A 211731-nucleotide genomic window follows, 5' to 3' on the forward strand; every position below is an offset into this window, starting at 1 on the left:
AAGGAATAATTGCTTCATTTTCCGAAATACGATTAGTTCGTTGATCAAGTAGAAATAAAGATAAAACGTTTTAGCTACCCGTGGGAATAAATTTGATGTATTTCCTGCTTCCTCCTTCCTACTAGTATAGTGTAGTATAGTTAAGATATTTATTATCTTGCCGGTAGTAAATGATTTCCACTTATGAACCGGTTGTTTAGCGTACTCTGCTCCTTTTGTATTTTCCTTGTTTTACCTGTTATATTAAAGTCCCAGGAGAAGGGGCTTGTCAATACCACGCACAGCGCCTTTGCGCCCCTGGGTAGCGTGGACATAGGCGCGGTGCGCTGGACCAATGGCTTCTGGGCAGAGCGTTTTGCCCTGTGCCGGGATGCCATGGTGCCGCATCTGTGGCAAACCTATATGGACCCGCAGCTAAGCCATGCCTTTAAGAACTTTGAGATCGCTGCCGGGCGGGATACCGGCTCCCATGCAGGGCCGCCTTTTCATGACGGCGATTTTTACAAGCTGCTGGAAGCAGTGGCTACCCTATATGCCGTTACCCGGGACAAAAAATGGGACGCGCTCATGGATAGCGTGATCCCCGTGATTGCCGCATCGCAGCGGGCAGACGGGTATATTCATACCCCGGTCATGATCGCACAGCGGCATAACAGATCCGGGGTGAAGGAATTTGAGGACCGCCTGAATTTTGAGACCTATAATATGGGCCACCTCATGACGGCTGCCTGCGTACATTACCGTGCTACCGGTAAAACTACCCTGCTGCAGCTTGCGGAAAAGGCGGCGGATTACCTGGCCCGTTTTTATGAAACGGCCTCCCCCGAACTGGCCCGCAATGCCATCTGTCCCTCGCATTACATGGGCGTGGTGGAACTGTACCGCACCACCGGGAACCCGGCCTACCTGCAACTGGCAAAGAACCTGGTCGATATCCGCGGCTTTGTACAGGATGGTACGGACCATAACCAGGACCGTATTCCTTTCCGCCGGCAAACTACCGCGGTAGGCCATGCCGTGCGCGCCAATTACCTGTATGCCGGCGTGGCGGATGTGTATGCGGAAACAGGCGATGACTCCCTGCTGACGGCGCTGAACAAAATATGGGAAGATGTGGCCTACCGGAAAATGTATATTACCGGCGCCTGTGGCGCGCTGTATGATGGCGTTTCGCCGGACGGCACTTCCTACAGCCCGCCGGAGATACAGCAGGTGCACCAGGCTTATGGCCGGGCCTACCAGTTGCCCAATATGACGGCGCACAACGAGACCTGCGCCAACATTGGCCATGTGCTGTGGAACTGGCGCATGCTGCAGGTAAGCGGCGATGCGCGGTACGCGGACGCGCTGGAGCTGACCCTGTACAACAGCGTGCTGTCCGGCATCAGCCTGGACGGGGACCGTTTTTGCTATACCAACCCGCTCAGCGCATCGGGCAGGTTTCCATACCACCTGCGCTGGTCCGGCGGGCGCGTGCGGTACATTGCATTGTCCAACTGTTGCCCGCCCAATACCGTGCGCACCATTGCCGAAGCGGGTAGCTACGCCTACAGCATTTCCGATAAGGGACTGTGGGTGCACCTGTATGGCAGCAACCAGTTGTCCACCCGCCTGAAGAACGGGGCCGCCCTGCAACTGTCGCAGGTCACCAATTATCCCTGGGACGGAAAGATCACGCTGACCCTGCAGGAGACTGCCGCTGATGCGTTCACCGTGTTCCTGCGCATCCCGGGCTGGAGCAGGAACGCCAGCATCCTGGTGAACGGGAAGCCGGCCGGTGTGGCTGCTGTGCCGGGGCGGTATGCCGCCGTGCACCGCCGCTGGGCAAAGGGTGATGTGATCACACTGCAGTTGCCGATGCCTGTCACCTTCATGGAAAGCAACCCGCTGGTAGAGGCCACCCGCAACCAGGTAGCGGTAAAACGCGGCCCCATTGTATATTGCCTGGAAGCTGCGGACCTTCCCAAAGGCGCCGATCTTTTTGATGTGGTAATGCCGGATAATGCCGGCCTGCGGCCGGCGCCCATGGAGATAGACAACAGCCGCTTCATGGCGCTGAAGGGAACGGCGCTGCTCCGCAGGGACAGTGGCTGGCAAAACACCCTGTACCGGGAAGCGGCCGTGCACGATACCCGCCCGCTGCAGGTGACGTTAATACCCTACTATGCCTGGGGGAACAGGGGACAATCTGACATGGCCGTATGGGTTCCGAAATATTTTCAATATTTTGGAGCGCAAATGCAACAAGAGTGAGCAGGCCTATTTTAGTGATCAAGTTCGGATCGGCATCTATTACCCGTGAAAATGGAGAGCTGGATGAATCAATTATGGCGGCCATTGCCGCCCAGGTAGCCGCATTGCATACCAGGTACAACATGGTGCTGGTGTCGTCCGGCGCTGTGGCGGCCGGCAGGAAATACCTGCTGCAGTACAATGGCACCATCAGCGAGCGCAAGGCCGCCGCAGCTATCGGCAATCCTTTATTGCTCAATAAATACGCGGAATATTTTGCACCATATGGTATTGCCATTGCACAAAGCCTGTGCGAGCGCCGGCATTTCAGCAACCGCAGCCAGTTCCTGCAATTGAAGAAAACGTATGAAGAATTGTGGGCCAGCAACATTATACCCGTGGCCAATGAAAATGACGTGGTCAGCGACCTGGAGCTGAAATTTTCCGATAACGATGAACTGGCAACGCTCATCGCCGTGGGCTTTGGTGCATCGGCCCTGCTGTTCAGCACTTCCGTGGGCGGCGTGCTGGACCGGGAAGGGAAGATCGTGCCGGAGATACCGGAAATAAATGAAGCCGTGTTTGCGCTGGCGGATACCAGAAAGTCCAGCACGGGCCTGGGCGGCATGGTGTCCAAGCTGACCTTTGCACGCCTGGCCACCCGCATGGGCATTAAGGTGGTGATCTTCGGGATACATGCCGCCAATGGCATCCCGGATGCGCTGGAAGGCAAAACAGGCACCTTATGCCTGCCGCAGCCCTGCAGCATGCCGGCCCGCAAGAAATGGCTGGCCAGCGGCAGCCTGGTGACCGGCCGCCTGCAGGTGGATGCCGGCGCGCAAAAGGCGCTGGAAAAAAGGCGCAGCCTGCTGGCAGTAGGGGTAAAGGCGGTGCTGGAAGCATTTTCCAGCGGCGAAGTAGTGGAGATTGTAAATGAAAAGGACGAGGCCATTGCGGTAGCCCGCGCAAAAGTATCCTCTGACACCCTGGCCGTTTATAAAAAAGCGCAGAACGTGGAAATTGCGCACGCTGATGATATAGTGCTATTGTAATTTAAGTGTAAAGTATATGAAGCAGGAAGTAAGATGTAGGAAATAAGATGGAGTCCCATATTCAGGGCCTTATTTCATACCTCCTGCTTCCTGCGTCTTACATCTTACTTCTATGGAGTCTATACTACCTTTACTCGAACAGGCCCAACTGGCGTCCGGCGCTATCCGTGCGCTGGCCGACCAGCAAAAGCAGCAATTGCTGGAGCGGCTGGCCGTTGTTTTAACGGAACATACCCCGGCAATTATTGCCGCCAATTATAAGGACCTGGAGCGCATGCCGGACAGCGATCCCAAGAAGGACCGCCTGCTGCTGAACGATGCGCGCATACAGCAACTGGCAGGCAGCCTGCAGGATATTGCCCGGCTGCCGGACCCCTCCAATAAGCTGCTGCTGGAGAAAACGCTGGACAACGGCCTGCTGGTGCAAAAGCGCACGGCGCCGCTGGGTGTGGTAGGGGTGATCTATGAGTCCCGGCCTAACGTAACAGTGGATGTAGCGGCTTTGTGCATACGCTCCGGCAATGCCTGCGTGTTGCGTGGCGGATCGGACGCTTATTATACCAATACCTGCCTGGTGGAGCTGGTACAGCAGGTGCTGCAGGAGTATAAGCTGCCCGCAGCAGTGGTGCAGTTGCTGCCCACAGACCGCAACCTGGTAACGGAGTTGCTGACGGCGGTAAAGTATGTGGATATTATCATACCCCGCGGCTCCCAGCAGTTGATAGATTTTGTGCGCGATAATGCCCGTGTGCCGGTGATCGAGACCGGCGCCGGCGTGTGCCATACTTACGTGGAGCGCAGCGCCGACCTGCGGCAGGCCAGCGCTATTGTTACCAACGCCAAGGTGTCGCGCCCTTCCGTTTGTAACGCGCTGGATACCGTGCTGGTGGACAGCGCCGTGGCAAAGGATTTCCTCTCCCTGCTGGCGCCTTCCTTACAGGCTTACCAGGTGGAGATATTTGCGGATGAACAGGCGTACCCCTTACTGGCGGCGGCAGGTTACCCGTACCTGCAGCATGCCACGCCCGAAGATTTTGGCCGGGAGTTCCTGGACTTTAAATGTTCCGTGAAAGTGGTGAACAATGCAACGGAAGCGCTGAACCATATACGCCGCTATTCCTCCAAACACTCCGAAGCCATTGTGACCGCCGATGCAGCCATCAGTGAACGCTTCCTGAACGAGGTGGACGCAGCCGCTGTATACGTGAACGCCTCCACCCGCTTTACAGACGGCGGCGTGTTCGGGCTGGGAGCGGAGATCGGCATATCCACCCAAAAGCTGCATGCCCGCGGGCCTTTTGCCCTCGAAAAGCTCGTAACGGAAAAGTGGTTTGTGTACGGGCAGGGACAGGTAAGAGAATAGCAGGTCCTTAAAATATACCGGGCACAGCCGAACCTTTTACCTTTCCATTTTGTTTTTACCTGCAATAAAACTGTTTCACCATGGGCATTTTTTCCTGGATATTATTCGGTCTCATTGCCGGTGTTATTGCCAAGTGGATACATCCCGGCGATGATCCCGGTGGATGGATCATTACCATTGTGCTGGGCATACTGGGCGCATTCCTGGGAGGATGGATAGGCACCTTGCTGGGCTGGGGCACTGTCAGCGGTTTTAATTTCCGCAGCTTTCTGCTGGCTATTGGGGGCGCCGTGTTGCTGCTGGTCATTTACAGGGCTGTCTCTAAGAAGAAATAAGCCGCTACAACATCATTACCTTAATATAGGTATTGCCATACCGGCCCCAGTCTTTCAGGCTCCGGTTCAGGGTTTCCAGCAGTTCCTTATTATTTACTTTAGTGCCTTTCTTGGGCGCCTGCAGGGCGGTTTCCTGGGTAGATTCCGTGAGCACTTTGGTAGCAAACCAGGTCACATGCTCGTGGGGCAGGGCCACGCCCAGTATCATGCCGGGCAGGCCGGAAAATGATTCCGGGCCGCCGGGTGTTACAATGGCATCTGCATAAAAGGCCACCACGTAAATGGAGTCCATAATAATAGCATTGGCGCGGCGGCAGTCAAAGCCGGCTATGTTGCGCTTTTCATCCGTTATTTTCCAGTGGATAGAGCGGGTGCTGTCCTTTACCAGGAAGATCTCCTCGAACACTTTTTTCTGCGACACGCTTTCCTGCTTATCCAGCTCGCTGTAGATCACGTTGTCTTCCGCCGGGTCCGGGCGCAGGCGGATATTGTCCGGGTTTTCCCGCCCGGGCCTGTACAGGGTTTTGTTGTGGTGGAACAGCAGGTCGAAATAGGTGACCTTGAACTGGGGGGTACGCTTTTTCTCCAGCTCCTTCCAACTGCTGGATTCGTCGCTGTAGATGGCGTCCAGCCGGGCGTACATGTTCAGCCTTTTTTCAAACTCGATGCGGCCGTGTGTCAGGTAAACCGGGTTTTGCGCGGCCGCGTTTACCGCAAAGCATAGCAGGAGGTATGTGAATAGCCGTTGCATGGCAATTGTTTTTTACGGTTAATGTTTGCCGGCTGCGCCGGTCTTGTTAAAGTTCCAGGTAACAGACAGGAACAGGTAACGGCTGATGGTGCCGTAGGTGTTTTCCGAAATAAAGTTGCTGCTCACCTGCCGGTCAAACCCGATGTTCTCGTTCAGCAGGTCATTCACGGAGGCTTTTACCAGCAGCGCGTCGTTCTTCAGGAACTTCTTGCCGATCCATGCATTCCAGAGGATCACGTTATTATTGTTGTCAAACGCCGCCGTCTTTTGCCGCAGGTTGAAGTTGCAGTCGGTATGCACCTGTAATTTCCAGGGCAGGTAAACATCTACATTTGGGTTGATGTTGAAGGTCCAGTAATTGGTCTTGATTTGCTGCTGTATGGACGAGCGGCTGTTGGTGTAGGTGGCGGAAGCGTCGAAACGGATCTCGTATTGCTTCTCTTTGGTCTGGTTCAGGTAAAAACCGCCCGTATAGTTACCGCTGTTGGTCTCGTTCAGCAGGTCGTTCACATAGTTGATGTAGCGGTTATAACGGAGGTTGCCGTTAAAGCCCAGGCGTGTACCTGTTTTCTTCAGCTTAAAGAAGTAGTCAAGGTACAGGGAGCCGTTGCGGTTGCCGTCCACGTTCACTGCCTGGTTGGTCCTTTTACCGGTGGAATCCACGGTGCTGCGGCTGCTGATGGCATTACCGGTAAAATTGTAGTAAATGCTGGCCCAGATACCACGTTCGGAAAGCATCCGGTAGTCATTGAACGAGAGGCGGAGCGTGTTGGAGAACTGGGGCTTCAGGTCCGGGTTACCGATCGTCACATTCAGCGGGTCTTCGTTGGTCCGCAAGGGTTGTATCTGCTCAATGCCCGGCTGCCGGGTGTAACCGCTATAATAAAAGCCCAGTCTTCTTTGCGAGGTGAAGCTATAGCCGATATTCGCCTGCGGGTACCAGTTCACGAAATCCCGCTGCAGGGTGGCGCCCTGGTGCATATCCTGCTGGTCAAAGCTGGTAAGGCCTACATTGCCGCCAAAGTTTACACGCAGCTTCTTGCCTACCAGGCTGTAACTGATGCCGCCGCGGTGTGTGAATATATTAAATGTATAGTCGCTGCTGTACAGGGTATCCAGCTCGCTGTATTTGCCATTGCCATCCAGGTTGAAGGAGTTCCGGTCGGAGTAGCTGTTGTTCAGCACAATGCCGTAGTTGAATATCAGGAAGGAGATGGCGGACAGCGGCTCCGTGTAGGTGAGCTTTGTATCGAAATAAATGCTTTCGCCTTTGTTGGTCTTGTACTGGTCTATCCGCTGGATGTCCTCCACGCCGCCGTCCTTGTAAAATTCCGTCAGGGCGTTCAGGTATCCGTCGGAGCTGTTGTTGGTGTAGCGTTCCATCAGGTTCAGGGAGATGGTTCTGCCTTTTTTGCGCAGTTTTTTACGCCACAGGATATTGCTGTTCAGCGTCCGTACATCGCCGGTGGTAGCAATGTGTCGGTTGTTCTGGTTCACCAGGGAGCTGTCTTCCGCAATGGACTGCGTGCTGTAGCTGCTGTTGGTGAGCTTGTGGTCCAGCCCTCCGTCCACGGTTATTTTGATGGAAGAGGAAGAGTCTATCTGCCACTCATAAATGCCATTGGCACGGTTGCGCAGTATGCTGTTGGAAAACTGTTCGTTGGAATTGGTATAATAAATGGTGTCCGGGAGCAGGTACTGGGAGCGGGTAGCGCTGTGGCCGTTCATGTACAACTGCATGATCTTGTAGTTGCCATTAATGGATTGCTTGTCCTCGTTCCATTTATTATTGTAATGCAGGCCGCCGGTCTGCACCAGCGGATAGCCGCGGCCGTTATACCGTCCATCCCAGCTCTCCAGGTCGTCGGAGGTGGAAAAGAACATGTAGCTGTCCGTGGTCTCATCATAAGAAACATTGTCCGCGGAGCTCTGGCCAAAATTGTTCCGCTCCTGCCAGTTCAGCCCGGTTTTGCCGGTATTGGATACAATAGCGTAGCCGGATATTTTCTGTTTCTGTTTGAACATGTTCAGCATGGCCTGGCTGTCGTGGTAGCCGTCGTTGCCTGCGCCGGTGCTGAGCTTTCCGAAATAGCCGTTCTTTTTACTGTCTTTCAGCTTCAGGTTCAGCGTCTTGGTCTTTTCACCATCATCTATGCCGGTAAAGGTGGCCTGGTCGCTTTTTTTATCAAACACCTGCACCTTGTCCAACATGTCTGCCCGCAGGTTCTGTGTAGCCAGGGTAGGGTCGTCACCGAAAAACTCTTCGCCGTCTACCAGCACCTTCTGTACCTTTTCGCCCTGGGCTGTTATCTGCCCGTTCTTGTCTACCTGTATGCCCGGCAGTTTTTTCAGCAGGTCTTCCACCGTGGCGTTCGGCGGCACTTTAAAGCTGTCTGCATTATACTCCGTGGTATCACCTTTCATTTTAATAGCGGCAATGGTCTGGTTGATCACTACCTCCTGCAGCAGGCGGCTTTTCAGTGACAAGATAATATTAGCATGCGCCAGTGTAGTGGTGTCCGTTAGCGTCAGGGGCTCCACGTAGTCTGCAAACCCGGGTGCAGTCACCAACAGCAGGTAGTTACCGCCTTTCAGGGGCGCCAGGGAAAAATTGCCGCCGGCATCGCTGCGGGTAAACTTGTACAGCATGGAATCTTTGGCCTGTAACAGGGTGACCACTGCTTTAGCCAGCTTTTGATGGTTCAGGGTATCCACTATGCTGCCTTTTATGGAGGCTTGCTGGCTGTAGCACAGGCAGGGAACTACAATACAGAAAACAAGGGTTGATAGTGTCTTCATTTGCCGGGATGTAAAGGGTTAGCTCTAAAGATGCGAACGGAGCTAAATTCCACAAATTCTATCAGATTATTTTAAAAACATAGTGAAAGAACTGTTAATTTAATGAACAGTGCGCTATACTACCTGCTGATTATGATGATATGTACAACGTTTGCCTGCGTTTGTCCATTGCCTGTTCTCCGGGCAACTGCTGAAAGCTTTATAACGTATTCCTTTTCACTGATTTATTTAATATCTTTAGAACGTACAATGTTGCATATTCCTTTCATATGTTGAGGGTGCTGTCAATAGCCTGTCTTGTGCTGTTCGTCTGCCTGCAATCCCCTGCCCAAACGCCTTCCAGCCAACTACCGGGGGAGTTGCGATCGCTATTGCAAAAAAGCACTTCCGATGCCGGGCGCGTGCCGTTGCTCTGGAAGCTCGGTGAACATTATCTTACCCGGCCGGATGAGCATAAACAGGACCTGGACAGCGCTTTTTACTTTGTGCAGCATGCCCTGCAGCTCTGCGAGACCTTACAGGATATGCCTGCCCGTTATTACAGCATTGGCCTGCTGGGCAGGATATTTTTTGAGAGCGGGCAGCAGGAGCAGGGAAAGGCCTGTTTCCGGGAGGTAGCCGCTTACTATCACGGCCTGGGCAACAGCCAGGAGGAAATGACCTGGCTGCGGTACCTGGCCATTTTCCTGCCGGAGATGGATAGCAATTATCCCGAGAAGGTGCGCATCCACGGGGAGGTGCTGGCTATCAGCCGGCAGGTAAAGGACACGCTGAGACAGGAGGAGGCGTTAAAGGAGATTGCAGACGTATACCTGCGCTGGGGTAAGCTGGACACAGCGGAGCTTAAATTACTGGAGTTGCTGCGTATGCAGCAGGCGGTCCGTTCCCGGAAGCTGCTATACACCTATGACCTGCTGGCTGCTGTCAGCACCTACCAGGGCAACTATAACAAAGCGCTCCCCTACGCCATGGAAACCATCCGGCAGATGCAACTGGTGAAGGATACGGCACATGCCGGCATCTTTTATAACAGGATCGGTTCCATTTACGGCGAGCTGGGACACCATGAAAGAAGCACCTACTGGCACAGCAGGGCGTTTACGACCGAGAAAGCCAGGCATACCCATTCCCGTTACGTTGTTTGCGGCCACCTGGTGCGGTCCCTGATCTGGCAGGGGAAGCAGCAGGAAGCATTGCTGCTGCTCCGGAAAGCGGTGAAAGAGGACCCGCCGCAAAGCATGGTGGACAAGGGAGCGGTGGCCCGGGCCCTGGGCGACTGTTACAAGGCCCTGCACCGGTATACGCTGGCGGAAAGGTATTACCTGGAAATGATGCACTGGGAGGAACAGATGGGAAAGGGCAACATCTCCTACAGCCAGGAGGTATACTACTCCATCGGCAAGTTTTATACAGATCGCCGCCAGTATGATAAAGCCGGTTACTACCTGCGCAAGCTGCTGACCCTTCCGGCAGGGAAAAACAGCGCTATCAACCGGAAGAGAGATACCCATCTGGCGCTCTTTAAAGTAGATTCAGCGTCGGGTAGCTACCTGTCCGCTATCCGGCACCTGCAGTTGTATAACCTGCTGCGGGATTCCATTTTCACGGAAACCAAAAGCCGGCAACTCGCCGAGCTGCAGGTACGCTATGAAACATCCAGGAAAGAACAGGACATACAATTGCTGCGCAACAGGAGCCAGTTGGAGCGCAGCCGGCTGCAGCAGGCACGCCTGGGAAGGAACCTTACACTGGCCGGTATTATTATGCTGCTGGCCATCGTAGGATTATTATATAACCGTTACCGTTTGAAGCAGCGCAGCCACCGGCAACTGCAGGCCCAGCAGGAGGAGATCCACCGGAAGAACTATTCGCTGGAAGCGCTGGTGAAGGAAAAGGACCGGCTGCTGGAAGAAAAGCAATGGCTGCTCAAGGAAGTGCACCACCGCGTAAAGAATAACCTGCAGATCGTTATGAGCCTGCTGAACACCCAGTCCGCCCACACGGAAAATGATGCGGCGCTGCTGGTGATCCGGGAGAACCAGCACCGGGTATACGCCATGTCGCTGATCCACCAGAAGCTGTACCAGTCCGAGAATGTGGCGCTGATAGACATGCCTGTGTATATAAGGGAGCTGGTAGATTACCTGCGCAGCAGTTTTGATACCCGCCATATCCGCTTTGAGCTGCGGATCGCCGCGGTGAAGCTGGACGTATCGCAAACCGTGCCCCTGGGCCTGATACTGAACGAAGCTGTGACCAATGCCATCAAGTACGCTTTCCCCGGGGAGCGTGACGGCTGTATTACCGTCACCCTGCGGCATGCTGCAGACGGGCACCTGCTCCTGGCCATTGCGGATAACGGCATCGGGCTGCCGGCAGACTTTGACCCGGGCAAAAGCAATTCCCTGGGCATGAGCCTGATGCAGGGGCTGAGCAGGCAACTGGGCGGCAGCTTCCAGATGCGGCAGGATGCCGGGCTGGCTATCGCCGTGCAATTCATGGCTACTTCCGCTATTATCAATGAAATGATCCCCTATGAATGAAAAAGTACTGATCGTAGAAGACGAGTACATTGTGGCCAACGACCTTCGCCTGATATTGCAGAAGGCGGGCTACCAGGTATGCGGTATTGCAGCTTCCGTGCCGGAGGCGCTGGATATTATTGCGCAGCATCATCCCGGGCTGGTGCTGCTGGATATTTACCTGAAGGGTAAGCTTACCGGTATTGACCTGGCGCAGCAACTCCGCGAGCAGCATATTGCGTTCGTGTACCTTTCCGCCAATTCCAACCAGGAAGTGCTGGAGGCGGCCAAGGCTACGCAGCCCTACGGCTTCCTGGTAAAGCCTTTCCGGGAAAAGGATGTGCTGGTAACGCTGGACGTGGCCCGCTACCGCCATGAGCACAGCCTGGAATCCACGCTGCACCGGGAAACACGCCTGCAGGAAGCGCTTAGCCGCATGATGGCGGAAGAGTCCGGCTATGAAGAAAAGCTGCTGAAAATGGCCATGGCCCTGCAATCCCATGTGCCGTTCGATTACCTGGCCGCCGGCCCGCTGGGCTTTTTAAGGATCGGTTTTGATGAATACCAGGTAATAGGCAACAGGGAATTATCCGTGATATCCGGGCAGCGGGAGGCCGCGCTGGAAACCCTGCAGGCCGCTGCTCCGCCGGACCATACGGTGGCCTGGTACAACCGGGAGGATTTCCAGCGGTTGTGCGCGCGGCATCCCTTCCGGCAATTGCTGGCGCGGACCTTCGGGCTGGAATCCCACCTGGTGATGCCCTTGCTGCTGGCCAATGGGGAGGTAACGGCCTTTTCCTTTTACAGCCGGCGCCCGGATGCTTACCAGGCAGCGCACCAGGCATTGCTGGGCCGCCTGCAGCCGCTGTTGCAGGCCGCTGTGGCGCCGGCGGTGAAACAATCCACCGGTCCTGCCGTGCTGCCCGGCGTCCCCGCTAATGAAAACTTTACCGGCATTATCGGCAGCAGTCACCGCCTGCTGCATGTGCTGGACCACGTGGCCCAGGTAGCGCCCTTTGATACCTCGGTGCTGATACTGGGTGAAAGCGGTACCGGCAAGGAAAAGATCGCGCAAAGCATTCACCGGCTATCGCCCCGCAGTCACAAACCGCTGGTAAAGGTGAACTGTGCGGCGCTGCCTTCCAACCTGATCGAATCCGAGCTGTTCGGCTACGAAAAGGGCGCATTTACCGGGGCAGCGGATAAAAGGATCGGCAAGTTCGAGCAGGCGCATGAAGGCACCATTTTCCTGGACGAGATCGGGGAGATGCCCCTGGAGCTGCAGGTAAAGCTGCTGCGCGTGTTGCAGGAAAAAGAAATAGAGCGCATAGGCGGCAGAAGCCCGGTGAAGATTAATGTGCGCATCATTGCCGCCACCAACCGCCACCTGGAAAAAGAAGTGGCGGAAGGCCGCTTCCGGCTGGACCTGTATTACCGCCTGAACGTGTTCCCGGTCCTGCTGCCGCCCCTGCGGGAGCGCCCGGAAGACATCCGGCCCCTGGCCCTGTCGTTTGCAGAGCAATGCTGCAGCCGGGTCAAAAAGCGCTTTCCCGGCATTTCCGCGCAAATGATGAGCGAGCTGGAAGCCTGGCACTGGCCCGGCAACATCCGTGAGCTGGAAAATGTGATAGAGCAGTCCGTTATCCTGAACAACGGCGTGTCCCCGCTGGAGTTAAAACGCCCGCTGGGCAACGGCCTGTTTGCACCGCCACAGCCAGCTCCTTTGGAACAGGCGCCGGTCAAAACATTCACGGATGTGAAGAAATTGCTGCAGGATACGGAACGCGCTTACATCCTTTCCGTACTGAAGAAAACCAATGGCCGTATACGAGGGGAGAGCGGCGCGGCGCAACTGCTGAACCTGAACCCTACTACCCTGGAGTCCAGGATCGCCAGGCTGGGCATCCGCAAAGAGGAGATAAAATAAAAGAACCGGAATAAGAATATCCCGGCCTGTACCTAAACCTACAACTGTTACACTGTTAAAAACAAGCACATGGATTGTGCGTATATATTATCAGTTCGTTCTAATCTGTCATCAAAGGTGCAACGAAAAAAAATGCGAAAGAATAGCGAAATAACGGATTCTGTTGTACTTATCCCGGTTTATGAGGAGCGGTCATTCCCGGATCATCGTGATATTATGAAAGGGCTCCGAAAAAATCGGAGGTAATAAAACCACCACCAGCGCACCTGCTTGTTGATTCCATTAGGTTAATAGACTCTTTTTCAATTTGTTATATCCTGCCGTACCGGCGCGTGCCTTTACCGGGCGCTTCCGGTACGGAAATGGAAGGGCCTGTGTTGTAACATATTATCCCAATAAAACTGCGTTGCCATGCACACCCTTAACAGACCAACTGCCGTGATCCGGAGCGGCGCCGCGTTGCAGCAGCCGGCTACCGGTTCTGTGCTTCCCTTCGAGATCCGCACCCTTGAATGGACCCTGAAACACCGCTGGGGACAGCAGGCCGCACCGCGCCGGCACAATCACTATATGATCATATGGATCAGGCAGGGCAGGGGCGCGCTCCTGGCCGACCTGGAGCAGTACGATATTACAGGCGAGACTGTTTACTGCCTGGCGCCGGGCCAGATACTCCTGTTCAATGCCGCGGAGGGCGTCAGCGGTTATGTGCTTTCCTTTACCACGGAATTCCTGTGCCTGCAGGAGCATAATTTTACGCTGCTGAACAATATGGGGCTTTTTCACGCCTGTTCGCCCCTGCCGGTCATTAAAGTGAGCCGGGCCATGGCCGGCGAAATGGAGGAGATCATGGAGAAAATGACCCGGGAATATGATAACTGCTGCCTGCTGCGCGCCGAAATACTGAAAGGCTTCCTGAAAATATTCCTGATCTACCTTGCGCGGCAGTTTGAAAAGCCCGGCCGCTACAGCAGCCGCAGCAAGCACGGGGAGCTGGCCAGCCGTTTCCTGGCCCTGCTGGAAAAGCGCTATGCCTCCTGGAAAATGGTCAGCGATTATGCGGAAGAACTGTTCGTGACCTCCAATTACCTCAACGAGATCGTGAAAAAAGTATCCGGTTTCCCGGCCAGCTATCACATCCGCCAGCGCATTGTGCTGGAAGCCAAAAGGCAGGCCATGTACGCAGATGCCAGCATGAAAGAGATTGCCTATCACCTGGGATTTGACGATATTGCGCACTTCAGCAAGTTCTTCAAGAATGTATCCGGCAGCAGCTTTACCGCATTCCGGAAAGCCATGATGCAGCCTTGCTGAAACGATACTAATTGATAACTTTAATATTATATGGAAAAACTGGTAACAGGCATTCATCATGTAACGGCCATCGCGGCGGATGCGCAAAAGAACGTTGATTTTTATACCGGCATCCTCGGGCTGCGCATGGTAAAGAAAACCGTGAACTTTGATGCGCCGGAGGTCTATCATTTTTATTATGGCGACGAAGCAGGCACGCCCGGCAGCATCCTTACTTTCTTTCCCTACCAGGGCCTTACCCGCGGCCGGCATGGCAAGGGCATGCTGAACACCACCAGCTTTTCCGTGCCGCTGGAGGGCCTGGACTTCTGGCTGGAGCGCCTGCAACGGTTTAACATCGCCTGCAAACAGCCACAGGAAAGATTTGAGGGAGAAGTAGTGGTATACCTGGAGGATATGGACGGCCTGGGCCTGGAGCTGGTGTTTAACGACAAGGATCAGCGGCCCGGTTTTACCTATGGCCGCATCCCGCCGGAGTACGCCATCCGCGGTTTTTACAATGTAGAGATCTGGGAGGAAGGCTATGAGCGCACCGCGGGGCTGCTTACGGAGCAACTGGACCACCGGTTGATAGCGGAAAAGGGCAACCGTTTCCGCTTTGCGGCTACAGACTCCCCCGGCAATTACGTGGATATCCTTTGCTCCCCGGACAGCTTAAAAGGGCTGGCCGGCGCCGGCACCGTGCATCACATTGCCTTCAGCACGCCCAATGCCCGGGCGCAGGAAGAGGTGCGCATGCGGATCGTGAAGCGCATGCTGAACCCCACGCCGGTGCTGGACCGGAATTATTTTACCTCCATTTATTTCCGGGAGCCCGGCGGCGTGCTGTTCGAGATCGCCACTGCCGGGCCGGGGTTTGCCGTGGATGAAAGCCCGGCACACCTGGGCGAAGCGCTGAAACTGCCGCCGCAATACGAGCCGAGAAGGGCGGAAATAGAACAGGCGGTAGTGCCGGTGATCCTGGCCCCGGATAAATTTTAGTTCCCTGAACGTCTCTTTCTGAAAAAAGCGCATTATTCTTGCAGGAGATAATGCGCTTTTTTAATGGAATGAAGAATGACCGCAGATGCAAATCAATAACCGTGCACGTGGAAACCTGCTGCTGCTCCTGGCCGGCCTGCTGTCTGTTGCTTTGGTGATAGCGGTGAACCTGGAGTGGTATAAGGACCTGTGGGGGTACTGGAACGACTGCAGGAGGCAGGTGTTCCGCCCGGGGCTGGAGCAGCGCAAAGCCGAGCGGCTGGGTAATATGTATACGCTGTCCAAAGCCATTGCCCTGGCCCTCCGCAAGGAGCGCCAAAAGGAAAAGGTAGTGGTGCTGCTGCCGCCCACCCCTTATTTCCGGAAAAAAGGACTGAACTACCATGTGCCAGAGCCGGCGGTGTTCTACTATTATACCGGCATGAAAACGGTATGGCCCGATACAAAGGATACCGCAGCCATTACCCATGTTGTGGAAATGAAGCGCAGGGCGCTGGTGATCCGCCGGATCAGGAACCGGGAACAGCTATCCGCAGTCCTGGCGGAATTCAGAAAATATAAGATCACTTTATGAGCATCGTATCATTGCTGCTGTTAACCATACTGCAATTCATAGCAGGCATCGGGATATTGAGCCTGTTCAATATCCGGTTGCGGAACGGGATCAAATTTCCTGTTGCCCTGCTGCTGGGCGTGGCCGTATGCTCCCTGGTGCCCTTCCTGCTGCAACTGCTGTACATTCCGTTGAGCCTGCTGAATGTAATGAGCGCGCTGGTGCTCACGGCCCTGTTGCTGAACATGCGCCTGGAGCGCAGCCTGCCCCAGTGGCAGGCCTTTTTTGCGGGTATCCGTATCCGTATGAAAGGGTATGAGCTGCCTTTTGTGCTGCTGCTGCTCTTTATTTTCGCAGTCAGCGCCTGGCGCTGTTATTATTATCCGCCCTATCCCCGCGATCTGACCTCCGGCCCGGAAGTGATCGCCGAGTATGCGGTAAGGGAGCAAACCATGGTAAACTCCGCTTTCAGCGTGGACCTGAGCAGCACCAATAATCCATACAAGCCTGCTTTTATTACCAGCCTGCAGATCGTTTACAAGTACGCCGGGTTTCCCTTCGGGCAGGTATGGCTCTCCGTGGTTTTCGGGGCCTTCCTGCTCCTGCTGTACCAGTTGCTGTGCGAAAACGTGCACCGGCTGCTGGCCGGGGTGCTGCTGCTATGTTTCCTGGCCATACCGGTTATGTACGCCTATACGTTCATTGTATTGTTTGACTACACCAACGCTGTTTTTTTCTTTTTGTCGGTCTACTTCCTGACCCTGTATGACAGGAACAAGGCGTATAACTACCTGGCATTTGCCGGGTTTATTATGGGCATTGCCACCTATGTCCGCAGCGAAACGCTGGTGCTGGCCTGCTTCTTCCTTCCCCTGGTCCTGTACATGCAGGCAGGAAGCTGGCGGATCACGGGGCGGCAGGTGCTGAACAGCAGCGTGTTTGTACTGCCCCCGGTGATCCTGTACCTGCTTTCCATTACCTTGTATAACGGGTATTACCTGCCGCAGGTTTATGAAGTGGGCGGGCTGGTGAACCCCCACCTGCTGGACCTGCATCCTTTCTTTGACCGCTTCCTGAAAATGCATACCCGCCTTATTTTCAGCAGTTGGGGATTTTCATTGTACGGCTACTTTATCCCCCTCTTCCTGGCGCTGTTGCTGGCGGAAGCCATCTGTTACCGCCTGCGGTTTTCGCGCATGGCCGGTATCTGGCTGTACGCCGTGCTGGTGGTGTACCTGGGGCTGCCTTTTCTCGGTTTCCTCCTGCCCCTGATGGACCTGGACAATTCCACCAAGCGGGCGCTGTTCAAGATATTTCCCCCCATGTTGCTCTACCTTTCCCATAACCGGTTGCTCACCGGCCTTTCCGGCCGCCTAAGCAAGCTGGGATAAATTTTTATGCCGGAATACCGTTGAGCGCCAGCAGGGCCTTATCGGGTGATTCGCGCAGCAGCGCATAGATGTTGGCCGTATCGCCCACGTGAATGGAGTACTCGTCCCGCTCCATGTGTGCAAGCAACTCCTGCGCCACGGTTTCCGGCGGAATACCGTTCTCCCCGCCGATGGCAGCGGAAAAGCTGGTATTCACCAGTGGCGGCATCAGCTCAAATACTTTCACCGGCGTATCTTGCAGGGCTAGCCGCAGCACCCGGGTATAGGCATGTACGGCAGCTTTGCTGGCGCTGTATGTGGGCAATCGTAACCCGGGCGCATACGCCACGATGGAGGAAACATTCACCACGGCGGCTGCGGGCTGTTGCTGCAGCAGGGGCAGCAGCTTTTCCGTCAGGCGTACCAGGGATAGGTAGTTGGTATGCATTTCCGCCTGGGCCTCCGGCCAGTTTTCCCCACCTCCTGCCAACTGGTAGTAAGCGGCATAGCCCGCGTTGTTCACCAGCACATTTAATGCAGGGAACTGCGTGCGCAGTGTTTCCACTAATTTGTCTACATCCGCTTCACTGGTTACATCGCTTATCAGCGGTGTTACGCCGGGCAGTTGGGCAGCGGCCTGCTCCAGGCGGGAGGCGTCGCGGCCGGTGATGATCACCTTGTTGCCTTTTTCGTTGAATAGCTTGGCTATGGCAAAGCCAATCCCGGCACTGCCGCCTGTTACGAGCATCGTGTTGTTCTGCGTTTTCATTTTTTGTTTTTTATGTGTTATAGATACCGATCGGTATCTGAATGGGTAAAAAAATTTTTATACCGAAATGCCGTTGATGATCTCTTCCACAGTGTCCAGGGCCAGCTCCAGGTCCTTTGCTTTCCTGCTAACGCCCTGCAGCAGGATACCGCCTTCTGCCAGGGCGATGATGGACGTGGCGATCCTGCGCGCGGGAGTGCCGGGCCTGAACTCGCCGGCCGCAATGCCTTTGTTCACCAGGTTTTCCAGCATCCTGCGCCACTGCTCCAGCGCCTGTGCCGCCTTTTCGCGCAGCAGCTCATGGGTATCGTCCGCCTCTATCCCGGTATTCTGCATGGGACAGCCGCCGCCGGGAAAGGGGAATTTCCGGGAGGGCCGGAATACATTGGCATACACCAGCAGCTTGTCGCGGTAGCTGGTGGCTTTCTCCAGCTCCTGCCGGATAATGTTGATGCGCGCCTGCAGGTTGTACTCAAAAGCGGCTATTGCAATATCTTCCTTGTTCTCGAAATTGCCGTAGATAGCGCCTTTGGTCATACCGGTAGCGGTTGTCAGGTCGGAGATGGACGTACCTGCGTATCCCTTTTTGTTAAAGAGCTCCGCGGTGGTTTCAATGATCCATTGCCGGGTTTGGGAGGATTTCGGTTCGAATGGCATGCTGCAAATATAGATACCGATCGGTATCCGAAGAAATTTATTTTATCTATGGGCGTATAGGGATACCCTGTTGCTTTGTCATGCAGGTTATGCTCCCAGGTAGGTTTCAAACCAGCGCAGGGTTCTGCCCCAGGCCAGTTGTGCGGCTTCTTTGTTGTAACGGGTAGGGGCGGTATCGTTGTTAAAGGCGTGCTGTGCGCCTTCATATACATACAGCTCGTATTGTACACCGGCGGCTTTCAGGGCCGCTTCATAGGCCGGTATGCCGGCATTGATGCGCTCGTCCAGCCCGCCGTAATGCAGTTGCACTGCTGCCCGGATGTTGGGCACCGCAGCGGCGTCCGGCTGCCGGCCGTAATAAGCTACCGCTGCTTTCAGGTTGGGAGCGTGCACCGCCAACTGGTTGGAAAGGGCGCCGCCCCAGCAAAAGCCCACGCAACCCGTGTTGCCGTTACATTCCGGCAGGGCGGCCAGGTAGTCCAGCCCTTTGAGGAAACTGTTCCGGTTTTTCACGGCATCCAGTTGGCCGATCTGGTTGCGGGCCTCATCCTCGTTCTGCGGGGTGCCGCCAAAAGGGGAGAGGGCATCCGGCGCCATGGCAATATAACCGGCCTGCGCTACCCGGCGGGTCACATCGCGGATGTGGGGATTCAGTCCGCGGTTCTCATGTATCACCAGCACGGCGCCTTTTTTTGCGCTGCCTGCCGCCTCCGGTTTTACCAGGTAGGCTTTCATGGTAGTGCCGTCGCCTTCGTAGGTAATATCCTGCCCGTTGATGCCGGGCGCGTTTTCCGGCACCGTGGCGGCATGGGCATAGTTCACTTCCAGCAGCGGCAGTACGGACATGGCGGCGGCCATGCTGCCGGTTAGTTTTACCAGGCGGCTGATGAACTCATCCCGCCGCAGCGGTTTATGGGTATACTCGTCAAAGAGGTGGATGATGCGCTGGTCCATAAGAATAAGTTTATATGAAGCGTGGTGATAACATGGGAAAGTAGTCTTAAATTTAATGTTTTATAGGCCATAAAGCAAATATTGGGTATATGAAGGATATCATCATTATTGGTGGTGGCTTTGCGGGCATCAACCTGGCAAGGTCATTGGGAGGCAATAAGCATTATCGCGTAACATTAGTAGACAAGAACAACTACAATTTCTTTCCGCCGCTCATCTACCAGGTGGCTACGGCTTTCCTGGAGCCTTCCAGCATCAGCTATCCGTTCAGGAAGCTGTTCCGGCACAAGCACAATCTTTTCTTCCGGCTGGGAGAGCTGAAAAAGGTGGTGCTGGAAGAGAACAAGGTGGTGCTGTCCAACGGCGAGTTGCATTATGATTACCTGGTATTTGCCACCGGCGCTGAAACCAATTACTTTGGCCTGCAGAATGTAAAAAAGCACGCCATTCCCATGAAAACCCTGCACGATGCCATAGACATGCGCAACCGCCTGCTGCAGCAGATGGAGCAGGCTATCATTACGCAGGACGAAGAGGAACGCAGGAAACTGCTCACCATCGTGATCGCCGGCGGCGGGCCTACCGGCGTAGAGGTATCCGGCATGCTGGCGGAGATGGGCCGCTCCATTCTGCAGAAGGACTACCCGGAGCTGAAGGGCGCTTACGGGGAGATCTACCTGGTAGACGGCAGCGAGGCCCTGCTCTCGCCCATGAGCGAAAAATCGCAGCGCAATACGCTGGAAGCGGTGCGCAAGCTGGGCGTGAAAACCCGGCTGAATACCCGCGTAAAGGACTATGTGGATGATATGGCCATACTGGACAGCGGGGAGTCCATCCCCACCAAATCCCTGATATGGGCAACCGGCATCACTGCCCGGGTGTTCGACGGCATTCCGGCGGACAGTTATGGCCGTGGCAAAAGGATGCTGACAGACGCTTTCAACCAGGTGCAGGGCACCACCAATATCTATGCTATCGGCGATACCTGCCTGCAGACGACCGATGCCAAATTTCCGAACGGCCATCCGCAGGTGGCGCAGGTAGCCATACAGCAAGGCAAGCACCTGGCCAGGAATTTCAAGGCCATGGCCGCAGGCCGGCCCCCGGCGCCTTTTGCCTACCACGACAAAGGCTCCATGGCTATCATCGGGCGCAACAAGGCCGTGGCTGATCTGCCGCCTTCGCTGCACTTCAAAGGTTTTATCGCTTTCTTCCTCTGGCTTTTTGTGCACCTGATGTCGCTGATCAACTACCGCAACCGGTTAAAGACCCTGTACAACTGGACCGTGGCTTACTTCAGCAGGGACCAGTCCCTGCGGATGATCATCCGCCCGGATGAGGAGAACCTGACCTGACGGCAGGGCCTGCCGCGAAGATTTTATGGAAAAACCGGGATAATGGCTTAATTTATAGACAGCTATCAACCGGCCTTTCCATAAAACAGACTGCATGAGGTACCTGCTGTATTTTTTTTATATCACCTGGTATTGGGGATGGGACGTAGCTGTTTTTATCATCCGGCATGAAATAAAGGGAGAAAAGCAATACGGCATCCGCACCATTGGGCTGGATACGCTGCCGGATCACCTGCCATCTGCGGAGCGCAGGCATTTCAGTATCTACGAGCCGGTGAACTACTACACTGCCACCTGGCTGTTTGATCAATTACAGGCAAAGGATATGGAAACCACACTGCTGGATGCAGGCTGCGGCAGGGGCCGGGTGCTGGCCGTTGGCGCAGCATACGGGTTCCGCAGCATCGCCGGCGTTGATTTTTCCGAAAGACTGTGCGCCACCGCCAGGCAGGTATGCGAAGGGGTGGCGCAGCAATACCCTGGTACCTCCTTTACCATTACGTGTGCCGATGCCCGTTATTACGAGATTCCGGACAGCGTGGGCGTGATCTTCCTGTTTAACCCGTTTGACGATACGGTGATGGAGGCATTCATTGACCGGGTATTTGAAAGCCTGGTGCGCAGGGAGCGCCCCCTGAAAATATTGTACGCCAACCCGCAGTTCAAGCACCTGTGGCTGGAAGCGGGGTTTAGGGAAACAGCATCGTTCGTAAAAAAACAGATTCTGAAAGGCGCCGTGCTGGAGTACAGGGGACCAGCATCTGCATAAAAATATTATTTTAGTGCGGCTGCCTCAAAAGCCGCAATGTCATGCATGATTTTTTTGGTCTTTACATCCTCCTGCTGCTGATCATCCTGTTCCTGGTAATGTTGTCGCAGCGGCTGAAGATTGCCTACCCCATTGTACTGGTGCTGGGTGGACTGGCCCTCAGCTTTGTGCCCGGCCTGCCGGAAATACGGATAGACCCGGAGCTGATCTTCGTGATATTTCTGCCCCCGCTGCTATACGAGGCCGCCTGGTACACCTCCTGGAAGGAGTTCTGGAAATGGCGCCGGGTCATTGCCAGCTTTGCTTTCCTGATCGTGCTGCTTACTTCCAGCGTGATTGCGCTGGTATCCGGCAGCCTGGTGCCTGGTTTTACACTGGCGCTGGGCTTCCTGCTGGGCGGTATCATCTCCCCGCCCGATGCGGTATCCGCTACCTCTATCATGCGGCATATCCGCGTGCCCAAAAGGCTGGTCACTATCATTGAAGGGGAGAGCCTGCTGAATGATGCGTCCAGTTTGATCGTTTTCCGTTTTGCCCTGGCGGCCGTGGAATCCGGTAATTTCGTTTTCGGGGAAGCGGTCAGCAGCTTTTTCATCGTGATCATTATGGGCATTCTTACCGGCCTGGCGGTAGCGCTGGTGTTCTTTGCCATTTACCGCTGGCTGCCTACTACGCCCAATATCGATATCATGCTGTCGTTCATAGCGCCTTATGTCATGTACCTGGTAGCGGAGCGCCTGCACTTTTCCGGTGTGCTGGCGGTGGTAAGCGGCGGGTTGTTCCTCTCTACGCGGAGCAATATTATCCTGGATTACCGCAGCCGTTTCCGCGGGGAAACGGTATGGGCTACCGTGGGCTTTGCCCTGAACGGGCTGGTGTTTATGCTGATAGGGCTGGAGCTGCCGTTCATCGTTAAGCAGTTGGGGGATGTAAGCCTGAAGCAGGCTATCTGGTACGGGGTATTGATCTCAGTAGTGCTGATGGTGGTACGCCTGCTGTGCACTTTGGGTGCCTCCGTGTTCACCCGGGTGATCAGCCGCGTGATCACTACGGCGGACAGCAATCCCGGGTGGAAAGGCCCGCTGCTGTTCGGCTGGGCGGGTATGCGCGGCGTGGTGTCCCTGGCCGCCGCGTTGTCCATTCCTTTATACCTGGGCAATGGCGATCCTTTCCCGCAGCGCAACCTTATCTTATTCATCACCTTTACGGTTATACTGATCACGCTGGTGTTCCAGGGGCTTACGCTGCCCCTGATGGTACGCTGGGTGAACATGGAGGAGCCGGACTACCAGCTATCGGAAGAGGAGCAGGACGCGATTGTGCGGAAAAAATTGTCCATGACTGCCCTGCGGATGCTGCAGGAACAATACGCGGAGCAGGTAAAAAGCAACGGGCAGTTGCAGGGCCTGCAACTGAAGCTGGAGCATGATGTAAAACGCCTGACCGGCCAGCCGGCCCTGCCGGACGGCGCAGCTGCAGCCCGTGAAGACTGGGCCACCTTCCGCGAGGTATATTCCGGCATTATCCTGGAGCAGCGCCAGTTGCTGCAGGACCTCAATAAGAAAGAAGAGCTGGATGAGGGCATTATCCGCAAATACATTGGCCTGCTGGACCTGGATGAAGAGCGGATGCGCCTGCAGGCGGACGGGCAGGAACATTGATCCGCGCCCGGGCTACAGGTTTTGCGGCATGAACTTTTCAGGCATGGAAATGTGCTTGCCGGAGACCATGAACACGCCATCCCCCCGGTAATGTACAGTGCGCGGGTATTTAGGGTACACCGCCACCTGCGCTTTCAGCACTTCCAGGATGAAGAAGTTATATTGCGGCAGTAAATGATCGTCCACTACCCTGCATTCAAAATTGGCGTAGCATTCCTTAATGAGCGGCACGTCTACCGTGGATGCCTGCACGGGCGTAAGGCCGAATTTTTTGAACTTATCCGTATCCGCACCGGAGCAGTTGCCGATGCCCACCACCTGGTCTATCATATCTACGGTCGGAAGGTTGATCACGCAGGCCCTGCTTTTCCGGATCAGCTCATAGCTGTAGTTGGCGCTGGTGATCATGCAGCCGATCAGCGAGGGGGAAAATTCCAGGATCGTATGCCAGCCCATGGTCATGATATTGCGCTGCCCCTTCCAGTAGGAGCTGACCAGTACAATGGGGCCCGGCTCCAGGAAACGGCGTACGTTCCATACCGGGAAGTCCTCTTTTTTATAGTTTCTCTTCATAACACGGTATTTAGCATTAAAACCGTCTTTTTGTATCTTGGGGCTTTTACCTGACTAAAAGCATTTACCTGGATGAAAAAGTTGCAGCTTGTTATCGCCGTCTCTTTAGGCATGTACATTGGCACCATGCCCGTGACCGCACAGCATAAACAGCACAAAGGCCGTGCCGGCAACCCGGTTATTGCCGGGTGGTATGCCGACCCGGAAGCGGCCATCTTCGGTAATAAGTACTGGATCTTTCCCACCTATTCCGATAAATATGAAAAGCAGGTGTTCTTTGACGCTTTTTCCTCTACCGATATGGGTAGCTGGAAAAAGCACCCGCATATACTGGATACGGCGGCTGTGAAATGGGCCAAAAGAGCCATGTGGGCGCCTGCTATTCTTGAAAAGGACGGCCGGTACTTTTTCTTCTTTGCCGCCAACGATATACAGGGCGACACGGAGAAAGGCGGTATTGGCGTAGCAGTGGCGGACAAGCCCGGCGGCCCCTACCGGGATTACCTGGGCAAGCCGCTGATCGACAGGTTTCACAACGGTGCGCAGCCGATAGACCAGTTTGTATTCCATGACAGGGACGGGCAGTATTATATGATCTACGGCGGTTGGCGGCACTGCAACATCGCAAGGCTGAAGCCAGACTTTACCGGTTTTGAGCCTTTTGCCAATGGCACCGTTTTTAAGGAGATCACGCCGGAGGGCTACGTGGAAGGACCGTTCATGTTCATCCGCAACGGGAAATATTACTTTATGTGGTCCGAAGGCGGCTGGGGCGGCCCCGACTATTCCGTGGCCTATGCCATTGCCGATTCGCCTGCCGGGCCGTTTAAAAGGATCGGCAAGATATTGCAGCAGGATACCACGGTAGCCACCGGCGCCGGCCACCATTCCGTGATCCGGTTGCCGGGCACGGACAAATGGTATATTGTATACCACCGCCGGCCACTGACAGAAACCGCCGCCAACCACCGCGTGGTATGTATTGATGAAATGCATTTTGACAAGGACGGTTTCATTGAGCCGGTGAAAATAACCAATGAAGGGGTGCGGCCGGTAAAGATCAAATAACGACTTTGGCACTATCTTAAACAGGGACAATTTGTACGGCAGCCTGGATGATAAAGCGCTATGGAGCAGGGTAATTGAAGGCGACCAGGACGCCCTGGCTTTCATTTACAGTACTTACTTCCGTTCCCTGTACCGGTATGGCATGAAGCTATGCCCCGATAGCCACCTGGTAAAGGACGCTATCCATGACCTTTTCACCGGTATCTGGCTGGGCCGGGAGCGCCTTACTGTTACTGATTCCATCCGTTTTTACCTGCTGGCGTCCCTGAAGCGGAAGATAGGGCGGCAACAGCAGGGGCTGCTGAGCCGCCTGCAGGATACGGGCCTGTCTGTTACCCCTTCGCATGAAGCCACTTTGATCGGCGAGCAGGCGGACCGGGAGCGGAAGGAAAAGCTGCAGCGGGTCATCAACAGCCTGCCCCGGCGGCAGCGGGAGATCCTTTACTTACGCTACTACGAAGGCCTGGACCCGCAGGAAACGGCGGCGATCATGTCGCTGAGCGTGAACTCGGCCTATGTGCTGCTGTCCAAAGCATTGAAATACCTGAAGGAACATAGTGATAAGCTGATAGGAGTATGTGGGCTGTGCTGGTGGCTGGGATAGTTTATTCAAGCACCCTAATCCTGTCTGCCTCCGGTATGAGAAACGAATGTTCTTCCAGCAACCCGGTGATCTTGTCTGCATTCCGTTCGAAGTAGCCTTTGAGTTCTTTCAGACGCATGTTTCCCAGTTTTACCAACACGAGTTTATAAGGTTTCCGGGAGGAGAGATAGGAGTAATAGAAATCCGAGTCTTTAGTTATTAAGGCGCGGTTTTCCAGGACGGATAGTTCATTTATATTACGGTCCGGGGTAAGGTTACCGGGTGGCAAGCGCAGAGGTATGAAGCACGTCATGACCACTGAAAAAGGAGGCTAAAGAGGAAGGAAGATGGGCATCTATCAGCAACTTCACGCCGCAGGTATTTCAATGTCCTTTAATTTCATGGAGATTGTAGCATAAGCAATGCAAGCCAGAATATCCTCCCGTTGCAGATCCGTAAATTCGCTTAGGATATCTTCAACAGTATCTCCACCAGCAAGGTATTCCAGTATTGATTCTACTGTATACCGGGTATTTTTTATAGTGGGTTTACCATTTTTATTGCTTTGCCTCCACAAAAATACAACATAATCCTTCCTATAGCTTCATTCCTAAAAATATACGAGATTTTCCAATTGACTCCCAATAACTTACAACTTTCTCAAAAATATTTAAAAAATAACGCTAAGATTTACCCCGTTCCGTGCTTTATATAATTAAGCTACCGATAGATGACATTCAGGGACTTTACAATAGAAGAGTTTTTACAGGATCCGGTTTTCCGTAAATGGGTGCTGGAGCAGGATGCTGAAGCCGCCAACTTTTGGTCAGCATGGCAGCGGCAGCATCCCGATAAGCGGGAGGAACTGGACAAAGCAAGGGAAATGCTGCTCCTGATAGGCGGCGGACCGTCTCACGCTCCTGCCGCGCAGGATGAAAAAGAAACCTGGGATAAAGTTTTACAGAGCATTGCCACCGCAACGCAACATATGCCGGGATCGCCCCGTATCAAAACCCGCAGCCTGCGTCGCTGGATGCCATACGCCGCCGTGCTGTCCGGTGTTCTAATAGCTGCTTTTGCGTTGTTCCTGCTTAACAGGGACAGTACTGTGCATTACGCCACCCGCATGGGTGAGATGAAGACCATTGAGCTGCCGGACCACTCGGTAGTACGCCTGAATGTAAATTCCACCTTACGTTATGCCAAAGATTGGGACGGTAATGGTCCCCGTGAAATATGGCTGGGAGGAGAAGCTTTTTTTACGGTACGCCACCAGCAGGACAACCGCCGCTTCATTGTGCATACCGATGATGTAAATATACAGGTGGTGGGCACGGAGTTCAATGTAAACACCCGCCGGGTAAAAACACAGGTGGTGCTGCGCAACGGCGTGGTAAAGCTCACCCTGAAAAAGGCGGAAAACGGCGCTGTGCCTATCACCATGCAGCCCGGCGATATGGTCACCTATTCCGCCGCCACTGCGGAGCTGACCAACAAGAAGGTGAACCCGGAAGTATATGCTTCCTGGCGCAACCGCGTGCTGTTGTTCAATGATACGCCGGTGGCGGAAGTGATCCGGTCATTGCAGGACAACCTGGGCCTTACTATCCTGCTGGAGGATGAAGCCCTCGGCGCCCAAACATTTACAGGCAGTATACCGATGAATGATATAACCGTGTTCTTTAAAACACTTGCCAGGTCGTTTGATGTCCATATCGAAAAGACAGGAGTTAATACTTATGTGATCAGCAAAACAAAAGGGGAATAACAATACAGCTTAAGAGAGTTTCGTAAATACAATAACCAACCTTAATCTAACGCTATGGTGAAATTTTACGCCGGACGTGTCGGTGGTGGCCTTGCTTTGGCCCTGCTGATGCAATGGGGTAGCCCGTTGACTGCTGTTGGAGCAGTCAGTATCCAGGGACCGGACCTTACCTATTCAGCCAGCTATGCACAAAAGGACAACAAAGGCCGCCTGCCGCTCAGGACCAGGCTGGCAGAGGTGGAGCGCAGGTATAAGATCCGCATCAATTATGTAGGCAATACCGTCAAGGGCATCTACGCAGATGCACCGCCGGCCAAAGAGCCCGGTACCAGCTTTACCGACTATCTCAACAGCTTCCTGTCACCCCTGGGCCTGGAAGCGGAACAGGCCGCGCAGGACCAGTACATCATTTACAAAAAACAAAACGAGCAACCGTCATCAAAGGCTGCTTCGGCAGCACAGCCCGCGCAGGACATCGTGCCCGTGAATGCGCCGGCTGCCGGTGGACAAGCGCCTGCTGCAGTATCCGGTATACTACAGCAGGCCGTCATTACCGGCCAGGTTACCGATGAAACCGGCCTGCCGCTGCCCGGCGTAACCATCGTGGTGAAAGGCACCTTTAATGGTACCAAGACCGGCGAGGACGGCCGCTACAAACTGGGGAACGTACCGCCGCAGGGCATCCTGGTGTTCAGCTTTATCGGCTACAAAGCCCAGGAAGTGAAAGTGGAAAAACGTACAGCCATTGACGTGAAACTGCTTACCGAAGTACAGTCCATGAAAGATTTTGTGGTGAACGGCTACCAGCGGCTGCAGAAAGATAATTACACCGGCTCCGCCATCGTGATCACCGGTGAAGAGCTGAAACATTTTAACCCGCAGAACATCCTGCAAAGTATACAGGCCCACGATCCTTCGTTCCGGCTGGTGGAGAACAACCTGGCCGGTTCCAATCCCAACCAGTTGCCGAATGTGAACGTAAGGGGCACTACGGCCCTGCCTACCGGCGATGCCAGCCAGTTGAGCCGCAACCAACTGGCCAGCGTCACCAACCTGCCCCTGTTCATGCTGGATGGTTACCAGGTAAGCATACAGAACATCTTTGACCTGGATTTTAACCGCATAGAAACGGTGACCCTGCTGAAAGACGCCGCGGCTACGGCCATCTACGGTTCCCGCGCTTCCAACGGGGTAGTGGTGATCCAGACCAAGGCGCCTAAGGAAGGACAGTTGGAGCTGTACTATAATTACGAGCTGAATGTAACGGCCCCCGACCTGACCGCCTACAGCGTGCTGGATGCCGGCCAGAAGCTGGAGTACGAGCGCCTGGCAGGATTGTATACAGAGAACGGGGTCGATAGCCCGGATGAGCTGGAGCGGCAGTACTACGCCAAAAAACGTAACGTGCTAAGCGGCGTCAATACCTACTGGCTGGCGCAGCCGGTTACCACGGATTTCGGGCATAAGCATTCCGTTTCATTACAGGGCGGTTCTCCCACAGTACGTTACGGTGTGGATGTGCGTTACCAGACCAACAACGGGGTGATGAAAGGCTCCGGCCGCGACCGTTACAGCCTGAGCAATACCTTGTCCTATAATCCTAAAAGCCACAAGCTGCTGTTCCGCAACCAGTTCACCATATCCCAGGTGAATGGAACGGAATCCCCTTACGGCTCCTTTGCAGACTACGTACGCATGAATCCTTACTATCCCATCTATGATGCTGCCGGGCGGTTGTTGCGGGAAATAGACAAATGGAATTACCGGGACGCCGGCAATAACAACGCCAGTGCGCTGGAAACGGTATTAAACCCAATGTATGAAGCCACGCTCGGCAGCTTTAACAAATCGGAGTACCTGGAGTTCATGGACGCTTTTTCCGTGGAATACAACCCGTCCCCCGCATGGCGTATCAATGGCAATATCAGCCTGATCAAGCGCAAGGCGTCTGCGGATAAGTTTACGTCGCCCCTGAGCAACGAGTTTTTCAATGATACGGGTGACAAGCTGAAAGACCGCGGCCGCTATAGCTATAACTCGGAGGAGTATAACCAGGTGGACGGGAGCTTTACCATTAACCACAACCGCACCATTCACCTGGATCATTTCCTCAACTTTGCGCTGGGTATGAACATGCAGGCCATCAAGACCACGCAGAAGGGCTTTACGGCGCGCGGCTTTACCAACGACCGTTTTACGGATGTTTCCTTTGCCCGCAAGTACGAGGATAACAGCTCCCCGCTGGGCGGCGTAACGGAGCAAAGGCTGGCTGGCGCCTTTCTGTCTTTCAACTATTCCTTCCAGAACCGCTTCCTGATGGACGGTACCCTGCGCGTGGACGGTTCCTCCAAGTTCGGGTCAGACTCTCGCATGGCGCCTTTCTGGTCCTACGGTATCGGCTGGAACCTGCACAAGGAAAAATTCCTGCAGGGCACCTTCGTGAGCCAGCTCCGGCTGAAAGCCACTACGGGCCTGACCGGCGATGTAGCTTTTCCTGCCTATTTATCCAATACCACCTACAACTATTACAATGGCGACTGGTACTCCACCGGCGTGGGCGCGGTGTTTGCGGCCTACGGCAATTCCGGCCTGAAGTGGCAGCGCACCCACAACTACGACCTGAGCCTGGAACTGGGCCTTTTCAACGACCGGGTTTATTTTTCTCCCCGGTACTATCACAAGCTGACCACCGACCTGCTGGCCGACATCAACGTACCGCCTTCCGCCGGTTTTGAAAAGTACAAGGAGAACCTGGGCGAGATGGTGAACCGCGGCTTCGAGCTGTACATGCGCGCCAACGTGCTCCGCGGCCGTCACTGGGCGCTGAACCTGAACTTCAACATGGTGCGCAATACCAACGAGATCACCAAAATATCCGATGCGCTCAAAAACTACAACGATGAAGTGGACAAGCAGCAGCAGCAGAATCCCGACCTGCGGTCCGTGCCGCTCCTGCGCTACCGCGAAGGCCAGTCCCTCAACACCATTTATGCCGTGCGCTCCCTGGGTATAGACCCGGAAAACGGGAGGGAGATATTCCTGAACAGCGATGGTACGCGCACCTATGACTACGACGTGCGCAACACCGTGCCGGTAGGCGACCAGACACCGGTGCTGGACGGGTATTTCGGCGGCAACATCGTGTACCGCAACTTTATGATCGAAGTATCCTTTTACACCAGGCTGGGCGGCGATATCTACAACCAGACGCTGGTAGACCGTGTGGAGAATGCGAACCCCTGGTACAATGCAGACAGCCGCGTGCTGGAGGCCCGCTGGCGGCAGCCGGGCGACCAGGTGTTCTTCAAGGACATTGCAGATAAAAGCACGACGCTTACTTCATCCCGCTTTGTGCAGCAGGAGAACCGGGTGGAGCTGAAATCCGTTTTCCTCTCCTACGAAGCGCCCGCCTCCGTTTACAAGCGGCTGAAGATGAAAAACCTCCGCTGCGCGCTCACCATGAACGACCTGGCCTACTGGTCTTCTGTTAAAATAGAAAGAGGGATCGATTATCCTTTTGCCAGGAGCTTCACCTTTTCATTATCAACCAGGTTCTAAAAGTTTTTGAACATGCAAAAGTATCTGATACTCATCATAACAATGGCCCTGCTGTCCTCCTGCTCAAAATGGCTGGATGTGCGGCCGCAATCGGAAGTGGCGGAGGATGCGCTCTTCAGCACGGAAGACGGGTTTATGGAAGCCCTCAACGGGCTGTACAGCCGCTGCTCCCGGGAGGACCTGTACGGGAAGGAACTGCTGACCGGTTTCCCGGAGGTGCTGGCGCAGAATTTTACCATGTCGGCCCTGGACCCCCTGCAATACCGGCAAACCGCTTTGCTCAATTACAGGGACGGGAATTTCATAGCCCGCAAGGACAGCGCCTGGAAAGGGCTGTACAACGTGATTGCCAACAGCAACATTATACTGAAGTACGTAGATGCGCGGCAGGACATTTTATCGTCCGTTACCTATGCGCTGGTAAAAGGAGAGGCGTTGGCCATGCGCGCTTACTGCCATTTTGATGCGCTGCGCCTGTTTGCACCCGCTTATTTATCGGAGCCCAACGGGAAAGGCATTCCCTATGTGACCGCCTTCAGCAAAGAAGTGCCCAAAATGTACAGCACGGGGGAAGCGCTCGAACTGATGCTGAAGGACCTGAATGAAGCCAAGATCCTGCTGCGGACGGCAGACCCCATCCTCTCACCCGGCTATAAAGTAGGCTACTCTGCCGCGCTGGACTCCGCCACGGAGCGGGATGGCGCGCTATTCCTGCAGGAGCGCCGGCACCGGCTGAACTACTATGCGGTATGCGGTGAGTTGGCGCGCATCTACCTCTATAAGGGGGATCATGCCAATGCATTGAGCAACGCGCTGGAAGTGATCAACGCCAACAAATTTCCCTGGACCCAACAGGCGGATTTCCTGCATCCCGATGCGCAAAAGAAAGACCGGGTACTGTACAAGGAAATGATCTTTGCCTGCTACATTCCGAATGCCAGCGAGGGCCTGCGCCTGCTGCTGCGCAATGGCGTGGCGTCGCTGTACGTGTCCCTGCAGGAAGCGCAGAACATCTATGAAACAGGAGGTGTGGGTGCAGAAGACTTCCGTTACAAGCAATGGTTCCTGGAGCAGTCCGCCTCCGGCGGCAATTACCTGCGGGTGGAGAAATATACCCGCGATCCTGATGTGAACCTGCATGAGCAGATGGCCCCGGTGATGCGCCTCAGCGAGATGTATTACATCGCCGCGGAATGCACCTTTGATGCGGACCCTGCCAAAGCCTGGGAGTATTTTAATACGGTGCGCCTGAACAGGGGTATCGGCGCCGCCCTGAGCGATCCGTCCAAAACCGTTTTTATGCAGGAGCTGGTAAAAGAGGCCCGCAAGGAATTCTTCGCGGAAGGACAGGTGTTCTATATGTACAAGCGCCTGAACCTGCCCATGCCCGGCCCTTTCGGCAGCACGATACCGGCCGGCAATACTGTTTTCGTATTGCCGTTCCCGGACGATGAAATTGCATTTGGTAACAGATAAAGCATTGACAGATGAAACCGAGCATTATTATAACAGGGTTGATATACATGTTGGTCATATCCTCCTGCAAAAAGGCGGAGGAGCTGCGGTATGCCACGGAAGACAATGTATACTTCGACCTCGTGGAGCCGCAGACCGGCATACGGGTAGACAGCATCGTATATTCCTTCGCGTTGTTCCCGGAAAAAGCTACAGATACAGTATACCTGCCGGTGAAGCTGTCCGGTAACCGTACCGGCCAGGAGCGGACATTCCGGATCAGTGTAGTGGACAGCGCTACCACAGCCACCGCTGGATTGCATTACCAGCCCCTGAAAGACCGCTACAGCATGTCCGCCGGTGAAGGCAGGGTGCTGGTGCCGGTAGTGCTGTTAAATACAGATCCGGCGCTGGCGAATAAAACGGTGCGCATCAAGTTCCTGCTGGAAGGCGATGCAGACCTGCATACTGACTACAGGCATTGGGATACGCTGCGGGTCATTTTTTCCAACCGCCTGGAAAAACCCGTGTGGTGGGATGCCTGGATCGGTGAGCTGGGGCCTTACTCCCGGGTAAAGCATGAGCTGTTCATCCGTACCTCCGGTACCACTGAGCTGCCGCCTACTACTTCCGACGCTACCACCACGCCCCGCGTGCTATACTATACCCGCCGCTTCCGTTCCTTCCTGAACGATCCGCTGCAATGGGTGCAGGATTACCCGGATGAAGGATATACCGTGGAGCCGGACGGGAGCAATGCCTATTACTTTTACAGCATTACCAACCCGGAGAAAAAATACCGGATGGAGCTGAACCCGGCGGACAACAAATATTATTTCACGGACGAGAACGGCAACCGTATTGTATAATATCAAAACCTGGCACATGCAGAAGAACTTGTTATATATATTGGGAGTACTGGCGCTGTGTATGGCCGCCTGTTCCCGCGATAAAGGCAATTACGATTACGTGGAGCTGCCCGATCCCGTGATCAGCCGGCTGGATACCGCCTACAACGTGATTACCGGCGACAGCCTGGTTATTGCGCCGCACATCCAACTGGCTTCCGGCAAGGACGACTATGACTGCTACTGGAAAATAGACGTATCGCAGAAAGCGATGTCCCTGGACTATGAAGGCCGTGAGCTGCGGATCGTTTTCGGGGAAGCCTCCGGGCGCTACAAAGCGCAATTGGCCGTAACCGATAATACCAATGGCATGAAGTATTTCTATGAATTCTTCATTAACTGCCAGACGGAATTTACAAAAGGCGCGCTGGTGCTGAGCAACAGTGGCGGACATGGCGTGCTCACCTTCGTGAAGCCGGACGGCACCGTGCAGCCCGGCCTTTATGAAGCCATTAACCAGGAAGCGCTGCCCGGTGAGGCCATGCAACTGGTGCCCATCCAGAACCAGTTTTACCTGAACCGCCTCACTTCCTACTGGATCACCTATACCGGCGGCGGCGTGCTGCTGGATGCGGACAACCTGCAGCGTATCCGCTACCTGGAGGAGAATTTTTATGAGCCGCCGGCCGCCCTGCAGCCGCAATATTTTATGAATATGGTCCAGGGGGTTACGAACGCCGTGATGAACGGGAAACTGTATTTCGGCGCTACGGAAACGGCCCCGTTTTGGCCCTACTACGGGTATTTCGGGGTGCCCATTTCCGGTAGCTACACGCTGTACCCGCTGGTATTGCACAATGCCCAGGAAAAGCCCTATGGTCCTTACTTCCTGGGTTTTGAGACCAGCCGTAAGCAGTTCCTGCGCTTTTACGGTGGCGCGTATTACGGCACCACCTATGATGTGCTGGGCGATGCTTTCAACCCGAAAGACCTGAAGATGGACCTGCAGTACATGGACCGCTTCAGCGATAACGACCTGTACGCTTTTTGTGACAGCGCCGGCAAAAAAATGGAGCTGAAGTTCCGGGTGGAATTCACGGATACGACCCAACGTTTTTATCCCGCTTATAAAAGAGAATTTCCCGGGGCCGGCCTGCTGGCTGCCGGCACCATCTGGCGCGCTTCGCCTATAGGCGTGTTCTTCTTCAGCGCCCATGACAAGATATACCGCTACAACCCGCTGAATGCGGAAATAAGGCCGCTGGACGCCAGTTTTGGCGGCAAAACGGTCACCATGCTGAAAGTGCTGCAGGGCGGCAACCTGTTGCTGGCCGGAGTGGAAGGCAGCATCTACTACCTGGACATCAGCACCGGCAAACTGGGGCAGATCATTAAACAGACAGACGGCATACCCGGCGCGCCGAAGGATATCATACTACGTGATTAAAACAAGATCTAAATAAAAAGAGCTATGAAGAAAAAATGGATATTATTTGCCGGTATAGCCTTTCCTGTAATGGCGCATGCCCAGGGCGGCACTTTTGTATTGAATGGCAGGCTGGGCAACCTGGATGCCCCGGCTAAAGCCTACCTGGACCGCCGGGAAGATGGAAAGACCATCCTGGACTCCGCGGTGCTGCATAATGGTGTGTTCACTTTCAAAGGCGAGGTGAAGGCGCCCGTGCTGTGCATGCTGATGGTGGACCATGAAGGCAGCGGGATGCCCAATCCCTCCACGGCGGAAGACAAGCGCCTGGTGTACCTGGAAGAAGGCACCATCAACCTGGTTGCCCGGGAAACGCTGGAAGACGGGGAGATCACGGGCTCACCTATCAACAAAGAGCACGGCCGCTATAAAAAATTCCTCTCGCCTTTTGATGAGCAGATGAACAGCCTGAACCGCGACTTTGCAGCCTCCACGGAGGAGCAGCGGAAAGATACGGTCTTCATGAACGCGCTGGGTGCGCGTTACGATAAGGCCATGCAGGAAAAGCGGGCGCTGATGAAACAGTTCATTGCCGAAAACCCAAATTCCTTCTTCAGCATTGTAGCGCTGAAAGAGCTGGGCGTGCACCTGAACATGGACCTGGCCGTGCTGGAGCCAATGTACAAAGGCTTGTCGCCCGCCCTGCGTAACAGCCCGGAAGGCAAGGAATTTGCCGCCTCCATGGACCGGGAGCGCCGCCTGGTGATAGGCGCCACTGCGCCGGACTTTACCCAGAACGATGTGAATGACAAACCGGTGAAGCTGTCCGACTTCCGCGGCAAGTACGTGCTGCTGGATTTCTGGGCTTCCTGGTGCGGTCCCTGCCGCGCGGAAAATCCCGTGGTGGTAGCGGCTTTTAACCAATACAGGGAGAAGAACTTTACGGTGCTGAGCGTGTCGCTGGACAGGCCGGGCAGGAAAGCGGACTGGCTGGCTGCCATTAAAAAGGACGGCCTGGAAGGCTGGACCCACGTATCCGACCTCAAATACTGGAGCAATGCAGTAGCGGTGCAGTACGGCATCCATGGCGTGCCTACCAATTTCCTGATAGACCCTTCCGGTAAGATCGTGGCCCGGAACCTGCGGGGAGAAAAGCTGCAGGAAAAACTGGCGGCGCTGCTTCAATGAAGAATTAATAATTAGCAGTTAATCATTAATAATCGTTACGCGAATGTTTCATTGAAACAGTGGTGTAGCGATTATTAATTTTACATTATTAATTATTAATTATTTTGCGGATGGTAACGTCATTAAATGTATAAACAATATGGATAGTATGCCATCCGGGGAGGAGGTGTTGTTAAGGATGATCGAAGGAGACGAGTCTGCATTCACCAGCATTTACCGGCACTACCATCCCGCGCTATATATTTACCTGCTGCGCTTCTGCAAAATACCTTCCCTGGCGGAAGACCTGGTGCATGACGTGTTCCTGAAGATATGGGAGATCAGGCACCGTATTAACCCCCGTTTGCCCTTTACCGGCTACCTGTACCGGATTGCCAGGAACCACGCTTTCAAGACCATCCAGCGGATAGCCAATGACCAGGCCCTGCGCACCCAGTTGCTGCAGCACCTGCCGCTTACCGGCAGCGGACAGCCCGAGCAACTGGTCAGGGAAAAGGAATATGACCGCCTTTTCCGTGAAGCCCTGTCCCGGCTTACCCCGCAGCGCCTCAACGTGTTCCGCCTGTGCCGGCAGGAAGGCAAGAGCTACGACGAAGCGGCTGCCATACTGGGCATTTCCCGTAATGCCGTAAAAAAGCACATGGTGCTGAGCATGCGCTTTATCCACAATTATATATACCGTCACGGTGACCTGCTCCTCGCCCTGCTGCTGGCAGGAAAAATTTTCTAAAATTTTTTTAGGGAAGGGGGTACCCTCCCGGCCGGTTTCCGGATATTATATGCAGGTACGCTATCCAAAAGGGTGCCGGCATAACTTATGTCTCAAACAAATGGCCACTACGAAGAACTGGTACAGCGCTACCTGGACGGGCAATGCACCGCCAGGGAGGTAGCGGAGCTGTATGACTGGCTCCGGTCGTCCGGCGCCCACCGTACCCTGCTGGCTGCCATGCAGCGGGAGTTTGAGCAGGTGATGCAGGAGCCGCACGAGGTGCCGGCAGCGTTCAGTGACCGTATGGAGGCCCGCCTGCTGCAGGATATTAGCAGCCGTGGCGCCCGGGAACGGCGTTTGCGCACCTGGCGTTACCAGCCCCTGGCAGCGGCTTCCGTGCTGGTGCTCATACTGGCCGGCGGTATCTGGTGGTGGTGGTACAGTACCTGTGTCCAACCCCTACAGATCGCTCAGACTATTACTACAGACAGCCTTGCACAGGATCATGATATCGCTCCCGGTGGCAATAAGGCCGTGCTTACCCTGGCAGACGGGTCTACCGTTACGCTGGACAGCGCAGGCAACCAGGTGATACAGCAGGGCAAAACCCGGGTGCAGCAGCACAACGGCCGGTTGCAGTATGCTGCCGGCAATGGCGAAGCGATAGGTTACAACAAGCTCACGGTGCCGCGCGGCGGACAGTTCCATGTGGTGCTGCCGGACGGCAGCGGGGTATGGCTCAATGCCGCTTCCAGCCTGAGATACCCCACCGCCTTTACCGGTAAGGAAAGGGTGGTGGAAATGGAGGGCCAGGGCTATTTTGAGATCGCCCCGGACCCCGGTCGGCCTTTCATCGTAAAAGTAAATACTACGGAAGTACAGGTGCTGGGCACCCGTTTTGACATTATGGCCTACCCGGACGAGGGCAGCCTGAATACCACGCTGCTGGAAGGCGCCGTCAACATGAAGCAGGGCAGCCTGCAACGGCAACTGAAGCCGGGCCAGCAGGCCGTGCTGGACTACAGCACCGGCCGTATGTCCGTGCACCCGGTGGATGTGAACGGCGTCATTGCCTGGAAAACCGGCTTTTTTGAATTTGATAATGCTGATATCACTGTCATCATGCGCCAGTTGGCCCGCTGGTACGATATCGAGATCAGCTACCCGCATGGTCCCGGGAGCCGGCTTTTTGGCGGCCGTATCAGCAGGGACCTGCCTTTATCCGGCATACTGCGCATGCTGGAGGCCAACGGCGCAAAGTTTAACCTGGAAGGGCGCCGGCTGGCCGTTATAGCAGAATAAACTAAAATCTAAAGATCCGGATGCTGTGCCGTTACCACGTACGGCCGGTACCCAGCAACAACTATCTATGACAAAACTGATAAACCAAAGCAACGTTATGGAGAATAAACCACCAGGCTAGAAGGAAGGGTAGTCCATAAAAAAACCGGAAGTGCTCGCAACACCCCCGGTCATATGTCTGGGCTTCCCGGAAAATCAGTCCCGTAAAGAACTATTTATCTCGTCATTCCCAAACACTACAAAAGTATGCAATTTAACTTTAGTGGTAGGGCTTGCCGTATCGGTAAGCGATCTACGGTTCCGGTTACACGTGCAGTACGACCCCGTATAGCCGGCAAAATGTTCCGCGTCATGAAACTGACAACCTTTTTGTTGCTTGCAGCCTGCCTGCAAATAAGCGCCAAAGCGGTGTCGCAGCAGATCACGCTTTCGGCCAGGAATGCGCCGCTGAAAAAGGTGCTGAAGGAGGTGTCCAGGCAAACAGGCGTTTCCATTGTTTATGATGAAACGATGATCGCCCGTACCAATCCCGTCACCCTCTCCGTGAAGAACGCATCCGTAAAGGATGTGCTGGACCAGTGCCTGAAAGGGCAGCCCGTGTCCTACAGCATGGACGGCCTGCGCATTATTATACAGCACCTGCCGGAGGCCCGGCCCCAGCCGGTTGATACCCCCATCCGCGTAAGCGGCCGTATCACGGACGAAAGAGGCGAGCCCGTGCCCGGCGCCACCATCCGCGTAAAGGATACCAATACCGGCACCGCCGCAGACGGTGCCGGTAATTACAGCATTACCGTACCACAGGGCAGCCAGTTGGTGATCAGCTTCCTGGGTTATACCCCGCAAACCCTGCCGGTTACCGGCGGCACGCTGAACGTGCAGTTGGCGGTATCCCAGACCTCCCTTACGGAAACAGTGGTGGTAGGTTACGGCGTGCAGAAAAAGAGCGTGGTGACCGGCTCCATTTCCAGCGTACGGGCCGCCGACCTGGAGAACCAGCCCGTGACCCGTACGGAACAGGCGCTGCAGGGCCGCACCTCCGGCGTGACCATTGCCGCCAACTCCGGCCAGCCGGGTTCCGCCGCTACTGTAAGGGTAAGGGGCCTCACGACTTTCGGCAATAACAACCCGCTCTGGGTGGTAGACGGGGTGGTAGTGGACAACGGCGGTATCGGCTACCTGAACCAGTATGACATTGAATCCATAGAAGTGCTGAAGGATGCCGCCTCCCAGGCCATTTACGGTGCGCGTGCAGCCGCCGGCGTTATACTCATCACCACCAAAAGGGGAAAGGCCGGTACGCTGAAGGTGAACTACAACGGCTACTATGGCATTTCCGAACCAGCTAAAAAGCTGGACCTGCTGAACGCCACGGAGTACGCCACCCTGCGCAATGAAGCCGCCATCAATGCCGGCAAGGATGCGCCATTTGCCAATCCCGCTGCATTGGGCGCCGGCACCGACTGGCAATCTGTGATCTTTAACAACAGCGCCCAGCGCCAGAACCACGAGATCAGCGTCAGCGGCGGCAGCGATAAATCCACTTTCTACGGCTCCTTCGGTTACCTGAACCAGGAGGGCATCGTAGCTACCGATATTTCTAAATACCAGCGCGTGAACGTGCGGCTGAACTCCACGCACAAGCTGTCCAAATACGTTACGTTCGGTGAGAACGTAGGTTATGCCTACGACAAGGCGATCGGCCTGGGGAATACCAACAGCGAGTTTGGCGGTCCTTTAAGCTCTGCCATCAACCTGGACCCCATCACGCCGCTGGTGGTGACCGACCCGGCGGTAGCTGCCCAGCAGCCTTACCTGAACAAAGGCGTGGTAAGGGATGCCCAGGGCCGCCCTTACGGCATTTCCGGCTCCGTAGGGCAGGAGATCACCAACCCCCTGGCTTATATCCAGACCCGCCTGGGCAACTATTCCTGGTCGCATAACGTGGTGGGCAACGTGTTCCTGGAAATACAGCCCATCGAAGGCCTTCGCATCAGGTCCAGCGTGGGCACCAAGATATCTTTCTGGGGCGATGAGACCTTTACGCCTATTTTCTGGCTCAACTCTTCCACCACTTCCCCGCGTACTTCGTTCCAGCGTACCAACAACCAGCGTTTTGACTGGAACCTGGAGAACACCATCTCCTACACAAAAGCGTTCGGCTTGCATGATGTGACGCTGCTGGCCGGGCAGGGCGCCTACCTGGACAACCGTACCAAGGCAACGGATGTTACCTATTTTGACCTGCCGGTAGACAATTTCAAGGCGGCTTCCATGAACTTTGACGTGGCTACGGCCAACAGGGTTGCCACCGGCAGCGAAGGCGTGGACCACAAGGTGGCTTCCCTCTTTGCCCGTGTGAACTATGCCTACAACGAGAAATATCTCTTTACCGGCATCATCCGCCGCGACGGCTCCAGCCGCTTCGGCGCCAATAACAAATACGGGGTGTTCCCTTCCTTCTCACTGGGCTGGGTCACTTCCAATGAAAATTTCTGGCCGGCCAATAATGTAGTGGACTTCCTGAAGATCCGTGGCGGCTATGGTGTAGTAGGTAACGATAACATAGACGACCTGGGCTATGCTTCCATTGTTGGTGGCGGCAGGAACTACACTATCGGCAATGAAGGCTCCTACCTGGTAGGCTACAGCCCCAATGCACCGGCCAACCCGGACCTGCGCTGGGAAGAGACCAAGCAGACCAACATCGGCTTTGAAGCCACGCTGTTCAAGGACCTGCACCTGTCCTTTGACTGGTATAAGAAAGTGACCACCGGCATTTTGCAGGAGCTGCGCATTCCTTCCTATGTAGGCGCTTTCAGCAACCCGGTAGCCAATGTGGCCGATATGGAAAATACCGGTATAGAGCTGGAGCTGGGATACCGCAAAGTGCTGGGCGATGTAACGCTGTCGCTGAACGGTAATATGTCCTACATCAAAAATAAGGTAACGGACCTGGGCCCCGGCATCGCCTATCTTTCCGGCGGGGAAAGCTTCATTGCCAGCAGCTACCCGCTCACCCGCACGGCGGTGGATCAGCCGTTCAGCTCCTTCTACGGCTTCCAGACACTGGGTATTTTCCAGACACAGGAAGAGGTGGACAACTACGTAAGCAGTGACGGTAAAAAGATACAGCCCAATGCTGTACCTGGCGATTTCCGCTGGGCAGACCTGAACGGCGATGGCGAGATCAATGACCAGGACCGGACCTTCATCGGTAACCCGCTGCCTACCTGGACCTACGGCCTTACGGTGAACGCCGCCTATAAAGGCTTTGACCTGGTCATATTCGGGCAGGGCGCCGGTGGTAACAAGATCTTCCAGGGCCTGCGCCGCCTGGACATTGGCAACGCCAACTGGCAAACGAAAGCGCTGGGCCGCTGGACAGGCCCCGGCACCTCCAATGATTTCCCCAGGCTGGTGGAAGGCGATCCGAATAACAACCGCAACTTCACCAATCCCTCCGATTTCTACCTGGAAAGCGGCAGCTATTTCCGCATCAAGAACCTGCAGTTGGGCTACACCCTGCCGGCTTCTCTCAGCAAACGCGCCGGCATTGAAAGAGTGCGTGTGTACATCATGAGCGAGAACCTGGTGACCTTTACCGGTTATACCGGCTTCGACCCGGAGATCGGCGGCAACGTGATGAGCATTGACCGTGGTATCTACCCGCAGGCCCGTTCTTACATGATGGGATTGAATGTTACTTTTTAACAAGCAAAAGCTGATTAAACATGAACAAACGTAAAATTTTATATATCACCCTGCTGGCGGCAGGTATGCTGGTAGCAGGCTCCTGCAGCAAAAGCTGGCTGGATGTGCAGCCCAAGGGCTCCATTCCCGAAGAGGATTATTACAAGAACGCGGACGAAGCCATGAACGGACTGGTAGCGGTTTATGATGTGGTGGGCTGGCAGAGCAGCGGTTTTGTGACCAAAGTAGGCGCGCTGAACGCCGCTTCCGACGATCATTATGCCGGTGGTGGCGGTCCCAACGACGTAAGCTCCCTGCAGGTATGGTCCAACTATACCCTGACGCCGGCTACCGGTCCCCAGGATGTGCTGTGGCAGAAAGGTTTTGCCGGCATCGCCCGGGCCAATACCCTGCTGGCCAAGCTGCCGGATGTGCCGATGGATGAGAACCAGAAGAAACGCTTTGCAGCGGAGGCCAAATTCCTGCGCGCCTATTTCTATTTCGACCTGGTGCGCTTTTTCAAGGCCGTGCCTTTAATGACGGACCCGATCAGCACGCTCAATGAAATGTACGACGTGCCGCAGGCTACGCCGCAGGAAGTGTATGCACAGATAGAGCAGGACCTGAAGGATGCGATTGCCGAGCCCAACCTGCCGGACCAGGTGCCTGCAGCAACGGAAGGCGGCCGTGCTACCAAAGGCGCTGCGCACGCCCTGCTGGGAAGGGTATACCTGTTTGAGGAAAAATGGGCCGATGCCGTGGCCGAACTGCAGGAAGTGAACGGCGCCATGCCCGGGCAAACCAGTGCGAAGTACGGCTACAAGCTGCTGGATAATTTTGGCGACCTGTGGAGCCCCGCGCATAAGTTCAACAGCGAATCTGTTTTCGAGATCAATTTCAACTCCAGCTCCGCCGGCAACTGGGATTGCGTATCCTGTACGGAAGGCAATGTGCTGGGCGTAATGGTAGGCCCCAGGGGCTACCGCGCCCTCACAGACCAGGCGCCCGATTATATATCCGGCTGGAGCTTCCTGGTGATCACGCCGGACCTGTTTAACGCCATTCATTATGATCCGCGTTACCGGTATACCGTTGCCAACCTGGACAGCCTGGAAGACAATGGCATCGTGGAGTATGAAAAAGGCTTTATGAACACCGGCTACTTCCTGGAAAAATTTGCAGGCCGTACTTCCACCCGCAGCACCGGCGGCGGTAACTGGGAGCTGAACTTTGGCCTGGATATGTACGAGATCCGCCTGGCAGATACTTACCTGATGGAAGCGGAAGCCCGTGTGCGCAGCGGCGAAAGCGGCCTGGCCGGCACCCGTTCCTACGACCTGCTGAATGCCGTGCGCGCCCGCGTGGGCCTTGCCCCTGTCAGCGCCACTATTGACAATATCATGCAGGAGCGCCGCCTGGAGCTGGCCGGCGAAGGTTTCCGCTGGTTTGACCTGGTACGCACCGGCAGGGCATCTGCCGTGCTGGGCAGCCGCGGTTTTGTGGCCGGCAAGCATGAATACCTGCCTATCCCGCTGCTGGAGCTGGATAATACCCAGATAGAGCAGACCACGGAATGGGGCGGTACTAAGTGAGGAATGATAAATGTAAAATGCTGAATGTAAAATGTAAAAGTTGGTGGGAATGTGCTGCCAACTTTTACATTTAGTATTTTACATTTATCATTTTACATTTAAAAAAAGAATAGCCCATGAAAATGTGGAGACATATCCCCTTCGCCCTGCTGGCCCTTGGCCTGGGCTACGGAAGCGCTTTGGCGCAGGATGCGCCGGCAGACAAGCACTGGCAATTTGAGGCGACGCCGGTATGGGCGGATGAATTTGACTATACCGGCCTGCCGGACTCCACGCGCTGGGGATACGACATTGGCGGCCACGGCTGGGGCAACGACGAGCTGCAGTATTATACCAACAGCACCAGGAATGCTGCAGTGGAAAATGGCGTGCTTACCATTACTGCGCGTAAGGAGGACAAGGAAGGCCGCCACTATACCTCCGCCCGGCTGATCACAAAGCACAAAGGCGATTTCCTGTATGGCCGTTTCGAGATCAGGGCCAGGCTGCCCGCGGGCAGGGGCACCTGGCCCGCCATCTGGATGCTGCCTACAGACTGGGCCTATGGCGGCTGGCCGCAGTCCGGCGAAATAGACATCATGGAGCATGTGGGCCACAACCCCAACCAGGTGCACATCAGCGCGCACACGGAAAAATATTATTTCAAGATCAACACGCAGAAAACCGCCATCAAAAAGGTCAGCAACGCCACTACGGAATTCCACCTGTACCGCATGGACTGGACACCGGCAACCCTGAAAGGGTATATTGACAATGAGCTGGTGTTCGAGTTTGCCAACGAAGGCAAAGGATATCCTGTATGGCCTTTTGACAAGCGCTTTCACCTCCTGCTCAATATCGCCGTAGGTGGTGGCTGGGGTGGCCAGCAGGGAGTGGACGACAGCATCTTCCCCGCTGCCATGGAAGTGGATTATGTAAGAGTGTACAAAATGATCGATCAATAACACCGAACGGAATATGATACAAACCGGCAAAAAGATCCGCAGCATAGCCGCCGCACTGCTATTGTGCGCAGCATGCTTCACGGCATGTAAGGAAAGCAGCAGGGAACAAGGCATCAGCTACTGGCTGACGACGCCCGACAGATCGGCATTGTTTGCAAAGCAACCGGCAACCCTGCCATTCCGGGATACCGCCAATAATTATCCCACGATTACCGTGGATACCGCGCAAACCTACCAGGAGATAGACGGTTTTGGCTACGCGCTTACCGGCGGCAGCGCCACCCTGATCAATTCCCTGCCGCCTGCGGAGCAGGACGCGCTGCTGAAAGAGCTGTTCCTGGCCGGGGACAACGGCATTGGCGTGAGCTACCTGCGGGTTACCATCGGCGCATCTGATCTGAGCGATACTACATTTACCTACGATGAAATGCCGGCCGGGCAAACGGATGAAAGCCTGGCGCATTTCAGCCTGGAAAGAGAGCAAAAAGACCTGTTGCCCGTTCTGAAAAAGATCGTGGCGCTGAGCCCCTCCATCAAAATATTAGGCTCCCCCTGGACAGCGCCTACCTGGATGAAGACCAACCGCGCTTTTAAGGGGGGCAGCCTGGAGCCGGCTTATTACAGCGCTTATGCGCAGTACTTTGTAAAGTACATACAGGCCATGCAGCAGGATGGCATTACTATAGACGCCATTACGCCGCAGAATGAACCGCTGCACGGCGGTAATGTGCCCAGCATGGTGATGCAGCCGGAGGAGCAGGCGGATTTCATTGCCAATCACCTGGGCCCCGCTTTCAAAGCCGCCGGCCTTAAAACAAAGATCATCATCTATGATCACAATGCCGATCGCCCTGATTATCCCATAACCGTGCTGGATGATGCCGGGGCAAGGCCCTACATCGACGGCTCCGCTTTTCACCTGTATGGCGGCGATATCACGGCGCTTACAGCCGTGCATAATGCCTACCCGGATAAGCACATCTATTTTACGGAGCAATGGGTGGGCGCTCCCGGCGTATTCAGCACTAACCTGCAGTGGCATGTAAGCACGCTGATCATTGGCGCTACGCGCAACTGGAGCCGCAATGTACTGGAGTGGAACCTGGCCGCCGATCCTTCCTACAACCCGCACACGGCGGGCGGCTGCACCGCCTGCGTGGGCGCGCTGACTATAGGCGACAGTGTTACCCGCAACGTGGCGTATTACATTATTGCACATGCTTCAAAATTTGTACGGCCCGGCTCCGTGCGCATTGCTTCCAATGTGCCCGGCAAGCTGAATAACGTGGCTTTTAAAGCGCCGGATGGTAAAAAGGTGCTGATCGTGGTGAACGATGGTAAAACGCCGCAAACGTTCAATATCCGCTTTAACGGGGAGGTAGCCACTACCGCCCTGGATACCGGCGCCGTAGCTACTTATGTGTGGAAATAAGGCTGCGCAGGGAACACTTGTATAAATCATCGTTTCCTTTGTATCCTTTATCACCGGCGTATTTCCCCTTTGAAACAAAGTGATACTTTCATGATGCAAGTAATCAGAAAGTATGTTGATCATCATGCTGGCCGGCGTTGCCCTGCTGCTGGTTATGGCCGCCCTGCTTGCCCGCAGCTACCGGCTGAAGCGGCGCAGCAGGCAGCAGTTGCTGGCCCAGCAAAAGGATATTACGGAGAAGAACCGCTGCCTGCAGCACCTGTTGACCGAAAAAGAATGGCTGCTGAAAGAAGTGCACCACCGCGTCAGGAACAACCTGCAGATCGTGATCAGTTTGCTGAACATACAGTCCGCCTACCTGGACAATGATGCAGCCCTGCACGCCATCCGCCAGAGCCAGCACCGTATCAGCGCTATGTCCCTCGTGCACCAGAAGGCATACCAGTCCGGCGCTATCTCTACGATCGATATGCACGAATACACCCAGGAGCTGCTGCATTACCTGAAGGAGCATTTCAACACCGGGCCGCAGTTGGTGTTTGCATGCCGGGTGGATAATATACAACTGGATATATCCGCTGCCGTGCCGGTAGGGCTGATACTCAACGAGGCCATCACCAATGCCATCCGGCATTCCTTCCCGGGCGGCCGTGCCGGCCATATTACGGTAGAGATGGCGTACCTGGCTACGGACCAGTTGCTGCTTGTTATATCGGACGATGGGATAGGGCTGGGACCGGATTTTGATTTTGAAGCGCAGCCGGCTATCGGGCTGCGGCTGATCCGCATGTTGAGCGAACAGTTGGAGGCCGCCCTGAAGATCAATGGCGGCCCGGGTTGCAGGATAGAGGTCCGTTTTAAAACAGCGCCTGCTGCACTGCTTTCCCCCGATTAGTTTATATTGCGATCCTATTCTGTACAAATCTTTGCTTATGAGATCAATCCTGCTGCTGGCATTCCATTGTGCCTGCCTGTGCCTTGCTGCTTTTGGACAATCCGCTAAAACCGCTATCCCTTTCGAATTGCCGGGATCAGGCCATATCCTGGTAAAGGCAACGGTAGACGGGGTGGAAGGAAATTTCCTGTTTGATACCGGCGCCGGGCTTACAGTGCTCACGAAAACTTTTTTTGACAAGCTGCCGCACTCCCGGAAAGAGGACGGTGGTTTTACCGCCTTCCGCGCCACCGGGGAGCGCCTGGATGCCGACCTGTATACCGTAAGGGATTTCAGGCTGGGCGGCATGCAGCACGCCACCGAAGAGGTTAGCTACCTGGATGTAAAGCTGGGCGGACTGGATGGGATCATTTCCCTGAAGTTCATGGAAAAGCAGCCCTTTACCATTGACCTGGAAAAGAAGGAGATCCGGCTGGAAACGCCTGCCTCCCTGGCCGCTATCCGGAAAACAGGCAAGCTGATACCCATACAGCCGGAAGACTACCGCGGGCATGCGCTGGACATGTTCGCCTATTTCAGGGTGAACGATACGCTTACCCTGCAGTTGTCATTGGATAGTGGTGCGGGAAAAGACGTGTTCAAGCTGAACGCAAAATACCTGCAGGCCCTGGGCGTTAATGTAAATGACACCACCCGGGTGAAAAAGGTGGCGCGGCGCAGCGAGATCAACCAGGACTTTGTGTCGCATACCTACCTCACTTCCCTGGACAAGCTGGCGGCCGCGGCCGTTCCCGCTGTGCAGACAACGGGTTTTAAGGCACAATTTGTGGAAGGACTGATCTACGACGGTATTATGTGGATCAACTGGCTGGGCAACCGCATCACGGTAGACGTGCCGGGACGGGCCATGCTGGTACAAAACTGACAATCTTTTGCATATGAACGTGTTATGGACCGCACAGTATGACATGGTGCAAATGGCCCGGGCCGTTTTGCTGGATTATTGCGATACGGTATCGCCGGCGGATTTTGTGGCCGAAAATACCGGGTTTGGCCGGGGCGGCAGCATGCGCAACCTGCTGGTGCATATCGGGCATACCTACCAGTACTGGACCGGTTTTCATGCGCTGGGCCGGGAAATGGAATACCCGTCCTATGAAAAGGTCCCGGACGTGTCCGCGTGCCGGGACTTTTTCAGGTCCATTGACCAACTGGTGGAAACATTCATCAGCCACTACCGGGATGCCGATGCGGTACAACTGGCTTCCCGGCGGGACGATAAAGTGACCGTTACCACCCCCCTCCAGGTATTTACGCACGTGATCACCCATGAATTCCACCACAAAGGGCAGATCCTCTCTATCAGCCGGCACCTGGGCTATACGCCCGTAGATACGGATATTATCCGTTAATCCCGTTTTTTTCCGCTTTGCGTAAATGATTTTCCCGTTCCGAATAGGGAATGCTGCCTCCCTGTCCGATTTTTATACTCAAAGCAGGAAGGAAGCAATCATATCATGGGAAATACTCACAAAACCACCGGGAAGAAAAAGGGCAGGTCCTGGCTCAAAAAGCTGAATGCCTGGCTGCATCTCTGGCTGGGGCTTAGCTCCGGGCTGATTGTGCTGATCGTGAGCATTACCGGCTGCCTGTTCGTGTTCCACAAGGAGATATCCGGCTGGATACACCACGATATCCTGTACGTGGAAGCGCCGGAAATGCAGCCGCTGCCGCTGAGCGTGCTGCAGGAAAAGGCGCAGGCCGCGCTGGGTAAGGAATTTCCCATCCGGAGCATGATCACCTACCGGCAGCCGGACCGGTCCTGGGAGTTTATCACCTACAAGAACGGCGATCCTGATGCGCTCACCATTTTCGGCGCTACCGAATATTACAAAACAGCTTACGTAAACCCCTATACCGGCGCGGTAACAGCCGTGCGCAACCTGAAGTACGACTTTTTTGTGCTGATGAAGTACGCCCACTGGAGCCTGCTGCTCAATACCAGGTATGGGCAGCCTATTGTAGGCTGGGGCACCTTCATCTTCGTAATATTGCTGATCACCGGGCTGATACTGTGGTGGCCGAAGAAGTGGACCAAAAAGGCCCGTGAGCAAAGCTTCCGCATCAAATGGTCCGGCAGTTCCAGGCGGGTGAACTATGACCTGCATAATGTGCTGGGCTTTTATGCCCTGCTGATAGCCCTGGTGCTGGCCCTTACCGGTATGGTATGGTCCTTCAAGTGGTTTAAGCAGGCCGTATATGTAGTAGCCTCCGGCAGCATGACGCCGCCGCAGCATAAGGAGGTGAAGTCCGATACCCTGGCGCTGCCGCCGGCTAACAGCAACCCGCTGGACATTGCCTATGCTGCAGCCGTAAAGGCCGCACCTGCTGCCAAACGTATAGGCGTGAGCGCGGTGCTGCCCGCCAACGATGCCACTATCCGCATGGCGGCCTACTGGGGCAAGGAGACCTATTATGACCGCGATGACCTGCAGTTTGACAAGCACAGCGGCCGGCTCCTGCTGCGGGAGACCGCCAAAGACCGCAATGCCGGTGAGCGCCTGATCGGTATGAATTATGATATTCACGTAGGCGCCATTGCCGGCCTGCCCGGCAAGATACTTGCCTTCTTTGCCAGCCTGATCTGCGCCAGCCTGCCCGTAACGGGCCTGCTGGTATGGCTGAACAAAAAGAAGAGAAAGGCGAAGAAACCGGCTGCACAGGAGAGCGGGTACCAGCGGGCGCCCCGGCAGCAACCCCGTGTGGTGCTGGCCGGCAGGGACTAGGCCCCGCCGCCTCCGGATGGTTTCGTATCTTTGCCGGATGCATGAGTATAACTATGACGACATCTTCACATTTGAAAAGTGCATCACCTTCCTGAACCACCTGGGCATCCCGACTGCGTCCCGGGACATCGGGACACAGGGTTTTCTTCCCGGTTTTTTAATTGAGAACGGCATCATTGTAATTGATCACCAGCAGTTGCAGCATCCCGGCGATATCCTGCATGAAGCCGGCCACATTGCCGTTGTGCCCTCCGCAGACCGTTCATGCCTTACAGAAGAGGCCATTGCCCACCGGGTGAACAGGGAGGCGGAGGAACTCATGGCCATTGCCTGGTCCTATGCCGCCTGCAGCTATCTGATGATAGACCCCGCTTTTGTTTTCCATGAAGAAGGATACCGCGGTGGCAGCAGCTACATTACCGACAGTTGCGACGATAAAAGCTACATCGGCCTGTCCATGCTGGAGGGTATCGGGCTCACGGAGGTGCCTTCCTATCCCGACATGATCCGCTGGCTGCGGGAATAGCGGCTACACGCCTTTGCGCAGGCTTTCCGCATACGCATCCGGCAGGGGGCTGTCCTCCACGGCCTTTGCCGCTTTTTCCACATCATAGGCAAAGCGGATAAACTCCACCTGCACCGTATCCTTGTCCAGCACGCTGCTGTTTTCCCGGATGTGCAGCATTACATAACCGCCCCGGGGATCGCCGTCCTTGGGTTTGCCCACGGAGCCGATGTTGATGGCATGCCGGTACTGCTGGCCGGCTTCCGGCACGGCCGGCAGTACGCGGTGGTAAGGTTTATGCGTATGGCCAAAGCACATAATGTCGGCATCCGCGTCCTGCATGATCCGCAGCAGGCTTTTTTCGTCGCGGTCCTCGAACAGGTATTCATTGATCTTCCGCGGGCTGCCGTGCACCAGCAACAGGTGGAGCGTATCCTGGTTCAGTTGGAAAGTCACTTTTATATGAGCAGGCAGGGTGCGCAGGTATTGGCGTTCCTCATCCCGCACTATTTCATTGGTAAAGGCAATGGATACGGCGCCATTGGCTTTTTCAGCATCCGTTTTATACGCACAGCCGCAGTCATCGCTGCTGCGCCCGATGCCGGAATCATAGTTGCCTGCAATGGTGGGAATGCCGCGGCCGCGTATTTCCCGGATCACTTCATTGGGCCAGATGTTGTAGCCTACCAGGTCGCCCAGGCAGTAAATAGCGTCCGGCTGCCGGGCGTCCACGTCTTTAAAAAAGGCTTCCAGTGCGGGCAGGTTGGCGTGAATGTCGCTGAAGAGTGCAATTTTCATTTGTAGGTATTATCTTTTTTTAAGGATGATCAGGCGTTTTGCAATGCCGGTTTGCTGTAATATTTTTTCCGCAGCCAGAAAGCCACATTCACCAGGGCGATGAGCGCAGGTACTTCTACCAGCGGCCCTATCACGCCCACAAAGGCCTGCCCGGAATGAATGCCGAACACGCCGATGGCCACGGCAATGGCCAGCTCGAAGTTGTTGCCGGCAGCCGTAAAGGCAATGGAGGCGTTCTTTGCATAATCCGCTCCCATGGCTTTACCCAGCAGGAAACTGACCAGGAACATAATGGCGAAGTAGATCACCAGTGGTATGGCGATCCGCACTACGTCCATGGGTATCTGCACGATCAGCTCCCCTTTCAGGCTGAACATCACGACGATGGTAAAGAGCAGCGCAATAAGCGTGACAGGAGAGATGAAGGGCACATATTTTTCCCGGAACCAGGCCTCGCCTTTCCAGGCAATCAAGCCATAACGGCTGGCGATGCCCGCCAGGAACGGGATGCCCAGGTAAACCGCTACGCTTTTGGCGATCTCGCCAATGGTAACGGGCACAGTAACGCCTTTCATGCCCAGCACAGCCGGCAGCCAGGTAATGAACACATACGCATATACGCTGTACAGCAGCACCTGGAAAATGCTGTTCAGCGCCACCAGTCCCGCCGCGTACTCCCGGTTGCCTTCCGCCAGCTCATTCCATACGATCACCATGGCAATGCAGCGCGCCAGTCCTATCAGTATCAAGCCGGTCATGTATTCCGGGTGGTCGTGCAGGAACAGCACCGCCAGCCCGAACATCAGCACCGGGCCTATCACCCAGTTCAGGAAAAGGGAAACGCCCAGTATCCGCGTGTTCCGGAACACCTGGCCCATATGCTCGTAGCGTACTTTTGCCAGCGGCGGGTACATCATCAGTATCAGCCCGATGGCCAGGGGAATGTTGGTAGTGCCGCTGGAAAACGAGTTGATATACGTGGCGGCAGCCGGCAGGCAATAGCCCAGGCCAATGCCCAGGGCCATTGCCAGAAATATCCACAAGGTGAGGTACCGGTCCAGGAACCCCAACTTTTTCCGTTGTGCAGGATGACAGTTGTTTGTGCTCATAGTAAGGATTTATGGAAGAAAGATCAGCTATTGCAGCAGCCGGGCTCACAGCAAGCCGATGCGGCCGGTTTTTCCGCGTACACGGTAATGCTGTAGATACCGGTATTGCCGGCCCTGAACTGGGCGATCTCGTCTGCCGTTAAGTAGCCGGAGAGAATATCGTCCGGGATGTGAATGGCTTTTTCCTTTTGCAGGGTGATATTGGTAAACCCGTTGCTGCGGATCAGCTCCAGGTAAGTTTCCTTTTGTATGGCCCCGGATACGCAACCGGCGTACATTTCAGCCGCTTCCTGTATTTTGGGCGGTAGCGTGCCGGAAAGCACGATGTCGGAAATGCTGAAGTGCCCGCCGGGTTTCAGCACGCGGAATATTTCCCTGAACACGCCGTTCTTGTTCGGTACCAGGTTCAGCACGCAGTTGCTCACGATCACGTCGGCGATGTTGGCGGTAACGGGCACCTGCTCAATATCCCCCTGCCGGAACTCCACGTTATTGAACCCGATCTTTTCCGCGTTGGCCCGGGCTTTCTCGATCATGGCCGGCGTAAAATCAATGCCGATCACTTTGCCGGTCTCGCCGGTTTCGCGCCGGGCAATAAAGCAATCGTTGCCGGCCCCTGAGCCCAGGTCTATCACGGTATCCCCTTTTTTGATCTGCGCAAACTGGGTGGGCAGTCCGCAACCCAGCCCCAGGTCTGCGTCCGGGTTGTACCCTTCCAGTTTGGAATAGTCATCGCTCATGATGTTGTACACTTCAGTGGAGCAACCGCCGGCCCCGCAGCAGGAGGACTGGTTTACATCCTTGTCCTGTAAAGCAATTTCGCTGTATTTCTGCTTTACCATTTCTTTTAGCTGGATATCTGTAGGCATGATGAATAGATTTATCTTATTATTGCAATATTGCGATTGATCGGTGCAAAAAATTTTAACAGCAGGAGCCGTCCGGCGCCACGTCTTTAAAGAACCCGGCAAACAACACCTGGTACTGCTTCCATACTTTGGGATTGATGCAGTAGCATACATTCACGCCCTCGATGGTGCCCTGTATCAGCCCGGCGGTTTTCAGCTCCTTCAGGTGCTGGGAAGTAGTGGCCTGCGCAAGGCCCAGCTCATCCACCAGGTCGCCGCATACGCAGGCGTTCTTTTTTACCAGGTACTGCAGGATGGCAATGCGGGCCGGGTGGGCCAGCGCCTTGGCCATCAGGGCTATTTCATTCTGTTGTTTCGTAAACAGGTCCGCTTTGGTAGCTCCCATATTTCATTCCTTTCGTATCGTAATATTACGATGGATAATTGAATTTCCAAAAAGTTTTTTTTGAAATGCTAATTTACAGGCCCATGAATGTGGCGCCTACCTTTCACAAAACCAGGATAGCTCCCACGCCCAGCGGTTTCCTGCACCTGGGCAATGTGCTGTCCTTTGCGGTCACCGCGGCGCTGGCCTGGAAAACGCAGGCCGGCCTGTTACTCCGGATCGACGACCTGGACAGGGACCGCGTGCAGCGCGAATATGTGCAGGATATCTTTGATACCCTGCATTTCCTGGACATTCCCTGGGAGGAAGGCCCGGCGGATTACACCACATATGAAACCGTTTATTCGCAGTTGCACCGCATGGATCTATACCGGGAAGCGCTGCGGCAACTGGAGGAAGCAGGGCAGGTGTTTGCCTGTACATGCTCCCGCGCGCAGGTAGCCGCCATGAGCCCGGATGGCGCTTATCCCGGCACCTGCCGCCATAAGAACATCCCGCTGGATACGCCCGGTGTGAGCTGGCGGCTGCATACTTCCGCCACAAAAGAGCTGAACGTTAAAACATTACCCGGTGAAGTGGTGCGTGCCACACTGCCCCTTCTTATGCAGGAATTTGTAGTAAGAAAAAAGGATGGCGATCCCGCTTACCAGCTTACTTCCGTACTGGACGACCAGTATTTTGGCGTGGACCTGGTAGTGCGCGGTGCAGACCTGTGGGGTTCCACGCTGGCGCAATTATACCTGTCCACGTTGCTGCCCGGCAATACCTTTCAGCAGTGTACTTTCTTTCATCATCCCCTGCTGCTGGAAACCGCGGACCAGAAGCTTTCCAAGTCAGCAGGCGCTACCTCCGTACAGTTCCTGCGCAGGGAAGGAAAGCAGCCGGCGGATATCTATGCTATGATTGCCGGCATGCTGGGCATTGATACGGGTGTATACGATTTTCATTCCCTGGCCACCGCGCTGGACGGGCTACCGGGCTGGGAGGGCCTTTGAAACACCGCTGCATAATCCTGCGCAAACTGCCGGAAATTCCGTGCGGGCCTGCCCGTTATGCCCGGTATGGCCGTGCTGATGCCGGAAGCTTCCCCGCGGGCATAGTGCGCATAGTCCTCTATCAGCCCTTCTGCCTGCCAGGCGGGAAAGCCGGCCCGGTCCAGCGCCTGCCGCATGTCTGCCGGTGTTACATCTATGAAGGTGATGGTCCGGCCCAGCGCTTCGGAGAGCCTTTCGGCAAGCTGCTGATGGGTTAATGCCTCCGGGCCGGTGAGGGTATATATTTTGTTTTCGTGACCTGCTTCCGTTAGTGCTTTGGCTGCCACGGCCGCTATATCCCGGATATCCACCAGGCTGATGGCAGCGTCCCCTATGGCGGCAAAGAATTTACCCATTTGGGCAATCGGTTCCCGGAAGCCCAGCAATCCCTGCATGAACAGGTTGGGCCGCAGGAACGTATAAGGAATGCCGGACTGCTTTATCTTTTCCTCCACAGCGGCATGGTAGCGCAGGAAGCGCACCGGCGAATGCGGGTCCGCTGCCAGTTGTGAGAGTTTTACGATTTGCTGCAGGCCGGCCTGCGCCGCTGCTTCCACGAAATTATTTTGCAATGTTTCCGCCTGTTCAGAGGAGTTGGTAAGCAGGAACGCTTTTTCTATGCCGTCCAGCGCGCGGGCAATGCTGTTGGTATCGTTCAGGTCGCCGGCAACAACCGTGGCCCCGGGCAGCGCGCGGAGCCCCTGGCTGTTTTCCAGGCAGCGCACCAGGGCGCGGAAAGGCAGGCCCTGTGCGGAAAGCTGTTGCGCCAGCGCATACCCGATGGTGCCGGTAGCGCCGGTAAGGAGGATGGAAGGAGTGGTTTGTTTGGTCATAGCTGTTATGTTTTATACAGCAAATGTCCGTTGATGCGCGTGCCGCGCATTGTAAGAAAACGAAAGGCGTTATTCTTCCGCCTTTTTGCTCACCTGCTCGCGGAAGGCTTTAGGTGTTTGCCGGCTCCTGTTCTTGAACACTGTAGAAAAATAAGCGGGAGAGGAGAAACCGCAGGTATAGGCTATCTCCGACACGGATAGCTGGGAGTTAAGCAGGAGGTACTGCGCCTTTTTGACCCGGGCTTCCAGTATGTAATCGTTCACATTGCAATCCAGCAGCTTTTTCACTTTGCGGTACAGTTGCATTTTGGAAACGGTGAGCTGCTGGCAGATGTCGTCTACGCTGAACTGGTCATTGCCCAGGTTCTCCTCCACAATGGCGGTAAAGTCGTTCACGAATTTGCGGTCCGTTTTGTTGGAGTGGCTGGTATGCAGCCTGGTCACCGGTTCGGTAATATAGTGGTCTTTCAGCAGCGCGCGGATGTTCAGGACACTGGCAATGCTTTGTTCCAGGTATTGCAGGTTGAAGGGCTTGCTGATATAGGCGTCAGCGTTGTGCCGCATGCCTTCCATGCGCTGTTCCTCGCTGTTGTTGGCGCTCAGCAGTATCACCGGGATGTGGGAGGTGCGTATGTCCTTTTTCAGCGTGTGCAGCACCTGTATGCCGTCTATGCCGGGTAGCATAACATCGCACAGGATCAGGTCCGGGATATGCTGAAAGGCCAGTTGCAGGCCGTCCGGGCCGTTGCCGGCATGGAATACTTCGTAGGTTTCGCTAAGGTAACCGGCCAGGAAGCTGTTCAGGTCTGGATGATCTTCTATGATCAGCAGGGAATAGGGTCGTTCTTTGCCTGCCACCGGTACGGCGTGGGGTGGCGTATCCTGCTCCAGCTCCTGGATATAGCTGTGCAGCGGGTGATGGATCACGTTCATGCTTTCCGTTTCCTGCTGGATCTCTTCCGGCGCGAACGGCGCGCTGCTGCAGGGCAGCGTGAGCGTAAAGGTAGCGCCTGCGCCTTTGCGGCTTTGCACGCTGATAGTGCCATGGTGCAGGGTCATGATCTCGCGGCTTAGCGCCAGGCCAATGCCGGTGCCCTTGTACTCGCTTTCCCGGCTCTGGTAGAACAGCTCAAAGGCATGCGTCAGCGTGGTCTCGTCCATGCCGGCGCCGTCGTCCTCTACGCGGATCACGGCCTCCCGGCCCTGCTCGGGTTTTTCGAGGTAGATGTGCACTTTACCGTGATCCTGCGTGAACTTGAAGGCATTGGACAGCAGGTTGTACAGTACCCGGTCAAACAGGCGCTGGTCAAACCAGGCTTTTATATCCGGTTGCCGGCTGATCAGCCGGAAATCGATGCGTTTTTTCACGGCAATGCCTTTGAAAGCTTCCATGATCTCGGTCACAAAATGCGGGAGCCCGTTTTCGGAAACCTTCAGTTGCAGCTTGCCGCTTTCTATGCGGCGGAACTCCAGCAACTGGTCCACCAGCCGCATCAGCCGGCTTACGTTCCGGCGCATGAGCGCCAGTTGTTGTTGCTGTATGGAGGAAAGCTGCCGCCCGCCCAGCAGGTTTTCCAGCGGGGCTTGTATCAGCGTCAGCGGGGTGCGGAACTCGTGGGACAGGTTGGTGAAGAAGGCAAATTTCGCTTCGGTGGCCTCTTCGGCCCTGGCCCTCATTTCCACCAGTTGGTCGCGCTGTTGCAGGATCTCGTCCCGTTGCTGCTTCAACTGCCGGTTAATGCGCCGGTTGGTGCGCAGGATAAAGAACAGCACGGTGCCCAGCAGGAACGCCACGCAGAGGGTGGTGACCACGATGCGCAGCAGGTGTTGCTGGTCCTGGTACAGGCGGCGCTGCTCCTGCAGCAGGGATTGCTGGTTCTCAATCTCCTGGTGCTGCGCCTGTATCTTGTTGATCTGCAGGCGCATGAGCTGCACATTACTGCTGTCTATCAGTACGGTCTGTAAAAGCGTGTTGCGGGGCACTTTTTTGCCCGCCAGTATATCCGCCGCCATGCTGATGGCTTCCTTGCCCCCGCTGGGGTACAGCAGGGAGGCGCTCAGTATGCCGCGGTACACCAGGTCTATGCCGGCATCCGGGTAAGGGCTGGCATCTACCCCGATGAACTTTATACGGTGCAGGCCCTTTTCCTGGCAATAACGGTACATGCTATACGCCATTACATCGTTTTGCGCAAATATCACGTCGGCCTGGCGCAGCACCGCTTCATTGCGGGCGGCTGCTTCCCTGGTTTTCGGGGCTACCCAACCGCCTTCCAGGCTGGCCATCACCTGCAGGCCGGGGTGCTGCACCAGCGCATCATGAAAGCCCTGGTGCCTTTCCACGGTGGGAGAGGAGCCGCGCAGGCCCGTTACTTCTACAATGCGACCCTTGCCGCCCAGTTGCCCGGCAATGTACTCGGCCGCCAGCTTGCCGATATTATAATTATCCCCGCCAATGTAGGCGGTAAAGGAATCCGTATCGGCCTTGCGGTCCAGTATGATCACGGGAATGCCTTTGCGGTATACTTCTGCAATAACAGGTGCCAGCGGGGCGGCTTCGTTGGGAGACACCAGCAGGATGTCCATCTTTTCCGCCATTAGTTCCCGGATCTGCTGCACCTGTCTTTTGCTGTCCTCCTGCGCATCCTTATATAATAACTGCATTTCCGGGTGGTAGAACAGTTCCCGTTTCATCTCCACCAGCATGTTCCGCCGCCAGTCGTCATTACCCGTGCATTGCGAAAAGCCGATGCGGTACCGGGGGCCGGTCTCCTGCCCGCACCCAAAGCTGCAGAGGATGGAGAGTAAGCAGAAAATATACATGTACCTGGTAAGGATCTGGAACAACGTGGACATTATTTAAAGGTGGACGGAATGATCTTTTTTCTAAAACAATGATACAAAATTGAAAACGCTCCGTCAATATAATATTTTAATTAATGTATAAAATGTTAATGGAGTTCTATTTGAATAAACACGCCCCCTGTTACAATTTCAAAAGAAATGGAAGCGATCCCGCAAGGCCCTCCGCCGCCGCATCCCGTATGTTTGGGCCGTTATCAAATCTGCGTTATGACCAACAGGATCGTTTTTTTCTGGGCTTTTGTAGTAGCATTAGGCGGCTTTCTTTTCGGTTTTGATACGGCCGTTATCTCCGGGGCCGAGCAATCCATCCAGCAATACTGGCAGTTAACCGGGGTACAGCATGGCCTTACCGTATCTATTGCTTTGATCGGCACCGTGTTTGGCGCGCTCACCGGCAGCATCCCTTCTGATAAGTGGGGCCGCAGGGCCACCCTGGTGCTGGTGGCGCTGGTGTATCTTTTTTCTGCGCTGGGCACTGCGCTGGCCGGCAACTGGTACCTTTTCCTGGTATGCCGTTTTATCGGCGGCCTGGGTGTAGGCGCTTCCTCTGTAACTGCGCCCGTGTACATTTCCGAGATATCGCCCGCGCAATACCGGGGGCGTATGGTAGCGCTCTTCCAGTTCAACGTGGTGTTCGGCATCCTCATTTCCTACCTGTCCAATTATTTAATAGGACAGGGCGGGGAAAATTCCTGGCGGCTGATGCTGGGCATACAGGCCGCGCCGGCGGCCCTGTTCCTGGTGCTGCTGCGCTGGGTGCCGGAAAGTCCCCGCTGGCTGCTGCTGCACCACAGGAAGGAAGCAGCCGCTGTGGCCACCCTGCAACTGATCAATCCTGCCGGTTATGAGGAGGATATGGGCACCATCCGCAGGTCGCAACAGCAGCAGCCTGCAGGCGCGCCCCGGGAAAGCCTGTTTACAGCCCGGTACCGCACGCCGGTAATGCTGGCCGTATTGTTTGCCATGTTCAACCAGGTATCCGGCATTAACGCCATTATATACTATGCGCCCCGCATTTTCGAGATGTCCGGCCTGGGCGCCGGCTCTTCCCTGTTGTCTACTTTGGGCATCGGCATTGTGAATTTCATTTCTACGCTCGCGGCTATACGGTTTATAGACCGGGTAGGCCGGCGCCGCCTGATGATGATCGGCACCATCGGGCTGATCGCTACTTTGGGACTGGTAGCCATCTCTTTTTATATGCATACCGGCGGTATTGCGGTCGTATCCTACCTGCTGATCTACATTGCCTTCTTTGCCTTTTCACAGGGCGCGGTGATATGGGTGTTCATTGCCGAGATATTTCCCAACCAGGTAAGGGCCCGCGGGCAAACGCTGGGCAGCTTTACACACTGGATCATGGCGGCGCTGATCGCTTTTATATTTCCTTACCTCGCCAGCCATATAGGAGGCGGGCATATCTTCCTTTTCTTCTGCGGGATGATGGTGCTGCAACTGCTGTTCGTATGGCGCTGGATGCCGGAAACCCGGGGGCAAACGCTGGAAGAGATAGAAATGAATATGATCATGCACTAACTATAAACATTATGAGCAATTATAACATCGTCTGCCTGGGAGAAGTATTGTGGGACATATTACCGGACAGGGAACTGCCGGGCGGGGCGCCTATGAATGTAGCTTATCACCTGCAGCAACTGTCGCAGCAGGTAGCCATGGTATCCAGGGTAGGCGCCGATGATCACGGGGAACGCCTGCTGCGGGAAATGGAACGGAAAGGCTTGTCCACCGCCTGCATCCAGCAGGATAGCGCGCATCCTACCGGCAGGGTTTATGCCCGGATGGACACGCACAACGATATGCAGTATGATATTGTATATGATGTGGCCTGGGACCATATTGCCTGGCAGGCTTCCCTGGAAAAGCTGCTTGGGTCGGAGGGATTGCAGTACATGGTATACGGCAGCCTGCTGGCCCGCCACCCGGTATCCCGGGCAGCACTGCAGCAGGCATTGCGGGCCGGTGTGCAGCAGGTGCTGGACATTAACCTGCGTGCGCCCTACTATTCCCGCGATACATTGGAATGGTTAATGGGCAGTTGCCACCTGCTGAAGCTGAACCTGGCGGAGTTGGAGCTGATCAGCGCCTGGTATGGCAGCCAGGCTTCCCACGAGGCGTGCATCCGCATGCTGGCGGACCGCTTTGACATTGATACGGTGCTGGTGACGCTGGGCAGTAAAGGATGCATCGGCTACATACAGGAGCAATTTTACTACCAGCCGGGACAGCCGGTAGAAGTAGCGGACACCATCGGCAGTGGCGATGCTTTCCTGGCGGGCTTCCTGGCCTGCCGCATCAATGGCTGCACGCCATCCTACAGCCTGGCCTACGCCAATGCGCTGGGCGCGCTGGTTGCCTCCCGCCCCGGCGGTTGTCCCGATTACGATCCACTGGAAATTACAGCTATGATAAAAGAAAGGCAGACCACGTTACCGGGCTTTGATCAATAACCCGTGCTGCAGACTGTTATCATTTAAAAACATCCACTTATGAAAAAAATCTCTTCGTACCTCCTGCCTATGCTGCTTTTTAGTTTCCTGGCCGCCGCGCAACAACGCACCATTACCGGGACGGTCACCAGCCGGCAAAACAGTACGCCCCTGCCGGGCGTTACCGTACAGGCGGGCAGCAACCATGCCATTACTGATGGCAACGGCCGTTTTACCATACAGGCCGCCACCGGCGATGTGCTTTCCTTTTCCTACATCGGCATGAAGCCGCTCACCTGGAAGATCGCTGCAGATGATAAGGCGTTGTCCATCGGGATGGAAGAAAACGCCACTGATCTCAACCAGGTGGTCGTAACGGGCTACCAGGCTCAGAAAAAGGCGGACCTGACCGGGGCCGTGTCCGTTGTAAAGGTGAGCGATATCAAGGATATCCCGCTGGGCAACCCGGTAAAAGCCCTGCAGGGCCGTGTGCCGGGCGTGTTCGTTACCACGGACGGCAATCCTAACAGCAACGCCACGGTGCGCATACGCGGCATTGGTACGCTGGGCAACAATGACCCGCTGTACGTGATCGACGGCATTCCTACCAAAAGAGGATTGCAGGAGCTGAACCAGAACGATATTGAATCCATGCAGGTGCTGAAGGACGCTTCCGCCGCCACCATCTATGGCTCCCGCGCCGCCAACGGGGTGATCATCATCACCACCAAAAAAGCGAAAAAGGGATACAGCCGTATCAGCGTAGACGCCGCCACTTCCCTGCAGTACTATAATACCAAGATCAAAACGCTGAACACGGAGGGCCGGGGCCGCGCTTACTGGCAGGCTGCGGTGAACGACCGAACAGATCCCAACAACAACCAGATATACCAGTATGACTGGAACGGGGATTATGATAACCCCGTGCTCAATAGCGTGATCCTGCCGGAATTTATAGACGCCGCGCAAACCATGCGGCCGGCAGACACTTACTGGTATGATGAGATTGCGCAAACTTCCCTGCTGCAGAATTATAATATATCGCTGACCAATGGCGGCGAGCGGGGCAACTCCTTTTTTTCCGTAGGGCTGTACCATAACAAAGGCATTGTAAGGCAAACCAGCCAGCAGAAGCTCACGGCCCGCTTTAACACGGATTATTCCTTTTTCAAGGGCCGCCTGAAAATAGGCGAGAACCTTTCCGCTTCTTACATTAAAGATGCGTTGCTGCCTGCCTCCGATATTCTTTTCACTGCCCTGGTGCAACAGCCCGTAGTGCCGGTGCACACGGTGGACGGCGGCTGGGGTGGGCCGGCGCCTGGCATGACGGACCGGCATAACCCGGTAAGGCTCATAGCAGACAACCGCCAGAACAAAAGCCATTTTGCGAGGCTGTTCGGCAATGCCTACGCCGACCTGGAGATCATTCCCGACCTGCATTTCAGGAGCAGCTTTGGTATTGACTACAACGGCACGTACCAGCGTACCCTGCGGAAATCCTACACCTCCGGTTTCCTGTCGGACCCCAGCAATTTCTCCCAAACCTCCCAGGAGTACAATGGCAACTGGGTATGGCAGAATACCCTTACCTACAACCTGGCGCTCCGGAAGCACCGCTTTGATTTCCTGCTGGGTGAGGAACAGATCAAATACATGATGCAGCGCTTTTCCGCCAGCCGGCAGGGGTATGCATTGGAGAATATTGATTATGCTTACCTGGATGCCGGCTCCTCCAACAAGGATAATGGTGGCAACGGAAGCGGGTATACGTTATTGTCTTATTTCGGGAAGATCAATTATGTGTATGACAACCGCTACCTGGCTTCCTTTACCCTGCGCCGCGACGGCTCTTCCCGCTTCGGGGAGGATAACCGTTTCGGCATGTTCCCGGCCTTTTCCCTGGGGTGGCGCCTCAGCGAGGAAGCTTTCATCAAATCTTCCCTGCCCTTTGTCTCCGACCTGAAGCTGCGCTACGGCTGGGGTAAGAGCGGCAACCAGGAGATTGCCAACAATGCTACCTACACGCTGTACTCCGCCATTTACGGCATAGATCCTACCTGGGAATTTGACAGCGGCAGCGCCTATGACCTGAACGGCGCCGGTTCCGGGCAATTGTCCTCCGGCTATACACTGATCCAGCAGGGTAATCCTTCCCTGAAATGGGAAAGCACTATGGAGTCCAATATCGGCCTGGATATCGGGCTGTTTGACAACCGCCTTTCCGGCTCCGTGGATTATTTCATCCGCAAAACCTCGGATATCCTGATCAGTCCTGCCTACCTGGCCGTGATCGGGGAAGGGGGCACCCGTTTTGTAAATGGCGCGGCCATGCAGAACAAGGGCCTGGAAATATTATTGTCCTATAACGGCAACATAGCGCCCGGCCTGGCATTGACCGTTACCGGCAACCTGGCCACCTACCGCAACCAGGTCACCAGCCTGCCGGCCGAAGTGCTGACCTCCTACCCGGGCAACGGGCAGGACAAGACCATCCTGGGCCGTTCCATTAACTCCACTTTCGGCTATGTGGCCGACGGCATTTTCCGTTCCCAGAAGGAAGTGGATGAACATGCGGACCAGGTGGGCAAAGGCCTTGGTCGCATCCGCTTTAAGGACCTGAATGCGGACGGCGTGATCGACGACAAGGACCGCGATTATATCGGCAAGGGGGATCCCGATTTTACCTACGGCCTCAATGTATCGCTGGAGTACAAGCATTTTGACCTGACCTTTTTCCTGCAGGGCGTACAAGGCATACAGGTGTACAACACGTTCAAGACCTATACGGATTTTGCTTCCATCTGGCCCGGCACTAACTGGGGCGAGCGTACACTGGAAGCATGGACGCCGCAAAACCCGGATGCCGGCATACCTGCCCTGACGCTGGTGGACCGCAATAACGAGAACAGGACCTCCACCTACTTCCTGGAATCCGGCTCTTACCTGAAGCTGCGGAACCTGCAACTGGGCTACAGCTTCCGGCATTTGTTCGGCAACCGCCTGCAAAATGCCAGGGTATACATCCAGGGTAGTAACCTGCTCACCTTTAAGAGCAGCTCGTTTACCGCCACCGACCCGGAGAATCCTAACAACGCCTATCCCATACCGGTGATCGGCACCATAGGACTGAACCTGTCTTTTTAAAAAGTAAAAATCGAGACAATGCAAAAGCACATTATCTATATAGCACTTTGCTGCATGCTGCTCAGCGCCTGCAGCAACTTCCTGGACCAGACGCCGCAGGCCGTTATTGCAGGCGACGACCTGAACACGCCGGAGAACGTGGAGAAGATGGTGACGGCCGCCTATTCCGCGTTAGGCAATGATCACTATACCGCCCCTTATTCCAGCATGTGGCCCTATGGCAACATCCGGAGCGGGGATGCCTATAAGGGCGGCGACGGCGCCGGTGATATCAGCGATTTTCATTTTTACGAGACCTTTTCCCTGAACCGGGTGGACAACGGCGCTTCCGACCTGGTATGGTTTCGCCTGTACGTATGCATAGGACGGGTGAATGATGCACTGGGCCGCCTGAACGGGATCAGTGAAGATGCCTTCCCCGACAAACAGACCCGGCAGGCGGAAATGCGTTTTCTGCGGGGGCATTACTACTTCCTGCTGAAGATATTGTTCAAATATGTGCCGTATATCGATGAGACCATTCCCAAGGAAAACTATGACACCATATCCAACCGGGTGTATACGGATGAGGAGCTTTGGACAAAGATCGCGGACGACTTCCGTTTTGCCGCCGCCCACCTGCCGGGTATGCAGCCGGAAAAAGGCCGCGCCAGTAAATATGCGGCAAAGGCCTACCTGGCCAAAACGCTGCTGTACCAGGCCTATAAGCAGGACCAGCAAAACGCCGTTACCGGCATAGACGCCGCCCTGCTGCAGGAAGTAAATACGCTGTGCGATGAGGTGATCAGCTCCGGCGGCTACCAATTGGCCGCAGACTTTGCGGACAACTTCCTTTCGGCCAGGGAAAACGGTCCTGAATCCGTGTTTGCCATCCAGTATTCCAAAGACGATGGTACGCCTAAAGGGAGGCTGGACTACGGGCATGCGCTGGATTATCCCATGAACCAGGACTACGGCTGCTGCGGTTTTCACTCGCCCAGCGCCAACCTGGTGAACGCTTTTAAAACGGATGGCAGCGGCCTTCCCATGTTCAGTACTTTCAACAACACGAACATTACCAACGAAAGCGATTTTCACACCTATACTTTTGATCCGCGTTTAGACCATACCGTAGCCATACCCGGGCATCCGTACAAGTATGATCCCGCGTTCATTTACCAGCGCTCCTGGGCGCGTGCGCCGGAAGTGTACGGTGCTTACCTGAGCCTGAAGGAAGCGGTATTACCTGGTGATCCCGCCTTCCAGAAGGTGCCGCCTTTCATGTCCAGCTCCAAGAACTGGCCCATCATCCGTTTTGCAGATGTGCTGTTGTTCAAGGCCGAAGCGCTGATTGAGCTGGGTCGCCAGAACGAGGCGCTGCCGCTTATTAACCGTATACGGGAAAGGGCGGCCGCCAGCACAGCCTTGTTGAAGCAGGCAAACGGCGATTATGTTTCCAGTTACAACATCAGCACCTACCAGCCCGGCGTTAACTGCACCTGGACACAGGACTTTGCCCGGCAGGCCTTACGCTGGGAGCGCCGCCTGGAATTTGCCATGGAAGGTTACCGCTTCTTTGACCTGGTGCGCTGGGGCATTGCCGCGGAATACCTCAATGCGTATTTCGCTGTGGAGAAGACCCGCAGCGCTCACCTGGGTGACGCCGTGTTTAAAAAAGGCAGGGACGAATACCTGCCTGTTCCCCTGAACCAGATTAATTTTAGTAAAGGATTATATCAGCAGAATACAGGCTGGTAAGATTTTTAATAAATTCAGACTATTATGAAGAGAAGCATGTTATCTGTTTTGCTGGCCGGCCTGTGGCCCCTGCTGGTGCAGGCGCAGCAGGAGGCGGTGCCCACCCCGCAGTGGCGCCCGGTATACCATTTCACGCCTCCGAAGAACTGGACCAATGATCCCAACGGCCTGATCTACCTGGATGGCGTATATCACCTCTATTACCAGCATAACCCCTATGAGAACAAATGGGGGCATATGAGCTGGGGGCATGCCACCAGCAAAGACCTGTTGCACTGGAAGCACCTCCCGGTAGCCATCCCGGAAATCGTAACAAAGGATACCACCACCTGGATATTCTCCGGCTCCGCCGTGCTGGACCAGCATAATACCAGCGGCTTTGGAAAGAACGGGAAAGCTCCGCTGGTGGCCATTTATACGGCAGACCAGCCCAAGCAGAAAAAGGAGTCGCAGTTCATTGCCTACAGCAATGACGGCGGGCTTACCTACACCAACTATCCCGGCAACCCGGTAGTGGACCTTAATAAGAAGGACTTCCGCGATCCCAGTGTAATATGGCTGGAAGACCAGCAGCAATGGCTGATGACCGTAGCGCTGCCGGCAGCGCATAAAATACAGTTCTATAGCTCCGCCGATCTTAAAGAATGGAAGCTGCTGAGCGAGTTCGGTGACCAGGGCGACACCCGCAAGATATGGGAATGCCCTTCCCTGACGCCCATTTTCGTGGATGGCGACACCACCCGGAAAAAATGGCTGCTCATGATCTCCTCCGGCAACCCGGATGCTGCCACCGGCATGCAGTATTTTGTTGGTGATTTTGACGGTAAAACATTCACCAACGACCATCCGCCGGGGCATAAAATGTTCGTGGATTATGGCCGCACGTTCTACGCCGCTATTCCTTACAATAACCTGCCGGGCAACCGGCAGACCATGCTGGGCTGGCTTATGCCCTTTGAAACGCCCACCTGGCCCTGGCGGGGGCAGATGTCCATAGCGCGGGACCTGCTTTTGAAAAGCACCCCGGAAGGCGTGCGCCTGTTCCAGCAACCTTCGGAAGTATTGTATGCGGTCCTGGAAAAACTGCCGGCTGCCCGGAAAATGCAGAAGGAAAATGTTACGCTCCGCGGTGAACTGCCGCTTGGCGGAGCAAAGCAGTTCCACAACAATGCCTGGTGGATAGAGGCGGAGCTGACACCCGGTACGGCGGAAACGACCGGCTTCAAAATTGCCAGGCAAATGTCCGGCAATAAAGTAGTGGCGGAAACGGTAGTGGGCTATCATTCCCAACGCGGAGAGCTGGTTATTGCGCAGGTGAAGGACGGAAAGGGGACCGGGGAACCGGAACGTGTGCCTGTAAAGCCGGTGAACGGCAAGCTAAAGCTGCAGGTGCTGCTGGATAAGTCGTCCCTGGAAGTGTTTGTGAACGGTGGAGAAAAGGTGATCACCACGCTGATATTCCCGGAAAAGGGCGCTACCGGACTGGCTGCCTTTGCGGAGAACGGCGAGGCAAAGCTGGATAGGCTGAAGGCCTGGGACCTGGGTAAGTAAGCGCAGGCATCAGGCAAACGCCTTCAGATCCGGTAGGATCTGAAGGCGTTTATGCGTAATAGTGGTTATGCCCGGGCGCGCAGAGTTTTGATCACGGCAGCCAGGCGTTCATGGCCATAGCCCGCTGTGCGCGCCTTGTTAAAGAGCTGCAGCGTAGCGGTGGGTATCTCGGCATTGATGCCGGCTTCCCCCGCCTGCCGGATCAGCAGGTCAAAGGTGGAGGCGCAGATCTCCAGGGAGCTTTCCGGCGCGCCGTAGTTTTCCTGCCGGATGTCCCTGCTCGTATCCTTCACCATTTCTCCCAGTACGGGCGCAATCTCCGCGATCATGCCGCCCAGTGCATCTACCGGTATGCCTTCTGCTTCCATAATGCGTGCGCCATGGAAAAATCCCATCATCATCCCGAACATGCTGGAAAGCACGGAGAGGTCCCAGGCCGCTGCCGCTCCCGCCGCTTCTCCCATGTAGAGCAGGGTGCCTGCCAGCGCTTTTAACAGGGGCTCGCCCTGCCGGTAGGCGTCCGCGGTTCCGGACAGGAAGATAGGAGTATCCGGCCGTCCCATTTGCGAAGGCGTGGCCAGGATAGCGCCGTCCAGGTAGCTGGCGCCCTTACTGTGCGCCCAGGCGGCGGCATCGCGTGCATCCTGCGGCGTTCCGGTGCTTAGTTGCACCAGCAGGCGGCCCGCCAGCAGGGCGCTGATAGCGTCCGTTCCCAGCAGGTCATTGGTGGTCCTGTAATCTGTAACGCAAATAATAATGACGGGGCTGGCCTGTATGGCAGCCGCGAGGTCTGCGGTAAAAACAGCGCCCTGGTTCACCAGCGGCTGCGCTTTTTCCCTGCTTCTGTTCCAGGCGGTAACGGCATACCCCTTGCCAAGCAGCAGCCGGGCCAGCACGGCTCCCATGGCGCCCAGGCCGATCACTGTCACCTGATTCGTTTTATCCATTGTTGTTGTCATGTTGCGGAGGTTTTTATTGACATTAAAAACTCACTGCAAATTGACGGTTACCGGGAACAGGAACAATACGGGATATTATGTTCGGATAGGGAAAATTTTTTCCCTGTGTCACAAAACGGGACCTATGGTTAAATTTGCTGACAGCAAAACAAAGCGCTATGTACGAAAAGAAGATCCCGAAAAGTTTTGAATGTGGTATGGCCGTCCTCATGGAGATCATAGGCGGCAAATGGAAATCGTACATGGTCTTTCTCATTCACAAAGGCGTACGCCGGCCCAGCGAGCTGCAGCGGGCCGTACCTTCCGCCAGCCGCCGGGTGCTGAACCTGCAGCTCCGGGAGCTGGAATTTCATGGCATCGTAAAGCGGGTGATCTACCCCGAAGCGCCTCCCCGCGTAGAATATTTTCTTACGGAATTCGGAACATCCCTGATGCCGGTAGTGACGGCAATGGATAACTGGGGGACCGGTTACCTGGGCGCTTTCAAAGCCTTAATGGAAAAGAAACAGGCGCCGGCCCCCGCAGCAGCCATGCAATAAGTTTGGATCTTATCTGTTCAGCAGCTTCATGGAAGCTTCACTATAGCGCGCGCCCTGCACCGGATAACGGTCCACGACGGCCTGTATGGCAGACAGGTCGGCTGCGGATAGTTGTACATCCACTGCGCCCGCATTTTCTTCCAGGTACTTTCTCTTTTTAGTGCCCGGTATGGGAATAATATCTTCTCCCTGCGCCAGCACCCAGGCCAGGGCCAATTGCGCCGGTGTGCAGCCTTTGTCCTGCGCCAGCGCGGCGAAGGCCTGTGTGAGCGCCTGGTTGTTGTCCAGGTTGCTGCCGCTGAAGCGGGGCATTGTTTTACGGAAATCGTTATCGGGCAGGCTGTTTACATCCAGCGCGTTGGTGATCAGCCCCCGGGCCAGCGGGGAGTAGGGGATGAGTGAAATGCCCAGTTCCCGGCAGGTATCCAGTATTTCGCCCTCCACATCCCGGGTCAGCAAGGAGTACTCTGACTGCAGGGCGGAAATAGGATGCACGGCATGCGCCCTGCGGATGGTGTGCGCTGCGGCTTCGCTTAATCCCAGGTAGCGCACCTTGCCGGCCTTTACCAGTTCCGCCATGGCGCCTACGGTTTCTTCAATGGGAACTTTGGGGTCTATCCGGTGCGCATAATAAAGATCGATCGTATCAATACCCAGGCGCTGCAGGCTGTAGTCCGCGGCCTGCTTCACCCATTCGGGGGAGCCGTCTACATAAGCGCCCGGGCTGCCGCTGGAAGGCGTGCCGCTGCCGGCGGGCACATCATCCCGGAACCGCATGGCGAATTTGGTGGCGATAAAAACTTTATCGCGGTTAGGTACCAGCACTTTCGATACCAGCTTTTCATTTTCACCCCGGCCGTACATATCCGCGGTGTCCCAGAAATTAATGCCCAGGTCCAGCGCCTTGTGCAGGGTGGCAATGCTTTCCGCATCGTCCGCGCCGCTGTAAAAAGCGCTCATGCCCATGCAGCCCAGTCCCAGGGCGGATAATTGTTCATTGGTTTTTCCCAGCGTTCTGTATTGCATAACCTACAAGATTTTGTAGCAACAAAATTAGGGAGCTGGTACCGGCCGGCCGTTGTAATATTCAAAGGGATTATTGTAAAAATCAAACACCGGGGCCATCCATGCCACCGGCTTTCATTTTGATAAGTTTTTGTAAGTTTATTGAATGAAGCAACACCACGTTCTGTACCTGATCATATGCATGCTTTACGGCATGCGCTTACCCGCACAACAACAGGAAACAACAATTGTAGACGTTTGTATCTATGGCGGCACTTCAGCCGGCGTGATCGCTGCCTATACGGCGAAGCAAACGGGAAAAACAGTATTACTGGTAGAACCGGGCCGGCACCTGGGCGGCATGAGCAGCGGCGGGCTGGGGTATACTGATATCGGGAACAAGTATGCCATTACCGGGCTTGCCCGCGACTTCTATCGCAGGATAGGCCGGCATTACGGGAAATTTGAGCAATGGACCTTTGAGCCCGGAGTGGCGGAAGCCACCTTCCGCGATTATATTAAAAGGGCGGATGTGCCGGTATGGTATGAGCAGCGCCTGAAGGCGGTGAAGAAGGAAGGTAACCTGATCCGCAGCATTATCCTGGAAAGCAACCGTACCGTGCAGGCCAAAATGTTCATAGACTGCACTTACGAAGGCGACCTGATGGCGCAGGCGGGCGTATCTTATACGGTAGGCCGTGAGGCCAACAGCCGGTATGGCGAGACCTTTAACGGCGTGCAATTGATGAACGGGCACCAGATGCTGGATGGCATTGACCCCTACAAGGAGAAAGGCAACCCGGCCAGCGGCCTGGTATGGGGCGTGAACGACCATGCGCTGCAACCCGCCGGCAGCGGCGATAAAAAAGTACAGGCCTATAATTTTCGCATCTGCCTTACAGATGATCCGGCCAATCGCATTCCCATTACCCAACCGGAAAATTATCACCCGGAATGGTATGAGCTGCTCCTGCGGCTCATGGAGAAAAGGCCCTGGAAATCCCTGCAGGACGGCTTCATCTGGAGCAGGATGCCCAATCACAAAACCGATATCAACAACCGGAACGGTTTTTCCACTGACATGATCGGCATGAACTGGGACTACCCGGAAGCGGATTATGCCACCCGCGAAAAAATATGGCAGGCGCATGTGGCTTATACAAAAGGCTTGTTATACTTTGTAGGCAACGATCCCCGTGTACCGGCGCATATCCGTAAGGAGATGCAGCAATGGGGATACCCGAAGGACGAATACACTGACAATGGCCACTGGACCCACCAGCTCTATGTGCGGGAAGCGCGCAGGATGGTCGGCGCGCTGGTCATGACCCAACACCATTGCCAGGGCAGGGAGGTAGTAACGGATGGCGTGGGCATGGCCGCCTACACCATGGACTCGCATAATTGCGACCGCTTGATTGTGAACGGCATGGTAAAGAATGAAGGCAATGTGGAAGAGGGCGGCTTCGGCCCGTATCCCATCTCTTACCGCGCTATCATACCCAGGCAGCCGGAAGCCGCCAACCTGTTTGTGCCGGTGTGCCTGTCCGCTACGCATATCGCCTATGGCTCCATTCGTATGGAACCGGTGTTCATGGTGCTGGGGCAGTCGGCCGCAGTAGCCGCCGGTATGGCTATTGATGCCGGGGTGCCGGTACAGCAGGTGAACGTAAAAGCATTGCAGGCGCAACTGGAAAAAGATCCTTTGGTAGACGGCTCCATACCGGAAATACTGGTGGATAATAATAACCCGGAACGGGTGCAGGTGACCGGCAACTGGACACTGGAAAAAAGAGGCGGTTACGGTCCGGATTACCTGGCAGCAACAGGAGGGCAGGGGACCGCCAGGTTTAAGCCTGCGATAGCCCGCAGCAGCAGTTACGATATATATGCCTACTTCCCGAAAACGAAAGACCTGGCGCCGGAAACGGCCATCACGGTTTTTGACGGCAAAAAGAGCAGGCAGGTAACGATCCGCAGCACGGATATTGAGGTGATAGGACAAACTTCCGGGGAGTGGGTGCACCTGGGAACCTACCAACTGGATAAAGGAACGGCGCCTTATGTAGAGGTATCTGCAGCAGGCGCAGCCGGCACCATCGTGGCAGATGCCATGCTGCTGGTGCCGCGCTAGGGAATAAGGGCGCGGCGCGTCATATACTGCGCCCGCTTTCTCCTGCCTGCAAACGCCGGTGCTTCCCCGTAAAATATACGATAGCGGTCACGGTGCCGGCCAGGCCCGTTATCCCGGTTATCATTACCAGTTGCAGGTAAAAATGCAGCCAGTTGGCTTCTACCTTCAGCACCGTTTTCATCAGCAGTACGCCCACGCTGCCCAGGTAGCCGAAGGAGTCCGCCAGGTAAATGAGGAAGCCCACATTGCCGGCAAAACGAAAAGCAGCGATAAACCGGTCGAACAGGATGCTGTTATAAGGGATATACACCATGTACAGGCCCAGGCCCACCAGCAGCATCCAGGTGTACAATGATACGTGTTGCTGCTGGTATAGCACGGTGATGAGCAGGGTGATGCTGAAGCCCAGCAGCATCATGACCTGCGACAGCATAAAAGCGCGGAAATTGTTGCGCAGCAGGATCATGGCGGCGATCAGCACCAGGATGATAATACTGATAACCGTTTCCGTACTGGCAAAAACGCCGGCCTCAAATACTTCCCCGGATTCCCGCCACATATCTGCCATAAAATTGTCCCGCACTTCCCGGAGGATGGTGACCAGCACATAAATGAGCACCAGCGCCCCGATACCGGGCAGGAACGCAGACAGCAGCGCTTTTCGTTGGTGCGCGGGCATGGGCAGCCGTTCCATCCGTTGTTGCTGGTCCAGCGCGTCCGGCGGGGGGATCTTTTCCAGCAGGTATACAAACAGTAATAAAGGTGGCATAAAAATACATCCCACCACAAAAGGCATCCAGTACTGGCTCACCTCCCATTGATCCATCACCCATTGCGCCGTGGACTTGGCCAGCCCCGAAGCGAAGATGAAGCTGACTGCCAGGGCGGCGCTGATAAGGTCCGTTGTGCGCCGGCCTTCCACGTAGGAGAACACCACGCCCCACAGCATGCCCAGGGGAAACCCGTTGATGAGCAGGCACCAGAAATTATACGGCGCCGGCAGCAGAGCAAACAGCAACCAGGCTATCCAGGCAATACCGGTGAGCAGCAGGATCAATTGTCCCCGGCCTATCCGCTTCATTTCTGAAATGAACCGGATGCCATAGAACTTGCTGAGCATATACCCCGTCACCTGCGTGATCACCAGCACGATCTTATAATCCATGCCGAATACGGTATGACCGGCATAAGGCGCTACATTGAAGGCTTTGCGGAAAGCAAAGATGCAGGTGTACGCGGAAAAACTGACGATGGCCGCCAGCACGGCTACCATGATCTGCCGGGAGCTGAAGGCGGTGGGTGCTTTGGTTGAATGGTTCAAGTGCTGATACAGAGGATTGGTAATGCTTCCAATTTAAGGTGTTAAGGGGATAAATACAACTGTGCGCCTTTATTGCTGCCGGGGAAACCGTATATTTAAGGAAGCCGTCAGGATGCCACACCGTTTTTATGCTGATCAATAACCTGGGCCTTGGCCCCATACAGTTGGGAGAAAATATAGCCGCTGTCCCCGAACGCAAGCCCCTTGATGCGGAGGACCGGAAGCTGTTCATACCTATGCCGGGACCGGAGTGCTGGTATAAACTCCCGGGAAATATTTTTAGCCTGGAAAACGGGCTGGGGGATGCCTTCCCCGCCAGGTATGTATTCTTTGCCGGCGGGCCTGACGGGAGAATAAATATGATCCAGGTATTCCCCGATCGGGAGCTGTATCCGGAGATGGCAGTTGAAGGTTGTCTGACCAAACTTTTTGGCCTGGCTAACGTGGCCAGGGGCAACCTGTTGGGCAACGAAAGCCCTGTTCATTATTTCTGGGTAACGGATGATAAGACGGTGCAGGTGTATTATTCGGAAACATTCAGCGAGATGAATGGATGGCCCTATTTAAGCTTTTGGTTTTTGAATGACCGGGAGGCAGTAGCGAGGTACAAGCTGGTGCACAGGACCTGGAGAGTGGATAAGGAAGCAGGTCCCGCATGACCCGTCAGCACTCGGAATAGTCGGCAGAAAACGTCCCGTTAACAGCATATAACTGATCTATCCGGATCTCCGTCTGGTCTTCCAGCTTTAGCCACTGCCGGCCGTCGCGTTCAAAGATGTTCTCAATAAGACCATTCGCGCGGGTAACGCCATTGTCGTCGTACAATATGGCTACGGGCTGTTGCTGCTGGAAAAGTTCCAGCACCAGGGGGTAAAAACTGCCGCCGCTTGGGATGGTTGCTCTTGTATCCATAATAAACTAATGAAGTGCTGTTGCCCCAAATGTACAGATTTCCCGGGGATGTGCAATTGAGCCCCCTTTTTGATGAACGGCCTTGCACTCCCTGCGTACAATACCTATATTGCGCCACTAATTTATTGATAGAACGTTATGGTACTTAGATCGAGAAAAAATTCTGGCTGGTCTTTGGCAGGTTTTGTATGCCTGTGCAGCGCCGGCCTTGTCTTAAGCGGGACCGCTGCGGGCCAGTCCGCCGGCGTCTCCCTGCAGGACCTTTCCGCTTTCCGCGATCCTGGTGAAAGCTGGCAGCTTGCAGCGGATGTTTCAGCAGACCTTAATAAACGCGACGTATTGTTTCCCACCCGGGGAGCAGGCGTGCTGGTAAACCTGCCCGACAGGAAGCACCCCGGCCGGGATCTGTACTCCCGGGAGGAGTATGGCGATATGGAGCTGGAGCTGGATTACATGATGGCGCCCGGCTCCAATTCCGGCATTTACCTGCAGGGCAGGTATGAAGTGCAGTTGCTGGATAGCTGGGGCGTAACCACTGCTCCCCGCCCCGGTGACAACGGCGGTATTTACGAGCGTTGGGACGATCAGCGCCCGGAGGGACAGAAAGGCTATGAAGGGTATGCGCCCCGCACGAATGTAAGCCGCGCCCCGGGCCTCTGGCAGCACTTGAAGATCGCTTTCCGTGCGCCCCGCTTTGATGCGGCCGGCCATAAGACCGCCAATGCAAGAATGTTGCGTGTGGCGCTGAATGGTGTGGTTATCCATGAAGACGTGGAGCTGATGGGCCCTACCCGCGGCGCCATGGGCGGCGATGAAAAACCTGTGGGGCCCTTGCGTATCCAGGGCGATCACGGCGCGGTAGCTTTCCGTAACATCCGCATTAAAACCGGTGAGCCCCACCAGGAGGAGAGGGGCTTTAGCCGCCGTGACGAGGTGGACCCCATCCTGGTGGATGCCACCTCCAATACCATCCTGCGCAGCTTTATGGACGTACCGGGCGGCCCGCGCATTCCGCACGCGGTTTCGGTAGGCAGCCCCAGGCAGGTGCACTATACTTACGATATGGACAAAGGCATGTTGCTGCAGGTGTGGCGTGGTGGTTTCCTGGATGCTACTCCCATGTGGCATGACAGGGGCAACGGCTGTTCCCGCCCGCGCGGCGCGGTGCAGCACCTGGGCAAGCCGGCATTTACCCTGGCTAAACTGTCCTCCCCCGATGCCGCCTGGATCACTGACAGCACCGGCACGGGCTATCGTCCCAAGGGCTATGTGCTGGATGAGCAGGACAGGCCGGCTTTCCGCTACCTGGTGTATGGCGCTGCCGTTACGGATGTTATAAAAGTACTGGAAGACGGGCATGGCCTGCGCAGGGAGCTGACCGTGGAAAACCCTGCTGAAGGCCTGTACGCAAAGCTGGCGGAAGGCAGCGTGATAGAAGCGCAGCCCGGTGGCTTGTACATCGTAGATGGCCGGTCCTATTACCTGCAACTGGAAGACGCAAAAGGCCTCAAACCCGTAGTGCGCGAAAGCGGCGGGCGCCAGGAGCTGATCGTTCCGGTAAAGGGAAAACTGGCTTATTCCATACTTTTTTAAATTTTGGGAACAGACAAGAATATTAAAGAATGAAACTTATCTATAAAACACTGCTCCTTGCTGCCTTGTCGGGCAGCGCATTTGCGCAGGAAACACCCAAGGAAGAAGATTTTTCGAAGATCATGAAGGTCTCTTCGCCCGAAGGTACCCTGCTGGAAGTTGGCGGGCTCGTAGTAATGCCCAACGGAGACCTGGGCGTGAGCACCCGCCGCGGAGATATCTACATAGTTGAAAACCCCACCAGCCGCAAGCCTTACTTCCGGAAATTTGCTTCCGGGCTGCACGAAGTGCTGGGGCTGGCCTGGAAGGACGGCGCCCTGTACTGCGCTCAGCGCGGTGAGCTGACCAAGCTGGTGGACACCAATATGGATGGAAAGGCCGACGTGTATGAAACGGTATATGCCTGGCCCTTATCCGCCCACTACCACGAGTACAGCTTCGGCCCGAAAATAGCGCCGGACGGCTCCTTTTTCGTATCCGGCAATGTGGCTTTTGGCGATGAGGAATGGTGGCGCGGTGAAAGCCGGGTGCCCTGGCGCGGCTGGATGATGCACATTACGCCCGATGGACAAATGACACCCTATGCCACCGGCTTCCGTTCTCCCTGTGGATTGGGGATGATAAACGGTGAACTGTTCTATACCGATAACCAGGGCGACTGGGTAGGCTCCGGGGGCGTATGGCAGGTGAAGGAAGGCGATTTCATGGGACACCGGGGAGGCCTCCGCTGGACAGGGATGCCGAATTCGCCGCTGAAGCTGACCACGGAAGAGCTGTATGCGCTGGTGGACCCGCGCCGCAATAAGAATGCAGAAGGACGTTATATCAAGCCGGAGAACGTGGTGAATGAAACATTCATCACCCTGGCGGAGGTAAAGGAAAAGATACCCGCCCTGCGCCTGCCGGCCGTAGTGCTGCCGCATGGCGTACAGGGCATCTCCAACTCCGAGATCGTACAGATCCCGGAGGGCAATTTCGGGCCCTTTGCCGGCCAGTTGCTGGTGGGAGACCAGGGCCAGAGCAAGATCATGCGCGTGGAGCTGGAGAAAGTGAACGGCGAATACCAGGGTGTAAGCTTTGATTTCCGCAGCGGTTTCCAGTCCGGTGTATTGCGCATGGCCTGGGCAAAGGACGGCTCCCTGTTCATAGGCGAGACTAACCGTGGCTGGGGTTCTGCCGGTGAGGCTAATGAAGGTTTGCAGCGGCTGGTATGGAACACGCAGAAAACGCCTTTTGAAATGCAGACCATAAAGGCCATGCCGGACGGTTTTGAGATCAGCTTCACGCAGCCGGTAGACAGGAAGTCGGCTGAGGACCTGGCTTCCTACGCCATAGAAAGCTTTACTTATAAATATCACCCGGTATATGGCAGTCCCCCGGTGAACGTGGAGCCCTGTACCATCAAAGGCGTGAAGGTATCCGAAGATGGTATGAAAGTGCGACTGGTGGTGGACAACCTGCGCAGGCACTATGTACATAACATTACCCTGGAAGGCGTGCGTGAAAAGGATCATTTCTATTCACTGGTGCATCCCACGGGTTTCTATACGCTGCACAACATTCCCATCGGCGCCCGCCTGGCCATGAGTGAGCTGAGCACGCGCAACTCTGAAAAAGAAGCGGCCGCAAAGGCTGCCGCCGAAGCTGCTGCCAAAGCCAAAAGTAGCGCTGCAAAAGCCGCCGCTGCCAAAAAAGCAACAGCCGCAGCGCCCAAAGCGGTAGTAGCACCTACATTTGAAGAGGTGAAGCCACTGCTGGCCAAGTATACCTGCCTGGCCTGCCATAACGCCAATAAAAGGCAGGTAGGTCCCGCTTTCCTGGATATAGCGAAACGTGCATACAGTAATGAGAAGATAGTAGATCTCATTTACAACCCGCAACCGCAAAACTGGAGCGGGTATGCTACCGAGATGCCGCCAATGCCCAACGTACCTAAGAAGGAGGCGTTGAAAATAGCGGCATGGATCAATTCGCTGACGGCAGGGAAAACCGCTGCGAAGTAAAGTAATGGAATGAAGAATAAACAGCAGCCCCGGTCATTGGCCGGGGCTGTGTTGTTTGGTATGGCCGCGCAATATGCGGTGATGGGATATACCGGACTTACGCGTTCTCCAGCGTTTTGATATCGAACTTCTTCATTTTCATATAGGCCTCCATTACCCGCTGCGCTTTGTCGGGATTGCCCAGCAGTTTAGGTAAAACAGTAGGCACTACCTGCCAGGATACGCCAAACTTGTCTTTCAGCCAGCCGCAACTACTCTCGCTGCCGCCTTCTGCTGTAAGCTTTTCCCAGTAGTAGTCGATCTCTTCCTGGGTTTCGCAGTCTATCACGAACGAGACCGCTTCATTGAATTTGAACTGGGGACCTCCATTGAGACCTATGAATTTTTTGCCATCGAGCTCAAATTCCACCACCATCTGGTTGTCGGCCCTGATCCTGGCGTTTTTAAAAATTGAACAGTAGAACTTGGCTGCCGCCTGGGCCTGACCGTCAAACCAGAGGCAGGGGTAGATGTTGTTTGTCATTGTGATCTTTTTTTATGATAGCTCAAAATTATTACAGGTTGAAAAGGCGAAATAGAACGAAACTGACAAAATTCAATTTTCAGCGGGTTGGCGATAGGCCAGGTACTCCCCCGGCGTGAGGGATGTAAACTCCCGGAAAGCGCGGATAAAATGGCTCTGGTCGGCATAGCCATTGCTGAACGAAAGGTCCGTGAGATTTTTGAACTGGAGCTGGTTAAGTTGCCGGAACGCGGCATTGAACTGGCTGATCCTCCTGAACTGGGTGGGAATAATGCCGATGTTTTTCCGGAACAGCCGCTGGAACGTGCGCCCGGTCATGTACAACTCCTGCTGCACTACCGCCAGGTTCTTTTTGGAGGGCGCGCTGGCGATCTTCTCAACGGCATACTTAATGATGCGCATATCGGTTTTGATCCTGGTCGTGAGGCTGAAAATGTAATTGTCCAGCAGGGCGATCATCTCGCTGCTTCCCGTAGCGTTCAGCAACTGTTCCTGGAGTCCTGCCCTTACCTGCGCCGGCAGCAGGTTCAGGTCAATAGGGTTGTCTGTCAGTTCCTGCGCTGAAACGCCAAACAATGAGTTCAGCGCGTATGGCTGGAAGAAATAGGCGATCAGGGTGAAATCCTCCCTTATAGTAAGGGTATCAGGGAATACCGTCTGCCCGAACAGTGTCAGGTTGTTCGTAGCATGGCCGATCTGTCCTTTCGCTGTCTGGAAAAGCAGGGTAGGCGTGCCATTGGCGAACAGGGGCAGTACAAAAGGGTTGGTTACCCGGCAATCTTCGATAACGAGTATTTCCCGGACATATTCGGCAACACGGATGGCCGGCGGCAGATAGGTCACTTGCATAGCACTTTGCTTTTGGCGGCGGAGACGATGCCAAAATTAAGGTATGCATGCTGGGTTTCCCGGGGGCAAAAGCGACATTGTAAGGGGGGGAGTTGCCATCAGAATTTCCAGCCGATAGAAAAACTGGGCGTAGCAAAGAAGGGCTTGAGACGGAAAGTCGTTCCATGCGCCATGGTCTGTTCGTCTGCACGGAAAAGCGTTAATACGCCATTCACCTTGGGCATCAGGTAAAAGCCGGAGCGCCCCCAGGGATACCAGATATAGCCTATGGCCGGCGCTATAAAGCCATTTGTATTACTGAATGTTTCCGCCCCGGCGCTAACCCGGAACTCTTCAATGCCTAGCCCCAGTTCCGCAAAAAAGCCCTCTTTATGGGCGGCAAAATGGTAGCGGCTTAAGAAACTGGCTATCCAGTTGAGACGCATATCCAGTGCATCGTGGTTATTACTGTCGAACAGCCATTCTTTGGTGATCCCGGTAATGTCATGGCGGGCGACCAGGAACCCGAAACTCCACTTTGTTCCCTTTGGATAATAGAGGGCCCCCAGATCGTAGCCACCCTGTAAATAAGTAGTTATCCTGGCTTCCAGGGCCAGTTCGGGCTTTGATGAAACGCTGCTTTTATCCTGTGCGGAAGCCCATAAGCCTGCATAGGTGATAGCAAGGCAGAAAAGGAAAATGCTTTTGATTGACATGGTGATCGTTATTGTTGCGATACAAAGCAACAAATAACCGGGCCCGCAAAAAATCACAAATGTTAAGAAAAGAGCGGTGGATGTTTGCTAGCTTTCCTTACGAATACGGCTCAGGCTTTGGGGCTCGATGCCCATATAGGATGCCAGGTCATACTGGGGCATGTGCTGGATATAGTCCGGGGATCTTTGCATGATCTCTTTATAGTAGGCTTTGGCATCCAGGCTGATCAGGTCAGTAATGCGTTGCTGGCATTTCAGCAGGGTCTGGAAAATGTATTGCTGGAAGAATGTTGCTATTGCGGGAAATTGTTGCTGTGCCCAGGCAAAGTCGGTTTGGTGTATGCAGTGCACAATAGAGGGGTCGGTAGCTTTCAGAAATTCGGCAGTAGGGGCTTGCCGGCTGAAGCTATCCAGGCAGGTAATGAACGCTCCTTCCCTGGCCAGGTGCCGGGTGACGGACTGGTCTTCTACTTCCTGTCCTAACAGGATGCTGCCGCGTTCCACAAAAAAGATGCTGGTCGCTACCTGGCCGGCCTGCAGCAGGTATTCATTTTTAGCAAATGTTTTTGTATCGAACCTGGCGAGTATTTGTGCCACATCCGGTTCGGCGATACCGATATTGCTGAAGATATCCTGCAGTTTTTCCATGATAAGGCTGGCTGTTTGGTGTCTTTCCCAATTTACACTTTTAAGCTGGTTTTACGGTACGGTAGCCCGCCATTTCAACAGCTTTTCTTTCAGCTTTGCTACAATTGCCGGCTCGCGGTCCGCAACATTGGTCGTTTCGTTCCTGTCTTTTATGATATTGAACAGTTGAATGTCCGTACCATCGCTATTCATTAACAGTTTCCATTCCCCGGAACGCAGGGCGAGGTTCGGGCTTTTGTCCCTGCCGGCGGGATATTTGAATGCGATGTTATTACGCCCGTATTCCCAGAACATATCCCCGGTCCTGGATGCCGGCTTGCCTGATAACACCGCGCTCCGGTCTGTTCCGTCGCCGGTGTAATCTACGGGTAAAGGAACGCTGCAGAGCCGGGCCAGGGAAGGAAGCATATCAACAGCGTTGAGCACGGATGACCCGTCAACTGTTCCTGCCGGAACATGCCCCGGCCAGCTTATGATGAAAGGCATGCGTATGCCGCCCTCATACAAAGAAAGTTTTGTGCCTCTCAAACCTGCAGCCCTGCTGCCCCTGAAACTGGGCAATGGTCCATTGTCGCTGGTAAAAATAATGATGGTGTTCTTTTCAATACCTAACTTTTTTAATCCATCCATTAGCCTGCCCATCTGGATATCATACTCTTTTAATACCAGCTTAAAGGCAGCCTCCTCTTGCGGGTTCATGGGATATTTACCGGTGTATTCCGGGTCTTTTCCTGGCACCCAGGGGGTGTGCATATCGTCCGGCCACAAATTCACAAAACAGGGTTTACCTTTATGCCTGCTGAGAAAATCAAGTGTTTTATCTACAAAGTACCGGGTACGGTCCCATCTTTTGATGCTGTCTTTGTCGGACCAGATCCAGTTGGTGGCGGTAATTAACGGATCAGGATCCGGGCTTTCGTAGGTGCCCGCGTGCTCGTCAAAACCATATTGTTCAAACCCCGGGGCGTTTTTTACATCCCTCCCGCCACCAAGATGCCATTTGCCAAAATGGCCGGTAGCGTAGCCTGCATGTTTAAAAAAACGGGCCATTGACGGAGCGGCAGGGTCCAGGAAATCGGCCTGTTCAGCATTCCTGTTGTGCTTTTTGTTATCGAGATAGGTAGTAAAGTTCCATCTGCCGGGATACATACCGGTAAGGAGCCCCGCCCTTGAGGGGGAACAAATGGGAGCAGCACTATAGTATTGCATGAATTTCCGGCCACTGTTGGCAAGCCGGTCTATATTGGGAGTAGGAACAAATTGTCCGCCAAAACAACCAATGTCGCTAAAGCCCATATCGTCCGTAAGAATGAAAATGATATTCGGCCTGTTATCAGGCGGCGTATTTGCTACGGAATAGGCAGGATGATATCCTGTCCATAAAACGATCGCTGCGATGGCAACCGCAGCCAGTACCGGTAGTTTCCATTGATGTAGACCTGCCATTTGTACGGTTTTTATCCTTTACGTGGAATCCAACTAATATAATCACAATAATATAAACATAACATACCGTCATAGAAAAAAAGCGGAAATTTGGCGAATAGTTCTCTAAATTAGTATTGATAATTTCTCTTGCCCGTGTTGCCTTCCTTAAAAGATCATAGTATGCTGCAGGCCATTGCCGAAGGTAATGAGCGCGCTTTTAATGACCTTTTTCAACTGTACCACCAGCACCTGGGCGGCTTCGTTTTTTCTGCCACCAGGTCCCATGAGCTGACCGAGGAAATTATACAGGACGTGTTTGTAAAGGTATGGGAAGAGAGAGCGGCCCTGCCGGCGGTAAGGAATTTCAGCGCCTATCTATTTATTGTTACCCGTAATCAAACGCTGAACGCCATCCGGAAATCGGCGCGCATGAAGCAGCAGCAGCAGCAGGCCATGTTGCACTTCACACTTGCAGATGACAGGGAACAGGCACCCGCAGATAATTATTATGCTTTACTGGATAATGCGGTAGAGCAATTGCCCCTGCAGCAGAAAAAAGTATTTCGCCTGAGACAGCAGGGGCTTAAAAATTCGGATGTGGCCCTGCGCCTGAATTTATCCGTAAATTCCGTTAAAAAGTACCAGCAGCTTGCAGTACAGGCCATCGCCAGGTTCATCCGGTCGGGCCTGCTATCGGAAACGATCATCCTTATTTGCCTGTTTTTTTAATTTTTTTTCTCTTCGATATCTCCCTTTTGCCATTTTTTGTGTCTTTATTGATGAAGGGCCGATCACCTGAACATTGACGTATGCCGGTTTCAAGGATAGACATTCTCATAGCGCGTTTTCATGATAAAACGATCACTGGTGAGGAGCATGCTGAATTATTGGAGCTGCTCTCACAGGAAGCGCATAGCCGTACCGCCCGGAAGTTTTTCAGGGAGGTCCTCGATCGCCAGCCGGCGGATGCGCAGCATTTCAGCCCGGACGACAGCCAGGTGCTGTGGGATGCCATACAGGCAAAGATCCGGGACAGACAGCGCAGGCCCCTCGTACACAGGCTGCAGGTATGGAAATGGGCTGGCGCGGCTGCTGCTGCCTGCCTGTTGCTTGTTGCAGGATACCGTTGGTGGAAGCCTGCCCGCCAGGAAGCGCATAGCGTGGCGCAGGTGCATAATAAGCCGGCCGACCTCCTGCCTGGCAAAAAGAATAAAGCCGTCCTTATACTGGCGGATAATACAGAGATCGTCCTGGACTCGGCCGGGGCCGGCGTCCTGGGACTGCAGGGCAGTGCCCGTATCAGGAAGGGGAAAAACGGCGAGATCGTTTACGAGGAAGGAGATGTTTCAGGGAAGCCTGATGGAACGGTGTACAACATACTGAAGGTTCCAAACGGCGGCGAGTACACGCTGACTTTGTCGGATGGCAGCAAGGTATGGCTGAATGCCGCTTCACAACTGAAATACCCGGCCAGCTTTACAGGAGGAACGAGGGACGTTGAGCTGAGCGGAGAAGCCTATTTTGAAGTTGCCAGGAACAGGGAAAATCCATTCAGGGTCCATTTTAATAAAGCGACCGTAGAAGTCCTGGGCACGCATTTTAATGTAAACGCCTATGCTAATGATGACGTGCACGCCGTAACGCTGCTGGAGGGATCGGTGAAAGTAGCAAGGGGCGATCATTCGGTGTTGATCAAGCCGGGGGAGGAGGCGGTGCTGGCAGGCATGAAGCGGCTGACTGTAAAACAGGTGATTGCGGAAGACGCCATCGCCTGGAAGAACGGCTACTTTGTATTTGCGGATGAAGATATCAGGAGTATTATGAAGAAGCTGTCCCGCTGGTACGATTTTACAGCGGAATACCGGGGTGATATCAGCGATGAGCGTTTTGGCGGAGTTATCTCAAAATTCCGGAATGCCTCGGAAGTGTTGAATATGTTCGAATCTACCGGAACCATCCGGTTCCAGATAATACCCGGCGATACATCCGGGAAAGGAAAAAAGATCATTGTTATGGAATGATAATCAACCTGATTGCCTTGCCCTGATACAGGTGGACAGATTTTCCGAGCCGGGATCTGGCGGGTAAACCTATGGCCAAAGAAGCCGGTAATGCTCCTTTTAAATATCTAAAACTAACTGAATGTATGAAATTTTATACAGTCTGGAAGAATGCCATTTCTCGAATTTTATGGACGCTGCTGTTGTTGCAGCCGGTTACCGCAGCATATGCACAGCGCATCACTATCCATGCACACAACAAGCCGCTGTCTGTTATTTTCAGGGAGATCGGGAAGCAGAGCGGGTACGACCTTATTTACAATGTACGCGCCATTGAGAAGGTGGACGAAGTATCTGTCGGCATGACCGGCGCAGACCTGTCATCCGTGCTTGACAAATGCCTGTCTGGTACAGGGCTGACCTACAAGATCGCTAATAAAAGCATCATCATTAAAGCAGCACAGGATGCGCCCGGGCAGGAAACCCCGCAGGCGGTGTTGCGGGGCAGGGTTACGGACAGCGATGGGGAGCTGCTGATCGGCGCTACCGTAAAGGCAAAGCTGGCCAACCGCACTGTTATCACCGATGAGCGTGGTGAATTTACAATAACCGGCGCCGGTGAACAGGATGTGCTGGTGATTTCCTACACGGGTTATGCAACCACGGAGCTCCCGGTAAAAGGGAATGCTTTCATCACTGTGGTGCTTAAAACGTCCACGCAAAGCATCGGTGAAGTGGTAGTAGTAGGGTATGGTACGCAAAAGAAGGTGAACCTCACGGGTGCTGTTTCCCAGGTGAGTGGAAAGGAAATCGGCCATCGCCCCACGGCCAATATTGTTACATCCCTGCAGGGCCTGCTGCCCGGGTTGAATATCCAGTCCAATAATGGCGACCCGGGCGTAACGCCCGAGATCAATATCCGGGGCTTCAATTCCATTAATGGCGGTGCGCCCCTGGTGCTGATAGACGGTATAGAAGGCGACATAGACCGCCTGAACCCGCTGGATGTTGAAAGCGTTACCGTGTTGAAGGACGCCGCTTCTTCTGCTATATATGGCGCGCGCGGCGCATTTGGCGTAATACTGGTCACGACTAAAACAGGCAGGGAGGGAAAGCTGCAGGTCAATTATACCAACAACTTCGCCATGACCACGCCCACTTCCCGCACTGACTTTATTTCCGATCCCTACGAGTATGGGAAAACGGTGGATGCCGCATTGTACGGGTATAACGGCACCACCTATACGGGCTATACCGATGAGGAATATGAAAAGATCAGGCAGGTGGCAGCCGGTGAAATAGCCCCTTTTATGGAGCAGCAAAGCGACGGCACCTACAAGTTCTTCTACAATACGGACTGGTACCGGTTCCTTTTCAGGAAATGGCAGCCATCCTATAGTCATAACCTGTCCATTTCGGGAGGAACGGACAAGATACAGGGGTACCTTTCCGGGAGGGTATACCGCACCAGGACCATACAAAATATTGATGACGCCAGGCTGAAGAAGTACAACCTCAAGGCCAACCTCCGGGTAAAAGCCAATAAATGGCTGGAGCTTTCTTACAATTCACAGCTCAGCACCGAGGATAATATGGCGTTTGGAGGCGCCCGGAACGGCTTCGGAGGCGTGTGGAGCAATACCACCTGGTATTATCTTTTCCCTTTTCATCCGTCTGAGATTAACGGCACGCCCTTTGACTTTTTCGGCAATGGCGCCCAGGGCGCGCTGGCGGAAAGGTCCAACTACATAAGATCGCATTCCGAGCAATATATTAATACCCTGTCTGCACAGGTTGATCCCGCAAAGGGGCTTCAGTTGAACTTTGCCTACAGCAACAGGATCAACCAGGTGGCCAATTCCACCCGGCTGAACCGGTATTCCTATTTAAGCGGCAACAAGATCCTGCAACTGACCGGGGGGCAGAACAGGCTCACGGAAGTGCGTAACCGGAGTTACTACAATGTGCTGAACGCCTATGGCACTTACACAGCAACCCTGCATAATACGCATCATTTTAAACTGCTCCTGGGCTTCAACCAGGAAGACTATGATTCGGACAACGTGCTTGCCGAACAGGGGGAGCTGCTGGCAAACAACCTGGCCAACCTGAACCTGGGAACCGACCTGCTGCGCGCTACCGGCAGCGGCTCCTTGTGGGGCATCCGCGGGTATTTTGGCCGGTTTAACTATGACTATAAAAACCGGTACCTGCTGGAAGTGAATGCCCGTTATGACGGTTCATCCCGGTTTCCCAAAGTGAGCCGCTGGGGCTTTTTTCCTTCGGTATCCGCCGGTTGGTATATCAGCGAGGAAAAGTTCTACGCGCCTTTGAAAAATGTAATGAGCGCATTAAAGCTCCGGGTATCCTATGGCAAGCTGGGTAACCAGAATATTGACAACAATACTTTCTCACAGTTATTAACCACCGGCCAAACCACCTGGCTGATCGACGACGGGCGGGTCAATTTTGCAGGAGCGCCCGCGCCGCTGCCCAAAGTGGTGAGCTGGGAAAACTCCCGTACCATTGATTTCGGGGCGGACCTGGGTTTCTTCAATGACCGGCTGACCGCTTCTTTTGACTGGTATGAAAAGAATGTGGAAGGCATGTACCTCCCGGGCGAGCCGTTGCCATCGGTATTCGGGGCGGCGGAGCCCAGGGAAAACATTGCCAGGCTGCGCAACCGCGGATTTGAGCTTAGCCTTGGCTATAACAACAGCTTTATGGTAGGCGGCAGCGCCCTGCGGCTGCAGGTCACCGCAAGCGTTTATAATTTCTCAGGGGTGATTACCAGGTATCCCAATCCCAATGGCTTAATGAGCACCTTCTGGGAAGGGCAGCGGCTGGGAGCTATTTATGGATACCGGGTAGACGGGCAGTTCCAGTCCGATAAAGAAGCGGCCGATTACCAGGCCGGCTTTGAGAATCCCAGCAAGGACCTGGCGCAGGTTTACAATTACATATTGAATATCGTGCAGAATACGGAATGGAAAAAGCTGCGGGCAGGTGATATCAGGTACATGGACCTCAATGGCGATGGCGCCATTGATAAAGGCAACAACACGCTGGCCAATCATGGCGACCTGGTGGAGATTGGTAATGCCATGCCCACCTGTCCTTTTGGGTTCAACATCAGCGCAAGCTGGAAAAACTTTGATCTTTCGGTGGCAGGCGCCGGCGTTGCCCGGCAGGACTGGTATCCCACCGGGGATATTTACTGGGGACCCTACCTGCGTCCTTACCTGTCATTTATCCGCAAAGACCTGGTGAGCAATGCCTGGACACCGGAACAACCCGGGAATACCTATCCGCAGATCAACAGGGGATACGCAGCCCTGGGCACCCGGCGTTCGCTGTACGAAGTCAATGATTATTATCTCACCAATGTCGGCTATTTACGGGTGAAGAACCTGACCCTCGGCTATACGCTGCCGGAAAAGCTCACCAGGCGGGCGCAGATACAAAGCCTGCGGGTCTATTTCAGCGGCGAGAATATATTCACCTGGAGCTTTGGCAACCTGACGAAATATATTGACCCTGAAATGGCCGGTTCCGGTATTGATTATTCCGCCCCGGGGATGGCTGTGGACCGTGCCACCGCACAGGCTTATCCCATAGGAAAGATTTTTTCAGCCGGCGTTAACCTGACCCTGTAATTCATGACTTCAAAACTATTAACAAATGAAAAAACTATACGTTGTTCTAAGTGTTGCCTGCGCATGCATGACCGCGGGCTGCGATAAAAAGGACATCTTAAATACGACTGCGAAGGACAGGATCGATGCGGAAAATTTTTTCAACACAGCCACTGACCTGGAAGTATATACGAACGGGTTTTATGATATGCTGCCCAATACAGATGTGTACCTGGACGATACCTATTCCGACAACATCATTCCGCTCATCGTGGACGAACGGGTGAAAGGCGCACGGGTAGTACCTGCTTCCAGTGCGAATACCGGCTGGACCTGGGAACACCTGCGCTCCATCAATTATTTTCTGCAGCATTACCGGAAATGCCCCGATGAAGCGGCGAAGCTGCAATTTGGCGGCATTGCCAGGTTCTTCCGGGCTTATTTTTATTACAATAAGGTAAAAACCTTTGGCGACGTGCCCTGGTACAATAAAGTGCTGGAAGCAGATGATCCGGACCTGTACAAAGCCAGGGATTCCCGCAAGCTGGTGATGGATTCCGTGCTGGCGGATATTAATGATGCCGTGGCCAGCATACCCGCTGCAGTGCAGCTCAACCGGGTAACAAAATATACGGCGTTGTTGCTGAAAGCGCGCATTTGCCTGTTTGAGGGCACCTTCCGGAAATACCACCACCTGGGCGACCACGAAAAATTCCTGGCCGAAGCGGCATCCGCGGCGGATGAACTGATCGCGAGTGGCGCTTACACGTTATATACGGCAGGCGGCGTAAATGAATGCTATCGGGATCTTTTTGCCCGGACGGACCAGGACGCCACCGAGTCCATCCTGGTCAGGGATTATAACCCTGTTTACGGGCGCCATGGCCTCAGCTACCTGATGACTTCTCCTACAGCCGGCGTATACGGGATTCCCAAAGACATGATCAACAGCTACCTGATGAAGGATAACAGCCGTTTTACCGACATACCGGGATACAACACCATGGAATATTATGAGGAAATGCAGGACCGTGACCCCCGCCTTACACAAACCACGCCCGGACCGGAGTTTACCGCCTACCGGGAAACCGCCCGCGAACCGGTGAACCTCGGCATCACCACTACCGGTTACCGCGTGATCAAGGCGCTCACCACCCGGGACCAGTGGGGACCGGTCAGCTCCTACAATGATATCATCATTTTCCGCTATGCTGAAGCATTGCTGGTGCTGGCGGAAGCAAAGGCGGAACTGGGAACGCTTACGCAGGCCGACCTGGACCGGTCCATTAATAAACTCCGGCAGCGGGTAGGCATGCCCGGCCTTGACATGGCCGCAGCCAATAGCCATCCCGATCCCTACATGGAAGCGATGTATCCCAATATCGACCAGGGGCCCAACAAAGGCGTACTGCTGGAGATCAGGAGGGAAAGGCGCATAGAAATGTTCAATGAAGGCCTGCGCTGGGATGACCTGATGCGCTGGAAGGAAGGCAAAAAGCTGGAAAAGCCTATGGTAGGCATGTACTTCCCCAGCCTGGGCGCATTTGATTTCAATAATGACGGCCAGGCGGATGTGTACCTGCATGACGGCGATCCTTCCGGCGCGCCTCCCGGAACCACCAGTATCATTAACGTCAACCAAAAACGTTTGACCAATACCACTTCCGGTTATTTTAATCCTTTATACAGCACTCCCCGGGTGTTTGATGAAAGCAAGGACTACTTTTACCCGATCCCGCTGGAAGACCTTACGCTCAATAAGCACCTGGAACAAAACCCGAACTGGTAAACATCATTTTATTCATTTAATACATGCCCAAATGAAAAAACTGGTTGCAGTAACTATCCTGTGCTCCCTGGTTTGCACGACCGTCCTGGCGCAATATACCCTGGACTCCAGCCGGCGAATGTCGCCCGGTGTATGGTACTACCACTACAAGACCACCTCGCCTGCACGAAGGATCTGTGTAATGGAGATCAGCTTTTCCGAGCCCACCGTTAAATTGCAGGCGGTCAGATCCGGTAGCGTGATCAATGCGGATAAAGAGACGGTTCCCGCGATGTATGCCCATCATGATAACTACCGTCGGCATGATGTAACCGCCGGTATCAATTCCGATTTTTTTACCAGTCCCGGCCCGGAGTATAACCCGCGGCATATGATGATCGGTGATGGCGAGATCATGTGGGATACTATGCTTAACAGAACCGTATTTGGCATTACGGAGGATAATATTCCTTTTATTACCAAGCTCGATGAAAGCTACAGCGTTAGCGCAGGAGGGGCCAGCTATGCCATTGAGCATATCAACAGGCCCGGAGGCACCGGCCAGATGGTGTTGTACAACCGTTTCACCGGCGGTTCCACAGGAACCTCTTCCGGGTGTACAGAGGTTAGGATTGTACCCGTCGGCGGGATCGGGGACTGGAGCGCCAACGCTACCATTTCCTGCCGGGTGCTGGCAAAATCAACCGCCGGCAATATGCCATTCGATTCGGGGCAGGCAGTGCTTTGGGGAACAGGCGCCGCCAAAACATTCCTGGATAATATCAATGTAAATGATGTGATATCCCTGGACCTGCAGGTGCTCTCTTCTCCTTCAGGCATCACCAATATCAAGCAACTGACCGGCGGATGGACCCGCCTGGTGCGGGATGGCGCCAATTATTCCAGTGCAAGTGTGGCCGATGAAGGCGGCGCCGTACCCACCAGCAGCGAGCCCAGGACAGCGATCGGCTTTAACCAGGCGCAGGACAAAGTATATTTTGTAGTCGTGGATGGAAGGGACCCCGGGGTAAGTGAAGGCATGACGCTTTCCACGCTGGCCGATTTCATGCGGTATATCGGCTGCTACCAGGCCCTGAATCTCGATGGTGGCGGTTCTTCCACTATGATGGGCAATGACGGGCTTCGGAATACACCCTCCGATGCTGCAGGTCCGAGGCCGCTGGCCAGCGCTATGCTGGCTTATCTTTCTTCCATCACCCTTGATCTGTTCGAAACAGGGGTGGGGCACTTTGATAAGAACCCTACCTATAGCGGTACTACCGTGGGCGTATCATCCTCTTCGGTAGTGACGAATGCGCTTACCTGTCATAGCGGGTTCCAGGGGCTGATTGTAAAATTATACGACAATGCTTCTTCCAGCCAGGATTGGATAGCCAGGGTATTATCCGGCAGCGGTGTGCCGGCGAATAACGTGACTTTTGGCGCTACGGGCACGTTCAGTTTTTATATGAAAACCTCTACCGCCAATACCAATGCCAAAGTAAGGCTCTGGATCAATGACAGCGATGGCCTGGAGCTTTCACCGCAACTGGCGGTGGACAATGACGGGCAATGGCATCGATACGTATGGAGCCTGTCAGATTATAACGGTACATCCGTTAACGGCGGTAATGGTGTGATCAACAGTGCTGCTGCTACGCTGAACGCCATTGAATTCTCCCAGCCCAATACGTCCGCCACCTGGTTTATCTTTGTAGACGATGTGATGGTGGACCCCGACGGTACGCTGCCCGCCGCAATGCAGGCAGCGCGAAGTACGAATGCGCAGGTGGCATTGGTAGCGGAAAAAGATCCGGGTGCAGTGGTGAAAAAGTCATTAAAAGTATATCCCAATCCAAGTGACGGGAATCTCTTCGTGGAGTTCAAAAACAACAACATATCCGCTTTCAGCCTGCAGGTGCTGGATGTCGCCGGCCGTATAATACTGGATAAAAAATACAATGGCGGCTCGCAACACATCAATTTGTCGCAGCTCAGCACAGGATTGTATTTTATTCATGTGACAGCCGGGGAAGTGGATGAAACGTTCAGGATCTTAATCAAATAAAAAATATGTTCAGGATACGTAGCTGCGTGCTTGGCTGTATGTTATTGTTTTACCTGTGTCCTGTTTTTAGCCAGGAGCACAGGTTGCGGATCATCAGCTATAATATTTTTGTAGGGATGCATTTGGATACGGCAGCCGGCAAACCGGCCTTTGTGAACTGGTTGCAGGAAATGCAACCTGATATACTGGCGCTGCAGGAAGTGACGGGATTTACCCAGGCATCCCTTGAAACACTCGCCCGGCAATATGGGCACCCTTATGCGGTGTTATTGGTAGAAGGTGAAAAATATCCCGTAGCCATCACTTCCAGGTATCCTATTGTGAATGTGCAAAAGGTAAGTGACAACATGGACCGGGGTTTTATTATAGCCCGTATCGGGAATATGAATGTGGTATGCCTGCATTTTACACCTTTTGATTACCGCAAGCGGCGGGAGGAAGCGGACCTGCTGCTGGCTTATATCAAAGCGCAACCCTCCCGTCAGCAATGGATCGTGATGGGCGATTTCAATACGGTATCCCCGGCTGACTCGGCGCACTACCGTGATGGCCGGATGGTGGCCAATTACAGGGCGTATGAGAAAAGATACGCGCCCATTAAAAAGCTGGCAGACGGGAAGCTGGATTACACCGTGATAGGGAAGCTGCTGGATAACGGGTTTACAGACGCCGTGCGCATGAAAGCACGCGCATTTGTAAAAACGGTACATCCTAAGCGTTTTGAGCCCCGATCCGGCACGGATGTATCCTCGAGGATTGATTTTATATTTGTCAGCAAAGATCTTGTGAAGCACATCACCGCTGCGCGGGTGCTGATGGACGATTTCACCGATCATTACTCGGACCATTATCCCGTATTACTTGACCTGAACGTAAAAAAATGATGTACCCGCTTGTTAAAACCTGCTGCCGTTGGCTTGTGTTATACGCGATCCTGTTTGCAGCAACACCCACTTTTTCGCAGGACAGTATTCGCTATACAGATGCTGCATCGCTCCTGCTAACGGGTAAAGCCAAAGCTACCAGGGAGGCCTACCAGCGCATGGATAGTGCGGAGACCCGTGGCATGCCGGCGGTAATCCGCACCCTTGCCAGGCGCAGCGCAGGTATTGCAGTGCTGTTTGAGACAAACTCAAATATCATCCGCGTCCGCTGGAAGCTGGCCGGGGAGGTGTACCTGCCGAATATGACGCCCATTGGGCACAGCGGTCTGGACCTCTATTGCCTGAAGGCAGGCAAATGGCAGTTTGTCAGTGTAGCCAGGCCCGCCCGGGGCACCGACCAGGACCAGGTGATCATACAACATATGGACAGCAGCATGAAGCAATTCATGCTTTACCTGCCTTTGTACAACAGCGTGGAAGCATTGCAGATCGGGGTACAATCGGATGCGCTGATAAGGACTCCCTTACAACCCGGTATCAACAAAGATAAACGCATTGTCATATATGGCTCCAGTGTAGTACAGGGCGCATCGGCCAGCCGGCCGGGCATGGCCTACCCGGCCCTGCTGCAGCGCAGGACCGGGTATGATGTCATTAACCTGGGCTTCAGCGGCAGTGCAAAAATGGAAGCTGCGATGGCTGTCTACCTGGCTACGGTGCCGGCAGATTGTTATGTGCTGGATTGCATTCCCAATCCCACACCGGACCTTATCCGGGAACGGGCTTATCCTTTTATAAAATACCTGCGGGAACATCAGCCTGCGGTTCCCATTATACTGGTGGAAACGGTATTCCGGCAGAATGGGTACTGGGACCGGCAGCTAGGGCAAAAAGTGGAAAAGCAGAATGAGGAGACCCGGAAAACCTATGAACGTTTATTGCAGGAAGGGCACCGGCATATCTATTATATCCGGTCGGCAGCACTGATTGGTGATGACCATGAGGCCACGATTGACGGTATCCACCTGACTGATTTAGGATTTAGCCGTATCTCGGATGCGCTGATGCCGGTGATAAGGAAAGCGATGAGGGAGGAGAAAGGTTTTTAGAGCACAGGTGAATTGCACTTCTGCATAAGCTGAAGTTTAACCGGGAAGCTCCCATTTCTTTATCACTCTCCCGGGTAAATGACCATCACCCTTCCAGGCATGTACGGTATAAGCGTCATTGCCATCCAGCCCATCATAGCTGATCGTTCCTAAACCTGCATAGCAGATCAGGATGTTGTAGATACCCGGGGAAAGGTTGATTTTATTAAAGTCTTTAATATAATCGGTGGTTCCGGAGATGCTTAGTATACCTGAAGGCAATCCGATACTACATTCAACTATATGATCCCATGCATGGTGGTCCAATTCGGGCCTTGTTTCATGGATGTTCAAGCTTAAGGGTACGTCCATGTTTCTCGCAGTTCCGATAATAAAGCCGTTATCTATCGGGTAGTACATGGAGGCGAGATATTCATCACTCCAGTCAACGTCGGTGTATATGTCAGTTGACAATGCGTCTTGCAGGAAGATCATATGATAATCCGCAAAAATGGAGAATGTAAAGGTTATTGGATACATGTCACTAAGAAATTTGTTCCCGTAAGTTATCTGAGTGTGATGCCCTATGTAGCGACCCAGGTCTGTTTATCTTTAATTTAACTTTCTCTTCATTCTTTAAATTAACTACCTGCCTGGCAATACCGGTATGATGTTAGAGATACTAAATATTTAATTTGTGTAGTCATGTTTGCGAATTTAGCCAATCCGGCACGTAGTTAACAATCTATCTTCTTTCATTTGTTTAAAAATAGAATTATAATTAAATTCAATTTGTAAATTGGGCTTAATGGAAGAACTTATAAACAGGATATTGCCGGCCGGCGATTCCCAACGTAAATGGGTTTCGGTGGGGCTGACTGTTCTTATTGCTGGATTGCTGACATGTTGGGGTATTTATGACAATGATAATTTTTGCCAGTATTATTCCGGCAATAGCTTTTGTCGAAAAGGATGATAAACTGATACTGACGTCGGTGGTGACCACTCTTGAAATTAACGCCGATCCAAAGCCAGTTTTTAAACAACTCTTGTAACAAATATGAAATGGTTTTTGATGGCCTTGCTAATTATCTCTTCCTCTGGGATACAAGGGCAGACGATAAAAAAGCTTATAGAAGTTTCTAACAGGGACTCCGTTCAATCAGGGCAAGGAATTATTTATGGACTTTTTATCCAACGACTTGGCTTTAGTAGTGGCGGTTTCCCGCAGGATATCCGTTTAATTAATTTCGATACAAAAGAAGTGTTTTCTTTCAGGGTTAAGCCAACTTTCAAATCTGCCAGGGAGAATATTTTTGTATACCATATTCCGGCCGGCTATTACGCAATTCTACATTATGTATGGACGCAAAGCAAGTGGTATGGAGGGAAAATGTTTACGGAGCCAATTTATAAAGGGATGGCATTTTCAGACATAAAACGAAAAGCTCAGGCTGGCCAGCAAACAGGGGGGGAATTGAAACAGTTTAAATTTTCAGTTCAACCCAATACAGTTAACTATGTAGGCACTTGGAATTTTGACAAAGAGATTGTTTCATTTAGTGACGGCAAAGCAAAACTTGATGAAGAGCTAAAAGTAAGGCATGCAATGCTTAATTTAAAGACAGCCGTTGTATCTATTCCAGATTAGACCAAAGTGGCATAGACATCAATTGATGCCAGCCTACTCCCTCACAAACAAATGCGGCTGCTCCAGTATCAGTTCATCATACTCCTTATACAGTTGCTTAACAAAGGCGTCCACGTCTTGTTCCCGCAGCTCATAAAGGGCAAAGTCCCATTTGTCCCGGCTAAAAGGTATATGGGTGAGAGGCTCGTCTGCATCGGGATTAATAGGGGTATCTTTAGGAAAGCCGATTACATCCAGGGCAATATCAAACAGGTCCAGTTGATCCAGCATATCTACCTGTACGCCGGCAAAGGCCAGAAGGTTGATCTGCTCCTGTATCTGCAGGTGTTTTTTAACAAGGCTTTTTACGATCGCATAATTCAACATAACAGTTCTTTTTTGGGTATCCTGTTAACCAGGCTAACCGCTCCCTCATGAAGCCAATACTTTTAGTGAATTTATGCTAAAAAAATTAGTTTTCCAAGCATTGCTAAACGCAGTAGGTTTTTTTGATCTCTTAAGAAATCAATTGTTTTTTCCTTTTTCCAGCCAGGTAACGGCGAACCGGTTCATCATATAATACCATGGCCAGGTAGGCTATCGCGAGTAAAAGGATCGTGCCGGCGGTAACGATAAGCGCCAGTTGTTCGGTGCCCGGCTTGTATTTGTTATAGTAATGCGCAAAGATCCAGATGGCTGCATAATGTGTCATATACAGCGGATAGGATATCTTTCCGCTGAACACACAAGTCTTTTTTAAGGCAGGCGACAAAGTGGCGCCCGCTCCTAAAGCAATCAGCAATGGAAAATAGAACAATACAACCAGTGATTCTACCAGCCAGTTCCATTTGAACCAGGGCATAACGAAAGCCATTGATAGCAATATGGCCAATCCAATAAAGCCCATCCTGTTTTTTATGATCCAGCCGGACCGGTACACCAGCAACCCGGCAGAAAAGGAATAGGCAATGCGGGCGCCGCCATCCCAGAAATTGGGTCCACCCCACCCGCCCATTAAGTTACCCACCCGGTAACCCACAAAGCAGATCAGGGCGCCACACAATATGGTGAGGATAAGCAATACGCGGCGGCTGATCCTGACTAAGATTAATGCGTATAATATATTGGCTACATATTCCCAGAATAAAGACCAGGCCGGTGCATTGAAGGTGAAATTATTAAGGTACCGTTCTTCCATGGCGGGGTATGGGATCAATAGTAACGAACATAGAAAAATGAGCAACACACTGCCTGCGCTATACAGGTGCTGATCTGCGCTGTAGGGGTCGAATAAAAAGCCCAGCAGGCCTAATACAGATCCTAAAATAACCAAAGGGTGCAGCCTGAGAAGCCGCGATTTGAAGAATTCTGTCCCGCCTATTTTTTTCATACGGTCATCATAGGCATAGCCTATTACAAAGCCCGACAGACAGAAAAAAAAGTCAACCGCTAAAAATCCATGCCCGATGAAATTTTTGCTGTAGTCGGTATACGCAATTTCCAAAAAATGGAAGATCACCACCGCTATGGCTGCAATGCCCCTTAAACCATCAAGAATATCGTAATGTTGTTTTGTTTTTAGAATTACTGTGCTTTGTTTTTCCATTCAATTTTTCTTTAATCACCTTTCGGTAGCAGTGTTGCCGTTCAGCCTTACTTTGATAAATATATATGAGCGTTGATATGCCGGATTCCGGTTGCCAAAATATGGATTTATTTTTATCAGCTATAGATTGGGCTGCACAGTTCTATGGCAGAAGGCGCGGGGCTCCCGGGTATTCTGAACTGCGCCTTATATACGGAAGTCGGTGCTAAATAGCGAAAGCTGTATTAGATCATATGTTGCCTGAAAGGAAAATATATGGATGGGGAATACGTTGGCTTAATCTGGTGTTAACCATTGTTTGTCGTGACTCGATAAATCAAATTTTAAGATGCCTCCGCGCATTCCTATGTAAGCGCAATTGTTTTTAAGAAGAATGGAAGTTGGATATAATCCCCGCCAAAAGCCATCTGATTCTATGGTGTTGATTTTACCTGTAGCATCAACTAATAGAAGGTCACTGCTCGTAATAATAATGAAATTATTTTCCCTATCTAAATCAATTCCGTCAGGTGCTGCTGGTAATGCTGCATAATTTACTGCTGACCACTTGTTGTCAATCTTTTTAATTTCAATCAGGCTTCCCTTTGATATATTAAGATGAGAGAGTCCTTCGATTGCATAAACCCTGTTTTCCCGTATTATAAATTGAACAATTTCATGGTCCGAGATTTCATATCGCCGTTTCCCGTTTTTTGAGAACCAGAATAAATTGCCGCCCCATTCTCCCCTATAAAACCCAACCAGGTAGCCATCATCAACTTCTATAACAGACCGCCTTCCATATAGTTTGTTTTTCTCGCTTTTTCTGGGAATGATATTAAAGGGTAGCTTTCCATTTAACATTTTACGGTCAGGTGTAGCAAAAATTTCACTATCCTCGAGAAAGATGGTCCAGTCTGTTGGGTTCCACCCGTACTTTTCCAAAGTGTCCGGCGCTGGAAGGGGGACGACTTTCCAGTTAGCTATGGGGAGCGCTTTCTTTTGGCTAAAGGCAAGTGATGAAACGGATAGCAGTATTAACAGATGCAATAATCTCATGAATATCCGCTTTATGTCAATATAAACGATAAACCATAACCAGCTAAACCAAAGGCAATTGCTATTGCTGTCATGGACATAGCTGTTTTTACTCCTAACAGTTTGGTGCTTTCCTTTGCATTTAAACCATTATTTGCTTTTAGCCTGATTGATAACCAAAAGCCGGCAGTTCCATCAAAGCATCCCAATAATCCATTTATTACAATGGCAGGTACTACTCCCGCTTCCCGGGAAGCAAAGTATCCAATAACTGCATATAACGCCAGGGAAAGAATGCCTAAATACCTGTAATCGAAACTAAACCGCCTGGAGGTAATGGCCCCAACCGTATCAATCAGTATAATAATGATCAACCCAATAGCCAGGTAAAAAAGGGAAGCAGAATAATTCATATAAATTTCTATAGGTATAAGGTTTATCTAAAGTATCTAAAAATCCAATTTAGCAGGAAAAAATTTCCAGAATATCATCTTTACAAGGGAAATATATCTGATTTCGTTGAATAAATAATTTTTAGCGGAAAAGAAGTGTTCAGGAAAATTGCGGGAAACAATTGCTTGTGCTTGTTTGTTGCTGTTTGGGGAGATATCAGTAAGCTTGATACTGTGGGTCCAAGGTGCTGTCTATTGTTGGACCGCAAAAATCTTATTTTTCATCTACAATCCTCCAACTTTTTAAGTTGATCCCTTACCTTACCACCCCCAAAAAGCAAAAACCGCACAAATCTTGCGATCTATGCGGCTTTAATTCTGTATCAGTTCTAAGTTGCGGACTGGACGGGACTCGAACCCGCGACCTCCGCCGTGACAGGGCGGCATTCTAACCAACTGAACTACCAATCCTCCTCGTAACTTCGCAGAACCGTGAGGTCTGTTCCGTTTTGGGATTGCAAAGATAGCGACAAAAACTCCAAACTTGCAAATCTTTTTTAAAAAAAATTTAGAGCTTTATCTTTACACCGTTCTTTAACCAATTTTAAATCTATTTATGCAATTCCTGGATTTCGAAAAACCTGTTGCAGACCTGTATGAGCAGTTGGAGAAGCTGAAAGAAAATGGCCAGAAGTCTGGTGTGGACGTTTCCGCCACGGTCAGGGAATATGAACAAAAGATCGTAGCTACCCGCCAGGATATCTATGACCACCTCACTAGCTGGCAGCGCGTACAGCTCAGCAGGCATCCCGACAGGCCTTATACCCTCGCTTATATCGAGCAAATGTGCACCAGCTTCCTCGAGTTGCACGGCGACAGGAATGTAAAGGACGATAAAGCCATGGTAGGCGGCTTCGCCGACCTTGACGGCGAAACCGTGATGTTCATCGGTCAGCAGAAAGGGGTCAACACCAAAATGCGCCAGATACGCAATTTCGGCATGGCCAATCCCGAAGGTTACCGCAAGGCCCTCCGCCTGATGAAGCTGGCGGAAAAGTTCAACAAACCGATCGTTACCCTCATAGATACTCCCGGCGCCTTTCCCGGCCTGGAAGCAGAAGAAAGGGGACAGGGCGAGGCCATCGCCCGCAATCTCTTTGAAATGGTAAAGCTGCGCGTACCCGTGATCTGCATCATCATCGGCGAAGGCGCCTCAGGTGGCGCGCTCGGCATCGGTATCGGCGACCGCGTGTTCATGCTGGAGAATAGCTGGTATACGGTGATCTCCCCGGAAAACTGCTCCACCATCCTCTGGCGTACCTGGAACTTCAAGGAAAAGGCTGCCGAAGAGCTGAAGCTCACCTCCGAGCACATGAGCCGCTTCGGACTCGTAGACGGGATCATCAAGGAACCGCTGGGCGGCGCCCACGTAAACCCCGAAGAAATGGCCGTGATCCTCAAGGCCAGGATCAAGGAAACACTGGCGGAGCTGAAGCAGATCGATCCCGATGTGCGCATAGAACAGCGCATCGACAAGTTCAGCCGCATGGGCTTTTACGACGAGCAGTAAAAAATATTTAAAGATACCGGGCCAAATGCTAATATTTGCAGACTTTTTTGGCTTATTAATACTTCATGGAACAGTTAAGAGGAACAGGTGTGGCGCTGGTTACACCGTTCAAAGCAGATGAAAGCATTGACTGGAATGCTTTGGAAAAATTGATTGATCATGTGATTAACGGCGGGGTCAATTACGTGGTGTCACTGGGCACCACTGGCGAAACACCTACCCTCTCCGCAGAGGAGAAGCTCGACCTGATAAAGTTCACCTTCGAAAAGGTAAAGCAGCGCGTGCCCGTCGTGGTAGGTATTGGCGACTACAATACCCGGGACGTGGTCAAGCGCCTGGAAACCTGCCCGCTGGACCAGGCCGCTGCGGTGCTCAGCGTAGCGCCCTATTACAGCAAACCCAGCCAGGAAGGCATTTTCCTGCATTATAAGGCCATTGCCGAAGCCTCTCCCAGGCCGGTCATCCTCTATAATGTGCCGGGCCGTACCGGCCGTAACATGACGGCGGCTACCACCCTGCGCCTGGCGCATGAAGTGGAGAACATCGTTGCCATGAAGGAAGCCAGCGGCGATATGGCGCAGTGCATGCAGATCATTAAGGACAAGCCGGACGGCTTCCTGGTGATCAGCGGCGACGATGCCATTGCCATGCCCCAGTTGGCCTGCGGTATGGACGGGGTGATATCCGTGGCGGCCAATTATTTTGCAGCCGACTTTGCCGCCATGGTGCAGGCAGCCATCGTGAACAACTTCCCTGCAGCACGTCAACTGCATTACAAGATGCTGGAAGCGTTTGACCTGATGTTCGCTGAAAATAATCCCGGCGGCATCAAGGCATTCCTGTCCCATGCCGGCATTGTAGAGAACGTTTTCCGCCTCCCGGTAACGCCGGTCAGCAAAGAGCTGGATGCCAAAATAAAAGCCTTTCTTGATAAGTATAAGTAACTGACGTGGTATGCCGTCCGCCTGCCTGCAGGTGGATGGCATGCCCTTTCTTCTCCCTGTTTCCCCATTATTTCCCTCTGTAAACAGTGATATTTTCCCGGTTAACTCCTGGTAAGGTCCTGGTGCGCCGCCATCAGATCAGGTAGGTAGCGCCCTCTACGGACAGTTCCGTGTTGGGAAACACCGGGCGGCATTCTTCCAGGAAGGGGGCCAGTTCCGTGTACTTGGAGGAAAAATGCCCGATCAGCAGGCGTTGGGCGCCCGCCCTGGCGGCCAGGGTGGCTGCCTGTACGGAGGTGCTGTGGTAGCGCTCCGCTGCCCGCTCCGCCAGGCCGTGCAGGTAAGTGGTCTCATGGTATACCAGGTCCGCTCCCTCCAGCCGGGGTACCAGGGACTCGTCATAGATAGTATCTGCGCAGTACACGTATTTTTTGCCTTTGGGCGGGGGCAGGGTTACCCAGTTGTTCTTCACCAGCAGCCCGTCTTTCCGTTGATAATCAGCCCCTTCCTGCAGGCGGGAGTAGAAGGCGGCGGGTATTTTATAGGCCTGTGCCTGTTCCGGGATGATCTTCCTTTTCTTCTTTTGCTGCTCAAACACGAAGCCGAAGCAGGGGATGCGGTGCTTTACCGGGAAAAAGCTCACCTCCAGGTCTTTTTCCTCCAGGATCACCCCCGCGGCTTCCCCGCGCAGGGCCACAAAATGAAGGGCGAATTTCAACTGGGTGGCGGCGCAGTCCAACTGCAACTGCAGGATCTGCTCCAACTCCGGTGGGGCGTAAACGGTCAGGGGCTCGGTACGGCCCAGCAGGCTCAGGCTGTTCAGCAGCCCTATCAGCCCGAAATAATGGTCCCCGTGCAGGTGGCTGATAAAAATATGCCGTATCCGGCTGCGCCGGATCTTGAAGCGCGTCATCTGTACCTGGGTGCCTTCCCCGCAGTCGATCATCAGGAGCTGGTCATAGGAAGTAACCACCTGGGAGGTGGGATGCCGTTCCGCCGTAGGGATAGCGGAATTATTGCCTAAAATGGTGACTGCAAACATGAAACGAAAATAACAAATTCCAAATCCCAAAATCCAGATACCAAACCGGTCGCCGTCACCTGGCTAAGCGGAACGGTTTCGTGTTATTGAGGCCTGCCTGCTTTTTGGAATTTGGGATCTGGATTTTGGAATTTCCCATATTATTCTCCAAGGAGTTCCCTTTCCAGGTCCTCCATCATTACAATGTCTATGGCTTCGGAGAGGGTAGGAGTAATGTTCAGCTCCGTATCATCGCCGGCTGCACGCAGTGCTTGTGTTAAAGTGTTGTTAAGACCGGTAATGGCGCAGGAGAGCTGGCTGTCATACTGTTGCCGGTACACTGTTAAAATGGCCTGTGCGCCGGACTGGTCCACGTTTTGCACCAATGCCAGGTCCAGTATAAGATTCCGGTTGCTCCGCTCCGGTAATGCAGTGATGGAAGCCTGGAAATCTTCTGACAAATTAGCATCCAACGTGGTGATTTCAGGTCGTAAAATCACAATTTTTTCTTTGGTATCAATTTTGAACCTCATCTGCCCGGATCTTGTTTTGTACATTTAGTGAATAAATCAGGGATACCCTGCAGAAATGCTGTAAGAGGCGGCAACTTTCCGATCGCTTTCTCCGTAAGTATTATCACAGCCTTTCCTGTTAACACGCCTTACAAAAGTAAATCTTATACTATTAACGTGTTAGAACAAAAGAATCAAAATTATTTGCTAATATTGTATAAGCAAGCCCCCGTAAGGGTTTTATTAATTTCAATAATCTCACAATGGACCAGAATTTTTCACCGCAAGTAAAGGAGATCATTTCATTTAGCAGGGAGGAGGCTTTACGCTTGGGAAATGATTTCATAGGCACAGAACACCTGCTGCTGGGTATTATTCGTGAGGGTGAAGGCACCGCAGTAAAAATTCTGCAGGCGTTGAACGTGGACCTCTATGAATTGCGCAAAGAGGTTGAGTTGGCCGTAAAAGACAAGACCGGAAAGAATATAGCCAATATCAATAGTCTTCCACTTACAAGGCAGGCAGAAAAAGTCATCAGGGTCACCGTACTCGAGGCAAAGGCGCTGAAAAGCCCTACCGTGGAAACGGAGCACCTGATGCTGTCTATCCTCAAGAATAAAGAAAACGTTTGTACACAAATCTTACAACAGTTTGACGTGGACTACGATACTTTTAAAAACGAATTGGGCTTTGTAAAGTCCGCAGATCCCAAAGCCGAGTTTGATGATCCGGGAGAAGAAGAATTTGAGGACGAAAGGAAAAGCTTTGCTTCCAAAAGCAAGCAGACCAATACCAAGTCCAAAACCCCCGTGTTGGATAACTTCGGAAGGGACATTACCAAGCTGGCCGAGAGTGGCAGCTTAGATCCGATTGTTGGCCGCGAGCAGGAGATTGAAAGGGTATCCCAGATACTCTCCCGCCGCAAAAAGAACAACCCGATCCTGATCGGCGAGCCCGGTGTGGGTAAAACCGCCATCGTGGAAGGCCTGGCCCTGCGCATCGTACAGCGCAAGGTATCCCGCGTATTGTTCGACAAACGCGTGGTAAGCCTGGACCTCGCCGCACTGGTGGCCGGTACCAAGTACCGTGGCCAGTTCGAGGAAAGGATGAAGGCCATCATGAACGAGCTGGAAAAGAACCGCGACGTGATCCTGTTTATTGACGAGATCCACACCATCGTGGGTGCTGGCGGCGCTTCAGGTTCCCTGGACGCTTCCAACATATTCAAACCGGCCCTGGCCCGCGGCGAGCTGCAATGCATTGGTGCTTCCACCCTCGACGAGTACCGCATGTACATCGAGAAGGATGGCGCGCTGGACCGCCGTTTCCAGAAAGTGATGGTAGATCCCCCCACTGTGGAAGAAACCATACAGATACTCAACAATATCAAACCCAGGTATGAAGAGTATCACAATGTGAGCTACGCAGAAGAGGCGATTGATGCATGTGTGAAACTGAGCGACCGCTACATGACAGACCGCCTGTTGCCGGACAAGGCCATAGACGTGCTGGATGAAGTAGGCGCCCGCGTGCACCTCAAGAATATCAATGTACCGCAGAACATCCTCGACCTGGAAAAACAGATAGAGGATATCAAGCAGGAAAAAAATAAGGTCGTGAAAAGCCAGCGCTTTGAAGAAGCCGCGGCGCTCCGCGATACCGAAAAGAAGCTGGGCGAGGACCTGGAACGCGCCAAAGCCGTTTGGGAAGAAGAAGTGAAGCACAAACGCTACCCGATCGATGAAGAAGCCATCGCCGAAGTAGTGAGCATGATGACCGGCATTCCCGTAAAGCGCATGGTGCAGGCCGAATCCGAAAAGCTGCGCCGCATGGGCGAAGACCTGAAAGGCGCCGTAGTAGGACAGGACGAGGCCATCTCCAAGGTGACCAAAGCCATACAGCGTAACAGGGTAGGGTTGAAAGACCCGAAGAAGCCCATCGGTACCTTCATCTTCCTGGGCCCCACCGGTGTGGGTAAAACAGAGCTGGCAAAAGCCCTGGCCCGCTACATGTTCGATTCCGAAGATTCCCTGATCCGCATAGACATGAGCGAATACATGGAGAAATTCTCCGTAAGCCGCCTGATCGGTGCGCCTCCGGGATACGTGGGATATGAAGAAGGCGGCCAGCTCACGGAAAAAGTACGCCGCAAACCGTACTCCGTGATCCTGCTGGACGAGATCGAAAAAGCCCACCCGGACATCTATAACATCCTGCTCCAGGTGCTGGATGATGGTATACTCACCGATGGCCTGGGCCGCAAGGTGGATTTCAAGAACACGCTGATCATCATGACCTCCAACATCGGGGTGCGCCAACTGAAAGATTTTGGTGCAGGCGTAGGCTTTACCACCGGTGCAAAGGCTATGAACGAAGAGGACAATACCAAAGCCGTGATCGAAAAATCACTGAAGCGGACCTTCTCCCCTGAGTTCCTGAACCGTATAGACGATGTGGTGATATTCAACTCCCTCACGAAAGAGCATATCTACGTGATCATCGATATCACCATGAAGAGCGTGCTGAAACGCCTGAACAACCTGGGCTTCAGCCTGGAACTGACAGACGAGGCCAAAGGCTTCCTGGCGGAGAAAGGTTACGACCAGCAGTTCGGCGCAAGGCCCCTGCACAGGGCGATCCAGAAATACCTGGAAGATCCGCTGGCGGAAGAGATCCTGAATATGAATATCCATAACGGAGACATCCTGGTAGCCGACCTGGACAAGGAGAACCAGAAGCTGATATTCACGATCAGGAATCAGCCCAAAAGCAACAAATCCGAAAAATCGGAAGCATAAGTAAGTACATCATACTTCATACATCGTATTTTAAAGAGTCCCGGCCGTATATTACAGCCGGGACTTACTTTTTTTAGTAGTGTCCACCAGAAGGGTATAACATGAATGTGTTAGCATTCCGGGCGCAGCTCCCTGCCATTACAGGCGGTCAAAAGCCTGATCTGGTCTCAAAATCAGTCACTTCACCCATTTACCCTGTTCTATCTGCCGGTTAACACATATAATATATACGGTTACAAAAAGCGGGGTACTTACTTAAAATAGTACCATAGTACCATTTTTTCTGCTAATTAAATGTATCATTTTTGCGATATGATAATTATTGTATATATCAATTAATTTATTGGTGTATATGATGTATAACTCCTGTACAGCCGCCTGCACAAGAGGGTACCTATGCCTGCATGATATCTGCAGCACCGAATACAACTACCTTGGGGGGACAAACAGTGAAACAATACCGGCATATGTGCTTTATGCGCGCCTGCTTTGTATTGGCTTATCCCAAACATGCATGACAGAACAATAATCTATTGGAGTAAATAATTTATTAGACTGATAACTATCCTTATACCATGAACAAATGTTTACGCATTGCAGCGAAGCTGCTGCTGGCCGGCTGTCTGGCCTTATGCTCCGTAACCTTGAAAGCCCAGCTTAAAGTGGGTAACAATCCAACCAATATACAGCGATCTGCTGTACTGGAACTGGAATCCGACCGGCAGGGCCTCTTGCTGCCCCGCCTTACAGACACTGTAGCGATCAATGCAATTACCCCGGCTCCCCCGGATGGTATGATCATCTACCTGTCCCTGGCGCCCAACAATGGCCTGTACGTAAGAAGGGGCGGCCACTGGGAAAGGCTGGCCAATGCGGCCGCTGCTGCAAGCAACTGGGGCCTGACCGGCAACGATGGTACCAATCCGACAAATAATTTTATCGGTACCAGCGACAACGCAGCCCTGTCTATCCGCGCTAATAACATGGAAGCCATTCATGTCACCACCGCGGGTAACGTGGAGCTGAAGCAGGTGAACACCGGCGCAGCCACCGACCTGGAAGTGCTGGTGCTGGGCGCGGGCGGCTCTGTAATGCGCCGTACCATGTCCGCCGCCGCCTTTACCAACGCCATTTCCGAAGTGAATGGATTAACGGCTGCCACCCAGACTTTTGCTACGGGCACCGCCGGTAATGATTTCAACATCACTTCCGCCGGCAGCACGCACACCTTTAATGTACCGGTGCAGGATGGTACCAAAACCAACGGTTTATTAACGCAGGCCGACTGGGATAGGATCAACAATGCCCAGAAGGAGATCGTGATCGGCACCTTCGATATTACCCCCGTAGCTACCGGCCTGTCACTTGATAACACTGGCGCACAGGGTTCCCTGGTGCTGCATGCAGCAGACGCCACCAACCCGGGCGCCGTATCTACCGGCGCACAGACCTTCGGTGGCGCCAAAACCTTCCAGGATGACCTGGTAGCCGGTAACAACCTGGCTGTAACCAATAACCTGAACGTATCCGGCGCTGCCACGCTGGACGGTACCTTCACCATCACCAACGCGCTGACCGATGCAGCCACTGCTGAGAATGATGTACTGATCCGCACTGCTACCGGCGAGGTGCTGAAGAAAACACTGAACCCCGCTGCTTTTGAAGGCGCTATACAGCACCTGGGCGGGCAAACAGGCCCTGATATTAGCCTGGAAACAGGCACCACCGGCACGGATGTAAACTGGGACAGCACCACCACTGCCAATGTCATTACCCTGAATATACCGGATGCTGCCGTAGGCGCCCGCGGTGCCGTAACTACCGGGGAGCAGGCTTTTGCCGGCGCCAAGGAATACAGGGACTCCGTAATGGTAGGCGGCGTGGCAAAGCCTAACTCTACCCTGCAGGTAGAAGGTTCCCTGGCCATGGCCATTACCACCGTGAACACCGACTATGCCATGACGGTAGCAGATAATACCGTGCTGGTAAATCCTGCCGCACCGGTAACCATCACCCTGCCCGCTGCTGCCGGTATCCGGGGCCGTATCTACACCATCAAGAAAATTGGCGGTGGCCTGGACAATGCGGTTACTATTGTGCCCGCTGCCGGCCAGATCGAAGGTGGCGCCAGCTACCCCATCTACAACGATTGGACCTTTGTAACACTGCAAACGGATGGTACCAACTGGTATATCATCAAGAAATAAAAGAGTGCTTTGACAGTTACGCAGGGATGGCATGCAGCCATTCTTGCGTAACAACTTTTACGATCTGTGTCCCGTAACCTGACTTATCCATATATCCTGTGATGAATATAAAGCTACCCATCCGTATTTGTATGCTCGCTGTGCTGCTGGCAGGTATGTCAGCAGCGTTGCAGGCGCAGCAGCTAAAGCTGGGTAACAATCCCACCGTGATCCAGAAATCCGCCCTGCTTGAACTGGAAAGCACCACGCAGGGATTATTATTAACGCGTATCAGCGATACCAGCGCTACCTCGCCCATTTCGGCCGCTGCAGACGGCACCATCATCTATTTTACGCCCGACAGCAGCCTCCGGGTACGAGCCGGGGGGAAATGGGTGAAAGTGAATACGGGCACCGGCAACGGCACGGTCACACTAGGTGGTGATCTGAGCGGTACCGGCACCGGCACCGTGCCCGCTACCATCAATAACCAGGCGGTTACTTTTGCCAAGCTGCAGAACATCAATTCGCAAAGGCTGCTGGGCAGGTACAGCGCCGGCAACGGCAGTGCAGAGGAACTGTCCCTGAACAGTTCTTTAAAATTGAATGCTTCCGGCATACTGTATGCGGATAGCGCCCTGCCTGTCTGGAACGCTTCCAGGGTGCAGGGCCGGAGCATACTGGACTCCGTGCCTGCTGACGGCGACGTGTTGAAATGGAGCCCTTCCAGGGGCCTGTGGCTGCCCGCTCCGGATATTGACGGCGGCGCATCCTATGGCACACTTGCTACCAATGACATCCGTAATGCAGATGCGCCCGATCCCAAATACAGGATGAAGATCTGGGCCGGCCCTGCCAGCGGTACGGTGCAGAACGGCCCGCTCAATACTTCTGCTCATGCGTGGAGCGTGCTGGCGTTTCAAAACGGTACTTACACCACGCAGCTTTATTTCGACAAGAATAACCTGGCATTAAGGGAATGGAACGGCAACACCGCCCCGCTGACGCCTGATGCCGGCAATCCCTGGTACAAGGTGGTGACTACGCATGGTGACAATGCTTTTACAGACGGCGGGCTCATTTTCGCTGGTAAAACTTCCGATGCCAATACCGAAGTAAGGCAGGATGCTGCCAATCTTTTCTGGGACAATACCAACAAGCGCCTGGGCATAGGCGTCAACACGCCAAACAACAAACTGGAGATAGGCGGCACGGTTGCGGCATCGGGCTTGTCCGGGCTGCGGCTGAGAGACCTGGGAACCGCCACCCCGCAAACCTCCGGCAGCAAAGTACTGTCCATTAACAATGACGGGGACGTGATCGTAATGGCCAATGCGGCGGCCAACAACTGGCTGATCACCGGTAATGCGAACGTAGATGCCAGTACCCAGTTCCTGGGCACGATCGACGACCGGAAAATGGTGATCAGGTCCAACAACCAGCCCTACCTGGAATTTGGCCGCAGGCAAACCCTGGGCCTCACGCAGAACTACCCCGACTATACGGACGATAATGAAAAAGTGACCTTGCTGAGCTCCGCCCTGCAGTTTGACGTGCCGGCCACCGTACAGTTCTACAAACCAAAAATGTTCACGGATGCCAATGGGAACTTCCGTCTCAAAGGCGCCTCCGCCGGCACCGACTTTTTTGAGCTGGGCGCTGCCGGCGCCAATAACAATGGCAGCCTGGAGTTTGTAATAGGCGATGATGGTGATGAGCCGATCGTTTTCAAGAGCTATTATTATGGCGATGGATCATTTACAGAATTCATGCGCATGCAGAGCGGCAAGGTAGGTGTTAACGTGGCAGGAGCTACGCCTAACAGCACCTTGCAGGTGGCGGGCTCCTTGTCTCTGCCCATCCGGACAACGAACAGCAACTATGCAGCTACCGCCAATGATTACACGATCATCTGCACTAACAACGGCGGAACTGTTACCATCACCTTACCGGACGCCGCCACCTGCGAAGGCCGTATCTATATTGTAAAAAGGTCCAACGGCACTGCAAGGGTGAACGCTACCGGCTCAACGGTGGAAGGCAGCAGCGGTGGCTACCACACTATCAGCAACCAGGGCCGTGCTATGAAGTTCCAGTCAGACGGTGTTAACACCTGGTATATTATCTCTGACAACTATTAAAGAATGGTTTAGCATTTAAATTGTTGACACTGAAACGGCTCATCTATATATTAATTCTCATACTGCAGGCGTATGGCCTGTCTGCCCAGCAAGGTACCTACATCCCTCCCGACGGGCAGGCCTGGATATTCGGCAATGCCCCGGTGGCCCTGTTCGGCAACATGCAACAGGACGGGATGCTGGGCTCCAGCCCTAACGCCCTGCTGTATTTCCTGGGTCAGCGCTGGACAAACGGCAACGCTGCTTCGCTGCCGGATGAAAGCGCCGACGGCAGCAGCGGTACCGGTGGCATGTTCCGCTTTTCTTCCAACAATACATTATACGGCAATACAGGCCAGCAGCGCGTATTTGGCGCCTACAGCATTGCAGGCGGCGCCGGCGCCAGCTTCCCCAACCTGGAGCTAAGCAATCCCGCCGGCCTGCTCCTGGAAGACCTCAGCGACCTCAAAGTGCGCAATACCCTGCAGTTCAGTAGGGGGCACATTTACCTGAACGGCTGGAACCTGCAGGTAGGGCATAATGGCCCCGGCACTATTACCGGTTACAGCGATCAGCGTTTTGTAGTGACCGGAACAACTATGGCAGGCGGCTTCCTCTATCGCGCCGGGCTTACGGCGGCGGCTGGCAGGGTGGTATTCCCCATCGGTACAGCCGCTGGTAGCTATGCCCCCGCCGCCATTGAATACCACGGCGCCGCAGACAGGTTCAGGGCCCGCGTGTTTGACAACATCTACCGGAACGCCACCAGCGGCGCCCCCATGCAGGATAGCTTCATCATCAAAACATGGAATATCGGTCATGAGCAGCCCGGTGCCGCACAAACGGACGTGATCCTCCAGCATATGAATGCAACGGAAATGCCCGTTTATGCCACTTACCGCGACAGCAGCTACATAAACCGCTATGCAGGCAGCGCCTGGGACCACCTGCCCCTGCTGCCTTTCCTGCCGCAGAACGGTAATCTCACCACCCAGGCGATGAGCGAGCCCGCTACCATGCACCTGCGTCGCTTTGCCGCCCTGGGGCCGGACGAGTATTTCTCCAAAACCGTGGTGCTGCCTGTGCTGCAGCCCCCGGCAGATTTCATGCTGTTTGATGCCTGGCGTGTTGCATATAACCAGGTGCACCTGGAATGGGCCACCCGCAGGGAAGTCAATAACCGGTGGTTTGAAATTGAGCGCAGGTTTGAAGAAGATACCGGCTTTACCACGATCGCGACCGTACCGACCAAGGCGCCCGGTGGTAACAGCAGTTTCCGGCTGGACTATACTTTCCCCGATCCTAACAGCTACGACGGCTGGACCTACTACCGCATAAAAGCGGTGTCCTACAGCGGGCAGGTAGCGTATACCGGCATCAAGGCCGTGCCGCCCCTCATCCAGGTGGACGTATACCCGAATCCCAACCTGGGGCAGTTCAAAGTGGGCATCCGCGGCATCCGCACACCTATGGTGCTGCAGTTGCTGAACACCTGGGGGCAGGAGCTGCGCCGCTACGAGGTGCAGGTGGAAGGCGATGTACAGGTAAGGGAGCTGCCCGCCGGCGTTTATTTCCTGGTGCTGTATCACAAGGCTACGCAGGTAGTAGCTTACCGGTATAAGGTAGTAGTGCTCGGACAACAATAAAGTAAAAAATAAAAAAATGAAGGCAGGCTTTCGCAGGAAAGCGCTGCCTTTATTATGCAACACCGCAATCACCTGCGTTTTAATTTTTTCTTTTTTATTTTTTACTTTTGTGTAAATAACATGGCTTTGAAGAAGATCATTATCACGATAGACGGCTACTCTTCCTGCGGAAAGAGCACCCTGGCGAAACAACTGGCCCGGGAGCTGGATTACGTGTATATTGACAGCGGAGCCATGTACCGGGCTATTACCCTGTACTTCCTGCAAAACCGCGTGGACTGGACAGACGTTGCGGCTGTAAAGGCCGCCCTGGCCGACATTCACCTGGAGTTTGTGCCAAATGCAGATAAAACGCAGTCTGACATTTACCTGAACGGGGAAAATGTAGAGCTGCCGATCCGTGACATGCTGGTGGCGGACAAGGTAAGCGAGGTAGCCGCTATCCGCGAAGTGCGGGAGTTTGCCGTGGCCCGGCAGCAGCAAATGGGAGAGCGGAAGGGCATCGTGATGGACGGGCGCGATATTGGCACCACTGTTTTTCCCCATGCAGAACTGAAAATATTCATGACCGCCGATACCGCCGTACGGGTGGAGCGCCGGTTCAAGGAGCTGTACGCCCGGAACAAGAATATTACCATCCAGGAAGTAAAAGAGAACCTGGAGCTGCGGGATTTCATTGATTCCAACCGCGAGATCAGTCCCCTGCGCAAAGCAGAGGATGCTATCATATTGGATAACAGTGAATTAAGTATGGACGACCAGCTCAGGCTCGCCCTCCAGTGGGTAGACGATGTGTTGCTGGTGCAGTCCTCCTGAAATAATATATTTCCGTTTTAGAGAAAGGTTTTATACATTTGTTTTGAATCCGTGAACCTGCGGAAACCTCAGAAATAATTTGCCACATCCTTAGAATTTCCTGCATTATAATTTTTTTTCCACCTTATCCATATGTAAAAACTATGCTTGGTCTTATTGGCAGCGCCATAAGTGCTTGCCTGTGTGGAGCATGGTAGAATACTATTAACCGTATAGAGCATTTGTATATAAAACATAACGCCGGACAGGTTGCCAGGACGGCGTTCATAAACTTAATGTGGAATAGGATTGGTTTACCGGTCTTATTTCATGTTTTCAGTAGGTGTATTCGGTTAATAGGAAGAAGGGGCGAATTCTTTCGCCCTTTCGCTTTTTTAATTAATAATGAATAATTAAGAATTAACAATACCCTAGCGTTTATGTTTCTTTGAAACACAGGCATTACGATTATTAATTATTAATTCTTAATTATTAATTATTGTAAATTGTGAAAGTTCTATCATCCTGACTGATGTTCAGCAAAGGTGTATGTTTTTTATTTATTTTGACCTTACGGGCAATCGGAAGTGCACAGGGGCAGGACGACTCGCTGCTGGTGCGTCGTACGCTGGACTCCGCCACCCGGCTGCCGGATGATACCAATAAAGTAAAATGGTTCATTGAAAAGGGGAGGGCGACCGCAGACTATTTTGACGCCAGGAAAGAGGAGAACGACTTTTTCCAGGAGGCGATCACTTTGGGGCAACGGCTGAAATATGCAAGGGGACTGGCGAACGTATACAATGAAATAGGCACCTCCAAAAGAAACAAGTCGCAATACATACTGGCGGCAGATTACCACGAAAAGGCCATCAAATTCGCAGAGGAAACAAAGGATGACCGGCTCATTAGCATCTCATTGAATAATGCCGGGGTGGACAACCGTCGCATGGACCAGTTGCAGAAGGCGTTCGACTTTCATTTCAGGGCCCTTCGCGCCGCTGAAAAGGCCAACGATGTACGCAGCATCTGCGTAGCTATCAACAGTATCGGTAATATTGAGCTGTCCACGGAAAAATACACGGACGCCATCGGCCATTTTACCAAGGCATTGACGCTGGAGGAAAAGAATAACAACGACCTGGGGGTGGCCATTAACCTGGGTAATATCGGTTATGCCTACCAGGGCCTGGGCAAAACGGACCTGGCCATTGAGTTCTACAAGCGGTCCCTGGCGGTGAATCAGCGATTGAAGAATAATACGGGCATGGCTATATGTTATAATTCGCTGGGCGCCGCTTACCAGGAGAAAAAGGATTATACCCGGGCCATGGACGCCCTGCAGAAGGCACTGGAAGTGAATGATAAGGTGGACGACAAGGTGCACATGGCGGAAAGCTACCTGAATATCGGGAAGTTGCTTAGCCGCCAGGGCAAACATGAAGAGGCCCGCAAATACATACAGCAATCCTTAGACCTCAGCCTTTACTGGGGCTTCAGGTACATGTTGATGGAAGGATACAAGGCCCTGTCCGCAGATTATAAGGCCAGCGGGGATTTCAGGCGCTCGCTGGATGCGCTGGATAAATCGCTGGCATATAAGGACAGCATCCTGGATGAAAGCACCGCCATGGTGCTGGCCCAGACCCGCGCTATCTATGAAGTGGACCGGAAAGATAACCAGATCAGGCTGCTGGAGCATGATAAGGAACTGGGCGAGCTGCGTACCAGGCGCAACATCGTATACATGTTCTCCACCGCCGGTTTTTTGCTGATGCTGGCCGTAGGCGGGTTTTTCTATATCCGTCACCGTAACCTGGAGGCCAACCGGCATACCCTGCAGTTGGAGCTGCGTTCGCTGCGCGCGCAGATGAACCCGCACTTTATCTTTAATTCGCTCAGCTCCATTCACCGGTTCATATGGAGCAACAACCAGGAGGAAGCCTCGGACTACCTCACCAAGTTTTCGCGGCTGATGCGGATGATACTGGACAATACTCAGTATACCTTCATTTCGCTGAACAAGGAGGTGGAATCACTGCGGCTTTACCTGGACCTGGAGCAACTGCGCTGCAACAATGTGTTTGAATACCACATCCGGGTGGCAGACGATATCCATGACGAAGAGGTGATGATACCGCCCATGATCATTCAGCCGTATGTGGAGAACGCCATCTGGCACGGGCTGGTGCATAAATCCGGCAAAGGCGTGCTGGATATCAGCATGTCGCTGAAGGGCCGCACACTGGTGTGCGTGGTAACGGACAACGGGATAGGCCGCAAACGGGCCATGGAAATAAAGGAGAAGAAAGGAGAGACCCACCGTTCCATGGGAATGAAAGTAACCGAGGGGCGGATAAACCTGATCCGCAAGATCAATAACAGCCGGGACACAAGCGTGATCATAAGAGACCTCGAGGACGAAAACGGTAACCCTGCCGGTACGCAGGTGGTGCTAACCTTACCGGTAGAGCTTATTTTTTAACAGCGATCAATACTTCTAACCTACAATTAAACACAGTATGAGCGAAATCAAAGCGATCATTGTGGATGATGAACAGCACTGTATAGATGCCCTGAAGACCATGTTGCAGAAGAAATGCCCGGAAGTGAACGTTATAGCCGGCGTAAACAGTGTACGGGAAGCGAAGGGCCTCATAGACGAGTGGCAGCCGGACCTCGTGTTCCTGGACGTGGAAATGCCTCATCAGAATGGTTTTGAGCTGCTGAAGCAGTTTGACAGGATACCCTTTGACGTGATCTTTACCACCGCCTTTGAACAATATGCCCTGCGGGCCATTAAATTCAACGCGCTGGATTACCTCCTGAAGCCTTTCAGCATACAGGAGCTGCAGGAAGCCGTGCAGAAATGCCGCGAGCGGCGTGCAGCCCGCCCGAAGGACAGCAGCGCCGCCTCCCCGCTGGAGGTGTTCCTGGCCAATATGAAGACGCTGAACCAGACGCACCGCAAAATAGCGTTGCCAACCATCAACGGCCTGGTATTTATGCCCGTGCAGAACATCGTGCGCTGCGAATCTACCGGCAATTACACCAAGATATTCTTTACAGATAAAAAACACCTGCTGGTGTCCCGGCCTTTGAAGGAATTTGAAGAGATGCTGTCGGATATGGACTTTTTCCGTGTGCATAATTCCCACCTGATCAACCTGCAGCAAATGCAATCGTATATACAGGGAGAAGGAGGCTTTGCCCTGATGACGGACGGAACGCAGGTGGAAGTATCGCGCCGGAGAAAGGCGGAATTCCTGAAGAGGGCCATGCAATTCTGAACGTACCGGATTTATCCGTTTTTACGCCACTTATTGGGAATTCCCTGCCGGATAATAAATGCCGGTTGCATGCATGTGGCAGAACCGGTACTTTTGATATCAGATAACTGCTTGTAAATAACGTCAATAGCGATATACATCTTTTTTCTCTGCATTACTAGCATTGAGTAGCCCCAAAGAAAAAAGGCACCGCGAGGTGTCTTTTTTAATGCGTATCGGTGCAACCGATGTCAATTTCTTCAGCCTGGTGTTTATCTCTCATTAGCTCATGGCCGCTTCATCTATATTAACGCCGTAGAATCCCGCCAGCTTGCGGATCACGCCTTCCACCAGTGCGTCCGGGCAGGATGCGCCGCTGGTCAGCAGGATGGTGACCGGCGCCTGGTCCGGCAGGAAATGGTGGCTGTGCAGCTCCTGTTTGTGATGAAAGTCCCAGTGGAGTATCTCGTCGCGGGAAAGTATCTTTTCTTCCGAGGAAATGAAGTAGGTAGGCAGTTTTTCTTCGCACAGCTCCACCAGGTGCGAGGTATTGGAGCTGTTGTAGCCGCCCACTACAATGGCCAGGTCGCCGGGTTCCTGCAGCAGGCCGTTCACCGCGCTCTGGTTGTCATTGGTGGCATAGCAGAGGGTATCGCGGGTGTCGGCAAACCTTTCGGATACATCGGCTTCCGTGAGCTGGTACCGGTCCATGATCACGCCGCGGATATAATCGGCGATGGCCTGGGTTTCCGTAGCCAGCATGGTGGTCTGGTTCACCACGCCCACCCGTTGCAGGTCCTTTGTAACATCAAAGCCGGGAGAATATTGTCCTTTGAACAGGGCCGGGAATTCAGCCGCGGCCCGTTGCCCGGTAATGAACTCGCCCAGCAGCCGGGCCTCGCTCATGTCCTTTACCACCACGGTCGGCGTATTGTGCCGGCTGTGCGAAAACGTGGCCCGGGTTTCTTCATGCCCCGGTTTGCCATGCACGATCACGGTATAGTTTTTCTGGCCGATCTGCTCTGCCTTATTCCATACCCGCTCCACAAAGGGGCAGGTGGTATTGTATTGCAGGGGGGATATGCCCAGTTCGGACAGCCGGGCCTCTATTTCCAGGGTGGTGCCAAAGGCGGGTATGATCACAATATCATCCGGTTGCAGGGTATCCCAGGGAACCAGTTGCTGTCCGCTGGTGTCCATAATGAATTGCACGCCTTTTTCCAGGAGGTCGCTGTTCACATGCGGGTTATGAATCATTTCGCTCAGCAGGAAAATACGCTTGCCGGGGTTTTCCTCCACGGTCTTGAAAGCGATCTCGATAGCGTTCTCCACTCCGTAGCAAAACCCGAAATGCCGGGCCAGCAGTATCTTTAACGCCCCAAAATCCAGCAGCGTGGGCTTAAAATCTTTCTTCATCCGGTCCTCCTGCCGGCGCCGGTTCTTGATAGCGGTGATCAGGGGGCTGCGGTAAATAATGGGAACGTTAAATGTCTTCATTCGTTAAATAGTTGTGTTTTTATGGCCTCGCTGCAAAGGTAAGCATTGCCACTGCAATCCACCCTTCAGTCTTCCGGCTTCATCCTTCCCCCCTCATTTTCCTCAATCCTGGCTATGCTTGTCCAGCCAGGCCTTTTCTTCCGGGCTCAGGCTGCCCAGCCCTTTTTCGTTGATCTTGTCCAGTAGCTGGTCCAGCTTCAGTTGCTTGTTTTCCTCCGGCTGCTTTTTCACCACTTTCAGCGGGGATTTTTTAGGCTTGAAAGCGCGTTTGGGCTTGGGTTTGGACGCAGCGGCGCCGGACAGGGAGCCAAACAGCCAGATCAGCGGCTGGCAGAGGTCCGTACCGTTCTGCAGGATCTTGATATATACAAATCCCAGGGCAGCCCCGCCCAGGTGGGCTATAATACCGCCCAGGTTGCCGGAGGGAATGGAGATCAGGTCCAGGATAATGATGGCCAGGGCCAGCCATTTCAGCTTTACGCTGCCCAGCAGCAGCAACCCTATTTCATAATTGGGCATCAGGGTGGCGCAGGCCAGCAGCAGGCACATCACGGAGGCAGAAGCGCCCAGCATGGTGGTGTCCAGCACGGAGGGGTACAGCAGGTTAAAGGTCAGTATATACAGCAGGCCCCCGGTAATACCCCCCAGCAGGTACAGCGGCAGCACCCGCTTGTTGCCCAGGAAGGAGCGGAACAGGTTGCCGAACCAGTACAGGTTCAGCATGTTAAAGAAAATATGAAAGATGTTCAGGTGCGCAAACATGTAGGTGAACAGGCCCCAGGGCTTGGTAATAAAAACAGCCGGGCTGGAGTGCAGCACTACCTGGTCCAGGATAAATCCCAGTACGCCGCTGGTGCCGCCAAAATAGGCGATCAGCCGCAGGATGCCCAGCACCACGAAAATGGCGATGTTCCAGAAAAGCAGGTGGTTCACAGTATTGCCTTGCCTAAGCCAGTAGCGGATATCCGATTGAAAAGAGGTCCCGTTCATACCTGAAAATTACTACTAAAATTTTAACGAATTTACAGGGTTCCGGCTCACGATGAAAGGCCCCCGGTATTTTCCGGTCAAAATTCCCTGTTTTGCTGGATTTCCGGTGTTTTTTTGTATCTTTGCCCTCCCGTTAAGGGTTCCGGGCTAAATCCCGGGAAAATTAAAACCAAATAGGAGGACCAAATTTTGGAAGAAAACAACATTACTAACGAACAAAACGCTGAACAACAGGCCCCCCAGGCAGCAACTGCCCCGGTGGAAACAGCGACAACAAATGCTCCTGTTGCCCCTACCGCTCACGATGATTTCGACTGGAGCGTAGACAAACGCAACGTATCTTCCTACAATGCGGAAGAAAAAGCGAAGTACGACCAAACGTACGACAGCACTTTTAAAGTGATCGAAGAAAATGGCCTGATCAACGGTACGATCGTGGGTCTTACCAAGACCGACGCCGTGATCAACATTGGCTTCAAATCAGACGGCCTGATCTCCCTCAACGAGTTCCGCGACTTGCAGGGACTGAAAGTAGGCGATGAGGTGGAAGTGCTGGTAGTAGAAAAAGAAGACCGCGATGGTAACCTGCACCTGAGCCGCAAACAGGCCCGCCAGCAACGTGCATGGGAAAGGATCGTGGAAGTGTACAAGACCGGCGAAGTGGTAACCGGTATTGTTACCAGCAAAACCAAAGGCGGCCTGATCGTAGACGTGTACGGCATGGAAACCTTCCTGCCCGGTTCACAGATCGATGTGAAACCCGTTACCGATTACGACCAGTTCGTTGGAAAAACCATGGAATTCAAGGTGGTGAAGGTGAACGAAGCCATCCGGAATGCCGTAGTTTCCCACAAAGCGCTGATCGAAAGCGATATCGAACAGCAAAGGGTGGATATCATTTCCAAGCTGGAAAAAGGCCAGGTATTGGAAGGTACCATCAAGAACATTACCGATTTTGGCGCGTTTATCGACCTCGGCGGCCTCGATGGCTTGCTATACATCACCGATATCAGTTGGGGACGTATCTCTCACCCGAGCGAAATACTCCAGATGGATCAGAAGATCAACGTGGTGGTATTGGACTTCGACGACGAGAAGAAACGTATCAGCCTCGGCTACAAGCAGCTCACCCCGCATCCGTGGGATACCCTGCCCGCTCACATCACCGAAGGTGCAAAAGTGAAAGGCAAGGTAGTGAACATCGAAGATTACGGCGCATTCCTGGAAATTCTGCCCGGCGTGGAAGGACTGGTGCACGTATCCGAGATCTCCTGGGCTTCTACCCCCATCAATGCAAAGGAATTCTTCAAATTAGGCGAAGAGTACGAAGCAGTGGTGGTAACCCTGAGCAAAGACGAGCGTAAGATGAGCCTGTCCATCAAACAGCTCACCGAAGATCCCTGGGCTACTATCGAGACCAAATTCCCGCTGGACAGCCGTCACAAAGGCATCGTGAAGAACATCACTCCTTATGGCGTGTTCGTGGAGCTGGAAACCGGTATCGGCGGTATGATCCACATCTCCGACCTGAGCTGGATCAAACGCTTCAACCACCCCAGCGAATACACTAAAGTAGGCAACGAAATAGAAGTAGTGATACTGGGTATTGATAAGGACAACCGCAAGCTGAGCCTCGGCCACAAACAGATCGAGGAAGATCCGTGGAACACCTTCGAAACCGTATTCCCCATCGGCTCCCTGCATGAAGGTACCGTGGTGAAGAAAGACGAAAAAGGCGCCACCGTACAGTTGCAGTATGGCCTGGAAGCTTACGCTCCCGCCCGTCACCTGAGAACGGAAGACGAGAAACCCATCAACGTGGAAGATGTGAAAGAATTCATGATCATTGAATTTGACCGCAGCGAAAAACGTATACTGGTATCTCATACCAGGGTTTGGGAAGCCGTAAAAGCTGAAGAGAAAGAAGCCGTTGCCAAAGAAAAGAGAGCAGATGCCGACAAGACCCGCAAGGCAGTGAAGAACATCCAGAGCAAGGTAGAAAAAGCTACCCTGGGCGATCTGGGCGCACTGGCCGAGCTGAGGGAGAAGCTGAAGCAATCCGAAGGCGGCGAGAAGAAAGAAGGCGAATAATGACGATGCTTAACCGCTCATATACGATCCCCCGGCGCCCGCCGGGGGATTTTTTTGTGCCCTCCCGGCAGATAGCATAGGATACTCCTGTCGCAAAAACAGCCTATATTCCACGAATCCTTTAATGACAGCATGGTACAAAGACTTTATTTCCACGTTGCTTTTGTTCTGTGCCTGCTTTGGCTCCAGGCCGGCGCCCAGTCCCGGCCCGCTGTCACCCTGCAGGACCTGCGTTGTGAATCAAAAGTACATCCCCTGGGCATAGCCGCGGCCCAACCCGTTTTTAGCTGGCAATTGCAGTCGGCAGACAAGCATGTAATGCAAACCCATTACCGCGTGCGGGTAGCCTCCGCGCCGCAGTTACTGAACGGCCGGCCCGACCTTTGGGACTCCGGCAAAATACCCGCTGCCCGCAGCACCTTTGTGCCCTACCAGGGCCGTCCCCTGCAAAGCGCCGCCACCTGTTACTGGAAAGTGGAGGTATGGACCAGCAAGGGCGGGCCTGCCGCAACAGGTACCGCCGCTTTCACCACCGGCATCCTGCACCCGGAGGAGTGGGCCGCAGCAAAGTGGATCGGTTATGCAGCAATGCCGGACAGCATGCGCATCTACCCGGGTGTGCACGGCAGCGGCAATAAGCTGGGTAGCAAAGGACGGCAGCGCACTGTGGTGCCTTACCTGCGCCGGTCCTTCCGGGTGCAGAAACCCGTGCAGCAGGCGCTGGTGTTTGTATGCGGGCTGGGGCAGTACGAATTGTACCTGAACGGGCAGCAGGTGGGCAACGATTTCCTGGCTCCCGGCTGGACGAATTATAACAAGACCTGCCTGTATAATACTTATGATGTCACACAGCAATTGCAGCAGGACAATGCCATCGGCGCTATAGTAGGTAACGGCTTCTTTAACATCAACCGGGAGCGCTACCGCAAGCTGGTGATTGCACAGGGTTACCCCATGCTGCGCCTGAAGCTGGTGATCCGCTACACGGACGGCTCGGCAGAGGAGATCGTAACGGACAAAAACTGGAAGGCCGCGCCATCGCCCGTCGTGTTCACCAGCATTTACGGAGGAGAGGACTACGATGCTACGCTGGAGCAGGACGGCTGGTGCCGCCCCGGCTTTGACGACGCCCGCTGGCAGCCTGCCGTTACGGTAAAAGGCCCGGGCGGCGCCATGCAGGCGCAGATGGCCTACCCCCTGCGCGTAATGGACACTTTTGCCGTGAAAAGCGCCGCTACCCCGCAGCCGGGCAGGTATGTGGCAGACTTTGGGCAGAACGCTTCCGGCATCATCCGCATAAAGGTAAAAGGCAGGAAAGGGAGTGTGGTGCGCATTACGCCCGCCGAGCTGGTGGATGATGAAGGGCTGCCTTACCAGAAGGCCAGCGGCTCGCCCTACTATTTTTCGTATACGCTAAAGGGTGAGGGCGTGGAAGAATGGACGCCGCGTTTTACTTACTATGGTTTGCGTTATGCCATGGTGGAAGGGGCGGCGCCCGCCGGTACCGCCACGGCGGCCGACAGTGTACAGTTACAGGATATCACGTTCCTGCATACACGTAACAGCGCGCCCACCGTAGGGCATTTCCAGTGCTCCGATACGCTCTTTAACCGCATATTCAGGCTGATTGACTGGGCCATCCGCAGTAACCTGGCCAGCGTATCCACGGATTGCCCCCACCGCGAAAAGCTGGGCTGGCTGGAGCAGACCTACCTGCTCCGGGCTTGCGTGGGCTACAACTATGATATCCTGCATCTCTATAATAAAACGGTGAATGATATGATGGCCGCCCAGTTGCCCAACGGGCTGGTGCCGGACATAGCGCCTGAATACGTGGTGTTTGAGGATGGCTTCCGCGACTCGCCGGAGTGGGGCAGCGCCGCCATCCAGATACCCTGGTTCCTCTATACCTGGTACGGCGACCGGCAGGTGCTGGAAAGAGCATATCCCATGATGCAGCGCTATCTCCAATACCTGGGTAGCCGCGCTCATGGGCATATACTGGACTATGGCCTGGGCGACTGGTATGACATGGGGCCGGAGCGTCCCGGTTTTGCGCAGCTTACGCCGGTGTCGCTAACGGCTACGGCTATTTATTTCCAGGATGCGGATGTGCTGGCCGGTATAGCCCGGGTGCTGGGCCGGGAGGCGGAGGCCCGCCGCTACCGGCTGTTGGCGGACAGTATCCGCCACGCGTTCAACAACAAGTTCTTCAACGCCGCTACCGGCGTATATGCTACCGGCAGCCAGACCGCTATGGCCATGCCGGTGTATACCGGCCTGGTGGAGCCGCGTTACCGGGAAAAGGTGATCCGCAACCTGGCGGACTCTATTCGCAGCAATAACTATGCGCTGACCGCCGGCGATATTGGCTACCATTACCTGGTGAATGTGCTGAGCAACTACGGGCAGTCTCAACTGCTTTATGATATGAACAACCGGGATAATGTGCCCGGCTACGCTTTTCAACTAAAGCATGGCGCCACCGCGCTTACCGAATCCTGGCCGGCCCTGCGCCTGGTATCCAACAACCACATGATGCTGGGGCATCTCATGGAATGGTTTTACAACGGGCTGGCCGGTATCCGCCAGGCGGCCGGCAGCACCGGTTTTTCCATGCTGGAAATAGCTCCGCAGCCGGTAGACGGTATTAACTGGGTAAAGGCCGGCTTTACCACCCTGCACGGCCATGTGCAGGTGGAGTGGAAGCGGGAGGGCCATCGTTTTTCACTGGATGTAACCGTGCCGCCCAATACCCGGGCCCGCATCCTGCTGCCGGGCAATAAAAAGGCAACGGTTGCAGGCTCCGGCAATCATCATTTTACCGCCGCATTGCCCTGAGGGTTGCAGGTACAACGCAGGTATTATTAATTATTAATTGTTCATTATTAATTCTTTCCGCATGAAAGTTGGTTTATTCGGAATCGGCCTGGAAACCTACTGGCGCCAGTTCAAAGACCTGAAGGCAAGGCTGGAAGGCTACCAGCAAACCATTGCGCAACAGTTGCAGCAACCCGGCCTCACCGTGGTGGATGCCGGCATGGTGGATACCGTGGAAAAAGCACGGGCTGCTGCCGCTGCCTTTAAACAGGAAGATGTGGCGCTGATCTTCCTGTATGTGTCTACCTACGCGTTATCCGCCACGGTATTGCCGGTGGTGCAGCAGGCAAAGGTACCGGTAGTGATCCTGAACCTGCAGCCGGTAAGGGCCATAGACTATGACTGGTTCAACAGCCTGGGCGACCGGGGACTGATGACCGGCGAATGGCTGGCCAACTGCCAGGCCTGCGCGGTGCCGGAAATCGCCAACGTATTTAACCGCAGCGGCATACAGTTCTTCCAGGTAACGGGTACGCTGGACGATGCCGAAGCCTGGACCGAGATCCGGGAGTGGGTAGCGGCGGCCAGCGTAGCCCGCGGCATGCAGCAGAACCGCCTGGGCGTGCTGGGACATTACTACAATGGGATGCTGGACATTTATTCCGACCTTACCCTGCAGGCCGCCACCTTTGGCGGCCATATCCAACACCTGGAAATGTGCGAGCTGGCCGCTTTCCGGGAACAGGTGCTGCCCGGGGAAGCCACGCGCAAGCGGGAAGAGATCTTCGCCTCCTTCCAGGTGCTGGACGAATGCCCCCCGGAGGAGATCGACCGGGCCGCCGTTACCGCCGTAGCGCTGGACAAGCTGGTGGCGCATCACCGCCTGGGCTCCCTTTGCTATTACTATGAAGGTACGCCCGGCGGGGAGTACGAGAACCTGATCTCTTCCGTTATTACCGGCAACTCCATGCTGACGGCCAATCATGTGCCGGTGGCCGGCGAGTATGAAGTGAAGAATGTGCAGGCCATGAAGATCATGGACCTGTTTGGCGCCGGCGGCTCCTTCACGGAGTTCTATGGCCTGGATTTTAATGATGATATTGTATTGATGGGGCATGATGGTCCCGGTCACCTGGCCATTGCAGAAGGCAAAACCCTGCTGAAGCCCCTGGGTGTATACCATGGTAAGCCGGGCAGGGGATTATCGGTGGAAATGAAAGTGAAGCACGGCCCCGTGACCCTGCTGTCTGTAGTGGAAACAGGGCAGGGCCGCCTGAAGCTGCTGGTGGCCGAAGGCGCTTCCGTAGAAGGCCCTATCCTGCAGATCGGGAATACCAATAGCCGTTACCGTTTCCCCCTGGATATAAAGACCTTTGTCAACAATTGGTGCAAGGAAGGCCCGGCCCATCACTGCGCCATAGGCGTGGGGCATATAGCCGGGAAGCTGGAAAAGCTGGGCGCGCTGCTGGATATACAGGTAGTAAGGGTGTGTTAGCAGGAATGCCTAACTTTACCACCTTAACTGTAGAAAATGGATAACCGCCATCACTGGGAAAATATATATGAGCGCAAGCAGTCCCACGAAGTAAGCTGGACACAGGATACACCGGCCACCTCCCTGCAATTCATTCAAAGCCTGCAATTACCGAAATCGGCGTCCATTATTGATATTGGAGGGGGAGAAAGCAGGCTGGTGGATTTTTTGCTCCATGAAGGATATGAAAATATTACGGTGCTGGATATTTCCGCTAACGCCCTGGAAAAAACGAAGCAGCGGCTGGGGCCGGGCGCGCAGCGGGTAAAATGGATCGTAAGCGATATCACCGCGTTTGAGCCGGATACTACCTATGATATATGGCATGACCGGGCCACCTTTCATTTCCTGACCACGCCTGCGCAGATAGCCCGCTACCTGCAGGTTGCCGGCCAGGCAGTCAATGGTTACCTGGTGATAGGCACTTTTTCCGAGAACGGTCCGGAGACATGCAGCGGGCTTCCCATCCAGCGGTATAGCGAAGCATCCCTCGAACAGCAATTGTCGCCTTATTTTGAGAAGGTCCGGTGCATAAAGGAAGAGCATGTAACCCCATTCCAGACCCGCCAGGAATTTTTATTCTGTCTTTTTAAAAGGAAGCAGCAGGAATAGCGGCCGGTATCAGGTAAGCTGCGCCAGTTGCGCATCGCCAAACTCCTTCAGGGAATCCAGTTGCAGGTCGGCCAGCGCATAGCGTTTGTCACTGCGTTTATGCGCTTCCGGTACTACCACGGTTTTCATACGGGCGGCTTTGGCGGCGATCATGCCGGTAACGGAATCTTCGAAGGCCAGGCAGTGGAGGGGGCTGCTGTTCAGCGCTTTGGCGCAGGCCAGGTATACGGCGGGGTGCGGCTTGCCATAGGGCTCAAACTCCGCGGAATAGACCGCATGGAAGTAAGGTGTAATGTCCAGGTGCTCCAGCGCCGAAGTGATCAGGCTCATAGGGGAGGAGGAGGCCAGCCCTATTTTGAAGTCCTTGCCCCGGAAATAGTCCAGTATATAATGCAGGCCATCCATCGCTTTGCCCTGGGCGCGTATCTTGGCCGTCACGGCATCCACGATCTCGGTCACTACCTGTTCCCGCGTTTTGCCGTTCCATTTGAAGTGATCATGCCAGTAATCCACTACTTCTACGGTGCGCAACCCGGTGGTATGGGCGGTCAGCTCCGTGGTAAGGGTGACCCCCACCGTAGCAAACACTTCCCGCATAGCGATACCCCAAAGTGGCTCAGAATCAATCAGTAAGCCGTCCATGTCAAAAATCACCGTATTGATCATAAATTGTGCATTTTGCGCCGCAAAGATAGCACATTTAAACCGCAACTTCCGGGTTGAGCCGCCTTCAAAACCAGCCTACTTTTGTGGTATACAATTGCAATACAATGGAAACACAAGACAAAATGAACTACGAGCGCATTGCCACCGCCATCGGCTACCTCTCTGAACATTTTACGGAGCAGCCGGACCTGGACGAAGTGGCGGCGCAGGTGCACCTGAGCCCTTTCCATTTCCAGCGGCTGTTTACCGCCTGGGCAGGCGTAAGCCCCAAGCGCTTCCTGCAATACCTCACCACGGCCTACCTGAAAGGCCGGCTGCAGGAGTCCGCCAACCTGATAGAAGCGGCGGAATGGGCGGGGCTGTCCAGCCAGTCGAGGGTATATGACCTGTTTGTGAACATAGAGGCTGTTACCCCCAATGAGTTCCGCAATGCCGGGGCCGGCCTCACCATACAGTATGGCTACCATGATACGCCTTTCGGCAAATGTTTTATCGCGGTAACGCCCCGCGGCATTTGCGGGCTGAGCTTCGTGGAAGCCGGCACGGAAGAGGCGGCGCTACGGGAATTCAGGGAGCGCTGGGCCTTTGCCGCCATTGTGCCCGGTGCGGAAGCCACGGCTGCTTATGTGCAGCGCATTTTCCCGGAAGGCAACCTGCCCGCCGGCAAAGTGCATCTGCTGGTGCAGGGCACCAATTTCCAGGTAAAGGTTTGGCAGGCCCTGCTGCAGATACCGCCCGGCGCCCTTACCACCTACCGGCAGATAGCGCGCAGCATAGGGCAGCCCAATGCCGCCCGGGCCGTAGGCTCGGCAATAGGACAAAACCCCGTGGCCTGGCTGATCCCCTGCCACCGCATCATCCGCCAGGAAGGCATACCCGGCGAATACCACTGGGGAGCCGTGCGCAAGAAGGCTATTATCGGCTGGGAGGCCGCCCGGAGAATTAATAATGAAGAATTAATGATTAATAATTAACGCAACACCGGCCCCACGATTATTAATTATTAATTTTTAATTACTAATTCACTATAACCACCAGTTATAGTGCATAAACAATTGTTATCACTTTCCCGGAAAAAAGTTTTGAAATGCTACCCTGTCTCTATATCTTTGTATAGTCTACTAAAACTATAGGAATATAGGTTGTTCACCATAAACAGATTAGCATGCAAAGCTTCAGAACAGAACTGGAAAATCCTGTTGTAGAAAAAGATATCATCGAGCTGGATAAAAAGATACTGCAGTTCCGGGAAGGGAAGATCCCCGAGGAAAAATTCCGCAGCCTGCGCCTGGCCAGGGGTATTTACGGACAGCGCCAGCCCGGCGTGCAGATGATCCGTATCAAGCTGCCCTATGGTAAAATGACCCTGCAGCAGTGGAAACGTATCTCGGATGTGTCCGACGAATACTCCACCGGCAACCTGCATCTCACCACCCGCCAGGATATACAGATACACTACGTGAGCCTGGAAAAAACACCGGAGCTGTGGGCTAAGCTGGACAAAGACGACATTACCATCCGTGAGGCCTGCGGCAACACGGTACGCAATATCACCGCTTCTGACAAGGCAGGCATCGATCCGGATGAGCCGTTTGACGTAACGCCTTATGCAGATGCTGCTTTCCGCTATTTCCTGCGCAATCCTATTTGCCAGGACATGGGCCGCAAGTTCAAGATCGCCTTCTCTTCCAGCGACCGGGATACGGCCTGGGCTTTCATGCATGACATCGGCGTGATCCCCAAGATCCGCCAGGTGGACGGCAAGACCGTGCGCGGTTTTAAAGTAATGGTGGGCGGCGGTCTGGGCGCGCAGCCCTACCTGGCCCATACGGCTTTCGAGTTCCTGGAGGAAGATCAACTGATTCCCTACATAGAGAACGTGCTGCGCGTATTTGACCGCCATGGCGAAAGGGCCAGCCGTCACAAGGCGCGCCTCAAGTTCCTGATACAGAAAATAGGTTTTGAAGAGTTTGAAAGACTGGTAAAGGAAGAGCACAAGGCGCTGAAATCCAAGAATTTTGTGGTGGAGAGAACGGAGGAGCCGGTGGTCCTGCCTGCCCCTGACCCTGTACTGCCCGCCTTCAGCATCAAAGACCCGAAGAAATACGAGGCCTGGAAAACCACCAACATTTTCCGCCAGAAACAGGACAGCTATTATGCCGCCTATGTACGGGTGCCGCTGGGCAACATCAGCACCGCCATTTCCCGCCAGCTCATTGATGCGCTGCGGCCGGTGATAGCGGATGATGTGCGGGTAACCGCCAACCAGGGCCTGCTCCTGAAATACATCCTGCCGGCGCACCTGCCTTACGTGTACAGCGTGCTGGAAACCGCCGGTTTTGCAGAGGCGGGCTTTGACAGCATTGCGGACATCACCGCCTGTCCCGGTACAGACACCTGTAACCTGGGCATCAGCAGCAGCACCGGTATTGCGGCCCGGCTGGAGGAGGTGATACACGACGAGTTCCCGGACCTGGTATACAATAAAGACATCAAGATAAAGATCAGCGGCTGTATGAACTCCTGCGGCCAGCACGGCATTGCCAGCATCGGCTTCCATGGCAGTTCCCTTAAGAGCAGCGGCAAAACCCTGCCGGCCCTGCAGGTGCTGCTGGGCGGCGGCATTGTAGGTAATGGTGAGGGCCGTGTGGCGGACAAGGTGATCAAAGTGCCCAGCAAGCGCGGTCCGGATGTGCTGCGCACCTTGCTGCATGATTACGAGACCAACGGGCAGGAGAGCGAATTGTTCAATGACTATTACGACCGGCAGGGAGAGCGCTACTTCTACGACCTGCTGAAACCGCTAACAGACCTGGCTACCCTTCGGGATGAAGATTTTGTGGACTGGGGACAGCAGGAAAAATTTGCCACCGCTATCGGCGTGGGCGAATGCGCCGGCGTAGTGATAGACCTGGTAGCCACCCTGCTGTTTGAAGCTGAGGAAAAGCTGGCCTGGAGCGAGGAAGCGCTGGCCAATGCGCAGTACGCAGACGGTATCTATCATGCCTACTCCGCTTTTGTACAGGGCGCCAAAGCCTTGCTGCTAAGCGAGGGCGTGAGCTGCAATACCCAGCATGGGATCATCAATGATTTTGATAAGCACTTTGTAGCTGCCGGTAAGCTGGTTGTAGACGGCGGTTTCAAGGCCACCGTGATGCAGATTAACGAGCACGAGCCTACGGAGAGCTTTGCCAAACAATATTTCCGGCAGGCTGCAGCATTCTACAGCCAGGCGCAGGAATACCGGCAGGCGGTAGCAGCCCCCGCGCAGGAACAGGCCTGAGAACGTGAATTGTGAACGACCACTCATTTTTAAACGCGAAGATCATTATGCAGAACATAACTCCGAAATTGACACTGGTAGGCGCTGGCCCCGGTGATCCCGAGCTGATCACCGTAAAAGGGCTGAAGGCTATCCAGCAGGCGAGGGTGATATTATACGACGCTCTTTCCAACAACGAACTGCTGGGCCATGCCCCGGCCAACTGCCTGAAGCGCTTTGTGGGCAAGCGTGCCGGCATGCATGTATATGCGCAGGAGGAGATCAACCGCATGATCGTGAAGTATGCGCTCACCTATGGCAGTGTGGTACGGCTTAAAGGCGGCGACTCATTTGTTTTTGGGCGTGGCCAGGAAGAAATTACCTTTGCACAACAGTTCGGCATTGAAACCGAGGTGATACCGGGTGTGTCGAGCGCCGTGGCAGTGCCCGGCTTCAACAAAATACCCGTTACCGCCCGCAATATCAGCGAAGGCTTTTGGGTCATAACCGGTACCACGCAAAGTGGGAGCTTGTCCCGCGACCTGGAGTTTGCCATCCAGGCCAACACCACACTGGTGATACTGATGGGGATGAGCAAACTGGCAGAAATAGCTGCCATATTCACCGCGCAGGGCAAAGGCGACATGCCGGCCGCCATTATCCAGAACGGTACGCTGCCCAACCAGAAATTAGGCGTGGGCACGGCCGGGGAGCTGGTGCAGATAGCGGAAAAGCATGAGCTGCGCAATCCCGCCATTATCGTGGTGGGAGAGGTGGTGCGCTTCCATGAAGCGTTCCAGGCCATGCAGGAAAAGCTGGCCAGCGAGCTTAAATTAGCGGTATAATGGAGCAAAATCATTTATTCCCCGTATTCTTCAAACTCAACCGTTTGCAGGTGCTGGTAGTGGGCGGGGGCAACATAGGCCACGAAAAGGTGAGCGCTATGTTGCAGAACAGCCCGGATGCCGGCATCACGGTGGTGGCTACCTGGTTTCTGCCGGAGCTGGAAGCGCTGGCTGCGCAGCATACCACGGTAACGCTGGTGCAGAAGGAGTTCTCCTGCGGCGACCTGCTGGGAAAAGACCTGGTAGTGGCCGCCACCAACGACCGCGAGCTGAACAGGACGGTATGGGAAAAGGCCAAATGCAGCAAGGTGCTGATCAATGTGGCCGATACCCCGGAGCTGTGCGACTTTTACCTGGGCTCCATTGTTCAGAAAGGTAACCTCAAGCTCGCTATTTCCACTAACGGCAAATCCCCCACCATTGCCAAACGCCTCAAAGAGGTATTGCAGGAAGCCCTGCCTGACACCCTGGACGAAGTACTGCATAAGCTCCAGGCCATCCGCGACCAGCTTAAAGGCGATTTTGCCGAGAAGGTAAAGCAGCTTAACAAGCTTACCGAAGTGCTGGTAAAGGACAAAACGGAACAATAGATCCCCCGCTTCTTACTTTTATTCACCAATCCGGCGAGTGTATGCCGTCTTGGTAATCCATATCCCGCTTAAGATATATTATAATTATTGAGATGTAATAGTTTGTTCATCCCTTCCATTCCACTGTTTAGTAATGATTTTTACGTAAATGATTGTTATCCAATTAGATAACCATATTTTACGCTTTGTTTCATTCATATTATAAATAAAAATATATTTATAAATTCATCGAGAAATTAAAAAAATAAGGAGAAATTTCCTTAATTTTATGTCAGTAAATGAGGAAGTGACATCAGCAGACGATCTTAATGCCAGTTTTAGTTAGATTAAGATTATTTTAATATATCGCTGTCTTTGGAGAAGAACCAACTAGAAAAGTCATAAAACCATCCAAAAGGGAGCAGCACTATCACATGATTGCCTGACGGTAGCACCGGTGCTGCTCCCTTTAACCAGATTACAGTTCTTATATATAGCATAAAGAAAGTAGCGGTTATAGGCGGGGGGCTACTGGGCACCAGGGCAGCTAAGGCCATGTAAAGATCTTGACCTTGAGGCCTACCCCCGCCTTATGCCGCGCCAATTTATCACCCCACCTCTTTATCAACCAACGTCGAGATTCCCGCTTCCCTATAGTTTACCTTCTACCGGGCCCGAAAGGGGCCCCGGTAAAGGTGTTCGCTGTTATTATATTGCGGCCCGGATCGCTTATATTTGTAACTGAATATGGATGAAACAACATTAAAGACACATTTCATTGAAAGGACTGTTACCTATGTAAAAAGGGAGTTGACCCACGCAGAAGGCGGCCACGACTGGTGGCATATACAGCGGGTATGGCAACTGGCCCGCCATATCGGGGCCATGGAGCAGGTGGATATGCTGGTGGTAGAGCTGGGCGCCCTTTTACATGATATTGCAGACTCCAAGTTCCATAACGGAGATGAAACCGTTGGTCCTGAAAAAGCACGCCGTTTTTTGCTGCAGATAGATACCCCGGAGCCCGTGGTGCAGCACGTTGTAAATATTATTCAGCACATTTCCTTTAAAGGCGGCAATCACCGGCAGGAGTTCCACTCGCCGGAGCTGGCCGTCGTGCAGGATGCCGACCGCCTGGACGCGCTGGGCGCCATTGGCATTGCCCGCACTTTCAATTACGGCGGGTTTAAAAACCGTCCCATTTACGACCCTGCTGTCAGCCCCAACCTGCAGATGACCAAAGAGCAATACAAGCAAAGCATGGGGCCTACCATTAACCATTTTTACGAAAAGCTGCTGCTGCTGAAGGATCGTATGAACACCCCCACCGCCAAAGCCATGGCAGAAGAGCGCCACCAGTTCATGGAGCAGTTCCTGAAACAGTTCTATGCAGAATGGGAGGGGAGGGTGTAGTTAGAATGTAAAATGCAGAATTTTAAATGATAAATGTAAAAGGAAAGGATTCGCCAACTTTTACATTTGAAATTTTACATTTAAGATTTTACATTTTCAAAGAACAGCGCCCGCAGCTCGCCGGCCTCTTCCGGTCTCATTTTGCCGCCCAGGATCAGGCGTAACTGCCGCCGTCTCAGCGCGCCGTCATATAACTTTTTTTCTTCTTCCGTATCCGGGATCACGGGCGGTACGGCCCGGGACTTGCCGTTGGGGTCCAGCGCCACAAAGGTCATAAAGGCCTCGTTGGATTTATAGCGGTACTGCTGCACCGGGTCTTCGCCCCACACGCGCATGTGCACCTCCATGGAAGTGGTGAAGGCGCGGCTCACCTGGGCCTCAATATGCACCACATTGCCCAGCCGGATAGGCGTTTCAAAGGAAATATTGTCCACAGACGCCGTTACTACCGGGGCGCTGCAATGCTTCATACAGGCCAGGGCGGCGGCAATATCCATCCAGTACATCAGCCGGCCGCCCATCAGGTTGCCGAAAGTATTGGTGTCATTGGGCAATACCAGCTCTGTCATCCGTATCAAAGAGTCCTGGGCATGTTTAGGCGTCAAGGTCATATACGCTAAAATATAATAAATTTCCGGGCGCAAACATACCAAAATCCGGGGGGTAATTCACATTATCTGGATAATTAATCCGGGTAATCGGCCCCTGTGTGCAGGATGGTAAAAATTTTGTGTTAACTTTGCCTGACCTTCGGAAGTAATTCTTCATTTGATTGATAGGAACAGGTTACACCAAACATAGTCCGGCGCTTCCTATATAGGTCAGGTATCTTTTCAGAACTTAGTTTTTATGGCAAAATATATCTTCGTTACGGGAGGTGTTACTTCCTCATTGGGTAAAGGAATTATAGCCGCCTCGCTGGCTAAACTATTGCAGGCGCGCGGCTTAAGGGTGACAATTCAGAAATTTGATCCATATATCAACGTGGATCCCGGAACATTAAACCCTTATGAGCACGGGGAATGTTACGTAACCGAAGATGGCGCCGAAACCGACCTGGACCTTGGACACTACGAACGCTTTCTCAACACGCCTACCTCGCAGGCCAACAACGTGACCACCGGCCGTATTTACCAGACGGTGATCAACAAGGAGCGGGAAGGGGCCTACCTCGGCAAGACCGTACAGGTGATCCCGCACATTACAGATGAGATCAAACGCCGCATCCTGCTGCTGGGCAAGGACGGCAGGTACGATATCGTGATCACGGAGCTGGGCGGCACCGTGGGCGATATTGAGTCCCTCCCTTATATAGAGGCCGTGCGCCAGTTGCAGTGGGAGCTGGGTGAGGAGGACTGCCTGGTGGTGCATCTCACGCTGATCCCCTACCTGCGTGCCGCTAAAGAATTGAAAACCAAGCCTACGCAGCACTCCGTAAGGCTGCTGAGCGAAAACGGCGTGCATCCCGATATCATTGTATGCCGCACGGAAGAGCCCATGTACCGCGATCTGAAAAAGAAGATCGCCCTGTTCTGTAACGTGCAGGTAGACGCGGTGATAGAGGCCAATGACGTAGGCACCATTTATGAAGTGCCCCTGGAAATGATGCGGGAAAAGCTGGACGTGATCTGCCTGCGCAAGTTGAACCTGCCCGTGGAAAAAGAGCCGGAGCTGGTAAAATGGCGGGAGTTCCTGGACAAATTGAAGTATCCCAAATCCAAGGTAACCATCGGCTTAATAGGCAAGTACGTGGAGCTGCAGGATGCCTACAAATCCATCCTGGAGTCTTTTATACATGCCGGTGCACTGAACGAATGTAAAGTAGTGGTGCAAAACCTTCACTCTGAACATATTACGCCGGAGAATGTATGCGACAAGCTCAAGAACCTGGACGGCCTGCTGGTAGCGCCCGGTTTCGGCCATCGTGGCATTGAGGGCAAGATCACGGCCATCCGCTACGCCCGTGAGAATAACCTGCCTTTCTTCGGTATTTGCCTGGGGATGCAGATGGCGGTGGTTGAGTATGCCCGCAACGTAATGAACTGGAAGGATGCCCATTCCACCGAAATGAATCCCGAAACCGCTCACCCGGTGATAGGGTTGATGGAAGAGCAGAAAAAGATCACGGCCAAGGGCGGCACCATGCGCCTGGGCGCCTATACCTGCGAGCTGAAGCCCGGCTCCCGTGCTGCGCAGATATACGGCAGCACCCTGATCAGCGAACGGCACCGCCACCGCTATGAATTTAATAATGAATACCAGGCCGATTTCGAGAACGCCGGGCTGGTCACCTCCGGCCGCAACCCGGAAAGCACCCTGGTGGAAATGATAGAACTGCCTGAGCATCCGTTCTTTGTGGGCTGCCAGTTCCACCCCGAGCTGAAAAGCACCGTGGAAAGGCCCGCTCCCCTCTTTGTACATTTTATTGCCGCCGCCAAGCAATACGCGGAAGGCAAGAACGGAAAGGTGAAAACAGCGGAGGAAAAGAAGATTGTGCACCACGACTGACCCTGATGTACCGGTGTGCTGATATGCTGATGCGCTAATGGATTGGAGCGATTTATTCGTTGCATTTTCATTAACACATCAGCATATTAGCATATTAGCACATTTTTACCGTACCTTTGCTCCCTAAATTTTAATAGTATTTCATTCATGGACAGAAACTCGGTCATTGGTTTTATCCTGTTAGGTGTACTGCTGGTAGGGTATATTGTTTTTAACCAGAAACAGCAGGCAACCGCCCTGAAGGAAAAGGCCCGGCAGGATTCCATTGCCAACCTGAACAAACCGAAGACATTTACCGATACCAGCGGCCAGGTGGCCAGCCAGCCCGACTCTGCGCAACTGGCAGGCGAGTATGGCGCTTTTGCCGGTGGCGCTACCGGTACGGAGCAGGATATTACGCTGGAAAATGAGCTGGTGAAGATCGTTTTCACCAACAAAGGCGGCCAGCCCCAGACGGTACAGTTGAAATCCTTTAAAACTTCCGGCGGCGACTCCCTGATGCTGGTAAAAGGCTCCTTTAACCGCCTGTCCCTGCAGATACCGGTCAATAATCATATATTAAATACCGCTGACCTGTATTTTACCGCCAGCCCGGTAAAAAAGGAAGCAGACGGCGGCCAGACCCTGCGTTACCGCCTGCCCGTAAACGGCCAGGCAGACGCTTACCTGGAATTTGTATATACACTGAAACCCGGCAAATACGTGGTGGATTACACCATCCACGCCGTAGGCCTGGAAAATGTATTGCCGGCATCGCAAAACACCCTGGCCCTGCAGTGGAACTGGGAACAGCACCGGCAGGAGCTGGATATGGAGAACGAGCGGCTCAATAACCAGGTGCATTACAACCTGGTGGAGGACGACAAGCACGATTACTTCACCCTGCAGCGCACCAGCCATGAAAAGCTGGACAGCAAAGTGGAGTGGCTGAGCGTAAAGCAGCAGTTCTTCAATACCACCTTTATTGCACGGAAAGAGCCGCTGGCTGGCGCCGATATCAATACCAAAGTGCCGGAGAGCGGCAATATTGTAGGGCAGACCTTTACCGTAATGGAAATTCCCTACACCCACACCCACAACTTTACTTACCCGCTGGAGATCTATTATGGTCCCAACCACTATAAAACACTGAAATCCTTTGGCATTGGCCTGGAGAACATCATTCCGCTGGGCTCCGGTATTTTCGCCTTCGTGAAGTATGTGAACAAGTGGATCATCATCCCCGTGTTCAACTTCCTGAGCGGTTTTATCGGCAATTACGGCATTATCATTATCCTGCTCACCGTCTTTATCCGCCTTATCATCGCTCCGTTTACCTACCAGAGCTATGTGTCCCAGGCTAAAATGAAGGTGCTGAAGCCGGAGCTGGATGAGCTGCGCGCCAAGTACGGCGACGACCAGCAGGCTTTTGGCATGGAGCAGATGAAGCTGTTCAAGAGCGCAGGCGTGAACCCCCTGGGAGGCTGCCTGCCCGCCCTGCTGCAATTGCCCATCCTGGTAGCCATGTACAGCTTCTTCCCGTCTTCCATTGAGTTGCGGCAGGAGAGCTTCCTGTGGGCCAAGGATCTTTCCACCTACGATTCCATCCTGAACCTGCCGTTCACCATACCATTTTACGGCAACCACGTGAGCCTGTTCACCCTGCTCATGACCGCCACCAGCCTGGTGCTGGCCTTTTATAACAGGGGCATGACGGACCAGAGCAACCCGGTGATGAAGTACATGCCGTACATTTTCCCGGTAATGCTGCTGGGAATCTTCAACCGTACGGCCGCCGCCCTTACCTTCTACTATTTCCTGTCCAACGTGATCAGTATTCTGCTGCAATGGGTGCTGCAGACCTTTGTGATCAACCACGACAAGATCCACGCAAGGATACAGGAGAACAAGAAAAAGCCGGTATCCAGGTCCAAGTGGCAGGAGCGGCTGGAGGAAATGCAGAAGCGCCAGCAGTCCATGCAGCAACCGCGTACGTCTTCCAAGAAGAAGTAGGAAGTATGCAGTAGGAGGTAGGAAGTAATAGCTTTTTTTATTACTTTTAACATTATCTCCTATACGTACACAAGGGTATGCAGAAAATTCCACATAGTGCAAGTGAACCTGAACTGTTGCGCCTGATCGCTGCCGGGGACCAGCATGCATACCGCCTTATCTTTGAACGCTACTGGGATGCCGTTTACTCCACGGCCCTGCTCCTCACTAAATCTGCCGCCCTTGCAGAGGACATTGCACAGGATGTATTTACCGTGCTTTGGGAAAAAAGGGCCGGCCTGGGAGAAGTGAGCCGGCTGGAAGGCTTTCTCTTCATTACTGCCCGCAACCTGGTTTATACCCGTTTCCGCAAGCTGGCCAGCAGCCAGGAGTACCGGCAGTATATCCTGCATTGCTTCCCGGATACCGCCGGCGCCGGGGCCGATGAAAAGGCCGAGCTCAAAGAGCTGGAGCAAACCATCCTGCGCACCATACAGCAGTTGCCTCCCCAGCAGCAGAAGGCCTTCCGGCTCAGCCGTTTCCAGGGCATGCGCCATGAGGAAATCGCAACGGCCATGGGCGTATCCCGTATTACCATTAAAAGTTATATCGTACAGGCCATTGCCGCCCTGCGCAAAGCGCTGGCCAACCATCCCTCTGAAGCGCTCATCCTCCTTTGGGCGCTGTCTTTCCTGCAGTAAATTTTTTTTTTTGAAACCGGCACCTCCCTGTAAGCAGGTTGTGCGTCTTTATAATGTCACCGGCCTCCTGGGCCACATGATTAACCGCGTTATGGATCAGCAAACATTTGCCACATTACTGGAAAAATATCTCAGCGAGGACCTGAGCCGGGAGGAAACCGCCCGCTTGCTGGACTCCCTGCAGGACGATGCCATGCGCCGGCAATGGGAAGAGGCGGTGACCGCGTTGCTGGAAAATAAAGCCGTACATGGTCTTTCCGATCCCGGCCGCATGCAGGCCATCCGGGAGGCTATCCTGGCGCGCGAGGCCGGTGTGCCGGTTCCTGCCCGTACCCCTTTCCTGAAAAAATTATGGCCTTATGCCGCCGCCGCAGCCGTCATAGCGCTGGCCGTTACCGGTATGCTATACTTTTCCCGGCCTGCCGCTCCGGGCCACTTACCGGCTGATACAAAAGCCGCACTGGCCGGGATGCGCCCCGGCGGCAATAAAGCCGTGCTGACCCTGGCAGACGGTAGCCAGATCACACTGGACAGCGTGGGCAACGGCGCCATTGCCAGCCAGGGCAACGTGCAGGTAATAAAGCTGAACAGCGGGCAACTGGCCTATAAAGCCGGTAAAGGGGAAAATGGTGCGGCGCTGCGTTACAATACCCTGTCCACGCCCAGGGGCGGCCAGTTCAGGATCGTGCTGCCGGACGGCTCCAAAGTATGGCTGAATGCCGCTTCCTCTTTACGCTTTCCCACGGCTTTCAGCGGTAAGGCCAGGGAAGTGCAGCTTACCGGCGAAGCCTATTTCGAGATCGCCAAAGACCCGGCCATGCCTTTTGAAGTGAAGGTGAACGACATGGCCGTGCAGGTGCTGGGCACCCATTTCAATGTAATGGCCTACCCCGATGAGCACAGCATCCGGACCACGCTGCTGGAAGGGGCGGTACGGGTGCAGCATGCCGGGGAGCACATACGGCTGCAGCCCGGGGAGCAGGCGCAGTTGAGCAGCGCCGGTAAAATGACGGTGAATAAGAGCGTGGACATAGAAGGCGTAATGGCCTGGAAGAACGGGTATTTCAATTTTGACCGCGAGCCGCTGGAGGGCGTAATACGCCAGATAGGCCGCTGGTACGACGTAGAGATTACTTATGAAGGCAATATCCCTTACAGGGAGTTCGGGGGGAAAATAGCAAGGGGGAGCAGTATTACCGAAGTGCTGAAAATACTGGAGCTAAGCGGGGTACATTACCGGGTAGAAGACCGCAAGATCGTAATTACACCATAGCTTAAAAGACAAATTACCACGAATGAAAAAAATCATGTGACATGAACAAACATTAGCAAAAAACGCCAACACCATTGCCCTAAAAAATAACCGGACCCGATGGCACTCGGACCCGGCACTATTGTAAGGGCAAACTCGATGAACTGTTTTCTTGTTTCCACGTACCCGGCTTTACGCGCGGGGGGGATTTCATTTACCCTAACAAACCAAAATTATGCATTTTACTTCTTTTTGCGCGCAGTATTTTAAACGGCGACTGATCACCAAAACACTGCTTGTTATGAAGTTCTCCGCAATTATCCTGTTAGCTGCATGCATGCAGATCTATGCAAAGGGGCATGCCCAGCATGTAACGCTTTCCGGGAAGAACACTTCCCTGGAGAAACTTTTCCGCGACATTGAAAAGCAAACAGGCTACGTATTCTTTTATGATCAAAAGCTGATCGACAAGGCGCCGGCGGTATCGGTGAACCTGAAGAACACCCCGCTGGAAAAAGCGCTGGAGGCCTGCCTGAAAGACCAGGCGCTTACCTACTCCATTGTGGGAAAGAACATTGTGATCAAGCAAAAGGCGGCGTTTTCGCCACCCGGCTCGTCCGGCTTGCTGCAACAGCAGGACACCCTGCTGAATGTCACCGGGCAGATAACCAGCGACCAGGGGATGGCCCTGCCCGGCGCCACCGTGGCCGTGAAGGGCACCAACCGGGGGGCCAGTGCGGACGGGGAAGGGCGTTACCGGCTCCGGGTGCCGCGCAATGCGGTGATCGTGGTGTCCTATATGGGCTACAAAAGCCAGGAAGCCACGGTAAAAGAGGATGGCCCGGTCAATTTTGCCCTGGTACAGGATACCCGGCTGACGGATGAAATAGTGGTGATCGGCTACGGCACCGTGAAGAAAAGCGACCTCACCGGCTCGCTGAGCCAGGTAAAGTCCAAGGACATTACCGCCTATCCTTCCACTAACGTTATGCAGGCGCTGAACGGCCGCGCCGCCGGTGTGCGCGTCATGCAGAACAACGGATCGCCGGGCGGCAGCATCAGCGTGCGCATCAGGGGCACCAACTCTATTCTGGGCGGTAACGAGCCGCTATATGTGATAGATGGATTCCCGTACAACGGCAATCCTACTTTCCTGCAGAACTCGGACATTGCTTCCATTGAAATACTGAAAGACGCTTCCTCTACCGCTATCTACGGCTCCAGGGGCGCCAATGGCGTGGTGATGATCACCACTAAAAGCGGCCGGAAGAATGACGTTACTACCGTAGATGTGGATGCCGGTTATACCATACAGAGCGTGTCTAAAAAGATGGACCTGATGAATGCGCAGCAGTACGCCCTGCTGTATAATGAACAGGCTAAGAACGACGGCCTGGATCCTTATTTCACCCAGTCACAGATAGACAGCCTGGGCCGCAGCCCCGGCACGGACTGGCAGGACCTGGTGCTGCGCAATGCGCCCATCTACAATATCAGCGCTACGGTGAACGGCGGTACTTCCAAGACCAGGTTCTCCGTGTCCGGCGCCGCCTACCTGCAGGATGGTATTGTAAGGGGCAGCGATTACAAGCGCTACAATGTGCGCGGTAACATAGAGCATGAAGTAAGCAAGGTGGTGAGCGTTTCTTTGAACACGATCCTTACGCGCCTGAACAGCTCCCGTAAAAATTCCAGCCCGGGTAACCGGGGGAATGATCTTTTCTCCGCCATGCTGATGTCGCCGGCCTCCCTTACGCCTTACCTGCCGGACGGTTCCTACAGGCGGCTGAACACCGCCTATCCCTTTATCTCCAACGTAATTGTGAACCCACTGGTGCGCATATACGAAGAGCAGGACAATATCCAGGGCGACCGCGTATTCTCCAATGCCGCCATTACCATCAAGCCCCTGAACGGCCTGAGCATCCGCATATCCGGTGGTATTGACAACCTGAACGACCGGGTGGACCTATACCGCAACATAGAACCTACCGTGAACTCCGTTGGCTATGCAGAGGTGAGAACCACGCAACAAACCGGCCTGCTGAACGAGAACGTGATCACCTATGAGCGGGATATCAACCAGCATTCCTTCAGCGTTATGGGTGGCTTTACTTACCAGGATAATACCACTACGGAGCTGAATGCTTCCGGCACAGGGTTCCTGAGTGATGTTACCGGCACCGGCGACATAGAAAGTGCCGCTACACCGGGTATTCCCAACAGCCGGTACGCCAAATGGTCGCTGATTTCATACCTGGGCAGGATCAATTATTCCTTTAACGATAAATACCTTTTTACCGCCAGCATCCGCCGTGATGGGTCTTCCCGTTATTCCATGCAAAACCAGTGGGAGAACTTTCCCTCCGCGGCACTTGCCTGGAAAGTATCCAACGAGGATTTCCTGCGGAACTCCACTGTTATCTCCGACCTGAAGCTGCGGACCAGCTACGGCCTTTCCGGCAGCACGGCGCTCAATCCTTACCAGACGTTGAACCAGTTGACAGCCGGTAATACCATTTTCGGGGATGCGCTGTACGTGTCCTACGCCCCCGGCACTACGCTGCCCGGCGACCTGAAATGGGAAACTACCCGCCAGTTCGACATCGGAGCAGACATCGGCCTGCTGCAGAACGACCTGCGCTTTACGCTGGATTATTATCATAAGAAAACCACGAACCTGCTGAACGAGGTACGGCTGCCTGCTTCTACCGGCTACGAGATCACCCTGCGGAACGTTGGCGAGATAGAGAACAAAGGTTTTGAGTTTGGGGTGGACGCCAACATCCTGAAAGGGGACGTGTTCTGGAACGTGAACGCCAACATTTCCTTTAACCGCAACAAGGTGCTGAAGCTCTACGAAGGCCAGGATATTTATGGAGATGTTATTTATACCGGCTCCCTGAGCGATTATGCGAACCTGCTCCGGGAAGGCCAGCCGTTGGGCATCTTCTATGGCTATAAAGAGATCGGCTATACGGAGGACGGGAACCTGATGTATGAAGACTTTAACAAAGATGGCTCCATCAGCGCGGCGGACAAGACCTACATCGGCGATCCCAACCCGGATTTCATCTACGGATTGAACTCGGTAACGAGCTGGAAAGGCTTTGAGCTCACCGTGTTTATACAGGGCTCCCAGGGCAATGACATTTTCAATCTCAACAAGGCGGCTACACTGGACCTGGGCATGGGTCTGAACCTGCCGGCAGAAGTGTACGAGAACCACTGGACGCCGGAAAACCCGAATGCCAAGTATCCGAAGATCACCCGGACGCTCGCCGGCAACATGTCCACCCGCTTTGTGGAAGACGGTTCCTATCTCCGCTTCAAGAACATACAGTTGGCCTACAACCTGCCAGTGCGCAAGCTGGGCTGGAACTGGGTAAAATCGGCGCAGGTATACGCCAGCGGGCAGAACCTGATCACGTTCACCAGGTATTCCTGGTACGATCCGGAGGTAAATGCCTATGGCGGCGCAAACTCTATCCGCCAGGGTATTGACCATTCCGTGTATCCTACTTACAAATCCGTTACTTTCGGTATCCGGTGCGGATTCTGATCTTTTTTTCACGTTATAATGATCGCATATGAACATCAAACAATCCTTTCTCCTGATATGCACCGTACTGCTGATGGCTGCCTGCACCAGCGAGCTGGAAGAGCACCCGAAGTCCATTGCAGCGGAAGTTTTCTATAATACGCCTGCCGAAGTGGAGGCCGGGCTGAATGCCATCTATGCTCCCATCAGGGGCGACGGCCTTCTGGGCGCCTTGTACGAATGCCAGCACGAGATATACAGCGAATACCTGTACGGCCGCGGCAGCCATGCGCCGCTGAACGACTATAACGGGCTGGATAATACGAACATTAGCCGTATCAATGGTATGTGGAGCGTTTTATACCAATCTATACGCAACGCTAATATTGTGCTGGAAAAGGCGCCCGCAGGCACGGAGCTGACGGAGGCCGACCTGGATAAATACCTGGGAGAAGCCCGGTTCATGCGAGGCCTTTGCTATTTTTACCTGGTGCGTAACTGGGGCGGCGTGCCGCTGCGCACAGAAACCAACATGGATTCCCTGAACCTGCCCAGGGTGTCTGAACAGGAAGTATACAGCTTCCTGCTGGCAGACCTGCAATGGGCGGAAACGCACCTGCCGGATGCGCCACGCCTGGTAGGGGCTCCTTCCAAATGGGCCGCCAAGGCGGTACTGACGGATGTGTACATGAACCTGCACCAGTATGACCAGGCCCGGGACAAAGCCCTGGAAGTGATCAGCTCCGGGAAGTTTGCCCTGGTAAATGTGACGGTAGCCGATGATTTTAGCGATCTTTTCGGCCCGGATGCAAATGGCAGCCCGGAGGAGATCTTCTATCTCAAGTATGCGCGCAATCCCAGCAGCCAGGACTTTGCCTACCCGCATTTTTGCCACTACCCCAATTCCGGGTATTATCCTCCCGGCGGCTATTATACTTTTTACAGCGACTCCGAGCAGAACAGCTTCATTAAGAATTGGGACAAGAATGACCTGCGTTATACCTTTAACTGGTATCCGCAAACCTTTGGCCTGGGACCTACCACTATCCTGCTGAAAAAGTTCAGTGATCCGGAGGCCGTTACGGGTGGCGGTAACGATTATCCCATGTATCGTTATGCAGACATCCTGCTGTTCTACGCGGAGGCAGTAGCGCAGGCAGACGGCGCACCCTCTGCAGACGCTATGGAAAAACTGAATATGGTGCACCGCCGCGCCTATGGCAGGAACCCGCTCACCGCCGATCCCACGGTGGATTTCCAACTGGCGGATTATGCCAGCCAGCAGGCCTTCATTGACCTGGTAGTGAAAGAGCGGGGATATGAGAACTGCGGCGAGGGCAAGCGCTGGCTGGACCTGAAGCGCCTGGGCATTGCCGAAGAAGTGATAGCCGAGGTAAAAGGCAAGCAAATGACGCAGCGCCACCTGCTTTGGCCCATACCCACTACGGAATACAATTACAATACAGCCATAGATCCAACTACAGACCAGAATCCTGGCTATTAAACAAAACGAAGATGACCATGCGTTTAAGATTAACATTATTATTGCTTTGCGTGCTGGCGCTGACGGGTTGCCTGACGGCGCAGCAGGTAAAGGAGGTAGACATTTGCGTATATGGCGGCAGCTCCGCAGGAGTGATTGCCGGCTATACCGCCAGGAAAATGAATAAGTCCGTGCTGGTGATAGAGCCGGGCAAACGGTTGGGCGGCCTTACTTCCGGCGGCCTGGGCTATACGGATATCGGGAACAAGTACGCCATTACCGGCCTTTCCCGCGATTTTTACCGCCGTATCGGCAAGCATTACGGCAAGTTTGAGCAGTGGATATTTGAGCCGGGCGTGGCGGAGCGCACCTTTCAGCAGTACATTCAGGAAGGAGATGTGGAAGTGCTGTATGAGCACCGGATCACCGCTGCTAAAAAAGAGAACGGCCGGGTGACCGAAATACAATTGGAATCATCTACCGGCGGCACACCCAAACATGCTGTGATCCGCGCCAAAATGTTCATTGACTGTTCCTACGAAGGCGACCTGCTGGCCAAAGCCGGCATCTCCTACACCGTTGGGCGGGAAGCCAATGTGCAATACGGCGAAACCTATAACGGCGTGCAGCTCCTGAACAAACACCAGTTCGTAGACGGTATTGATCCCTACAAAGTGCCCGGCAAGCCGGAAAGCGGGTTGCTGTGGGGCATCAGCCCAGGTCCCCTGGAACCGCGGGGCAGCGGCGATAAAAAAGTGCAGGCCTACAACTTCAGGATATGCCTTAGCAATGACCCGGCTAACCGGATACCCATCACCAGGCCGGAGGACTATGACTCCACCCGTTACGAGCTGTTGCTGCGGCTGGTGCTCAGGCGGAAGCCCGGCGACTTGCGGGATATGCTGAAGATAGACCATATGCCGAACCACAAGACGGATATCAACAATAACGGCGCCTTTTCTACGGACATGATCGGTATGAACTACGACTACCCGGAAGCGGATTACGCCACCCGTGAAAAGATCACGAAGGCGCATGAGCTGTACAACAAAGGGCTGCTTTATTTCATCGGCCATGATCCGCGCATGCCGGAGCACCTGCGCAAGGAAATGCTGCAATGGGGTTACCCGAAGGATGAATACCCGGAATCCGACCACTGGTCGCCGCAGATGTATGTGCGGGAAGCCAGGAGAATGGTAGGCGCCTATGTAATGACGCAGGCCAACTGCCAGGGGAAGGAAGTGGTAAAAGATGGTGTGGGCATGGCTGCTTATACCATGGACTCCCATAACTGCCAGCGCATTGTAGTGGATGGCATGGTGAAAAATGAGGGCGATGTGCAGATCGGCGGCTTTGGTCCTTATCCTATTGCTTACCGGTCTATCATTCCCAAAGCGGAGGACTGCAAAAATGTGCTGGTGCCCGTTTGTCTCTCCGCTTCCCATATTGCCTACGGCTCTATCCGTATGGAGCCTGTGTTTATGGTGCTGGGACAATCCGCTGCAGCCGCCGCATCCCTGGCTATTGACAACAACCAGCCCGTGCAGGACGTGAACGTGGCAAAGCTGCAGGAACTGCTGCGCACGCGTCCGCTGGCTACCGAAGCTACGGCAGAGATACTGGTGGACAATGACGATGCGGCGCATGTGACCAAAACAGGCGACTGGAAAAAAGAGACGAGGGGCGCCTATGGCCCTTCCGTGTTGGTAGCTGAAAGCGGCGGCGCCAAAAGTGTGCGCTTTACGCCGGAAGTGCTGCGCAGCGGCAGTTACCGCATTTACACCTATGTGCCCAAGCATGCCGGCCTTTCATCCCGTACCAGTATCCGTGTATCGGAAGATGGTAAAAGCACCCGGTCCGTATCTTATACTGCGGCATCTGTGCAGGTGCAGGGACAAACTTCCGGGGAATGGGTATCTTTAGGCGATGTACAACTGACCAAAGGCGGCCATGCCTACGTGGAGATCACGAATGAAGGCGCGGACGGAACGGTAGTGGCAGATGCTGTGCTGTTCATTCCGCTGGAACAGCTATAACCGGATATATCATGATCACGTTCTTTGCTTCTATCTTTCTTTTACTGGCAGGATATTTCATTTACGCCCGCGTTTGTGAAAAGATCTTCGGCATGGACCCGCAGCGGAAAACGCCGGCAGAAACACGGGCAGACCGGGTGGACTATATCGTGATGCCCGGCTGGAAGATATTCCTGATCCAGTTCCTGAACATCGCCGGCCTCGGTCCCATTTTTGGGGCGGTGGCCGGCGCCATGTGGGGACCGGTAGCTTTTTTATGGATTGTGCTGGGCTGCATTTTTGCCGGCGGTGTACACGATTATTTTTCAGGCATGCTGTCCATACGTCATGATGGGCAGAGCTTTTCGGAGATATCCGGCATTTACCTCGGTAACGGCGTCCGGCAGTTCATGCGTGGCTTTTCTGTAGTGCTGCTCATTATGGTAGGTACCGTTTTCATTATGGGACCGGCCAGGATACTCAGTGACCTGACGAACGGCTTTGGCGGCACTTTCTTCTGGACCGCCCTTATTTTCATTTATTACGTACTGTCCACTATTCTGCCCATCGACAAACTGATCGGCCGGATATACCCGGTATTTGGTGTTACGCTGTTGTTCATGGCGGCAGGCATTATGGTGATGATGGTGTATAATCGCCTGCCGGTGCCGGAGCTGACCCTGGGCAGCTTTGAGAACATGCACATACGCCCGGACAAGTTTCCGGTGTTCCCCATGTTGCTCATTACCATTGCCTGCGGCGCGGTATCCGGCTTTCATGCCACGCAGTCGCCGCTGATGGCGCGTTGTATCCGGAATGAAAGGCAGGGCAGGGGCATCTTTTTCGGGGCTATGGTGACGGAGGGTATTGTAGCGCTGATCTGGGCCGCCATCAGCATGAGCTTTTTCGGCGGTATCCGGGAGCTGAACGCCACTATGGACCAGCATGCCGGTAATGCCGCCTGGGCAGTAAATGAAATATCCCGTTCCCTGCTGGGCAGGATAGGCGGCGTACTGGCCATCCTGGGCGTGGTAGCGGCTCCTGTTACATCGGGCGATACAGCTTTCCGCAGCGCCCGGCTGATCATTGCAGATTTCCTGCAACTGGAGCAGGCCTCCCTGAAAAAACGTTTATGGATTACCGTGCCACTGTTCGCGGTGGGCTTCCTGTTAACTCAACTGGATTTTGCGATCGTGTGGCGCTATTTCGCCTGGACCAACCAGACCCTGGCCATGATCGTACTGTGGACCATCACCATGTACCTGGTGCGGGAGCGCAAATTTTACTGGGTGGCGCTGGTACCTGCCTTTGTAATGACGGTAGCTACGGTCTCCTATATATTGGTAGCGCCGGAGGGTTTTTCGCTGCCGGTAAACGCGTCTTATATAGCAGGGCTGGCCGCTGGCGTGGCGCTGCTGGTGCCGGTGGTGCGGGAGGTGAACAGGTATGGCAGTGTGTATAAACTGGCGGGGAAGTAAATTAATTATTCCCGTTGGGTGCCGGCGGATAAGTAGCTTTCGGCTGCCTGTTCTCCTTCGGTTTCTCTTTCTCCTTGCCGCTTTCTTTCGGTTTATTGTTTTCCGGTGCCGGCGCAGGTGCCGTTGGTTCTCCATAGTCGCTTACATCAATGTAATCGCTGGCGCTGCCGGAGCCTACATCTTCCGCTTCTGCGCCCGGCTGTACGTTGGAATTGTAGTTCAGGTAAATATCATTGTGCAGCGTAGCCGGAATGTTGAAGCTGGCTTTGTTGTCTACTTTCAGTGTTTTATCCGCATACACTTTCTGGAAGAAATACGCCCATATAGGCAGGCCGGTATTGGCGCCCTGGCCTACTGCCGTGGTGCTGAAGCGCAGGAAGTTGTTCTCGCAACCTACCCAGGCGCCGGCCAGCAACTGCGGGGTATAGCCCATAAACCAGCCGTCCGTATTATCGTTGGTGGTACCGGTCTTGCCGGCCACTTCTCCCTCTATATGGTAGCGGTAGCGCAGGCGGGAGCCGGTGCCGCCGGTGGTGGTAACCCCCTGCATCATCTTCACCATGGTATACGCCTCGTTCTCGCTGATCACTTCCCGTTTTACGGGGGCAAAAGTTTCCAGGATATTGCCGTTCCGGTCTTCTATGCGGGTAATATAGATCGGTTTGGTAATGATGCCCCTGGCCGGGAACATGGTATATGCCTGCAGCATTTCAAACAGGGATATCTCCGGGGTGCCCAGCGCAATGGAAGGGTAGGGAGGAATATCACTGCTGAAACCTATTTTGTTCTTTGCAAAATCGGCAAATGCGCGGGGCCCCAATTGCTTGATGAGGTAGGCGGATACCAGGTTCAGTGAGCGGGCCAGCGCGCCGGCCATGGTAATGTTGCCACCCACACTGCCTTCGGAGTTGCGGCTCAGCGTCCAGTTGCCGATGGTGATCGGTTCGTTGGGCAGCATGGTGTTGGGCGACATGCCGTTCATCAGCGCAAAGCAATACAGGAAGGGCTTGAAGGTAGAGCCTACCTGCCTGCGGGTGCGGGACACGTGGTCGTTCTTGAAATAACGGAAATCCGGGCCGCCCACCCAGGCCTTCACTTCGCCGCTCTCGGGGTCCATCGCCATAAAGCCTGCCTGTAAAATGGCGCGCATATATTTAATGGAGTCCAGCGGCGTCATCACGGTGTCTATCTCGTTCAGGTCAGAGTCGGTAGTGCTTTTCCAGGCAAACACCCTCATTTTTACCGGGGTATTGAACGCCTTTTTGATCTCCGCATCGGTAGCGTCTTCTTCTTTCATGCTCCGGTAGCGCTCGGATTCCTTCATGTAGCGGTCCAGGTATTTCTGCCAGTTCTTCCAGGCGCTGCCGGTCTTGATGTCCCTTTGCACGGAAAATACCTTTTGCAGGTCCTGCAGGTGCTTGGCCACCGCTTCTTCTGCATACAATTGCATGCGGGGGTTGATGGTGGTGTATATCTTCAGGCCGTCGCGGTACAGGTTGTAGTTGGAGCCGTCCGCCTTTTTATGCTCCTCGCACCAGTCCTTCAGCTCATCGCGCAGCACTTCGCGGAAGTAGGGCGCCAGGCCTTTGTTATGGTCTATCTTGTTGTAGCGCAGCACGATAGGCCGGCTTTTGGCGGCCGTGGCCTGTGCAGTGGTGATATAGCCGTTCTTCTCCATCTGGTCTATCACCGTGTTCCGGCGCATCAGGGATGCGGCGGGGTTGCGGCGCGGGTTGAAGATGGTGTTGCCTTTGAGCATGCCCACCAGGGTAGCGGCCTCTTCCACGGAAAGGTGACCGGCATCTTTGCTGAAAAAGGTGCGGGCGCCGTTCTCGATACCGTATACGTTATCACCGAAAGCTACCGTATTGAGGTATAGCGTCAGTATCTCCTGTTTGGTGAAGTTCCTTTCCAGCTTAATGGCAATCAGCCATTCCTGCAGCTTCTGGAAGGCGCGCAGTACAGGATTGCTGGCGCGTTGCCGCCCGCTCTTGTCCGTTTGCAGGTTCAGTGCAAGCTGCTGGGTGATGGTGCTGGAGCCACGTTTTTTACCTACCATCAGGTAAAAGGGGATGGCGATGGTGCTCCTGGCGTCTATACCGGAGTGATCATAGAAGCGCTCATCCTCGGTAGCAATGAGGGCGTTGATCACATTTTGAGATATCTCGTTATAATCAGAGCTGGACCGGTCTACCTGGTAGTATTTGCCGAGTATGGTGCCGTCCTCTGCAATTACCTCAGAAGCCAGGGATGCCCTCGGGTTCTCCAATTCCTCCATAGACGGCATATTGCCGATAATACGGAAATTGATCAGGAACAATAGCAGGAAGAAAAAACCCAGCAGGCCCAGTACTACGGTCCACAATATTTTTACGGATCGTTTCATCTGTTAATATCTGTCTTTTTATTGGTCAGATGGAACCTCGCCTTAATATGCCCCTTTGTGAGAAATGCTTATTATGCTCGGTTTCATCTATTAATATTATAAATAAATTAAGTGCAACAATCAGGCAAAACTATGAAAAATTGCCAGGATTTAACCCCTATTTAACAGGGCTTTAGGATTGTGAGAAAGCAGGATCACTGCGTAATGTAGTTCTTGTCAAAGAATTCCACGTAGCCCTGCAGGTCCTTGGTGCTGTTCAGCAGGATAAAGTTGTCCCTGGATATTACGAACATGCTGTAATCTGTGGGCCGTATGCGCGGGATGATATTGGCGGGCGCTTCCACGCGTATCTCGTCAAAATAGTCCAGTGCCTTGTTCTCGTCCGGGAACAGGCGGAACACCAGCATCACCTCCGTAGGCGACAGCACAAAGCTGCCCACCTCTATATGGTCTGCCGCGTGCCTGGCGGCATTGTAGCGGGTAAATTTGTCCAGGCCCTCGTCCAGCAGCACTTTTGATACCCTTTTGAAGGAAAGCACTACAAAATGCGGGTTGGTGGCGCTTAGCTTATAAGGAGTAAGCGGTTTTACCGGTTTCAGCGGCGGCGGCGCCACTTTTACGTCGGCCGTCACCGTAGGGTCTGTGGGATTGTTCCTTTTCAGTTGCACGGAATCAAAATTGGGCCGCGGCGTTTGCCAGGGGTAGCGGATAGCGATATCCTCATCCACCATGGTGCCGCCGGAATCTCTTTTTTGCAGTTGCAGTTGGGCCAGGTAGGTTACCAGCTCCTTTTTCCGGTTCAGGGCGTCCAGCAGGGCTTCTGCCTGCTTACGTACGTCTTCGTTCCCCGGGTATTTATTGATCACCGCCTCCACCGCTTTTTTGCCCAGGAAAAGGGAATCGGTGAGCACATCGGTAGTATCTGTCTTTATAATGACCATGGCTTCCAGCAAGTCAAATTTGGGCTGCAGGTAATTAAAGCCAAAGGTAGAGTCTGCCTGCCGCTTCCTTTCTAGGGCCAGCTCATACCGGCCGCTGCGGTAGGCCACATAGGCGGAATCGTAGGCAGTGGAGATCTGTTGTTTCTTTTCCTCGTCCACGTCCTTCAGGGCGCCGAACCGGATGATATTGGCAAAATTGGTGTTACCGTACTGGCTCAGCACCATATCCTTATACCTGTTGGCCTGGGCGGTATGGTTCTTCAGGCTGCCGTGCCATACGTACAGGGAGTACAGCACTTCCGGCTTGCGTGGGTGGTCCGGGAAGCGGTACAGCAGCGTGTCATATGCTTCAATGGCCAGTTCGGTGGCGTCCAGCTTGTCATGGTAGAGCTTGCCCAGCTCAAACCAGGCGTCCATCTGTATGTTCCTGGACTGCTCCAGCTTGTCCGGTGTAAGCGGTAGACCTGTGGCCAGGCTTTGTGCGGTAACGCTGTCCGGGGGCAGCCCGGCGGCTTCCCCGGGAGCGCTGGCAGCGGCCATCAGGGAGTCTGTGGTTTGGCCCTCCGGCTGGTTGCCGGCAAAATTGACGGAGCTTTGCTGGCTCCTGCGCCAGTTATCGCCCGGTTGCCGGTTGCCCCAGCGCCGTTTGAACTCGGAGTAGCCGGATGATTTGCTGGCGGCATTATAAAAATACCAGTCGCCCTGGCTGTCCGCAGGACCGGAGCCGCCGTTGGGGCCTCCCTGTGCGAAGGCGCCGTTCATGGCCAGCGTATTATTATCATTATAGCTGCGGTTGTCCCCGGCGGCTTCCGCTGCTGCTTTTCTCTTTTCCTCGGCCGCTTTGCGGATGTTGGCGGCCATGTCCTCGAGGAAGGCCTGGCGCTCTGTTTCCGGCATGGCGGCAATATGCTGCAGGCTATCTTCCCGCTCAATGGCATCTACCCGGGTAGCTACGTCGCCCAGCACGGCTTTGCGCACGTTCACCACCCCGGCATCCGCAAAATCCTGCGGCATTACGGTAGCGGTGCTGTCATAATAGTCTTTGGCCTGCCGGTACTGGCGCTGGTTGTAATAGATGTCCGCCACTGCTTTGAAGGAAAGCGTCTTTTGCATGGGGTTGTTGCTCTCCTGTTTCAGGGACTGCATCAGGAATTTAATGGCTGCATCCGGGTCTTTGGCCGCCACCAGGTCGGCCATGGTATAATAAATGGCATCCCGGAAGGGGATATAGCGTTCTTTTTTAGCCATTTTGCGCAGGGCGGCCATGCTGCTCTCCAGGGAGCCGGGTTTGCCGTCCTGCACATTGAGCCTGGCTATCTGCACCCGCGCCTGGAAATCCATCATGGGGTCCGGCTTCTGGCGGATCACTTCCCGGAACATGTCCATGGCGGAGTCTGCCTGTAATTGCCGGGCGTACAACTGTCCCAGTATAAACGACATCCTGGCCCGGGACTCCCGGTTATCGCTGGCCGAGATGGCCGTGCGCAGGGGCGTCATGGTCTCGGCATACATGCCCTGCTTGTAGAAGCTGTAGGCGCGTACCTCGGCCAGGTCGCCTTTCAGGCGCCTGGGAAAGTTGGGATCGGCTTCCAGCACGTTCAGGAGGCTCTGCACCTCGTCATATTCCTTTTCTTCCAGCAGGGTCCGGGCATTCCACAGAAAAGCGTCGTTGCGCACGCTTTTGTGCTTGAGGCGGCCGATAACGCCTTTCCTTTTTTCTTTGGTGGCGATGGAAATATGATCATTTTCGGCAGATCCTACCACTGTGTTGTATGCTTCTTTTTTCTTGGGCGCAAAGCTGCGGTTCATGAACTGGAAGGTCTTGCGGGCGTTCTCCCAGTCGCTTTTATAAAAATATGCGCGGCCTATCAGCAGGTAGCAATCATCTATCCATTTGCCGCGGGGGTCATGGATCTGGATGGCTACGGATGCTTTTAGTATCACGGAGTCCAGCTCATTCTCGTTCAGGCCCTGGTCCTGCAGGCTGTAGGGGTAGAAGGGCAGCAGGTCATTGTAATTGTCCAGGCCCTGCCGGGCGATGTTCTTTACAACACCGTCCAGTTTTGTTTTAGCATTATAATAATAGTTATAGCGCGTCACCAGGTTCTGCATCACCTTGCGGTTCCAGGTAAAGCGCTTCTCGGCCAGTTTTTCGGAGGGCGGTCTTCTGTCCTCCACCTTTTGAGCCGTCTGGGTTTTCACGGGGGCTTTGCTCTGGGCAAACACCGCTATAGGACAGGTAACGACTAATAAGAAACTTACAGCGCGGGGAATGATATATAATAATGATCGATCGCGATTCATGGATGCCGGGTGTATAGGCTACTATTATAACTGTTTATGTGAAAAAATATTTTAAAGATAGGATTATTTTTTTACCCGCAGGGAATGAGAGAATTTCCATTTGGGCCTGTATTTATAATATAATTGTTTAATTTTAGCCGACTTAAAATCGATATGGCTAAGCGTAATAAAAAAACGGGGAGGGAGCTGGGGAGAATCCGGCATAAGTACCGGCTGGTGATCATGAATGACGATACCTACGAAGAGGTAACTTCTTTCAAACTGTCGAGAATGAGCGTGTACGTGGCTTTGAGTACGCTGTTTGTGTTGCTGGTGGCCATTACCGTGGCTACGGTGGTATTTACCCCGCTGCGGTATTACATACCGGGCTACGGCGACCTGAAACAACGCAAGGAATTCATCAAGCTTAAAATGCGCACGGATTCGCTGGAGAGTGCAATCATAGCCCGCGACCAGTACCTTAACAACATCAAACAGGTCATTAATGGCGACTTTACCGGTAAGCTGGATAGCACCATGCTGAAAGTGCCTAAGGTAGATAATAGTACTTATTAGTTTAATTGTTAATATTTTTTTAACTTCATCCCTGAATTGAAAAACCGAATAAACACTTGAAAACCTATGTTTAACAACAACAACCGTAATTCGAAAGGCGAAAGCAAGACCATACTGCCTTCTTCCAATGTGAATATCATAGGCAGTGGCACCTCTATCCAGGGCGATATTGTGTGTGAAGGAGACATCCGTATTGATGGACAGGTAAGCGGCCTGGTATCTACCAAAGCAAAGATCGTGGTAGGTCCGGAAGGCGAGATCACCGGCGACCTGGTATGCCAGAGCGCGGATATCCTGGGAAAGGTGACCGGTATCATCAAGGTAGAGGAGCTGTTGTTCCTGAAGGGCAACTCTATGGTAAAGGGAGACGTATACACCGCCCATTTTGAAATGGAGCCTACGGCCAAGTTCAACGGCCGCTGTTATATGGATGCCGAGGAGAACGAGTCCGTGAAAGATAAACATGAAAGAACCTTCGTCCAGGAAGAAGCCACCACAGGAGAAGAAGCGTAATTACCTGTTATTACGTTACGCCGGGCTGGCTTTTCAGATGATGGCCACACTGGGTTTGGCAGTATTCGTTGGTTATAAACTGGACCAGCGGACAGGATGGTCGTTCCCTGTGTTCCTGATCATTTTTTCTTTACTGGCTTTAACCCTACTTTTGTGGCAAATTATAAAAGACACCCGGCGGAATGAGTGACCGTTTTTTTATCCGACTGTTCATTGTTTTCTCCATCCTGAATGGAGCCTTCATATTACTAAAGCCCCGTTTGCTGGATGCCGGCATGCACTACAACGTGCTGCTGGCCGGTAACCTGGTACTGGCAGGTATAACGGGGCTATCTTATGTCCTTAGCCGCCGCGGACTGGCGGCTGCCAACAACCATGTGTTCGTTCGTATGGTGTATGCCTCCACCTTCAGCAAGCTGATGCTGTGCATGGTGGGCATCACGGCCTATGTGCTCATCACCCGGCCGGATGTAAGCAAGGCCACCATATTTACCTGGATGTTCCTGTACGTGATCTACACCGTGCTGGAAACGCTCAGCCTGTACAAGTTGCTTAAAAAGAAAACCTGAACCGGTGTGAAGCAGGAAGCGCCTTTACATGCACTCGCTGCCTACCTGCCAGACGGCACTTTTGAGCAGGTAATGGCCTATATTACCACCTTTAAAGTGCACCTGACCATTACCCGTGAGCGGCAAAGCCTCCTGGGCGACTACCGGCATCCCGACCGCAAGGGCGGGCACCGCATCAGCGTAAACGGCAACCTGAACAAATACGCCTTCCTCATCACCCTGCTGCATGAAATAGCGCACCTGGTGACCTTTATACAATACGCCAACAGCGTGCCCTCCCACGGCAAGGAATGGAAACAGGAATTCTCGAAAATACTGCGGCAGTTTGTAGGCAAGGGCTATTTGCCGGAGGATGTGGAAGCGGCCCTGCGGCAAAGCATGCACAACCCGGCCGCCAGCTCCTGCGCGGACGATAACCTGATGCGCGTGCTGAAGCAGTACGACAAACGCAGGGAGAATCATTTTTTTGTAGAGCAGCTACCCCTCCACCAGTTATTTAAAACCAGGGACGGCCGTATTTTCAGGAAAGGGGAACGGATCCGGAAGCGTTACCGCTGCGAGGAGGTGGCTACCAACCGCATTTATCTTTTCAGTCCTATTTACGAGGTAGAACTGGCCAGCTAACGGCTGATTTCATAGCTGTTCAGCTTCAATGGTGTACCGGTGCGCAGGGTGTGCAGCACTTCCGCCTGCTGGTCCGTGTGCTTCAGGAGCGCCTCGACCTGCTCACGGGAGGCATTGGCGCGTACTTTTACATCGTACCGCACGTTCTGTGCATGTACGGGCGTGCCGCCCCAGTCCCCGTTCACAATGATCTCCACCTGTTCCAGTTGCACGTCAAAGGCGGCGGCATCGCGGTACAGGTCATTGCAGTAGCAGGCGCCGATGGCCATCAGCAGCAGTTCCCCGCCATTGAACCCAATACCCTGGCCGCCTTCCCGTGGCGTACGGTCCACTACCACCGTGCGGGGGCCTGCCCAGGCCACGGCAGCGCTGCTGTCATGAATGGTTTTAAGATGCACCTGCATATAAGAAGGGATTTGATCCGTTCCTTAAGATAAGGAAAATCCGCGTTCATCGCTTTAGCCGGCCAGCGCCTTTTCCTGCTCCATGCGCCGTTCGTAGTCCATTTCCCGCTGGGCCATCCGCAGTTTCCGGTGTATCTCGAAAGCATGTTCATGCTGCTGCAGCAGGTCGTCATAAGGTCCGCGCGGCGAAATCAGCTTTACGATCACCGGGGCGCATTCTATGGCAATGAACAGCAGGATGATGAACCAGTTGGCCCAGCAGATGGGGGCGCTGCGGTCCGTGAGCCGGCCCAGGGCATCCAGGCGGGCGGCCAGCCCGTTCAGCCGGCCCCGGCCCATTTGCTGTATGTCGGCCTTCATAATGGAGTCTATGGACTGTAGCTGCTGCCGGTGGGCGGCTATCAGTTGCTGGTTGCGGGCGGTAATATCCGCCAGCTCCGCCGCTGCCCGGTCTGCGTCCGCTTTTTTGGCTTTGTAGATGGGGCCCAGGTTGCGGCGGCGGGAGCCGCCGGTGCCGTCTGCTTCCTGCTGGGCGATCAGCGCCAGCGTATCTCTTCTGGCGGCCTGCTGTTGTATGGCGGCGTTCAGCCGGGCAATGTCCGCCTGCAGTTCGTTCATACGCGCCTGGTAGCGCTCCTTTACTTTATCCTCCTGGGTTTTGTACACCTGCTGCTCCATGGTGATCAGCTCTGCCTGTATCTCCTTGTTGAACACCTGCAGCTCCAGCGGTTTGGAGATCACGATGGCAATGAGCAGGGCCAGCACCAGCCGGGGCAGGGCCATGGCAAACTCCTGCAGGAAGCGGTCCCGCTTTTTTAAACTGGACACGATATAACGGTCCAGGTTAAAGATCATCAACCCCCAGATGAGACCAAACAGCAAGGCGGCCCACAGGGAATTGAATACCGTCCACAGTGCGTACCCGCCGGATATGGCGGCCAGCAGGCCGGTGAAGAAGATGGTGCCCCCGATGCCGGCATACTTGTTGGTTTCCACAGGCGCCCTTTTCAGCATGGGCAGGTGCGCTCCGGAGCAGAATAGAAAGAAGGATCGTAAACGTTGCATTACTCAGACTTTAACAATAAGCATAAAAGTCTGCTTCCCCGCGGAAAGCAGGGTATATAAAGGATGGAAGTGTAAAGGTAGGGGAAAATGAAAAGTAAAAAGTAAAAAAGAAAAATAAAGAGACATACAGTCTTAAAAAAGTAAGGCAGCTCCTCCATACCGAAGGGCTGCCTCACTTTTTTTATTTTTAATTTTTTCCTTCGTTACTTATCTACGCGCTCACCGCCTTGTTCACCAAACCTGCGGCTTCGCTCAGCAGGATGGCAGACTGCACCTTCAGGCCGCTTTCTTCGATCAGCTTTTTGGCTTCTTCTGCATTAGTGCCCTGCAGGCGCACAATGATGGGCACCGTGATGTTGCCGATGGACTGGTAGGCGTCGATCACCCCCTGGGCTACACGGTCGCAACGTACAATGCCGCCAAAGATATTGATCAGGATGGCCTTTACTTTCGGGTCTTTAAGGATGATGCGGAAACCGGCTTCCACGGTCTGGGCGTTGGCGGTGCCGCCTACGTCCAGGAAGTTGGCCGGCTCGCCGCCGCTCAGCTTGATCATGTCCATGGTGGCCATAGCCAGGCCGGCGCCGTTTACCATACAGCCCACGTTACCGTCCAGTTTTACGAAGTTCAGGTTGTATTTGCCGGCTTCTACTTCGGTCGGGTCCTCTTCGGTGATATCGCGCAGCGCTTCCAGGTCGGGGTGGCGCATCAGGGCGTTATCGTCCAGGATCATCTTACAATCCACGGCAATGATCTTTTCGTCGCTGGTCTTGAACAGCGGGTTGATCTCCAGTTGCGCCGCGTCCAGGCCTACATAGGCGTTATACAGGCTGGTCACGAATTTCACCATGTTCTTGAAGGCTTCCCCCTTCAGACCCAGGTTAAAGGCGATCTTCCTGGCCTGGAAAGGCTGCAGCAGTCCGCCGGGGAATACCCATTCCTTGTATATCTTTTCGGGCGTTTTATGGGCCACTTCTTCTATATCAATGCCACCTTCGGTGGAGTAGATGATCACATTCTGACCTTTGGCGCGGTCCAGCAGGATGGACAGGTAAAACTCCTTAACGGGGTTGGGGCCGGGATAATACACGTCCTGGGCTACCAGCACCTTGTTTACCAGCTTGCCGGCGGGGCCTGTCTGTATGGTCACCAGCACGCCGCCCAGTATGTTACCGGCAATGGTCTTGATGTCTTCCGCATTTTTGCCCACCTTTACGCCTGTCTGTTCCGTACCCCGGATCTTGCCTTTACCGCGGCCGCCGGCATGTATCTGGGCTTTTACCACCGCAAATTCATTACCGAACTGCACCTTCAGTTGCTTGTAAGCTTCGGCTGCAGCTTCCGGCGTATCTACCGGGATGCCTTCCTGAACCGGTACGTTATATTTTTTTAACAGTTCTTTCGCCTGGTATTCATGTAAATTCATGTGAAATATATTTGATTTTTTTAACGGTCACATGGAATTTGCACAATCATTATTCAATGATTATGCGCATTTCATCCTTATAATGTTTTTGTTTTTTTAGGTCGGAAGGAACCTTGCATGCACATTATCTTTCTTAAAGTAAGCAATGTTTCACCTGCCCGGTTTCATCAGTCAAAAAATTTGCGCTAAAATAGGTCATTATGATTTAAATATAAAACCACAGGGTTTGTGAATTTAAAAATAACTTTGCGCGGCAGGAAAGTAACTAACAACTTGCATACATGAGTGACCTTTTACAGCAAATAGCCATGGCCAGGGGCTATATCAGCAGCCAGTCCACGCTGCAGCCGGCCATAGGCATCATACTGGGCAGCGGCCTGGGCGGCCTGGTATCGGATATTACAGACCGTACGGAGATCCCCTACGGGGATATTCCGCATTTTCCGTCCTCCACCGTGGAAGGGCACCAGGGCCGCCTGATCCTGGGCTACATGCAGGGATGCCCGGTAGTAGTGATGGCCGGCAGGTTCCACTATTACGAGGGACTGTCCATGCAGCAGGTCACTTTCCCGGTAAGGGTCATGAAGGCGCTGGGCATTCATACACTGCTGATCTCCAATGCCGCCGGCGGTATGAACCCCGCTTTTAAGGTGGGCGACCTGATGATCATCCGCGACCACATCAACCTGCAGCCGGAGCACCCGCTGCGCGGCCGCAACGAGGATACCCTGGGGCCCCGTTTCCCGGATATGAGCGAGCCTTATGCCAGGGCGCTGATCGACCGGGCGCAGAAAATTGCCGCCGCCGGCAATATACCCGTGCATACCGGCGTATATGTAGGCGTGCAGGGCCCTACCTTTGAAACCAGGGCGGAATACAAATACATGCATATCATTGGCGGCGATGCCGTGGGCATGAGCACGGTGCCCGAAGTGATCGTGGCGGTGCATGCCGGCCTGCAGGTGTTTGCTATGAGCGTGATAACGGATATCGGTATACGGGAGGAGGAAAATGTGATCACCCATGCGGAAGTGCTGGAAGCTGCTGCAGCAGCGGCCCCCAGGCTGACACATATTTTCAGGGAGCTAGTAGCCAACAGCTAATTATATTTGTTAATGAGGCATCTTTTCATCATACTGGGGTTGCTGGTAACAGGCGGCAGCCAGGTAATGGCACAGTTCAATACAGGCGGCTTCGGCAACTTTGGCGCAGGCGGCAATACCCGTATGCAGCGGGACACCTCCCAGCGCAACCTGGGGCCGGACACCCTTACCCTCAAATATCACTACCTGAATGATCCGGTGCAGCACCGGCTGGATTCTTCCGTGATAGATTTTACCGGCAACTACCTGGGCGTGCCCGCCAGCTACGTGACCCTGGGCAATACCGGCAGCGCCGCGCGCAACATTATTTTTACGCCGCGTATGCAGGCCGGTTTTGATGAAGGGTTTCATGCCTATGATGTATACGGCTTCAGTCATGAGAATGCCCGGTTCTATAACACCACCCGGCCCTACTCGGAGCTGCAGTACCTCATCGGCGCCAAGCAGGAGCAGGTGATCGGCGTATCGCACACCCAGAACCGCAACCAGTATTTCAATTTTTCCTTTGACTACCGGAAGATCAATGCGCCGGGGTATTTCCGCACCCAGAACACGAATCATGACCTGTACCGGGTAACGGCCAACTACAAGAGCAAAAACCTGCGCTACCACGCTTACCTGAGCTACTATTATAACAAGATCAACGGCGGGGAGAACGGCGGTATCCGGGACGCATCCTACCTGGACAGCTCCAGGTACAGCAACCGGCGGACCATAGACGTGAACCTGGGCAACGAGGAGGTGCCCACCTATGCGTTCTTCGGCACTACCATCGCGGTTAAATCCACCTACCAGCAAAGGGGCATACTCCTGGAGCAGCAGTACGACTGGGGAAAGGGCGATACCGTGCACGTGAACGATACCACGCAGTACTACAAGTTCGATCCTGTATTCCGCGTGCAGTATACCTTTAAATCCCAGAGCAATACCTACGAGTTTACGGATAATGATCCCGATCAGGAATACTACCCGCTGCATTACGATATCGTATACAAGGCCAATGATACCATCCATGCACGCCAGCAGTGGCGCACCCTTTCCAACGACCTGTCGCTGATACAGTTCCCGGTAAGGGGCAACCTGGCGCACTTCATTAACCTGGGCGCCCGTTTTGATCATACCCGGGGCGAGTTCCCGGACAATGTGAGCCAGCAGTTCAACAACCTGGCCCTGCATGGCGAGTACCGCAATAAAACACGCAACGAGCGCTGGGATTTTTCCGCCAAAGGCGAGTTCTATGCAGTGGGCCGCAACCTGGGCGATTACAGCGTGAGCGGTATGCTGAGCCGCTACCTCAATGAAACCCTGGGCAATGTAAGCCTCCTGTTCCGGAACGTAAACCGCGAGCCTTCCTATGTATACAAGTTTTTCAGCTATAACCGCGACAGTTGGTACAATACAGACCTGGGCAAGGAGAACATCACCCAGCTCCAGTTCTCCGCAGATAATAAAAAACTGAAATATAACCTGGTAGCGAATTACTATATCTATAACCAGTATACTTACTTTACTGATTATATGCACAGCGCGCAGGCCTCCGGCCTGTTCAACCTGTTGCAGGTCATATTCAGCAAGCATTTCCGGGTAAAGCACTGGAACTGGTATGCGGATATCGCTTTCCAGCAGGTGCATGGCAATGGCCCGGTAAATGTGCCTACCATCTGGACCCGCCACCGCATAGCCTATGAAAACCGCCTGTTCAATAACCTGAACCTGATGACAGGTATAGAAGCCCGTTATAATACGGACTATTATGCCGATGATTATTCACCGTTGCAGGGCCAGTTTGTGTACCAGAATACACAGAAAGTAGGGTATAATCTCCCGGACCTTACTGCGTTCCTGCATTTCCGTATTAAGTCCTTGTCGGCCTACATACGGGCGGAGAACCTGAATACCTTCCTGGCAACCAATAACTTCGCCGCTCCGCTGTACCCCTTAAACGATTTCGGCATACGGGTGGGCCTCCGCTGGTGGTTTATAAACTAGGGCGCGGAACTGCTATGTTAAGTAGCGGTTTTGTGACGTAAATGGCGTAACTTTTGTGTAGGATTTTGTTGAAATGGTTGTAACAAAATTTTATCAGATGAAGGCATTTACAATAAAACATAACGCGAACCGGTATGATGTGTTGCCCCTGCATGGCCATTCTCAACGGTACAAGGTAAATGTAGACGGACTGGATGTGTATTATGAGCCGGACCTGGACGGTTACCTGCGCCCCGAAGTAACCGGCGGTAACGGCGTTAACATCTCCCTGCTGCTGGACCTGGCAGACCGTATACAAGTAACAGTTAAGAATGAATAATTAATATTTAATAATTAATAATCGTTGCAGTAATGTTACCCGAAACACCAGCGTAACGATTATTAATTATTCATTCTTAATTATTAATTAGTTTTGCGTGGATATGCAAAACTTTGAATTGCACATTAAAAACATGGTATGCCCCCGCTGCATAAAAGCCGTGAGGGCCGTGCTGGAAAGGGAAGGCTTATCCGTACAGGATGTGCAACTGGGAAAGGCCGTGCTGAACGGCCAGCCGGACAGTGAACAGTTGCAGGCGGTAGCTGCCGCCCTGGAGCAGGAGGGATTGCCCCTGGTAGACGACCGGAAGCAGCAACTGGTGGAAGCTGTTAAGAATATCATTATCGCTACTATCCATCATTCTCCCCTGAACGAAATGCGGGAAAATTTTTCTACGCTGCTTTCCCGCCAGTTGCATAAGGACTACCATTATCTCAGCAGCCTGTTCTCCGAAATAGAACAACTGACCATAGAACAGTATATTATCCAGCAGAAGATAGAGCGGGTAAAGGAACTACTGGTGTACGATGAGCTGAACCTCAGCGAAATAGCGTACCAGTTAGGCTACAGCAGCGTAGCGCATTTATCCGGCCAGTTTAAGAAAGTGACCGGGCTGACCCCCAGCCGGTTCAAACAAATGAAAGAGCACCGGCGCCGGCCGCTGGACGCCATATAGTAAGCAAAATTCCAAATTCCAAAACCCAAATCCCAAAATGGCGACAAGCCCTTAATTGTTAGTAACAGTTCTGTATTATTGAGGGCCTGGCCTGGCTTTTGGAATTTGGAATCTGGAATTTGGGATTTTTATCCATTTGTCAATGAGTTACAAGTATATCATTTGCCTGGCGGCGCTATGGGTACTGGCCGCCTGTGGCCGTAAAAAGACGCCGAAACAACAGGAGATCGTCAGGAATATCCGGCAGCTCCATGAAGTCATCCCTGAAAATATTGCAGAACGGCTGGCTTATATGGCAGACAATAACGGTATGATGGAAGACAGCATACCCATGCTGGCTACCGCCCTCCGGTACTTTTACCAGCAAGAGGACAATACCCCCCAGTGGTCAGACAATGGAACGGCCACTGCCAGCGCAGACTCCATGCTGCACCTGGTGCTGCATGCCATGGATGCGGGCCTGCTGCCTGCCTGTTACCACGCCGGGGCCCTGACGGCCGCCATGCAACAGGTGAGGACCGACAGCACTTCCCGCAAGGATGCAGCCCTGTGGGCCAAAGTAGATGTGATGATGACGGATGCATTCATGAAAATGGCCTCCCACCTGCATTTTGGCGCGGCGCCCCGGGACAGCGTTACCCTGCGCCGGGACTCCGCCTTTACGGACACCACCCTGGCTAACCTCCTGCAACAGGCCTTGCAGCAAAAAAGTATAGCCGCCGTATTAGGCAGCCTGGAACCGGCGCATGAAGGGTATGCCGCATTGAAGCAGGGATTGCTGGCATTCCGTGAAAGATATAAAGGGCTTACCCGCGATACCCTGCCGGATGTATATACCGATACCGCCGCCTACCGGCAACAGGTGCTCAACCGGCTGGTGCAGGCCGCTTTTGTGGATACTACCGGCCGCTATGGCGATACTACCTTGCTGAAGCAGGGGGTGAAAGCGTTTCAGCAGGCCTTTAACCTGTACCCCGACGGTATTGCCGGGAAAAAAACACGGGAATTCCTGAACCGCTCCCTGTATGACTGGGAGGTGCAGGTGGCCCTGAACCTGGACCGCTGGCGCAAGCTGCCGGATACCCTGCCGGACCGCTACCTGATAGTGAACATTCCTGCCTACGACCTGCAGGTGGTAGACAGCGGGGCCGTGGTGCTGCACTCCCGTGTGATAGTGGGCACGCCCCGCAACAGAACACCCCTGCTCAATTCCCGGATGACCAATTTCGTGATGTTCCCTTACTGGCGCGTGCCTTACAGCATCGTGTTCCGGGAAATGCTGCCGGCTATCCGCAGGAACATCAACTACCTGGCGGAAAAGAACCTGGAAGTGATAGACCGGCACGGCAATGCCGTAGACCCCTATACGATAGACTGGACCAAACTGGGAAGAGGGCATTTCCCCTATGTGCTGCGCCAGATGGATGGCGAGGACAATTCCCTGGGCATTATGAAATTCAATTTCATGAACAGGTACAGCGTATACCTGCATGACACCAACAACCGCAGCCTGTTCCGCAACAGCTACCGCGCCCTGAGCCACGGCTGCGTAAGGGTACAGCAGTGGGACAGCCTGGCCATGTACCTGGTAAAAGACGATACCCTGCGGCATATGCGCGACAGTGTGCGCACCTGGCTGGCCTTCCAGGAAAAAAAACAGGTGAACTTTACCCGCCGGCTGCCCATTTACATCCGCTATTTTACAACAGTAGCAAAGGACGATAACCGCCTGGTGTTCTACGAAGATATTTATGGGGAAGATGAAGCCCTGCGGAAGCAGATGGGGTTTTGAAAATGTAAAATAGCAAATGATAAATGCAAAATGTAAAAGTGAGGGTGAAATGCCTTAATGAAATACTGGCTACCTACTTTTACATTTTACATTTATCATTTAAGATTTATTATTCTATTTTTTCAGCTTTGCTTTCAACGCACTGTCCAGCTCCTGTAAAAACTCTTCCGTATACAGGTAGTGCTTGCCATGCTCCACTTTGTTGCCGTGGATACATACGGCCAGGTCCTTGGTCATTTTGCCGCTTTCCACGGTTTCCACGCACACCTGCTCCAGCGCATGGCAGAAGTTGATCAGCTCCTGGTTGTTGTCCAGGCGGCCGCGGAATTCCAGGCCACGGGTCCAGGCAAAGATAGAGGCGATGGGGTTGGTGGAAGTAGGCTTACCGGCCTGGTGGTCGCGGTAGTGGCGGGTTACGGTGCCGTGCGCCGCTTCCGCTTCCATTACCTTGCCGTCCGGTGTTACCAGGGTGGAGGTCATTAAGCCCAGGGAGCCGAAGCCTTGTGCCACCGTATCAGATTGTACGTCGCCATCATAGTTCTTACAGGCCCATACGAAGTTGCCGTTCCATTTCAGGGCGCTGGCCACCATGTCGTCTATCAGGCGGTGCTCGTATACCAGGTTGTTCTTGTCAAACTCGGCTTTGAACTCGTTCTGGTAGATCTCTTCAAAGATGTCCTTGAAGCGGCCGTCGTATTTTTTCAGGATGGTATTCTTGGTGCTCAGGTACAGCGGCCACTTTTTCATCAGGGCCTGGTTAAAGCAGGCGCGGGCAAAGCCTTTGATGGACTCGTCCGTGTTGTACATGGCCAGGGCCACGCCATCGCCTTTGAAGTTGTATACTTCGTGTTGTATCGTTTCACCGTTCTCACCTTCAAAGGTGATGGTCAGCTTGCCTTTGCCTTTGGTCACAAAGTCGGTTGCGCGGTACTGGTCGCCGAAAGCGTGACGGCCGATGCAGATAGGTGCGGTCCAGTTGGGCACCAGGCGGGGCACATTCTTGGTCACGATGGGCTCGCGGAATACGGTACCGTCCAGGATGTTACGGATGGTGCCGTTGGGCGATTTCCACATTTGCTTCAGGTTGAACTCCTTTACGCGGGCTTCATCCGGCGTAATGGTAGCGCATTTGATACCTACGCCAATTTCTCTGATCGCATTGGCTGCATCTACGGTCACCTGGTCGTTGGTGGCATCGCGGTGCTCTATGCCCAGGTCGTAGTATTTGATATCAACATCCAGGTAGGGAAGTATCAGTTTGTCTTTAATGAATTTCCAGATGATCCGTGTCATCTCATCTCCATCCAGTTCTACCACCGGATTTGCGACTTTGATCTTTTCTGCCATTTCAGGTGTTTTTTTAGAATTAATAAGGTTATCTACAACTAGTTATTCAAGCAAGATAAACCCGAAATATACTATAACGTGGTACAAAATCCAAATTGGCGGAAAGCTAAAAGCTTAAAGCAGAAAGCCTTGGAGCGGTTGCTGCATTAGCTTTATGCTTTTCGCTTTCGGCTTTAAGCTCAATGTTTATAGGTGTTTAATGATCTCGTCTGCAAACTCGCTGGTGGATACCAGGGTGGCGTCGTCCATCAGCTTGTAGAAGTCAATGGTCACCCGCTTACGCATGATAGCCGTGCTGAGGCCTTCCACGATAAGATTGGCCGCTTCTTTCCAGCCCATGTACTCCAGCATCATCACACCGCTCAGGATCACGGAGGAGGGGTTCATGGTGTTGGTATTGGCAAAGCGGGGAGCGGTGCCGTGGGTAGCTTCAAATACCGCATGCCCGGTCACGTAGTTGATATTGGCGCCGGGAGCGATGCCGATACCGCCTACCGCCGCAGCGGCCGCATCGGAAATATAGTCGCCGTTCAGGTTCAGGGTGGCTACCACGGAGAAATCCGCGGGCGCCAGCAGTATCTGCTGCAGGAAGTTGTCGGCAATCACGTCCTTGATCAGTATCTTGTTATGCGCCAGCGCAATGTTCAGTTCCTTGTTGGCCGCTTCTTCTCCCTGCTCTTTCTTGGTGGCTTCCCACTGTTCCCAGGTATACACCTGCTCGCCAAACTCCAGCCGCGCCAGCTCGTAGCCCCAGTTCTTGAAGCCCCCTTCGGTAAACTTCATGATATTGCCTTTGTGCACCAGGGTTACGGAGGGCAGCTTGTGCTCAACAGCGTAACGGATGGCGGAGCGGATCAGCCTTTCGGAGCCTTCTTTGGAAACCGGCTTGATGCCGAAGGAGGAAGTTTCCGGGAAGCGGATCTTCTTTACGCCCAGGTCGTGCTGCAGGAAATGCAGCAGTTGCTGCGCTTCAGGGGTGCCGTACATATATTCAATACCGGCATAGATGTCCTCGGTATTTTCACGGAAGATCACCATGTTCACCTGGTCGGGATGGCGCAGGGGAGAGGGCACCTTGTTGAACCAGCGTACCGGCCGTACACAGGCGTACAGGTCCAGCTCCTGGCGCATGGCCACGTTCAGGGAACGGATGCCGCCGCCTACCGGCGTAGTCAGCGGGCCTTTAATGGACACCAGGTATTCTTTCAGGTCAGCAAGGGTAGCGGCTGGCAGCCATTCACCGGTTTGCTGGAAGGCCTTTTCGCCTGCCAGTACTTCTTTCCAGGCGATCTTTCGCTGGCCCGCATACGCTTTCTCCACGGCGGCGTCAAATACGCGCACACTGGCCTGCCAGATGTCGGGACCGATACCGTCGCCTTCAATAAATGGAATTACTGGTTGGTCGGGAACCTTTAACTGCCCATTGGTCATTACAATCTTTTCTGCCGGCATAAACACTTATTTAGTGCGCAAAGATAAGCCGATTTGGTTTTTTTCACCGTTATTTTCCCCCCGTTCACCGGAACTTCGCCATTTTTAGCCTAAACCCGCTTGAAGGCCCGGCCGCCGCTCCCTAGTTTTGTATCATAATCTTAAAAATAATGGACGAAAGAAAAATAGCACACAAACGGAACAACGGCGCCTGGGGTGGAGTCATACTCATCGTGGTCGGCCTGTTCCTTTTCCTGCAAAACATAGACCTGGAGGGGGTACCCGGATGGGTATTTTCCTGGCAGATGCTGATGGTGGTGATTGGTTTGCTGATCGGCATAAAACACCGGTTCCGCGGCGGCCCCTGGTTTATTCTCACGCTGCTGGGCGCCATCTTTCTGGTAGATAGAATGGGGATCTGGCAATTTGACTTCCCGCGCTATGGCTGGCCCCTGGGCCTGGTGCTTATAGGGATATTTATGTTGATCAAGCGTCCTTATCGCAAGGACCGGTGCTTTGGGAGGGCAGGGCAGCATCGTTGGTCTGCCGGCACTTACAAGGGCTCCTGGTCTGCCGGGGAATACAAAGGCACCTGGTCTGCCGACGCTCCTGAAGGCGCGGTACAACCAAACCCAAACAGTGATGATTTCCTGAGCGTGTCCTCTATTTTCGGAGGAACGGAAAGGGTGGTATTGACCAAGAACTTCCAGGGTGGGGATGTGAGCGCTATTTTCGGTGGAGTAGAGATCAACCTGACCCAGGCGGATTTCAATGGCCAGGTGGTAATAGAAACGAATGCCGTTTTTGGCGGCATAGAGCTGGTAGTGCCCTCCAACTGGGACGTGAAGCTGGAAGTGGATACCATCTTTGGCGGTGTGGAAGACAAGCGCCCGGCGGAGCTGGTGACGCCCAATACCGGCAAAATCCTGGTGATCAAAGGCTCCTGTGTTTTCGGGGGCATGGAGATCAAAAGTTATGCATGATATAACCTGTATTCAATAAAACTTTTTTAACCCTTTTTAAATTATTAGTAGTATGCGTTGGTTTGTAGCGAAAATAGTGTACCAGATCATTTGCGGCAGCGGTAACCATATGCCGCAGTTCGACGAGCAGTTGCGCCTGATCAGTGCGGACAGCAAGCAGGTGGCGGCGCAGAAAGCGCGCGAGATAGGCCTGCAGGAACAGTATGCGTTCCGCAACCAGAAACAGGAGCTGGTGGAATGGAAATTCATCAATGTACCGGAGCTCTACACATTGGACCAGTTGTCAGACGGCATGGAGCTGTACTCCCGTATCGAGGAGCCGGCAGATGCCACCGCCTATGTAGCCTGGCTGCAGATGAAGTCCGCCCAGTTGCAGGACCCGCAGTATATTGAGATCAGTTAATAATGAATAATTAACAATTAATAATCGTTGCAAGTGGTTCGCGTAACATTGTTCATACGATTATTAATTCTTCATTATTAATTGTTAATTAAAAATAAAAGTAACGTGATCAGCCGCCCTTTATCCGACAAATATTTCCGTTGGACCGTTATAGTGACTACCTACATCTTCCTGTTGCTATACGGGGTGCTGCTGATACAGTGGTTTCAGCTCAGCCCGCCCGTAGCCTGGGCAGACAGTGCGGTGCATACCCTGCTGCTGGCTTTTGCCGTATTGCTCATTAATCATAACCTGTCCTACTACCGCCCCGGCAAGGGCAAGTATGTGTTTGTGCTGACCTACAGCACGGCGCTTACCGGTCTTTGGCTGGCGGCGGCCACCTGCCAGTTGCGGTATTTTTTCCCGCGGGAGCTGGAGTACCGGCAATGGCTGCACCTGGCGCTGCCGGTGCATTTCATTATCGGGTGGCTGGTCATTACCGGTATGGGGCTCAAGAGCCTGGTGTGGTATGATATGGTGGAGCAGCGGGAAATGCTGGAACGCCGGGAAGCGGCGGAGCGTATTTCCCGGGAAGCGGAGCTGTACAAGTTGCGGCAACAGTTACAGCCGCACTTTTTATTCAACAGCCTGAACTCCATCAATGCGCTGATCGTCATCCGCCCGCAGGAAGCCCGGGAAATGGTGCTGAAACTGTCAGAATTCCTGCGGGGCACGCTCAAAAGGGAGGATCAGCAATGGATAGCGCTCCCCGAAGAGCTGCAGTACCTGCAATGGTACCTGGATATTGAAAAGGTGCGCTTTGGCCACCGCCTGTCCACCATAGTGGAGGCCGATCCCGCCGCCGCGCAAACGCGGATACCGCCCATGCTGCTGCAGCCTGTAGTGGAAAACGCTATTAAATACGGCTTGTATGATACTACGGAAGCCATTACCATCACCATAAAGGCCTGGATGCAGGACAATGTGCTGTACATACAGGCGCAAAACCCGTATGACAGCGCCCTGCAGCAGCCTCACCGCGGCACCGGCTTTGGGCTTAGCTCCATCCGCCGCCGGCTGTACCTGCTGTTTGCCCGGCAGGACCTGCTGGAAACAAGCTGCGACGATCACATTTTTACCACCTTGATTAAAGTTCCGCAACCACATGATAAAAGCAATCATAATTGACGATGAACCACTGGCCCGCGAAGTAGTAAAGGAGTACCTGCAGGGATTCCCGCAGGTGCAGGTGATACAGGAATGCAATGACGGGTTTGACGGGCTGAAAGCCATACAGCAGCACCAGCCGGACATCCTTTTCCTGGATGTGCAGATGCCCAAGATCAACGGTTTTGAAATGCTGGAACTGGTAGAAGAGATGCCCGCCGTGATCTTTACCACCGCTTTTGAGGAGCATGCCATACGCGCCTTTGAGGTGAATGCAGTAGACTACCTGCTGAAGCCCTTTTCAAAGGACCGTTTTGAAAAGGCCCTGCAGAAATGGCTGGACCGCCTCTCCGCCACCCCGCCGTCGCCAGCCACGGAGCAGTTACTGGAAACGGCGGCGGCATCGCCCCTGCAAAGCAGCCGCATCGTAGTGAAGATCAATGGCAAGATCAAGATCATTCCCGTGCCGGATGTGCACTACCTGGAAGCGGCGGATGATTATGTGAAGATCGTCACCCATGAAGGCGCTTTCCTGAAGAACAAGACTATGGCATTCTTTGAGCAAACGCTGGACCCGCAGCAGTTTGCCCGCGTGCACCGCTCCTACATACTGAATGTGAACCAGGTAACGCGCATAGAGCCTTATGAAAAGGAGAACCACCTGGCCATTCTGCGCACCGGGGCCAAAGTGCCGGTCAGCAAAACCGGCTATCCCCGGCTGAAAGCAGCGCTGGGACTATAAGCGCAGCATCCTGCCATTTGACCTTTATATACCGGGGCGGCCATGCCGCCCCGCTTTCGTTGCTTAAAAAAAAATGTCGTGATCACCCCCTTTTTATGTCAGATTCGCAACCCATGCCGTCCGGGAAATCCAGTTAGTTTTACACCATCAATATAAATCGAAGCAACATTCATCTAAAATCTATACACTGTATGAAAATCGTAAAAAAGATCCTGATCGCTATTGCCGTGCTGATCGCCGTTCCCCTGATCATCGCGTTGTTCACTAAAAAGCAATATGCGGTAGAAAGGGAGATCATTATCAGCAAACCCAAACAGGAAGTGTTTGACTATGTAAAACACCTGAAAAACCAGGATCACTTCAGCGTATGGGCGATGATGGATCCGGGCATGAAAAAAGATTTCAGGGGCACGGACGGTACCGTGGGTTTTGTATACGCCTGGGATAGTGAAAAGGCAGGCGCCGGCGAACAGGAGATCAGGAAGATCGCGGAAGGCGAAAGTGTGGACATGCAGATCCATTTTATCAAACCCTTTGAAGGCCTGGCCGATGCGCGTTTCAGCACCGCCGCTGTGTCTGACAGCCAAACCAGGGTAAAATGGGGCTTTGAAAGCAGCATGCCTTACCCCATGAACATTATGCTGCTGTTTATTGATATGGACCAACACCTGGGTAAGGACCTGGAAACGGGCCTGCAGAACCTGAAAGGCGTATTGGAAAAACAGCCGATCAGCAGCCGCATCAGCAAATAGGATAAGCTATATATACACTCCGCCATTGCTCATACAGAGGGGCCGGCTATTGTTTAGCCGGCCCCTCTGCAATGAATACTCCCGCCTATAAAGATAAAATGCTCACATGAATGCTTCCGCTGGCCACATCCGCAGCAGTCACCGTATAATAAATAGCCAGGGGCAGATCGAATGAGTTCAGGTAAAGCACATCTCCCTCCTGTACTTCCACGTCAAACCGGTTGGGATCAATAGCAGTGCCATAAGCACCGGTCTGCTGGTTTTGAACGCTGTAGATGGCGGTGGGGATCGTTACCTCTATTCCCGCTACTACCTGGGAAAGCCGCAAGGTGGCATGTATGCGCGCCCTGGCGGCTGTGTTTACATTTTCAGCCGGGGCCGGGATGCCGGTAAAGGAGCTGCCGGTAAACAGGAAGAGCAACAGCGTGCAGGCTAAAGTCAGTGTTTTCATAAGGATGTTATTGAATGGTGAAAATTGGGTTTCAATAAAAATAAGCATCATGCCTGCTATGTTACAGCAGCCCGGCTGAAAAGCCCGGGCCTTGAAAAAAGGAAGGGCCGGCTAAAAAGCAAAAACGCTTCCTGGCCGGCCCTCCCTTTTAAACAACAAGACCTGTTCAGGTCAGTGCATCCGCATGCTGGCGAACGTAGGTATTGTATGCTTCCTGCGTCCACTGTTCATAATCTTCCAGTTGAATGCCCAGTTTATTGTCTCGCTGGATCTCCTTATCATCACGCACATCCCAATAGCCTTTTGTCAGTGACCGGATGTTTATGTTGGTCTCCTGCTTTGCAGGATCATAATCTTGCGGATAGCTGGAATAATTGCCCATCGCTAATTCCTGAATGCTCCGTTTAACGTTTTCCTTAGTGTGTTTAGACATGGTTTAAACTTTTGGTTCAAAGTAGTAAGACCAAAAGTTATTCCGGTTAGTGTAAGATTTACATTAATTAGGAAAGCTTTATACTAATGTTTTGTTAAAAAGCCTGCAGCGGCGGCTATATTATGATGTGCCAAACAGTCTTTGCAGTTTTTCTTTCTTCAGTATTTTTTGTCCCTGTTCCCCGCTTGCAATCAGCGTATCACCGCACCGGGCCTCGTACCGGCAGGTGAGCGCGTGCCCTTCCAGCCGGATGAGGGTAGCGGTAAAATGCACGGTGCTGCCCACTTTGGCGGGTGCATGGTGCTGCACCGTTATCATGGTGCCAATGCCTTCCTCGTCGGCCTCTTTCATATCCAGCACAAACAGGCGGCAGCACCATTCCGCATCCCGCGCCAGCGCAAAAGTGCTGTAAACCGGGTGTACCGCGCCGGTTTCAAAGGTGGCGCAGTCGGCTTCCCGTACGGTGCGGGTAAAATGTTTTTGATCGCCGGGTTGAAAACAGGATCGCATAATTGTTGACTAATTCCACAGATTATTGTACCACCAGCACGGGTATTTTTACCTGGTGCCTTACTTCGTTGGCGGTTTCGCCAAACACCCAGTCCCGGATGCCGGTGTGGCCATGGCCGCCCAGTACCAGGAAGTCCGCCTTTTCCTCTTTTACGATGCGCACAATTTCCTTGGCCCGGTGCCGGTAGCCCAGCACGCCTTTGGCCGGTATGTTGCGCTCGCGCAGCAGGGCAACGTAGGTATCCATCTGCTCCTGGTCCTTCCGGGTCTCAAAGTCATCGGACTCTTTGCCAAAATACCTGGCGGAGGCGCTTTCCACGATATGTATCAATATATATTCCGTTTGTTCGTTACCGTAGGCCACGGCATTGCTGATCACCTGCTCGTCCTGTTTGCTGAAGTCCAGCGCCATGGCGATCCGGTTATACTGCGGCTTTTCCATGGGGCCAAGGGAGAGCTGGGAGGGGTGTATGCGCACGGATGCCGTTTGCCGGTACCTGCTCAGCAAAGGGTATACAACTGTGATAACCAGCAGCAGCACAAAGCCCACACCCCCTGCAATGATGAGGGCATCTATCCAGCCGTTGCCGCCTTGCGTAATGTAACTGTAAGCTTCTGTAAACACCATGCGCAGGTTCAGGTATACCAGTATGCCGGTGATCAGCCAGCTCACTGCTTTTGTTAATGGTTTAACGGCGTACTCGCCCATCGTGCTTTTGTCGCTCACAAAATGGATGAGCGGGATAATGGCAAAGCCCAACTGCAGGCTTAGCAGCACCTGGCTGAACACCAGCAGTTCGCCCACCTTGTCATCGCCCGCTATCAGTATGGTCAGCAGGGCGGGCACAATGGCCAGCAGCCGCGTGATAAGGCGGCGCAGCCAGGGATTGATACGCAGGCGCAGGTAGCCTTCCATCACGATCTGCCCGGCCAGGGTACCGGTAACGGTTGAGCTCTGCCCGGCTGCTATCAGCGCTACGGCAAACAGGATGGGCGCTACTTTGTTGCCCAACAATTGTTCCAGTAGCTGGTGCGCGTCCTGTATCTCGGCAATATCTGTACGGCCTGTTTTAAAGAATACGGTGGCTGCCAGTATCAGGATGGCGGCATTCACGAAAAAAGCTAGGTTCAAGGCTACGGCGCTGTCTATGAAATTCAGCTTCAGCGCCTGTTTAATGCCGCCATTGTCCCGCTGTATCTTGCGGGTCTGTACCAGTGCGGAGTGCAGGTACAGGTTGTGCGGCATTACGGTGGCGCCTATAATGCCAATGGCGATGTACAGCGCGGTATTGTCCGGTATGCCGGGCACAAAGCCGGTCACTACTTCAGACATCAGCGGTTTGGCCAGCACCAGCTCTGTCAGGAAGGAGATGCCCACAATGGCCACCAGGCTGATGATAAAAGCCTCCATTTTGCGGATGCCGTAGCGTTGCAATATCAGCAGCAGGAAGGTGTCCAGCACGGTAATGCTCACGCCCCAGGCCAGGGGCAGCCCGGTAAGCAATTGTATACCGATGGCCATGCCCAGCACTTCCGCCAGGTCCGTGGCGGCAATGGCCACTTCCGCCAGCAGGTACAGCACAAAGTTAATGGGGCGCGGATAGGTTTCCCGGTTGGCCTGTGCGAGGTCGCGGCCGCGCACAATGCCCAGCCGGGCGCTCAGGCTTTGCAGCAGCAGGGCCATGAGGTTGCTCATCAGCAGCACCCACAGCAGCTTGTACCCGTACTGGCTGCCGCCGGCCAGGTCCGTGGCCCAGTTGCCGGGGTCCATGTAGCCTACGCTTACCAGGTAAGCCGGTCCGAAAAATGACAGTAATTTTCTCCAGCGCGAACGTGCAGTGGTATCTACGCTCTGATGTACTTCACTCAGCGAGGTTGTGTGATCCATAGATTAATTCATTACAGCGGCCTTACCATGATGTTCTTGCTTACCTGTTCACTAATGGTGAAGGCCGGTTGATTCCTGATCTTTATTTCAATTGAATTGTCAAATTCATATCGTTCTATTATTTCCAACTGGCTGCCCAGGCGGATGCCTTTGGCGGTGAGGAACTCCAGCAGGGCGGTGGACTTGTCGGACACGGCCGTTACTTCCAGCCGCCGGGCGCGTGCCTGGTCCAGGGACACCTGTGTCCGTTGTTTCCCCATTTTGCCCTGCGCATCGGGGATGGGGTCCCCATGCGGGTCTATGGTAGGATTGCCCAGGAACTCGCTCAGCCGGTTGATCAGCTTTTCGCTCCTGACATGCTCCAGCTCCTCCGCCAGTTCATGCACCTCTTCCCAACTGAAGGCCAGCTTTTCTACCAGGAAGCATTCCCACAGCCGGTGCCGGCGTATAATATGCAGCGCCGCCTTTTTACCTTCGGAGGTGAGGTTAATGCCCTGGTATTTCTCATAATCTATCAGCTTTTTTTCCTTCAGCTTTTTGGCCATATCCGTTACAGAGGCCGGCTTGGTGTCCAGCTCATAGGCCAGGCCGGTGGTGGTCACAGATTCCTGGCTTTCCTCCAGCTTGTAAATGGATTTAATGTAATTCTCTTCCGCTACCGATAAATTCATCCGTTAATTTTTTGTCTTTTACTTCGTTCACTATGTCTTGCTTTTGTCTCAGTGAACGCTTCGCGTTTCAAAGGTCAGATGGAACTACGCATGATAAAATTTTCATTTCTCTGTGGATTATAATGTAAATTTCATCATGCTTCGTTTCACAAGGTCTAAAATAAAATTTAGGCAAATCTAATAAATTAAGCCGAAAGCGGTTAACTTATGATGTTTTTTTTGATTTGTCATGCACTATATATCAAAATTATCTTTAACTTTTCAGCCATAATCATTCAACACAACGCATGAACAGGTTGCTGATTCTATTACTGGCGGTGGGCATACTGGCGGGTTGCGGGTCCGGGAAGGATCGTGCGAACGGTGATAACCCGCTGACCTTTGAGGATTTTGAGGCGCTGTTCCCCGAAAAGGAATTGCCTTACCGGTTAATGGCCGATTCGCTGGGGCAAAACCCAGCCGATACGCTGGTGCTGAAACCGGCGGTGCTGCAACAGTTCCTGACGGACACGATGGCGGCGGCGGATTTCCCGGAAAAGGCCACGCCGCGGTTCTTCCCCCTGGCGCACTTTGAAGGCGAGCACCTGCATTATTTTGTAGTAGAGGCCGTAAGCAAGTCACGGGCGGCAGCCTACCTGTGTTTTACAGACAAGGAGGGCCGTTACCTGAACCGGGTGCTGGTAGCCAGCAAGGCGGCCGGCAGCAAGGACCGGCTCAGCTTTACGCTGGACAGCAAATACCTGGTGAAAATAAGCACGGAAATGCGGCTGGGCCCTTCTCATACTGCACTGAAGGAAGATTTTTACATGGCTCAGCCTGACGGGCAGCTTACCCTGATCATGACCAACTCCAACGGGCCTGCCATGCCAGGCCAGATCTTTAATCCCATCGATACCTTACCCGGCAAGCATAAATTTTCTGCAGACTATACTTCCGGCGACCTGAATATTATCTCCATCCGCGACGGCCCGGACCCCAAGACCTTCCTGTTCTTCATTTCCTTTTCACGGGAAAACGGGAGCTGCAAAGGGGAATTGAGCGGCACCGGCCATTTTACCGGGTCTAACCGGGGAGAATACAAGGACAAGGAAAGCTCCTGCGGCATTGCCTTCCAGTTCTCCTCCCGCCGGGTCAGCATCCGGGAGATCGGCGGCTGCGGCGCCTACCGGGGCATTAAATGTCTTTTTGAAGGAAGTTTTACAAAAAAGAGAATTAATAATTAAGAATCGTAGCACAAGTGTTTCAGCGTAACACAGGTGTCGAGGATATTATTAATTCTTAATTATTAATTGTTAATTACCGGGCGGGGAATCCCGGGTCAGCTTTCACCTCCGCTATCTGCATGGTATGCCGGCCGCTGTGGGCGGATATCAGCAGCAACATCTGGTAGGCGTCCAGGGGAGAATTGGGCATGTCTACCACATGGTTGCGCAGGTCGTCGTCGGTGTTTTTCACGTAATCCATCACTTTGTCACGCTGTTCGGTAAACGCCTGTATAGCGTCTGCTGTAGTAGGGTAGGTGCCTTTGGGCTGTATAAACTCTGGCGCTTTGCCTTTTTTACTGCGGTCCCCGGCCATTTTAAGCAGGTCCTCGTCCGTAGCTTTGATGGCTTTGCGCTTTTCCGGGTCTGCCGGTTGGATTTTCCCGGATTGCAAAAAGTATTTATTGACCGCCTGTTCCCAGGTGCTGCCCCAGCAGCTCCCGGAAGGAAGCGCGGGTAATGAAACGGGCGCCTAAAGAGGCGAGGTGGTCCGTATATACCTGGCAGTCCACCAGCGCCAGCCCGCCGGCCTGGATGAAACTGATGAAGGCGGCCTTGGAAGCATTGCTCACCAGGGAGAACATGGATTCCCCGAAAAAGCAGCGGCCCAGTTGAATGCCGTACAGGCCGCCTACCAGCCTGTTTTCCTGCCAGCACTCCACGGAAAGCGCGTACCCCTGCCGGTGCAGTTGCGTGTATGCCTGCTGCATGGCGCTGGTGATCCAGGTGCCGTCCTGACCGGGGCGGGGCACCCGGCTGCAATGGGCGATCACCTCCTCAAAACGCTGGTTGATGGTAATGCGGAAAATGCCTTTTTTCAATACCTGCCTCATGCTGGAAGACACCCGCAGTTCCTCCGGGAACAATACAAAGCGCGGGTCCGGGCTCCACCATAATATGGGCGGCTCGCTGTACCAGGGAAATATGCCGGAATGGTAAGCCAGCAGCAGCCTTTCCGGGGAGAGGTCGCCGCCCATGGCCAGCAGCCCATCGGGCTCGGCCATATGTACCGGGGGAAATATCAGGTCTTGTGTAAGCGAGAAGATCATGCTCAACCTTCCACGGCTTCTTCAATGGTGGCGCTGATGCCCCTGTCCAGTAGGGCTTCGCACATGGGGCGCAGTTGTGTATACTCGCCGTGTTTAACTGCGTACTTGCCGTTGTAGTGAATAAAGAGCGCGCACTGTTCCGCCTGTTCTGCCGTGTGCTCGCACACTTCTATCAGGGACTGTATTACCCAGTCAAAGGTATTTACCTCATCATTCCACACAATTAGGCTGAAGGGGAACTGCTCGTCTTCTGCGATCAGGACTTCTTCCCATTCTCTGGTCAATGTGCCTGTTTCTGTACGTTGACTCATGGTAGTTTACGCGGCTTTTTGGCAAAATTACAGTTATTATCCAGAAAAGGTAGTGGTTGCGCATGAAAGGAATACTAGCGGTTCGGTATTAGTCATTAACGATTAACAATTAATTTGTAAGTTGCATATACAATAACATTAGGTGGCGCTGTAAATCGTACGTATATGCTGCAAGTATTGAAAGGCACGGTTTTATTACTGGATATCAGTTTACCGTTGAAGGACCCTATACCCATTTTTTCGCTGGTGCTGTTCATTATCTTGCTGGCCCCCATCATCCTGCGCAAATTTCGTATACCCAGCATTATAGGGCTCATCCTGGCGGGCATGGCCATTGGCGACCACGGTTTCAAGATCATAGAAAAAGGCAGCATAGACCTGTTCGGGAAAGCCGGCCTGCTGTACATCATGTTCCTGGCCGGCCTGGAGCTGGACATGGCGGAGTTTCGCAAGAACCGCCACCGCAGCATTATTTTCGGCGCGTTTACGTTCCTGATACCGATAGCGCTGGGCTACCTGGTGTCTGTTTACCTGCTGGGCTTTGATTTCATGGCTGCTATGCTGATTTCCAGCATGGCCGCTACCCATACGCTGGTGGCTTACCCCCTGGCCAGCCGCCTGGGCATTACCAAAAACGAAGCGGTGACCGTGGCGGTAGGAGGCACCATCATAACGGATACGGCTGTACTGCTGATCCTGGCTGTTATTACCGGCGCGGCAGCCGGGCACCTGGACACTTATTTCTGGATACGGCTCGGCGTATCGCTGGCTGTTTTTGCCACCATTATCCTGTGGATATTCCCCATGATCGGGCGCTGGTTCTTCAAGAAGATCAAGGACGACAGCACCTCTCACTATATTTTCGTACTGGCGTTGGTGTTCCTCGCGGCTTTCCTGGCGGAGCTGGCCGGGGTAGAGGGCATTATCGGCGCGTTCCTGGCCGGGCTGGCGCTGAACCAGCTAATACCGCATACTTCCCCGTTAATGAACCGTATTGCTTTTGTGGGCAATGCCCTGTTCATTCCTTTCTTCCTGATCAGTGTGGGGATGCTGGTAGACCTGCAGGCGCTGCTCAAAGGCTCCCGGGCCCTGATCATTGCCGGGGTGCTGATCGTTATGGGGCTGGCCAGCAAATGGCTGGCCGCGCTGTTTGCCCAGTGGGCGTTCAAATATTCCCCTACCCAGCGCAAGCTGATCTTCGGGCTTACTACCGCCCGCGTAGGGGCTACCATTGCGGTGGTGATGATCGGCTTCCGGATGGGGCTGATCCATGAGCATGTGCTGAACGGCACCGTGATACTAATACTTATTACCTGCCTGGTAAGCTCCTTTGTAACGGAGAATGCGGGCCGCAAGCTGGCTATTATAGATGCGGAGCGCAAGCCGGAAATGGACGGCGGTCCCGAGCGCATCCTGGTGCCGGTATCCAACCCGGCCAGGATAGAGGCCATGCTGGACCTGGCCGTGATGATCAAGGACCCGCAGGCGCAAACCCCCATCTACCCGCTGGCCGTGGTGCAGGACAACGAGGAGGCCAGGGAAAAGGTGCACGTGACGAATAAAATGATGGAGGCGGCCGTGATACATGCCGCCACCACGGAAAGCCCGGTGCAGGCCATCACGCGCATAGACCTGAACGTGGCAGATGGTATTGCGCGCGCTGCCCGGGAGTTGATGGTAACGGACGTGATCCTGGGCTGGACGGACAAGACCAGCACCACGGACCGCCTGTTCGGCTCCATATTCGGCACTACGCTGGACAATGTACTGCAAAGCGTATGGGAAACGGTATACGTATGCGATTTCCACCACCCCATGAACACGGCCAAGAAAATGGTGCTGGTGCTGCCCCGGAACACGGAGTATGAGAAGGGCTTCCTGCATTACCTGCAAAAGATGATCATGCTGGCCAGGCAGATAGGCGTGCGCCTGGTGGTGTACTGCCAGGATAAAACAAAAAACGCCATAGAGGCCTACATACAGCAAACCAAGACCAGCGTGGAGATCGCCTTCAAATATTTCGGGGAGATAGAGGACTTCCTGGTGCTGTCCCGTGAAATTACCCCGGACGACCTGCTGGCCGTGGTGTCCGCCCGCAAAGGCACGCTATCCTACAGCCCCTACCTGGAACATATCCCGGCCAAATTAAGCCGGCATTTCCGGGAGAATAACGTGATCCTGGTTTTCCCGGAACAGATGGAAATAGACTTTTTGGAAGCAGGCGTGCAGCCGGAAGACCTTACGCTGGCGCCTATACAGGAGCAATTGGCCAACCTCAACAAGCTGGGAAAGGCGGTGAAGCGGATATTCAAAGGCGGGAAGAAGTAGGCACCGGCATTGCGGCCGTTACCGGTTAACCTTCATACGTGTGAAATTCCGTAATGGTCAGGTAATACCCATCAGGATCTCTCAGTGAAAATTCCATTTTCCCGGAGTTGGGATTCAGGTGGATATCTTCTTCAACAGTGCCTCCTGTTTTTTCGACGTTTTGACGGATGCTGTTCAGATGCTCTGTCCGGAAATAAAGAATGAGCCCATTTCCAGGCGTAATTTCGGGGTTCATCATAGTAGGATGCTCATGTGATCCCCATTTATGAAGGCAGATCAGCACCTCATCATTTTCTGTTACCAATATATCGAACTCCTTTCCGCCGTGCATACTTTTACATCCAAGTAGTGCTTGATACCATCGGGAGCTGGCTTCAACATCTTTTACAGCTATTATCGGGTCAAGTTTTGCCATTGTGTGATTTTTTTATCGGTGGATGTGTTTGTTTGGATGTTCCATATTATTCAGAGCGCGCCAAACAGGCAGTTACAGGCAAAAAAAATGCAAGTGGCCATTGTAGCCACTTGCAAAACCGGTGGGAGTTGACGGGGTCGAACCGCCGACCCTCTGCTTGTAAGGCAGATGCTCTGAACCAACTGAGCTAAACTCCCGGTAAAAGAAGTTTGGAAGGTAATGTGGGAGTTGACGGGTTCGAACCGCCGACCCTCTGCTTGTAAGGCAGATGCTCTGAACCAGCTGAGCTAAACTCCCGGTATTTTATCCCTGGTGTCAACCTTTCGTTTGACGGGATTGCAAAGGTAAAAACTATTTTTATTTCACCAAATTTTTCCTTGCTTTTTCACCGGTATTTTACCACAGTTCCCAGTCCACCAGCTCATTCACCCATTCCTGCCGGAAAGGGGTGGTCACTTTAATATAATTGTCCGTATACCCTTCCATCATGCCGTCCTTGTTATGCGATTCAAACAGCACCTTACGGGTTTGCCCGGTATGCTGTGCGGTGAAATATTGCAACTTTTTGTGGCTCAGGTTGCGCAGCATTTTGTTGCGCTCATGGCGCCGGGCCATGGGCACCACCGGCTCAATGTCTAGCGCCAGGGTGTTGGCCCGCTCTGAGTAGGTGAATACGTGCAGGTAAGACACGTCCAGCGCGTGCAGGAAATCATAGGTTTCCCGGAAATGCGCGTCGCTTTCAGAAGGGAAGCCCACAATAACATCCACTCCTATGCTGCAGTGCGGCATGAACTGCCGGATCAGCGCTACCTTTTCGGCATACAGCTCCCGGCGGTAGCGGCGGCGCATCAGACCCAGTATCTCGTTGCTGCCGCTTTGCAGCGGTATGTGAAAGTGCGGCATAAAGCGGCGGCTGTTGGCCACAAACTCAATGATCTCGTTGCTCAGCAGGTTTGGCTCAATGGAGGAGATGCGGTAGCGCTCCACGCCTTCCAGGCGGTCCAGCTCCTGTATCAGCTCAAAAAAGGTCTCTTCCCTCTTCTTGCCTCCATGCAGCCCTTTGCCGAAATCGCCCAGGTTTACGCCGGTCAGCACAATTTCCTTTACCCCGCTGGCGGCCAGCGCCTGCGCATGCTGCAGCACCTGTTCCACGCTGTCGCTGCGGCTTTTGCCCCTGGCCATGGGAATGGTGCAGAAGCTGCAATTATAGTCGCAGCCGTCCTGCACCTTCAGGAAAGTGCGGGTACGGTCGTGCAGGGAGTAGGAAGTATGGAAGGAGCTGACCTCGCTGATATCGCAGGAGCAGATGCGGGCGCTGTCGCCCTTGGTGAGCGTTTTCAGGTGCTCCGTGATGTTGAATTTCTCGGCGGCTCCCAGCACCAGGTCCACGCCCTCAATGGAGGCGATCTCCTCCGGTTTCAACTGGGCATAGCAGCCGGTGATCACCACCATGCTTTCCGGCGCGCGGCGCTGTATGCGCCTTACCAGTTGCCGGCATTCCTTGTCCGCGTTGTCGGTCACAGAGCAGGTATTGATCACATATACGTCTGCCAGGCCGTCAAAATCCGTTTTCACAAAACCGTCCTGTTCCAGCAACCTGCTCAGGGTGGAGGTCTCTGAAAAGTTCAGCTTGCAGCCCAGGGTATGAAATGCCACTGTTTTTGCCGGTGTCATAAGGAGGGCAAAGGTATGAAAAAAAGCAAAAAGGGGCCTGGCGCATTAAATGCAGAAAAAGATCTAAGTTTAACGGGTTGATAGCCGTCGTTATAAATAATTCATCCACAACATGAAACTGGGGACAATACATAAATACTTTCCTATGCTGGTGCTGGCAGCCGTATTGCTGCTGGTATGGCGCTGGCGGCAGGGGCAGAGCGACCAAACTGCTGCACAGCCTGCCAGTGAAGCCGCTGAAGCTGCTCCGCCTGCAAGGTCGGCCAAGGCCCATGACGCCGGTTTTGACCGTACCGCTCCCCTGGAGTTTACTGCGCATGCCCGCTGCCGCATGGCCTGCCGCCAGGTTACGGCGGCAGAGATCCGGGAGATCATGGCCAGGGGCCGTATCGATCTCAGCCGGTCCGACCTGCAGGACAAACCCTGTCCTACCTATGCCCTGGAGGGTTATTCGCAGGAAGGGCAGCATTTGCGGGTTGTATTTGCGCCTTGCGGTGAGGTGACCCGGGTGGTTACCTGCATAGACCTGGACAAAGCATGGAAATGTAATTGTAATTAACACTTTTCAGTCATACTTAACTTGAATATTGGCAATTGTTGTTTAATTTTCCGGTTTGGTGATCACTAAAACCGGGATGGAGTGCTTATGAATTTGCTATTGAAACTGGTACGGGTAATATACCTGGTATATGCGGCGGTACTGTGGCTGGGAATCATGTTCCTGATATTGCCGTTCATTTTCCTGGCTTCGCTGCTGGGGAAAGTAAGGGGAGGGAATATTACCTTTTACTTCCTGCGTTTATGGGCTCACCTGTGGTTTCCCCTGGTAGGCATCTGGGTAAGAAAGATCAACAGGGACCATAATGAAAAGGGCAATTTCCTGTATGTGGTGAACCACCGTTCCTACCTGGACGCCTGTATTGCAGTAAAAGTGATGCGCCTGCCTTTCCGGCCCCTGGGCAAAATTGAAATGAAGAAAATACCCTTCTTTGGTTTTATATACAAGCAGTCGGTAGTGCTGGTAGACCGTTCTTCCGCAAAGGGCCGGGCCAGCAGCGTGCGCGAGATGATGTGGATGATCCGCAAGGGCATTTCCATCCTCATTTTCCCGGAGGGCACTACCAATGAGACCGACCAGTTGCTGACCCCGTTTCATAACGGCGCGTTTCGTATAGCCATTGAAACGCAAACGCCGCTGAAACCCGTTTTATACCTGGATAGCGGTACCCGCCTTCCCCATAAAGGGTTGCGCCTGTCGCCCGGGCGCTGCCGGGTGCTGTTCCTGCCTTCCATACCGGTGCAGGGCCTTACCATGAACGATCTGCCTGCATTGAAACAGCAGGTGTTTGATGTGATGGAAACTGCACTGCGGCAATATACGCGCTATCCCGACGTTGAGTTGCAGGAAACAACATCATGAAGTACGCAGATGTAATATTACCACTGGCATTGCCCAAGAACTATACGTATGCCATCCCGGAAAACATGGAGGCGGCCATACAGGCGGGCAGCCGGGTGGCCGTACAGCTCGGGAAGCAGAAAAAATATGCCGGTATCGTAAAGGCGGTGCATACCCAGGCGCCGCTGGACTACAAGACCAAGCCCATACTGGACCTGCTGGATAAAGATCCCGTAGTATACCCGGCACAGTTAGCTTTCTGGAGCTGGATAGCCGGCTATTACATGTGCAGCGAAGGGGAGGTGCTCAATGCCGCGCTGCCCGCGCACCTGAAGCTGTCCAGCGAAACGGTGCTGCTGTATAACGATGCTTACGGCGATGATTTCACGGCGCTGGATGAAGATGAATACCTGGTGGCGGAAGCCCTGCATATGCGGAAAGAGCTGCGTATCGAGGAAGTGCAGATGATACTGGATAAGGCAGACGTTTACTCCACCATCAAGAAATTAATAGAGAAGAAAGTATGCCTTATATACGAGGAGCTGAAAGAGGTATACAAGGAGAAGAAGGAGAACTATGTGCAGTTGCATGCGGTTTACGAGCAGGAGGAAAACCTGGCCGCCCTGTTCAACGAAATGGGCCGCGCGCCCAAGCAGATGGAGCTGCTGCTGGCCTACCTGCACCTGCTGAAAACGCAGGGCGCCGTGCTGCAGAGCGAGCTGCTGAAAAAATCCGGCGCTTCCGCCGCCCAACTGAAAGGGCTGGTGGACAAGAATGTGCTGTGGATAGAGAAGCGCACGGTAGACCGTGTACCGGGAGGCAAGGCAACCCTGCTTAACGACCTGAGCCTGAGCCCCGCCCAGGAAACCGCCCTGCAGGCCGTGCGCCGGAGCTTTGAGCACAAGCCGGTGACCCTGCTGCATGGGGTTACCTCCAGCGGTAAAACGCAGTTGTATGTAAAGCTGATAGAAGAATACCTGGCCACCGGCCGCCAGGTGCTGTACCTGCTGCCGGAAATAGCCCTTACTGCACAGATCATCCGGCGCCTGCAAAAGCATTTCGGTAACAAAATAGGCATCTACCATTCCCGCTTTAATAATAATGAACGGGTGGAGATATGGAACAAGGTAAAGAGCGGCGAGCTGCAGATCGTGCTGGGCGCGCGCTCCAGCCTGCTGCTGCCGTTCCGCGACATCGGCCTGATCATACTGGACGAAGAGCATGACGCTTCTTACAAGCAGCAGGACCCGGCGCCCCGCTATCATGCCCGCGATGCAGCTATCTACTACGCCGGCCTGTTCGGGGCCAAAGTGTTGTTGGGCTCTGCCACGCCCTCCCTGGAATCCTATTTCAATGCGCAACAAGGTAAATACGGGCTGGTGGAATTGCTGGAGCGCTTTGGCGGGCTGGAGATGCCGGCCATTGAAATTGTGGATACCAAACAGCCTACCGCGGAAAAGAAGATGCAGGAGCATTTTACCCCGGCGCTGGTAGCCGCCGTTTCCCAAAGCCTGGCCGCGGGCCGGCAGGTGATCCTGTTCCAGAACCGCCGGGGCTATGCGCCTTTCCTCCTGTGCACCACCTGCGGCTGGATACCGCACTGCCGCCAGTGCGACGTATCGCTTACCTGGCACCGTAACCTGGACAAACTGCATTGCCACTACTGCGGTACCCAGTACCCGTACCTCTATACCTGCGCCGCCTGCGGCAGCCAGACGCTGGTGCCCAAAAGCTTTGGCACGGAGAAAATAGAGGAGGACCTGCAGCAACTGTTTCCCCAGGCCCGCATCGCCCGCATGGATGTGGACGCGGTGCGGAACAAGGACAGCCATAATAAAATGATCCAGTTGCTGGAAGAACGGCGTATAGACATCCTCGTGGGTACGCAGATGGTGGTGAAAGGACTGGATTTTGAGAACGTGAACCTGGTGGGGATACTGAGCGCGGACAGCCTGCTGAGCTTCCCGGATTTCCGGGTCAATGAGCGCGCTTTCCAGTTGATGGAGCAGGTGAGCGGGCGTGCCGGCCGCAAGCACGACAAGGGCCGGGTGCTTATACAGGCCGCCAACGTCCGCCACCCGGTGCTACAGTATGTAACGGCACATGACTACAAGGGCATGTATGAAACGGAGATCGCCGAACGGCAGCGTTTCGGCTACCCGCCCTTTATACGCTTGCTGAAGATCACTGTGAAACATAAGAAGCAGACCACTGCCGAACAGGCGGCACATGTGTTGGGCCACTGGCTGCAACCCCACCTGGGACCGCAACTGGTAGGACCGGCTGCCCCGCTGGTGAGCCGGGTGCGCAACAATTATCTGCAGGAAATGCTGGTAAAGCTGCCCCGCGATACCAAAGCTATTGCCCAGACCAAACAATTACTGAAAGAGCATTTCATCAAACTGCAGGCGGAAAAGAAATTCCGGTCGGTGGTGATAGTGGCAGATGTAGATACTATTTAGTGTGCCCGTCAAAGCGGTTCTCCCGCCATTTCCTTAATAGCATCCGATTCATAGATATGGGTGCCGCGCTCTCCTTTGACGGCCGCGGCCATCATGGCTTTGGCAACCGTGGAAGCCCTGATGCCCCGGTACTTTTTCCAGCGTCCCTGCAGCAGGAAGTAAAACACCTGCACCAGCCACTGGCCTACCAGGGCGCCGGGCCGCAGCTCCTGGCGCTTTCCCAGCAGGGCGGAGGGACGGAAAATGTGCAGGCTGCCAAAATCCAGCCGGGTGACGGCCTGCTCGGTTTCCCCTTTGGTGCGCAGGTAAAAGAAACGGGAATGCACATTGGCGCCCACGGACGACATGAGCAGGAACTGGGGGAAGCCCTGCCGTTTGGCCAGTGTAGCGCAGCGTACGGGAATATTGAAATCCACCTGCCGGAACTGTTCCTGGCTGCCGGCCTTGCGCCGGGTGGTGCCAATGCAGCAGAACAGCACGTCGCCGTGCAGGGCGTCCGCCAGGCTGGCTTCATCTTCGAAATCCACAATAATGCTTTCCAGCCCGGCCCGCTGCTTCAGCGAGGGCCTGCGCAGCAGCACCCTTACCTTGTCAAAGGCCGGGTTGTGCAGCAGCAGGTTTACCAGGTGGCTGCCGGTAAGGCCGGTAGCGCCGATCACAACTGCAGTTTGAGGCATTGTTCTGTTAGGTTATCTTTGTTCCTTCGTTTATAAAGTTAAGTTATTGAACACGTAATTATGCAGGTATCCGAAAATGTTTTGCTACAGCCCTATAATACTTTTGGCATCCGGGCGCAGGCCCGTTATTTTATGCCCTTTGCCGATGTGCAGCAGTTGCAGGCCGTGCTGCAGGATGCCCGCTGGCAGGCGTTTCCGCGCATGGTACTGGGTGGGGGCAGCAATGTGCTGTTTACAAGGGACTTTGACGGGTTGATGCTGAAGAACGAGCTGAAAGGCATTACATTGTTGCGGGAAGATGATGAGTACATCTACGTAAAAGCGGGCGCCGGCGAGAACTGGCACCAGTTTGTGCTATACTGTATTGAACGGCAGTGGGCGGGGCTGGAGAACCTGTCCCTGATACCCGGCAACGTGGGCGCCAGCCCTATGCAGAACATCGGGGCTTACGGCGTGGAGATCAGGGATTATTTTCATGAACTGGAAGCCTGGCACCTGCAGGACCATACGCTGGTAACCTTCAGTAACGCAGACTGCGCCTTCGGGTACCGGGAAAGCGTGTTCAAGAAACAGTACAAGGGACAGTTCGCTATTCTTTCCGTTACCTATCGCCTGCGCAAGCAACCCCGTTTTAATACCAGCTATGGCGCTATAGAAGAAGAGCTGCAGCGCATGGGCGTCCGGGAACTGTCCATCCGTGCCATCAGCCAGGCAGTCATCAATATCCGCAGCTCCAAGCTCCCTGATCCTGCACAGGTAGGTAATGCCGGCAGCTTTTTCAAAAACCCCACCGTTGGCGCCGCACAGTTTGCCGCTTTAAAAAGCGCGCATCCCGGCATTGTGGCCTACCCGGTAGCGCAGGACCAGCACAAGCTGGCTGCCGGCTGGCTGATAGAGCAATGCGGCTGGAAAGGCTTCCGCAGCGGGGACGCCGGTGTGCATGCCCGCCAGGCCCTGGTATTGGTCAACTATGGCCATGCCAGCGGGCAGGAGATCTACCAACTGTCGCAGCAGGTGCTGGACAGCGTGCAGGAAAAATTCGGTGTGGAACTGGAGCGCGAGGTGAACATTATTTGAGTGTGATATGCTCCACTATTTTCTCCGCATGTTCCCTGGAGTTCTCAATGAACCATACATGGGTATCCATGCCCCCGCACACTACGCCGGCCAGGTAAATGCGGGGCATATTGGTTTCCATGGTGTCCGGGTTGTAGGCCGGGTACCGCTTGCTGTCGGCAGATAAGGTGATGCCTGCTTTTTCCAGGAAAGCAAAGTTGGGCTGGTACCCCGTCATGGCGATCACATAGTCATTGTCCACGGTCACCTCGCCTTCCGGCGTAGAGATGTCCACGGTATCCGGGTGTATGGCTTTGATCACGGAATGGAAATAGGCCTTGATGGAACCTTCCTTGATACGGTTCTCAATATCCGGCCGTACCCAGTATTTCACCCGGTCACCGATACCGCTTTCCCGCACTACCATGGTTACATCCGCGCCCTTGCGCCAGGTTTCCAGCGCAGCATCCACAGCGGAGTTGTGGGCGCCTACCACGATCACTTTCTGCATGGCATAAAAATGCGGGTCTTTATAGTAGTGCCTGACCTTTGGCAGGTCCTCGCCGGGCACATTCATCAGGTTGGGTATGTCATAGAAGCCGGTAGCGATCACCACATGCCGGCCCCTGTAAATGTGCCGCGGAGTTTTTACCTGGTACAGGTCTCCATCCGGCGCAATGGACAGCACTTCTTCAAAGAGCCGTACCTGCAGCGCTTTGGAGGTAGCCACCCGCCTGTAATATTCCAGCGCCTCCGGGCGGGTGGGCTTGGCATTGATGGACATGAAGGGAATGCCCCCGATCTCCAGCCGCTCGGAAGTGGAAAAGAATGTCATATTCAGGGGATAGTTGTACAGTGAATTGACCAGGCAGCCTTTTTCCAGTATTACATAGCGCAGTCCCGCTTTTTGTGCTGCCAGCCCACAGGCCAGTCCTATAGGCCCTCCGCCCACGATCACGATATCATACGTTGTATCCATAGGGATAAAATTACTACAGCGTGGCCATATAGTCCAGTAATTTATGCATCCCGGCATTGGCTGCAGTGGCCAGTCCGCTCAACTGCGTAATGGTAGCGGCGTCCTGGATGTAAGGGGCCGGCTTTAGCTCCTGCGCTCCTGCCGCCGCCATATCCGCCGCATCCTGGGGTCTTACCTCCAGGTGGAACTGCAGGCCCACTACCTTGCCTTTATATATGAAAGCCTGGTGAGCGCAGGCGGCGGTAGCGGCAAAACGTGTAGCCGTTGAAGGGAGGTCAAACGTATCGCCGTGCCAGTGAAACACGTTCAACTCCGGCGGGAAAACAGTTGCGGGGAAAGTATCGCTGCCCGGGCTGATGAATTGTACGGGAAACCAGCCGATCTCCTTTTCAGGGTTGGGATACACGCGGGCGCCCAGCGCCGCCGCAATGAGCTGTGCGCCCAGGCAGACGCCCAGCACTTTTTTCTGCTGTTGTATGGCATCGGCAATGAACTGTTTTTCAATGCGGAGCCAGGGATGCTGCTCCGTTTCATAAACGCCCATCGGCCCACCCATAATGATCAGCCAGTCTATATCCTGCAGGTCCGGCAGCACCGGCGTTTCATACCAGCGGGTAGCCGTTACGGTGTGGCCGTGCTCCTGTATCCAGTCGCCAATGCAGCCCAGTCCTTCAAAGGGCACATGTTGAAAGTAATGTATACGTAGCGCTTGCATCCTGTAAAGATAACATACGGTTATCGTACCACGGCCATGGCCACCCGGTAAAATTCGTAGCCCCTTATCTTACGGGCTTTTTTCCCGAAATATCTTTCCCGGTAGTCGGCGGCGCCTTCGTCAAACACCAGTTCCATATTGTACCCTGCCAGGAAGTGGGGCAGGTAGGAGGGGTCCAGCCCTACGTTCCAGGGCTCGGCTATCCTTTTCAGGAGACGGTCCACATTCACCGCGCCGTAGTAGGTGCCGGGATCTTCCAGTACCCGCCGGTCCACGTAATTGAAGATGATCCGCGTGCCGGGCGGAAAGGCCTGGAAATAGCGGAACATGGTATTGCCTACGCTGGCGGTCAGGTTATTGGTAGCGCCTTCCCAGATGAACAGCGTTTTGTAATGCGATCCCTGCATCAGGCCGGTAATATGGGTACAGGGATGCTGGTTCTTAAAATCCATCGCTATATAATCCACGTGTGTATAGGGGCCCTGCCGGACCTTTGACAGTTGCTCCTGCTTGAATTGCTGGGTAATGGGCCGGTCCACTTCCACAAACTGCACCCGCTCCCGTATCCGCAGGCGGTGGGCCCGGGTATCCAGGCCGGCGCCCAGTATGATCACCTGGTTAATGCCGTGGTCCCGGATGGTGTTGACGGTCATTACATCTATCAGCCGGGTCCTGGCCACTACGGCGGTTTGTGAGCCGGGCCAGCAGGTATTGATATACCAGGGCACAAACCAGCGGAAGAAGGGCCAGGCGGAAAGCGATGCCCACATTTTCAGCGCCGGGGGCAGAAAATGGATGGCATAAGGGTCATGGAACAGCCGCTTGCGGGCCGGGCGGTTGGACTCAATGGCGCGAAAGAAAGCGATCAGTACAGTAGACCTGCTGGCACGAGCCTGTCTGCGCATATACAGGATTTTGGTTATTGCATATTTTCCAGGCTTGCCTCGATCCGGTGGATCTGCTGCAAATGCCGTTCTGTATGGTAAATCAGGTAATACACCCATTCCATCCTCGTCATATACCCGAAGCTGGCATGTTCCGTGCCCCTGCATAGCCAGTCTGCCGGCTCTTTGGCCAGTATGGCCTTTATGCACTCCCGGTTGTGGCGGAAAGCATTGCTGAATGTGGCGATATCCTTGTAGCCGCCCTCCAGTGTAGGCGGTTCTCCCAGTACAAACAGCCGCTTGTCAAAGTCCATAAAGCTTTGGCTGATCTGCGCCACCTTGCTGTTGGGCGCCCGGTCCTTTACCGGTTCTGCGGGGCCCTGTAATGTGCTGGCTACCTGCTGCTCGGCTATCAGCATATGCTCTGCACAATCCATAATGCTCCAGGCCGTTTGCTCGTTCTTCATATGCAGCCTGTCTGCCGGCATTGTATCCAGGATGTCCAGGAAAAGCACGGTATTGTTGTCCAGGTCGGTATGGAGTTTATGAACATCCGGTATCATGGTCATTGTTTTTTGCTTTCACGCGGGCCATGGCCACCCGGTACCATTCATACCCCTTCATTTTACCGGCGCGCTTTCCGAAGTACAGCTTCCTGTATTCTGTGGTGCCGATATCTTCTTCCAGCTCCATATCATAACCGGCCAGGAAATCTCGGATACCGGCGGGGTCCAGGCCAAAGCTCCAGTTATCATTACTTTTTTTCAACAGTCTCGTCATACTCGCAGCCCCAATAAACATGCCCGGATTTTCCAGTACCTGTTTGTCTACATAGGTAAATATGATCCGGGTGCCGGGCGGAAAGCCCGCAAAATAGCGGAACATCTTATCGCCGGTAGCCCCGGTCAGGGAGTTGCTGACGCCTTCCCAGATGAACAGGGTCCTGTAATGAGGGCGTTGCAGCAAGCGGGGGATCACCTCATCCGGCTGCTGGATGGCCATGTCCATGGGCACGTAGTCCACCGGGCGGCGCTGGTAGGGCAATGCCGCCAGCACGGCCTGCTTGGCTTTTTGCGCCAGCGGATGATCCACTTCCACAAACTGTGCTTTTACCTCCTGCAGCCGGTGCGCCCGGCAGTCAAATTCAGCGCCCAGTATCACCACCTGGTTTACGCCGTGGCGCTCTATGGTGCGCACCGTCATCACATCTATCAGGCGGGTGCGGGCGGCGCCGGAGGTAAGCGTGCCTGGGTACAGCTTTTCAATATACCAGTAAACAAACCAGTTAAAAAACGGCAGCCGGTGCAGCCACAGCACAAATTTCAATGAGCGCGGTAAAAAAGCTTTTGCATAGGGATCATAGAACAGACGCTCATCAGCGGGGCGGTTTGATTCTATGGCGCGATTAAATGCTTTGTACAAGGCCATTTTACTGGCGTGGACCAGGTGCATACAGGGGTGTTTTGTTTACTATCTGCAGCACGATGCATACTCGTTGAGCATCAGAGATTAGATAAAGTTATGATCATATGTTTATTGTTGTTGTCACACATTTGTGTGAGTGGCATCATGCAGGTTTTCGTACCTATAAACAAAGCGTTGGTGTAATACTATTTAAGTTACAGTAGAGGCAGGCTATTATTGTGTAATAAAGTTATATTTAGATAACCCGTGAAGACCATACTGCATGAAATGGAATATCCTCCCCGCCGGAATTATGATCATGGTTGTGGTATGCCTATGCCCTCAAGGAGTAAAAGCCCAGCTAACAGACAGCCTGCGCAGGCAGAACCTGCAGGCGGTTACAGTAAAAGCTGTTAAGCCCCTGATAGTAATGAAGGCCGGTAAAATCGTACTAAACGTGGCAGAAAGCCCCCTTGCTGCCGGGGGTACTGCTTTGCAGGTCCTGTTGCAAGCCCCGGGCCTGGTAGAGCAGGGCAATGGCCGCTTTGCACTCCGTGGGAAGAAGGTGACCGTTTTACTGGATGGAAAGAGCAGCAGGCTTTCCGGCGAGGCGCTGAAGGAATGGCTGAGCGTTATACCGGCTGGCAGCATTGACAGGGTGGAACTGGTCGCCAACCCGCCTGCCCGATACGACGCCGGCGGCGCTTCCGTTATAAATATCATCACCGCAAAGAACAGGAACCTGGGCGCCAACGGTATGCTCACAGCAGGCGCAGGCGCCGGTCGTTATGCCAGGTACACGGGCGGACTGGGACTGAATTACCGGAATGCGCGTCTGAATATATATGGTAACTATGACTATATGCATAATATGCAGTATTATGAGCTGCGCTCAACAAGATACCTGGCAAACAACACCCATATAGCAGAAAATACCAGCGAAACGCGGGAACGTGACAATCATTCCTTTAAAGCAGGCATGGACTATGATATTACACGGCGCAGCTCCGCCGGCATCATGATAAAGGGAATGTTAAACTACAGGTACCGGCAGGTACATACGAGGTCAGGAAAAGAATATGGAGCTGCAATGCCGGATTCCTTTTCCACGGTCGCTACCACCGGCGATCTGCGACTCTTTAACCCTGCCCTGAATGTTTACTATAAGGTGGACTTTGACACTACCGGCCGGCAGTTGATGGTGAATGCGGATTATTTCGATTATAACAAGGCATGGAGTGATAACTTTGTCACTGATTTCTATGATGAAAAAGGAACGGCATCCCGTCAGCCCTATCTGCTGCGAGATAACTCTCCGGCAGACAATACGATTATTTCCCTGACAGTTGATTATTCCCAACCGTTTTGGAAGGGAAAACTGGAAGCAGGCATTAAAGGCACTTTTACCAGTACGGATAATGATATAAAATGGGAACAGCAGATAGGGAAAACATGGAGCACGGACAGCAGTAAAACCAATCACTTCATTTACCGGGAAAATATTTCTGCCGGTTACCTGGGCTATCGCCGTACCATAAAGAAATTTGACCTCCAGGCCGGTCTGCGGGCAGAACATACCTATATGAAGGGCTCTTCCGTAACATTAGGCCAAACCAGCAAAAGAGAACAGCTCAACTTTTTCCCCACTGTCCTGGTGTTGTATAACCAATCCGAAGAGCACCAGTACGGTTTCTCTTACCGGAAAAGCATAGAGCGTTTCAGCTTTAATATTGTAAACCCCTTTATAACCTATGTAAGCCAGTATTTCTACTACCAGGGAAACCCGGCTATCAAACCGTCCATAGGTCATGCTTTTGAATTGTCATATACTTATGATAACAAGCTGTCTGCCACACTCAGCTACGAGCGTTATACCCAGGTGCTGACCGATATTTACAGGAGGGACACGGGACAGGTAGTGGTTAGCACCTATGCCAACCTGGATGGCGCTCACTCCGTGAATGCCAGCCTTACTTATTCCAGGCAACTGCTGGCCGGCAAGTGGCAGACCGTGAACACGGCAATAATGATGTATTCCCGGTATGAGGGGAAAGGAGCCCAGGAACTGAACAATACAGGAGCCGGTGTGTATGTCAATACCAGCAATACCTTTAAAATGCCGGCAGGATTGTCGGGGGAACTGTCTGCCACCTGGTATTCTCCCATGACATTTGGAGTATATAAAATGAAATCCCGCTATTCTATGAATGCAGGTATTGCCAGGAGCATGCTGCAAAATGCGGGTAAGCTCACGCTCAGCGTAACGGACATTTTTAATACGTTAAATATCCGGTACAACGTTGCATCTTTCGGCGTTATATCTTCCTATGAGAATAAAATAGAGTCCCGTTTCATAAAGCTGACATTCAGCTACAAATTCGGAAACCAGCGTGTAAAGGCCGCCAGCAGCCATAAAACGGGCATTGAAAAGGAGCTGAGGAGAATGGGAGGGTAATTGATCATCCATTTTGCTATATATCAGCGGAAGCCGAAAAGCTGTAGAATAGAGTAGGCGGATCAATCTCATCAGCTCAAAAAAGCGCCCTTTTATGAGTACGCCTTACACTTTTGACGGCCGCCTGGTGTTAAGAACGCCCAGGTATCCTTTAGCAGAACTGTGCAACAGTCATGAGGTATCCGCATTATTGTGCAACAATGCCTTCCTGGAAGCTGTTTATCTTGCTTCGCCTGTTTTGTACAATGAATGCATTAAATGGAAAGAAGGCCGCATAAGTGGGAAAAAGGAGATAGAAAAGCTCACCCGTTCACTTAACAAGTACCTGATACGGATGAGCAGCCGCTGTACGCCTTTTGGCCTCTTTTCAGGCTGTGCAGTGATACACTGGACCAATGAGCCTACAGCCGTGGCAGTTAGCAGCGGCCGCATTAGCCGGCATACCCGGCTGGACATGCATTACCTGTGCGCTTTATCCCAACAGTTAGCGCTTTTACCTGGCATTAGGAATAATTTGCTGTATTTTTCAAACAGTAGCGCCTATACGATAGGAGACGAGCTGCGTTACGTAGAGTATATTTATGTAAACGGGAAGCGTATCCATCAGATCAGTGCGGTCAGCACCTCCGAATACCTGGATAAGGTAGTAAACGCTGCTTACAATGGAGCTACAGTACAGCAGCTCTGCAACTGGCTGGTAGAAGATAATATTACAGCGGAAGAAGCGCTTGGGTTTATTGACGAGCTGATAAACGCCCAGGTACTGGTCAGCGAGATGGAGCCCGCCATTACCGGCAAGGAATTTCTGGAGCAACTGATAGAAGTGCTGGAAAGAATTAACAAGGAGCAGGAAGCAGCTACAGCCGATGTATTGCAGGTACTGCGACAGGTAGCCTGCCTGCTGCAGCAACTGGATGCTTCGGAAGATAATGATATTGCGCCATACAGGAAAGTTATGGAGCTGCTGGCAATGCTGGGCGTGGATTATGATGAAAGCAGGCTGTTCCAGACAGATGTTATTAAACAGGTATCTGGTAATGGGATAAGCGTAAAGGTGCAGCAACAGTTGGGGGAGGCGTTAACGGTATTGAACAAACTGAGCTGCTTTAAGGAAAACCCCCACCTGCAGTCTTTTATACGGCGTTTTTGCGAACGTTATGAAGACAGGGAAATGCCACTGCTGGAGGTGCTGGATTCAGATGCCGGCATAGGATATACGGAAAACAGCGGTACTAGCGTTGCCCCCTTGGTAGATGACATAGTAATAGCAGGGGAAGAGAAGGAAGCGCAGCTCTCCTGGGGGCCGTTGGAGAGGATGTTGAGTGAAAAGCTGCTGCAGATGTATACCTACGGGCGGCAGACTATTGAGATAATGGACGAAGACCTGGAAGGGTTCAGCGCCAGTTGGAACAACCTGCCCCCCTCCTTTGCCGTAATGTTCAGGATTATAAGTGAAAGTGCCCATACCATTTACCTGGAAAGCGTGGGCAGCTCCAGCGCCGCAAATATGCTGGGCCGCTTTGCGCATGCTGACCCGGCTGTTAACCGGCTGGTGTGCGATATTACCAGGCGGGAGCAGGAAATGGACCCTGATTTTGTATATGCGGAAATTATCCACCTGCCGGAAAGCCGTACCGGAAATATTTTATTACATCCTGTATTCAGGCAGTATGAGATCCCGTACCTGGCAAAGTCTTCACTGGATAAGGAGCAGCAGATAGATGTACAGGACCTGTACATCTCGGTAAAGAATAACCGTTTGATATTGCGTTCCCGCCGCCTGGGCAAGCAGGTCATTCCGCGGCTGAGCACAGCCCACAATTACTCCGGCAATGCCCTGCCGGTGTATCGTTTCCTGTGCGATCTTCAATTGCAGGATAAAAGGGGGGGGATGTCATTTCACTGGGGAGCCCTGAATGCACAGTGCCGGTTCTTTCCCAGGGTAACGTATAAGAATACGGTACTTTACCTGGCCAAATGGCGTTTCCTGCAAAAAGATATACAGCCCCTGCTGAACTTGCAGGGAAAGGATTTGCAGGAGGCGCTGCATCGGTTCCGGCTGCAATGGAAGCTACCGGTACAGGTTGTCCTTGCTGATGGTGATAATGAATTGTTAATAGATCTCACACATGCCGCCACAGCATCCGTCTGGCTGGATACCGTAAAAAACAGGCCGCGTTTTGAGCTGCGGGAATTCCTGAACGACCAGCAACAGATAACGGATGAAGGCGGCCGGTCTTATGTCAACCAACTGGTAGCTGTGTTGGGAAAGGGAATCGCCTCATATGAGCAACTGAAAATAAAGCACTCCCCCCCGCCTTATGACGGTCCTGCACAGCGCCACTTTTCGCCGGGCAGCGACTGGATGTACTATAAGCTGTATTGCGGCATACAATCTGCCGATAAGATATTGCTGGACGCCATTAAGCCACTGGGGGAAGAGCTGGTAGAAAGCCGTATGGTGGACAAGTGGTTTTTCATACGTTACAGTGACCCGGATTTTCATTTAAGGCTGCGCTTACACCTGTCAGATATAAATGACCTGGGACCTCTGTCGCGGAAGGTACATGCCTGTTTACAGCCATATAAAGCGGCAGGATACATATGGAAAATACAACTGGACACCTATACCAGGGAAACCGGCCGGTATGGTGATAATACGATCGGTTTGGCCGAAACACTGTTTTACCATGACAGTGTTGCGTTTACCAACCTGTTGGACAATACTCGCGGAGATCAGCGGGAAGAAATGAGGTGGCTGTGGGGGCTGCGCGCTGTAGATGAGCTGCTGAACTGCTTTTGCTTCCCGCTCCGGGACAAGTATGCCTTGTTGGACGGTTTGCGGGAAGACTTTGGCCTGGAGTTCAATATGGATAAACCGCTGAAGCTGCAGTTGGATAGTAAATACAGGAAAAATAAGCAGATGATCGAACAGGTTATGAATGCGTCCGATGACCAGGAGTGCGCGCTACGGGGCCTGGTGAGCATCCTGGGGGAGAAATCCCGGAACATAGCAGGTGTAGTTGATGAAATACTGGCACTGGACAAAGCAGGTAAGCTGCAGGTGCCTGTGCCGGACCTGTTGCGCAGCTATATTCATATGATGATCAACCGTATCACAATTACTTATCCACGCAAGCAGGAAATGGTGATGTATGATTTCCTGTCCCGTTACTATAAATCGGCAATGGTGCGGGAAAAAACAATGATAGCAGCAGGATAGGCGCTCAAAATTAAACAAGCATGTTGAAAAGGTTTCCACATTATAGGCAGTATGACGAAATGGACTGTGGCCCCACTTGCCTGCGGATTATCAGTAAATATTACGGCAGGTCCATTTCGCTGGAGCATCTTAGGGAACTAAGCAACACAACACGGGCCGGTTCCAGCCTGCTGAATGTCAGCGAAGCGGCTGAAAAGATAGGCTTCCGTACGGTAGGAGCAAAAATAAGCTTACAGGACCTGGCCACGGAATCACCTTTTCCGTGCATTGCATTATGGAACCAGCGCCATTTTATCGTAGTATACAAGATCAGAAAGAACAGGGTATATGTATCTGACCCTGCACATGGGCTGATTGTGTATACCAGGGAGGAATTTCTTAAAGGTTGGGCGGTTACGGATGTATACGGTGTTATTCTTACCCTGGAGGTTTCCCCGGAATTTGAGCAGGTGGAAAGTTCAGAGGCATCCTCCGGCAGCGATCTCCGGTTTATTTATAAGTACCTGGTGCGCTACCGCCGGTTTGCAGCGCAATTGCTGGCAGGTCTTCTGGCCGGCAGTATTTTACAACTGATATTTCCTTTTCTTACACAAAGCATTGTGGATATAGGAATACAGCATCACAACCTTTCGTTTATCTACCTGGTGCTGCTGGCCCAGCTATTGCTTTTTGCAGGCAGGATAAGCGTTGAGATTATCCGGGGCTATCTCCTGATGCATCTCAGCAGCAGGATCAATATTAACCTGCTCTCCGATTTTTTCAGGAAGCTGATGAAGTTGCCGATGAGTTATTTTGACGTGAAGATGACAGGGGATCTCCTGCAGCGTATCAATGATCACCAGCGGGTGGAGCTGTTCCTGACATCGGGTACCCTGAATATTTTCTTCTCACTGATAAACCTGTTGATATTCAGTATTGTACTATTTATTTACAGCCCCCTTATTTTCACGGTGTTTACAATAGGGAGCGCTATTTACTTCTGGTGGATACTGTTTTTTATGAAAAGAAGGGCGGCGCTGGATTACAAGCGTTTCAGCCTGCTCACCAGGAATAACGAGAAGAACCTGGAGCTGATCTATGGCATGCAGGAAATAAAGCTGAACAACGCGGAACGGAAGAAAAGATGGCAATGGGAACATTTGCAGGTAAAGCTTTTTAAAACCAACCTTAAAAGCCTTACGCTAAGCCAGTTGCAGTCCGGCGGCGCTTCCCTGATCAATGAGCTGAAGAATATTATCGTTTCCTTCCTGGCAGCCAGGCTGGTGCTGGCGGGAGAAATTACCCTGGGTGTTATGTTGTCCATATCCTACATTATCGGGCAGTTGAACGCCCCAATCCTGCAGCTCGTGGAATTCATCAAGGCACTGCAGGACGCCCGCCTGAGCATTAACCGCATTAACGAGATACACCGTCGTGCCGATGAAGAAAAACAGGAAGTGCGGGTAATAAGGGAAGCTCCCGGAGGGGACATTCGCATTAGCAACCTGTCATTCCGGTATGATAGCAGTTCATTGACGCCTATGGTGCTGAAAAATATCAGCCTGCTCATACCCTGGAAAAGTGTAACCGCTATTGTAGGGGCCAGCGGCAGTGGCAAAACCACCCTGTTAAAGCTGCTGCTCCGGTTCTATGACCCGGAAGGCGGGGAAATAAGGATCGGCAATACGCCGATTACCGCTATCCCGCATAGCCGTTGGCGGAACGTCTGCGGAGTGGTTATGCAGGAAGGTTACATATTCAGTGATACTATTGTAAGCAATATCGCCGTGGGTGACGAAGAAATTGACCAGGAGAAACTATGGAACGCCGCCCGGGTTGCTAACATTCATGAATTTATTGAATCCCTGCCGCTGGGTTATGATACCCGTATCGGACAGAACGGCATGGGCCTGAGCACCGGGCAGAAGCAGCGGATACTGATTGCGCGCGCTGTTTACAAAGATCCCGAGCTGCTTTTTTTTGATGAGGCTACCAGTGCCCTGGATGCCCGCAACGAAAAAGTGGTCATAGAGAACCTGGACAGTTTTTTTAAGGGGAAAACGGTAATAGTGATTGCACACCGGTTAAGTACAGTAAAGAATGCCAACAGGATCGTGGTGCTGGAGAAGGGGGAGATTGCCGAGGTCGGCACGCACCAGGAGCTGATCCACGGGAAAGGTTATTATTTCAATCTTGTTAAAAACCAACTGGAGCTGGGAGAATAAGAGCATATGCAGGAAAAGAATAGACATATCGAATCGTCGCTGGTAAGCGGGGAGATCAATGAAGTGCTGGGGGCTGCACCGGCCTGGATCATACGATGGGGCAGCCTGTTGTTGCTGGGCATTATACTGCTGCTGTGCGCTCTTTCTTTTCTGATAAGGTACCCTGACATTATTAAGGGGGAAGCCTGTATGACGCCGGTAATGCCGCCGGCGGATGTTGTGCTGCAGCCCGGTATGGCCATAGAGGCAATATACGTGCAGGATGGCGACAGCGTGCAGGAAAGGCAACCGTTGTTGCAGGTCAGGGGCCGGGGCATGCGGGATACTATCACCAGTCCCGCTGCCGGCAGGGTTTTATTACAGCAGGCCATACGCCGGAATAGCGCCTTTACAAGAGCAACTCTCCTGGTAAGCATTATTCCTTTCGGGCAGCAGTATTATACAACTGCAACAATGCCGGCCGCCGGTTCGGGAAATATTCGTATAGGGCAGCGGGTAAATATCAGTTTGTACCGGTATCCGCGAGCTGAGTATGGCAGTATCAGCGGCAGGGTGGTGTCAAAGCCATTGCCTGCAGCAGGTAATACCGTTAAAGTGGTAATACAGCCAGATAAAGGGAGTGTCACTAATTATAACAGGGAGCTGGAGATCTACCAGGGTGAGAAGGGGCAGGCGGAGATCATTACCTCCGATAAGCGCCTGGTTCAGCGCATTTTCAGCTTTCTGGCTGATTTTTGAGCTGTTTGGTACATGGAATCATCCGTTTCGTGTAGCGCTTTTCCGGGAGCACACTTTTCATACTAGTTTTACAATACCGGATTGATACGGAAAAACTAATCACAACACTCTATTTGTTAACTGTTAAACCTTAAAAAATGAGAAAGAGTACTGAAAAAAAAGAACAAAAATTGAAACTGAACAAAGTAACAGTTATTAAGCTGGATGCTGAAAAAATGCACATGTTATGGGGAGGTGGAATAATCATTAATACAACAGATGCATCCGGGCGCCCGCAGTGCGATACCAGGGAAACCGCGCTTCAAACCCTGTGAACCTGCAGGACCTGCCAACACTCGTTTTATTACGGGAACCTCACGGATCTGTCGCTTGCCTTATGGAAATGTCAAGAGCCGGTCATAGTGAGATTCCCGTAATATTTTTTATCTTAAAGGAGTATAAATGAAAAGACCAAATGCCGTAAAATACATTATGCTGCTTTGTTTTTGTTGCCTGTGCGCAAGTGCGGTTGCACAGCAGTGTAGCTGTATTGACAATTTCCGCCACATGGTGGCAAAGGTGGAAAGAAACTATGCAGGCTTCATGGATAAGGTAACCGCATCCAACCGGCCTGAGTTTATACGCTATACGGACAGCCTGGAGCAGGTAGCGGCAAAAACAGGTGAGGAGAAATGTTTATTCGTGCTGCGGAAATGGATTCGTTTTTTCAGGGACCGGCATATGACTCTCGTCCTAAACGGAGACAGCGCCGATAATAACATCCGTATCAGGCGTATCTTTTCCGCATCGGAAAAAATAAACGTTTCCCATACCGCGTTTATGCAATACCTGGAGCAAAACAAGCAAGAGCTGGATTCCCTGGAAGGCATTTGGGAAGACGACCGTGGTATCTACCGGATGGCATTTATGCGGGATCGGAAAAAAAAAGGGCAGGAATTCATTGGATTTATCCTGCAGGCAGATAGCGTATTCTGGTTGCCGGGGCAGGTGAAAGCCAGGATACGCAAACATAACCGTACCTATAGGATGTTATACTTTTACAATAAGAATCACAATGACCTGCAGCCCACCCTTGCACTTGACCGGCATACCTTCAATGCAGGCATCGGCGGCGTTTGGTATAAGGTCTATCCCCGTGAGGAGGACAGCATGGCGCACCGGAAGCCCCGGCACTATTATGACCCCTCTTTTAGTACACTGGACTCACAAACCTGTATGCTGGCATTGCCCAGCTTTAGCCTGGCAGCCAAGCCGCTTATAGACAGCCTGGTGGAGCATCACTTTGAAGTGATCAAAAAAAGCAGGCATTTTATTATTGATCTCAGGAACAATACGGGAGGGTCTGTGCTGTGTTTTCAGAAACTGCTGCCCTTTTTATATACCAGGCCTATCATCACCAAGGGCCAGTCGGTAATGGCTACGGAAGACAATATCAATGACCTTTACACCATTACGGATTATCCCAATATATCGGACAGCATGCGTAACCTGTTCAAAAAGGAGCTGGCGGAGCTTCGGGCGCATAAAGGAGCCATGTATAATCTCTGGAAGGATGATACGCTGGTATTGGCTGGTATGTTGCCATACCCGCAGAAAATATCTTTTATCATTAATGAGAACTGTGCGAGCGCTGCGGAAATAATACTGCTGAAGGCCAGGCAAAGCAGCAAGGTGAAAATCTTCGGTAAGCATAGCATGGGCGCCATTGATTACCTGGATATAGCTACTACGAAAATGCCCTGCAACCTGTACTCCCTGCGCTACGCTACCTCCCGTACCAACCGGCTGCCAAAGGAACCGCTGGACAATAAAGGTATTCAGCCTGATGTGGAAATTCCCGACAATGTTGTAGATTGGGTAGAGTTTGTAAGAACCAAATATCCCGTAAAATGACCTTCTTGAACATCCCCAGGAAATACAGGATAATATTGCTCCATGTTGGAGCCTGGTTGTTGTATATTGCATTTGGTACGCTGAATAAGATCTTCGTGAATGATCAGGCTTCCGTTAACCTGGGAGATATACTACTGACCCAGCTACCGGGCATATACGTGTTCTACGGAAGCATTTTCCTGTACATGAAACTGTTGTCTGCCGAAAGGTATGTGCTGCTGTTTGTAATGGAAGTGCTGCTGTTCATTTCGTACCTCCTGCTTTTTGCCCTTATTGGAGACGTTATTTTTCCCCTGCTGCTGCCGGATGTGGAAGTGCCGCCCTTTGACCTGGGCGGTTTTGTCATATCAGGTCTCTGGGCATTTATCCGGTATTCCTTTTTCGCCTTTGGCTACTATTTTGCGCAGCGCCTGATCACAAAGGAAAAGGAGCTGCGGGTAATAGAGCGGAAGAAGCTGCAGGCGGAGCAGGGCAAGCTGGAGGCGGAATATGCCTTCCTGAGAGCACAGATTAATCCCCATTTTCTGCATAACACGCTCAATTTCTTTTATGCCAAATCCCTGGGATGCTCAAAGGAGCTGTCCGAGGGCATTCTTACCCTGTGTGAGATCATGCGTTACTCCCTTAACAGCGGAGAAGATGAAAGCGGTACTGTACTGCTGACCCAGGAGGTGGAGCACCTGCAGAATGTCGTCAAAATAAACCAGCTACGGTTTAGTAACCGCCTGCAGGTAGATTTTGAAGTAACCGGACATTTTGAAACCTTGCGGATCATTCCTCTCGTGCTGATTACTTTGGTGGAAAATGCATTCAAGCATGGGGAGCTTACCAACCAGCAATATCCGCTTACTATCAAGCTGGCAGTAGACGAGCATAACCGGCAGATTCATTTTACTACCTATAACAGGAAGAAAAAAGGTCCTAAAGAGTTGTCGCACGGCATAGGGATGGACAATATCCGTAAAAGACTGCACGCCGTTTATAGAGACAACTACCAGTTGCATATAAAGGATGAGGAAGATGCATATACTGCAGCGTTGTTCATTAATCTGGATACAGGAGAGGAGCCTGCGGCACAAACAGCCCTTTCCGCTGGCAGCGGTGCTTCCATGGGAGGCTATGCCGGTAATATCAACTATAACCTATTGATTGATAAACTGTAAACCCGCATAACTATGATCAACTGTTTAGTAGTAGATGATGAACAGCATGCTGTAGATGTGCTCACGCACCATATCAGTCAAACGCCCTTCCTGCAATTGGTAAAGTCTACCACCAACCCTATTGAAGCATTACAGATAGTGAATGTGCAGAAGGTGGACCTTGTATTCCTGGATATACAAATGCCGGAAATGTCAGGGCTGGACTTTGCCAAAACTATCCAGGGGAAGTGTAAAGTCATTCTTACCACCGCTTACAGCGAATTTGCCGCTGAAGGATTTGAACTGGAGGTAGTAGACTACCTGTTAAAGCCCATTTCGCTGCCCCGCTTCTTCAAGGCCGTTCAAAGAGTGCTGAATATGGTTACTTCATCCATAGCAGTTGCATCGGAAGACGCCTCCATTGAGGACGATTATATCTTTGTGAAGACAGAGTTTAAAGGTAAGATGCTGAAAGTCAATCTGAAAGATATTGATTATATAGAGGGTATGAAAAACTATGTGGCTATTTACCATGCCGGTCAGAAAACAATGGCACTGCTGAATATGAAGGACCTGGAAGGAAGACTGCCCAAAAAGCATTTTTTCCGGGTGCACAAATCCTATATTGTGTCCGTAAATAAGATCGTTGCCATTGAGGGAAACATGGTCATATTGAAGAATGTAAAGGCCGATATACTCCTGGGGGAGACCTATAAAGCCGCTTTTTACGATATTATGAAGGATAAGCTGATGGGGTAGGGACGTATGTACCTGTAATCGGCCCTTTGGTGTAGAAAATTACGAATGGCCCTCCCCGGGGGGTAAATTTGTTGCAGATAAAGTAATCAGGAACGATGCAACAAATAGCCCAGAAACAACTAGATAGATTAAATGCCCTTCTGGAAAGCCATGTCAGCAGCAATGACACTTTCCTGAAAGGCAGACTGGGCTTGATCTATTATTATTTCCACCTTTACAAAGTAACAGAAAAGGCCGCGCTGAAGCATAAGGCGGAAGACCTGCTCCAACAGGTTTTTAGCAACATCAATTCCACCATACCCACCCTGATAGGAGCTGCATTGAGTACGGGAGGCGCCGGCCTGGGCTTTGCCGTAAACTCCATGTATCGGCAGGGGTTACTGGAATTTGAGGTGGACAACGAGTTCGAAAGACTCGATGAATACCTGTTTAAAACAGCCTGTGACCTTATTTCTGAAGATAATACTGATTTCCTGCACGGAGCGCTGGGGGTAATACATTACTTCACGGAAAGACAGCGTACTACTCCGCAGGTGGCCTGTTACCTGGATACGTTGGTAGAAAAAGTATGTTTGAACGCCGTGCAGGAAGATGCCGGCTGCTGGTTCAGGAACACCCTGATGAGGGTAGACGGAGAGGAGGTGATCAACTTCAGCATGTCACATGGTTTGTGCGGAATACTGCTGGTATTACTGAATGCCTATGATACTTCCGCACACAGGGAGCTGATACAGAAAACCGTCAACGGCGGCATACAGTTTATCCTCAAACACAAGATAGACGTTGATTTTTCCCGTAATGAATACTCCTTTTTCCCGTTCATGATGAAGCGTGGCGCAAGCGAAATATCCGCTCCCAACCGGATGGGCTGGTGCTACGGTGACCTTAATGAAGTGTTGCTGTTTTATCGGGCGGGAAAGCGCTTTAACGACGATAGCCTCTTGCGCCTGGCAGACCTGATAGGTATGCAAAGTATGATGCGCAGGGACGAGTGCGCCACCATGGTCAGCACTTCCTGTTTCTGCCACGGAACTGCTGGACTCGCACAGTTCTGCAAAACATTGTACGAGGAAAGAGGGCTGGAGATTTACCGGGAAGGATACGAATGCTGGATCGAGAAAACGATCCTGTTGCTGGATGAAGAGTTGGAAAAGGACGCCTATGCAGGTAAGGAAGGAGATATGCTGGAAGGCGTTGTCGGGATTGCATTTACATTGCTTTCGTATGTAACGGATATGACATTGCGCTGGAACAAGGCGTTGTTGTTATAGAAGTTTTGTACTTATAATGAACGTGTTGGTGTAACAATTTTTTACCTGGCTGGATTCCGGTTTAAGTTTGTATCATCAGAAAAAACGAAACGTCAGAACTCACCTGGGTTTTCGAAAAGTATCCTTTTATCTTTAACGGAACAGACTGGGACTCTTTGTAGCGATAGCTGTACCCTGCCGTTAGCCGACTTTTTTACACCCCGTTTTCATCTCTTTTATTAATTCTAAACCGCATTTACAATGGCCAAGTTCAGCGTTGGCTGGTATCTTCTGTATACCAGGCCCCGTCAGGAAGCCCGCGTGGCAAACGAATTAGCGGATAAAAATGTACAGGTTTACCTGCCTTACACAAAAACAAGGAGAAGGTGGAGTGACAGGATTAAAACGATAGATATGCCTTTATTCCCTTCATATGTTTTCGTGCGCCTGAATAATCTTCATGAATTTTTTCATGGTTCAAGCATAGAGGGCACCTGCGATTATGTAAGGTTTGGAAATGAAGTGGCGAAGGTGAGTGAAGCAGTGATTGAATCTGTCAGGTTGATTGAGCGCGGAGCGGAGAACGTGGAAGTATCAGATGCACGCTTTAATCCCGGCGAACGGCTTACCATACAGGAAGGCCCTTTATGCGGTTTGACCTGCGAAGTGGTGCAGCATAAAGGGAAAGACAAGCTACTGGTACGTGTGCAAATGCTGCAGAGAAGCATCCTTGCGGATCTGCCGACCCATTTGCTGGGTAAATGTTCATAATAATAACCCTTTTGGAAACCGACTAAAAAAGACTTAAAAGATATGTCTTTCAACAGCATAAATTCTCTAGTAGAGGTATTGTTCAGCAGCAGCTCAGGGAAAGATGCGGGTATTACCTTCATTTCCGGTCAGGATAAAGAAACATTTCTTTCGTATGATGAGTTGAAAAAGCAGGCCTGTTTTGTATTATACAACCTGAAGGCAGCCGGCGTGCAAAAGGGGGACGAGCTGGTCATCCAACTGGAAGATAATAAGTCCTTTCTGCTTGTTTTCTGGGCCTGCCTGATAGGAAAGATCATCCCGGTGCCGCTTTCTTTTGGTGGACAGGATGAATACAAGCACAAGCTGTTTGCCGTATGGCGTTCGCTGCGGCGTCCATACCTGGTTACAACAGATGACCAGCTAAAAAGGATCATCCAGTTTGCAGGGGAATTGGATCTGCCGGATGTGCTGGAGCACATGCTGGCTTCCTGTGTGCCGGTTGATGTAACTACAAAGCGGGAACAAAGCATAGAGGAGGTCCCGGAGATCAGGCGCTCCGATATTGCCTATATACAATATTCTTCCGGTTCTACAGGGAACCCTAAGGGAGTAGTGCTGACCCATGAGAACCTGCTGTACAATGCGCGGGACATAGTAATGCGCTCCGCTACCACTCCACAGGATAAAAGCCTGAGCTGGATGCCGCTTACGCATGACATGGGAATGATCTGTTTTCACCTGTCATCCGTATTTGCAGGCATCCCGCAATTCCTTTTACCTACGTCGTTGTTTATCAGAAGGCCCTCCTTGTGGTTGGCCAAAGCTGCGCAGCATAAGGTCACACAGCTATACTCGCCTAATTTCGGATACCAGTATTTCCTGGCCGCATTTTCACAGGAAGAGGCTGCGGCCACAGGGCTGGACCTGTCAACTATTCGGATTATATATAATGGCGCAGAGCCTATTGATGCCGCCATCTGCCGGAATTTCCAGCATACGCTGGCGCCGTATGGTTTGCAGGAACGGGTTTGCTTCCCCGGTTACGGCCTGGCGGAAGCCTCCGTAGCCGTAACATTGCCTGTGCCGGGAGAAGAGCTGGTGGTTTACTATTTGAACAGGGACCGCCTGAGCATCGGGGACAGCGTCCAGGAGCTGGACCCTCAAGACAAGAGTGCGGTAAGCTTTGTGGAGGTAGGATATCCTATTGATCATTGTAACATAAGGATTGCAGGAGCAAAGGACGAATGGCTGGGAGACGGGATGATCGGGCATATACATATCCGGGGCCTTAATGTAACAGCAGGCTACTACCTGCAGGAGGAGGCTACACAGCACCTCTACACACGTGACGGCTGGCTGCGCACAGGCGATGTGGGGTTTGTGCGCAACAGGCGGCTGGTTATTACCGGCCGAGCGAAGAACATGATGATCTTAAACGGCCAGAATTACTATCCTCATGATATTGAAAGGGTGGTACAGGTTATACCAGGCATGGAACTGGGCAAGGTGGTGGCCTGTGCCATAAAACAGCCGGATGAGAAAAATGACCGGCTGGTGCTTTTCGTTTTGCACAAAGGACCGTCGGAGCGTTTCCTGGAGATGGCGATGGTCGCCAGGAAAGTAATACTGGAGCAAACGGGGCTCAGCGCCGAGTGCATTGTGCCGGTGAAAAAAGTACCCAAAACCACCAGTGGCAAAGTGCAGCATTTCCGGCTGATCGAGCAGTTCAGAGCCGGTCACTGGGACACTGTGCTGCAGGAGCTGCAGCAGTTGGCTGCACCTGCCATAGCAGAAACCGTTGCCTTGACCCCCGGGGATAGTATTGCACAGGCCTGGCAGGAGATAACCGGCCAGGTGGTGACCGACAGGCAGCAACCTTTGCTGGACAGCGGCATCAACAGCCTGCTGATCATGCGTTTTGTTTCAATGATCGGGGAACGCCTGTCCAGAAAGATCACGATCAAGGACTTTTTTGACCATGCATCCTCCCTGGAGGTGCTGGAGCGCTTTCTGGTAAATGCGCCTGTTCAGCAGGGAGAGACTTTTTTACTGCCTGCCGGTGAGCAGGAAGAATTTGCTTTGACGTTAACGCAGCAACGTTTCTTTATGATGGAGATGTTGCAGCCGGATAACAGCCCGCTGAATATCGCATATACGCTGCTCCTGGAAGCCGATATTGACCCGGAATTGCTGGAAGCGGCAGCCATGGAGCTGATGGACCGGCATGACGCGCTATGCGCGCGTTTTCATTTGACAGATCAGGGGCCGCGTCAGCGCTTTGATGAAGCGTCGGGAGTAAGCTTCCTGTTCAGGGACCTGTCTGCAGAGAGCGACCCGGTGGCTGCCGCAAGGGAATTGTGCCGGTCATTCATACTGATGCCTTTTGATCTTGAAAGCGCGCCGCTATGGCGCATAGGGCTTTTTAAAATAGCCCCCGGCAAAAGTATCATATGCATGGCAATGCATCACATTATCAGTGACGGGTGGACGCTACTGCTGGTAAAAAATGAGCTGGCGGATTGTTACAGCGCATTAGTGGCGGGAAATAATATACCGCAGCCTGAACAGCAACCTTCCTACCGGGAGTATGCCGCCTGGTATGCATCCTGGATGGCCGGCGAAAAGTACCTGGCGGATCAGCAATACTGGCGCCGCGAGTTTGAAGGCTTTGAGCCAGCCCCGTTATTCCGTCCGTCCCACAGCATGGTAGATCATAGTGACTTTACATCCCGGCGTATTGATTTTACGCTGGATGCCCGCACCTATGACCAGTTGAAGCAATGCTGCAGCCGGCAGCAGGTGTCCGTATTCTCTGCCTTGCTGACCCTGGTAAGCGTATGGTTATATAAATATACTGGTAGAACGGACCTGGCTATTGGAACAGATAGCAGTGGCAGGATGGCTACCGGGCTGGAGAAAATAGCCGGTTGCTTTATCAATACCATGATGATCAGGAGCCGTTTTTCACCGGATAACAGCATCGGATGGCTGCTGGCTTACATCGCAGGAAAAATATTTGACGCCTATGAGCACCAGTTGTATCCTGCTGATATGGATGGGAATACCAACCATCATACTGGCGTTACTGCGGCCCCACTGCTGGATGTGCTGGTGTTATTCCAGAACTTCGGGCAAGGCGCTTACGACGATTTTGGTAACATTAAGGCCGGCCGTTTAACGCTGCCGGTGGATACTGCATTGGCCGACCTGTCCTTTGAGTTCATAGAGGAGCAGGGGGGGCTCACCTGTCATATCGATTTCAGATCAGGTCTTTTCTCTCCTGCGCAGGCTGCCCGGTTTCCAGCCCATTTCAGTACGTTGCTGACCGCATTGCTGGAAACCCCGGCTGCCCGGCTAAGCAATATTGACATGCTGCCTGCAGAAGAAAGATTGCTATTGATAAAAGCCTATAACAACCCGTACTATTCCCCCATTTATGCAGAGAGTGACCTGGTAAGGCGTTTTGAGCAGATGGCGCGCGCCAACCCCCATGCCACCGCCGTTATTTTTGAAGGGAAGCGCATTTCCTACCAGGTGCTGAATGAGCAGGTAAACCGCTGGGCCTGCCATCTGAAAGCCAGCTACGGTATAGGGTATGGCGACCGGGTAGGCATTTGCCTGCCGAGATCGGAAAAGGCATTGATCGCTATACTGGCCACCCTGAAAGCCGGCGCTGCTTATGTTGCGCTGGACCCGGACTATCCTGCCGCCCGTCTGCATTTTATGATAGCTGACAGTGGTATAAAATTATTGTTGACAACAGCCGGCTGTCCGCATGATTTTACGGCCTGTGGTGTTTCCCTTGTTGTATGGGAGCAGGCAACGGATGTCCTGGACGGGTACCCGGCTGATGATCCTGGTGTAATAGTAGGCGATAAGGATGAAGCCTATGTCATTTATACCTCGGGCACAAGCGGACGGCCCAAAGGCCTGTCTGTAAACCGTTTTGCGCTTTATGATTATGCACAGACGGTGGTAGCCTATTTCGGAATTAGCGGGAATGATATCGTCATTCAGCAATCAGCGTTATCATTCGATACTTTGGTAGAGGAGGTATTTCCAGCGTTGTGCCAGGGCGCTGCGATCCACATTTTAAGCGAAGGGGGAAGAAATACTGACGCGATCATCGACGCCATTGTTAGCGGGCAGGCTACTGTTTTAAGCACTACGCCTACTGTAATAGGGGAACTGAACAAACAGGCGGCACTTGCGGCTAAATTACGGGTTTTGATCAGCGGCGGGGAAGTGTTGAAATACACCCAGATAGATCAACTGCTGGAGGAAGGACTGGACATTTACAATACTTACGGACCGTCTGAAACAACGGTTTGTGCCTGTTATTATAAAGTAACGCCGGGTACCGGCAGTATTCCTATCGGGCGCCCCGTCCGCAACCGGAAAATATATCTGCTGGACGAGCATCAGTGCCTGCTGCCCGCCGGCGCCACCGGGGAAATATATATAGGCGGTACCGGCGTATCCGATGGTTACATCAACCTGCCGGATGCTACGGAACAACATTTTTCAGATGATGTTTTTGCACGTTTTGGCAAACTGTACCGTACGGGGGATCTTGGCCGCTGGCGTGAAGACGGGCAGCTTGAGTTTTTGGGCCGCAAGGATCAACAGGTGAAGATCGACGGTTACCGCATTGAAACGACAGAAATAGAAGTGCAACTGGCGGAGCACGCAGGTGTATCGGAGGTAGCCGTAGTGCCTAAGCAGAACAGCCAGGGGAAGGAAATACTCGCTTGCTTTTATACGGCGCATGAGGAGGTAACGGTGGAAACGCTGAAGGCTTTTGCAAAGGCAAGGCTGCCATTTTACATGCTGCCGGCAATATGGAGGCAGGTGGATGGCCTGCCATTAACAGGGAATGGCAAGGTGGATCGTAAAGCACTGCTTGCGTATGAGACCGGGGACGCAATGGAAATGGAGGCGGTAGCCGTTTTACCGGGGAATGAGCAGGAAACTAGGCTGCTGGAAGCCTGGAAAAACATACTGGGGATTGCATCCATTGGCGTAACGGATAATTTTTTTGAGAAAGGAGGCAACTCGTTACTGGCTACAAGGTTGATATTATGGATACAGCAGCAATGGGAGCTGCGGCTGGGCCTGCAGGATATTTTCGGTAATCCTACAGTAAGGGAACTGGCCGGGCTAATAGCATCTGCCGGCAGGCAGGACATGATGGCTGGGGAAAGTATCCCGTTGGCCGCCCCTGCTCCGTATTACCAGGTGTCCTACAGTCAAAGGCGCTTGTGGTTGCTGGATAATTTCCAGGAGAACAAAGGCGCCTATAATCTCAGTTGGGCGTTCCTGGTGGAAGGAGCTTTCAACAAGGATGCATTTGCACAGGCATTCCGCTGGCTGGTGCAACGGCATGAGGTGCTACGCACAAACTTTGTCTTTATTGATAACAGCCCCTGCCAGGTGATTTCCGGCGACCGGCCATTTGAGATAACGTTGCTGGATTTCAGCAATGACGTTGATGCAATGGAGAAAGCGCACCGCTACGTAAAGGAGGCTGCTGCATACCCTTTTGATCTCAGATCGGAATCGCTGCTCAAAGCCGCTGTTATACAGTTGGATGACGATAGGGTCCTTTTCGTATTGGTATTGCATCATATTATAGGAGATGCATGGTCTATGGACATTGTCTCCACAGAGCTGTCCCATGCTTACAATGCTTTCGCTGCAGGAGCCGCGCCGGCATTGCCTGAGCTGCCCCTGCAATACAAGGACTTTGCGGCCTGGCAACAGGAGCAGGTAGCAGGCAATGCTTTAAGCGCTTCAAAAGCATACTGGCTGCAGCGTTTCAGCGATGACATTCCCGTACTGCAATTGCCGGAAGACAAGATAAGGCCGGCTCTGCAAACCTATAACGGGAAAACGTTACATCGCAGCATAGACCATACGTTGCGGAAAAAGTTGATGGCGCTGGCAGCAGCCAACTCCTGCGGAGTATTTGTAGTATTGCTGGCGTCCGTAAAAGCGTTTTTGTATCGTATTACCGGGCAGACGGATATTATTATCGGTGCTCCGGTAGCCGGTAGGATACACCCGGACCTCACATCGCAGGTAGGATTTTATGTGAATACCCTGCCTTTGCGTACTCAATTGGGTACATCAGACAGTTTTGATATCCTGGTCGGGAAGGTGAAACAAACTTTCCTGGATGCATTTGAGCACCAGGCATATCCTTTTGACCTGCTGGTAGAAGAACTGGACCTGGTACGGGATGAAAGCCGTACACCCCTTTTCAACGTAATGGTGGATCTTTTAAATACTGAAACAACCCTGGCGCAGCCGCTGCAACTGGAAGGGCTTACTTTAAATCCTTTCCCGGCAGACCATGCAACCAGCCAGTTTGATCTGTCATTTGATTTCTCGGAAGCGAATGGCCATCTTTCCCTGGCGCTGAACTTTAATACGGACATTTTCAGGGAAGAAAGCATACATATTTTATTGAACCGGTACCTGCAGTTGCTGCATAACATGGTGCAGGACAGTGATCAACCCATTGACATACCGGTTTGTTTGCCCCCGGAGGAACAGGCTGCATTGCTGGGGTTTTCCGGCACCGGGAGCGCGGTAATGCCAGCCCCGGACCTGGTGACCCTCTTTGAGTCGGTTGTGCAACGCTATGGCCATCTGCCGGCAGTATGTTACAACGGGGCTGAGCTGAGCTACGCGGCGCTGAATGAGCAGGCCAACCGGCTGGCGGACTGTATGACGAAAGATTACGGTGTGCAACCCGGCGACAGGATAGGGATTATGGTGGGCCGCAATGAATGGATGGTGGCCGGCGTGCTGGGCATACTAAAAGCAGGGGCGGCCTATGTGCCTTTGGATCCTGAATATGCTGCGGACCGCCTGGAATACATGATCGCAGATAGCGGGATCGATTTGTTGTTAACGGAAACGGATATACCCGTAACGTCCCGGCCTGTAAGTATGCTTAACCTTGCTGCTTTCGATGCGTCTGCCCGGCAGTATAATGCAGATAACCCGCTGTTAAAGCCGGGTACAAACGACCTGGCTTATCTGGTGTACACGTCAGGCTCTACGGGCCGTCCCAAGGGAGTAATGATTTCGCACGGGCAACTGTTGGGCTTATGGGATAGCCTTGGTGCGGCCTATGAGCTCGATACCTTTGAAGTACGCCTGTTACAGGTAGCCAGTATTTCATTTGACGTGTTTTTTGGTGATATGCTACGCAGCATTTTCCGGGGAGGGTTGATGGTGATCTGTGCTGCAGAACAGCGGCACGACCTGCAGGGCCTTTATGAGCTGATGCACGGCGCCCGTATCACTATACTGGAGTCTACGCCAGGTCTTTTATTGCCGCTGCTGGATTATATGCATGAGGAGGGTAAGCCCCTGGACTTTATGCGCATATTGATATTAGGCTCCGATACCCTTTCCGTAGAAGATTACCGCAAGGTATGCGAACGCTTTGGCCGTCCAGGGTTACGCATACTTAACAGCTATGGCACTACTGAAACTACCATCGATTCCTGTTTTTATGAAGGACCTGGTGCCATATCCCGCAGCTCCGGTTATGTGCCGGTGGGCCGTCCTTTGCGCAACACGCGGCTATATGTGTTGGACAGGCATTTTCAGTTGTGCGGCATAGGGATTACGGGAGAATTGTGGATAGGAGGCGTAGGCGTAGGACTGGGTTACTGGGGCCGTCCAGATCTGACGGGCGAGCGTTTTATCCCTGATCCTTATATGCCCGGTGGACGGATATACCGTACCGGTGACCTGGCTCGCTGGACAGCAGAGGGGAACCTGGAGTTTTTAGGTCGTGGTGATAACCAGGTAAAGATCCGGGGTTACCGGATAGAGCTTGGAGAAGTGGAGAGCGTGCTGCAGGGTTATGATGGTGTTCGAGAAGCAGTAGTGCTGGCGCCCAGTATTGATGGTGCAGATAAGGAACTGGTGAGCTACCTGGTATGGGATGGTGCTGCAGATGAGGCCGGTGTTCGTTCCTGGCTTCG

General features: G+C 53.3%; 167 protein-coding genes and 3 tRNA genes (1 of these 170 cut by a window edge). 109 read left to right on the forward strand and 61 right to left on the reverse strand.

The window, feature by feature from the left end:
* Nucleotides 1–18, reverse strand: the 5' portion of a protein-coding gene (locus LX66_RS27245; protein ID WP_145719441.1) for a GH92 family glycosyl hydrolase. The gene continues 2334 nt to the left of window position 1, outside the view; the window shows 18 of its 2352 coding nt (coding positions 1–18); its start codon is at nt 16–18; its stop codon lies off the left edge, out of view.
* A 165-nt stretch (nt 19–183) separates the two neighbouring features.
* Here LX66_RS27245 and LX66_RS27250 point away from each other — a divergent pair, with 165 nt between their 5' ends.
* The 4 genes from LX66_RS27250 (at nt 184) to LX66_RS27265 (ending at nt 4982) form a co-directional block, all read left to right on the forward strand.
* A complete protein-coding gene (locus LX66_RS27250) occupies nt 184–2253 on the forward strand; it encodes an aceric acid hydrolase (protein ID WP_145719443.1) in 2070 nt (689 codons plus the stop codon).
* Nucleotides 2250–3284: a glutamate 5-kinase gene (gene proB / locus LX66_RS27255; RefSeq protein WP_145719445.1), complete on the forward strand. Its 1035-nt coding sequence runs from the start codon at nt 2250–2252 to the stop codon at nt 3282–3284. Before LX66_RS27250 ends, proB begins: the two co-directional genes overlap by 4 nt.
* A 112-nt stretch (nt 3285–3396) precedes the next feature.
* A complete protein-coding gene (locus tag LX66_RS27260) occupies nt 3397–4647 on the forward strand; it encodes a glutamate-5-semialdehyde dehydrogenase (RefSeq protein WP_145719447.1) in 1251 nt (416 codons plus the stop codon).
* A gap of 80 nt (nt 4648–4727) precedes the next feature.
* Nucleotides 4728–4982, forward strand: coding sequence for a GlsB/YeaQ/YmgE family stress response membrane protein (locus tag LX66_RS27265; RefSeq protein WP_145719449.1), 255 nt, complete (start codon nt 4728–4730; stop codon nt 4980–4982).
* A gap of 4 nt (nt 4983–4986) precedes the next feature.
* On the opposite strand, the gene LX66_RS27270 is transcribed toward LX66_RS27265, so the two are convergent.
* On the reverse strand, nt 4987–5733 hold the full coding sequence (locus tag LX66_RS27270; RefSeq protein ID WP_145719451.1) for a GLPGLI family protein: 747 nt from the start codon (nt 5731–5733) through the stop codon (nt 4987–4989).
* 18 nt (nt 5734–5751) lie between these two features.
* Nucleotides 5752–8532 carry an outer membrane beta-barrel family protein gene (locus LX66_RS27275; RefSeq protein WP_145719453.1) on the reverse strand — a complete coding sequence of 927 codons (2781 nt, stop codon included), beginning with the start codon at nt 8530–8532 and terminating at the stop codon, nt 5752–5754.
* 269 nt (nt 8533–8801) lie between these two features.
* Between LX66_RS27275 and LX66_RS27280 the strand changes: the two genes are divergently transcribed.
* From LX66_RS27280 to LX66_RS27305, 6 genes are all read left to right on the forward strand, one after another.
* Complete coding sequence (locus LX66_RS27280) at nt 8802–11075, forward strand: tetratricopeptide repeat-containing sensor histidine kinase (RefSeq protein WP_145719455.1); 2274 nt, start codon at nt 8802–8804, stop codon at nt 11073–11075.
* A complete protein-coding gene (locus LX66_RS27285; RefSeq protein ID WP_145719457.1) occupies nt 11068–12981 on the forward strand; it encodes a sigma 54-interacting transcriptional regulator in 1914 nt (637 codons plus the stop codon). The genes LX66_RS27280 and LX66_RS27285 overlap by 8 nt, the downstream gene beginning before the upstream one ends.
* Nucleotides 12982–13392: 411 nt before the next feature.
* A complete protein-coding gene (locus LX66_RS27290; RefSeq protein WP_145719459.1) occupies nt 13393–14295 on the forward strand; it encodes an AraC family transcriptional regulator in 903 nt (300 codons plus the stop codon).
* Nucleotides 14296–14325: 30 nt separating this feature from the next.
* Nucleotides 14326–15276, forward strand: coding sequence for a ring-cleaving dioxygenase (locus LX66_RS27295; protein ID WP_145719461.1), 951 nt, complete (start codon nt 14326–14328; stop codon nt 15274–15276).
* A gap of 85 nt (nt 15277–15361) precedes the next feature.
* Nucleotides 15362–15850 (forward strand): hypothetical protein, encoded by a 489-nt coding sequence (locus LX66_RS27300; protein ID WP_145719463.1) that lies wholly within the window; start codon nt 15362–15364, stop codon nt 15848–15850.
* Entirely contained in the window at nt 15847–17220 is a 1374-nt protein-coding gene (locus LX66_RS27305; RefSeq protein ID WP_145719465.1) for a hypothetical protein, read from the forward strand. Before LX66_RS27300 ends, LX66_RS27305 begins: the two co-directional genes overlap by 4 nt.
* A gap of 4 nt (nt 17221–17224) precedes the next feature.
* Here the strand turns inward: LX66_RS27305 and LX66_RS27310 are convergent, their stop codons facing one another.
* The 3 genes from LX66_RS27310 to LX66_RS27320 all read right to left on the reverse strand — a co-directional run bounded on the left by LX66_RS27310 (nt 17225) and on the right by LX66_RS27320 (nt 19579).
* Entirely contained in the window at nt 17225–17968 is a 744-nt protein-coding gene (locus LX66_RS27310) for an SDR family oxidoreductase (protein WP_145719467.1), read from the reverse strand.
* A 57-nt stretch (nt 17969–18025) separates the two neighbouring features.
* Nucleotides 18026–18625: a TetR/AcrR family transcriptional regulator gene (locus LX66_RS27315; RefSeq protein ID WP_145719468.1), complete on the reverse strand. Its 600-nt coding sequence runs from the start codon at nt 18623–18625 to the stop codon at nt 18026–18028.
* Nucleotides 18626–18712: 87 nt separating this feature from the next.
* Complete coding sequence (locus tag LX66_RS27320; RefSeq protein WP_145719469.1) at nt 18713–19579, reverse strand: dienelactone hydrolase family protein; 867 nt, start codon at nt 19577–19579, stop codon at nt 18713–18715.
* 89 nt (nt 19580–19668) lie between these two features.
* On the opposite strand from LX66_RS27320, the gene LX66_RS27325 reads away from it, so the two are divergent.
* From LX66_RS27325 to LX66_RS27335, 3 genes are all read left to right on the forward strand, one after another.
* Entirely contained in the window at nt 19669–20934 is a 1266-nt protein-coding gene (locus LX66_RS27325; RefSeq protein ID WP_145719471.1) for an NAD(P)/FAD-dependent oxidoreductase, read from the forward strand.
* Nucleotides 20935–21028: 94 nt separating this feature from the next.
* Nucleotides 21029–21703 carry a class I SAM-dependent methyltransferase gene (locus tag LX66_RS27330; protein WP_145719473.1) on the forward strand — a complete coding sequence of 225 codons (675 nt, stop codon included), beginning with the start codon at nt 21029–21031 and terminating at the stop codon, nt 21701–21703.
* A gap of 41 nt (nt 21704–21744) precedes the next feature.
* Nucleotides 21745–23364, forward strand: a complete 1620-nt coding sequence (locus tag LX66_RS27335) for a Na+/H+ antiporter (RefSeq protein WP_145719475.1) — start codon at nt 21745–21747, stop codon at nt 23362–23364.
* 12 nt (nt 23365–23376) lie between these two features.
* On the opposite strand, the gene LX66_RS27340 is transcribed toward LX66_RS27335, so the two are convergent.
* On the reverse strand, nt 23377–23937 hold the full coding sequence (locus LX66_RS27340; RefSeq protein ID WP_145719476.1) for a flavin reductase family protein: 561 nt from the start codon (nt 23935–23937) through the stop codon (nt 23377–23379).
* 72 nt (nt 23938–24009) lie between these two features.
* Between LX66_RS27340 and LX66_RS27345 the strand changes: the two genes are divergently transcribed.
* Entirely contained in the window at nt 24010–25005 is a 996-nt protein-coding gene (locus tag LX66_RS27345; protein ID WP_145719477.1) for a glycoside hydrolase family 43 protein, read from the forward strand.
* A 31-nt stretch (nt 25006–25036) separates the two neighbouring features.
* Entirely contained in the window at nt 25037–25609 is a 573-nt protein-coding gene (locus LX66_RS27350) for an RNA polymerase sigma factor (protein ID WP_158642780.1), read from the forward strand.
* Between the two features lies 1 nt (nt 25610).
* On the opposite strand, the gene LX66_RS28700 is transcribed toward LX66_RS27350, so the two are convergent.
* Nucleotides 25611–25901 carry a DUF5615 family PIN-like protein gene (locus LX66_RS28700; RefSeq protein ID WP_158642781.1) on the reverse strand — a complete coding sequence of 97 codons (291 nt, stop codon included), beginning with the start codon at nt 25899–25901 and terminating at the stop codon, nt 25611–25613.
* Nucleotides 25902–25955: 54 nt separating this feature from the next.
* Nucleotides 25956–26165, reverse strand: a complete 210-nt coding sequence (locus LX66_RS28705; RefSeq protein WP_145719480.1) for a DUF433 domain-containing protein — start codon at nt 26163–26165, stop codon at nt 25956–25958.
* A gap of 153 nt (nt 26166–26318) precedes the next feature.
* Here LX66_RS28705 and LX66_RS27360 point away from each other — a divergent pair, with 153 nt between their 5' ends.
* The 17 genes from LX66_RS27360 to LX66_RS27440 all read left to right on the forward strand — a co-directional run bounded on the left by LX66_RS27360 (nt 26319) and on the right by LX66_RS27440 (nt 49713).
* The gene (locus LX66_RS27360; protein ID WP_145719481.1) at nt 26319–27356 is read left to right on the forward strand and encodes a FecR domain-containing protein; all 1038 of its coding nucleotides are present in this window, start codon (nt 26319–26321) and stop codon (nt 27354–27356) included.
* A gap of 54 nt (nt 27357–27410) precedes the next feature.
* Nucleotides 27411–30914 (forward strand): SusC/RagA family TonB-linked outer membrane protein, encoded by a 3504-nt coding sequence (locus LX66_RS27365; RefSeq protein WP_244620531.1) that lies wholly within the window; start codon nt 27411–27413, stop codon nt 30912–30914.
* Between the two features lie 12 nt (nt 30915–30926).
* Nucleotides 30927–32390 (forward strand): RagB/SusD family nutrient uptake outer membrane protein, encoded by a 1464-nt coding sequence (locus tag LX66_RS27370; protein ID WP_145719482.1) that lies wholly within the window; start codon nt 30927–30929, stop codon nt 32388–32390.
* A gap of 11 nt (nt 32391–32401) precedes the next feature.
* The gene (locus LX66_RS27375; RefSeq protein WP_145719483.1) at nt 32402–33238 is read left to right on the forward strand and encodes a DUF4843 domain-containing protein; all 837 of its coding nucleotides are present in this window, start codon (nt 32402–32404) and stop codon (nt 33236–33238) included.
* Between the two features lie 16 nt (nt 33239–33254).
* Entirely contained in the window at nt 33255–34664 is a 1410-nt protein-coding gene (locus LX66_RS27380; RefSeq protein ID WP_145719484.1) for a PKD-like family lipoprotein, read from the forward strand.
* Nucleotides 34665–34688: 24 nt separating this feature from the next.
* Complete coding sequence (locus LX66_RS27385; protein ID WP_145719485.1) at nt 34689–35831, forward strand: TlpA disulfide reductase family protein; 1143 nt, start codon at nt 34689–34691, stop codon at nt 35829–35831.
* Between the two features lie 139 nt (nt 35832–35970).
* Nucleotides 35971–36561, forward strand: coding sequence for an RNA polymerase sigma factor (locus tag LX66_RS27390; protein WP_145719486.1), 591 nt, complete (start codon nt 35971–35973; stop codon nt 36559–36561).
* A gap of 87 nt (nt 36562–36648) precedes the next feature.
* Nucleotides 36649–37845, forward strand: a complete 1197-nt coding sequence (locus tag LX66_RS27395) for a FecR family protein (RefSeq protein WP_145719488.1) — start codon at nt 36649–36651, stop codon at nt 37843–37845.
* Nucleotides 37846–38196: 351 nt separating this feature from the next.
* Complete coding sequence (locus tag LX66_RS27400; protein ID WP_145719489.1) at nt 38197–41559, forward strand: TonB-dependent receptor; 3363 nt, start codon at nt 38197–38199, stop codon at nt 41557–41559.
* 20 nt (nt 41560–41579) lie between these two features.
* Entirely contained in the window at nt 41580–43130 is a 1551-nt protein-coding gene (locus LX66_RS27405) for a RagB/SusD family nutrient uptake outer membrane protein (RefSeq protein WP_145719490.1), read from the forward strand.
* A 116-nt stretch (nt 43131–43246) separates the two neighbouring features.
* Nucleotides 43247–44074: a glycoside hydrolase family 16 protein gene (locus LX66_RS27410; protein WP_145719491.1), complete on the forward strand. Its 828-nt coding sequence runs from the start codon at nt 43247–43249 to the stop codon at nt 44072–44074.
* Nucleotides 44075–44087: 13 nt separating this feature from the next.
* Complete coding sequence (locus LX66_RS27415; RefSeq protein ID WP_145719492.1) at nt 44088–45506, forward strand: glycoside hydrolase family 30 protein; 1419 nt, start codon at nt 44088–44090, stop codon at nt 45504–45506.
* A 112-nt stretch (nt 45507–45618) separates the two neighbouring features.
* Nucleotides 45619–46401, forward strand: a complete 783-nt coding sequence (locus tag LX66_RS27420; protein ID WP_145719493.1) for a sensor histidine kinase — start codon at nt 45619–45621, stop codon at nt 46399–46401.
* Nucleotides 46402–46438: 37 nt separating this feature from the next.
* Nucleotides 46439–47326 (forward strand): retropepsin-like aspartic protease, encoded by an 888-nt coding sequence (locus LX66_RS27425; protein WP_145719494.1) that lies wholly within the window; start codon nt 46439–46441, stop codon nt 47324–47326.
* Between the two features lie 13 nt (nt 47327–47339).
* Complete coding sequence (locus LX66_RS27430) at nt 47340–47813, forward strand: DinB family protein (protein WP_211366599.1); 474 nt, start codon at nt 47340–47342, stop codon at nt 47811–47813.
* A 105-nt stretch (nt 47814–47918) separates the two neighbouring features.
* Nucleotides 47919–49187 (forward strand): PepSY-associated TM helix domain-containing protein, encoded by a 1269-nt coding sequence (locus tag LX66_RS27435; RefSeq protein ID WP_145719495.1) that lies wholly within the window; start codon nt 47919–47921, stop codon nt 49185–49187.
* Between the two features lie 37 nt (nt 49188–49224).
* Nucleotides 49225–49713 (forward strand): hypothetical protein, encoded by a 489-nt coding sequence (locus LX66_RS27440; RefSeq protein ID WP_145719497.1) that lies wholly within the window; start codon nt 49225–49227, stop codon nt 49711–49713.
* A 3-nt stretch (nt 49714–49716) separates the two neighbouring features.
* On the opposite strand, the gene LX66_RS27445 is transcribed toward LX66_RS27440, so the two are convergent.
* From LX66_RS27445 to LX66_RS27460, 4 genes are read right to left on the reverse strand one after another with little or no spacing between them, the layout of a single operon-like run.
* On the reverse strand, nt 49717–50490 hold the full coding sequence (locus LX66_RS27445; RefSeq protein WP_145719498.1) for a metallophosphoesterase family protein: 774 nt from the start codon (nt 50488–50490) through the stop codon (nt 49717–49719).
* A gap of 29 nt (nt 50491–50519) precedes the next feature.
* The gene (gene arsB, locus LX66_RS27450; protein ID WP_145719499.1) at nt 50520–51599 is read right to left on the reverse strand and encodes an ACR3 family arsenite efflux transporter; all 1080 of its coding nucleotides are present in this window, start codon (nt 51597–51599) and stop codon (nt 50520–50522) included.
* Nucleotides 51600–51622: 23 nt separating this feature from the next.
* Nucleotides 51623–52468, reverse strand: a complete 846-nt coding sequence (locus LX66_RS27455) for an arsenite methyltransferase (protein WP_145719500.1) — start codon at nt 52466–52468, stop codon at nt 51623–51625.
* A gap of 55 nt (nt 52469–52523) precedes the next feature.
* Complete coding sequence (locus LX66_RS27460; protein ID WP_145719501.1) at nt 52524–52853, reverse strand: ArsR/SmtB family transcription factor; 330 nt, start codon at nt 52851–52853, stop codon at nt 52524–52526.
* A 65-nt stretch (nt 52854–52918) separates the two neighbouring features.
* On the opposite strand from LX66_RS27460, the gene LX66_RS27465 reads away from it, so the two are divergent.
* Nucleotides 52919–53848 carry a glutamate--tRNA ligase family protein gene (locus LX66_RS27465; protein ID WP_145719503.1) on the forward strand — a complete coding sequence of 310 codons (930 nt, stop codon included), beginning with the start codon at nt 52919–52921 and terminating at the stop codon, nt 53846–53848.
* On the opposite strand, the gene LX66_RS27470 is transcribed toward LX66_RS27465, so the two are convergent.
* Entirely contained in the window at nt 53797–54720 is a 924-nt protein-coding gene (locus tag LX66_RS27470; protein WP_145719504.1) for an SDR family oxidoreductase, read from the reverse strand. The two genes, LX66_RS27465 and LX66_RS27470, sit on opposite strands and share 52 nt — an antisense overlap.
* Before the next feature lie 69 nt (nt 54721–54789).
* On the reverse strand, nt 54790–57576 hold the full coding sequence (locus LX66_RS27475) for a hybrid sensor histidine kinase/response regulator transcription factor (RefSeq protein ID WP_145719505.1): 2787 nt from the start codon (nt 57574–57576) through the stop codon (nt 54790–54792).
* 216 nt (nt 57577–57792) lie between these two features.
* On the opposite strand from LX66_RS27475, the gene LX66_RS27480 reads away from it, so the two are divergent.
* From LX66_RS27480 to LX66_RS27500, 5 genes are read left to right on the forward strand one after another with little or no spacing between them, the layout of a single operon-like run.
* Nucleotides 57793–59121 carry a sugar porter family MFS transporter gene (locus tag LX66_RS27480; RefSeq protein WP_145719506.1) on the forward strand — a complete coding sequence of 443 codons (1329 nt, stop codon included), beginning with the start codon at nt 57793–57795 and terminating at the stop codon, nt 59119–59121.
* A gap of 11 nt (nt 59122–59132) precedes the next feature.
* Nucleotides 59133–60053 (forward strand): carbohydrate kinase family protein, encoded by a 921-nt coding sequence (locus LX66_RS27485; protein WP_158642782.1) that lies wholly within the window; start codon nt 59133–59135, stop codon nt 60051–60053.
* A gap of 39 nt (nt 60054–60092) precedes the next feature.
* Nucleotides 60093–63176: a SusC/RagA family TonB-linked outer membrane protein gene (locus tag LX66_RS27490; protein WP_145719509.1), complete on the forward strand. Its 3084-nt coding sequence runs from the start codon at nt 60093–60095 to the stop codon at nt 63174–63176.
* A gap of 18 nt (nt 63177–63194) precedes the next feature.
* Complete coding sequence (locus LX66_RS27495; protein ID WP_145719510.1) at nt 63195–64913, forward strand: RagB/SusD family nutrient uptake outer membrane protein; 1719 nt, start codon at nt 63195–63197, stop codon at nt 64911–64913.
* A 24-nt stretch (nt 64914–64937) separates the two neighbouring features.
* Nucleotides 64938–66464: a glycoside hydrolase family 32 protein gene (locus tag LX66_RS27500; protein WP_244620532.1), complete on the forward strand. Its 1527-nt coding sequence runs from the start codon at nt 64938–64940 to the stop codon at nt 66462–66464.
* A 65-nt stretch (nt 66465–66529) separates the two neighbouring features.
* Here LX66_RS27500 and LX66_RS27505 read toward each other — a convergent pair whose 3' ends face one another.
* The gene (locus tag LX66_RS27505) at nt 66530–67423 is read right to left on the reverse strand and encodes an NAD(P)-dependent oxidoreductase (RefSeq protein ID WP_211366601.1); all 894 of its coding nucleotides are present in this window, start codon (nt 67421–67423) and stop codon (nt 66530–66532) included.
* Nucleotides 67424–67581: 158 nt separating this feature from the next.
* On the opposite strand from LX66_RS27505, the gene LX66_RS27510 reads away from it, so the two are divergent.
* Nucleotides 67582–67962, forward strand: a complete 381-nt coding sequence (locus LX66_RS27510; protein WP_145719511.1) for a winged helix-turn-helix transcriptional regulator — start codon at nt 67582–67584, stop codon at nt 67960–67962.
* Between the two features lie 9 nt (nt 67963–67971).
* On the opposite strand, the gene LX66_RS27515 is transcribed toward LX66_RS27510, so the two are convergent.
* Nucleotides 67972–68988: an aldo/keto reductase gene (locus LX66_RS27515; protein ID WP_145719513.1), complete on the reverse strand. Its 1017-nt coding sequence runs from the start codon at nt 68986–68988 to the stop codon at nt 67972–67974.
* Nucleotides 68989–69133: 145 nt separating this feature from the next.
* Between LX66_RS27515 and LX66_RS27520 the strand changes: the two genes are divergently transcribed.
* The gene (locus LX66_RS27520) at nt 69134–71101 is read left to right on the forward strand and encodes an FAD-dependent oxidoreductase (protein WP_145719514.1); all 1968 of its coding nucleotides are present in this window, start codon (nt 69134–69136) and stop codon (nt 71099–71101) included.
* Nucleotides 71102–71120: 19 nt separating this feature from the next.
* Here LX66_RS27520 and LX66_RS27525 read toward each other — a convergent pair whose 3' ends face one another.
* Complete coding sequence (locus LX66_RS27525; RefSeq protein WP_244620533.1) at nt 71121–72422, reverse strand: DUF5690 family protein; 1302 nt, start codon at nt 72420–72422, stop codon at nt 71121–71123.
* Between the two features lie 128 nt (nt 72423–72550).
* Between LX66_RS27525 and LX66_RS27530 the strand changes: the two genes are divergently transcribed.
* Nucleotides 72551–73081, forward strand: a complete 531-nt coding sequence (locus tag LX66_RS27530) for a hypothetical protein (protein WP_145719515.1) — start codon at nt 72551–72553, stop codon at nt 73079–73081.
* 4 nt (nt 73082–73085) lie between these two features.
* On the opposite strand, the gene LX66_RS27535 is transcribed toward LX66_RS27530, so the two are convergent.
* Nucleotides 73086–73334: a hypothetical protein gene (locus LX66_RS27535; protein WP_145719530.1), complete on the reverse strand. Its 249-nt coding sequence runs from the start codon at nt 73332–73334 to the stop codon at nt 73086–73088.
* 174 nt (nt 73335–73508) lie between these two features.
* Here LX66_RS27535 and LX66_RS27540 point away from each other — a divergent pair, with 174 nt between their 5' ends.
* Together LX66_RS27540 and LX66_RS27545 are read left to right on the forward strand one after the other, a co-directional pair.
* Complete coding sequence (locus tag LX66_RS27540; protein WP_244620534.1) at nt 73509–74927, forward strand: 3-keto-disaccharide hydrolase; 1419 nt, start codon at nt 73509–73511, stop codon at nt 74925–74927.
* Between the two features lie 29 nt (nt 74928–74956).
* Nucleotides 74957–76930 (forward strand): hypothetical protein, encoded by a 1974-nt coding sequence (locus tag LX66_RS27545; RefSeq protein WP_145719534.1) that lies wholly within the window; start codon nt 74957–74959, stop codon nt 76928–76930.
* A gap of 97 nt (nt 76931–77027) precedes the next feature.
* On the opposite strand, the gene LX66_RS27550 is transcribed toward LX66_RS27545, so the two are convergent.
* The 5 genes from LX66_RS27550 to LX66_RS27570 all read right to left on the reverse strand — a co-directional run bounded on the left by LX66_RS27550 (nt 77028) and on the right by LX66_RS27570 (nt 81091).
* Nucleotides 77028–77453 (reverse strand): VOC family protein, encoded by a 426-nt coding sequence (locus LX66_RS27550; protein ID WP_145719536.1) that lies wholly within the window; start codon nt 77451–77453, stop codon nt 77028–77030.
* Nucleotides 77454–77525: 72 nt separating this feature from the next.
* A complete protein-coding gene (locus LX66_RS27555; protein WP_145719538.1) occupies nt 77526–78302 on the reverse strand; it encodes an AraC family transcriptional regulator in 777 nt (258 codons plus the stop codon).
* 98 nt (nt 78303–78400) lie between these two features.
* Nucleotides 78401–78997: a hypothetical protein gene (locus LX66_RS27560; protein WP_145719540.1), complete on the reverse strand. Its 597-nt coding sequence runs from the start codon at nt 78995–78997 to the stop codon at nt 78401–78403.
* 87 nt (nt 78998–79084) lie between these two features.
* Entirely contained in the window at nt 79085–79645 is a 561-nt protein-coding gene (locus tag LX66_RS27565) for a Crp/Fnr family transcriptional regulator (protein WP_145719542.1), read from the reverse strand.
* A 51-nt stretch (nt 79646–79696) separates the two neighbouring features.
* Nucleotides 79697–81091 carry a sulfatase-like hydrolase/transferase gene (locus LX66_RS27570; protein ID WP_145719544.1) on the reverse strand — a complete coding sequence of 465 codons (1395 nt, stop codon included), beginning with the start codon at nt 81089–81091 and terminating at the stop codon, nt 79697–79699.
* Nucleotides 81092–81253: 162 nt separating this feature from the next.
* Here LX66_RS27570 and LX66_RS27575 point away from each other — a divergent pair, with 162 nt between their 5' ends.
* The 7 genes from LX66_RS27575 to LX66_RS27605 all read left to right on the forward strand — a co-directional run bounded on the left by LX66_RS27575 (nt 81254) and on the right by LX66_RS27605 (nt 92537).
* The gene (locus tag LX66_RS27575; protein WP_145719546.1) at nt 81254–81802 is read left to right on the forward strand and encodes an RNA polymerase sigma factor; all 549 of its coding nucleotides are present in this window, start codon (nt 81254–81256) and stop codon (nt 81800–81802) included.
* Nucleotides 81803–81882: 80 nt separating this feature from the next.
* Nucleotides 81883–83094 (forward strand): FecR family protein, encoded by a 1212-nt coding sequence (locus LX66_RS27580; protein ID WP_145719548.1) that lies wholly within the window; start codon nt 81883–81885, stop codon nt 83092–83094.
* A gap of 125 nt (nt 83095–83219) precedes the next feature.
* A complete protein-coding gene (locus LX66_RS27585; RefSeq protein WP_145719550.1) occupies nt 83220–86729 on the forward strand; it encodes a TonB-dependent receptor in 3510 nt (1169 codons plus the stop codon).
* 25 nt (nt 86730–86754) lie between these two features.
* Complete coding sequence (locus tag LX66_RS27590; protein ID WP_145719552.1) at nt 86755–88497, forward strand: RagB/SusD family nutrient uptake outer membrane protein; 1743 nt, start codon at nt 86755–86757, stop codon at nt 88495–88497.
* 31 nt (nt 88498–88528) lie between these two features.
* Nucleotides 88529–90544: a phosphodiester glycosidase family protein gene (locus tag LX66_RS27595; RefSeq protein WP_145719554.1), complete on the forward strand. Its 2016-nt coding sequence runs from the start codon at nt 88529–88531 to the stop codon at nt 90542–90544.
* Nucleotides 90545–90582: 38 nt separating this feature from the next.
* Complete coding sequence (locus LX66_RS27600) at nt 90583–91428, forward strand: exodeoxyribonuclease III (protein WP_262713232.1); 846 nt, start codon at nt 90583–90585, stop codon at nt 91426–91428.
* A gap of 35 nt (nt 91429–91463) precedes the next feature.
* A complete protein-coding gene (locus LX66_RS27605; RefSeq protein ID WP_158642783.1) occupies nt 91464–92537 on the forward strand; it encodes an SGNH/GDSL hydrolase family protein in 1074 nt (357 codons plus the stop codon).
* A gap of 36 nt (nt 92538–92573) precedes the next feature.
* On the opposite strand, the gene LX66_RS27610 is transcribed toward LX66_RS27605, so the two are convergent.
* Nucleotides 92574–93056 (reverse strand): hypothetical protein, encoded by a 483-nt coding sequence (locus tag LX66_RS27610; RefSeq protein WP_145719560.1) that lies wholly within the window; start codon nt 93054–93056, stop codon nt 92574–92576.
* A 520-nt stretch (nt 93057–93576) separates the two neighbouring features.
* On the opposite strand from LX66_RS27610, the gene LX66_RS27615 reads away from it, so the two are divergent.
* Nucleotides 93577–94167 carry a hypothetical protein gene (locus tag LX66_RS27615; protein WP_145719562.1) on the forward strand — a complete coding sequence of 197 codons (591 nt, stop codon included), beginning with the start codon at nt 93577–93579 and terminating at the stop codon, nt 94165–94167.
* 33 nt (nt 94168–94200) lie between these two features.
* Here the strand turns inward: LX66_RS27615 and LX66_RS27620 are convergent, their stop codons facing one another.
* The 5 genes from LX66_RS27620 to LX66_RS27640 all read right to left on the reverse strand — a co-directional run bounded on the left by LX66_RS27620 (nt 94201) and on the right by LX66_RS27640 (nt 97632).
* Nucleotides 94201–94533, reverse strand: a complete 333-nt coding sequence (locus LX66_RS27620; protein ID WP_145719564.1) for a hypothetical protein — start codon at nt 94531–94533, stop codon at nt 94201–94203.
* Nucleotides 94534–94663: 130 nt separating this feature from the next.
* Entirely contained in the window at nt 94664–95752 is a 1089-nt protein-coding gene (locus tag LX66_RS27625; RefSeq protein ID WP_145719566.1) for an acyltransferase family protein, read from the reverse strand.
* Nucleotides 95753–96028: 276 nt separating this feature from the next.
* Complete coding sequence (locus LX66_RS27630) at nt 96029–96790, reverse strand: hypothetical protein (RefSeq protein WP_145719567.1); 762 nt, start codon at nt 96788–96790, stop codon at nt 96029–96031.
* Between the two features lie 11 nt (nt 96791–96801).
* Entirely contained in the window at nt 96802–97182 is a 381-nt protein-coding gene (locus LX66_RS27635; RefSeq protein WP_145719569.1) for a hypothetical protein, read from the reverse strand.
* A 376-nt stretch (nt 97183–97558) separates the two neighbouring features.
* A tRNA-Asp gene (locus LX66_RS27640) sits at nt 97559–97632 on the reverse strand.
* Nucleotides 97633–97777: 145 nt separating this feature from the next.
* Here LX66_RS27640 and LX66_RS27645 point away from each other — a divergent pair.
* Together LX66_RS27645 and dapA are read left to right on the forward strand one after the other, a co-directional pair.
* Complete coding sequence (locus tag LX66_RS27645; RefSeq protein ID WP_145719570.1) at nt 97778–98731, forward strand: acetyl-CoA carboxylase carboxyltransferase subunit alpha; 954 nt, start codon at nt 97778–97780, stop codon at nt 98729–98731.
* Between the two features lie 65 nt (nt 98732–98796).
* Nucleotides 98797–99675, forward strand: coding sequence for a 4-hydroxy-tetrahydrodipicolinate synthase (gene dapA / locus LX66_RS27650; RefSeq protein WP_145719572.1), 879 nt, complete (start codon nt 98797–98799; stop codon nt 99673–99675).
* 133 nt (nt 99676–99808) lie between these two features.
* On the opposite strand, the gene LX66_RS27655 is transcribed toward dapA, so the two are convergent.
* Entirely contained in the window at nt 99809–100717 is a 909-nt protein-coding gene (locus LX66_RS27655; protein WP_145719574.1) for a ribonuclease Z, read from the reverse strand.
* Between the two features lie 140 nt (nt 100718–100857).
* Nucleotides 100858–101253 carry an STAS domain-containing protein gene (locus tag LX66_RS27660; RefSeq protein WP_145719575.1) on the reverse strand — a complete coding sequence of 132 codons (396 nt, stop codon included), beginning with the start codon at nt 101251–101253 and terminating at the stop codon, nt 100858–100860.
* A 218-nt stretch (nt 101254–101471) separates the two neighbouring features.
* Here LX66_RS27660 and LX66_RS27665 point away from each other — a divergent pair, with 218 nt between their 5' ends.
* The 7 genes from LX66_RS27665 to LX66_RS27695 all read left to right on the forward strand — a co-directional run bounded on the left by LX66_RS27665 (nt 101472) and on the right by LX66_RS27695 (nt 114043).
* Complete coding sequence (locus LX66_RS27665) at nt 101472–104006, forward strand: ATP-dependent Clp protease ATP-binding subunit (RefSeq protein ID WP_145719577.1); 2535 nt, start codon at nt 101472–101474, stop codon at nt 104004–104006.
* A gap of 575 nt (nt 104007–104581) precedes the next feature.
* The gene (locus LX66_RS27670) at nt 104582–106213 is read left to right on the forward strand and encodes an autotransporter outer membrane beta-barrel domain-containing protein (RefSeq protein WP_145719579.1); all 1632 of its coding nucleotides are present in this window, start codon (nt 104582–104584) and stop codon (nt 106211–106213) included.
* A 131-nt stretch (nt 106214–106344) separates the two neighbouring features.
* On the forward strand, nt 106345–108333 hold the full coding sequence (locus LX66_RS27675) for a hypothetical protein (RefSeq protein ID WP_158642785.1): 1989 nt from the start codon (nt 106345–106347) through the stop codon (nt 108331–108333).
* A 20-nt stretch (nt 108334–108353) separates the two neighbouring features.
* Entirely contained in the window at nt 108354–109958 is a 1605-nt protein-coding gene (locus tag LX66_RS27680) for a T9SS type A sorting domain-containing protein (RefSeq protein ID WP_145719583.1), read from the forward strand.
* A gap of 120 nt (nt 109959–110078) precedes the next feature.
* Entirely contained in the window at nt 110079–110774 is a 696-nt protein-coding gene (cmk, locus tag LX66_RS27685; RefSeq protein WP_170232435.1) for a (d)CMP kinase, read from the forward strand.
* A 544-nt stretch (nt 110775–111318) separates the two neighbouring features.
* Nucleotides 111319–113238 (forward strand): tetratricopeptide repeat protein, encoded by a 1920-nt coding sequence (locus LX66_RS27690; protein WP_158642786.1) that lies wholly within the window; start codon nt 111319–111321, stop codon nt 113236–113238.
* Nucleotides 113239–113275: 37 nt separating this feature from the next.
* Nucleotides 113276–114043 carry a LytR/AlgR family response regulator transcription factor gene (locus LX66_RS27695; RefSeq protein WP_145719590.1) on the forward strand — a complete coding sequence of 256 codons (768 nt, stop codon included), beginning with the start codon at nt 113276–113278 and terminating at the stop codon, nt 114041–114043.
* Between the two features lie 261 nt (nt 114044–114304).
* Here LX66_RS27695 and LX66_RS27700 read toward each other — a convergent pair whose 3' ends face one another.
* Both LX66_RS27700 and LX66_RS27705 read right to left on the reverse strand, forming a co-directional pair.
* A complete protein-coding gene (locus LX66_RS27700) occupies nt 114305–115519 on the reverse strand; it encodes a 4-hydroxy-3-methylbut-2-enyl diphosphate reductase (RefSeq protein WP_145719592.1) in 1215 nt (404 codons plus the stop codon).
* A 102-nt stretch (nt 115520–115621) separates the two neighbouring features.
* Nucleotides 115622–116509 carry a rhomboid family intramembrane serine protease gene (locus tag LX66_RS27705; RefSeq protein ID WP_145719594.1) on the reverse strand — a complete coding sequence of 296 codons (888 nt, stop codon included), beginning with the start codon at nt 116507–116509 and terminating at the stop codon, nt 115622–115624.
* Between the two features lie 189 nt (nt 116510–116698).
* Here LX66_RS27705 and rpsA point away from each other — a divergent pair, with 189 nt between their 5' ends.
* The 4 genes from rpsA (at nt 116699) to LX66_RS27725 (ending at nt 123566) form a co-directional block, all read left to right on the forward strand.
* Entirely contained in the window at nt 116699–118600 is a 1902-nt protein-coding gene (rpsA, locus tag LX66_RS27710; protein ID WP_145719596.1) for a 30S ribosomal protein S1, read from the forward strand.
* A gap of 132 nt (nt 118601–118732) precedes the next feature.
* Nucleotides 118733–121441: a family 78 glycoside hydrolase catalytic domain gene (locus LX66_RS27715; protein ID WP_145719598.1), complete on the forward strand. Its 2709-nt coding sequence runs from the start codon at nt 118733–118735 to the stop codon at nt 121439–121441.
* A 61-nt stretch (nt 121442–121502) separates the two neighbouring features.
* Nucleotides 121503–122915: an arabinose isomerase gene (locus tag LX66_RS27720; protein ID WP_145719600.1), complete on the forward strand. Its 1413-nt coding sequence runs from the start codon at nt 121503–121505 to the stop codon at nt 122913–122915.
* A gap of 36 nt (nt 122916–122951) precedes the next feature.
* Nucleotides 122952–123566, forward strand: a complete 615-nt coding sequence (locus tag LX66_RS27725) for a class I SAM-dependent methyltransferase (protein WP_145719602.1) — start codon at nt 122952–122954, stop codon at nt 123564–123566.
* 9 nt (nt 123567–123575) lie between these two features.
* On the opposite strand, the gene hxpB is transcribed toward LX66_RS27725, so the two are convergent.
* A complete protein-coding gene (gene hxpB, locus LX66_RS27730; RefSeq protein WP_145719604.1) occupies nt 123576–124232 on the reverse strand; it encodes a hexitol phosphatase HxpB in 657 nt (218 codons plus the stop codon).
* 104 nt (nt 124233–124336) lie between these two features.
* Here hxpB and LX66_RS27735 point away from each other — a divergent pair, with 104 nt between their 5' ends.
* The 5 genes from LX66_RS27735 to LX66_RS27755 all read left to right on the forward strand — a co-directional run bounded on the left by LX66_RS27735 (nt 124337) and on the right by LX66_RS27755 (nt 130321).
* Nucleotides 124337–125206, forward strand: coding sequence for a methylated-DNA--[protein]-cysteine S-methyltransferase (locus tag LX66_RS27735; protein WP_211366603.1), 870 nt, complete (start codon nt 124337–124339; stop codon nt 125204–125206).
* Between the two features lie 191 nt (nt 125207–125397).
* The gene (locus LX66_RS27740; RefSeq protein WP_145719607.1) at nt 125398–127515 is read left to right on the forward strand and encodes a HEPN domain-containing protein; all 2118 of its coding nucleotides are present in this window, start codon (nt 125398–125400) and stop codon (nt 127513–127515) included.
* A gap of 47 nt (nt 127516–127562) precedes the next feature.
* A complete protein-coding gene (cobA, locus tag LX66_RS27745) occupies nt 127563–128339 on the forward strand; it encodes a uroporphyrinogen-III C-methyltransferase (RefSeq protein ID WP_145719609.1) in 777 nt (258 codons plus the stop codon).
* Nucleotides 128339–128929, forward strand: coding sequence for a precorrin-2 dehydrogenase/sirohydrochlorin ferrochelatase family protein (locus LX66_RS27750; protein WP_145719611.1), 591 nt, complete (start codon nt 128339–128341; stop codon nt 128927–128929). Before cobA ends, LX66_RS27750 begins: the two co-directional genes overlap by 1 nt.
* Before the next feature lie 726 nt (nt 128930–129655).
* On the forward strand, nt 129656–130321 hold the full coding sequence (locus LX66_RS27755) for an HD domain-containing protein (protein WP_145719613.1): 666 nt from the start codon (nt 129656–129658) through the stop codon (nt 130319–130321).
* A gap of 80 nt (nt 130322–130401) precedes the next feature.
* Here the strand turns inward: LX66_RS27755 and LX66_RS27760 are convergent, their stop codons facing one another.
* The gene (locus tag LX66_RS27760) at nt 130402–130932 is read right to left on the reverse strand and encodes an acyl-CoA thioesterase (protein WP_145719615.1); all 531 of its coding nucleotides are present in this window, start codon (nt 130930–130932) and stop codon (nt 130402–130404) included.
* 238 nt (nt 130933–131170) lie between these two features.
* Here LX66_RS27760 and LX66_RS27765 point away from each other — a divergent pair, with 238 nt between their 5' ends.
* From LX66_RS27765 to LX66_RS27800, 8 genes are all read left to right on the forward strand, one after another.
* A complete protein-coding gene (locus LX66_RS27765; protein WP_145719617.1) occupies nt 131171–132829 on the forward strand; it encodes a CTP synthase in 1659 nt (552 codons plus the stop codon).
* Nucleotides 132830–132976: 147 nt separating this feature from the next.
* Nucleotides 132977–134821: a membrane protein insertase YidC gene (yidC, locus tag LX66_RS27770; protein WP_145719619.1), complete on the forward strand. Its 1845-nt coding sequence runs from the start codon at nt 132977–132979 to the stop codon at nt 134819–134821.
* 77 nt (nt 134822–134898) lie between these two features.
* Nucleotides 134899–135501: an RNA polymerase sigma factor gene (locus LX66_RS27775; protein ID WP_145719621.1), complete on the forward strand. Its 603-nt coding sequence runs from the start codon at nt 134899–134901 to the stop codon at nt 135499–135501.
* 91 nt (nt 135502–135592) lie between these two features.
* Nucleotides 135593–136774, forward strand: a complete 1182-nt coding sequence (locus LX66_RS27780) for a FecR family protein (protein ID WP_158642787.1) — start codon at nt 135593–135595, stop codon at nt 136772–136774.
* Between the two features lie 280 nt (nt 136775–137054).
* Complete coding sequence (locus tag LX66_RS27785) at nt 137055–140315, forward strand: TonB-dependent receptor (RefSeq protein WP_145719625.1); 3261 nt, start codon at nt 137055–137057, stop codon at nt 140313–140315.
* 28 nt (nt 140316–140343) lie between these two features.
* Nucleotides 140344–141798, forward strand: coding sequence for a RagB/SusD family nutrient uptake outer membrane protein (locus LX66_RS27790; protein ID WP_145719627.1), 1455 nt, complete (start codon nt 140344–140346; stop codon nt 141796–141798).
* A gap of 17 nt (nt 141799–141815) precedes the next feature.
* The gene (locus LX66_RS27795; protein ID WP_145719629.1) at nt 141816–143813 is read left to right on the forward strand and encodes an FAD-dependent oxidoreductase; all 1998 of its coding nucleotides are present in this window, start codon (nt 141816–141818) and stop codon (nt 143811–143813) included.
* A gap of 11 nt (nt 143814–143824) precedes the next feature.
* Nucleotides 143825–145270: a carbon starvation CstA family protein gene (locus tag LX66_RS27800; RefSeq protein WP_145719631.1), complete on the forward strand. Its 1446-nt coding sequence runs from the start codon at nt 143825–143827 to the stop codon at nt 145268–145270.
* A gap of 1 nt (nt 145271) precedes the next feature.
* On the opposite strand, the gene LX66_RS27805 is transcribed toward LX66_RS27800, so the two are convergent.
* The gene (locus LX66_RS27805; RefSeq protein ID WP_145719633.1) at nt 145272–147656 is read right to left on the reverse strand and encodes a transglycosylase domain-containing protein; all 2385 of its coding nucleotides are present in this window, start codon (nt 147654–147656) and stop codon (nt 145272–145274) included.
* A 194-nt stretch (nt 147657–147850) separates the two neighbouring features.
* Nucleotides 147851–150901: a type IX secretion system periplasmic lipoprotein PorW/SprE gene (gene porW, locus LX66_RS27810; RefSeq protein WP_145719635.1), complete on the reverse strand. Its 3051-nt coding sequence runs from the start codon at nt 150899–150901 to the stop codon at nt 147851–147853.
* A gap of 153 nt (nt 150902–151054) precedes the next feature.
* On the opposite strand from porW, the gene LX66_RS27815 reads away from it, so the two are divergent.
* The 5 genes from LX66_RS27815 to LX66_RS27835 all read left to right on the forward strand — a co-directional run bounded on the left by LX66_RS27815 (nt 151055) and on the right by LX66_RS27835 (nt 153162).
* Nucleotides 151055–151456: a hypothetical protein gene (locus LX66_RS27815; RefSeq protein ID WP_145719637.1), complete on the forward strand. Its 402-nt coding sequence runs from the start codon at nt 151055–151057 to the stop codon at nt 151454–151456.
* A gap of 66 nt (nt 151457–151522) precedes the next feature.
* Nucleotides 151523–151969 carry a bactofilin family protein gene (locus tag LX66_RS27820; RefSeq protein WP_145719639.1) on the forward strand — a complete coding sequence of 149 codons (447 nt, stop codon included), beginning with the start codon at nt 151523–151525 and terminating at the stop codon, nt 151967–151969.
* On the forward strand, nt 151920–152159 hold the full coding sequence (locus tag LX66_RS28710; RefSeq protein ID WP_145719641.1) for an AtpZ/AtpI family protein: 240 nt from the start codon (nt 151920–151922) through the stop codon (nt 152157–152159). Before LX66_RS27820 ends, LX66_RS28710 begins: the two co-directional genes overlap by 50 nt.
* Nucleotides 152152–152538 (forward strand): hypothetical protein, encoded by a 387-nt coding sequence (locus LX66_RS27830; protein ID WP_145719643.1) that lies wholly within the window; start codon nt 152152–152154, stop codon nt 152536–152538. Before LX66_RS28710 ends, LX66_RS27830 begins: the two co-directional genes overlap by 8 nt.
* 6 nt (nt 152539–152544) lie before the next feature.
* The gene (locus tag LX66_RS27835) at nt 152545–153162 is read left to right on the forward strand and encodes a SprT-like domain-containing protein (RefSeq protein WP_145719645.1); all 618 of its coding nucleotides are present in this window, start codon (nt 152545–152547) and stop codon (nt 153160–153162) included.
* Here LX66_RS27835 and LX66_RS27840 read toward each other — a convergent pair.
* The 3 genes from LX66_RS27840 to sucC all read right to left on the reverse strand — a co-directional run bounded on the left by LX66_RS27840 (nt 153159) and on the right by sucC (nt 156057).
* Nucleotides 153159–153566 carry an OsmC family protein gene (locus LX66_RS27840; RefSeq protein WP_145719648.1) on the reverse strand — a complete coding sequence of 136 codons (408 nt, stop codon included), beginning with the start codon at nt 153564–153566 and terminating at the stop codon, nt 153159–153161. The two genes, LX66_RS27835 and LX66_RS27840, sit on opposite strands and share 4 nt — an antisense overlap.
* A 54-nt stretch (nt 153567–153620) precedes the next feature.
* Nucleotides 153621–154631: a DUF4407 domain-containing protein gene (locus tag LX66_RS27845; RefSeq protein WP_145719650.1), complete on the reverse strand. Its 1011-nt coding sequence runs from the start codon at nt 154629–154631 to the stop codon at nt 153621–153623.
* A 211-nt stretch (nt 154632–154842) separates the two neighbouring features.
* A complete protein-coding gene (sucC, locus tag LX66_RS27850) occupies nt 154843–156057 on the reverse strand; it encodes an ADP-forming succinate--CoA ligase subunit beta (protein ID WP_145719652.1) in 1215 nt (404 codons plus the stop codon).
* Nucleotides 156058–156338: 281 nt separating this feature from the next.
* On the opposite strand from sucC, the gene LX66_RS27855 reads away from it, so the two are divergent.
* The 5 genes from LX66_RS27855 to LX66_RS27875 all read left to right on the forward strand — a co-directional run bounded on the left by LX66_RS27855 (nt 156339) and on the right by LX66_RS27875 (nt 161936).
* Nucleotides 156339–157160 (forward strand): purine-nucleoside phosphorylase, encoded by an 822-nt coding sequence (locus LX66_RS27855; protein WP_145719654.1) that lies wholly within the window; start codon nt 156339–156341, stop codon nt 157158–157160.
* Nucleotides 157161–157172: 12 nt separating this feature from the next.
* Nucleotides 157173–159149 (forward strand): putative porin, encoded by a 1977-nt coding sequence (locus LX66_RS27860; RefSeq protein ID WP_145719656.1) that lies wholly within the window; start codon nt 157173–157175, stop codon nt 159147–159149.
* Nucleotides 159150–159246: 97 nt separating this feature from the next.
* On the forward strand, nt 159247–159468 hold the full coding sequence (locus LX66_RS27865; protein ID WP_145719658.1) for a hypothetical protein: 222 nt from the start codon (nt 159247–159249) through the stop codon (nt 159466–159468).
* A 103-nt stretch (nt 159469–159571) separates the two neighbouring features.
* The gene (locus LX66_RS27870; RefSeq protein ID WP_145719661.1) at nt 159572–160144 is read left to right on the forward strand and encodes an AraC family transcriptional regulator; all 573 of its coding nucleotides are present in this window, start codon (nt 159572–159574) and stop codon (nt 160142–160144) included.
* Between the two features lie 142 nt (nt 160145–160286).
* Nucleotides 160287–161936 carry a L,D-transpeptidase family protein gene (locus LX66_RS27875; protein ID WP_145719663.1) on the forward strand — a complete coding sequence of 550 codons (1650 nt, stop codon included), beginning with the start codon at nt 160287–160289 and terminating at the stop codon, nt 161934–161936.
* Between the two features lie 114 nt (nt 161937–162050).
* On the opposite strand, the gene LX66_RS27880 is transcribed toward LX66_RS27875, so the two are convergent.
* Together LX66_RS27880 and icd are read right to left on the reverse strand one after the other, a co-directional pair.
* Entirely contained in the window at nt 162051–163283 is a 1233-nt protein-coding gene (locus LX66_RS27880) for an NADP-dependent isocitrate dehydrogenase (protein WP_145719665.1), read from the reverse strand.
* A 186-nt stretch (nt 163284–163469) separates the two neighbouring features.
* The gene (gene icd / locus LX66_RS27885; RefSeq protein WP_145719666.1) at nt 163470–164735 is read right to left on the reverse strand and encodes an NADP-dependent isocitrate dehydrogenase; all 1266 of its coding nucleotides are present in this window, start codon (nt 164733–164735) and stop codon (nt 163470–163472) included.
* A 149-nt stretch (nt 164736–164884) separates the two neighbouring features.
* Between icd and LX66_RS27890 the strand changes: the two genes are divergently transcribed.
* The 5 genes from LX66_RS27890 to LX66_RS27910 all read left to right on the forward strand — a co-directional run bounded on the left by LX66_RS27890 (nt 164885) and on the right by LX66_RS27910 (nt 168740).
* Nucleotides 164885–165697 (forward strand): LiaF transmembrane domain-containing protein, encoded by an 813-nt coding sequence (locus LX66_RS27890; RefSeq protein WP_145719667.1) that lies wholly within the window; start codon nt 164885–164887, stop codon nt 165695–165697.
* Nucleotides 165698–165749: 52 nt separating this feature from the next.
* A complete protein-coding gene (locus LX66_RS27895) occupies nt 165750–166100 on the forward strand; it encodes a DUF4288 domain-containing protein (protein ID WP_145719669.1) in 351 nt (116 codons plus the stop codon).
* 105 nt (nt 166101–166205) lie between these two features.
* Complete coding sequence (locus LX66_RS27900; protein WP_211366605.1) at nt 166206–167267, forward strand: sensor histidine kinase; 1062 nt, start codon at nt 166206–166208, stop codon at nt 167265–167267.
* Nucleotides 167245–167988: a LytR/AlgR family response regulator transcription factor gene (locus LX66_RS27905; protein WP_145719671.1), complete on the forward strand. Its 744-nt coding sequence runs from the start codon at nt 167245–167247 to the stop codon at nt 167986–167988. Before LX66_RS27900 ends, LX66_RS27905 begins: the two co-directional genes overlap by 23 nt.
* 191 nt (nt 167989–168179) lie before the next feature.
* The gene (locus LX66_RS27910; protein ID WP_145719673.1) at nt 168180–168740 is read left to right on the forward strand and encodes an SRPBCC family protein; all 561 of its coding nucleotides are present in this window, start codon (nt 168180–168182) and stop codon (nt 168738–168740) included.
* Between the two features lie 85 nt (nt 168741–168825).
* Here the strand turns inward: LX66_RS27910 and LX66_RS27915 are convergent, their stop codons facing one another.
* The 5 genes from LX66_RS27915 to LX66_RS27935 all read right to left on the reverse strand — a co-directional run bounded on the left by LX66_RS27915 (nt 168826) and on the right by LX66_RS27935 (nt 172693).
* A complete protein-coding gene (locus LX66_RS27915; protein ID WP_145719675.1) occupies nt 168826–169191 on the reverse strand; it encodes a hypothetical protein in 366 nt (121 codons plus the stop codon).
* Between the two features lie 166 nt (nt 169192–169357).
* Nucleotides 169358–169624 carry a hypothetical protein gene (locus LX66_RS27920; protein WP_145719677.1) on the reverse strand — a complete coding sequence of 89 codons (267 nt, stop codon included), beginning with the start codon at nt 169622–169624 and terminating at the stop codon, nt 169358–169360.
* A gap of 120 nt (nt 169625–169744) precedes the next feature.
* Entirely contained in the window at nt 169745–170134 is a 390-nt protein-coding gene (locus LX66_RS27925) for a thioesterase family protein (protein ID WP_145719679.1), read from the reverse strand.
* A gap of 22 nt (nt 170135–170156) precedes the next feature.
* Nucleotides 170157–172022: an Nramp family divalent metal transporter gene (locus LX66_RS27930; protein ID WP_145719681.1), complete on the reverse strand. Its 1866-nt coding sequence runs from the start codon at nt 172020–172022 to the stop codon at nt 170157–170159.
* 11 nt (nt 172023–172033) lie between these two features.
* Nucleotides 172034–172693 (reverse strand): metal-dependent transcriptional regulator, encoded by a 660-nt coding sequence (locus LX66_RS27935; protein ID WP_145719683.1) that lies wholly within the window; start codon nt 172691–172693, stop codon nt 172034–172036.
* A gap of 287 nt (nt 172694–172980) precedes the next feature.
* Here LX66_RS27935 and LX66_RS27940 point away from each other — a divergent pair, with 287 nt between their 5' ends.
* Nucleotides 172981–173916, forward strand: coding sequence for a hypothetical protein (locus LX66_RS27940; RefSeq protein ID WP_145719685.1), 936 nt, complete (start codon nt 172981–172983; stop codon nt 173914–173916).
* A gap of 73 nt (nt 173917–173989) precedes the next feature.
* Here LX66_RS27940 and LX66_RS27945 read toward each other — a convergent pair whose 3' ends face one another.
* The 3 genes from LX66_RS27945 to LX66_RS27955 are packed head-to-tail and all read right to left on the reverse strand — an operon-like array spanning nt 173990 to nt 175315.
* A complete protein-coding gene (locus tag LX66_RS27945) occupies nt 173990–174349 on the reverse strand; it encodes a DinB family protein (RefSeq protein WP_145719687.1) in 360 nt (119 codons plus the stop codon).
* A gap of 7 nt (nt 174350–174356) precedes the next feature.
* Nucleotides 174357–175004 carry a leucyl/phenylalanyl-tRNA--protein transferase gene (aat, locus tag LX66_RS27950; protein WP_145719689.1) on the reverse strand — a complete coding sequence of 216 codons (648 nt, stop codon included), beginning with the start codon at nt 175002–175004 and terminating at the stop codon, nt 174357–174359.
* Between the two features lie 2 nt (nt 175005–175006).
* Nucleotides 175007–175315, reverse strand: a complete 309-nt coding sequence (locus LX66_RS27955) for an ATP-dependent Clp protease adaptor ClpS (RefSeq protein WP_145719691.1) — start codon at nt 175313–175315, stop codon at nt 175007–175009.
* A gap of 165 nt (nt 175316–175480) precedes the next feature.
* Here LX66_RS27955 and LX66_RS27960 point away from each other — a divergent pair, with 165 nt between their 5' ends.
* Nucleotides 175481–177643: a cation:proton antiporter gene (locus tag LX66_RS27960; RefSeq protein ID WP_244620537.1), complete on the forward strand. Its 2163-nt coding sequence runs from the start codon at nt 175481–175483 to the stop codon at nt 177641–177643.
* A gap of 25 nt (nt 177644–177668) precedes the next feature.
* Here LX66_RS27960 and LX66_RS27965 read toward each other — a convergent pair whose 3' ends face one another.
* The 4 genes from LX66_RS27965 to mtaB all read right to left on the reverse strand — a co-directional run bounded on the left by LX66_RS27965 (nt 177669) and on the right by mtaB (nt 179732).
* Complete coding sequence (locus tag LX66_RS27965; protein ID WP_145719693.1) at nt 177669–178058, reverse strand: VOC family protein; 390 nt, start codon at nt 178056–178058, stop codon at nt 177669–177671.
* 122 nt (nt 178059–178180) lie between these two features.
* A tRNA-Val gene (locus LX66_RS27970) sits at nt 178181–178255 on the reverse strand.
* Nucleotides 178256–178280: 25 nt separating this feature from the next.
* Nucleotides 178281–178355: transfer RNA gene (locus LX66_RS27975), tRNA-Val, on the reverse strand.
* A gap of 99 nt (nt 178356–178454) precedes the next feature.
* Nucleotides 178455–179732, reverse strand: a complete 1278-nt coding sequence (mtaB, locus tag LX66_RS27980; RefSeq protein WP_145719695.1) for a tRNA (N(6)-L-threonylcarbamoyladenosine(37)-C(2))-methylthiotransferase MtaB — start codon at nt 179730–179732, stop codon at nt 178455–178457.
* Nucleotides 179733–179844: 112 nt separating this feature from the next.
* On the opposite strand from mtaB, the gene LX66_RS27985 reads away from it, so the two are divergent.
* The 3 genes from LX66_RS27985 (at nt 179845) to priA (ending at nt 183593) form a co-directional block, all read left to right on the forward strand.
* Nucleotides 179845–180291: a DUF4258 domain-containing protein gene (locus tag LX66_RS27985; RefSeq protein ID WP_145719697.1), complete on the forward strand. Its 447-nt coding sequence runs from the start codon at nt 179845–179847 to the stop codon at nt 180289–180291.
* An 87-nt stretch (nt 180292–180378) separates the two neighbouring features.
* On the forward strand, nt 180379–181152 hold the full coding sequence (locus LX66_RS27990; RefSeq protein WP_145719698.1) for a lysophospholipid acyltransferase family protein: 774 nt from the start codon (nt 180379–180381) through the stop codon (nt 181150–181152).
* Nucleotides 181149–183593, forward strand: coding sequence for a replication restart helicase PriA (priA, locus tag LX66_RS27995; RefSeq protein WP_145719700.1), 2445 nt, complete (start codon nt 181149–181151; stop codon nt 183591–183593). Before LX66_RS27990 ends, priA begins: the two co-directional genes overlap by 4 nt.
* Before the next feature lie 8 nt (nt 183594–183601).
* Here priA and LX66_RS28000 read toward each other — a convergent pair whose 3' ends face one another.
* A complete protein-coding gene (locus tag LX66_RS28000) occupies nt 183602–184270 on the reverse strand; it encodes an NAD(P)H-binding protein (protein WP_145719702.1) in 669 nt (222 codons plus the stop codon).
* A gap of 60 nt (nt 184271–184330) precedes the next feature.
* Here LX66_RS28000 and murB point away from each other — a divergent pair, with 60 nt between their 5' ends.
* Nucleotides 184331–185347 (forward strand): UDP-N-acetylmuramate dehydrogenase, encoded by a 1017-nt coding sequence (gene murB, locus LX66_RS28005; RefSeq protein ID WP_145719703.1) that lies wholly within the window; start codon nt 184331–184333, stop codon nt 185345–185347.
* Here the strand turns inward: murB and LX66_RS28010 are convergent.
* Genes LX66_RS28010 through LX66_RS28030 form a run of 5 tightly spaced genes read right to left on the reverse strand, consistent with a single transcriptional unit; the run spans nt 185340 to nt 189356 of the window.
* Nucleotides 185340–186305: a YpdA family putative bacillithiol disulfide reductase gene (locus LX66_RS28010; RefSeq protein ID WP_145719704.1), complete on the reverse strand. Its 966-nt coding sequence runs from the start codon at nt 186303–186305 to the stop codon at nt 185340–185342. The two genes, murB and LX66_RS28010, sit on opposite strands and share 8 nt — an antisense overlap.
* A gap of 13 nt (nt 186306–186318) precedes the next feature.
* Complete coding sequence (locus LX66_RS28015) at nt 186319–187020, reverse strand: type 1 glutamine amidotransferase (RefSeq protein WP_145719705.1); 702 nt, start codon at nt 187018–187020, stop codon at nt 186319–186321.
* 20 nt (nt 187021–187040) lie between these two features.
* Entirely contained in the window at nt 187041–187925 is an 885-nt protein-coding gene (locus LX66_RS28020; protein ID WP_158642788.1) for a class I SAM-dependent methyltransferase, read from the reverse strand.
* Between the two features lie 14 nt (nt 187926–187939).
* Nucleotides 187940–188467: a DinB family protein gene (locus LX66_RS28025; protein ID WP_158642789.1), complete on the reverse strand. Its 528-nt coding sequence runs from the start codon at nt 188465–188467 to the stop codon at nt 187940–187942.
* Complete coding sequence (locus LX66_RS28030; RefSeq protein ID WP_145719709.1) at nt 188448–189356, reverse strand: class I SAM-dependent methyltransferase; 909 nt, start codon at nt 189354–189356, stop codon at nt 188448–188450. Before LX66_RS28030 ends, LX66_RS28025 begins: the two co-directional genes overlap by 20 nt.
* 265 nt (nt 189357–189621) lie before the next feature.
* On the opposite strand from LX66_RS28030, the gene LX66_RS28035 reads away from it, so the two are divergent.
* From LX66_RS28035 to LX66_RS28080, 11 genes are all read left to right on the forward strand, one after another.
* Nucleotides 189622–191763 carry an outer membrane beta-barrel protein gene (locus tag LX66_RS28035; RefSeq protein ID WP_158642790.1) on the forward strand — a complete coding sequence of 714 codons (2142 nt, stop codon included), beginning with the start codon at nt 189622–189624 and terminating at the stop codon, nt 191761–191763.
* Between the two features lie 94 nt (nt 191764–191857).
* Nucleotides 191858–194986, forward strand: a complete 3129-nt coding sequence (locus LX66_RS28040; protein WP_145719711.1) for a lantibiotic dehydratase — start codon at nt 191858–191860, stop codon at nt 194984–194986.
* A 20-nt stretch (nt 194987–195006) separates the two neighbouring features.
* Nucleotides 195007–197190, forward strand: a complete 2184-nt coding sequence (locus tag LX66_RS28045; protein ID WP_211366608.1) for a peptidase domain-containing ABC transporter — start codon at nt 195007–195009, stop codon at nt 197188–197190.
* Between the two features lie 6 nt (nt 197191–197196).
* On the forward strand, nt 197197–197928 hold the full coding sequence (locus tag LX66_RS28050; RefSeq protein WP_145719713.1) for an HlyD family efflux transporter periplasmic adaptor subunit: 732 nt from the start codon (nt 197197–197199) through the stop codon (nt 197926–197928).
* A gap of 137 nt (nt 197929–198065) precedes the next feature.
* Nucleotides 198066–198242 carry a class I lanthipeptide gene (locus LX66_RS28250; RefSeq protein ID WP_158642791.1) on the forward strand — a complete coding sequence of 59 codons (177 nt, stop codon included), beginning with the start codon at nt 198066–198068 and terminating at the stop codon, nt 198240–198242.
* A gap of 127 nt (nt 198243–198369) precedes the next feature.
* The gene (locus tag LX66_RS28055) at nt 198370–199821 is read left to right on the forward strand and encodes a S41 family peptidase (RefSeq protein ID WP_145719715.1); all 1452 of its coding nucleotides are present in this window, start codon (nt 198370–198372) and stop codon (nt 199819–199821) included.
* Nucleotides 199818–200984, forward strand: a complete 1167-nt coding sequence (locus LX66_RS28060; RefSeq protein ID WP_145719717.1) for a sensor histidine kinase — start codon at nt 199818–199820, stop codon at nt 200982–200984. The genes LX66_RS28055 and LX66_RS28060 overlap by 4 nt, the downstream gene beginning before the upstream one ends.
* Before the next feature lie 12 nt (nt 200985–200996).
* On the forward strand, nt 200997–201722 hold the full coding sequence (locus LX66_RS28065; protein WP_145719719.1) for a LytR/AlgR family response regulator transcription factor: 726 nt from the start codon (nt 200997–200999) through the stop codon (nt 201720–201722).
* Between the two features lie 95 nt (nt 201723–201817).
* The gene (locus LX66_RS28070) at nt 201818–202993 is read left to right on the forward strand and encodes a lanthionine synthetase C family protein (protein WP_145719721.1); all 1176 of its coding nucleotides are present in this window, start codon (nt 201818–201820) and stop codon (nt 202991–202993) included.
* Nucleotides 202994–203233: 240 nt separating this feature from the next.
* Nucleotides 203234–203743 (forward strand): transcription termination/antitermination protein NusG, encoded by a 510-nt coding sequence (gene nusG / locus LX66_RS28075; RefSeq protein ID WP_145719723.1) that lies wholly within the window; start codon nt 203234–203236, stop codon nt 203741–203743.
* A gap of 42 nt (nt 203744–203785) precedes the next feature.
* A partial coding sequence (locus LX66_RS28080) for a non-ribosomal peptide synthetase (RefSeq protein WP_145719724.1) occupies nt 203786–211731 on the forward strand: 7946 nt, incomplete at its 3' end.

The sequence above is a fragment of the Chitinophaga japonensis genome (genome assembly GCF_007830125.1).
GTDB lineage: Bacteria > Bacteroidota > Bacteroidia > Chitinophagales > Chitinophagaceae > Chitinophaga > Chitinophaga japonensis.

Coding starts and splice junctions, on each gene's coding strand:
- LX66_RS27250 (WP_145719443.1), top strand. CDS start 184: ATGAACCGGTTGTTTAGCGTACTCTGCTCCTTTTGTATTTTCCTTGTT.
- LX66_RS27260 (WP_145719447.1), top strand. CDS start 3,397: ATGGAGTCTATACTACCTTTACTCGAACAGGCCCAACTGGCGTCCGGC.
- LX66_RS27265 (WP_145719449.1), top strand. CDS start 4,728: ATGGGCATTTTTTCCTGGATATTATTCGGTCTCATTGCCGGTGTTATT.
- LX66_RS27270 (WP_145719451.1), bottom strand. CDS start 5,733: ATGCAACGGCTATTCACATACCTCCTGCTATGCTTTGCGGTAAACGCG.
- LX66_RS27275 (WP_145719453.1), bottom strand. CDS start 8,532: ATGAAGACACTATCAACCCTTGTTTTCTGTATTGTAGTTCCCTGCCTG.
- LX66_RS27280 (WP_145719455.1), top strand. CDS start 8,802: ATGTTGAGGGTGCTGTCAATAGCCTGTCTTGTGCTGTTCGTCTGCCTG.
- LX66_RS27285 (WP_145719457.1), top strand. CDS start 11,068: ATGAATGAAAAAGTACTGATCGTAGAAGACGAGTACATTGTGGCCAAC.
- LX66_RS27290 (WP_145719459.1), top strand. CDS start 13,393: ATGCACACCCTTAACAGACCAACTGCCGTGATCCGGAGCGGCGCCGCG.
- LX66_RS27295 (WP_145719461.1), top strand. CDS start 14,326: ATGGAAAAACTGGTAACAGGCATTCATCATGTAACGGCCATCGCGGCG.
- LX66_RS27300 (WP_145719463.1), top strand. CDS start 15,362: ATGCAAATCAATAACCGTGCACGTGGAAACCTGCTGCTGCTCCTGGCC.
- LX66_RS27305 (WP_145719465.1), top strand. CDS start 15,847: ATGAGCATCGTATCATTGCTGCTGTTAACCATACTGCAATTCATAGCA.
- LX66_RS27310 (WP_145719467.1), bottom strand. CDS start 17,968: ATGAAAACGCAGAACAACACGATGCTCGTAACAGGCGGCAGTGCCGGG.
- LX66_RS27315 (WP_145719468.1), bottom strand. CDS start 18,625: ATGCCATTCGAACCGAAATCCTCCCAAACCCGGCAATGGATCATTGAA.
- LX66_RS27320 (WP_145719469.1), bottom strand. CDS start 19,579: ATGGACCAGCGCATCATCCACCTCTTTGACGAGTATACCCATAAACCG.
- LX66_RS27325 (WP_145719471.1), top strand. CDS start 19,669: ATGAAGGATATCATCATTATTGGTGGTGGCTTTGCGGGCATCAACCTG.
- LX66_RS27330 (WP_145719473.1), top strand. CDS start 21,029: ATGAGGTACCTGCTGTATTTTTTTTATATCACCTGGTATTGGGGATGG.
- LX66_RS27335 (WP_145719475.1), top strand. CDS start 21,745: ATGCATGATTTTTTTGGTCTTTACATCCTCCTGCTGCTGATCATCCTG.
- LX66_RS27340 (WP_145719476.1), bottom strand. CDS start 23,937: ATGAAGAGAAACTATAAAAAAGAGGACTTCCCGGTATGGAACGTACGC.
- LX66_RS27345 (WP_145719477.1), top strand. CDS start 24,010: ATGAAAAAGTTGCAGCTTGTTATCGCCGTCTCTTTAGGCATGTACATT.
- LX66_RS28700 (WP_158642781.1), bottom strand. CDS start 25,901: ATGACGTGCTTCATACCTCTGCGCTTGCCACCCGGTAACCTTACCCCG.
- LX66_RS27360 (WP_145719481.1), top strand. CDS start 26,319: ATGACATTCAGGGACTTTACAATAGAAGAGTTTTTACAGGATCCGGTT.
- LX66_RS27365 (WP_244620531.1), top strand. CDS start 27,411: ATGGTGAAATTTTACGCCGGACGTGTCGGTGGTGGCCTTGCTTTGGCC.
- LX66_RS27370 (WP_145719482.1), top strand. CDS start 30,927: ATGCAAAAGTATCTGATACTCATCATAACAATGGCCCTGCTGTCCTCC.
- LX66_RS27375 (WP_145719483.1), top strand. CDS start 32,402: ATGAAACCGAGCATTATTATAACAGGGTTGATATACATGTTGGTCATA.
- LX66_RS27380 (WP_145719484.1), top strand. CDS start 33,255: ATGCAGAAGAACTTGTTATATATATTGGGAGTACTGGCGCTGTGTATG.
- LX66_RS27385 (WP_145719485.1), top strand. CDS start 34,689: ATGAAGAAAAAATGGATATTATTTGCCGGTATAGCCTTTCCTGTAATG.
- LX66_RS27390 (WP_145719486.1), top strand. CDS start 35,971: ATGGATAGTATGCCATCCGGGGAGGAGGTGTTGTTAAGGATGATCGAA.
- LX66_RS27395 (WP_145719488.1), top strand. CDS start 36,649: ATGTCTCAAACAAATGGCCACTACGAAGAACTGGTACAGCGCTACCTG.
- LX66_RS27400 (WP_145719489.1), top strand. CDS start 38,197: ATGAAACTGACAACCTTTTTGTTGCTTGCAGCCTGCCTGCAAATAAGC.
- LX66_RS27405 (WP_145719490.1), top strand. CDS start 41,580: ATGAACAAACGTAAAATTTTATATATCACCCTGCTGGCGGCAGGTATG.
- LX66_RS27410 (WP_145719491.1), top strand. CDS start 43,247: ATGAAAATGTGGAGACATATCCCCTTCGCCCTGCTGGCCCTTGGCCTG.
- LX66_RS27415 (WP_145719492.1), top strand. CDS start 44,088: ATGATACAAACCGGCAAAAAGATCCGCAGCATAGCCGCCGCACTGCTA.
- LX66_RS27420 (WP_145719493.1), top strand. CDS start 45,619: ATGTTGATCATCATGCTGGCCGGCGTTGCCCTGCTGCTGGTTATGGCC.
- LX66_RS27425 (WP_145719494.1), top strand. CDS start 46,439: ATGAGATCAATCCTGCTGCTGGCATTCCATTGTGCCTGCCTGTGCCTT.
- LX66_RS27430 (WP_211366599.1), top strand. CDS start 47,340: ATGAACGTGTTATGGACCGCACAGTATGACATGGTGCAAATGGCCCGG.
- LX66_RS27435 (WP_145719495.1), top strand. CDS start 47,919: ATGGGAAATACTCACAAAACCACCGGGAAGAAAAAGGGCAGGTCCTGG.
- LX66_RS27440 (WP_145719497.1), top strand. CDS start 49,225: ATGCATGAGTATAACTATGACGACATCTTCACATTTGAAAAGTGCATC.
- LX66_RS27445 (WP_145719498.1), bottom strand. CDS start 50,490: ATGAAAATTGCACTCTTCAGCGACATTCACGCCAACCTGCCCGCACTG.
- arsB (WP_145719499.1), bottom strand. CDS start 51,599: ATGAGCACAAACAACTGTCATCCTGCACAACGGAAAAAGTTGGGGTTC.
- LX66_RS27455 (WP_145719500.1), bottom strand. CDS start 52,468: ATGCCTACAGATATCCAGCTAAAAGAAATGGTAAAGCAGAAATACAGC.
- LX66_RS27460 (WP_145719501.1), bottom strand. CDS start 52,853: ATGGGAGCTACCAAAGCGGACCTGTTTACGAAACAACAGAATGAAATA.
- LX66_RS27465 (WP_145719503.1), top strand. CDS start 52,919: ATGCTAATTTACAGGCCCATGAATGTGGCGCCTACCTTTCACAAAACC.
- LX66_RS27470 (WP_145719504.1), bottom strand. CDS start 54,720: ATGACCAAACAAACCACTCCTTCCATCCTCCTTACCGGCGCTACCGGC.
- LX66_RS27475 (WP_145719505.1), bottom strand. CDS start 57,576: ATGTCCACGTTGTTCCAGATCCTTACCAGGTACATGTATATTTTCTGC.
- LX66_RS27480 (WP_145719506.1), top strand. CDS start 57,793: ATGACCAACAGGATCGTTTTTTTCTGGGCTTTTGTAGTAGCATTAGGC.
- LX66_RS27485 (WP_158642782.1), top strand. CDS start 59,133: ATGAGCAATTATAACATCGTCTGCCTGGGAGAAGTATTGTGGGACATA.
- LX66_RS27490 (WP_145719509.1), top strand. CDS start 60,093: ATGAAAAAAATCTCTTCGTACCTCCTGCCTATGCTGCTTTTTAGTTTC.
- LX66_RS27495 (WP_145719510.1), top strand. CDS start 63,195: ATGCAAAAGCACATTATCTATATAGCACTTTGCTGCATGCTGCTCAGC.
- LX66_RS27500 (WP_244620532.1), top strand. CDS start 64,938: ATGAAGAGAAGCATGTTATCTGTTTTGCTGGCCGGCCTGTGGCCCCTG.
- LX66_RS27505 (WP_211366601.1), bottom strand. CDS start 67,423: ATGACAACAACAATGGATAAAACGAATCAGGTGACAGTGATCGGCCTG.
- LX66_RS27510 (WP_145719511.1), top strand. CDS start 67,582: ATGTACGAAAAGAAGATCCCGAAAAGTTTTGAATGTGGTATGGCCGTC.
- LX66_RS27515 (WP_145719513.1), bottom strand. CDS start 68,988: ATGCAATACAGAACGCTGGGAAAAACCAATGAACAATTATCCGCCCTG.
- LX66_RS27520 (WP_145719514.1), top strand. CDS start 69,134: ATGAAGCAACACCACGTTCTGTACCTGATCATATGCATGCTTTACGGC.
- LX66_RS27530 (WP_145719515.1), top strand. CDS start 72,551: ATGCTGATCAATAACCTGGGCCTTGGCCCCATACAGTTGGGAGAAAAT.
- LX66_RS27535 (WP_145719530.1), bottom strand. CDS start 73,334: ATGGATACAAGAGCAACCATCCCAAGCGGCGGCAGTTTTTACCCCCTG.
- LX66_RS27545 (WP_145719534.1), top strand. CDS start 74,957: ATGAAACTTATCTATAAAACACTGCTCCTTGCTGCCTTGTCGGGCAGC.
- LX66_RS27550 (WP_145719536.1), bottom strand. CDS start 77,453: ATGACAAACAACATCTACCCCTGCCTCTGGTTTGACGGTCAGGCCCAG.
- LX66_RS27555 (WP_145719538.1), bottom strand. CDS start 78,302: ATGCAAGTGACCTATCTGCCGCCGGCCATCCGTGTTGCCGAATATGTC.
- LX66_RS27560 (WP_145719540.1), bottom strand. CDS start 78,997: ATGTCAATCAAAAGCATTTTCCTTTTCTGCCTTGCTATCACCTATGCA.
- LX66_RS27565 (WP_145719542.1), bottom strand. CDS start 79,645: ATGGAAAAACTGCAGGATATCTTCAGCAATATCGGTATCGCCGAACCG.
- LX66_RS27570 (WP_145719544.1), bottom strand. CDS start 81,091: ATGGCAGGTCTACATCAATGGAAACTACCGGTACTGGCTGCGGTTGCC.
- LX66_RS27575 (WP_145719546.1), top strand. CDS start 81,254: ATGCTGCAGGCCATTGCCGAAGGTAATGAGCGCGCTTTTAATGACCTT.
- LX66_RS27580 (WP_145719548.1), top strand. CDS start 81,883: ATGCCGGTTTCAAGGATAGACATTCTCATAGCGCGTTTTCATGATAAA.
- LX66_RS27585 (WP_145719550.1), top strand. CDS start 83,220: ATGAAATTTTATACAGTCTGGAAGAATGCCATTTCTCGAATTTTATGG.
- LX66_RS27590 (WP_145719552.1), top strand. CDS start 86,755: ATGAAAAAACTATACGTTGTTCTAAGTGTTGCCTGCGCATGCATGACC.
- LX66_RS27595 (WP_145719554.1), top strand. CDS start 88,529: ATGAAAAAACTGGTTGCAGTAACTATCCTGTGCTCCCTGGTTTGCACG.
- LX66_RS27600 (WP_262713232.1), top strand. CDS start 90,583: ATGTTATTGTTTTACCTGTGTCCTGTTTTTAGCCAGGAGCACAGGTTG.
- LX66_RS27610 (WP_145719560.1), bottom strand. CDS start 93,056: ATGTATCCAATAACCTTTACATTCTCCATTTTTGCGGATTATCATATG.
- LX66_RS27615 (WP_145719562.1), top strand. CDS start 93,577: ATGAAATGGTTTTTGATGGCCTTGCTAATTATCTCTTCCTCTGGGATA.
- LX66_RS27620 (WP_145719564.1), bottom strand. CDS start 94,533: ATGTTGAATTATGCGATCGTAAAAAGCCTTGTTAAAAAACACCTGCAG.
- LX66_RS27625 (WP_145719566.1), bottom strand. CDS start 95,752: ATGGAAAAACAAAGCACAGTAATTCTAAAAACAAAACAACATTACGAT.
- LX66_RS27630 (WP_145719567.1), bottom strand. CDS start 96,790: ATGAGATTATTGCATCTGTTAATACTGCTATCCGTTTCATCACTTGCC.
- LX66_RS27635 (WP_145719569.1), bottom strand. CDS start 97,182: ATGAATTATTCTGCTTCCCTTTTTTACCTGGCTATTGGGTTGATCATT.
- LX66_RS27645 (WP_145719570.1), top strand. CDS start 97,778: ATGCAATTCCTGGATTTCGAAAAACCTGTTGCAGACCTGTATGAGCAG.
- dapA (WP_145719572.1), top strand. CDS start 98,797: ATGGAACAGTTAAGAGGAACAGGTGTGGCGCTGGTTACACCGTTCAAA.
- LX66_RS27655 (WP_145719574.1), bottom strand. CDS start 100,717: ATGTTTGCAGTCACCATTTTAGGCAATAATTCCGCTATCCCTACGGCG.
- LX66_RS27660 (WP_145719575.1), bottom strand. CDS start 101,253: ATGTACAAAACAAGATCCGGGCAGATGAGGTTCAAAATTGATACCAAA.
- LX66_RS27665 (WP_145719577.1), top strand. CDS start 101,472: ATGGACCAGAATTTTTCACCGCAAGTAAAGGAGATCATTTCATTTAGC.
- LX66_RS27670 (WP_145719579.1), top strand. CDS start 104,582: ATGAACAAATGTTTACGCATTGCAGCGAAGCTGCTGCTGGCCGGCTGT.
- LX66_RS27675 (WP_158642785.1), top strand. CDS start 106,345: ATGCTCGCTGTGCTGCTGGCAGGTATGTCAGCAGCGTTGCAGGCGCAG.
- cmk (WP_170232435.1), top strand. CDS start 110,079: ATGGCTTTGAAGAAGATCATTATCACGATAGACGGCTACTCTTCCTGC.
- LX66_RS27695 (WP_145719590.1), top strand. CDS start 113,276: ATGAGCGAAATCAAAGCGATCATTGTGGATGATGAACAGCACTGTATA.
- LX66_RS27700 (WP_145719592.1), bottom strand. CDS start 115,519: ATGAAGACATTTAACGTTCCCATTATTTACCGCAGCCCCCTGATCACC.
- LX66_RS27705 (WP_145719594.1), bottom strand. CDS start 116,509: ATGAACGGGACCTCTTTTCAATCGGATATCCGCTACTGGCTTAGGCAA.
- LX66_RS27715 (WP_145719598.1), top strand. CDS start 118,733: ATGGTACAAAGACTTTATTTCCACGTTGCTTTTGTTCTGTGCCTGCTT.
- LX66_RS27720 (WP_145719600.1), top strand. CDS start 121,503: ATGAAAGTTGGTTTATTCGGAATCGGCCTGGAAACCTACTGGCGCCAG.
- LX66_RS27725 (WP_145719602.1), top strand. CDS start 122,952: ATGGATAACCGCCATCACTGGGAAAATATATATGAGCGCAAGCAGTCC.
- hxpB (WP_145719604.1), bottom strand. CDS start 124,232: ATGATCAATACGGTGATTTTTGACATGGACGGCTTACTGATTGATTCT.
- LX66_RS27735 (WP_211366603.1), top strand. CDS start 124,337: ATGGAAACACAAGACAAAATGAACTACGAGCGCATTGCCACCGCCATC.
- LX66_RS27740 (WP_145719607.1), top strand. CDS start 125,398: ATGCAAAGCTTCAGAACAGAACTGGAAAATCCTGTTGTAGAAAAAGAT.
- cobA (WP_145719609.1), top strand. CDS start 127,563: ATGCAGAACATAACTCCGAAATTGACACTGGTAGGCGCTGGCCCCGGT.
- LX66_RS27750 (WP_145719611.1), top strand. CDS start 128,339: ATGGAGCAAAATCATTTATTCCCCGTATTCTTCAAACTCAACCGTTTG.
- LX66_RS27755 (WP_145719613.1), top strand. CDS start 129,656: ATGGATGAAACAACATTAAAGACACATTTCATTGAAAGGACTGTTACC.
- LX66_RS27760 (WP_145719615.1), bottom strand. CDS start 130,932: ATGACCTTGACGCCTAAACATGCCCAGGACTCTTTGATACGGATGACA.
- LX66_RS27765 (WP_145719617.1), top strand. CDS start 131,171: ATGGCAAAATATATCTTCGTTACGGGAGGTGTTACTTCCTCATTGGGT.
- yidC (WP_145719619.1), top strand. CDS start 132,977: ATGGACAGAAACTCGGTCATTGGTTTTATCCTGTTAGGTGTACTGCTG.
- LX66_RS27775 (WP_145719621.1), top strand. CDS start 134,899: ATGCAGAAAATTCCACATAGTGCAAGTGAACCTGAACTGTTGCGCCTG.
- LX66_RS27780 (WP_158642787.1), top strand. CDS start 135,593: ATGGATCAGCAAACATTTGCCACATTACTGGAAAAATATCTCAGCGAG.
- LX66_RS27785 (WP_145719625.1), top strand. CDS start 137,055: ATGAAGTTCTCCGCAATTATCCTGTTAGCTGCATGCATGCAGATCTAT.
- LX66_RS27790 (WP_145719627.1), top strand. CDS start 140,344: ATGAACATCAAACAATCCTTTCTCCTGATATGCACCGTACTGCTGATG.
- LX66_RS27795 (WP_145719629.1), top strand. CDS start 141,816: ATGCGTTTAAGATTAACATTATTATTGCTTTGCGTGCTGGCGCTGACG.
- LX66_RS27800 (WP_145719631.1), top strand. CDS start 143,825: ATGATCACGTTCTTTGCTTCTATCTTTCTTTTACTGGCAGGATATTTC.
- LX66_RS27805 (WP_145719633.1), bottom strand. CDS start 147,656: ATGAAACGATCCGTAAAAATATTGTGGACCGTAGTACTGGGCCTGCTG.
- porW (WP_145719635.1), bottom strand. CDS start 150,901: ATGAATCGCGATCGATCATTATTATATATCATTCCCCGCGCTGTAAGT.
- LX66_RS27815 (WP_145719637.1), top strand. CDS start 151,055: ATGGCTAAGCGTAATAAAAAAACGGGGAGGGAGCTGGGGAGAATCCGG.
- LX66_RS27820 (WP_145719639.1), top strand. CDS start 151,523: ATGTTTAACAACAACAACCGTAATTCGAAAGGCGAAAGCAAGACCATA.
- LX66_RS28710 (WP_145719641.1), top strand. CDS start 151,920: ATGAAAGAACCTTCGTCCAGGAAGAAGCCACCACAGGAGAAGAAGCGT.
- LX66_RS27830 (WP_145719643.1), top strand. CDS start 152,152: ATGAGTGACCGTTTTTTTATCCGACTGTTCATTGTTTTCTCCATCCTG.
- LX66_RS27840 (WP_145719648.1), bottom strand. CDS start 153,566: ATGCAGGTGCATCTTAAAACCATTCATGACAGCAGCGCTGCCGTGGCC.
- LX66_RS27845 (WP_145719650.1), bottom strand. CDS start 154,631: ATGCAACGTTTACGATCCTTCTTTCTATTCTGCTCCGGAGCGCACCTG.
- sucC (WP_145719652.1), bottom strand. CDS start 156,057: ATGAATTTACATGAATACCAGGCGAAAGAACTGTTAAAAAAATATAAC.
- LX66_RS27855 (WP_145719654.1), top strand. CDS start 156,339: ATGAGTGACCTTTTACAGCAAATAGCCATGGCCAGGGGCTATATCAGC.
- LX66_RS27860 (WP_145719656.1), top strand. CDS start 157,173: ATGAGGCATCTTTTCATCATACTGGGGTTGCTGGTAACAGGCGGCAGC.
- LX66_RS27865 (WP_145719658.1), top strand. CDS start 159,247: ATGAAGGCATTTACAATAAAACATAACGCGAACCGGTATGATGTGTTG.
- LX66_RS27870 (WP_145719661.1), top strand. CDS start 159,572: ATGCAAAACTTTGAATTGCACATTAAAAACATGGTATGCCCCCGCTGC.
- LX66_RS27875 (WP_145719663.1), top strand. CDS start 160,287: ATGAGTTACAAGTATATCATTTGCCTGGCGGCGCTATGGGTACTGGCC.
- LX66_RS27880 (WP_145719665.1), bottom strand. CDS start 163,283: ATGGCAGAAAAGATCAAAGTCGCAAATCCGGTGGTAGAACTGGATGGA.
- icd (WP_145719666.1), bottom strand. CDS start 164,735: ATGCCGGCAGAAAAGATTGTAATGACCAATGGGCAGTTAAAGGTTCCC.
- LX66_RS27890 (WP_145719667.1), top strand. CDS start 164,885: ATGGACGAAAGAAAAATAGCACACAAACGGAACAACGGCGCCTGGGGT.
- LX66_RS27895 (WP_145719669.1), top strand. CDS start 165,750: ATGCGTTGGTTTGTAGCGAAAATAGTGTACCAGATCATTTGCGGCAGC.
- LX66_RS27905 (WP_145719671.1), top strand. CDS start 167,245: ATGATAAAAGCAATCATAATTGACGATGAACCACTGGCCCGCGAAGTA.
- LX66_RS27910 (WP_145719673.1), top strand. CDS start 168,180: ATGAAAATCGTAAAAAAGATCCTGATCGCTATTGCCGTGCTGATCGCC.
- LX66_RS27915 (WP_145719675.1), bottom strand. CDS start 169,191: ATGAAAACACTGACTTTAGCCTGCACGCTGTTGCTCTTCCTGTTTACC.
- LX66_RS27920 (WP_145719677.1), bottom strand. CDS start 169,624: ATGTCTAAACACACTAAGGAAAACGTTAAACGGAGCATTCAGGAATTA.
- LX66_RS27925 (WP_145719679.1), bottom strand. CDS start 170,134: ATGCGATCCTGTTTTCAACCCGGCGATCAAAAACATTTTACCCGCACC.
- LX66_RS27930 (WP_145719681.1), bottom strand. CDS start 172,022: ATGGATCACACAACCTCGCTGAGTGAAGTACATCAGAGCGTAGATACC.
- LX66_RS27935 (WP_145719683.1), bottom strand. CDS start 172,693: ATGAATTTATCGGTAGCGGAAGAGAATTACATTAAATCCATTTACAAG.
- LX66_RS27940 (WP_145719685.1), top strand. CDS start 172,981: ATGAACAGGTTGCTGATTCTATTACTGGCGGTGGGCATACTGGCGGGT.
- aat (WP_145719689.1), bottom strand. CDS start 175,004: ATGATCTTCTCGCTTACACAAGACCTGATATTTCCCCCGGTACATATG.
- LX66_RS27955 (WP_145719691.1), bottom strand. CDS start 175,315: ATGAGTCAACGTACAGAAACAGGCACATTGACCAGAGAATGGGAAGAA.
- LX66_RS27960 (WP_244620537.1), top strand. CDS start 175,481: ATGCTGCAAGTATTGAAAGGCACGGTTTTATTACTGGATATCAGTTTA.
- LX66_RS27965 (WP_145719693.1), bottom strand. CDS start 178,058: ATGGCAAAACTTGACCCGATAATAGCTGTAAAAGATGTTGAAGCCAGC.
- mtaB (WP_145719695.1), bottom strand. CDS start 179,732: ATGACACCGGCAAAAACAGTGGCATTTCATACCCTGGGCTGCAAGCTG.
- LX66_RS27985 (WP_145719697.1), top strand. CDS start 179,845: ATGAAACTGGGGACAATACATAAATACTTTCCTATGCTGGTGCTGGCA.
- LX66_RS27990 (WP_145719698.1), top strand. CDS start 180,379: ATGAATTTGCTATTGAAACTGGTACGGGTAATATACCTGGTATATGCG.
- priA (WP_145719700.1), top strand. CDS start 181,149: ATGAAGTACGCAGATGTAATATTACCACTGGCATTGCCCAAGAACTAT.
- LX66_RS28000 (WP_145719702.1), bottom strand. CDS start 184,270: ATGCCTCAAACTGCAGTTGTGATCGGCGCTACCGGCCTTACCGGCAGC.
- murB (WP_145719703.1), top strand. CDS start 184,331: ATGCAGGTATCCGAAAATGTTTTGCTACAGCCCTATAATACTTTTGGC.
- LX66_RS28010 (WP_145719704.1), bottom strand. CDS start 186,305: ATGGATACAACGTATGATATCGTGATCGTGGGCGGAGGGCCTATAGGA.
- LX66_RS28015 (WP_145719705.1), bottom strand. CDS start 187,020: ATGCAAGCGCTACGTATACATTACTTTCAACATGTGCCCTTTGAAGGA.
- LX66_RS28020 (WP_158642788.1), bottom strand. CDS start 187,925: ATGCGCAGACAGGCTCGTGCCAGCAGGTCTACTGTACTGATCGCTTTC.
- LX66_RS28025 (WP_158642789.1), bottom strand. CDS start 188,467: ATGATACCGGATGTTCATAAACTCCATACCGACCTGGACAACAATACC.
- LX66_RS28030 (WP_145719709.1), bottom strand. CDS start 189,356: ATGCACCTGGTCCACGCCAGTAAAATGGCCTTGTACAAAGCATTTAAT.
- LX66_RS28035 (WP_158642790.1), top strand. CDS start 189,622: ATGATCATGGTTGTGGTATGCCTATGCCCTCAAGGAGTAAAAGCCCAG.
- LX66_RS28040 (WP_145719711.1), top strand. CDS start 191,858: ATGAGTACGCCTTACACTTTTGACGGCCGCCTGGTGTTAAGAACGCCC.
- LX66_RS28045 (WP_211366608.1), top strand. CDS start 195,007: ATGTTGAAAAGGTTTCCACATTATAGGCAGTATGACGAAATGGACTGT.
- LX66_RS28050 (WP_145719713.1), top strand. CDS start 197,197: ATGCAGGAAAAGAATAGACATATCGAATCGTCGCTGGTAAGCGGGGAG.
- LX66_RS28250 (WP_158642791.1), top strand. CDS start 198,066: ATGAGAAAGAGTACTGAAAAAAAAGAACAAAAATTGAAACTGAACAAA.
- LX66_RS28055 (WP_145719715.1), top strand. CDS start 198,370: ATGAAAAGACCAAATGCCGTAAAATACATTATGCTGCTTTGTTTTTGT.
- LX66_RS28060 (WP_145719717.1), top strand. CDS start 199,818: ATGACCTTCTTGAACATCCCCAGGAAATACAGGATAATATTGCTCCAT.
- LX66_RS28065 (WP_145719719.1), top strand. CDS start 200,997: ATGATCAACTGTTTAGTAGTAGATGATGAACAGCATGCTGTAGATGTG.
- LX66_RS28070 (WP_145719721.1), top strand. CDS start 201,818: ATGCAACAAATAGCCCAGAAACAACTAGATAGATTAAATGCCCTTCTG.
- nusG (WP_145719723.1), top strand. CDS start 203,234: ATGGCCAAGTTCAGCGTTGGCTGGTATCTTCTGTATACCAGGCCCCGT.